At 28.8% G+C, this 230686-nt stretch carries 235 protein-coding genes, 3 tRNA genes, 3 pseudogenes, 2 riboswitches and 1 other annotated feature (1 of these 244 cut by a window edge); of the genes and pseudogenes, 186 read left to right on the forward strand and 55 right to left on the reverse strand.

Features of this window, described 5'->3' with window-relative positions:
• The 3 genes from C7U54_RS14670 to C7U54_RS00015 form a co-directional block, all read left to right on the forward strand.
• On the forward strand, positions 1–304 hold a 304-nt coding region (locus tag C7U54_RS14670; RefSeq protein ID WP_396129912.1), incomplete at its 5' end, for a hypothetical protein.
• Positions 305–409: 105 nt separating this feature from the next.
• Positions 410–2047 carry a SulP family inorganic anion transporter gene (locus C7U54_RS00010; protein WP_107028861.1) on the forward strand — a complete coding sequence of 546 codons (1638 nt, stop codon included), beginning with the start codon at positions 410–412 and terminating at the stop codon, positions 2045–2047.
• Positions 2048–2179: 132 nt separating this feature from the next.
• A complete protein-coding gene (locus tag C7U54_RS00015) occupies positions 2180–3514 on the forward strand; it encodes an MATE family efflux transporter (RefSeq protein ID WP_107028862.1) in 1335 nt (444 codons plus the stop codon).
• 224 nt (positions 3515–3738) lie between these two features.
• On the opposite strand, the gene C7U54_RS00020 is transcribed toward C7U54_RS00015, so the two are convergent.
• On the reverse strand, positions 3739–4407 hold the full coding sequence (locus C7U54_RS00020) for a type II secretion system protein (protein WP_107028863.1): 669 nt from the start codon (positions 4405–4407) through the stop codon (positions 3739–3741).
• Positions 4408–4642: 235 nt separating this feature from the next.
• On the opposite strand from C7U54_RS00020, the gene C7U54_RS00025 reads away from it, so the two are divergent.
• Positions 4643–5827, forward strand: coding sequence for a DNA/RNA non-specific endonuclease (locus C7U54_RS00025; protein ID WP_162297476.1), 1185 nt, complete (start codon positions 4643–4645; stop codon positions 5825–5827).
• 27 nt (positions 5828–5854) lie between these two features.
• On the opposite strand, the gene C7U54_RS00030 is transcribed toward C7U54_RS00025, so the two are convergent.
• A complete protein-coding gene (locus C7U54_RS00030) occupies positions 5855–6298 on the reverse strand; it encodes a dUTP diphosphatase (protein WP_022002981.1) in 444 nt (147 codons plus the stop codon).
• A 106-nt stretch (positions 6299–6404) separates the two neighbouring features.
• Here C7U54_RS00030 and rfbD point away from each other — a divergent pair, with 106 nt between their 5' ends.
• From rfbD to C7U54_RS00050, 4 genes are all read left to right on the forward strand, one after another.
• Positions 6405–7262 carry a dTDP-4-dehydrorhamnose reductase gene (gene rfbD / locus C7U54_RS00035; protein ID WP_107028865.1) on the forward strand — a complete coding sequence of 286 codons (858 nt, stop codon included), beginning with the start codon at positions 6405–6407 and terminating at the stop codon, positions 7260–7262.
• The gene (locus C7U54_RS00040) at positions 7252–8523 is read left to right on the forward strand and encodes a dicarboxylate/amino acid:cation symporter (protein ID WP_107028866.1); all 1272 of its coding nucleotides are present in this window, start codon (positions 7252–7254) and stop codon (positions 8521–8523) included. Before rfbD ends, C7U54_RS00040 begins: the two co-directional genes overlap by 11 nt.
• 174 nt (positions 8524–8697) lie before the next feature.
• Complete coding sequence (locus tag C7U54_RS00045) at positions 8698–11223, forward strand: DUF4268 domain-containing protein (protein ID WP_107028867.1); 2526 nt, start codon at positions 8698–8700, stop codon at positions 11221–11223.
• 123 nt (positions 11224–11346) lie between these two features.
• Entirely contained in the window at positions 11347–12321 is a 975-nt protein-coding gene (locus tag C7U54_RS00050; RefSeq protein WP_107028868.1) for an ROK family protein, read from the forward strand.
• A gap of 136 nt (positions 12322–12457) precedes the next feature.
• On the opposite strand, the gene C7U54_RS00055 is transcribed toward C7U54_RS00050, so the two are convergent.
• Entirely contained in the window at positions 12458–13306 is an 849-nt protein-coding gene (locus tag C7U54_RS00055; protein ID WP_022002976.1) for a patatin-like phospholipase family protein, read from the reverse strand.
• Positions 13307–13412: 106 nt separating this feature from the next.
• On the opposite strand from C7U54_RS00055, the gene pulA reads away from it, so the two are divergent.
• From pulA to mfd, 3 genes are read left to right on the forward strand one after another with little or no spacing between them, the layout of a single operon-like run.
• Entirely contained in the window at positions 13413–15494 is a 2082-nt protein-coding gene (gene pulA / locus C7U54_RS00060) for a type I pullulanase (RefSeq protein WP_022002975.1), read from the forward strand.
• Between the two features lie 3 nt (positions 15495–15497).
• Positions 15498–16052, forward strand: coding sequence for an aminoacyl-tRNA hydrolase (pth, locus tag C7U54_RS00065; RefSeq protein ID WP_022002974.1), 555 nt, complete (start codon positions 15498–15500; stop codon positions 16050–16052).
• 8 nt (positions 16053–16060) lie between these two features.
• A complete protein-coding gene (gene mfd, locus C7U54_RS00070; protein WP_107028869.1) occupies positions 16061–19489 on the forward strand; it encodes a transcription-repair coupling factor in 3429 nt (1142 codons plus the stop codon).
• Between the two features lie 96 nt (positions 19490–19585).
• On the opposite strand, the gene C7U54_RS00075 is transcribed toward mfd, so the two are convergent.
• Together C7U54_RS00075 and C7U54_RS00080 are read right to left on the reverse strand one after the other, a co-directional pair.
• On the reverse strand, positions 19586–20338 hold the full coding sequence (locus tag C7U54_RS00075; RefSeq protein WP_107028870.1) for an Rpn family recombination-promoting nuclease/putative transposase: 753 nt from the start codon (positions 20336–20338) through the stop codon (positions 19586–19588).
• 125 nt (positions 20339–20463) lie between these two features.
• Positions 20464–21063, reverse strand: coding sequence for a YigZ family protein (locus tag C7U54_RS00080; RefSeq protein WP_107028871.1), 600 nt, complete (start codon positions 21061–21063; stop codon positions 20464–20466).
• Between the two features lie 86 nt (positions 21064–21149).
• Here C7U54_RS00080 and C7U54_RS00085 point away from each other — a divergent pair, with 86 nt between their 5' ends.
• The 46 genes and pseudogenes from C7U54_RS00085 (at position 21150) to pyk (ending at position 63767) form a co-directional block, all read left to right on the forward strand.
• The gene (locus C7U54_RS00085; RefSeq protein WP_107028872.1) at positions 21150–22016 is read left to right on the forward strand and encodes a DegV family protein; all 867 of its coding nucleotides are present in this window, start codon (positions 21150–21152) and stop codon (positions 22014–22016) included.
• 13 nt (positions 22017–22029) lie between these two features.
• Entirely contained in the window at positions 22030–22500 is a 471-nt protein-coding gene (locus C7U54_RS00090) for a MarR family winged helix-turn-helix transcriptional regulator (RefSeq protein WP_022002967.1), read from the forward strand.
• A 103-nt stretch (positions 22501–22603) separates the two neighbouring features.
• Positions 22604–22795, forward strand: a complete 192-nt coding sequence (locus C7U54_RS00095) for a YabP/YqfC family sporulation protein (RefSeq protein ID WP_022002966.1) — start codon at positions 22604–22606, stop codon at positions 22793–22795.
• Positions 22792–23700, forward strand: a complete 909-nt coding sequence (locus C7U54_RS00100) for a sporulation protein YqfD (protein ID WP_022002965.1) — start codon at positions 22792–22794, stop codon at positions 23698–23700. Before C7U54_RS00095 ends, C7U54_RS00100 begins: the two co-directional genes overlap by 4 nt.
• Complete coding sequence (locus C7U54_RS00105; protein ID WP_107028873.1) at positions 23697–24650, forward strand: PhoH family protein; 954 nt, start codon at positions 23697–23699, stop codon at positions 24648–24650. The genes C7U54_RS00100 and C7U54_RS00105 overlap by 4 nt, the downstream gene beginning before the upstream one ends.
• The gene (locus C7U54_RS00110) at positions 24643–25317 is read left to right on the forward strand and encodes a response regulator transcription factor (protein WP_022002963.1); all 675 of its coding nucleotides are present in this window, start codon (positions 24643–24645) and stop codon (positions 25315–25317) included. Before C7U54_RS00105 ends, C7U54_RS00110 begins: the two co-directional genes overlap by 8 nt.
• Positions 25310–26563, forward strand: coding sequence for a sensor histidine kinase (locus tag C7U54_RS00115; RefSeq protein WP_022002962.1), 1254 nt, complete (start codon positions 25310–25312; stop codon positions 26561–26563). Before C7U54_RS00110 ends, C7U54_RS00115 begins: the two co-directional genes overlap by 8 nt.
• Before the next feature lie 45 nt (positions 26564–26608).
• Positions 26609–27817: a S1C family serine protease gene (locus C7U54_RS00120; protein WP_241522549.1), complete on the forward strand. Its 1209-nt coding sequence runs from the start codon at positions 26609–26611 to the stop codon at positions 27815–27817.
• A gap of 61 nt (positions 27818–27878) precedes the next feature.
• Positions 27879–28646: a glutamate racemase gene (murI, locus tag C7U54_RS00125; RefSeq protein ID WP_107028875.1), complete on the forward strand. Its 768-nt coding sequence runs from the start codon at positions 27879–27881 to the stop codon at positions 28644–28646.
• 1 nt (position 28647) lies between these two features.
• On the forward strand, positions 28648–29418 hold the full coding sequence (locus C7U54_RS00130; RefSeq protein WP_107028876.1) for a Cof-type HAD-IIB family hydrolase: 771 nt from the start codon (positions 28648–28650) through the stop codon (positions 29416–29418).
• Between the two features lie 121 nt (positions 29419–29539).
• Positions 29540–30154, forward strand: a complete 615-nt coding sequence (locus C7U54_RS00135; RefSeq protein ID WP_107028877.1) for a hypothetical protein — start codon at positions 29540–29542, stop codon at positions 30152–30154.
• Positions 30155–30745, forward strand: a complete 591-nt coding sequence (locus tag C7U54_RS00140; RefSeq protein WP_107028878.1) for a thioredoxin domain-containing protein — start codon at positions 30155–30157, stop codon at positions 30743–30745. It abuts the gene before it with no gap.
• Positions 30746–30840: 95 nt separating this feature from the next.
• Positions 30841–31392, forward strand: coding sequence for a hypothetical protein (locus tag C7U54_RS00145; RefSeq protein WP_107028879.1), 552 nt, complete (start codon positions 30841–30843; stop codon positions 31390–31392).
• A 411-nt stretch (positions 31393–31803) separates the two neighbouring features.
• Positions 31804–32730 (forward strand): hypothetical protein, encoded by a 927-nt coding sequence (locus C7U54_RS00150; protein ID WP_146137608.1) that lies wholly within the window; start codon positions 31804–31806, stop codon positions 32728–32730.
• A 205-nt stretch (positions 32731–32935) separates the two neighbouring features.
• A complete protein-coding gene (locus C7U54_RS00155; protein ID WP_107028881.1) occupies positions 32936–33706 on the forward strand; it encodes a hypothetical protein in 771 nt (256 codons plus the stop codon).
• A 278-nt stretch (positions 33707–33984) separates the two neighbouring features.
• A riboswitch (FMN riboswitch) is annotated at positions 33985–34101 on the forward strand.
• Positions 34102–34180: 79 nt separating this feature from the next.
• Positions 34181–34822 (forward strand): ECF transporter S component, encoded by a 642-nt coding sequence (locus C7U54_RS00160; RefSeq protein WP_107028882.1) that lies wholly within the window; start codon positions 34181–34183, stop codon positions 34820–34822.
• Between the two features lie 12 nt (positions 34823–34834).
• Positions 34835–35290, forward strand: a complete 456-nt coding sequence (locus C7U54_RS00165; RefSeq protein WP_022002957.1) for a pyridoxamine 5'-phosphate oxidase family protein — start codon at positions 34835–34837, stop codon at positions 35288–35290.
• A gap of 54 nt (positions 35291–35344) precedes the next feature.
• Positions 35345–35459: riboswitch (FMN riboswitch) on the forward strand.
• A gap of 71 nt (positions 35460–35530) precedes the next feature.
• Positions 35531–36190 carry an ECF transporter S component gene (locus C7U54_RS00170; RefSeq protein WP_022002956.1) on the forward strand — a complete coding sequence of 220 codons (660 nt, stop codon included), beginning with the start codon at positions 35531–35533 and terminating at the stop codon, positions 36188–36190.
• A gap of 58 nt (positions 36191–36248) precedes the next feature.
• Positions 36249–36989 (forward strand): hypothetical protein, encoded by a 741-nt coding sequence (locus C7U54_RS00175; RefSeq protein ID WP_107028883.1) that lies wholly within the window; start codon positions 36249–36251, stop codon positions 36987–36989.
• Between the two features lie 39 nt (positions 36990–37028).
• Complete coding sequence (gene cmk, locus C7U54_RS00180; RefSeq protein ID WP_107028884.1) at positions 37029–37697, forward strand: (d)CMP kinase; 669 nt, start codon at positions 37029–37031, stop codon at positions 37695–37697.
• A 1-nt stretch (position 37698) separates the two neighbouring features.
• Positions 37699–39003: a ribosome biogenesis GTPase Der gene (gene der / locus C7U54_RS00185; protein WP_022002953.1), complete on the forward strand. Its 1305-nt coding sequence runs from the start codon at positions 37699–37701 to the stop codon at positions 39001–39003.
• 53 nt (positions 39004–39056) lie between these two features.
• On the forward strand, positions 39057–39299 hold the full coding sequence (locus C7U54_RS00190) for a stage VI sporulation protein F (RefSeq protein ID WP_022002952.1): 243 nt from the start codon (positions 39057–39059) through the stop codon (positions 39297–39299).
• Positions 39300–39445: 146 nt separating this feature from the next.
• Complete coding sequence (locus C7U54_RS00195; RefSeq protein ID WP_022002951.1) at positions 39446–39946, forward strand: YceD family protein; 501 nt, start codon at positions 39446–39448, stop codon at positions 39944–39946.
• 12 nt (positions 39947–39958) lie between these two features.
• Positions 39959–40126 (forward strand): 50S ribosomal protein L32, encoded by a 168-nt coding sequence (gene rpmF / locus C7U54_RS00200; RefSeq protein WP_022002950.1) that lies wholly within the window; start codon positions 39959–39961, stop codon positions 40124–40126.
• 175 nt (positions 40127–40301) lie between these two features.
• A complete protein-coding gene (gene mraZ / locus C7U54_RS00205) occupies positions 40302–40727 on the forward strand; it encodes a division/cell wall cluster transcriptional repressor MraZ (RefSeq protein WP_318025947.1) in 426 nt (141 codons plus the stop codon).
• An 11-nt stretch (positions 40728–40738) separates the two neighbouring features.
• Positions 40739–41674, forward strand: a complete 936-nt coding sequence (gene rsmH, locus C7U54_RS00210) for a 16S rRNA (cytosine(1402)-N(4))-methyltransferase RsmH (RefSeq protein ID WP_107028886.1) — start codon at positions 40739–40741, stop codon at positions 41672–41674.
• Positions 41671–41958 (forward strand): hypothetical protein, encoded by a 288-nt coding sequence (locus tag C7U54_RS00215; RefSeq protein ID WP_022002947.1) that lies wholly within the window; start codon positions 41671–41673, stop codon positions 41956–41958. Before rsmH ends, C7U54_RS00215 begins: the two co-directional genes overlap by 4 nt.
• Positions 41958–44108: a peptidoglycan D,D-transpeptidase FtsI family protein gene (locus C7U54_RS00220; protein WP_107028887.1), complete on the forward strand. Its 2151-nt coding sequence runs from the start codon at positions 41958–41960 to the stop codon at positions 44106–44108. Before C7U54_RS00215 ends, C7U54_RS00220 begins: the two co-directional genes overlap by 1 nt.
• Positions 44109–44156: 48 nt before the next feature.
• Complete coding sequence (locus C7U54_RS00225; RefSeq protein WP_107028888.1) at positions 44157–46061, forward strand: penicillin-binding transpeptidase domain-containing protein; 1905 nt, start codon at positions 44157–44159, stop codon at positions 46059–46061.
• A 141-nt stretch (positions 46062–46202) separates the two neighbouring features.
• Positions 46203–46520: a hypothetical protein gene (locus C7U54_RS00230; protein ID WP_022002944.1), complete on the forward strand. Its 318-nt coding sequence runs from the start codon at positions 46203–46205 to the stop codon at positions 46518–46520.
• 41 nt (positions 46521–46561) lie between these two features.
• A complete protein-coding gene (locus C7U54_RS14505) occupies positions 46562–46729 on the forward strand; it encodes a hypothetical protein (RefSeq protein WP_155522437.1) in 168 nt (55 codons plus the stop codon).
• 15 nt (positions 46730–46744) lie between these two features.
• Positions 46745–46876 (forward strand): annotated as a pseudogene (locus C7U54_RS00235) (transposase); the annotation flags it as partial.
• A 181-nt stretch (positions 46877–47057) separates the two neighbouring features.
• Positions 47058–47378, forward strand: a complete 321-nt coding sequence (locus C7U54_RS00240; protein ID WP_022002942.1) for a PadR family transcriptional regulator — start codon at positions 47058–47060, stop codon at positions 47376–47378.
• Entirely contained in the window at positions 47368–48654 is a 1287-nt protein-coding gene (locus tag C7U54_RS00245; protein WP_158562022.1) for a DUF2812 domain-containing protein, read from the forward strand. Before C7U54_RS00240 ends, C7U54_RS00245 begins: the two co-directional genes overlap by 11 nt.
• A gap of 90 nt (positions 48655–48744) precedes the next feature.
• Entirely contained in the window at positions 48745–50016 is a 1272-nt protein-coding gene (locus C7U54_RS00250; RefSeq protein ID WP_230311039.1) for a hemolysin family protein, read from the forward strand.
• Between the two features lie 28 nt (positions 50017–50044).
• Complete coding sequence (locus tag C7U54_RS00255) at positions 50045–51352, forward strand: TRAM domain-containing protein (protein ID WP_107028890.1); 1308 nt, start codon at positions 50045–50047, stop codon at positions 51350–51352.
• 15 nt (positions 51353–51367) lie between these two features.
• Positions 51368–51613, forward strand: a complete 246-nt coding sequence (locus C7U54_RS00260) for a TIGR03905 family TSCPD domain-containing protein (RefSeq protein WP_022002938.1) — start codon at positions 51368–51370, stop codon at positions 51611–51613.
• A 43-nt stretch (positions 51614–51656) separates the two neighbouring features.
• A complete protein-coding gene (locus C7U54_RS00265) occupies positions 51657–51962 on the forward strand; it encodes a hypothetical protein (protein WP_022002937.1) in 306 nt (101 codons plus the stop codon).
• A 53-nt stretch (positions 51963–52015) separates the two neighbouring features.
• A complete protein-coding gene (dnaE, locus tag C7U54_RS00270) occupies positions 52016–55081 on the forward strand; it encodes a DNA polymerase III subunit alpha (protein WP_107028891.1) in 3066 nt (1021 codons plus the stop codon).
• A 1-nt stretch (position 55082) separates the two neighbouring features.
• Positions 55083–57695 carry a DNA polymerase I gene (gene polA, locus C7U54_RS00275; protein WP_107028892.1) on the forward strand — a complete coding sequence of 871 codons (2613 nt, stop codon included), beginning with the start codon at positions 55083–55085 and terminating at the stop codon, positions 57693–57695.
• Between the two features lie 8 nt (positions 57696–57703).
• Positions 57704–58513 carry a DNA-formamidopyrimidine glycosylase gene (gene mutM / locus C7U54_RS00280; RefSeq protein ID WP_107028893.1) on the forward strand — a complete coding sequence of 270 codons (810 nt, stop codon included), beginning with the start codon at positions 57704–57706 and terminating at the stop codon, positions 58511–58513.
• Positions 58510–59106, forward strand: a complete 597-nt coding sequence (gene coaE / locus C7U54_RS00285) for a dephospho-CoA kinase (RefSeq protein WP_107029059.1) — start codon at positions 58510–58512, stop codon at positions 59104–59106. Before mutM ends, coaE begins: the two co-directional genes overlap by 4 nt.
• A complete protein-coding gene (locus C7U54_RS00290; RefSeq protein ID WP_022002932.1) occupies positions 59084–60337 on the forward strand; it encodes a DnaD domain protein in 1254 nt (417 codons plus the stop codon). Before coaE ends, C7U54_RS00290 begins: the two co-directional genes overlap by 23 nt.
• A gap of 11 nt (positions 60338–60348) precedes the next feature.
• Positions 60349–61236, forward strand: coding sequence for an ATP-binding protein (locus C7U54_RS00295; RefSeq protein WP_022002931.1), 888 nt, complete (start codon positions 60349–60351; stop codon positions 61234–61236).
• A 98-nt stretch (positions 61237–61334) separates the two neighbouring features.
• Entirely contained in the window at positions 61335–62294 is a 960-nt protein-coding gene (pfkA, locus tag C7U54_RS00300) for a 6-phosphofructokinase (protein WP_022002930.1), read from the forward strand.
• A 39-nt stretch (positions 62295–62333) separates the two neighbouring features.
• The gene (gene pyk / locus C7U54_RS00305; RefSeq protein ID WP_022002929.1) at positions 62334–63767 is read left to right on the forward strand and encodes a pyruvate kinase; all 1434 of its coding nucleotides are present in this window, start codon (positions 62334–62336) and stop codon (positions 63765–63767) included.
• 49 nt (positions 63768–63816) lie between these two features.
• Here the strand turns inward: pyk and C7U54_RS00310 are convergent, their stop codons facing one another.
• The gene (locus C7U54_RS00310) at positions 63817–64440 is read right to left on the reverse strand and encodes a LexA family protein (RefSeq protein WP_022002928.1); all 624 of its coding nucleotides are present in this window, start codon (positions 64438–64440) and stop codon (positions 63817–63819) included.
• A 378-nt stretch (positions 64441–64818) separates the two neighbouring features.
• Between C7U54_RS00310 and C7U54_RS00315 the strand changes: the two genes are divergently transcribed.
• Positions 64819–65682, forward strand: a complete 864-nt coding sequence (locus tag C7U54_RS00315; RefSeq protein WP_107028894.1) for a DegV family protein — start codon at positions 64819–64821, stop codon at positions 65680–65682.
• 33 nt (positions 65683–65715) lie between these two features.
• On the opposite strand, the gene C7U54_RS00320 is transcribed toward C7U54_RS00315, so the two are convergent.
• Positions 65716–66309, reverse strand: a complete 594-nt coding sequence (locus tag C7U54_RS00320) for a cytidylate kinase-like family protein (protein ID WP_032090526.1) — start codon at positions 66307–66309, stop codon at positions 65716–65718.
• 100 nt (positions 66310–66409) lie between these two features.
• Between C7U54_RS00320 and C7U54_RS00325 the strand changes: the two genes are divergently transcribed.
• Positions 66410–67699 (forward strand): alpha-amylase family glycosyl hydrolase, encoded by a 1290-nt coding sequence (locus C7U54_RS00325; RefSeq protein WP_107028895.1) that lies wholly within the window; start codon positions 66410–66412, stop codon positions 67697–67699.
• A gap of 22 nt (positions 67700–67721) precedes the next feature.
• Here the strand turns inward: C7U54_RS00325 and def are convergent, their stop codons facing one another.
• Both def and C7U54_RS00335 read right to left on the reverse strand, forming a co-directional pair.
• Entirely contained in the window at positions 67722–68291 is a 570-nt protein-coding gene (gene def / locus C7U54_RS00330; protein ID WP_022002923.1) for a peptide deformylase, read from the reverse strand.
• Between the two features lie 53 nt (positions 68292–68344).
• The gene (locus C7U54_RS00335) at positions 68345–68533 is read right to left on the reverse strand and encodes a hypothetical protein (RefSeq protein WP_022002922.1); all 189 of its coding nucleotides are present in this window, start codon (positions 68531–68533) and stop codon (positions 68345–68347) included.
• Between the two features lie 124 nt (positions 68534–68657).
• On the opposite strand from C7U54_RS00335, the gene C7U54_RS00340 reads away from it, so the two are divergent.
• The 14 genes from C7U54_RS00340 to C7U54_RS00405 all read left to right on the forward strand — a co-directional run bounded on the left by C7U54_RS00340 (position 68658) and on the right by C7U54_RS00405 (position 79730).
• A complete protein-coding gene (locus C7U54_RS00340; RefSeq protein ID WP_107028896.1) occupies positions 68658–68918 on the forward strand; it encodes a UPF0223 family protein in 261 nt (86 codons plus the stop codon).
• Entirely contained in the window at positions 68918–70144 is a 1227-nt protein-coding gene (locus C7U54_RS00345; RefSeq protein ID WP_022002920.1) for an FtsW/RodA/SpoVE family cell cycle protein, read from the forward strand. The genes C7U54_RS00340 and C7U54_RS00345 overlap by 1 nt, the downstream gene beginning before the upstream one ends.
• Before the next feature lie 29 nt (positions 70145–70173).
• Complete coding sequence (ylbD, locus tag C7U54_RS00350) at positions 70174–70461, forward strand: spore coat protein YlbD (protein WP_022002919.1); 288 nt, start codon at positions 70174–70176, stop codon at positions 70459–70461.
• Entirely contained in the window at positions 70461–70640 is a 180-nt protein-coding gene (locus C7U54_RS00355; RefSeq protein ID WP_022002918.1) for a YlbE-like family protein, read from the forward strand. Before ylbD ends, C7U54_RS00355 begins: the two co-directional genes overlap by 1 nt.
• Entirely contained in the window at positions 70637–70984 is a 348-nt protein-coding gene (locus tag C7U54_RS00360) for a YlbF family regulator (RefSeq protein ID WP_022002917.1), read from the forward strand. The genes C7U54_RS00355 and C7U54_RS00360 overlap by 4 nt, the downstream gene beginning before the upstream one ends.
• Positions 70981–71529 carry a 16S rRNA (guanine(966)-N(2))-methyltransferase RsmD gene (rsmD, locus tag C7U54_RS00365; RefSeq protein ID WP_022002916.1) on the forward strand — a complete coding sequence of 183 codons (549 nt, stop codon included), beginning with the start codon at positions 70981–70983 and terminating at the stop codon, positions 71527–71529. The genes C7U54_RS00360 and rsmD overlap by 4 nt, the downstream gene beginning before the upstream one ends.
• A 3-nt stretch (positions 71530–71532) precedes the next feature.
• Positions 71533–72018 carry a pantetheine-phosphate adenylyltransferase gene (coaD, locus tag C7U54_RS00370; protein ID WP_022002915.1) on the forward strand — a complete coding sequence of 162 codons (486 nt, stop codon included), beginning with the start codon at positions 71533–71535 and terminating at the stop codon, positions 72016–72018.
• A gap of 87 nt (positions 72019–72105) precedes the next feature.
• A complete protein-coding gene (locus C7U54_RS00375) occupies positions 72106–72789 on the forward strand; it encodes a LytR/AlgR family response regulator transcription factor (protein ID WP_022002914.1) in 684 nt (227 codons plus the stop codon).
• Positions 72790–72880: 91 nt separating this feature from the next.
• On the forward strand, positions 72881–73996 hold the full coding sequence (locus C7U54_RS00380) for a DEAD/DEAH box helicase (RefSeq protein WP_107028897.1): 1116 nt from the start codon (positions 72881–72883) through the stop codon (positions 73994–73996).
• The gene (locus C7U54_RS00385; RefSeq protein WP_022002912.1) at positions 73945–74574 is read left to right on the forward strand and encodes a ComF family protein; all 630 of its coding nucleotides are present in this window, start codon (positions 73945–73947) and stop codon (positions 74572–74574) included. The genes C7U54_RS00380 and C7U54_RS00385 overlap by 52 nt, the downstream gene beginning before the upstream one ends.
• Before the next feature lie 241 nt (positions 74575–74815).
• Positions 74816–75013, forward strand: coding sequence for a cold-shock protein (locus C7U54_RS00390; RefSeq protein WP_032090560.1), 198 nt, complete (start codon positions 74816–74818; stop codon positions 75011–75013).
• A gap of 112 nt (positions 75014–75125) precedes the next feature.
• The gene (secA, locus tag C7U54_RS00395) at positions 75126–77759 is read left to right on the forward strand and encodes a preprotein translocase subunit SecA (RefSeq protein ID WP_107028898.1); all 2634 of its coding nucleotides are present in this window, start codon (positions 75126–75128) and stop codon (positions 77757–77759) included.
• Positions 77759–78877, forward strand: coding sequence for a peptide chain release factor 2 (prfB, locus tag C7U54_RS00400; RefSeq protein ID WP_022002909.1), 1119 nt, complete (start codon positions 77759–77761; stop codon positions 78875–78877). The genes secA and prfB overlap by 1 nt, the downstream gene beginning before the upstream one ends.
• Entirely contained in the window at positions 78867–79730 is an 864-nt protein-coding gene (locus tag C7U54_RS00405; RefSeq protein WP_022002908.1) for a YitT family protein, read from the forward strand. Before prfB ends, C7U54_RS00405 begins: the two co-directional genes overlap by 11 nt.
• Before the next feature lie 9 nt (positions 79731–79739).
• Here the strand turns inward: C7U54_RS00405 and C7U54_RS14785 are convergent, their stop codons facing one another.
• Positions 79740–80177 carry a hypothetical protein gene (locus C7U54_RS14785; protein ID WP_022002907.1) on the reverse strand — a complete coding sequence of 146 codons (438 nt, stop codon included), beginning with the start codon at positions 80175–80177 and terminating at the stop codon, positions 79740–79742.
• A gap of 112 nt (positions 80178–80289) precedes the next feature.
• On the opposite strand from C7U54_RS14785, the gene ftsE reads away from it, so the two are divergent.
• From ftsE to C7U54_RS00435, 5 genes are all read left to right on the forward strand, one after another.
• Positions 80290–80973: a cell division ATP-binding protein FtsE gene (gene ftsE / locus C7U54_RS00415; protein WP_022002906.1), complete on the forward strand. Its 684-nt coding sequence runs from the start codon at positions 80290–80292 to the stop codon at positions 80971–80973.
• Complete coding sequence (ftsX, locus tag C7U54_RS00420) at positions 80973–81884, forward strand: permease-like cell division protein FtsX (RefSeq protein WP_107028899.1); 912 nt, start codon at positions 80973–80975, stop codon at positions 81882–81884. Before ftsE ends, ftsX begins: the two co-directional genes overlap by 1 nt.
• A gap of 75 nt (positions 81885–81959) precedes the next feature.
• Positions 81960–83204: a deoxyguanosinetriphosphate triphosphohydrolase family protein gene (locus tag C7U54_RS00425; protein ID WP_107028900.1), complete on the forward strand. Its 1245-nt coding sequence runs from the start codon at positions 81960–81962 to the stop codon at positions 83202–83204.
• Positions 83205–83218: 14 nt separating this feature from the next.
• Entirely contained in the window at positions 83219–84163 is a 945-nt protein-coding gene (gene metA, locus C7U54_RS00430; RefSeq protein ID WP_107028901.1) for a homoserine O-acetyltransferase MetA, read from the forward strand.
• Between the two features lie 47 nt (positions 84164–84210).
• A tRNA-Leu gene (locus C7U54_RS00435) sits at positions 84211–84295 on the forward strand.
• Between the two features lie 61 nt (positions 84296–84356).
• On the opposite strand, the gene pepV is transcribed toward C7U54_RS00435, so the two are convergent.
• Entirely contained in the window at positions 84357–85724 is a 1368-nt protein-coding gene (gene pepV / locus C7U54_RS00440) for a dipeptidase PepV (RefSeq protein ID WP_107028902.1), read from the reverse strand.
• A 101-nt stretch (positions 85725–85825) separates the two neighbouring features.
• Between pepV and C7U54_RS00445 the strand changes: the two genes are divergently transcribed.
• From C7U54_RS00445 to C7U54_RS00465, 5 genes are all read left to right on the forward strand, one after another.
• The gene (locus tag C7U54_RS00445) at positions 85826–86236 is read left to right on the forward strand and encodes an NUDIX hydrolase (protein ID WP_022002901.1); all 411 of its coding nucleotides are present in this window, start codon (positions 85826–85828) and stop codon (positions 86234–86236) included.
• Between the two features lie 10 nt (positions 86237–86246).
• On the forward strand, positions 86247–88385 hold the full coding sequence (locus tag C7U54_RS00450; protein WP_107028903.1) for a Tex family protein: 2139 nt from the start codon (positions 86247–86249) through the stop codon (positions 88383–88385).
• Positions 88386–88393: 8 nt separating this feature from the next.
• Positions 88394–89065 carry a YiiX/YebB-like N1pC/P60 family cysteine hydrolase gene (locus C7U54_RS00455; RefSeq protein WP_022002899.1) on the forward strand — a complete coding sequence of 224 codons (672 nt, stop codon included), beginning with the start codon at positions 88394–88396 and terminating at the stop codon, positions 89063–89065.
• 69 nt (positions 89066–89134) lie between these two features.
• Positions 89135–89344 (forward strand): cold-shock protein, encoded by a 210-nt coding sequence (locus C7U54_RS00460; protein WP_022002898.1) that lies wholly within the window; start codon positions 89135–89137, stop codon positions 89342–89344.
• A gap of 39 nt (positions 89345–89383) precedes the next feature.
• Positions 89384–90241 (forward strand): DMT family transporter, encoded by an 858-nt coding sequence (locus C7U54_RS00465; protein WP_107028904.1) that lies wholly within the window; start codon positions 89384–89386, stop codon positions 90239–90241.
• Here C7U54_RS00465 and C7U54_RS00470 read toward each other — a convergent pair.
• The 4 genes from C7U54_RS00470 to C7U54_RS00485 form a co-directional block, all read right to left on the reverse strand.
• Complete coding sequence (locus C7U54_RS00470) at positions 90238–91368, reverse strand: glycerate kinase family protein (RefSeq protein ID WP_107028905.1); 1131 nt, start codon at positions 91366–91368, stop codon at positions 90238–90240. The two genes, C7U54_RS00465 and C7U54_RS00470, sit on opposite strands and share 4 nt — an antisense overlap.
• Before the next feature lie 9 nt (positions 91369–91377).
• Entirely contained in the window at positions 91378–94974 is a 3597-nt protein-coding gene (locus C7U54_RS00475) for a UvrD-helicase domain-containing protein (protein ID WP_107028906.1), read from the reverse strand.
• Complete coding sequence (locus tag C7U54_RS00480) at positions 94961–97744, reverse strand: PD-(D/E)XK nuclease family protein (RefSeq protein ID WP_107028907.1); 2784 nt, start codon at positions 97742–97744, stop codon at positions 94961–94963. Before C7U54_RS00480 ends, C7U54_RS00475 begins: the two co-directional genes overlap by 14 nt.
• A gap of 108 nt (positions 97745–97852) precedes the next feature.
• Entirely contained in the window at positions 97853–99757 is a 1905-nt protein-coding gene (locus C7U54_RS00485) for an NAD(+) synthase (RefSeq protein WP_107028908.1), read from the reverse strand.
• A gap of 103 nt (positions 99758–99860) precedes the next feature.
• On the opposite strand from C7U54_RS00485, the gene C7U54_RS00490 reads away from it, so the two are divergent.
• The 4 genes from C7U54_RS00490 (at position 99861) to C7U54_RS00505 (ending at position 102509) form a co-directional block, all read left to right on the forward strand.
• Positions 99861–100646, forward strand: a complete 786-nt coding sequence (locus C7U54_RS00490; protein WP_022002892.1) for a ZIP family metal transporter — start codon at positions 99861–99863, stop codon at positions 100644–100646.
• A gap of 12 nt (positions 100647–100658) precedes the next feature.
• A complete protein-coding gene (locus C7U54_RS00495; RefSeq protein WP_022002891.1) occupies positions 100659–100874 on the forward strand; it encodes a hypothetical protein in 216 nt (71 codons plus the stop codon).
• Positions 100875–100960: 86 nt separating this feature from the next.
• Positions 100961–101923, forward strand: coding sequence for a helix-turn-helix domain-containing protein (locus C7U54_RS00500; RefSeq protein WP_107028909.1), 963 nt, complete (start codon positions 100961–100963; stop codon positions 101921–101923).
• A 1-nt stretch (position 101924) separates the two neighbouring features.
• On the forward strand, positions 101925–102509 hold the full coding sequence (locus C7U54_RS00505; RefSeq protein WP_199588412.1) for a methyltransferase family protein: 585 nt from the start codon (positions 101925–101927) through the stop codon (positions 102507–102509).
• Between the two features lie 8 nt (positions 102510–102517).
• Here the strand turns inward: C7U54_RS00505 and C7U54_RS15345 are convergent.
• The 3 genes and pseudogenes from C7U54_RS15345 to C7U54_RS00520 form a co-directional block, all read right to left on the reverse strand.
• Positions 102518–102811, reverse strand: a pseudogene (locus C7U54_RS15345) (GNAT family N-acetyltransferase); the annotation flags it as partial.
• Between the two features lie 284 nt (positions 102812–103095).
• Positions 103096–104457, reverse strand: coding sequence for an MATE family efflux transporter (locus C7U54_RS00515; RefSeq protein ID WP_193448594.1), 1362 nt, complete (start codon positions 104455–104457; stop codon positions 103096–103098).
• Positions 104441–104884, reverse strand: coding sequence for a MarR family winged helix-turn-helix transcriptional regulator (locus C7U54_RS00520; RefSeq protein WP_022002887.1), 444 nt, complete (start codon positions 104882–104884; stop codon positions 104441–104443). Before C7U54_RS00520 ends, C7U54_RS00515 begins: the two co-directional genes overlap by 17 nt.
• Positions 104885–104979: 95 nt before the next feature.
• Here C7U54_RS00520 and C7U54_RS00525 point away from each other — a divergent pair, with 95 nt between their 5' ends.
• Positions 104980–105708: a Tim44 domain-containing protein gene (locus C7U54_RS00525; RefSeq protein ID WP_107028912.1), complete on the forward strand. Its 729-nt coding sequence runs from the start codon at positions 104980–104982 to the stop codon at positions 105706–105708.
• A 1-nt stretch (position 105709) separates the two neighbouring features.
• On the opposite strand, the gene C7U54_RS00530 is transcribed toward C7U54_RS00525, so the two are convergent.
• Positions 105710–106225, reverse strand: a complete 516-nt coding sequence (locus C7U54_RS00530; protein WP_022002885.1) for a hypothetical protein — start codon at positions 106223–106225, stop codon at positions 105710–105712.
• A 103-nt stretch (positions 106226–106328) separates the two neighbouring features.
• Between C7U54_RS00530 and C7U54_RS00535 the strand changes: the two genes are divergently transcribed.
• Positions 106329–107090, forward strand: coding sequence for a formate/nitrite transporter family protein (locus tag C7U54_RS00535; protein WP_107028913.1), 762 nt, complete (start codon positions 106329–106331; stop codon positions 107088–107090).
• 7 nt (positions 107091–107097) lie between these two features.
• Here C7U54_RS00535 and chbG read toward each other — a convergent pair whose 3' ends face one another.
• The gene (gene chbG / locus C7U54_RS00540; RefSeq protein ID WP_107028914.1) at positions 107098–107826 is read right to left on the reverse strand and encodes a chitin disaccharide deacetylase; all 729 of its coding nucleotides are present in this window, start codon (positions 107824–107826) and stop codon (positions 107098–107100) included.
• 89 nt (positions 107827–107915) lie between these two features.
• Here chbG and rdgB point away from each other — a divergent pair, with 89 nt between their 5' ends.
• Genes rdgB through C7U54_RS00555 form a run of 3 tightly spaced genes read left to right on the forward strand, consistent with a single transcriptional unit; the run spans position 107916 to position 109677 of the window.
• Entirely contained in the window at positions 107916–108500 is a 585-nt protein-coding gene (rdgB, locus tag C7U54_RS00545) for an RdgB/HAM1 family non-canonical purine NTP pyrophosphatase (RefSeq protein ID WP_022002882.1), read from the forward strand.
• 12 nt (positions 108501–108512) lie between these two features.
• A complete protein-coding gene (locus C7U54_RS00550) occupies positions 108513–109022 on the forward strand; it encodes a tRNA (cytidine(34)-2'-O)-methyltransferase (RefSeq protein WP_022002881.1) in 510 nt (169 codons plus the stop codon).
• Positions 109012–109677: a TIGR01906 family membrane protein gene (locus C7U54_RS00555; RefSeq protein WP_107028915.1), complete on the forward strand. Its 666-nt coding sequence runs from the start codon at positions 109012–109014 to the stop codon at positions 109675–109677. Before C7U54_RS00550 ends, C7U54_RS00555 begins: the two co-directional genes overlap by 11 nt.
• Here the strand turns inward: C7U54_RS00555 and C7U54_RS00560 are convergent.
• Complete coding sequence (locus C7U54_RS00560; RefSeq protein WP_107028916.1) at positions 109646–110317, reverse strand: restriction endonuclease; 672 nt, start codon at positions 110315–110317, stop codon at positions 109646–109648. The two genes, C7U54_RS00555 and C7U54_RS00560, sit on opposite strands and share 32 nt — an antisense overlap.
• A 39-nt stretch (positions 110318–110356) precedes the next feature.
• Between C7U54_RS00560 and C7U54_RS00565 the strand changes: the two genes are divergently transcribed.
• Positions 110357–110959: a biosynthetic peptidoglycan transglycosylase gene (locus tag C7U54_RS00565; protein WP_107028917.1), complete on the forward strand. Its 603-nt coding sequence runs from the start codon at positions 110357–110359 to the stop codon at positions 110957–110959.
• A 10-nt stretch (positions 110960–110969) separates the two neighbouring features.
• On the opposite strand, the gene C7U54_RS00570 is transcribed toward C7U54_RS00565, so the two are convergent.
• Complete coding sequence (locus C7U54_RS00570) at positions 110970–111368, reverse strand: Fur family transcriptional regulator (RefSeq protein ID WP_107028918.1); 399 nt, start codon at positions 111366–111368, stop codon at positions 110970–110972.
• Positions 111369–111423: 55 nt separating this feature from the next.
• The gene (locus C7U54_RS00575; protein ID WP_022002876.1) at positions 111424–112332 is read right to left on the reverse strand and encodes a hypothetical protein; all 909 of its coding nucleotides are present in this window, start codon (positions 112330–112332) and stop codon (positions 111424–111426) included.
• Positions 112333–112372: 40 nt separating this feature from the next.
• On the opposite strand from C7U54_RS00575, the gene hflX reads away from it, so the two are divergent.
• Positions 112373–113578 (forward strand): GTPase HflX, encoded by a 1206-nt coding sequence (hflX, locus tag C7U54_RS00580; RefSeq protein WP_022002875.1) that lies wholly within the window; start codon positions 112373–112375, stop codon positions 113576–113578.
• A gap of 20 nt (positions 113579–113598) precedes the next feature.
• Here hflX and C7U54_RS00585 read toward each other — a convergent pair whose 3' ends face one another.
• A complete protein-coding gene (locus C7U54_RS00585; RefSeq protein WP_022002874.1) occupies positions 113599–115083 on the reverse strand; it encodes a DUF1846 domain-containing protein in 1485 nt (494 codons plus the stop codon).
• 129 nt (positions 115084–115212) lie between these two features.
• Between C7U54_RS00585 and argF the strand changes: the two genes are divergently transcribed.
• The 3 genes from argF (at position 115213) to C7U54_RS00600 (ending at position 117843) form a co-directional block, all read left to right on the forward strand.
• The gene (argF, locus tag C7U54_RS00590) at positions 115213–116205 is read left to right on the forward strand and encodes an ornithine carbamoyltransferase (RefSeq protein ID WP_107028919.1); all 993 of its coding nucleotides are present in this window, start codon (positions 115213–115215) and stop codon (positions 116203–116205) included.
• A gap of 74 nt (positions 116206–116279) precedes the next feature.
• Positions 116280–117038, forward strand: coding sequence for a metallophosphoesterase (locus C7U54_RS00595; RefSeq protein ID WP_107028920.1), 759 nt, complete (start codon positions 116280–116282; stop codon positions 117036–117038).
• Entirely contained in the window at positions 117031–117843 is an 813-nt protein-coding gene (locus C7U54_RS00600) for a MurR/RpiR family transcriptional regulator (RefSeq protein ID WP_107028921.1), read from the forward strand. Before C7U54_RS00595 ends, C7U54_RS00600 begins: the two co-directional genes overlap by 8 nt.
• A 21-nt stretch (positions 117844–117864) precedes the next feature.
• Here the strand turns inward: C7U54_RS00600 and argH are convergent, their stop codons facing one another.
• The gene (argH, locus tag C7U54_RS00605; protein ID WP_107028922.1) at positions 117865–119241 is read right to left on the reverse strand and encodes an argininosuccinate lyase; all 1377 of its coding nucleotides are present in this window, start codon (positions 119239–119241) and stop codon (positions 117865–117867) included.
• Between the two features lie 39 nt (positions 119242–119280).
• Positions 119281–120492, reverse strand: a complete 1212-nt coding sequence (locus tag C7U54_RS00610; RefSeq protein ID WP_022002869.1) for an argininosuccinate synthase — start codon at positions 120490–120492, stop codon at positions 119281–119283.
• Between the two features lie 184 nt (positions 120493–120676).
• Positions 120677–120886: a binding site (T-box leader), on the forward strand.
• Positions 120887–120925: 39 nt separating this feature from the next.
• Here C7U54_RS00610 and argC point away from each other — a divergent pair.
• The 3 genes from argC to argB are packed head-to-tail and all read left to right on the forward strand — an operon-like array spanning position 120926 to position 124083.
• Positions 120926–121963, forward strand: coding sequence for an N-acetyl-gamma-glutamyl-phosphate reductase (argC, locus tag C7U54_RS00615; protein WP_107028923.1), 1038 nt, complete (start codon positions 120926–120928; stop codon positions 121961–121963).
• A gap of 12 nt (positions 121964–121975) precedes the next feature.
• Positions 121976–123199, forward strand: a complete 1224-nt coding sequence (argJ, locus tag C7U54_RS00620) for a bifunctional ornithine acetyltransferase/N-acetylglutamate synthase (RefSeq protein ID WP_107028924.1) — start codon at positions 121976–121978, stop codon at positions 123197–123199.
• 11 nt (positions 123200–123210) lie between these two features.
• The gene (gene argB / locus C7U54_RS00625; protein ID WP_107028925.1) at positions 123211–124083 is read left to right on the forward strand and encodes an acetylglutamate kinase; all 873 of its coding nucleotides are present in this window, start codon (positions 123211–123213) and stop codon (positions 124081–124083) included.
• A 16-nt stretch (positions 124084–124099) separates the two neighbouring features.
• On the opposite strand, the gene C7U54_RS00630 is transcribed toward argB, so the two are convergent.
• The 3 genes from C7U54_RS00630 to C7U54_RS00640 all read right to left on the reverse strand — a co-directional run bounded on the left by C7U54_RS00630 (position 124100) and on the right by C7U54_RS00640 (position 127659).
• Positions 124100–124906 carry a metallophosphoesterase gene (locus tag C7U54_RS00630; protein ID WP_107028926.1) on the reverse strand — a complete coding sequence of 269 codons (807 nt, stop codon included), beginning with the start codon at positions 124904–124906 and terminating at the stop codon, positions 124100–124102.
• On the reverse strand, positions 124906–126678 hold the full coding sequence (gene rnjA / locus C7U54_RS00635; RefSeq protein WP_107028927.1) for a ribonuclease J1: 1773 nt from the start codon (positions 126676–126678) through the stop codon (positions 124906–124908). Before rnjA ends, C7U54_RS00630 begins: the two co-directional genes overlap by 1 nt.
• 123 nt (positions 126679–126801) lie before the next feature.
• Positions 126802–127659 carry a DegV family protein gene (locus tag C7U54_RS00640; RefSeq protein WP_032090472.1) on the reverse strand — a complete coding sequence of 286 codons (858 nt, stop codon included), beginning with the start codon at positions 127657–127659 and terminating at the stop codon, positions 126802–126804.
• A gap of 126 nt (positions 127660–127785) precedes the next feature.
• Between C7U54_RS00640 and trxA the strand changes: the two genes are divergently transcribed.
• From trxA to C7U54_RS00655, 3 genes are all read left to right on the forward strand, one after another.
• On the forward strand, positions 127786–128091 hold the full coding sequence (gene trxA, locus C7U54_RS00645) for a thioredoxin (RefSeq protein ID WP_107028928.1): 306 nt from the start codon (positions 127786–127788) through the stop codon (positions 128089–128091).
• 25 nt (positions 128092–128116) lie between these two features.
• Positions 128117–128716: an HAD family hydrolase gene (locus C7U54_RS00650; RefSeq protein ID WP_022002861.1), complete on the forward strand. Its 600-nt coding sequence runs from the start codon at positions 128117–128119 to the stop codon at positions 128714–128716.
• A 103-nt stretch (positions 128717–128819) separates the two neighbouring features.
• Entirely contained in the window at positions 128820–130259 is a 1440-nt protein-coding gene (locus C7U54_RS00655) for a L,D-transpeptidase family protein (protein WP_107028929.1), read from the forward strand.
• A gap of 43 nt (positions 130260–130302) precedes the next feature.
• Here the strand turns inward: C7U54_RS00655 and C7U54_RS00660 are convergent, their stop codons facing one another.
• Complete coding sequence (locus C7U54_RS00660; protein ID WP_022002859.1) at positions 130303–130503, reverse strand: cold-shock protein; 201 nt, start codon at positions 130501–130503, stop codon at positions 130303–130305.
• 222 nt (positions 130504–130725) lie between these two features.
• On the opposite strand from C7U54_RS00660, the gene C7U54_RS00665 reads away from it, so the two are divergent.
• The gene (locus tag C7U54_RS00665) at positions 130726–131067 is read left to right on the forward strand and encodes a phenylpyruvate tautomerase MIF-related protein (RefSeq protein ID WP_107028930.1); all 342 of its coding nucleotides are present in this window, start codon (positions 130726–130728) and stop codon (positions 131065–131067) included.
• A 23-nt stretch (positions 131068–131090) separates the two neighbouring features.
• Here C7U54_RS00665 and C7U54_RS00670 read toward each other — a convergent pair whose 3' ends face one another.
• Positions 131091–131918 (reverse strand): alpha/beta hydrolase, encoded by an 828-nt coding sequence (locus tag C7U54_RS00670; protein WP_107028931.1) that lies wholly within the window; start codon positions 131916–131918, stop codon positions 131091–131093.
• A 2-nt stretch (positions 131919–131920) separates the two neighbouring features.
• Positions 131921–132688 carry a class I SAM-dependent methyltransferase gene (locus tag C7U54_RS00675; RefSeq protein ID WP_107028932.1) on the reverse strand — a complete coding sequence of 256 codons (768 nt, stop codon included), beginning with the start codon at positions 132686–132688 and terminating at the stop codon, positions 131921–131923.
• A gap of 128 nt (positions 132689–132816) precedes the next feature.
• Here C7U54_RS00675 and C7U54_RS00680 point away from each other — a divergent pair.
• The 15 genes from C7U54_RS00680 (at position 132817) to C7U54_RS00745 (ending at position 146342) form a co-directional block, all read left to right on the forward strand.
• A tRNA-His gene (locus C7U54_RS00680) sits at positions 132817–132892 on the forward strand.
• A gap of 28 nt (positions 132893–132920) precedes the next feature.
• Positions 132921–132996: transfer RNA gene (locus C7U54_RS00685), tRNA-His, on the forward strand.
• Positions 132997–133048: 52 nt separating this feature from the next.
• Positions 133049–133510: a GNAT family N-acetyltransferase gene (locus tag C7U54_RS00690; RefSeq protein WP_158548268.1), complete on the forward strand. Its 462-nt coding sequence runs from the start codon at positions 133049–133051 to the stop codon at positions 133508–133510.
• 77 nt (positions 133511–133587) lie between these two features.
• The gene (locus C7U54_RS00695) at positions 133588–133980 is read left to right on the forward strand and encodes a hypothetical protein (RefSeq protein ID WP_048923348.1); all 393 of its coding nucleotides are present in this window, start codon (positions 133588–133590) and stop codon (positions 133978–133980) included.
• Positions 133981–134050: 70 nt separating this feature from the next.
• Positions 134051–134716 (forward strand): response regulator transcription factor, encoded by a 666-nt coding sequence (locus tag C7U54_RS00700; protein ID WP_048923347.1) that lies wholly within the window; start codon positions 134051–134053, stop codon positions 134714–134716.
• Positions 134704–135657, forward strand: a complete 954-nt coding sequence (locus tag C7U54_RS00705) for a sensor histidine kinase (RefSeq protein WP_107028934.1) — start codon at positions 134704–134706, stop codon at positions 135655–135657. The genes C7U54_RS00700 and C7U54_RS00705 overlap by 13 nt, the downstream gene beginning before the upstream one ends.
• A gap of 54 nt (positions 135658–135711) precedes the next feature.
• On the forward strand, positions 135712–138015 hold the full coding sequence (locus C7U54_RS00710; protein ID WP_107028935.1) for an ABC transporter permease: 2304 nt from the start codon (positions 135712–135714) through the stop codon (positions 138013–138015).
• Between the two features lies 1 nt (position 138016).
• Complete coding sequence (locus C7U54_RS00715; protein WP_107028936.1) at positions 138017–138700, forward strand: ABC transporter ATP-binding protein; 684 nt, start codon at positions 138017–138019, stop codon at positions 138698–138700.
• Between the two features lie 179 nt (positions 138701–138879).
• Positions 138880–139050, forward strand: coding sequence for a hypothetical protein (locus tag C7U54_RS14510; RefSeq protein ID WP_022002849.1), 171 nt, complete (start codon positions 138880–138882; stop codon positions 139048–139050).
• A 4-nt stretch (positions 139051–139054) separates the two neighbouring features.
• The gene (locus tag C7U54_RS00720; RefSeq protein ID WP_107028937.1) at positions 139055–139435 is read left to right on the forward strand and encodes a cupin domain-containing protein; all 381 of its coding nucleotides are present in this window, start codon (positions 139055–139057) and stop codon (positions 139433–139435) included.
• Between the two features lie 311 nt (positions 139436–139746).
• Complete coding sequence (locus tag C7U54_RS00725) at positions 139747–142332, forward strand: PRD domain-containing protein (RefSeq protein ID WP_107028938.1); 2586 nt, start codon at positions 139747–139749, stop codon at positions 142330–142332.
• The gene (locus C7U54_RS00730) at positions 142329–142637 is read left to right on the forward strand and encodes a PTS lactose/cellobiose transporter subunit IIA (RefSeq protein WP_048923341.1); all 309 of its coding nucleotides are present in this window, start codon (positions 142329–142331) and stop codon (positions 142635–142637) included. The genes C7U54_RS00725 and C7U54_RS00730 overlap by 4 nt, the downstream gene beginning before the upstream one ends.
• 11 nt (positions 142638–142648) lie before the next feature.
• Positions 142649–144286, forward strand: coding sequence for a PTS lactose transporter subunit IIBC (locus C7U54_RS00735; RefSeq protein ID WP_107028939.1), 1638 nt, complete (start codon positions 142649–142651; stop codon positions 144284–144286).
• The gene (lacG, locus tag C7U54_RS00740) at positions 144286–145692 is read left to right on the forward strand and encodes a 6-phospho-beta-galactosidase (protein ID WP_193448595.1); all 1407 of its coding nucleotides are present in this window, start codon (positions 144286–144288) and stop codon (positions 145690–145692) included. The genes C7U54_RS00735 and lacG overlap by 1 nt, the downstream gene beginning before the upstream one ends.
• On the forward strand, positions 145692–146342 hold the full coding sequence (locus C7U54_RS00745; RefSeq protein WP_107028941.1) for an HAD family hydrolase: 651 nt from the start codon (positions 145692–145694) through the stop codon (positions 146340–146342). Before lacG ends, C7U54_RS00745 begins: the two co-directional genes overlap by 1 nt.
• A gap of 215 nt (positions 146343–146557) precedes the next feature.
• Here C7U54_RS00745 and galE read toward each other — a convergent pair whose 3' ends face one another.
• Entirely contained in the window at positions 146558–147535 is a 978-nt protein-coding gene (gene galE / locus C7U54_RS00750; protein ID WP_107028942.1) for a UDP-glucose 4-epimerase GalE, read from the reverse strand.
• A 150-nt stretch (positions 147536–147685) separates the two neighbouring features.
• Between galE and C7U54_RS00755 the strand changes: the two genes are divergently transcribed.
• The 3 genes from C7U54_RS00755 to C7U54_RS00765 are packed head-to-tail and all read left to right on the forward strand — an operon-like array spanning position 147686 to position 151468.
• Positions 147686–149176, forward strand: a complete 1491-nt coding sequence (locus C7U54_RS00755; protein WP_107028943.1) for a UDP-glucose--hexose-1-phosphate uridylyltransferase — start codon at positions 147686–147688, stop codon at positions 149174–149176.
• Positions 149176–150450 carry a galactokinase gene (locus tag C7U54_RS00760; protein ID WP_107028944.1) on the forward strand — a complete coding sequence of 425 codons (1275 nt, stop codon included), beginning with the start codon at positions 149176–149178 and terminating at the stop codon, positions 150448–150450. Before C7U54_RS00755 ends, C7U54_RS00760 begins: the two co-directional genes overlap by 1 nt.
• A 1-nt stretch (position 150451) precedes the next feature.
• Positions 150452–151468 carry an aldose epimerase family protein gene (locus C7U54_RS00765; protein ID WP_022002845.1) on the forward strand — a complete coding sequence of 339 codons (1017 nt, stop codon included), beginning with the start codon at positions 150452–150454 and terminating at the stop codon, positions 151466–151468.
• 17 nt (positions 151469–151485) lie between these two features.
• On the opposite strand, the gene C7U54_RS00770 is transcribed toward C7U54_RS00765, so the two are convergent.
• Positions 151486–152466 (reverse strand): LacI family DNA-binding transcriptional regulator, encoded by a 981-nt coding sequence (locus C7U54_RS00770; protein WP_107028945.1) that lies wholly within the window; start codon positions 152464–152466, stop codon positions 151486–151488.
• Between the two features lie 128 nt (positions 152467–152594).
• Here C7U54_RS00770 and C7U54_RS00775 point away from each other — a divergent pair, with 128 nt between their 5' ends.
• From C7U54_RS00775 to C7U54_RS00805, 7 genes are all read left to right on the forward strand, one after another.
• Complete coding sequence (locus C7U54_RS00775; protein ID WP_107028946.1) at positions 152595–155462, forward strand: insulinase family protein; 2868 nt, start codon at positions 152595–152597, stop codon at positions 155460–155462.
• A gap of 14 nt (positions 155463–155476) precedes the next feature.
• Positions 155477–156220, forward strand: coding sequence for an alpha/beta hydrolase (locus C7U54_RS00780; RefSeq protein WP_107028947.1), 744 nt, complete (start codon positions 155477–155479; stop codon positions 156218–156220).
• An 11-nt stretch (positions 156221–156231) separates the two neighbouring features.
• A complete protein-coding gene (locus C7U54_RS00785; RefSeq protein WP_107028948.1) occupies positions 156232–157278 on the forward strand; it encodes a S66 family peptidase in 1047 nt (348 codons plus the stop codon).
• A gap of 73 nt (positions 157279–157351) precedes the next feature.
• The gene (locus tag C7U54_RS00790; protein ID WP_107028949.1) at positions 157352–157954 is read left to right on the forward strand and encodes a methyltransferase domain-containing protein; all 603 of its coding nucleotides are present in this window, start codon (positions 157352–157354) and stop codon (positions 157952–157954) included.
• Between the two features lie 6 nt (positions 157955–157960).
• The gene (locus tag C7U54_RS00795; RefSeq protein WP_107028950.1) at positions 157961–158386 is read left to right on the forward strand and encodes a GNAT family N-acetyltransferase; all 426 of its coding nucleotides are present in this window, start codon (positions 157961–157963) and stop codon (positions 158384–158386) included.
• A gap of 9 nt (positions 158387–158395) precedes the next feature.
• Entirely contained in the window at positions 158396–158977 is a 582-nt protein-coding gene (gene yqeK, locus C7U54_RS00800; protein ID WP_107028951.1) for a bis(5'-nucleosyl)-tetraphosphatase (symmetrical) YqeK, read from the forward strand.
• A gap of 63 nt (positions 158978–159040) precedes the next feature.
• Positions 159041–159895, forward strand: coding sequence for an AraC family transcriptional regulator (locus C7U54_RS00805; RefSeq protein WP_107028952.1), 855 nt, complete (start codon positions 159041–159043; stop codon positions 159893–159895).
• A 28-nt stretch (positions 159896–159923) separates the two neighbouring features.
• Here C7U54_RS00805 and C7U54_RS00810 read toward each other — a convergent pair whose 3' ends face one another.
• A complete protein-coding gene (locus C7U54_RS00810) occupies positions 159924–160355 on the reverse strand; it encodes an NUDIX hydrolase (protein WP_107028953.1) in 432 nt (143 codons plus the stop codon).
• Between the two features lie 107 nt (positions 160356–160462).
• Here C7U54_RS00810 and C7U54_RS00815 point away from each other — a divergent pair, with 107 nt between their 5' ends.
• The 6 genes from C7U54_RS00815 to C7U54_RS00840 are packed head-to-tail and all read left to right on the forward strand — an operon-like array spanning position 160463 to position 163726.
• Positions 160463–161086 (forward strand): NUDIX hydrolase N-terminal domain-containing protein, encoded by a 624-nt coding sequence (locus C7U54_RS00815; protein WP_107028954.1) that lies wholly within the window; start codon positions 160463–160465, stop codon positions 161084–161086.
• Between the two features lie 12 nt (positions 161087–161098).
• A complete protein-coding gene (locus C7U54_RS00820; RefSeq protein WP_106986921.1) occupies positions 161099–161401 on the forward strand; it encodes a hypothetical protein in 303 nt (100 codons plus the stop codon).
• A gap of 20 nt (positions 161402–161421) precedes the next feature.
• A complete protein-coding gene (locus C7U54_RS00825) occupies positions 161422–162000 on the forward strand; it encodes a DUF3267 domain-containing protein (RefSeq protein ID WP_158570107.1) in 579 nt (192 codons plus the stop codon).
• A 50-nt stretch (positions 162001–162050) separates the two neighbouring features.
• The gene (locus tag C7U54_RS00830; protein ID WP_107028956.1) at positions 162051–162413 is read left to right on the forward strand and encodes a hypothetical protein; all 363 of its coding nucleotides are present in this window, start codon (positions 162051–162053) and stop codon (positions 162411–162413) included.
• Positions 162414–162436: 23 nt separating this feature from the next.
• On the forward strand, positions 162437–163126 hold the full coding sequence (locus C7U54_RS00835; protein ID WP_032090453.1) for a M24 family metallopeptidase: 690 nt from the start codon (positions 162437–162439) through the stop codon (positions 163124–163126).
• Between the two features lie 24 nt (positions 163127–163150).
• Positions 163151–163726 (forward strand): hypothetical protein, encoded by a 576-nt coding sequence (locus C7U54_RS00840; RefSeq protein WP_107028957.1) that lies wholly within the window; start codon positions 163151–163153, stop codon positions 163724–163726.
• Between the two features lie 24 nt (positions 163727–163750).
• On the opposite strand, the gene C7U54_RS00845 is transcribed toward C7U54_RS00840, so the two are convergent.
• The 4 genes from C7U54_RS00845 to C7U54_RS00860 form a co-directional block, all read right to left on the reverse strand.
• Positions 163751–164611 carry a Cof-type HAD-IIB family hydrolase gene (locus C7U54_RS00845; protein ID WP_032090449.1) on the reverse strand — a complete coding sequence of 287 codons (861 nt, stop codon included), beginning with the start codon at positions 164609–164611 and terminating at the stop codon, positions 163751–163753.
• 134 nt (positions 164612–164745) lie between these two features.
• Positions 164746–165954: an MFS transporter gene (locus C7U54_RS00850; RefSeq protein ID WP_032090448.1), complete on the reverse strand. Its 1209-nt coding sequence runs from the start codon at positions 165952–165954 to the stop codon at positions 164746–164748.
• Positions 165941–166498 carry a TetR/AcrR family transcriptional regulator gene (locus tag C7U54_RS00855; RefSeq protein WP_032090447.1) on the reverse strand — a complete coding sequence of 186 codons (558 nt, stop codon included), beginning with the start codon at positions 166496–166498 and terminating at the stop codon, positions 165941–165943. The genes C7U54_RS00850 and C7U54_RS00855 overlap by 14 nt, the downstream gene beginning before the upstream one ends.
• Positions 166499–166885: 387 nt before the next feature.
• Positions 166886–167431: a hypothetical protein gene (locus tag C7U54_RS00860; RefSeq protein WP_032090446.1), complete on the reverse strand. Its 546-nt coding sequence runs from the start codon at positions 167429–167431 to the stop codon at positions 166886–166888.
• 309 nt (positions 167432–167740) lie between these two features.
• On the opposite strand from C7U54_RS00860, the gene C7U54_RS00865 reads away from it, so the two are divergent.
• From C7U54_RS00865 to C7U54_RS15060, 21 genes are all read left to right on the forward strand, one after another.
• Positions 167741–168295 (forward strand): Sir2 family NAD-dependent protein deacetylase, encoded by a 555-nt coding sequence (locus C7U54_RS00865; RefSeq protein ID WP_032090445.1) that lies wholly within the window; start codon positions 167741–167743, stop codon positions 168293–168295.
• 317 nt (positions 168296–168612) lie between these two features.
• On the forward strand, positions 168613–169596 hold the full coding sequence (locus C7U54_RS00870) for a DUF4365 domain-containing protein (protein ID WP_032090444.1): 984 nt from the start codon (positions 168613–168615) through the stop codon (positions 169594–169596).
• A 285-nt stretch (positions 169597–169881) separates the two neighbouring features.
• Positions 169882–170670 (forward strand): hypothetical protein, encoded by a 789-nt coding sequence (locus C7U54_RS00875; protein WP_032090443.1) that lies wholly within the window; start codon positions 169882–169884, stop codon positions 170668–170670.
• A 39-nt stretch (positions 170671–170709) separates the two neighbouring features.
• On the forward strand, positions 170710–171165 hold the full coding sequence (locus C7U54_RS00880; RefSeq protein WP_107028958.1) for a hypothetical protein: 456 nt from the start codon (positions 170710–170712) through the stop codon (positions 171163–171165).
• Between the two features lie 16 nt (positions 171166–171181).
• Complete coding sequence (locus C7U54_RS00885; RefSeq protein ID WP_206603560.1) at positions 171182–172081, forward strand: hypothetical protein; 900 nt, start codon at positions 171182–171184, stop codon at positions 172079–172081.
• 64 nt (positions 172082–172145) lie between these two features.
• The gene (locus C7U54_RS00890) at positions 172146–172418 is read left to right on the forward strand and encodes a GNAT family N-acetyltransferase (protein WP_022002830.1); all 273 of its coding nucleotides are present in this window, start codon (positions 172146–172148) and stop codon (positions 172416–172418) included.
• 126 nt (positions 172419–172544) lie between these two features.
• Positions 172545–172724, forward strand: a complete 180-nt coding sequence (gene rpsU / locus C7U54_RS00895; RefSeq protein WP_022002829.1) for a 30S ribosomal protein S21 — start codon at positions 172545–172547, stop codon at positions 172722–172724.
• A gap of 120 nt (positions 172725–172844) precedes the next feature.
• Positions 172845–174107 (forward strand): dihydroorotase, encoded by a 1263-nt coding sequence (locus C7U54_RS00900; protein ID WP_107028959.1) that lies wholly within the window; start codon positions 172845–172847, stop codon positions 174105–174107.
• Between the two features lie 9 nt (positions 174108–174116).
• Positions 174117–174869 (forward strand): dihydroorotate dehydrogenase electron transfer subunit, encoded by a 753-nt coding sequence (locus C7U54_RS00905; RefSeq protein ID WP_032090438.1) that lies wholly within the window; start codon positions 174117–174119, stop codon positions 174867–174869.
• The gene (locus C7U54_RS00910; protein ID WP_107028960.1) at positions 174862–175776 is read left to right on the forward strand and encodes a dihydroorotate dehydrogenase; all 915 of its coding nucleotides are present in this window, start codon (positions 174862–174864) and stop codon (positions 175774–175776) included. Before C7U54_RS00905 ends, C7U54_RS00910 begins: the two co-directional genes overlap by 8 nt.
• 73 nt (positions 175777–175849) lie before the next feature.
• The gene (locus tag C7U54_RS00915) at positions 175850–178000 is read left to right on the forward strand and encodes an ATP-dependent helicase (RefSeq protein WP_107028961.1); all 2151 of its coding nucleotides are present in this window, start codon (positions 175850–175852) and stop codon (positions 177998–178000) included.
• A 70-nt stretch (positions 178001–178070) separates the two neighbouring features.
• Positions 178071–180065: an NAD-dependent DNA ligase LigA gene (ligA, locus tag C7U54_RS00920; RefSeq protein WP_107028962.1), complete on the forward strand. Its 1995-nt coding sequence runs from the start codon at positions 178071–178073 to the stop codon at positions 180063–180065.
• 36 nt (positions 180066–180101) lie between these two features.
• Positions 180102–181148 (forward strand): CamS family sex pheromone protein, encoded by a 1047-nt coding sequence (locus tag C7U54_RS00925; protein WP_107028963.1) that lies wholly within the window; start codon positions 180102–180104, stop codon positions 181146–181148.
• Positions 181149–181189: 41 nt separating this feature from the next.
• Positions 181190–181918, forward strand: a complete 729-nt coding sequence (locus C7U54_RS00930; protein ID WP_052010904.1) for a hypothetical protein — start codon at positions 181190–181192, stop codon at positions 181916–181918.
• A gap of 31 nt (positions 181919–181949) precedes the next feature.
• On the forward strand, positions 181950–183302 hold the full coding sequence (rlmD, locus tag C7U54_RS00935) for a 23S rRNA (uracil(1939)-C(5))-methyltransferase RlmD (RefSeq protein ID WP_107028964.1): 1353 nt from the start codon (positions 181950–181952) through the stop codon (positions 183300–183302).
• A 373-nt stretch (positions 183303–183675) separates the two neighbouring features.
• Complete coding sequence (locus C7U54_RS14515) at positions 183676–184125, forward strand: hypothetical protein (protein WP_155522438.1); 450 nt, start codon at positions 183676–183678, stop codon at positions 184123–184125.
• Between the two features lie 108 nt (positions 184126–184233).
• Positions 184234–184923 carry a response regulator transcription factor gene (locus C7U54_RS00945; RefSeq protein ID WP_107028965.1) on the forward strand — a complete coding sequence of 230 codons (690 nt, stop codon included), beginning with the start codon at positions 184234–184236 and terminating at the stop codon, positions 184921–184923.
• Entirely contained in the window at positions 184920–186164 is a 1245-nt protein-coding gene (locus tag C7U54_RS00950; RefSeq protein ID WP_206603561.1) for a sensor histidine kinase, read from the forward strand. The genes C7U54_RS00945 and C7U54_RS00950 overlap by 4 nt, the downstream gene beginning before the upstream one ends.
• Positions 186165–186279: 115 nt before the next feature.
• On the forward strand, positions 186280–186954 hold the full coding sequence (locus tag C7U54_RS00955) for an ABC transporter ATP-binding protein (RefSeq protein ID WP_107028967.1): 675 nt from the start codon (positions 186280–186282) through the stop codon (positions 186952–186954).
• Positions 186951–189395 (forward strand): ABC transporter permease, encoded by a 2445-nt coding sequence (locus C7U54_RS00960; RefSeq protein ID WP_107028968.1) that lies wholly within the window; start codon positions 186951–186953, stop codon positions 189393–189395. Before C7U54_RS00955 ends, C7U54_RS00960 begins: the two co-directional genes overlap by 4 nt.
• Positions 189396–189483: 88 nt before the next feature.
• Positions 189484–189573, forward strand: a complete 90-nt coding sequence (locus C7U54_RS15060; protein ID WP_270590916.1) for a DUF6040 family protein — start codon at positions 189484–189486, stop codon at positions 189571–189573.
• Between the two features lie 456 nt (positions 189574–190029).
• Here the strand turns inward: C7U54_RS15060 and C7U54_RS00970 are convergent, their stop codons facing one another.
• Entirely contained in the window at positions 190030–190227 is a 198-nt protein-coding gene (locus tag C7U54_RS00970; protein ID WP_107028969.1) for a DUF6061 family protein, read from the reverse strand.
• A 540-nt stretch (positions 190228–190767) separates the two neighbouring features.
• Here C7U54_RS00970 and C7U54_RS00975 point away from each other — a divergent pair.
• From C7U54_RS00975 to C7U54_RS00990, 4 genes are all read left to right on the forward strand, one after another.
• Complete coding sequence (locus C7U54_RS00975; RefSeq protein WP_241522550.1) at positions 190768–190905, forward strand: DUF2500 family protein; 138 nt, start codon at positions 190768–190770, stop codon at positions 190903–190905.
• A 571-nt stretch (positions 190906–191476) separates the two neighbouring features.
• Positions 191477–192094, forward strand: a complete 618-nt coding sequence (locus C7U54_RS00980; RefSeq protein ID WP_022002819.1) for a flavodoxin family protein — start codon at positions 191477–191479, stop codon at positions 192092–192094.
• A 1-nt stretch (position 192095) separates the two neighbouring features.
• Complete coding sequence (locus C7U54_RS00985; RefSeq protein WP_107028971.1) at positions 192096–192902, forward strand: HAD family hydrolase; 807 nt, start codon at positions 192096–192098, stop codon at positions 192900–192902.
• A gap of 1 nt (position 192903) precedes the next feature.
• Positions 192904–193602 (forward strand): pseudouridine synthase, encoded by a 699-nt coding sequence (locus C7U54_RS00990; protein ID WP_230308135.1) that lies wholly within the window; start codon positions 192904–192906, stop codon positions 193600–193602.
• 5 nt (positions 193603–193607) lie between these two features.
• Here C7U54_RS00990 and C7U54_RS00995 read toward each other — a convergent pair whose 3' ends face one another.
• Positions 193608–194792 (reverse strand): MFS transporter, encoded by a 1185-nt coding sequence (locus C7U54_RS00995; protein ID WP_022002816.1) that lies wholly within the window; start codon positions 194790–194792, stop codon positions 193608–193610.
• A gap of 135 nt (positions 194793–194927) precedes the next feature.
• Here C7U54_RS00995 and C7U54_RS01000 point away from each other — a divergent pair, with 135 nt between their 5' ends.
• From C7U54_RS01000 to C7U54_RS01035, 8 genes are all read left to right on the forward strand, one after another.
• On the forward strand, positions 194928–195719 hold the full coding sequence (locus C7U54_RS01000) for an SDR family NAD(P)-dependent oxidoreductase (RefSeq protein ID WP_162297477.1): 792 nt from the start codon (positions 194928–194930) through the stop codon (positions 195717–195719).
• A gap of 87 nt (positions 195720–195806) precedes the next feature.
• Entirely contained in the window at positions 195807–197048 is a 1242-nt protein-coding gene (locus tag C7U54_RS01005) for an aminotransferase class I/II-fold pyridoxal phosphate-dependent enzyme (protein WP_241522551.1), read from the forward strand.
• Between the two features lie 22 nt (positions 197049–197070).
• Entirely contained in the window at positions 197071–197340 is a 270-nt protein-coding gene (locus C7U54_RS01010; RefSeq protein WP_107028973.1) for an acylphosphatase, read from the forward strand.
• Between the two features lie 9 nt (positions 197341–197349).
• A complete protein-coding gene (locus tag C7U54_RS01015; RefSeq protein ID WP_048923304.1) occupies positions 197350–198327 on the forward strand; it encodes an asparaginase in 978 nt (325 codons plus the stop codon).
• Between the two features lie 293 nt (positions 198328–198620).
• Positions 198621–198971: a MazG nucleotide pyrophosphohydrolase domain-containing protein gene (locus C7U54_RS01020; RefSeq protein ID WP_022002811.1), complete on the forward strand. Its 351-nt coding sequence runs from the start codon at positions 198621–198623 to the stop codon at positions 198969–198971.
• Positions 198972–199074: 103 nt separating this feature from the next.
• Positions 199075–199941 (forward strand): NAD-dependent epimerase/dehydratase family protein, encoded by an 867-nt coding sequence (locus C7U54_RS01025; RefSeq protein WP_107028974.1) that lies wholly within the window; start codon positions 199075–199077, stop codon positions 199939–199941.
• Positions 199942–200117: 176 nt separating this feature from the next.
• The gene (locus tag C7U54_RS01030) at positions 200118–200903 is read left to right on the forward strand and encodes a 2-hydroxy-6-oxo-6-phenylhexa-2,4-dienoate hydrolase (protein WP_107028975.1); all 786 of its coding nucleotides are present in this window, start codon (positions 200118–200120) and stop codon (positions 200901–200903) included.
• An 83-nt stretch (positions 200904–200986) separates the two neighbouring features.
• The gene (locus tag C7U54_RS01035) at positions 200987–201250 is read left to right on the forward strand and encodes a hypothetical protein (protein ID WP_107028976.1); all 264 of its coding nucleotides are present in this window, start codon (positions 200987–200989) and stop codon (positions 201248–201250) included.
• On the opposite strand, the gene C7U54_RS01040 is transcribed toward C7U54_RS01035, so the two are convergent.
• The gene (locus tag C7U54_RS01040) at positions 201208–202632 is read right to left on the reverse strand and encodes an alpha-amylase (protein WP_107028977.1); all 1425 of its coding nucleotides are present in this window, start codon (positions 202630–202632) and stop codon (positions 201208–201210) included. The two genes, C7U54_RS01035 and C7U54_RS01040, sit on opposite strands and share 43 nt — an antisense overlap.
• 91 nt (positions 202633–202723) lie before the next feature.
• On the opposite strand from C7U54_RS01040, the gene C7U54_RS01045 reads away from it, so the two are divergent.
• The 6 genes and pseudogenes from C7U54_RS01045 (at position 202724) to C7U54_RS01075 (ending at position 208575) form a co-directional block, all read left to right on the forward strand.
• The gene (locus C7U54_RS01045; RefSeq protein ID WP_107028978.1) at positions 202724–204022 is read left to right on the forward strand and encodes an ATP-binding protein; all 1299 of its coding nucleotides are present in this window, start codon (positions 202724–202726) and stop codon (positions 204020–204022) included.
• Between the two features lie 2 nt (positions 204023–204024).
• Positions 204025–204534 (forward strand): nitroreductase family protein, encoded by a 510-nt coding sequence (locus tag C7U54_RS01050; protein WP_107028979.1) that lies wholly within the window; start codon positions 204025–204027, stop codon positions 204532–204534.
• Positions 204535–204544: 10 nt separating this feature from the next.
• Positions 204545–205231 (forward strand): Bax inhibitor-1/YccA family protein, encoded by a 687-nt coding sequence (locus C7U54_RS01055; RefSeq protein WP_162297478.1) that lies wholly within the window; start codon positions 204545–204547, stop codon positions 205229–205231.
• A 70-nt stretch (positions 205232–205301) separates the two neighbouring features.
• Complete coding sequence (locus tag C7U54_RS01060) at positions 205302–206666, forward strand: MATE family efflux transporter (protein ID WP_107028981.1); 1365 nt, start codon at positions 205302–205304, stop codon at positions 206664–206666.
• 190 nt (positions 206667–206856) lie between these two features.
• A pseudogene (locus C7U54_RS15475) lies at positions 206857–207305 on the forward strand (type III toxin-antitoxin system ToxN/AbiQ family toxin).
• 223 nt (positions 207306–207528) lie between these two features.
• Positions 207529–208575, forward strand: a complete 1047-nt coding sequence (locus tag C7U54_RS01075; RefSeq protein ID WP_107028984.1) for a HipA domain-containing protein — start codon at positions 207529–207531, stop codon at positions 208573–208575.
• Between the two features lie 21 nt (positions 208576–208596).
• Here the strand turns inward: C7U54_RS01075 and C7U54_RS01080 are convergent, their stop codons facing one another.
• The 4 genes from C7U54_RS01080 to C7U54_RS01095 form a co-directional block, all read right to left on the reverse strand.
• Positions 208597–210510 carry an ABC transporter permease gene (locus C7U54_RS01080; protein WP_107028985.1) on the reverse strand — a complete coding sequence of 638 codons (1914 nt, stop codon included), beginning with the start codon at positions 210508–210510 and terminating at the stop codon, positions 208597–208599.
• 1 nt (position 210511) lies between these two features.
• Positions 210512–211270, reverse strand: coding sequence for an ABC transporter ATP-binding protein (locus tag C7U54_RS01085; protein WP_107028986.1), 759 nt, complete (start codon positions 211268–211270; stop codon positions 210512–210514).
• Positions 211271–211372: 102 nt separating this feature from the next.
• Entirely contained in the window at positions 211373–212338 is a 966-nt protein-coding gene (locus C7U54_RS01090; RefSeq protein WP_107028987.1) for a sensor histidine kinase, read from the reverse strand.
• Positions 212320–213003 carry a response regulator transcription factor gene (locus C7U54_RS01095; protein WP_107028988.1) on the reverse strand — a complete coding sequence of 228 codons (684 nt, stop codon included), beginning with the start codon at positions 213001–213003 and terminating at the stop codon, positions 212320–212322. Before C7U54_RS01095 ends, C7U54_RS01090 begins: the two co-directional genes overlap by 19 nt.
• Positions 213004–213102: 99 nt before the next feature.
• Between C7U54_RS01095 and C7U54_RS01100 the strand changes: the two genes are divergently transcribed.
• The 5 genes from C7U54_RS01100 (at position 213103) to C7U54_RS01120 (ending at position 218513) form a co-directional block, all read left to right on the forward strand.
• Positions 213103–213432, forward strand: coding sequence for a cupin domain-containing protein (locus C7U54_RS01100; RefSeq protein ID WP_107028989.1), 330 nt, complete (start codon positions 213103–213105; stop codon positions 213430–213432).
• Positions 213433–213501: 69 nt separating this feature from the next.
• The gene (locus tag C7U54_RS01105) at positions 213502–214896 is read left to right on the forward strand and encodes an ROK family protein (protein WP_107028990.1); all 1395 of its coding nucleotides are present in this window, start codon (positions 213502–213504) and stop codon (positions 214894–214896) included.
• 106 nt (positions 214897–215002) lie between these two features.
• A complete protein-coding gene (nadA, locus tag C7U54_RS01110) occupies positions 215003–215908 on the forward strand; it encodes a quinolinate synthase NadA (protein WP_107028991.1) in 906 nt (301 codons plus the stop codon).
• Positions 215909–215917: 9 nt separating this feature from the next.
• Complete coding sequence (locus tag C7U54_RS01115; RefSeq protein ID WP_107028992.1) at positions 215918–217945, forward strand: L-aspartate oxidase; 2028 nt, start codon at positions 215918–215920, stop codon at positions 217943–217945.
• Between the two features lie 22 nt (positions 217946–217967).
• Positions 217968–218513, forward strand: a complete 546-nt coding sequence (locus tag C7U54_RS01120; protein ID WP_107028993.1) for a transcription repressor NadR — start codon at positions 217968–217970, stop codon at positions 218511–218513.
• Positions 218514–218534: 21 nt separating this feature from the next.
• Here C7U54_RS01120 and C7U54_RS14520 read toward each other — a convergent pair whose 3' ends face one another.
• Together C7U54_RS14520 and C7U54_RS01125 are read right to left on the reverse strand one after the other, a co-directional pair.
• Complete coding sequence (locus tag C7U54_RS14520; RefSeq protein WP_155522439.1) at positions 218535–218708, reverse strand: hypothetical protein; 174 nt, start codon at positions 218706–218708, stop codon at positions 218535–218537.
• Positions 218709–218892: 184 nt separating this feature from the next.
• Entirely contained in the window at positions 218893–219444 is a 552-nt protein-coding gene (locus C7U54_RS01125) for a PD-(D/E)XK nuclease family transposase (RefSeq protein ID WP_158561875.1), read from the reverse strand.
• 103 nt (positions 219445–219547) lie between these two features.
• Between C7U54_RS01125 and C7U54_RS01130 the strand changes: the two genes are divergently transcribed.
• Positions 219548–220096: a D-glycero-alpha-D-manno-heptose-1,7-bisphosphate 7-phosphatase gene (locus C7U54_RS01130; RefSeq protein WP_206603562.1), complete on the forward strand. Its 549-nt coding sequence runs from the start codon at positions 219548–219550 to the stop codon at positions 220094–220096.
• Positions 220097–220101: 5 nt separating this feature from the next.
• Here C7U54_RS01130 and C7U54_RS01135 read toward each other — a convergent pair whose 3' ends face one another.
• The 3 genes from C7U54_RS01135 to C7U54_RS01145 form a co-directional block, all read right to left on the reverse strand.
• Positions 220102–220962 (reverse strand): HAD family hydrolase, encoded by an 861-nt coding sequence (locus C7U54_RS01135; RefSeq protein ID WP_107028995.1) that lies wholly within the window; start codon positions 220960–220962, stop codon positions 220102–220104.
• Positions 220963–221037: 75 nt separating this feature from the next.
• A complete protein-coding gene (locus tag C7U54_RS01140) occupies positions 221038–221670 on the reverse strand; it encodes a ribonuclease HIII (RefSeq protein WP_022002789.1) in 633 nt (210 codons plus the stop codon).
• A gap of 48 nt (positions 221671–221718) precedes the next feature.
• On the reverse strand, positions 221719–222369 hold the full coding sequence (locus tag C7U54_RS01145) for a Crp/Fnr family transcriptional regulator (protein ID WP_107029065.1): 651 nt from the start codon (positions 222367–222369) through the stop codon (positions 221719–221721).
• 84 nt (positions 222370–222453) lie between these two features.
• On the opposite strand from C7U54_RS01145, the gene C7U54_RS01150 reads away from it, so the two are divergent.
• From C7U54_RS01150 to C7U54_RS01170, 5 genes are all read left to right on the forward strand, one after another.
• Positions 222454–223299, forward strand: a complete 846-nt coding sequence (locus tag C7U54_RS01150; RefSeq protein ID WP_107028996.1) for a YitT family protein — start codon at positions 222454–222456, stop codon at positions 223297–223299.
• A gap of 70 nt (positions 223300–223369) precedes the next feature.
• Positions 223370–223951 carry a GNAT family N-acetyltransferase gene (locus C7U54_RS01155; protein WP_107028997.1) on the forward strand — a complete coding sequence of 194 codons (582 nt, stop codon included), beginning with the start codon at positions 223370–223372 and terminating at the stop codon, positions 223949–223951.
• Positions 223952–223954: 3 nt separating this feature from the next.
• Complete coding sequence (locus C7U54_RS01160) at positions 223955–224491, forward strand: prolyl-tRNA synthetase associated domain-containing protein (protein WP_107028998.1); 537 nt, start codon at positions 223955–223957, stop codon at positions 224489–224491.
• A complete protein-coding gene (locus C7U54_RS01165; RefSeq protein ID WP_107028999.1) occupies positions 224484–225041 on the forward strand; it encodes a hypothetical protein in 558 nt (185 codons plus the stop codon). The genes C7U54_RS01160 and C7U54_RS01165 overlap by 8 nt, the downstream gene beginning before the upstream one ends.
• Positions 225031–225756: a hypothetical protein gene (locus tag C7U54_RS01170; RefSeq protein ID WP_107029000.1), complete on the forward strand. Its 726-nt coding sequence runs from the start codon at positions 225031–225033 to the stop codon at positions 225754–225756. Before C7U54_RS01165 ends, C7U54_RS01170 begins: the two co-directional genes overlap by 11 nt.
• A gap of 1 nt (position 225757) precedes the next feature.
• Here C7U54_RS01170 and dnaK read toward each other — a convergent pair whose 3' ends face one another.
• From dnaK to C7U54_RS01190, 4 genes are read right to left on the reverse strand one after another with little or no spacing between them, the layout of a single operon-like run.
• Positions 225758–227518, reverse strand: a complete 1761-nt coding sequence (gene dnaK / locus C7U54_RS01175; protein WP_107029001.1) for a molecular chaperone DnaK — start codon at positions 227516–227518, stop codon at positions 225758–225760.
• A 12-nt stretch (positions 227519–227530) separates the two neighbouring features.
• Complete coding sequence (locus tag C7U54_RS01180; protein ID WP_107029002.1) at positions 227531–228154, reverse strand: J domain-containing protein; 624 nt, start codon at positions 228152–228154, stop codon at positions 227531–227533.
• The gene (locus C7U54_RS01185) at positions 228151–228984 is read right to left on the reverse strand and encodes a DUF5685 family protein (RefSeq protein ID WP_107029003.1); all 834 of its coding nucleotides are present in this window, start codon (positions 228982–228984) and stop codon (positions 228151–228153) included. The genes C7U54_RS01180 and C7U54_RS01185 overlap by 4 nt, the downstream gene beginning before the upstream one ends.
• Positions 228985–228986: 2 nt before the next feature.
• Positions 228987–229379 carry a BRcat domain-containing protein gene (locus C7U54_RS01190; protein WP_107029004.1) on the reverse strand — a complete coding sequence of 131 codons (393 nt, stop codon included), beginning with the start codon at positions 229377–229379 and terminating at the stop codon, positions 228987–228989.
• A 213-nt stretch (positions 229380–229592) separates the two neighbouring features.
• Here C7U54_RS01190 and C7U54_RS01195 point away from each other — a divergent pair, with 213 nt between their 5' ends.
• Positions 229593–230686, forward strand: partial view of a vWA domain-containing protein gene (locus C7U54_RS01195; protein WP_107029005.1) — the 5' portion only. Its footprint extends 496 nt past the window's final position; only the first 1094 of its 1590 coding nucleotides appear in the window; its start codon is at positions 229593–229595; its stop codon lies beyond the right edge, outside the window.

Raw genomic sequence — 230686 nt, forward strand, 5'->3', positions numbered from 1 at the left:
ATTCTTGAATAATATATTAGATTATCAAGGAAAAATAAGAATCATGAAAGAATATGGATTTAAAGAAATAGAAAAGGAGGTCAGGGAAGTGTGTGATTATGCAAATATACTAGAAAAAGAATATTTAAATAAAGGAATTGGAATAGGTGTTGAAAAAGGAATAGAACAAGGAACACAAAATGAAAGAATTAAAAATATAAGAAAACTAATGATAAAGCTAAAAATGTCATTTAAAGAAGCTATTCAATTTTTAGATATACCTGAAGATGAAGTGAAAGAGATAGAAAAATATTTTAAATTATAATGTTTATAAGGATAATGGTTCAACATTATCCTTTTTATATCGATACATTCTTAACAAATGTTCTTTAAATGTGTATAATGACACGGGGTAAAAAAGGGGGATTTTATGTTTAAAGATTATATAAGAGACTTGAAAAATGAGTTTAAAGGTTATAACATGCAAACTCTTTTACAAGATATCTTAGCAGGTTTAACAGTAGCTGCTGTTGCTTTACCACTTGCCTTAGCGTTTGGTGTAAGTAGTGGGGCTGATGCAGGTGCTGGGTTAATTACAGCGATTATTGCTGGTTTAGTGATTGGTGTTTTATCGGGAGCAAGTTACCAAATCTCTGGACCAACAGGTGCTATGTCAGCTATTTTAATTGGACTTTCAACAACATATGGTTTACAAGGTGTCTTCATCGCAAGCTTTTTATCTGGATGTATGTTGATTATTGCTTCATTATTTAAGTTTGGAAAAATTGTTTCTTTTATTCCAACTAGTGTTATTACTGGTTTTACAAGTGGAATCGCAATCATTATTGCATTAGGACAAATTGATAATTTCTTTGGGACAACATCTGTTGGTTCAAGTGCTTTAGAAAAACTGTTTTCATATTTAAAATTAGGTTTTCCTGTATCACTTCCAACTGTTTTCTTTGGAATTTTAGTTGTTGTGATCATGCTTATTTGGCCTAAAAAATGGGGAGAATATTGTCCTTCCTCACTAGCTGGAATTATCATTGCTTTAATTTGTCAATTATGTATGAATTTACCAGTTCATGAAGTTGGTACAATTCCAAGTACTTTATTTCCAGAAGCAAGATTATCTTTTTCTTCACTTCAACTTGGAACAATTACACAATTAATGTTACCTGCTTTAAGTATTGCTGCACTTGGAATGATTGAATCACTTTTATGTGGAGCAAGTGCTGGTAAAATGAAAAATGAAAAACTAAATGCTGATCGTGAATTAATGGCTCAAGGTATTGGAAATATGTTGATTCCTTTATTTGGTGGCGTTCCTGCTACAGCTGCAATTGCTAGAACATCTGTAGCTATTAAAGCAGGTGGAAAAACAAGATTAGTCAGTGTTTTTCATTCAGTTGTTATTTTAATTTCAATGTTTTTACTTGGATCTTTAATGTCGCGTATTCCATTATCTGCACTAGCGGGTGTTTTAATGGTTACTGCTTGGCGTATGAATGATTGGCAAGAAATTAAAACATTATTTCATAATAAAGTTAAAACAAATATTTCACAATATTTAATTACAATGTGTGCGACAGTTGTTTTTGATTTAACTGTTGCGATTGTTATTGGAGTCATGGTTTCAATTATTTTATTTGTTTTAAATAATTCTCATTTACATATAGAAGTACGTGATATTGATAAAGATCGTGTAGGAAAAGATTTAAAACATCATCATCAAAAAACAAGAATTATGTATTTAAGTGGTCCTATTTTCTTTGGAACACAAGAACAAATGACACAAGTTCTAGATAGTTTAGATAATTCTTTAGAAGCAATTATTTTTTCTATGAGGGGAGTTCCTTCAATAGATGATTCAGGTATTCATGAATTCTTTGAAATTGTTGATCGTTTAAAAGAACAAAATTGTAAAATTAAATTTAGTGGTATTCAAGAAGAAGTTATGATTCAATTTAAACGTAATCATTTTGATGAATATGTTGGAAAAGATAGTTTTTGTTGGGATGCTATTATGGCTTTAGAAGCTTTGGATCAAGAATTAATTTTTGCATAAAAGAATTGACAAAAAATTAAATATTTATTAATATAAACAAGCAAATTAAATATTGCTTAGGTAAGCTATAGATTTCTCTATTTCTGATCATAAATAGACATCTATAGCTTTTTTTATGGAAAGGAGACTTATATGGAAAATAGAAACCCAATGGAATACAAGCCTGTATTTCCTTTATTAATGTCAATGGCGATTCCGCCAATGATTTCAATGTTGATTCAATCATTATACAATATTATAGATAGTATATTTGTTTCTCAACTTGGAGAAGAAGCTTTAACAGCAGTATCATTGATTTTCCCTTTACAAAATTTATCATTAGCCATTTCTTGTGGAATAGGGATTGCGATGAATGCCTTTATTGCAAGACATTTAGGAGCTAAAGATGATAATAAGGCATCTTATTATGCAACTCAAGGAATTGTGATGTCACTTGCACATTCTTTATTATTTTTAATTATTGGTTTATTTTTTATTCGACCATTTTTAAATATGTTTACAACAAATCAAAATGTAATTAACTATGGAATGCAATATGGAATGATTGTTGTCTCATTAGTTATTGGTCAATTTATTCATCTAGCTATTGAAAAGATGTTTCAAGCAACTGGAAACATGATGATGCCCATGATCATGCAAATCTTTGGAGCTGTTATTAATATTATTTTAGATCCAATCTTGATTTTTGGTTATTTTGGATTACCTGCTTTTGGTGTTGCTGGAGCAGCTATTGCGACAGTAATTGGTCAATTTTCAGCAGCTTCTTTATCATTTGTCTTATTTAAAAAATACAATACACATCTTCATATTTCATTTAAGAAATTCAGAGTAGATTTTCATGTTATTTCTCAACTTTATAGTATAGCTATTCCTTCAAGTGTGATGATGTGCTTACCATCTGTTCTTGTTTCTTTATTAAATGGTATACTTTCATCTATTTCACAAAGTGCAGTTGCTTTCTTCGGGGTTTATTATAAGTTACAAACATTTATTTATATGCCAACATCAGGAATTGTACAAGGAATGAGACCTTTAATGAGTTATAATTATGGAGCTAAGTTAAAAGAAAGAATGCATCAAATTTTAAAAGTATCTGGTTTGGTCATTGCTGCTATTTTAGGAGCAGGAACATTACTATTCTTTATAGTTCCAAATGTTTTACTTTCTTTATTTAATGCAAGTAGTGGCATGTTAGAAATAGGAGAAACAGGGCTTAGAATTTTATCTTTAAGTTTTATTGTTTCATCTTTTGGAGTTTTAATGTCAGGTGTTTTTGAAGCTCTAGGTTTAGGAAAATATTCTTTAACAGTTTCTTTACTTAGACAATTATTGATTACAGTACCATTAGCATACATTTTATTAAATGTCATGGGGATTGAAGGTATTTGGTTATCATTTGTTATTGCTGAAGCAATTGCAAGTATTGTAGCTTATATCTTATATCGTAAAAAATTTAAAACCATATAAAAAAGAGACTGTATGAAATTAAATAATTAATTTCATACAGCCTTTTCTTTTGTAAAATAAAAATATATTAAAATTATTTTACTATAAGAAGCAATTGTTTCTAATTACAATAATTCCTCAAACGTTATCGTTGAGAAATTAATTAGTAGGAAATAAATATCATGGGTATGATATCAATATCCTATTTTTAGTTAGAAATTATAACAAAAAAATTATTTTTTATACTATTTCTTTTCTATTGATTTTATTGATTTACCACCTTTAACACAATTTAATTTTCCATTATAAATAGTAACCATATAATTATCTCTCGCAAAATTTATAGCTTCTATCTTACCTTGTTGGTTATAGAATATATTAATAGCAAATCCATTGAATTTACTAGGCTTATAATCGTTAAGGGATTGACCGTTGAGGCAGTCAGTTTGTACTTTGTATTTATAAATAGCTGAATTTTTATTTTCACTTTGTAAAAAATGTAATACATTTTTTACAATTTCTTTATCGATATATGATGCGCCAGAATAGCTATCACTAAGATACTTGTCAGGCTCTTTTTGTCCATAACTCATTAAAGAATCAGACACTCTTCCAACTGGATTTGTTGTTGTCTTTTTATAAGGAAAATCTGCAGGTAATGTGTAGTTATATTTAAAAATTGATTGTTTTTTAAATTCATCTTCATCTGTTGCATAGCATTTTGTAGCAGCAATTTGCGCTGCTTCATAAATCCCATGTGCTTCTTGTATAATACCTGCTTTTTTTGCTTCATCTACATATCCTAAAACGGATGGAATAGCCACAGCAGCTAAAATTGCAAGAATGACAAGAACAACTATTATTTCAACAAGCGTAAAACCATGTTTATTTCTAATTTTTTTAGTATCTATCATTTCTTTTCTCCTAATTATTTGATTAAGTAAGATAATATTTTTATTACTATTTTAATATGTTAATCTTTATTTAGCAATGATTAAAAGTAGATTGTCATGATACTTTTTGTATTTGATCATGTTTTCTATTTTTTATATTTTATCCAATAAAACCTTGAAATAGGTTTCTACTAAAAAAAATAGAAAAGAAAAAATATAAATTTATGATATACTTGTACTCCAAGGAGGAACTATGATGAAAAAACTCTATTTATTATTACTTTCATTATTGATGACATTTACTTTAACAGGATGTAATCAACAAGTAGAAAAAGCATCTTCTAAGCAAAGTGTAATACTTTCTTTAGAACAAACAAGTAGCCAGGATGTAGATGTTTATGTTGATCAAGATCAAATTGATACTTTAAAAAGTCAAGGTGCAGGAACTTATGAGCTAAAGTTAACTAAAGGAAATCATGAGTTAAAAGTTGTACAAGATGGTGAAGAAACTCAAAAATCGTTTTATGTAGACTCTAAAGAAACCTTATATTATCAAATTACAAATATAGAAAACCAATTACAAATAGAAACAGATCAGGTTTCTTTTGATGAAAATAATGTTCAAGATATTTTAAATAAAATAGAAGAATATAGTGGACAACCATATATTGAAATCAATCACAATACTCCTACTTTTAAAGAAAATGAATATACTACAAAAACATATATTCAATTAAATGATTTAGATGAATATGGACGTACTCAAAAAGATCAAGCTTGTTTAGGTCCTGAAACACTTCCAACAAATAAAAGGGAATCTATTGGAATGGTTAAACCGTCCGGATGGAAAATACAAAGATATGATGATTTGATTTCTACAAAATATTTATATAATCGTTGTCATCAAATTGGTTTTGCTTTAAGTGGTTTAAATGCTGAAGAAAGAAATTTAATGACGGGAACACGTTATTTTAATGTTACAGGTATGTTGCCTTTTGAAGAAGAGGTTAGAGATTATATTAAAAATACGAATCATCATGTTTTATATGAAGCTATTCCTGTATATAAAAAAGATGAATTAGTAGCAAGAGGTTTGATCTTACAAGCAGCTTCTATTGAAGATGAAACGATTCGTTTCTGTGTTTATATTTATAATGTACAACCGGGTGTTACTATTGATTATCAAAATGGAACTTCAAGAAAAGCCAAAGAAGGAGAACCAACTTATGGCATCAAAGAAGCAAAAGATCCATTTGGTTATCATAATAAGTCAAGTAATAAAAGTAAAAAGTATGTTATTAATATAAAAAATAAAAAATATCATGATCCAAATTGTTCAAGTGTTTCAAAAATGAGCGAACAAAATAAAGAAGTAGTTACTTCAACTTCAAAAAAATTACAACAACAAGGATATACTCCTTGTGGTATCTGTCAAAAATAAAAAAGTGAGATGTTTCCATCTCACAAATTAAATATGATCAATAATTTCATCTAAATCAATACCTAATTGAAATCCTAAAGAGAAATAGTCATCAATTGTATTTTGGTAATCTTGACTAGAATAAGTTGATGAAACATTCATCATTGATTGATAAATTTTTAAAAATAAGTCTTCTAAAGATAAACGATTAGGAATTTCAGTATGATTTTTAATAGTATCAATTCTTAATTCATAACCAATAGACATTAACATTTTTAAACCATCTAAATAATGTTCTAATAGTTCATCGTGATGAATAGCTTCTTCTTTTTCCCAAAAGATAAAACATCTTGAATCCTGACAAACTTCTCCTAAATCATGTAAGAAAGATAATGTTTTTTGCTTAAGTCGAGCGACATTTAAAATTTCATTTTTGTTTACTTGTAATTCTTTATTTACGTAAACTTGATACATTTTAGATAAATCATTCATAAAAATCACCTCAATACTATTATATCACGAAATATGAACTAGGTTTGAATTTGACATCAAATAACCCTCTAGATATAATATTCAAGATTTAAAGGAGGATGAAATTATGCGAAAAATTTGGATATGCGGTGCTAAAGGACAAATTGGACAAGCAATCAATGAAATTATTGATAAACTTGAATTCAAAGTTCTTGATACTGACATAGACGATTTGGATATTACAGACACAGATGAGGTCTTACGTTTTGGGGAAATGAATAGACCAGATATTATTATTAACTGTGCAGGACTTACAAATATAGAGGAATGTGAAAATGATATTTCTAAAGCTTATAAAGTTAATGCTTTAGGTGCTAGAAATTTATCTATTATTGCTAGAAAATTAGAAGCTAAATTGGTTCATATTTCTACAGATGATGTTTTTGATGGGAAAAGTGATCAACCTTATAATGAGTTTGATGAAACAAGACCACAAACAGCTTATGGTAAATCTAAATTAGCTGGAGAACAATATGTTAAAGAATTTACTTATAAGCATTTTATTATTAGAAGTACATGGGTCTATGGTTTAGGAAATAATTTTATTAATGATTTATTAGAAAAAGTAAATAAAGGTGAAACCCTAGCAATTGCCTCTGATCAATTTGGATCACCTACAAGTGCTAAAGAACTTGCACGTTTTATTTTACATTTAATTGATACAAATGAATATGGAACATATCATGCGACAAATAAAGGGGTATGTAGTCGATATGAATTCGCTCATGAGATTTTAAAACTTACAGGAAAAGAAGCTCAAATGAAGGCAGTACCTACTCATTTATCTGATTTTTCTAAAGTTAGACCAGCTTATTGTGTCTTAGATAATTTTATTATGTCAATGACTCCAGTTTATACTTTTCCTTCATGGAAAGAATCTTTAAAAGAATATTTTAAAGAAAGGGGTTTATATAATGAAAAATAAAAAGAAGTTAGGTTTAACAACTTTGATTTTTATAGCACTTATTTCAGGTGCAATTACCGGAATTATTATTAATTATTGTATTCCTAGTAATAAAATCGTTGATGATTTTATTGTTAGTGGTTTATTTTATGTTGTAGGACAAGGATTTATACGTTTAATGCGTATGTTAGTTGTACCACTTGTCTTTTGTTCAATTGTTTGTGGAAGTATGGCAGTAGGAGATACTAAAAAATTAGGAGCTGTAGGACTTAAAACAATGCTTTTTTATCTATGTACGACAGCACTTGCCGTTGTTGTTGCTTTATGTATCGCTAATGTTATTAATCCAGGTATTGGTTTAGATATGTCAGCAATTAAAATCACTTCAAAAGTAACAGAGTCAACACAAGCAACAAGTGTGACAGAAACATTGTTAAATATTATTCCAACAAATATTTTTGAATCACTTGCAAATGGAACAATGTTACAAATTATCTTGTTTGCGCTTATTTTAGGTGTTATTCTTGCAAATATGTCAGATCGTGTAGATATTGTTAAAAACTTCTTTAGTCAATTTAATGATATTATGATGGAAATGACAATGGCTGTTATGAAGTTAGCACCAATAGGTGTTTTCTGTTTGATTTCTAAAACATTTGCAGAAATAGGTTTTGATGTTTTCATCCCATTATTAAAATATATGTTCTGTGTATTGCTTGCTTTAGGTGTTCAATGTTTTGGGGTTTATATGTCAATGTTAAAGATTTTTTCAGGATTAAATCCTATTATCTTTATTAAAAACTTTTTCCCAGTAATGGCTTTTGCTTTTTCAACATCAACATCCAATGCAACAATTCCAATGAATATTGATACTTTAGCTGAAAAAATGGGTGTCTCTAAAAAGATCTCATCCTTTACAATTCCATTAGGAGCAACAATCAATATGGATGGAACATCCATTATGCAAGGTGTTGCGGTTGTCTTTACAGCTCAAGCCTTTGGAATTCATCTATCTATGATGGATTATGCAACAGTTATTGGAACAGCAACGCTTGCTTCAATAGGAACAGCAGGGGTACCAAGTGTTGGATTAATTACACTTACCATGGTCTTTAATTCCGTTGGCTTACCAGTAGAAGGAATTGCTTTAATTATGGGAATTGACCGTATCTTAGATATGACAAGAACAGCTGTTAATATTACTGGAGATGCAGTATGTACAACAGTTGTTGCTTCAATGAATAAAGCAGTTGATCGAGATATTTATTATGGTAGAAAATAATTAAAAATTAATTAAATGAACCAAATAGGTTAAACTAATAACTTATTTAGTTCATTTTTTTGTTATAAGTTATAAAGAGTTACATTACATGAGTTATTTCAAAAATTAAATTTAAATGATAAAATATATACATATATAATAAATGTTTTGTAATTAATGAGGAAGGTGTTATTTATGAAAGGATCAGAATTAAGATTAATAGAATACATGGAAGGATCTAAAAAAAGATTTATTATTCCAGTATATCAACGTAATTACGATTGGAAAATTGAAAATTGCAAGCAGCTCTATGATGATCTTATTCAAGTAATAAAAAATAATAGTAAAACACATTTTTTTGGAAGTATAGTTTCAGTATATGAACCATCGGGAAGAAATACAGAATTTCTTATTATCGATGGGCAGCAGCGTTTAACAACAATGTCACTGCTTTTTTTGGCTTTGTATAACCTTCTTGAAGAAAAAATAATAATTTCTGAGGATGAGTCTTTAAAAGATCAGATATATGAAGATTTTCTGGTAGATAAATACCAACCTCAAGAAAAAAGAATGAAACTAAAGCCTATTAAAAATGATCAAAAAGCATTTAGTAAGCTTTTTAATAGTAAAGATGATTATATTAAAGATTCAAATTTAACGATAAATTATAGTTACTTTTACGAAAGAATTCAAAAACAAGAGATTACGATTGATGAACTTTTTGATGCAATTTGTCGCTTAGAAATTATTAATATTACATTAAATAATGAAGATAATCCACAGTTGATATTTGAAAGTTTAAACTCCACAGGGCTTGACTTAAGTGAAGGAGATAAAATTAGAAATTATATATTAATGGGTCTTCCAAAACAAAAGCAAGATGAGTATTATGAAAAATATTGGAATTGTATAGAAAAATGTACTAAATATGATGTTAGTTCTTTCATTAGAGATTATCTTAGTGTTAAACAACTTGTTATACCCTCGCAAAAAAAAGTTTATATAAATTTCAAAAAATATGTTGAGGATTCTTCTTTAAAAATTATTGAAATATTAGAAGATTTACTTAGTTATGCAAAAAGATATAATATTTTGTTATGTGGGAAAACAAGTAGTAAAGAACTAAATTCTTGTATTAATAGACTAAATCGTTTGGAAACTACTGTAACGAGACCGTTTTTTCTAGAAGTATTAAGGCTTTATGATGAAAATCAAATAAATTTGAATGAAGTCACAGAAGCATTTTCTATAACAGAAAGTTATTTATTTAGAAGAACAATATGCGATTTGCCTACAAACGCATTAAATAAAATATTTCTTTTACTTAATAGAGAAATTATGAGATATGATGGTACGGATAGTAATTACATAGAAAAACTAAAATTTGCTTTATTATCAAAAAAAGATAGAGCTAGATTTCCAAATGATGATGACTTTTCTTTAATGTTCACAGAAAAACCGATTTATCAAATGAATAGTAAAAATAAAATTTATATTTTAGAAAGATTAGAAAATTTTGGAACATTAGAAGATAAAGACATATATAGACATTATGATGAAGGAGAATATTCTATTGAACATATTATGCCACAACATCTTACACCTGCTTGGATTAAAGAATTAGGTGATAGCTATGAGGAAATTCATGATACTTGGCTTCATAGAATAGCTAATTTAACGTTAACAGCATATAATTCAAAGTACAGCAATAGTACGTTTGTAGAAAAAAAGACAATGAAGAATGGATTTGAAGATAGTGGGATTCGTCTAAATACATATGTTTCTAAAAAGGATAAATGGACATTAGCTGAATTACGAGATAGGAATGATTATTTGTTGAAAAGAGCGCTAGATATTTGGGCATTTCCATCAACAAATTATAAACCGCAAGAAAAACAATTGGATTCTTATACATTAGATGATGAAGCATCTTTTTTAAGTGGTAGACAGATTGCAAAATTTGTATATAAAGGAATTGAACAACCGGTTGTAAGTTGGGTTGAAATGTATACGAAAGTTTTAAGAGCTTTATATTTAGAGGATAAAACGATTATTACCAAGATTGCATTATCAACAGATGATGATTTATCTATTCATTTTTCAACTAATAAAAGGATTTTTAAAAAATGTGATGAAATAGGGGATAATGTTTATGTGCAAACTAATACAAATACACAAAGTAAATTATCTGTTCTAAATAGATTGTATAAGTTATATGGTATGGATCCAACTGATTTAGTTTTTTATTTGCGAGATTCTAATGATAAAGAAGCTGAAAAAGGAACGAGATTTGAAATACGTCGAAGATATTGGGGGTACGCTTTAAAATTTATAAAAGAAGAAAATTTTGATAATAAATCTTTTGATAATGTAAATACTTCAAAGGAAAATTGGATAAATGGTACTTTTGGTATAGGTGGTTTTGCTATATGTTGTATTGCTAATTATGACTTTGCAAGAGTAGATGTATATTTTGGAAAGACTAATGCTAATGAAAATAAAATTGCATTTGATAATGTTATGTTACATAAATTAGAAATAGAATCAAATTTAGGTGTTAATTTAGAGTGGGATAGAGGAGATGACGTAAAAAGATCAATAATTTCGTATAGATTGGAAAATGTAAGTATTTATAATGAAAATGATTGGTTACAAATAGCTAAATTTCATGCAAAATGGAGTAAGAAATTTATAGATGCTATTGTTCCTTATTTAAAATAGGAGAGAAATATTCTAATATTAAGGAATAATTTATAATGATAGACTCTTTATAAATTATTCCTTTTAATAAAATGATATGTTATAACAACTTTCGACAAAAGTTGATGAAAGTTAAGCGATAGTATGTCAAAAGTAAATGATTTAAAACAAGAAAACGAAATAAAAATAAGAGAATGCCTTTATGATGGACGAATTTGGACAAAAAATGACTTAGCGTATAAAACAAGTCTTTCATTGGCGACAACTACTAATATTTTACAAGAAATGTTGAAAAATCATGAAATTGAATATGTAAGTGATTCTAAGTCAACGGGTGGTAGAAAGTCTAAAGAATATCAGTTATATAAGGATTATAAGCATCTGTTAAAAATAGTTTTAAAGAAGAATAAGAAGAGTTATGAATTTATTTTTGAAATCATAGATTTATATGATCAAATTGTTTATCAAAAAAATCATTCTTCTTTAAAAGGAACAGTTGAAGAGTTTTTAAAAATAATAAAAGAGGTATTAAAGAAAGGTCAAGAAATTGCTGTCATTTGTTTATCACTGCCAGGGGTTTGTGATCAGGGAATGATTGATTTGTGTGATTTTGAAGATTTTCAAAATAAAAATATATTAGAAATTTTAAAAAAAGAAATAAAACAAAAAATAATCATTGAAAATGATGTCAATTGTGCCAGCATTGGTTTTTATCATCAATATTCACACTATCAAAATAGTGCTTTGATTTATCAGCCTGCGGTTGATTATGTAGGCTGTGGAATGATCATTCAAGGGAAACTTTATAATGGCTTTAGTCATTTTGCGGGAGAACTTCGATGCTTACCTTTTTATGATCATTTACAACAAGAGCGCTTATTAAAAGATGCTCCTCAAGAATTATTAGAAAAACAGATTGTTACTTTATGTTGTGTCTTAAATCCAGAAGCTATTGGTATTTGTAGTGATGTTTTAAAAGACATACAAATATCTTTACCAACGATTCCTTTAAAACATCAACCTCAAATAATTAAAATTAATCAACTATATAAATTAATTAAAGAAGGACTTTTTCAAATAGGAAAGAATCAAATGATAGGAGAGATGAATAATGAATAAAAGTTATATTGATTTACTTGTGGAAGTGATTTTCATGGTAAAACGAAATCAGCAATTCATCTAGGTGAAAATGGATGTGTTTCACCAGATGAAATTAAAGAACTTTTAATTAAATACCAATTAATAAGAGGCTAATTTAGCCTCTTAAGTATTTTTTTAAGTTTTCTAATTGGTTATTACAATCACTTACACCTAAGTCATACATTTGTTGAATGACTTCTTTGTCTTTTTCAAGTCGTCCAATAGGGATGAGTTGACTAGGTCTTAAAACAAAAATCTTCTTTTCTTTTTCTAATTTTGTAATCAAATCTAAAGACGCATTATAATTTAAATAACGATTATTTAAGGTTTCTACAAAATGAGGATATTGATGATAAAAGAGTTTATTAAGATGTTTATTGGATGGCTTTTTACGATAATCTAAGGGCCTTGTTAAAACGACAATGATTTTATCAACATCCATCTCTAACATTTTTTTAATAGGAATACTATCACTACAGCCACCATCTAAATATTCATGACCATTGACTTGAATGATATGAGATACAAAAGGCATTGAACCTGATGCTCTTAAATATTCAACTTGATCATAATTATCTAAAGTATCCAACAACTTATATTCTGCTTTTCCTGTTTGTAAATTTGTCACAACGGCATAAAAATCAACAGGAGATTCTTGATAACTTTGATAATCAATTGGATCTAAATCATCAATCAATTTTTCGAAACAAAATTCTTCATTCATGACATTTCCTGTTTTTAAAAAAGAATAAACACCCATATAATCTTTATTTCCAGCGTAAGCTTTATTATATCTCAAAACGCGTCCTATTTGTTTTGATTTATAATTCATTCCAAATAAAGCTCCTGCTGAAACACCAATAATTGTATCAACATCAATCTTTTCTTTTAAAAATGTATCGATGACACCCGCTGTGTATAAACCACGCATAGCGCCACCTTCTAATACTAAACCAACTTTCATTTATATCACCGAGGGTATTATATCATAAAATTTGAACATCAAAGCAAAAAAGAAGATGTTTGAATAAAATATATATTTTGCGTATAATACGATTAGGTGATTAAAAATGGAAAAAGGCAAAATACGTATGCTCGCCAATTTAATAGAGCTAAATAAAATAGAAGTAAGACTTTCAAAAAAATATTATGGGGGAATTTCTCCAAAATTTTATTTGAGAGATTTAAATAAAGAAACACTTGTAGAAATTCCTGTTGCTGAAACATGTGAAGATGATATTTGTGTTAAATATTATTTTAAAAATGTTCATATTGATTTAACGCATCATTATGAGATGGTAGATAATTATGGTTTAAGTGCTATTTTACAATATGTAAGACTTTCTGAATTGGATGATTTTGATGAATTATTTTATTATGATGGAAAATTAGGACCTCTTTATCAAAAAGAAAAGACAACTTTCAAAGTATGGGCGCCTACGGCTTTAGAAGTCATGGTTAAAGTAGGAAATGAAGCTTATCAAATGGAAAGAAAAGAAAAAGGGGTTTTTGAAGTAACGATCCAAGGAGATTTGGATAATCAAGAATATAATTATTTGATTCGTCATCATAAAAGTTTTCATGAAACATTAGATCTTTATGCTTATGCTTCTAATGCTAATAGTAATAGTAATATTGTCATTGATGTTGATAAAATCAATGAACCACTTTATTTAGAAAACTTACCACATATGAAAAGAAAAACAGAAGCGATCATTTATGAATTAAGTGTTCGTGATTTTACTATGTCTAAAACAATTAACGCAACACATCCAGGAACTTTTATGTCTTTAGTAGAAAGTGGTTTAGTTACACCACAAGGTAATAAAGCAGGGTTTGATTATCTTGTAGATTTAGGTGTCACTCATGTTCAAATCATGCCAATGTATGATTTTGCGACAGTAGATGAACTTCATCCTACAGTGATGTATAACTGGGGTTATGATCCAATTCAATACAATGTTCCTGAAGGAAGTTATGCTTTAGATCCTCAAGATGGTTATTCGCGAGTTAAAGAATGTCGTCATATGGTTTCAACATTTCATCAAAAAGGTTTAAGAGTGGTGATGGATGTTGTTTATAATCATATGTATGATTATTATACAAGTGCATTTGAAAGAACAGTACCGGGGTATTATTTTAGAAAGAATCAATATGGAGAAATGTCTAATGGTTCTTGGTGTGGGAATGATTTAGAATCAAGACATCAAATGGTAAGACGATATATTAAAGATATGTGTTTGCGTTGGCAAAAACTTTATGGAGTAGATGGTTTTAGATTTGATTTAATGGGTATTATTGATATTGAAACCTTAAATCAAGTTTATGATCAAGCTTCAAAAATAGATGATAGTTTTATTATGTATGGCGAAGGATGGAATATGCCTACAGCTATGGATGATCATGAAAAAGGAATGCAAGATAATCATCGTAAGATGTTAAATATTGGCTTCTTTAATGATTATTATCGTGAAACTTTAAAGGGTGGTAGTGGAGATTCTGCTTTAAAGGATAAAGGTTATTTTGCGGGGAATATGTATAATTGTGAAATTGGTGGTGAATGTATGAAAAATACAAATCGCTACAGCTATGTTGATCAAAGTATTAATTATGTTGAATGCCATGATAATGCGACAACATTTGATAAATTTGCAATTAGTAATGGAGATGAACCACTTGAAACCCGTAAGAAAAGACAATTGATGTTGAATGTTGCGCTTATTTTATCACAAGGAATTCCTTTTATTCATTGTGGTCAAGAGTTCTATCGTAGTAAAGATGGACTTGGAAATACGTATAATACATTAGATCATATTAATGCAGTCAATTGGTCTTTAGTTGATGAAAATCAAGAGGATATTGAAACTCTTAAACAAATGATTCAACTTAGAAAAGAAAATGGTGGATTTAAGTATGAAACAATTCAAGAAGTAAATGAATATGTAGGTACAAATCATTTTGATTATCGTATTTTAAGATATTGTGTGAAACAAAATAAAGGAAAATATCAAGAGATTGTTGCATATTTTAATCCTTCGTATTATGATTTTGAAATAAATGATATGGATGAATATGAAGTGATTTATAATGATCATGAATCACGCACATATTTAGCTCCTATTTCGATGAAAATATTTGGATTAAAGAGGTAAAAAATGAAATTAATTATTGGTTTAGGTAATCCTGGAAAAGAATATGAAAATACAAGACATAATACAGGATTTATGGTATTAGATCGTTTAAGTGAAAAATTAAATATTGAAATGACACAAAACAAATTTAAAGGACTTTATGGAAAAAGTAAATATAAAGGTGAAGATGTGATTTTATTAAAACCACAAACTTATATGAATTTATCTGGAGAATCTGTTAGACAAGTCATGGATTTCTTTAAAATCAATCAAGAAGATATCTTAGTTATTTATGATGATTTAGATATGCCAGTAGGGAAGCTTCGTTTAAGACAAAGTGGTAGTGCTGGTGGACATAATGGTATTAAAAATATTATCTTGCATACTGGAAGTCAAAATTTCAATCGTATTCGTGTAGGTATTGATCGTAGTAAATATATAAAAGTTGTTGATTATGTTTTATCACGTTTTACAAAAGATGAACAAGATGCTATCAATCAAGGGATTGAAAATGCCAGTGATGCAGTCGTTGATTATTTGGATCATGGATTTAACCATGCAATGAATCGTTTTAATTAGAGGCACATATGAAAAAGATACTACATTTATTAAAAGATAATAAAGCATTTAATGCTTTATTGAATAAACAAAATATCGTTGTCAATTCTTCTAACAGCGAAGCGCTACTGATTGCTAGCGCATTTTTGACTTTAAAAAAAGATATGCTGATTGTTAAATCAAATCAATATGAAGCTAATCTTCTTTATAAACAAGTTTCTCAAATGATTGATGAAGCTCTTTATTTTCCTGTAGATGAATCTTATCGTATTGAAAGTTTAGCTGCTTCAGGAGAATTATTAGGACAAAGATTAGGAACGATGTATCAACTTACACGACCTGGTCCACATCTTTTGATTAGTCATGGTCATAGTGTGATGCGATATGTTCCAACTGTTGATGTTTTTAAGAAAAACTGTATGACTTTAAAAGTAGGAGATCATATTGATGTTTATGATTTACAAAGATTTTTAGCGCAAGCAGGTTATATGCATACAACACGTGTTGATCAACCTTTCTATTTTTCTAAACGTGGGGGAGTCGTTGATATTTTTTCAATGCAATATGACCATCCTATTCGTATCGATTTCTTTGATGATGAAATTGATTATATTAAATTTTTTGATGAAAAAACACAAAGAACGATTGAAAAAGTGGATGAAATTGAAATTATTCCAGCTACCGATCTTCTTTATTTAGATCAAGAAGTAGGTTCAGTTGTTACACAAATCAAAGATTCTTTTGAAGAACAATATCAAAAGATGGATGATTTATTTAAAGATGATTTTGAAGAAAAAATCATGATCGATATTGAAAACTTAAAAGCACATGCTACAGATAGTAGTCAATATGCGTATTATCATCTCTTTAAAAATGTGACGAGTATTAAAGATTATTTAGATGCTCCAATTACTATTTTATGTCAAGAAGAAGATATTCATTTTCAAATCAAAAACTATATTTCAGAAAACTTCTATTATTATCAAGAATTAAGCCAAAGTGGACGCTTTTTAAAAGATAATCAACTTTATCAAGACTTTGATAGCATTATTAAAGATAACTATCAAGCCATTAATACCTTTACAACAAATAAAGATGATGTTGTCTTTTTAAGTCACGATGTGATGTTTAATCGAGATGATGAAAAACGTGTCATCCAACAAATCAATGATTATTTAAAGAATAGTCAAATTTTAATTTCTCTAGAAAATAAACATCAACTTCAATTGATGGTGGAACTTTTTGATCGTCATGAAATGAAATATACACTTGTAGGAATTGATGAAGTAATTTATCCAGGTATTAATCTTTATGTAGGAAAACTTGCATCAGGATTGGAACTTATTGAAGAAAAAGTAGTTATTTTAACAGCCCATGAATTATTTGGAGAAGTCAATGTTTCTAAAACAAAATATTTTAGATTTAAAGATGCTAAAACATTACGTAACTTCCAAGAATTAAATGTTGGTGATTATGTTGTTCATGATAGCTATGGAATAGGGCAATATTTAGGAATTAAAACACTTGATGTTAAAGGATATCATAAAGATTATTTATATGTGGCTTATGCTGGAGATGATACGCTTTATATTCCAGTTGAACAATTTAAAATGATTCGTAAGTATGCAAGTGCTGATGGTAAAGTACCAATGATCCATGCTCTTGGAAGTAGCAAATGGACAAAAGCTAAACAAAAGGCTAAAAATAAAATTGATGATATTGCTGATCGATTAATAGAATTATATGCTAAAAGAATGTCTTCACCAGGGTTTGCTTTTTCTAAGGATAATGAATTACAAATCGATTTTGAAAATCAATTTGGTTATGCTTTAACTGCTGATCAACAAAGAAGTGTTGATGAGATTAAATTGGATATGGAAAAACCTCAACCAATGGATCGCCTTTTATGTGGAGATGTTGGTTTTGGTAAAACCGAAGTGGCCTTACGTGGTGCTTTTAAAGCAATTTTAGATCATAAACAAGTAGCTTTTCTTTGTCCAACAACTATTTTATCAATGCAACATTTTAAAACAGCCACCGAACGTTTTAAAAATTTCCCTGTAGAAATTGCTTTACTCAATCGTTTTACTTCATCTAAAGAAAAGAAACGTATTTTAAAAGAAGTTAAAGAAGGTAAAATTGATTTATTAATAGGAACACATCGTATTTTATCAAAAGATGTCGCGTTTAATGATTTAGGGTTACTTGTTATCGATGAAGAACAACGTTTTGGTGTTAAACAAAAAGAAAAAATCAAAGAATACCGTGAAACCATTGATGTTCTTTCTCTTTCAGCTACACCAATTCCTCGTACATTACAAATGTCTTTAATGGGAATTAGAGGATTATCGAAAATCGATACACCACCTAAAAATAGATTACCTGTACAAACTTATGTTGTTGAAAAAAATAATACGTTAATTAAACAAGTTATTGAAAGAGAACTCGCTAGGGATGGACAAGTTTTCTATCTTTATAATCGAACAGATCAAATCGCTAATGTCGCTTATAAAATTTCTTCTACTGTTCCTAATGCAAAAGTAGCTATAGGACATGGTCAAATGGATAAAAATGAACTAGAAGATGTTATGCTTCGTTTTATGAATAAAGAATTTAATGTTCTTATTTGTACAACAATTATTGAAACAGGAATTGATATTCCTAATGCTAATACGATGATTGTTGAAGATGCTGATAAATTTGGTTTAGCCCAACTTTATCAAATTAGAGGACGTGTAGGTCGTAGTGAAAGAGGCGCTTATGCTTATCTTCTTTATAAAAAGGATAAGTCTATTCAAGATGATGCATTAAAACGTTTAAAAGCGATTAAAGAATTTACTGAACTTGGTAGTGGTTATAAAATTGCCATGCGTGATTTATCAATTCGTGGTTCAGGAGATATTCTTGGGGGTAAACAAGCTGGGTTTATTGATGATATTGGTTTTGAAATGTATATGAAAATCTTACAAGATGCCATCAATGTAAGAATGCATAAAGATGAAAAGCCTGAAGAAGAGGTTAAAAACTTAAATGTGAGTGTAGATGGTTATATTCCTGATGACTATGTAGAAAGTGATTATGAAAAACTTGAATTGTATCAAAGTTTAGATAAAGCAAAAACAATGAGTGAACTTAATAGTTTAAAAGCGGAATTTGATGATTATTATGGAAATTTACCGGAAGCTATTTTAACATTGATTGAAAAGAGAAAACTTGAAATTCTTTCACATTATTCTATTATTGAAGATATTAAAGATTCTGGTAAACAACTAGAAATTATCTTTTCACCAAACGCTTTTGAAACAATTTCAGGTGATAAATTATTCTTGCTTGCTAATCAACTTTTTACAAAGCCAGCCTTTAAATCTTTAGATAATAAAATAACAATTAAAATCAATAAACATGATCAATGGCTTAATCGTTTAAATGAGTTTATTGAAACGTTATCAAAAAAATAAACGAAAGAAAAGTACGACAAAACCGTACTTTTCTTTTTTATAAAAAAAGCAAGCCAAATAAAATGCCTTGCTTTTTCTTGTTTATATATTAACTTATTAATTAATGATTTTTAAAACGTCATCTTCGTTTGTGATATCAAAAATTGAAAGTGTTAATGTATTGAGTTTTTCTATTGAGCTATTTTGTATCGCTTGTTCGAGTTGATTTGATACATTTCCTAATTTTACTTTCAATAATGATAATACAGTTTTCTTTTCTCGTTTTTCACCTTCTTTTCTTCCTTCATTTCTAAATCCTTCTGCCATTCTTTCCATTCCTTCACACATATCGATTTCATCTCCTTCTGGTAAATCTCTAATTAAATCTAAACTTCCTGTAATGATGGCTGCATAAATAAAGTTATCTCTATTCATCTTTATTCTTCGGTGTAATCCTTCAAAGTTTCCTTTATACATCTCTTGGATAGCTTCTATAAAATATCTTGTTTGTTCATCTTTGATCTTACTGGTATCTATTTCTTTGACATCAACAAATATAAATTTCCATTCATTTATATACGCTTTTAATTCTTCTGGTATATCAAAGTAATCATTTAATTCTAAAGGGGTATTCCATTTCTTATCTCCTGTATAGAACACAAAACTTCCTACTGGATGGACTTCTTTTTTACTTTCAACTTGATTGATATAAGTTGTCGCATCATAGTTGAGTATGCGAAAGATCATATTTTTATCAAAAGTGCTTTGGTGTTCAATTCCGATAATCACATAATCTCCATGGATACCTGCTTTTCTTACGACATCCCGATATCTTTTGATCTCTGTTGGATCATCTACATTTCCTATCAAGGTCGACAGATCATTTTAGCTTTCCTTTTTCCTTCTTTCAATGGACGGATAGTCCAATGAATAATTGTTTCTTATACAATAAAGGCCTGTCAACAAATTATTTTGTCAACAGGCTAAATACATATTTATTTTACAGGAACATATTCTTTTTTTATAAATTCTTTACTGTAACGATTACTTGTTAAATCTTGAATTGTATCAAAGAAAGATAAATCATCAATATAAAGACGATAAGTGACTTGTTCATCGTATTCTTTATTTATACAATCAATGTCATTTACTTTTAATAGATGCTCAAATTTTTTAGTAAAACTATAATCAAGAGAAACATCATAGACATCGATTAAATGTTTTTCAACAATATTAGCTTCTTTTAAAGCATCAGCCACAGCTTGACTATAGGCGCGTGTTAAACCTCCAGCCCCTAATTTAATGCCTCCAAAATATCTTGTAACAATTGCAATGATATTACTGAGTTCTTGTTTTTTTAAAACATTGAGCATTGGAAGACCTGCAGTACCTGATGGTTCTCCATCATCATTGGCTCTTTCTTTTGTACCTACAAGATAGGCAACACAATTATGTGTAGCATCTTTATATTTTTCTTTATAATAATCAATAATTTCATTGATTTTTTCTTCATCATTTAAAGGAATGAGCGTACAAATAAACTCTGATTTTTTAATGACTAATGTGTGTTCAGTTATTTTTTCAATAGATTTCATTTTTTCACCTTCCGACTTTTATGATAACATAAAACTTTAAAAATAATCCATAATTTGTTATATTATATGAGGAAGAGGTGGAGAGTATGGAAAAAATTGCTATATTAGCGGATAGTGGATGTCAAATTCCTGTAGGTTCAAGAGAAAATGAAGGAATATTTATTGCACCACTAACAATCACTATGGAAGGTAAAAGTTATTTAGATGATATTGAAATTCATAGTATAGATGTTTTTGAACGTATGGAAAAAGACGATATTATGGTGATGACTTCTCAACCATCAACAGGTTCACTGCAAGAAGCAGTTCAAAAAATCAAAGATCAAGGATATAGTCATGTTATTGGTTTACCTATCGCTACAGGACTTTCTTCAACCATGAATGGAATGAAGCTTGCGTGTGATATGTTAGAAATGCCAGTAACATTAGTGGATACAAAAGGAACAGCAAGTAATCAAAAATATCTTGTAGAAGTAGCAGCAAAACTTGCTCATGAGGGAAAATCACCAGAAGAAATAAAAGATATTCTAGAAAAACTTGTAGAAGATTCAGCAACGATTATTATGGTTCCTAATTTAGAGCATTTAAAAAAGGGAGGACGTATTACTCCTGCTGTTGCAGCGCTAGCTGGACTTTTAAAAATTGTGCCAATTATGAAATTAAACTATAGTTTAGGTGGTAAAATTGATAGTTTTGGTAAAGTAAGAACAGCTAAAAAAGCAAATTTAAAAATTATTGATCACATGGTCAATGAATGTAAGGTTAACAATAAGAATTATGTTTTTGCAATCGAACATGTTTTAAGTGAAGATCTAGCATTAGAAATGAAACAAAAATTGATTGAACAAATTGGAGAATGTGAAATACTTGTAAGAGAATTACCAGCTGTGGTTGGAGCTCATATGGGTATTGGTGGTATTGGTTATCAATATATTAGAAAATACGAAGAGTAATAAGGAGAAAAAGATGATACAAAGAGTAGATACGATAGAAACAGTTGTTGATGTTTTTAATATTGCGATGGATATACAGGAATTATATTTAAAACAAGGGCCTTTTAAACAACTTTCGATGTCTGAAATGCATGTTTTAGAAGCTGTTGATAAAGAATCAAGTCCCTCAATGTCAGCTGTTGCAAATCATTTGAATGTAACACTTGGAACTCTTACGACAGCTGTTAAAAAAATTGTAGAAAAAGGTTTTCTTATTAAAGAAAAATCTACTCAAGATCAACGTATTTATTACTTAAGATTAACAAATCAAGGAAAAGAAGCTTTGAAAGTTCATGAACAATTTCATCATGAATTAGACTCTATTTATAGAAATCGTATTCCTGATGAAAGAGTAGAATGGGTTTTTTCAACATTAAGTGATATTTATAAAGATCTCGTTGTTTATCGAAATGAATTATTAAGAAGAAAAGATCAAAATAAGTAAAGTCAACATTACAAGTTGACTTTTTTGATGTTATAAAAAGATTGGATCATAAAATTCTATACATAATGAAAAGGAAATATCATAGCTTATAATAGGTGATAGAATGCTTTGTATACAAAAAAATAGAATTTTAATTAAACATTATCAGTTGATTATTACATTAGAATCAACGATTTTTGAATGTAAAATGAATCAACAAATTATTTCAATAAAAGGAAAAAATATTGAAATACGTTACTATAGTCAAGATGAAATTATGTTAATGGGTGAGTTTACATCAATTATATTTTCATGAATTTAGGCTATGATTATATTGTTATTGAAACAAATGATATTGTTTCATTTTTAAAAGAAACCAAAAAACATCAGCTCACACTTTTCCATTTACATCAACTTGATGCATTACGTTATTCATTTTACGTTCCTATTTATCAAAGATATATCACATCTTCTATGCATTTACCCATTCAAAAAAGTATAGGCCTACTTCATTATTTATTTCTTATCTTTAAATTTCCACAAATCATTTTTACACTCGCTTTTATAAGCACACTTTTTATTTTACCACATTATATTTATGACTATAAAATAACAGGCTCTCTTTCTATCGTGAACAATCAACTTCAAAAAGACCTCAATAAACAAATACAAATGATGCATCCTAAATTGACTTATCCTCAAATCAATAAACTTTATGATCATTTAAAAAGAAAATATCAAAGCGAAATTGATTATTTAAATGTTTATCAAAAGGGAAGTGTTTTACATGTTGAATATACACCCGCTAGTCATAATCAAAAGACGGTCTTAAAATATCAAGATTATATCGCTAAAAAAGATGGGATTATTCGTCAATTGGATGTCAAACAAGGAAATGTTTTAGTTAAAGTGAATCAGTATGTAAAAAAAGGAGATGTTTTGATTTCACATCAAATTGAAGATACGAAACAACAAATAAAAATGATTCCCACTTTAGGAAGTGTAGAAGCTTATACTTATCAATATATAGAGGCTTCATCATCAAATGTTAAAGATAAAGATATATTTGCGTATTTGCTTTTTAAAATAAGAAGTCAATTACCAAAGGATGTAAAAATTGACAGGGAAAAAGTACTATCATATGATATAATAGAGAAGAAATATGTATTAAAGATGCAATATGTTTTTATAGAGAATATTGCAATTAGGGAGGATTCATGAAAGAAATTGTTAAGTTAGAAGCTTATAACATTGAACAACTTGTTAATTTATCTGGAGTAAAAGATGAAAATTTAGAAGTTTTAGAAGATCTTTTTCAAGTTGAAATTTCTTTAAGAGGAGATGAAATGTCAATTGTTGGAAGTCAACAACAAATTGAAAAAACTAAAAAAGTCATTTATTCTTTGTTAAAACTGATTGTTTCAGGGGTTTCTATTTCAAGAAGAGATGTTATCTATGCTCAAAAACTTGTAGAAAAAGATAAGTTGGATCAATTATCTGAACTTTATCATATAAAAATAGCTAGAACATATAATGGAAAACTTATTTATCCTAAAACATTAGGACAAAAGAGTTATTATTATGCTTTAAAAAATAACGATGTGGTTTTTGGGATAGGACCTGCGGGAACAGGAAAAACTTATTTAGCTGTTGTTTTTGCAGTAGCAGCTTTAAAAAATAATGAAGTAAAAAAAATAATTTTAACAAGACCAGCTGTTGAGGCAGGAGAAAATTTGGGATTTTTACCAGGAGATTTAAAAGAAAAAGTAGATCCTTATTTACGCCCTTTATATGATGCTTTATACGATATGTTAGGTGTTGAACAAACTGAAAAGCTTATGGAAAAAGGCGTTATTGAAATTGCACCTCTTGCTTATATGAGAGGTCGTACTTTAGAAGATGCTTATGTTATTTTAGATGAAGCGCAAAATACAACAGATAATCAAATGAAAATGTTTTTAACACGTTTAGGATTCAGATCAAAAATGATTGTAACAGGAGATATTTCACAAATCGATTTACCAAGAAATACAACTTCTGGACTTATTCGTGCATTAGATATTTTAGAAGGGGTTAAAGGGATTTCATTTATTCATTTATCAGCGATGGATGTCGTAAGACACCCTGTTGTTCAAAGAATAATAGAAAGATACGATGGGAATAATGAATAATATATTATTAATTGAAGATGATATGTCCATCAATAAGATACTTGCCTATGAACTTAGAAAAAAAGGTTATTTAGTAGATAGTTTATATGATGGAAAAGAGGCTGTTTCGAAGATTTTAGAAAATGATTATGATCTTGTTTTGATTGATTGGATGCTTCCATATAAAGATGGTGTCTCTATTATTAAAGAAGTAAGACAAAATGATTATGTTAAACCACTTATTTTATTAACGGCACGCAGTGAACAAGAAGATATTATTAAAGGATTAGAAGCAGGAGCAGATGATTATTTAACAAAACCATTTCAATCAGCAGTTTTAATAGCGCGAATTGAAGCACATTTAAGAAGACATCATAAACATTTTTTAGATGAAATTAAATTTGAAGATGTTATGATGAATACTAAAAATCGAGAAGTGACAATTGATGATCATGTTATTGTTCTAACAAAAGTAGAATATGATTTATTAAAAATGTTTATGGAACATCCTAAAGAAGCTGTTTCTCGAGAAACTTTATTACAGTCTATATGGGGATTTCAATATGATGGAGATACACGTATTGTTGATGTTCATGTTTTTAAATTAAAAGGAAAGTTAAAAGAAAGTCGAGTTTCTTTTAAATCTGTAAGGGGAGTTGGATATAAGTTGGTGAAAAAAGATGACTAAAAGTTATTTGAAAGTTGTATTGATGGGAGTTGTTACTTTATTACTTTGTTATTTTAATAAGGCTTACAGTCTTTATATTATGCTTCTTTTTATCTTTGTATGTGCAATCAATGCTTATCAATTAGAAAGTCATTATCAACGAATGGGACGTTTTTTTCAAAGAGAAAAGGATAATGAAATAAAGGAAGTAGAAATTGAAAATAAATATCATGAAAAGATATTAAGTCAATTGATTCGATCAATGAATTTACCGATGTTATTTATTGATAAAGAAGGGAAAATAGCTTTTACCAATCAAAGTTTTAGAAAAGGCTTTGAAATACCACATTTAAAAGGAAGATATTATAAAGATATATTTGTAGGTGAGATGCTTGATTTAGTAGATCAATGCTATGTTTTTGAAAGACCATTATCGTCGGTTGTAAAAATACAGTCGAGATATTATCAAGTAGAATCTTCACCTGTTTTTTCTGATAAAGAACATCTTATTTTTGATGGAACGATTGTTTTATTTACAGACGTTTCTAAAATGAAAGAAATTGAAGATATGCAAAAACAATTTTTATCAGATGTTTCTCATGAACTTAAAACACCGATGTCAGCTATTATTGGAAGTGTAGAAATATTAAAAAGGGATGGTTTAGATTCACCAGAAATATTTCAAGAGTTTATGGATATCTTGTTGAAAGAAAGTTATCGTATGCAAAATATCATTAATGATATTTTAGAATTATCACGATTAGATCAAACAAGAGTTAAATTGGATTTTAAAGAATTAGATGTCAAAGCTGTTGTCAAAGAAAGTATTGATTTATTTGAGCCAATGGCTAAAGAAAAACATATTTCTCTTATTTATCATAATAAAATAGAAAAACCTGTTATTTTAGATTATTCAACGGTTAAAACAATTTTAAGTAATTTTATTTCTAATGCAATTAAATACTCTAATGATGGTGTTATTACAATTAAAACTAAAAAAGAAAATAATATGTTTGTTTTAAGTGTACAAGATGAAGGAATGGGTATACCTAAAAATAAGCTGAATTATATTTATGATCGTTTTTATCAAGTAGATAAATCAAGAAGTTCAAAGATATCAACGGGACTTGGTTTAAGTATTGTTAAAAAAATCGTCGAATTGAATCAAGGAACGATCGATGTTGAAAGTACTTTAGGGCTAGGTTCGACTTTTACTGTCAAGTTGCCTATAAATCCCAAAGTTTCCCACAATGAGGATATAATTTAGACATATTTATTATTTATGATAATAGCATCAAAAGGAGGAAATATTATGAACGAAGATAATAAAAATAATTTTATATTAGTTGATGAAGATAAACCTAAAGAAAAGAAATGGAAAAAAATAGTAAAAATTTTATTAGTAGTTGCTATTGTCTGTTCCTTTGCAATGAATGGCTATGTTTTTTATAATATGATGTCATCATCGAGTGATAGTACAACGACCGTTACAAATAAAGGAACTGTAAAACAAGTCAATTATGATGTTAAAACAGATACAACAAGTGTTGTAGAAAAAGCGAGTGATAGTGTTGTAGGAGTTGTTGTTTATAAAAATACAACAAATAATGCTTTTGGATTTGGTGATAATTCAAGTTCTTCGAGTGAAACACAATCTGGAAGTGGTAGTGGGGTCGTTTATGATAAAACTGGTAAATATACCTATATTATTACGAACCACCATGTTATTGATGGTGCAAACAAAGTACAAGTTGTCTTTTCAAATAATGAATATGTAGATGCAGAAGTTGTAGGTAGTGATGAATATAGTGATGTCGCTATTTTAAGATGTCAACCAAGCTTTGATGTAAGTGTTATTGATTTAGGAGATTCTAATTTATTAGATAAAGGAGAAACAGTTTTAGCGATTGGTTCACCATTAGGAATTCAATATTCAGGAACTGTTACTCAAGGTATTGTTTCAGCAACAGATCGTACAGTTTCTGTTGATTTAAATGATGATAAAGTTGATGATTGGGATATGAATGTTATCCAAACAGATGCAGCTATCAATCCAGGTAATAGTGGTGGAGCGCTTGTTAATATGAAAGGTGAACTTGTAGGTATTACGAACATGAAGTTCTCTGATGAAAGCGTTGAAGGTATGGGATTTGCGATTCCTATTAATGATGTTATTACAGTTGCAGAACAAATTCGTACAAATGGTAAAGTATCTCATCCAGTTATCGGTATTTCAGGTGTTTCTTTAAATGATTATTCTTCATATGAACTTCAAAGATATGGTGTTAAAGTATCTGTTGATGAAGGTATCTATGTTGTTAAACTAACAAGTGATGGTGCTGCAAGTAAAGCTGGAATCCAACAAGGTGATGTTATTGTTAAATTAGATGGTAAAGATATTACTACTTATAAATCGTTCTTAACAGCACTTTACTCGCATAAAGCAGGAGATAAAGTAAAAGTTGTTGTTAATCGTAGTGGCACAGAAAAAACAATTGAAGTTACGCTTCAAGAAAAATAGATATTGCTTAACGCAATATCTTTTTTTATAATTAATGTAGAATGATTGAAAGAGGAATTATATGAAAATAGGTATTTTTGATTCGGGAATAGGTGGCTTATCAGTATTATATGAAGCAATGCAACTTTTACCTCATGAACAATTTATATATTATGCTGATGAAAAACATGTTCCTTATGGGGAAAAAACAAGAGAAGAGATCATTGGCTATGTAGATGAAATTATTCAATTTATGATTGATCATAATTGTAAGGCCATTGTCATTGCTTGTAATACAGCAACCAGTGCAGCAGTTGCTTTAATGAGGAAAAAATATGATATTCCTATCATTGGAATGGAACCTGCAGTAAAAAAAGCAGTTGATTTATATGGGAATCAAAAGGTATTGGTGTGTGCGACACCAATTACAGTTAAAGGTAAAAAGATGTTGGACTTGGTAGAAAGAGTTGATAAAGATCATTTAGTTGATTTGGTTGCTTTACCAAAACTTGTCCGCTTTGCTGAAAAACAAGAGTTTAATAGTGATGAAGTGCTTGCTTATTTAAAAGAGGCACTTTCGAAATTTGATTTTAAAGAGTATGGTTCTCTTGTTTTAGGATGTACACATTTTAATTATTTTAAAGATAGTTTTCATCAATTATTACCGCATGTCCATTTATTAGATGGTAATAGAGGAACAATTAATTACTTAATGAAAAATATTGAATTAGAAAATTTGGAAAGTTCTGTTGAATATTATTATTCTGCTAAAAGAGTAAGCGGTGAAGAATTAAAACGTATTGAACGCTATTTAGAACGTTTAAAAAATATGAAAGATATAGGTATATAATATGGTAAAAGCAATTTTTTTTGATATCGATGGAACACTTGTTAGTTTTAAAAATCATCAGATTCCTAAATCTACATTTGATGCTTTATATAAGTTAAAAGAAAAGGGAATCAAGCTTTTTATAGCAACAGGAAGAGGAAAAGATGGATTAGATGTTTTAAATGATTTTCCTTTTGATGGTTATATTACGTTAAATGGACAATATTGTTATACAAATAATCAAATTATTTATTCAAATACAATCAAAAAAGAAGATCTACAAGCTTTATTAGATTATTTAAAAGATCATCAAGTTCCTTGTGGCTTTACAGAAGAAAATACAAAATACTTCAACTATCGTGATGAGCGTGTTGATGCAATTCACGCTATTACTCATAATGATGATCATCCTGCCGGAGATTGTAGTCATGTCATTGATAAATCGATTTATCAAATTATGTGTTTTGTTGATGAAAATGAAGAAAAAGAAATCTTAAGTCATATGCCTCATTGTATTTCAGCAAGATGGCATCCAACTTTTTGTGATATTTCACCAATAGGTGGAACAAAACAATTAGGAATTGATAAATTTTTAGAATATTATGGTCTTGATTTAAAAGATACGATGGCTTTTGGTGATGGGGGAAATGACATGCAAATGTTAAAGCATGTAAATACTGCTATAGCAATGGGAAATGCGGGAGATGAGTTAAAAAGCATTGCTGATTTTGTGACAAAAGATGTGGATGATGAAGGTATTGCCTATGCATTAAAATATTATGGTTTGATCTAGGAAGACTTGGCTAACAAGTCTTTTTTTATAAATGGATATTTTTTCATTATTTTTTTGAAAAAATAAAATTCAGTGATAAAGTAATAGTATAGATAGTAAAAAATAAATAGAGGTGATTTATATGCAAGTGTATTCAATTTTTTTAGATAAAGATGTTTATTTTTTTAATGGACCATGTTACTTGAATGGGATTCCATTTAAAAATTTGGCAGAATTTGTTAATGCATATTTAACATGTAATAAAGAAATAAATAACATCTATATAGCTGGGGCGTGTTATAGTTCATCAAAGGACACAGCAGAGAAAATAGTAAGCGCATGCTTTGGTACAGTAAGAAAATATAATATTGGGACTATAAGCGAATATACAAAAGGCGGAAGAAGTGCAGTTGATGATGCAATAAAAAAATATCAAACATCTATAAATTTGAATCCAAAGGATAAAAAAGACCATAGAAAGATGGTATATTTTTTAGTTGATGAAGAAGTTGTTGCAATTTTAATTGGTTCAAGTAATTTTTCTAAAAATACATACTTAACGAAATATTCATCAGAAGCAGATTTAATGTTGTTAAAATATGAAAAAGGGAATAGCAATGAAAAACTTGTTAAATCGTTAGAAAATGATATTCAAGCAAATCCAAATGGTTTGTTAGTATCAAAATCTCTTAGAACGGTTGATGCTTCTTTTTTACAAAAAATTTTTGAAGAAAATATGGGACAATTGAAGAAATAAATGAAAAAAAGTGAAAGATATATAAAAAAGATTAAATTATTTGTATTAGTAATCTTATGTTGTTTTATTATATTTAGTATGTTTCAAAAAAAGAATGATTATGTCAATATAAATATATTAAATAACATAAACATGAAAGTTCCAAATAGAGCTAATATGAATGAGTATAAAAGATTAAATGATAAAAAACCTGCTTTTTCAAAAATGAAATTATTAGATTTTATCAATATGACAAAGAATAACAAAGTAAAAAATGGAGTGTATTATATAGGAAATCCCACATGCTATAGTTGTCAAAATGTTGTTCCAATTCTTAATTATGTATTAAAAGAAAAGAAACTATATGCATATTACATAAATGTACATGATTCAAAATATAATGGCAAAGACAATTTAAATGATGAACTTAAATATTATTTAAGGAATTTTTTAGAAGATAAAACAGTAATGTATATACCTGTAGTTTTTATTATTGATAATAACAAAGTTGTAAAATATTGTGATAATATAGATCAAAGATTATTACAAGGAAAAATTACACAACAAACTTTAAATTCATATAGGAACATAGTAAGTATAAAAAATGATTAGAATAAAGCAAATATTTGATAAATGTAGAATTATAAATAAATATGTTTTATAATAGTTATACGTTTAAATATTAATAAAAAATGGGAGAGAAAATTATGCAATTAAAAAAAATAATTCCAGTATGTCTTGTATTAGTAATGCTATGTGGATGTTCAAGTAGTTCTACAAGTTCTAAAAATGATAAAAAAGTAGATGATAATACAACTTCAACTTCTGAAACAGTAGATACTAAAGATTTAATTACTGTTAAGGGAACTATGAATGTTCCAGAAGATTTCAAAAGTTCTAATTTAGAAGGTACAACAATTGAGTATACTGTTGATAAAGAAGGATATGTTTATACACTTAATTTCCATAAAGTGAGTGGCGAAACACCTATTGATGGAGATAAAACAGCAGATGCTAATGATGGAAAAGTATACTACATAAGTGAATCTGAAATTCCTAATTGGAAAACAAAAAGAGAAAAAGAAGAAAAAATTTCTAAAAAAGGATATTCGGTTACTTTAACAATGGGAGACGAATTAACAAAAGAACAAGCTATGGCTGCAAACGGTGAAGAAACCGCATATTCTGCCATTTATGATTATTCTTTAGACTCATTTAAAGCAACCAACAAAACAATTAAGGATTGCGCTGATACATAAGATGTAAAAACTAAAAACAATAAAATTACAGAAAAATCTTTAAAGAAAATGTTAGAATATTATTATATGGTATACACAAACGAATAAGAAAAGATCTCTAAAGAGGTCTTTTCATTTGCAATCTTTTTTATAAAAATCTCTTATAACATAAAAAACAAACATTTTTAATAAAATTATAACTTTTTATTAATTTTTTTGTTTTTTCAAAACTCTATGATACAGTAATAGTGTAGAGGAGGAAATTTATGCTCCTCTTTTGTCTTTTTTAGAAAAAATTGATATATTAATGTATAGGAAGAACAGAAATGTGTGGCTAAATAACAAGGATGGTGTAAAAAAATAATCTTCGCTCATTGAGTAGCCACTTATTAAAATGTTATGGAAAAGAAATTATTAACTATGATGTGCGTTATGTTTTTATTAGCAACTGCAAATGGATGCTCATCAAACTTAGATAAATCAGATTCAAATTCTAAAAATCCAATTTCATCTATCTTTTCAAAAAAAGAAGATAAATACTCTGTAGAATCAATTGAAAAAAAGAATTTCAAAGAAGCTAAAAATATTCCAAAAGATGACGATTTTAATATTAATGCTGATAAATTAACAGGAGAATTTTGCCAAGATATTGCAGAAACCTATTATAATAAATACAATTGGTTGAATAATATTCCTAATGAACATTCATTAGATAGTACGCCTTCTGGAATCCAAATCATTAATGATTATTATAAAAATAAAGACCAGACAGGTGGGATGTATGATGATTTACCAGCTTGTGCAAAAGTTTCGTTTATTAAAATTAAAGAAACCCTATCTTATAAAGAAGCTAAAGATGAATATGATTATTTAAAAAAGAATATAAAAAAATATTTTGGAAATGTTTTAATAGACCATTCAGCCGAAAAAAATTGGCATCCTCAATATGATAATGGAACGGAAGTATTTGGAATAAGGTTGAGTAAAGCTAATTCAACTCATTATAAAATAGAAGACGGTGACTACCAATTAGAGTTATCATTTAGTTTGTATGCACTAACCCAAACTAATAAAAATTTAAATACTAAAAATATAAAAAACGGTTTCATCTGGTTAGGTCTAGATAAATTTTATAATTCAGAATACAAATGTATCGATGCTTACAAAATGAATTTCAACATTCCTTTTTCTGAAGCAATTGAAAAATCTGAACACTTAGACCTTGATAATGAAGACGAGGCTAAAGAATATGATGCTATGATCCAACGAATTGATACATTACCTATTATTTCTATTTCAAAAATGCTAAAGCAAAAAGAAGATACATATTTTGCGACTGGGAAATGCGTGTTGTTATAACCTGAAAATTAGTTAACAAAGTGAAAATAGTTGAATTAGAAATAAGACCTAACCTATTTATTCAACAAATGTAGAATAATAAATATATGTTTAAATATTAACAAAAACAGTTATGATACGGAAATAATTTTTTGATCCATTACATAACAAATAAAATTTTAAAAATTCAAATAATATATTAGAAGAAAAAAGGAGAAAAAGGATAATGAATTATGCATATAAAGATACAGGAAGAACAAAAATAATTTATGCTGATAGTTCTGATATTATAAAATATAAAGGTGTACGTTGTTATTGTAAAAATCCAAGCTGCAATGCAAAAATGTTTATACATAATCCTGAACACCCGAATTTTGCGTATTTTCAAGCATCGGGGAAACCATCTCATAATGGAAGTTGCGGGTCTATTTATAATCATTTTGATAATAGCAAATATGATGAAAAATTATTTAGTTTTCCAGAAGTGTTAATGAATTTAGAATCAAAACCGTCAGGTACAAAGCCAACTGGAAAATCTTCGCCAAAAAAAGGGAAAAGCACGAGTGGTGGAGAAAAAGCATTAAAAACTATTAAAGAAATATATAAAATGGCTACAAATACTCCACCAAATGACAGCTATAATGGAGTAAAAATAAAAAATATATTGGCAGATGTAAGAAGTTATTCAGATTATAAAGATGGTATTGATGGGTATCATCTAGTTGAATGTAATTTCTACTGCTTTGATAAAAAAGAAAAGACAATAATAATGAATTTTCCATTTTTACCTAATAATAAGTACTATTTGCGTTTATGTTTTAAAGATGAGGATTTATTTAAAAAAGAGTATAGTAGGTTTTATGATACGGGACATACAGGAATAATTGTTATATCTGGTTTATGGGAGAAAAAAGATGAAGAGTATAGAACAAAAACGATTAAGGCAGAATGTACAATCAAATCTGAAAAACAGATAGCAATTATAAAAAAGAAATAAGAAAAGAATAATAAAGAGTAACTAAATAATTCAGGGAACAATCATGATGATATGGTTGTTCTCATTTATTTTTGATTTGAAGACTACTAGTTTTGATTTTAAAATTAGATAGAATAGGTTTGTTTTTTTTTATTGGACTCAATTTTTTATAATTTCTTTTAAAGTCTTCAGTAGTTTTGTTATATTTCGCTAGATGGCATCACCTATGCATTAAAACATTATGCTTTGATAGACCTTTAAAAATAAGAAAAATTATTATATAATAAAGAAGCAATAAAATAATACTTCAGGGCAGAGTGAAATTCTCTACTGGCGGTAAACTCCGCGAGCTAAAGATGGCCGAACTGGTGAAATTCCAGTAGCAACAGTTATAGTCTGGATGAAAGAAGTGTTTTTTGTAATACTTTTTATATACAAAAACGTACCTAGAAGATTATTTTAGGTGCGTTTTCTTTGTTAAAGGAGGTATATAAAATGAGTACAAAGAAAATAACAACAGTAGGGATGCTTTGTGCCATGGCAATGATTGTTAATGTATTTATTTCATTTCCAATTGTTCCAGCGGTATCTTTTTTAAGGTATGATCCCAAGGATATTTTAATTGTTATTGGCGGATTTATTTATGGACCAATGACATCATTATTAATGAGTTTTATTTGTTCGATTTTTGAAATCATGTTAAAGGGAGGCAATATTTTAGATGTCTTGATGAACATGGTTTCAACGTGTTCTTTTGCTTGTATGGCTGCTTTTGTATATAAAAAAGTACATAATCAAAAAGGAGCTATTTTAGGACTTGTTCTAGGTGTTATGTGTACAACAATATCTATGCTTATTTGGAATTATATCATTACACCTATTTATTATGGAATGCCAAGAAGTGCTATTGTACCAATGTTGCTTCCAGGAATATTACCTTTTAATTTAATTAAAGCAACGATGAATGCTGCCATTGTCTTTTTCTTATATAAACCAGTGGTTCAAATATTAAGAAGAAGTCATTTAGTGGAGAAAGCTGATCGACAAGGAAGTGTTTATAAAGGTTATGTCTTTGTCGTAGGTGTTGTTTTAGTGACAATGATTTTGTTTGTTTTAGGATATCAAGGAATTATATAGGGAGGAAATAAGATGGAATTTTTAGAAGCTAAAGAAATCATGAAACAAAAAATGGGAGATTGGAAAATTATGGCACTTGCCAGTTGCGAGGATAATTATCCGATGGTGAGAAATGTCAGTTGTCTTTTTTATAATGATAAAATCTATTTTAAGACAGATAAGAACTTTAGAAAGACACAGCAGTTGTTTAAAAATAATCGTGTTGCAATGTGTTTTAATGGAACACAAGTTGAAGGGATTGCTGTTAATAAAGGATTGGTCGTTGATGAACCAGGAAGAGTTTTTGAAAAGAAATATAAAGAGTATTTATGGCAAAGTTATAATGCTTATTCTCACGTTGATAGTGAAATTTTAATAGAAGTGACTCCTGAGTTTGTGGAAATTTGGGATGAAGATGAAGATCGAAAGGCTTTTCAATTGTTTATTGATTTTAAAAAGAAAACAGTTGAATATAAACCTTACGATTAAAGAAATCATATGATTTGATTTCTTTTTTTTGAAGTGCTAATATATATACGAAAAGAAAGTCTTCAGGGCAGGGTGAAATTCCCGACCGGTGGTGATAGTCCACGAGCAGATGCAGAAAAGGTGCAATTCCTTTACCGATAGTGAGAGTCTAGATGGAAGAAAGACATTTTTTTAATATAATGTTTTTAGTCATGGAGATTAGTATTTTCATGATATTTTTTATTTTAAAGGAGAATTATTATGGAAAGTACTAAGACACAAAAAATGGTTTTAGCAGCAATGCTGGCTGCACTTGGGATGATTTTAAATCTCATTGAGATTCCTTATCCCTTTGCTCCTTGGTTAAATCTTGATTTATCAGAAATTGTTGTTCTTGTAGCGATTTCTACTTTAGGATTTATACCAGCGTTGTTTGTCTGTATTTGTAAATTTGTTGTTTCTATTTTGTTTAAAGGACCTGTAGGACCAATGGCTATTGGGCAAATTGCAGCATTGATTGCATCGTTATCAATTTGTGTAACATATTCATTGCTTGCTCGAAAAATTGATCCAGAAAAGAATTTAAAGAATTATTTTTTAGATATGGTTTTAACGATGCTTGTTTTTGCTTTTATTATGTTTGTCATCAATTATTTCTTTGTGACACCTACTTATTTAATGCAAAAACCGACATGGTATACAAATCTACCTTTTGCAGTTGATATTCAAGCATTTAATCAACAATATGGTTCAAATATTTCAATTCCGAAATTTTTATCTTTTTTATCACCTTATGGACAAGCTATTTTTATTATTTATTTTCCTTTTAATTTTATTAAAGGAATTATTACAGGAATTGTTTATTATCTTGTAAGACCGGTTGAAAAAAGATTTAAAAGTAAATATATTAAAGAAGCTTAGGCTTCTTTTATTTTTTTATAGTGATTATTATGTTATAATGGCGAGGGATGGTGGGAAAATGACGTATTCAAGAGTAAAAAAATACCAAGAATTAAGAGATGGACTTAAGGAAGAAGTTGGCATTTCTAAAGAAAAGTATGTAGAACCAGTTCAAAATGATGATGACGATGATGATTTTTTGTCATTTATGAAAAAGGATAAAGAAGAAAAAGAAGTAAATTTAGAAGATACTTTAACAGAAACTAAAACATTTGAACAAATGAGAGAAGAAGGCTCAGCTGAACTTGATAAAGCTCTTAAAAGTGCGAAAGAAAGTGTTGGTAAACAAGATCAATATAATACAAGAATGGATATTTTAAGTAAAATTAGAGAACCTGAAAAAAATACAATTAAGATAGATTCAGTTGAAAGCTATTCTACACAAGAATTTGCTAAAGGAATGTTTGTAAATAATGAAGTTGAAGAAGAGTCAAAAGAAAAAATGACTTTTATGGAAAAATTAGCTGCGATGTCACCAGAAGAAGATGTGAAAAAAGCAGAAGAATTTTTACAACAAGAATCTGAAGAAGTAGAAGAAAAACAAGCTGAAGAAATCACAGAGACGAAAGAAATCGTTGAAACGATAGAAGAAAATCCAGTAGAAGATATTGAAGAAAATGATACTTTTATTGAAGATGAAGAGATTATTGAAAATAAAGGTGAAAGTAAAGCTGTTAAGGTCATGAATGTCATTATTGTTATTTTAGTCATTATTTTCATTGCTTTACTTGGAGTTATCTTATATCAAAGTTTTTTTTAACTAAGGAAGACCTTAGTTTTTTAGGAGGGTGTTTATTTTATGAAGAAAAAAATTTCAATTGCAATAGATGGGCCTAGTGCTGCAGGAAAAAGTACAATTGCAAAAATGGTTGCTAAAAAGGAAAATTTCATTTATATTGATACGGGTGCAATGTATCGATCTGTTGCATTTTATTGTATAAAAAATCACATTGACTTAAATGATGAACAAGCTGTTGAACAAGCAATTTCAAATATTCAAATACGTCTTACAGCTGATAATAAAGTTTATTTAAATGATGAAGATGTTAGCCTTCAAATTAGAACAGATGAAGTTTCACTTGGAGCTAGCTGTGTTTCTAAATATCAAGCGGTAAGAACATTTTTAGTTGATGAGCAAAGAAAAGTGGCTGAAACTGGGAATGTTATTTTAGATGGAAGAGATATTGGAACAGTTGTTTTACCACATGCAGATTTAAAAATTTATCAAATAGCAAGTGTAGAAACACGTGCGAAGAGACGTTATTTAGAAAATAAAGAAAGAGGCTTAGAGGCTGATTTAGAAACAATCAAAAAAGAAATTGAACAAAGAGATTATCAAGATATGCATCGTGCTATTTCGCCACTTAAAAAAGCGGATGATGCAATTGAACTTGATACGTCGAATATGACGTTAGAAGAAGTTGTTGATCAAGTGTTAACTTTAATTAATAAAACAAGGGAGGAATAATATGGCAGGTGTAGTTGCAATTGTTGGTCGTGCTAATGTTGGAAAATCAACAATCTTTAACCGTATGGTTGGAGAAAGAATTTCAATTGTTGAAGATGTTGCAGGTGTAACAAGAGACCGTATCTATGCTAAAGCTTCATGGCTTACAAAAGAGTTTAGTGTAATTGATACAGGAGGTATTGAATTAGAAAATGCTTCTTTTACAACACAAATTAAAATGCAAGCAGAAATTGCAATTGAAGAAGCAGATGTTATTGTATTTGTTGTTAATGGTCGAGAAGGTATTACTAAAGAAGATGAGTATGTAGCGCGTCTTTTACAAAAATCAAGAAAACCAATTATTTTAGTTGTTAATAAAATTGATGATAATCAATTTAGAGATTATATATATGAATTTTATGCATTAGGTGTTGGTGATCCTATTCCTGTTTCTGGTTCACATGGGATTGGAATTGGAGATTTATTAGATCAAATTATTAATCAATTAGATTTACAAGATGAAGAAACTAATGAAGATGAAATCAGTTTTTCAATTATTGGAAGACCAAATGTTGGCAAATCATCTCTTACAAATGCTATTTTAGGGGAAGAACGTGTTATTGTTTCTAATATTGAAGGAACAACACGTGATGCCATTGATACACCTTTTGTGAAAGATGGACAAAAATATCGTGTTGTAGATACAGCGGGAATGAGAAAAAAAGGTAAAGTTTATGAAAATATTGAAAAATATTCAATTTTAAGAGCTTTGACATCAATTGAAAAAAGTGATGTTATTCTTGTTGTCATTGATGGTGAAACAGGAATTAGAGAACAAGATAAGCATGTTGCTGGATATGCCCATGAAGCAGGTAAAGGCGTTGTCATTGTTTATAATAAATGGGACCTAGTTGATAAAGATGAAAAAACAATGCAAAAGAAACAAAAAGAAATCTATGAACAATTTAAATATTTAGATTATGCACGTATTGTTTTTACTTCAGCTAAAACAGGTCAAAGAGTGGATCAAATTTTCCCATTAATTCAAGAATCTTATGAAAATTCAAGAAAACGAGTGCAAACGAGCGTTTTAAATGATGTTTTAGTGGATGCACAATTAATGAATCCAACAACGACATTTAATGGTGGAAGATTAAAAATCTTCTATGCTAATCAAGTAGCGGTTTGCCCACCGACATTTGTTTTATTTTCAAATGATCCACAATATTTACACTTTAGTTATAAACGTTACTTAGAAAATAGATTAAGAGAAGCATTTGGGTTTGAAGGAACACCAATTCATATCATTTGTAGAAAAAGAGACTAAGTCTCTTTTTTTAACATTTATTTATTTTTTTCATAGTATATAGTGGTGATATTATGAAAGATAAAGATTTACTCGTAGATCGTGTATCTAAAAAAACAAATGTGAAAAAAGAAGATATTTTTAAATTAGCAAATGATTTACAAAGAAAAGATTTAAATAATGAAAAAGATATGAGAGATTTTATTCAAACGGTTGCAAAAGTAACAAATCAATCTTTAGATCAAAGAAAGATTGATAAATTGATTAAAATTATGCAAAATAAAGATGTTTTAAATGATGTTGAAAAAATGATTTAAAATAGTGTTGATTTAGTTAAAGTTTTTGTTATAATGGAGAAGAACTTCATTAAAAAGTGAAAAATGTTGTTTTAGGCCATTTTTAGATTGACTTATGATGTGAGTTTCTATATAATAGATTTTGCGGTTATGGAAAGGTGATTAATATGAAGTATAGTTTGCAGTGGATTATTAAACACAAAGGAACATTTGATTTTGAAGAAGAAATAACTTTTCCATGTGAAATGTTTGAAAAGTATGCCCATATTAACGGCCTTAAAGACGTCATCGTCTCAGGTACCGGGAATCTTGATACAAGAGATAAACGATTATATGTTGATTTAAATATTAAGGGAACAATGATTCTTCCGTGTGCGTTAACGTTGGAAGATGTTGATTATCCATTTGATATCGATTCGACGGAAGTATTTTCATTTGAAAAGCCTGATCCGCTTGAAGACGTTCATGAAGCAAAGAAAGATGTTGTTGATTTTACGCCTGTCGTATTTTCAAATATCATGTTAGAAGTGCCTATGAGGGTCGTAAAAGATGATGCTAACATCAAGGAATCAGGTAAGGGTTGGAAGATACTCGATGGTCAAGAGGATAATGATGAAGAATACATTGATCCAAGGTTAGCAAAATTGAAAGATTATTTTAAACAATAGGAGGATATAAAGATGGCAGTACCATTTAGAAGAGTTTCTAGTACAAGAAGAAATAAAAGAAGAACACATGATAAATTATCTGCACCAACTTTAGTTGTATGTCCAGAATGTGGAGAATACAAAATGTCTCATAGAGTTTGTAAACATTGTGGAACTTACAAAGGTGTAAAAGTAAAATAAGAAGATCACCCCAAAGGGTGATTTTTTTTTACCTTTTTTAGTTCACAAGAAATGTGAACTTCCATATTTTATTCACATCTATTTATTGAACAAGTGATTTAAAAAGTATATAATGGTGGTATAAAGTGGTAAAAATGAATATAAAAGTGGTAAAAAGTGGGTGATAGTGATGTTCATGGGTGAATTTAAGCATTCGATTGATGCAAAAGGACGTTTGACGATTCCATCTAAAATTAGGAATCAATGTCAAGGTTCTGTTTATGTTGCCCGTGGATTTGATGGATGCCTTGCTTTTTATACAAAAGAAGAATGGGATCCGTTTTGTGCGAAACTCCTTTCTTTACCTTCTAATAAAAAAGAAGTTCGAAAAGCAATTCGTTTTACCATTTCAAGTGCATGTGAGTGCGAATTTGATAAATTAGGAAGAATTAACATTCCTACAAATTTACGCACTTTAGCACGCTTAGAAAAAGAATGTGTCATTATTGGGGCAGGAAACCATGGTGAAATATGGTCACAAGAAAAATGGAATCAATACTATAATGACAATCAGGATAGTTATGACGATATTTTAGAATCTTTAGATGATTTTAGTTTATAGGAGGATTTTGAATGTTCAACCATGTTACAGTTTTATTAAATGAAGCAGTTGAAGGATTGAATGTCAAACCAGATGGTATCTATGTAGACTGTACACTTGGAGGAGCTGGTCATTCAAGTTTGATTTTAAAACAGTTAACAACCGGCCATTTATATTGTTTTGATCAAGATATTCATGCGATTGAAGCTGCAAGAGAAAGGTTGGAGAAAATTGGTAATCAATTTACAATTATCCAATCCAATTTTAAGAATTTAAAAAGTGAACTCCATCTTCGTGGTGTAGAACATGTAGATGGAATTTTATTTGATTTGGGTGTTTCATCACCTCAATTTGATGATGGGGATCGAGGTTTTAGTTATAACTATGATGCTCGATTAGATATGAGAATGAACCAAGAGGCATCTTTGGATGCACATTATATTGTTAATCATTATAGTTATGAACAACTTGTAGAAATTTTATATAAATATGCGGATGAAAAATTTGCAAAACAGATTGCTCGAAAAATTGAAAAGGAAAGAGAAATACATCCTATTGATACAACTTTTCAACTTGTAGATATTATTAAAGAAGCAATTCCTGCTTATGCTAGAAGAAAAGGTGGACATCCAGCAAAACGTACTTTTCAAGCACTTCGAATTGCGGTTAATGATGAATTAAATGTTTTTGATATTGCTTTAAAAGATGCATTGGATCTTTTAAATTTAAATGGAAGAATCTCGGTTATTACTTTCCATAGTTTAGAAGATAAAATATGTAAATATACATTTAATGAAGTTTCAAAATTAAAAGATGTTCCTAAAGGATTACCAGTTATTCCTTTAGAAATGCAACCTAAATTTAAATTGGTTAATAGAAAACCGATTATAGCATCGGATGATGAATTAACTCATAATCATCGTGCACATTCAGCTAAATTAAGAGTTATAGAGAGGGTTATTTTATGAAAAAGAGAAAGACAGGATTTGAATCTTTTGCACAAGTGTTTTTAATTGTAACAATTGTTGTTTTTGTTTTTGGAATTATTATGGTTAAATCAGTTGAATCTTCATATAATAGAACCATTCAAAAATTACAAAATGAAATAGACACACTTGAATCAGATATAGATAGTTTACAAATGCAAAAACAAGAATTAGTTTCATTCAATCGTGTTGCTGAAGTTGCAACTTCTAAAGGATATACTTATCAAAATGATGCAACAGCATCAACAACAGGAGCTCAGCAATAATGAAGAAATACAAAAGTGCAAAGGTAACGGGTATTATTTTTGCAGTTCTTATTTTTTCATTGGTAGTTAATATTTTATACTTGGGGGCAACGGGAAAACACTTGATCAGTGGAGAGAACATTGCCTCTTTTGCGAAAAATAGAAGTAAGAAAGAAGTTGTTGAATATGCTCAAAGAGGGCAAATTTATACATGTGACCATGAAAAAGTAGCTATTAATGTTAAAAAGTATAAAATTATTTTGGTGCTTTCATCTCAAAGAACAGGCTATGGTAAAAAGCTTGCTTATGTTAAAGATGTTAATAAAACAGCTAGTCAACTAGGTCCTATTTTAGGAATAGATGTCAATGAATTAACATCTAAATTACAAACAGCAAAGGATGAAGGACGTTATCAAATTGAACTTGGGACAAAAGGAAATAATTTATCAGCGTCAGTAAAAAAACAAATAGAAGATTGTAATCTTACGGGAATAGAGTTTGTAGAGTCTAATTCGAGATATTATCCATTGGGTGATTTTTGTAGCTATGTTGTAGGGTATGCAAAAAGTTATAATGATCAAAGTGTTAAGAAAATGGTTGGAGAAATGGGACTTGAACTTTCTTATGATAAACAATTAAAAGGTAAAAATGGCTACAAGGTTTATCAAACAGATGCTAATGGATATGCTTTAGTAGATGGAACTTTAAGAGAGAAAGATCCAACCAATGGAAATGATCTTTATTTAACGATTGATAGTGGTCTTCAAAGAAATTTAGATTATTTGATGTCTAATGCTTATAGTGAAAGTGGTGCTGAAGTTGTGACTGCTGGAGTGATGGAAATTAAAACAGGAAAGATTCTAGCAATGTCAACCTATCCATCTTTTAATCCTAATGAAAGAAATATATCAACATTCAACAATTATTTTTTAGAAGGAACAATTGAATGTGGATCTGTTTTTAAACCATTTATTTATGCTGATTCTATTGAAGAAGGTAAATATGATCATAATGCTTATTATAATTCAGGAAGTTATAATGTTTATTATGGAAATAAATTAGTTGCTACAATTAAAGATCATAATGGTGGTCAAGGTTGGGGTACAATTACTTATGATCAAGGATTGTATCATTCAAGTAACGTAGCTATTTGTAATTTATTGGATCAAGGTTATGTTACAAAAGATGTTTTAACAGAGAAATTAAATGATTTAGGCTTTTTCCAAGGTGATACAGTGGATGGACTTACATGTTCATCATCAATCAATGCTTATACAAGAAAAAATGCTGGAAGACTTGAATATTTAACGACAGGATTTGGTCAAGGTTCTACGGTCACTCCTTATCAACTTTTAAAAGCATATAGTGTTTTTGGAAATGATGGGAAAACGGTTCAACCACATATTGTAGATAAAGTTGTCAATCCTAAAACAAATAAAGTTGTCTATCAAGCAACACCGAAATATTCAAAACAAATCTTTTCAACAAATACAATCAGTCAAGTAAAAGATTTAATGTTAGGTGTTATTGAAGATGAACAAGGGACAGGGAAGACTTATCGTTTAGATAATGATGTTCGTATGATTGGTAAAACAGGGACAGGACAAGTTGTTGAAAATGGTGGTTATAGTACAACTTTATATATGCATTCATTTGTAGGGATTGCTCCTTATGATGATCCTCAAGTCGTGATGTTTTTAACTTTTAAATCAGGAGATTCATATGCTCAATATATGCCAAATATTGTTAAACAAACAATGAATGAAGCACTTCAAGTAGTAAATCGCTATAATGCTAAAAATACGACAGCAGTTGATCAAAGCTATACTTTAGATTCCTATACAAATCAATCTGTTAATTATGTAAAATCTAAATTAGAATCAAAATCATTAAGTGTTCAAATTATCGGTAATGGAAGTTCTGTTATTGAACAATATCCACTTGCTAAAAGCAAAGTGACAAGTGGTGATAAAGTATTTATCAAAACAGAAGGAAAAGATATAACACTTCCTAATTTAATAGGATGGTCTAAAAAAGAAGTACAAACTTACGCTTCACTTGCTGGTATTCAATTAACGATTGATGGCACAAGTGGACATGTAACTGCTCAAAGTGTTGGCGAGAATACAGTTGTTCATAGCGGTGATAGTTTAACTGTAGTAATATCTTAAAAGAGGAATGATTCCTCTTTTTTTTCATAGTTTATAATGGTGAGATTTATGTTGTTTCAACAATCTGTTAATAAGATCAAAATCATTAAAATATGTATTTATCTCATTGTTTTAGCGCTTATTTTTAAAGTGGGGTATATTCAAATCATTGATCGTAAAAAAATTTATGATAAAGCATTAGAGTCTTGGCAAAGGTCTTTTCCTGTACAAGCTAATAGAGGGAAAATATATGATCGAAGTGGAAATGTACTGGCAACAGATCTTACAACGGCTTCTTTGGTTGTTGTACCGAGTCAAATAAAGGATCAAGCAACAACAGCTTTAGAATTAAGTAAAATTTTAAATGTAGATGTCAATGTTTTGAAAGAAAAATTAAATAAAAAGGTGTCGATTCAAAGAATTTCTCCAGAAGGAAGACAACTTGATAATCAAGTTGCAAGTAAAATACAAAGATTGCATTTATCAGGTGTTTATTTGATTAAAGATACAAAAAGATATTATCCGGGAAATAATTATTTAAGTCATTGTTTAGGCTTTGTTGGAATTGATAATCAAGGATTATTAGGATTGGAGTTAGAATATGATTCGTTTTTAAAAGGAAAAAACGGTTCGATTGATTATTATATGGATGCTAAAAGTCATAATTTAAAAATGTATCCAAGTCATTATACGTATAGTCAAAGTGGAATGAATATCACTTTGACCATAGATAAAAGAATTCAAGATGTCCTTGAAAGAGAATTATCAAATGCTTATGATACGTATCATCCAGATGGTATTTGGGCACTAGCGATGAATCCTAAAAATGGAGAGATTTTAGGAATCGCCAGTTATCCTAACTTTAATCCTAATGATTATCAAAATGAGGATAAAGATATTTATAATCAAAATATTCCTATTTGGAAAACTTATGAACCAGGATCAACCTTTAAAATCATAACTTTTTCAAGTGCTTTAAATGAAAATTTATTTGATATGGATAAAGATACTTATTATGATAAAGGATATGAATATGTTTCAGGTGCAAGAATCAAATCATGGAAAAAAGGAGGGCATGGACTACAGACTTTTAGAGAAGTTTTACAAAATTCATCCAATCCAGGATTTGTAGAAATTGGTAGGAGATTAGGAAAAAAGAGATTGTATCAATATGTTCAAAATTTTGGCTTAACTGAAAAAACGGGAATTGATTTACCTGGAGAATCATGTGGGATTATGTTTGATTATAAAAACTTTCATGAACTTGAACAAGCGACCGTTGCTTTTGGACAAGGCATATCTGTAACGCCCTTACAATTGGTAACTGCTATTTGTGCTTGTGTCAATGGTGGCTATTTGTTACAACCGCATATTTTAAAAGAAATCAGTAACAGTTCAAATAATGAAATTGTTGAACAAGTTAAAAAGAAAGTAAAAAGACAGGTTATTAAAGAAGAAACATCTAAAAAAGTAAGAGATGCGCTAGAAAGTGTCGTGACTGATGGTGGAGGTAGAAATGCTTATATAAACGGTTATCGTATTGGTGGTAAAACAGGAACGGCGCAAAAGGCGGTTAATGGAAGCTATGTTGGAAGTGGTTATATTCTCTCTTTTGTTGGCGTTGTTCCTATTGATGATCCACAAATTGTTTTGTATGTGGCAATGGATAATCCAAAAAACTGTATTCAATATGGTGGAACAACAGTTGCTCCTATCGCTAGAAAGATGTTTGTTGATATTTTACCTGCTTTAAATGTCAAAAAAGTAAAATCTCAAAGACAAAAATCATATTCTATAATGGATAAAAGAACAATCAAAGTAGAAAATTATATAGGTAAAAAAAGAAGTGAAGTTCAAAATATTTCTTTACGTATTACTTTTGTTGGTAAAGGAAATAAGGTCATTGATCAATTACCAAGAAAAGGTGAGTATGTTGAAGAAGGAGATACGATTGTTATTATGTTAGGGGAATAATATGTTTTGAGATTTGTAGATTCATATGATGATATGGGATATAATTTAAATATAAAATAACAAGTGTAAAGGAATTTAGGTGATAGTAATGAATTATGATAAATTTCCAGAAATAAATATAAGTGGATATAAAAATGAAGCTTGTACAGGCAAAACAGAAATAAAAAATATTTAGAAAATCTAGGACAAGAAGAAAATTATTGTTTAACTGTAGATTGTTATCCTGGCGTCGATGACGAAATCTTTGATTTAATTAAAGAAATTTATAAACCTGATTTCGTGATTAAAAGTGAAGATGTATTTTATGAAAAAGATGAGCTTAATAAAATGATGAAGCCTTTTTTAACAGAAAATCGTGTAAGAGGAGTCATATATTATGGAAAGATGGATGATTTTATTGATGATATAAAATTGGCTCAATATCAATCACACTTGCTAGTCATAAAGTCAGGGCTTTGATTTATGGTATTGGAGCGAGTTACATTCATAAAGGTGATACTTTGATTTATTATGATCTTGCTCGTTGGGAAATTCAATTAAGATATCGAAAAGGGATGCCTAATTTTAAACAAGATAATGATGATGAAGATGTTTTAAAGAAGATAAAGAGAGGTTTCTTTATTGAACAAAAACAGGAGCGCAATCCCCTTCCTCTAAGCGAAGCGTAGGGAGGGGTCTAGCTCCACGATAAAGACCATGTTCATGTACTGTTCAGAGGACAGCCTAATAGTGAGATTTCTAAATTTATCAATGCTTATAAATCAGCAAGCAGTAGACTTATAAAAAAAGAATATCCAGAAATCAAGAAACATTTATTGTTCCTGCAAATGTTAAAGAATATACAATTAGACCTTTAAATGATGAAACAATAAAAGTTATTAAAGCATATGTTAGAAATTAAGCGGGCAAAAGTTCGCTTTTATATTGCTTTTATTATCGAATATCGATATAATGGGATTGAAATATTTATCGATATTCGATAAAAGAGGTGAGAAAATGGCGAGAAAAGAATTTGAAACATTAACTCCACAAATGTTTTATATTTTACTTTCATTATATGAGCCCATATGTGGTTTAGAAATTATGGAAAAAGTAAATGAAATGACGGAAGGTGATGTTAGAGTTGGTGCTGGAACACTTTATGCATTGTTACCACGTTTTGAAAATATAGGATATATTCAATTATTAAAAGAAGAAAATAAAAGAAAAATATACATAATTACTCAAAAAGGAAAAGAAAGACTTGAATTAGAAAAGGAAAGGATGCAAAAACAAATTATTTTGTTTATGAAAAAGGATTATGAAGATGAAATATAAGTATACATTTTTAAAAAATAGATTGTTTTATGATGAAATATTAATTCCTTATCTAGATAGAATGTCTAAAAAAGGATGGAATCTTGTATCAGTTAATTCATTTTTTAAGTTTGAAAAATCCTCACAAGTTTATAAATATCAAGTTGACTATAATCTATTAACGGATGACTATTTAGAAACTTTAGACCATTTAGGATATGAACATGTTTGTTGTATGCAAGATATGCATATTTATCGAAATGTTAATTTAGATGCGGAAGATTTATCAAGTGATGAAGATGTTTTATGTGAGGCAAAATTAAAAATGTTTAAACCATGGGCAATTGCTATGTGCATTCTTGCAACTATGATCTTTTATGGTTTTACAAGTTTCTTTTCTTGGTTGTATCGTTTTTCTTGGGGTTCGATATTTTTAAATTTAAATGTTTGTTTCATTTTTTTTCTTATTTATGTAGGCTGTTTTTTATGGCTATTTGCAGCATTGTTTATTTATTTAAAGAGACGTGCTTTAAAGAAAAGAACGTATTCTTATCAAAAGTTTAAATATTTAGATGGTTTTGTTCGCATTGTTATAGATATTTTAGCTATTTTGATGATTGGAATGTTATTTGTTTTAAAAATGAATAACTTAAGTTCACTTTTAAGCTTTTTGGGTTATTTTATATTAATTACATTATTTGCGACAATTATTAATACAAAAATTCCTTTAATTAAAAATCCAATCAAAAAGAAAATAGCAGTGATTGTTTCTGTTGCTGTTTTTGTAGGTGTTTACTTTTTGTATAATGAAATTGATTTTTCAAAATTAGATAAACAAGAAATGACGATCACTTTGCCAAAAAATAAAAGGATAGATGAAAATAATTCAAATCTACTTGTTGATACGACAACTTTTATTCAAAAAATAGGTAAAGATAAAGATGATGGAGAAGCAATTTATTCTTTTGAAGGTTATTATCAATGTTTAAATACTTTTGTTTCAAAAAATATTTTTAAAGAATTGGTTCTTGAACGTGAAAGACAAACAAGAATGCCAAGTGATAAAGAGATTGACCAAATCGTTGAAGAAAAAGGTTCATGGCGTAGTGATGAAATTGGATATAATACATATCAAAATGTTTTAAAGAAATTTAAAAAAAGAAAATCAATGTATTTTGACCAAGTTGTTGAAATTGACCATTATCAATTAGGAATCAAAGGTAAAAAAGTGTTAGTTGTATATGATGAAGATATTGATGATTTTTATCATCATTACATAAACTTTATACAAAAATAATGGAATATTGACAAATTTTTGTAATTATACTATTATAATTTTCAATAATAGAATCAAAGGAGAAATGTAAAAGTGGATTCTGCCCAGATAATGAATATCATATCATTAATCATTTTATTAATTTTATCATCGTTGTTTTCTTGTAGTGAAACAGCTTTTTTATCGGTAAGTAAAATTAAAATACGTACACTTGCTGAAGAAGGAAATAAAAAAGCAAAATTAGTAGAGTCTTTATTAGATAATCAAGATCGTTTATTAAGTGCTATTTTAGTAGGAAACAACCTAGTAAATATCGGTGCTTCGTCACTTACAACAGCAACGATTATGGCTATTTTTGGAGATGGTGCACAAACAGTTGCAATCGCAACAGGTGTTGTAACATTGTGTATTTTGATTTTTGGTGAAATCACACCTAAATCTCTTGCTACTCAAAACGCTGATAAATTAGTTTTTGCTTTAGCACCATTTATTCGTTTTGTTTGTATAATTACTAAACCAGTTGTTTTTGTGTTGAATATTATTACAGGATTTATTATTAAACTTTTAGGTGGTAATCAAGAACATGGCCCTAGTTTAACTGAAGAAGAATTGAAAACAATTGTAACAGTTGGACATGAAGAAGGTGTTCTAGAAAAAGAAGAAAAAGAAATGATACATAATGTTTTTGAATTTGGTGAAACTGAAATCAAAGAGATTATGACACCACGTATTCATGTTGAAAGTTTACCGGATGATTGTACATATGATGAATTAATGAATGTTTATCATGATGCACAGTATTCTAGATATCCTATTCATGATGAGTCTTTTGATGAAATTATAGGTGTTTTAAATATGAAAGATTTGTTGTTTATCGATATTGATAAAGAACATTTTGATGTTAAAAAGTATATGAGAGAGACTTTTGTGGTCTATGAATTCAATCAAGTCAATGATGTTTTTGCTTCAATGAGAAAGGAACATGCAACACTTGCTATTGTATTAGATGAATATGGTGTTATGAGTGGAATTGTTACTTTTGAGGATATTGTTGAAGAAATCGTTGGTGAAATTGATGATGAATATGATGATACAAGTGATGATATTGTTAAAATCAATGATCATGAGTATTTAGTAGATGGTAGTTTAAATTTAAATGAGGTCAATGATGAAATTGATACTCATTTTGAATCGGAAGATTTTGAATCAATCGGTGGTCTTGTTTTAGGAGAGTTTAGTGGTGTTCCTAAAATAAAAGATAAAATTGAATTTCCAGGAGTTACAATTATTATCGAAAAGATGCATAAGAATCGAATTGAACTTCTTAGATTAATAATACATGAAATGAAAGAAGAGGAAGAAGGAGAGGAAAAACATCAATAAGATGCTTTTCCTTTTTTAAGGAGGCTATATGAAAACAACAGTTGAAATTAAAAAAATGGGAATCAATGGAGAAGGTATTGGTTACATTAATCGTAAAATTGTCTTTATTAAAGGGGCATTATTAAATGAAGAAGTAGAAATTGATGCCAAACAATACAATAATAAAAATTATTATTTTGGTGATTTAATTAGAGTCATTAAACCTTCACCAATGCGTGTTAAAAATCCATGTCGTGCGAATAAAGAATGTATGGGGTGTAATTTATTACATTATGCTTACCCAGCACAATTAAAACATAAAAAAGATTTAATTAAAGAATCTTTAAAGAAGTATACAGAATTAGATCGTTCACAAATTAAGATTGATCAAATTATTGGGATGAATCAAAAAAATGGTTTCCTTACACAAGCTAATTTACCAATTGTAGATTTTAAAGGAAAAGTTACTTTTGGGATTTATCAAAGAGAAACAAAATATTTAACAGTGATGACAGGGTGTATGAAACAACATCCATTAATTAATCAAACATTATTACAATTGGAAGAAGTTTTTAATAATCATCAATGCAAAACATATAATGATAAATTTAGAACAGGTTTAAGATTTATTAAATTACGTGTTTTCCAAGATAAAGTACAAGTCATCATTATTACAGGGAAAGACGGTTTAAAAGATGAAGTGGTAAGTGATATTAAAAAATTAAAACAAGTCAATGGTTTATTTATGTCAATTAATACTTCTAAATATCAAGATTTTGAAAGTCAAGGTTATAAGAAGATTTTTGGAAATACGAAAGAAGAATTTATTTGTGATGGTAAAAAATATATTATGTCTGTTAAAACAACTTTACCAGATCATTTAGAATCTTTTGAAATTAGAAATAAGATTGTTAAAACAATGGTCAAAGGAAGTAAAAAGATTATTTCTATTAATTGTGAAAATGGTATTTTAGAAATGAATTTAGATCAAGAAGTTGTTGCTATTGATGAAAAGAAAGATAATATTGAAAGTGCTACTTATAATGCTAAATTATTAGGAAAAGAAAATATTAAATTTGTTTATGGTCAACCAATTAAAAAAATGGTTACTTTTGCAAAAAAGAAAGTGTATGATACAGTGATTATTCAAGGAGTCAATGGGATTTCTAATGAATTAAAGGATACTTTAAGACTTGGAAAAGTACAAACAGTCATTTATATGAATTCTTCAACATCTATGCTTGCAAAAGATTTGCAAGAATTATCAAAATATTATAAAGTAGAAGAGATTAAAGCAGTAGATAGTCATATGTATCAATCATATGTGACATCAATTGCTAAACTTACAAAAAAATAGGAGGAAGGAATAAAAATGGAATACGATTATACACCAAGAGGTGTCTGTTCAAGAAATATCCATGTAGAAGTTGAAGATGGGATTGTTAAAAATGTTATCTTTACAGGTGGATGTTCAGGAAATACTCAAGGAGTTGCTGCACTAGCAAAGGGTATGAAAGTTGATGAAGTTATTGAACGTTTAAAAGACATCAAATGTGGAGCAAAACCAACAAGTTGTCCAGCACAGCTTGCAAAAAGTTTACAAGAGCATGCTAAATAAGTGCTCTTTTTTTGTTTCTTTCATAAAATAAAATGGTGGTGTTATGTTAATTAGAATCAAAAAAATGCAGTTTCTAGTAGGGATTTGTTTGATTTTGCAAATTATTTTGTCTTCGTTATTTTTACCTTTTCATTTTATAGCGATGTTTTTATCTATTGTCATTATCATTTGGCAAAGAAGATTTTGTGTTTTACAGATTCGTTATCATTACTATACAGTTATTTTATATATCTATAGGTTGTTTGTTATGCTTGTTTTAACGTATTCTTTTTTTGAAATGCTGTATTTATTTTTAACTTTATATGTTGGTTTGATTTTAATTTTATTATCTTTGAAAACATTTTTGTAATTCTTTTAATCAAGGATGATTTAGCGTATAATATGGAAAAAGGTGGTGGCAACATGATTGGTGAATTGAATATCTATAGTTGTTATAGTTTTCAAAATAGTACGATTTTGATTCAAGATTTATGTAAAAGAGCGAAAGAATTGCATATGGAAGCATTGGCTTTAACAGATATCAATAATATGTATGGTGCGATTGAATTTTCTAATGCTTGTCATCATTATGACATCAAACCTATTTTTGGAATGCAAGGGGATGTACTTATTGATCAAGAAGTTTATCCTTTTTTATTCTATGCAAAAGATCAAATTGGTTATCATGATTTAATGAAAATATGTAGTGATATTAATTTAAGTGAACATAAAGCGATTGAATTAGAAAGATTATTTTTATATCGTGAACATCTTTTTATTCTTTCTGGATGTAAAGAAGGAATTGTTGAAAGGCTTGTTTTAAAAGAGTTAGAATCTGAGGCTTTAAAATATATTGCATTGTTTAAAAAGATGTTTAAAGATAATTATTATATTTGTATTCAAGATCATCATTTAAAAATGCAATCATTTTTAAATGAACGTTTAAAAGCACTTGCCACTTTACAAGAAGTGAAGGTTTGTGCTTCGAATGAAGTACGTTATTTATATCCACAAGATGCTATAGCGGTTGATTTAATGCAAGCAAGTATCCATGGCGAAAAAATTGATCGAAATTATAAAGTACAAACAAATCAGATGTATTTAAAAGATGCTTATGAGATGTCTTTATTGTTTGATCGCGAAATTATAGAAAATACAAATGATTTGTTAAGAAGATGCAATGTCACTATTGAAACCAATCAAATGCATTTACCACACTATCCTTTACCTGAAAATGTGACGAGCCAAAATTATTTACAGCAACTTTGTATTGTTGGTTTAAAGAAAAGATTTAAAGGAAAAGAAGTTCCTAGATCTTATATAGAACGTTTAAAAAAAGAATTAAAAGTCATTGCTAAAATGGGCTTCAATGATTATTTTTTGATTGTTTTTGATTATGTAAGATTTGCGAAAACACATGATATTCAAGTCGGTCCAGGAAGAGGAAGTGCTGCTGGAAGTTTAGTGAGTTATGTTTTAGGAATCACGAATATTGATCCTTTAAAATATGATTTATTATTTGAACGTTTTTTAAATGAAGAGCGTGTTTCAATGCCTGATATTGATATTGATTTTCAAGATGATAAAAGAGATGAAGTTGTTAAATATGTTACAGAAAAGTATGGACAAGAACATGTTGGACAAATTGTTACTTTTGCCACCTATGGGCCTAAGGTTGCTTTAAGAGATTTAGGAAAAGTCGTTTCAGTTTCTTTACCTAAATTAGAAATGATGTCAAAGTATATTCCAACACAAGGAAAAAATCGAAAAACAGTAAAAGAAGTTTATGAATCTTCCTATGCTTTTGCAAGTATGGTCAATCAAGAAGAAATGTTACGAAAGATTTTACCGGCAATCTATCTTGTAGAACGTTTACCACGTAATATTTCAATGCATGCTGCAGGGGTCGTTTTATCAGGAGATTGTTTAAATGAAGTGGTTCCTCTAACAAAAGGTCCTAATCAAAATGTATTGACACAGTATTCTAAAAATTATATTGAAAGTGTTGGTTTATTAAAAATGGATTTTTTAGGATTGAAGAATTTAACTGTAATTTCTGATATTTTAAAAAATATTGAAAAGTATGAAGGTGTTCATTTAAATTTAAATACGATTCCTTTAAATGATGAAAAAACATTTAAGATGTTATCAAATGGAGATACGTTAGGTGTTTTTCAATTAGAATCACCAGGGATGAAGAATTTATTTAGAAAATTAAAGCCAAGCAGTATTGAAGATATTGGAGCTGCCAATGCTTTATATAGACCAGGACCTATGTCACAAATTCCTCATTATATTGCTCGAAAATTTCATCAAGAAAAAGTGGAATACCCACATGATGATTTAAAAGATATTTTAAAATCAACGTATGGTATTATTATTTATCAAGAACAATTAATGCAAGTAGCACAAAAAATTGCTGGTTTTTCACTTGCCAAAGCAGATATATTAAGACAAGCAACTTCTAAAAAGACACTTGGGTTAATGGAATCAATGAAAGAGGAATTTATAAGTGGGGCTTTAAAAAAGGGTTATGAAAAAAATCAGGCAGAATATATCTTTGGATTAATTGAAAAGTTTGCAGATTATGGCTTTAATAAAGCTCATGCAATTGCCTATGGTTTAATTGGTTATCAACTTGCGTATTTAAAAGCTAATTATCCCTTATCTTTTTATGGAGCAATTCTTTCTAATGAACAAAATAGTGATGTTCATAAAATGGAATATATTGCAGAAGCTAAAAAATATCAAATTAGAATTTTACCGCCATCCATTAATTATTCTGAACATTATTTTAAACAAGTAGAAGGTGATTTACGTTTTTCTTTATTAGCTATTAAAAATGTAGGACAGGCAGGTTATCTAGCAATTGTTGAAGAAAGACAAAAGAATGGCTTGTTTAAAGATATTTTTGATTTTGTTTCGCGAATGGAAGGAAAGAAAATCACGAGTTTAATGTTAGAAAGTTTAATTGATGCGGGTACTTTTGATGAATTTGGACTTAATCGTGCGACTTTAAAAGCTAATTTAGAAAAGATTACAGAGTATGCACATTTAAAAAATATGATTGGTATTGATGAACCACCTATTTTAGAAATTATTAAAGAAAATAAAATGGTGCGTTTAGAATTAGAAAAGAAAGCGTTAGGTGTGTATTTAACACAACATCCTTTAGCTTATATGAAACAAAAAATCAATCAACCAATTCTTGCAGTCGCAAATTTAAATGAGTATGTCTCAAAAAATGTGAGAGTATTATTATCTTTATTAAGGGTCAAAGTGATCGTTGATAAAAAAGGAAATGAAATGTGTTTTATTGAAGGATTTGATGAAACAGGAAATGTTGAGGGAGTCGTTTTTTCTTCAACGTATCAAAGATATAAGACATTGTTAGAAAAAAATAAGATTGTATGTATTGAAGGAAAGATGAATTATCGAGATAAGCTTTCTTTAGTGGTACAAAATGTTAAAGAAGTAAATGAGGTATAAAATGGAAAAATTAGTTGTAATAGATGGGAATTTTTGGTTATTTAGTTGTTATTATGCAACAGCTGCTATGGGAAATTTAATGGTCAATAAAGATGGTGTACCAACCAATGCAGTTTATGGTTTTGCTAATAGATTAGAAAGTTTATTGAAACAAAATCCTGAGTATATTGTGGTTGCTTTTGATGCAAAAGGGAAGACTTTTAGAAGTGAGCTATTGGAAGAATATAAAGGGACAAGAAAGCCAACACCGGATGAACTTGTTTGTCAGTTTTCAATGGTTAGAGAATATTTAGAAGCTCATCATATTCCTTATATTGAAAAAGAAGGATATGAAGGTGATGATATTATTGGAACGATTTCTAAAAAAGCGTCAAATCAAGGCATGGAAGTAGCTGTTTATACAAATGATAAAGATATGATGCAGTTGATTGATTCAAATGTTAAACAATACAAAAAGCCTCAAAAGACCAATGATTATGAAGTTATTACAGTTGAAAGTTTTAAAGAAAAATATAATTTAGAACCTGATCAAATGAGAGATCTTTTAGGTCTTATGGGAGACAGTGCTGATAATATTCCAGGAATTCCAGGAATTGGTGAAAAAACGGCTTTGAAGTTATTAAATCAATATGGGACAATAGAAAATCTAAAGGAACATATGGATGAATTAAAAGGTAAAATGGGTGAGAAAGTTAGAACGAATATTGAATTGGGCCTTTTATCTAAAAAGATTGCCACAATTATAACAGATGCACCTGTTGAATTAGATTTAGATGCTTGGAAATATGAAGGACAAGAATATAATGATGATCTTGCGGAGTTTTACAGACGTTATGATATGAACTCTTTACTTAAAAGAATGTCTCTTTCTACAGAAACAAAGCAAAGTAAACCTTTAGAATATAAAATTGTTGAAACTTTACCAAATATTAAAAAGAATACAGCTTTAATTGCAGGAGTCTATGATACGAATTATCATAAATCGGCTATTTTGGGATTTGGTCTTTATAATAAAGACGAAGCCTATTATATTTCTTTAGAAAATGCTATGCATGATGAAAACTTTAAGGCTTTCTTAAAAGATGAAAAGATTGAAAAATATGGTTATGATATAAAAAAATGTATCAATGCTTGTCGTTGGCATGGATTAGAAGTTAAAGGGTATACTTTTGATTTACAGCTTGCTTCTTATATTTTAAATTCTTCTTTAAAAGATGAAATTAAAATCGTTTGTGATTATTATCAATATTTTGATTTACAATTTGATGAGGAAGTTTTTGGAAAAGGTGCTAAAAAACATGTTCCTGAAGAAGATGTCTTATCGAAACATTATGTTTTACAAGCTAAAGCAATTTATGAATTAAAAAATGAAGCAGAACAAAGATTGAAAAAAGATCAACAATTTGATTTATACAAAAATGTTGAAATGCCTGTAGCGTATATTTTAGCGGATATGGAATTTCAAGGAGCTAAAATGGATAAAGATGTTTTAAAACAATTAGGAGATACTTTTAAAGGACAAATTGATCAATTAGAAAAAGAAATTTATTTATTGGCACATAAAGAATTTAATATTTCATCTCCTAAACAATTAGGAGAAGTTCTTTTTGAGGATTTAGGATTACCTAATGGTAAGAAAACAAAAACAGGTTATTCCACATCAGTAGATGTTTTAAATAAATTAAAAAATGTTCATCCAATTATTGATAAAGTTCTAAATTATCGTACATTAAGTAAACTTTATTCAACTTATATTATTGGGTTACAAGAACAAATCTTTATTGATGGAAAGACACATACTATTTATAATCAAGCTTTAACTCAAACAGGACGTTTATCATCAACAGATCCTAACTTACAAAATATACCAGTCAAAACAGAAGAAGGAAAACTTATTAGAAAAGCGTTTGTTCCTGAATATGATTATTTAATATCTTTTGATTATTCGCAAATTGAATTACGTGTACTTGCTCATCTAGCCAATGTCACAAGTTTAATAGATGCCTTTAATCATGATAAAGATATTCATCGTCATACCGCAAGTGTTGTTTTTGGTGTAAGTGAAGAAGAGGTTACATCAACAATGAGACGAAATGCAAAAGCTGTTAACTTTGGAATTATTTATGGAATGTCTGATTATGGTTTGGCTGAACAATTAGGTGTCACTGTTAAAGAAGCTAAATCATTTATTGAAAAATATTTTGAAAAATATGCTGAGATTAAAGACTATATGAATAAAAGCATTGCTTTTGGAAAAGAAAATGGTTATGTTTCAACTGTCTTAAATAGAAAAAGATATATTCCAGAAATCAATGAAAAGAATTATATGAGACAAGAATTTGGAAAAAGATTAGCGATGAATTCTCCAATTCAAGGATCAGCCGCTGATATTATCAAGCTTGCAATGATCAAAGTGGATCAATTATTAAAAGAAAATCATATGAAATCAAAAATGATTTTACAAGTACACGATGAGTTGATTTTTGATGTTTATCAAGATGAATTGGATAAAATGATGAAACTTGTAAAAGAAGGAATGGAAAGTGCTTATCAAATGAAAGTGGAATTAAAAGCGGAAGGAACTTACGCTAAAAATTGGTATGAGTTAAAGTAGGTGAAAAAATGCCAGAATTACCAGAAGTTGAAACGGTTCGACGAACATTAGAAAATTTTATTTTAAATAAAAAAATTGAAGATATAAAAATTTTATATCCTAAAATCATTGATGATGATCAAGAAGAATTTGTACAAACTTTAAAAAATAAGACTTTTACAGAGATTGATCGTGTAGGGAAATATTTGATTTTTAAATTGGAGGATGTTGCCTTTATTTCTCATCTTAGAATGGAAGGAAAGTATCAAATATGTAAAAAAGGGGATATACTTTCTAAACATGACCATGTTATCTTTGTATTAGAAGAGGGTATGGAGTTAAGATATAATGATGTTAGAAAGTTTGGAAGAATGAAGTTGGTGGATCATGATGATTATAAAAATCAACTGCCTTTAAGTAAATTAGGCCCTGAACCTTTTGAAATAGATTACTTAGAGCTTTATCAAAAGCTTAAAAAGAAAAATAAAGCGATTAAAACAGTTCTTCTAGATCAAAGTATTATGACAGGGATAGGAAATATTTATGCAAATGAAATTTGTTATCAAATGCATTTAAATCCTTATACTAAAGCCAATGTTTTAAGTAAAAAGAGAGTTAAAGAATTAGTGGATGTTGCTTGTGAGATTTTAAATAAGGCTATTTTACAAGGTGGAACGACAATTCATTCTTTTAGTGCTAATGGAATTGATGGTTTGTTTCAAGTGCAATTAAAAGTGCATATGCAAAAGCATTGTCCATTAGGACATGAGATAAAAAAAGTAATGATTAATGAAAGAGGAACATATTATTGTCCAATATGTCAAAAGGCAAAACGATGAAAGTATACGGAATAACAGGAAGTATTGCATGTGGGAAATCGACAGTCACACATTATTTAATAGAAAGAGGTTATCTTGTTGTTGATGCGGATTTGATTTCAAGAAATGCTCTAACAATTGATCAAGAATGTATTTTGAAGGTTCAAGAGTTATTTGGATGTGTTAAAGATGGAATTGTTGATCGAAAGGCATTAGGAAGAATTGTTTTTCATGATAAAAATGCTAAAAAACAGTTAGAGGCTATTATACATCCTTATGTGATTTTTAAAATGAAGGAAGAAATTGAAAAAAATAAAGAGAGAGATTGTATCTTTTTAGATATTCCTTTATTATATGAATCTCATTTAGAATATTTGTGTGATGAAATTATTGTTGTTTATTTAGATGAACAAAGACAAGTTCAAAGATTGATGGCAAGAGATCATATTGATGAAAGTTATGCTTATACAATTATCAATAACCAAATTTCTTCTTTAAAGAAAAGAAAAATGGCCGATATTGTTTTTGATAACAATCAAGGAATAGAAGAGTTATATAAACAAATTGATGAATTTATAGAAAGGATCAGTCATGAAGAAATTATTAACGAGTGATGTTTATCAAGTAAGAAGTAGTTATATGCTTGATTTAACTGGTTATAAAACAGTTTTACAACTTTATCAACCATTGATTGGGATGGAAGCTACTGCTCTTTATCTAACACTCAATAGTGAATTGGATCAAATGACACTTACAAAAAGTCCTTCTTTGATTTCTAGATTATGTAAATTATCAGGATTTTCATTAAATTCTTTACAGGAATCTTTTGATAAGTTAGAAGCTGTAGGACTTGTATGTTCATATGTTAAACAAACGAATGATAATCGTTATCTTTTTGATTTGAAAATGCCGTTATCACCTCAAGAATTTATTAATCATCAAATTCTTGATCGTTTATTGAAAGATAGATTGAAAGATGAATATGAAAAAACAATAGCGATTTTTCAAACGTATAATGTTAATTTAAATGATTATCAAGAAATGACAGCATCGTTTACAGATGTTTTTGAAATTCATCATCATGAAAAAAATATATTAAAAGAAAAAAAATATAAACAAAAAATACAAAATTCTATTGAAAATAGTTACGATCTAACGTTGTTTTATCAAGGCATTGAAAATTTACAATTATCTAAGAAAATGTTTGATCAAGAAGATGAAAAAATAATTCAACAATTAGGAATTTTATATCATATCAATGCTTTAGATATGCAAGATCTTGTCAAACAATCAATGATTGAAAATCATTTAAATAGTCGGTTATTGGCTCAAAACTGCCGAAACTATTATGATTTAAAAATGCCGGAAAAATTTACAGAGGTATTTCATAAGCAATCCCCTTTGCTTCAAAGTGAAAAACAGGGAGAATCTTCTTTACAAAAACATATTTATTATTTAGAAAATATTTCACCTTATGATTTATTAAAAGATAAAACGGGTGGTAAAGAACCATTAAAAAGAGATCTTCAAGTTGTCGAATCTGTTTTAACAACGTTACAATTAGAGCCAGGAGTTGTCAATGTTTTAATAGAAACAACACTTCAAAAGTGTAATCAATCATTACCTAAAAATTTTATAGAAGCTTTAGGAAGTCAATGGAAAAGAAAAAAAATAAAAACGGTTCAAGAAGCGATAGAAGAAGGAAAAGCTTATTTGAAATATCAAAATCAACAACATCATGACTGGGATGATTTTACAAAAGATATTCAAATTGTTTCTCAAGAAAAATCAACAGCAGATAATATTGATGAAGATGCTCTTGCAATGTTAGAAAAATATGACTAGGAGGAGAAAAAATGCAAAGTTTACAAGATTTACATTTATTTGATGATGATCAAAATTTTCAAAAACAAAAAGAAGAAAGTATCAATGAACTTATAAAGGATCCGTACATAATGAAAGTTTTATCTGATGGACAAGTAGGACGAGATTTTATAGAAGAAAATTGGGTTGAATTTTTAGATTTTCAAGAAGATATGCAAAAATGTAAAGATTGTAGGGGGCTTTATCAATGTCATAAAGTTTCTAAAGGAATGAAGCAAGCGGTTCATGTTGAAAATCATCATTTAAAAACAATACTTGTCCCTTGTAAGTATGGAAAAGAAATATTAGAAAAGCAAAATATTTTAAGTCATATTACTGTTTCGAATGTGAGTGATGATTTATTATTATCTGATTTAAAATCAATTAAAGATATTATGAACAAAGAACTTGCAAGTACAATTGATCATTTTTTATCGAATACGTCAAAAAAAGGTTTATTTATTTGTGGGCCATCTGGTTGTGGAAAATCAACATTAGCTGGTTTTTTAACAAGATCACTTGCTAAACAAGGGTATCATTTAGGATATGTGCATTTTCCTACATATTTAATCGATTTAAAGAATTCTTTTAGTGAATTTGGAAATGATAATAATATAGAGGAACTTCGTAATGTAGATTATTTAGTGATTGATGATCTAGGTGGAGAAAATGTGACAAGTTGGTCAAGAGATGAAGTTTTAGCAGCTGTATTGACATATCGTAATCAAAATAAAAAGATAACGTTATTTACCAGTCAATACACCCAAGATGATTTAATTAAAATCTATACTTTGAAAAAAGATGCGCGTGAAAAAATAAAAGTAGAGCGCTTACTTAACACAATATTTACAATGAGTATGCCAATTATGATAAAACAATAAGATTTAGCATAATAAATGTGTAAAAATTCTTGTAGAAAAGTCATGATTTGTGCTAAAATCACTATGTATGAAATGTTATGAAATAGGGAGTGAACATTATGGTTAAATGTATAGGAGTTTTAACTTCTGGAGGAGATGCTCCAGGAATGAACGCTGCTGTAAGAGCAGTAGCGCGTACATGCTTAAATAAAGGAATTGAAGTATATGGTGTAAAACTTGGTTATAAAGGATTACACGATGGAGAATTTATTAAGTTTGATCGTCATAGCACACGTAACATTATTAATATTGGTGGTACTATGTTAAAATCAGCAAGATTCCCTGAATTCAAAGATCCTGAAGTAAGAAAAGAAGCAATTGAAAAAATGAAAGAAGTAGGAATGGAAGCTTTAGTTGTTATCGGTGGTGACGGAAGTTACAATGGTGCATTAAAGTTAACTGAAATGGGTATCAACTGTATCGGTATTCCAGGAACAATTGATAATGATATTCCTGATACTGATCATACAATTGGATTTGATACTGCATTAAATACAATTGTTGATGCATTAGACAAATTAAGAGATACATCAAGTTCTCATCAAAGATGTACTATTCTTGAAGTTATGGGACGTAGATGTGGAGATTTAGCTATCAATGCTGGTATCGCTGATGGTGCTGAAATGGTAATCACTAGTGAAATTGGTTTTGATGAAAATAAAGTGATTGAAGTATTAAAAGCTTCAAAAGCATCTGATAAAAAACATGCAATCGTGGTTATTACAGAACATATTACAGATGTACATGAATTAGCTAAAAAAGTTGAAGCTGCAACTGGGTTTGAAACTCGTGCAAACGTTTTAGGACATATGCAACGTGGTGGTAGACCATCAGCAAGAGATAGAGTTCTTGCTTCAAGAATGGGTGTTTATGCCGTTGAATTACTTGAAGCTGGAAAAGGTGGTTTATGTGTAAGTGAAGTAAATGGTCAAATCAAAGGATTACCAATTACTGAAGTATTAGGACATAAACGTGAAACTGATTTTAGTATTTACGAAGATGCTATTAAACTTCGTTAATATAAACTTAAATGAAAATATGATTGTGAGGATATTAGGATGGTATTAGAAAAAGAAAGAAAAAAGAAAACACGTATTGTGTGTACAATTGGGCCAGCTTCTGAAGACAAAAAAGTCTTAACTAAATTAGTTCAAGCTGGAATGAACGTAATGAGATTAAACTTCTCTCATGGTGATTTCGAAGAACATGGGGGAAGAATTAAAACTTTAAGAGAAATCAACAAAGAATTAAACAAAAACGTAGCTATCTTATTAGATACTAAAGGACCTGAAATTAGAACTGGTGATTTCGTTGGTGGGAAAACTGAATTCAAAAAAGGTCAAGTTTCTACTATCTGTGTAGAAGATATTGAAGGAACAAGTGAAAGATTTACAATCACTTATAAAGATTTATATAAAGATGTTAAACCAGGTGGTTTCATCTTAGTAAACGATGGTCAAGTAGAATTATTAGTTGATCATGTTGATGGTACTGATATCGTATGTATCTGTGCTAACGATGGTGTTGTTAAAAACAAACGTGGAATCAACGTTCCAGGAATCAAATTAGGATTCGATTACTTATCAGAAAAAGATATCGGAGATTTAACTTTTGGTTGTCAACAAGGTGTTGATTTCATCGCTGCATCTTTCGTAAGACGTCCACAAGATGTTTTAGATGTTAAAAAATTATTAATTGAAAACGGTCGTCCTGAAATTCAAATCATCGCTAAAATTGAAAACAGCGAAGGTGTTGAAAACATGGATGATATCTTAAAAGTTGCTGATGGTATCATGGTTGCTCGTGGTGACTTAGGTGTAGAAATTCCTGCTGAAGATGTACCATTAATTCAAAAAGAATTAATCAATAAATGTCGTGCTGCAGGTAAAATCGTTATCACTGCTACTCAAATGTTAGATAGTATGCAAGAAAACCCAAGACCAACACGTGCTGAAGTATCTGACGTTGCTAACGCAATCTATGATGGTACTGATGCAATCATGTTATCTGGTGAATCTGCTCAAGGTAAATATCCAGTAGAAGCTGTTGAAACTATGACTAAAATTGCTTTAAAAACTGAAGGAACTTTAGATTATGCTTCATTACAAAGAAAAGCAATCAGAACTGCTCCATTAGATCAAAGTGAAGCTATCTGTATGTCAGTTGCTGAAATCGCATCTAAATTCAACGTTGCTGCAATCGTTGCATTCACTGATTCAGGATTTACAGCTAGAAAAATGTCTAGATATCGTACTAAATCTATGATTATTGCTGCTACTCCAAATGAACAAACTACAAGAGCATTAGCTATCAACTGGGGTGTTAAATCAGTATTATGTAAACAAATGGATACAAGAGCTGCTATGATTGAATATGCTCAAGTTATCGCTAAAGAAAACTTAGTTGAACCAGGTGAACAAATCATTGTTACTGCTGGTACACCAGGTGTTGCTGGAACTACTTCTTATTTAGAATTAATTACAGTAAAATAATTAAAATTAATAAAAAAAGCTCCGTTTCATTTGAAACGGAGTTTTAATTTTAGTTTCTTTTAGAAATAACAAGGGCAAGTTTTCCAATGATTTTAAATTCATGATAATTATATTCATTAATAATAATTGGAGAATATTTATCATTTGCAGGTTGTAAAATAATACAGTTTTGTTTAGAATCATTAAAATATTTTTTACATGTTGCAATATTATCTTCAATGCCAAAACATCCCACATCACCATTATTAAGTTGCTGTGTCTTTTCAAAAATAATAAGATCCCCAGATTGAATATTTTCATCAATCATACTATCTCCATCAGCATATTGACAAAAGTAATCCTTTCGAGAACTTAATAGAGATTCAGGTAAAGAAATATATTCTTCAATATTGTCTTCAACAAAAATACCATCTCCACAACAAACATCACTATATAAGGGAATATCTATATTATGACTATGTCCATGATAGGCTGGCTCATCAATACCTAATAAATAATTAGGAGTAACATTAAATATTTCTGCAAGTCGGGAAAGTGTTTCCTTTTTTAAATTAGGAACACGTCCGTTTTCATATTTAGCAATTGCTGATTTTTGAACACCGAGCATTTCTCCTAGTTGTTGTTGAGTCAAACCCTTTTCTTTTCTTAATTTTTTAATACGTTCACCTGTCATCTTATCACTCCTTGTGTCTTAATATTACCATATTATAGACTATGTAGTAAACAAAATATCTAAAAAAGACACAAAAGTATTGACGAAACTTAGTGACGGAGTTATATTATAAGTGTCTTAAAAAGATACAATAATAAAAATAAATTTTAAAAGTTGAAATTAAAGAAACAAAAGGAGGAACTATTATGGAAAAATTATCAAATAAGGGATTAGTTACAATCATTTTAGGTGCATTAATGATGGGATCGGTAGTAGTTCAATGTGTTTCGCGTATCATTGATGCGATACTTATTTTTTAAAAAATCTTGCTTTTTATATGCAAATAGTTATAATAAGTTCCATTAGTATGAAGTTCAAAGTAACCTTAAGGAGATACAAATGGAAAAAATTGCAATTATAACAGACTCATGTAGTGATATAAAAAAAGAATATAGAGAGTTATATGATATACATGTTTTACCAATACAAATTCAATATGATGGAAAGAGTTATAGAGATGGTGTAGATATTACTTCTACTGATATTTATGCGATTCAAGATGAAAAAGTAATTAAAACTTCTTCACCAGTTGGAGAAGATTTGTTTAATTTGTTAGATCAACTAAAAGATAAAGGATATACTCATGTTATAGGTTTATTTTTATCTAGTGGTATATCTGGGACAGGTAATCAAATGAGGTTATTTTGTCAAACTTATGAGAAATTAAAATGTTATATTGTTGATAGTCAAAGTGCATCAGTGGGATTAGGAGTTATTGCTGTTAGTCTTGCTAAATATAGAGAAGAAGGAAAATCTTTTGATGAATTAATTGAAATTGCAGATTTTTTGTGCTATCAAAATTATGCTTATTTTTCAATAGATGATTTAAATTATTTACAAAAAGGTGGACGCATTGGCAAGGCTTCGGCATTTTTAGGAACAACACTAAAGATTAAACCAATTCTTTCTTTTGAAAAAGAAAATGGAGAAATTTATGTTCCAGCTAAAGTGAGAGGTTCAAAGAAAGTGAAATCAAAATTGATAGATTTAATAGAAAGTCATCTTGAAGAAAATCCACATCAAAAATTTGCATTGGCTATTGCAGATGCTAATAATTTGGAAGAAAGAAATATTTTGGAAGGAATGTTAAAAGAAAGGTTTCCTCAATTTACATATATAATTGATGGTCATGTTGGTGCTGCTTTATCTTGTTATCTTGGTTCAGGACTTTTAGGAGTAGCAATTCAATTTTTACCAGAATAAAAAATATTCAGGGTGTCCTGAATATTTTTTATATTATTTCCATAATTTTCCGTTTTGATAAACTTTAACAATTAATTGAGCGATTTCATCAATTCCCATATCACTATTAATACATAAATCATAGTCTTTCATATTTGCCCAAGTATTTGTTGTGTAATAATTATAATAACTCTTTCTTTGTTTATCTCTTTTTTGAACATATTTTTTAGTATTTTCATGTTCTTCTTTATAATCTTTTTCAACACGTTCAATTCTAGATTCTAAAGGAGCATACACAAATATTCTTAAAACATGAGGATAGTCTTCTAAAATATAGTTTGCACATCCATTAACAATAATACAATCTTCTTTTTCAGCAAGATGTTTAATGATTTTGGCTTGTGTAGCATAAACTTGGTCATTAATTGGTAAAACAAGAGGACCATTATTAAGTGAATAAGCAAAACTTGATGATTTTTCTTGGGATGCTTTACGAATTGTATCAATATCAATACCTAATTGGCGCGCTGTTTCATCAATAAGTTCATTATCATAGAAAGCAATATTTAAGGCTTCAGCTACTTTTTTAGCAATCAATCTTCCTCCAGAACCATATTCTCTTGTAATAGTAATAATTTTTTGAGTCATAATAAGAACCTCCTTATATAGTATATTATATCATATTTTTTAAATAACTCTAACTAAATAGTGTATAATAATAGATAGATGTATAAGGAGGTTTTTTATAATGTGGTTTAATGAAAGTGTATTTTATCAAATTTATACTCTTAATTTTTGTGGGGCTCCTCGTGATAATGATGGAATTGTGGAACACCGTATTTTAAGATTGAATGATTTTATGGATTATTTTGAAGATTTAGGGATAAATGCTATTTATTTTAATCCTGTATTTTCAAGTGATCATCATGGTTATGATACAAGAGATTATTGTAAAATTGATGAACGTTTAGGAACAAATGAAGATTTTATTGAAATTTGTAAAAATTTACATGATAGAGGGATGCGTGTTGTTTTAGATGGTGTTTTTAATCATGTAGGAAGAGGCTTCTTTGCTTTTCAAGATGTTTTAAATAATAGAGAAAATAGTCAATATAAAAATTGGTTTAGAATTGATTTTAACGGCAATTCACCTTATGATGATGGTTTTTATTATGAGGGATGGGAAGGACATTATGAATTAGTTAAATTAAATTTAGATTATCCAGATGTTCAAAATTATTTATTAAGTGCTGTTGATTATTGGATTGATGCCTTTGATATTGATGGTATTCGTTTAGATGTTGCCTATAGTTTACCAAGATGGTTTATGGCAATGTTAAAAGATCATTGTAGACAAAAAAAGGCGGATTTTTTCTTGTTAGGTGAAGTTTTAGGTGATAATGCAGGATATATGTTTAGTGAAGCACATTTAGATAGTATTACTGATTATCCTGGTTTTAAAGGACTTTGGTCTTCGTTTAATTCATTAAATATGTTTGAAATGGCTCATACAATAAAACGTAATTATGGAGAAATGTATAAAGGACAAACATTATTTAGTTTTGTTGATAATCATGATGTAGAAAGAATAGCATCTAAATTAACAGATTTAGAAAAATTACCACTTATTTATGGTATGTTATTTTCTTTACCAGGAATACCATGTATCTATTATGGAAGTGAATGGGGACAAACCGGAAAGAAAGAACAGGAAAGTGATGATTCTTTAAGACCAGAGTTTACCAAACCAATGCCTAATGGTTTAACAAAATATATAAAAAAATTGATTTCTATTAGAAATCAATCATCTGCTTTACAAAAAGGTGAGTTTAAAGAATTGGTTTTAACAAATAAACAATTTGTTTTTGAAAGAAATGATCAACAAGAAAGAATTATTGTAGCATTAAATTTAGATGATCAAGAATTTACCATTTCTTTAAATGAAAATCTTATTTCTTTAATTGATCAACAAGAAATTGAAAATCAAGGACAAATAGTATTAAAACCCAAAACAATTCATTATTTTAAAGTAAAATAAAAGGTTCGAAAGAACCTTTTATTTATTCAATAACCATAGCATTTTCAATTGGTACTAATGGATATTCTTTATTAATATGATCATAATATAAAACACCATCAAAATGATCAAGTTCATGTTGTAAACAAATAGCTAAAAATCCTCGAGCAACAATTTTTACATCTTTGTTTGTAAGTACGTCAAATCCTTCAACAGTGATTTTAGCATGACGTGGAACATAACCTTTTACATCTTCAGGAACTGATAAACATGCTTCTCCAGTTTTTAAATAAGATTGTTTAGGTGTATAAGAAACAATCTTAGGATTCGCTAAAGCATAATCAGAAGATTTTGTTACATTTCCTTCTTCATCATAATCTAAAACATGGATGGCACACATTCTTTTTGGAATACCAAGTTGAATAGCTGCAATACCTACTGCAGGTCTTAAATCATATTTTTCAGAAAGTTCTTCATCTTGGCTTGCAACTAAAAATTCATGCATTTTCATGAGTAAATCATGATTTTCTTTGGATAGAGGAAGTTCAACCTCTTTTGACACTGTTCTAATTAATTCGTTTGAATCATCTATAATATCTTTCATTAATAACATTTTTTTCACCTCATTCGTGGTTATTATAACATATTTTGAGGTGATTGAAATATCTAAGGTCTAATTCTTGAATTACCACAAATGATTAATAATAAGAAAACAACTAAAACAATTGCAAACCAACTACATCCTGTATTGTTGCAACCAAAGCCACCCATAATAGGTGTATAGCCGCATGTGTTACATCCACCACAGCCAAATGGATTATTGACATATCCATTGCAGTTATAATCACAGTTCATTGTTTATCCCTCCTTTACTATTACCATATTATGATTCCAAATAATTGTATGGGGGATTTATCATAAGTCATTTATTTTTATACTTTTTTAAGTTATAATATTTTACTGAAATGAGGTGTAAATGATGGACTATAATTATCCACTAGACTATACATGGTCAACAAAAGATATTATTGATGTTATGTCTTTATATAATGCAGTAGAAAAAGCATATGAAGAAGGAATAAGTAAAACAGATTTTTTAAATGCTTATAGAAAATTTAAAAATGTTGTTGGGACAAAGAGTGAAGAAAAGCAAATTGATAAAGAATTCCAAGATGTTTCTGGATATTCTATTTATAAAGTTTTTAAAGCAAGTCAAGAAAATGATTGGATCAAATTATAATGACAAAAAGAATAAAAGCTTTTTTTAGAAAAAAAGGGGCAGATAAGCCTATCTTTTTTGCAGTTTTTGTATTGATTTGTTTAGGAATTGTAATGATTGGTTCAGCATCAATTGGAGCGGTCTCTTCAAAAGGAACGGCATTTGCAATAAAAAATATGATTACACAATCTATTTATGTAGCAATAGGTGTTTTTATTATGATGGTTCTTACAAAGGGTTTTAAATTGAAAATGATTAATTACAGAAGTTCAATGGCTGTATATATTATGGGAATCATCTCAATGTGTGGTTGTGTTTTTTGGACGACTAAAGGTTCACATGCTTGGATTCATTTAGGTTCTTTTACAGTACAGCCAGCAGAATTTATGAAAATTGGTATGGTTCTTATTTTATCTTATATGCTTACAGAAACTGATTCAGCATTTGTAGTAAAAGGAAAATTTAGAACTGCTGAATTAAAAAGTAAATTTTATAAAGATAAATTTAACAAATGTGTTTTGTTCCCTTTAGCTCTTATGGTTTTTGCATTTGGAATAGGAGTTATTGTACAAAAGGATTTAGGAAGTTCTCTTATTCTAGCAGCAATTTGTTTTATTTGTTTTATGTCAACACCAAGAGATTATTATAAAAAATATAAAAAACTCGTTTGGATTGCTTTAGCTGTAGCGGTTATTATTTTAGGATTCTTAATCACAGCTGTTTTACAGGGATATCAATTACAACGTATTGATTCTTGGTTAAAACCATTAAAAATAGAAAATATTTATGATAGTTCATGGCAACTTGTCAATTCTTTGATTGCTTTTACAGATGGTGGTATTTTTGGACTTGGATTAGGAAATTCTATTCAAAAATATGATTATATTCCAGAGGCACATAATGATTTTATAGGGGCCATTATTTATGAAGAACTTGGTATTTTTGGGTTGGCTTTAATGATTATTCCAACAGCTATTATTATTTTTAGATTATTAAAATATGCAGATCAAATTCAAAATAATAAATCAAGAGTTATTTTGATAGGAATAGCTTCATATTTTATGTTACATTTATTTGTTAATTTAGGTGGCGTTTCAGGATTGATTCCAATGACAGGTGTTCCATTATTATTAGTATCATCTGGGGGATCTTCAACGATTGCTGCTTTAATAGCAATAGGTATTGCCCAAGCAATTATTTCCAAGTTCAACAAAGAACAACTAGAAAAAACAGACACACAATTATAAATGTTTCATATGATATATTAGGTGATTTGATGGATAATTTAAAAGAGTTTAAAGCTTTTTTAAAGACAATACCAAGTATTAAAGAAGATGTATTAAATCATCGCTATACTTGGCAAGAAATATATGAAATCTATACAATGTATGGAGAAGATGATCATTTTTTCAAACCGTATAAGGAACATCCAATAGAAAATATGAATGTTTTAGAAATTATCAAAAATGTCGATTTGGAAGCATTATCTTCTTCTTTGCAATCAATCGAAAAAGTTTTAGGAATTGTTTCTAATCTTTTAGATAAAAATAAAGAAGGTAAATAATGAAAGAAGATGTTTTAGATTATATACGTAAGCATCCTGTTTGGTATGTTACATTATGTCATTATCCAGAAAAATATGATGATTTATTAGATGAAATACATCAAAAAAAACAAAGTACAGTTTTAGAAAAGCTAGAAAGAATATCAATACTAATGAGTATGTTGGAGATGTTACAATGAATGAAACAATATATGATTTAATAGATGCTATCAAAGAAGATAAGCGCTATCTACAATTTAAAGAGCAATCTTTAAAATTATTAAATCAAGAAACAAAAGAATTATTAGATAATTATCAAAATCTTTTACAAGAATTAGATGATTTGAAAAAGTTTGAAAAATATATTGATTTGACACAGAAAAGACAAGAATTAAATGAAGTAAGAAAAAGAATGTCACAAAATGAAAACATTCAAAAATATTATCAAAGTTATTATAAAATCAATGAATTACTCGATGAAGTAACAAAAATTGTTTTTAAAGATATTAGTGATTCATTAGATACATCAGGGTATAAATTATGAGAGTGATTGCAGGAAAGTATAAAAAAAGACAATTAAAAGTTCCTAAGAGTCAATTAACAAGACCGACAACAGATAAAAATAAGGAAAACCTTTTTAATATGATTGGGCCATATTTTCAAGGAGGAACGGTATTAGATTTATTTGGAGGTAGTGGTGGACTTGGAATAGAAGCTATTTCTAGAGGATGTGATACACTTTATAGTGTGGATCATCAATACGAAGCTTTTAAAACAATTAAAGAAAATTTTTCTCTTTTAAAATTGGAAAATTGTTTTCCTTTGAAAATGGATTATAAAAAAGCTTTAAAATATTTGTATGAAAAAGGTATAAAGTTTGATTATGTTTTTTTAGATCCACCTTATGGAAAAGGTCTTGTTGATGATATTCTTCAATATTTAGTTGATCACCAAATGTTGAATCCACAAGCGTGTATTGTAGTAGAAGAATTAAAAGAAGTTGAGTTTAAAGAAATAGAAGGAATTGAGTTAAATAAAAGAAAAGAGTATGGAATTACAGCTCTTAATATTTTTTATTATGAGGATTAAATCATGAAGAAAATTGCTGTATATAATGGATCGTTTGATCCAGTTACAAATGGACATTTAGATATTATTGAACGTGCTGCAAAGATATTTGACATATTATATGTAACGGTAGCTATTCATCCAACAAAAGTAGGTTTGTTTACGATTGAACAAAGAAAAGAACTTTTAAAAAAAGCAACAGCTCATTTAAAAAATGTAATTGTTGATTCAACAGATGAACTTTTTATGGATTATGTAAAAAAAGTCAATGGACAAGTGCTTATCCGTGGCTTACGTTCAACAACAGATTTCGATTATGAATTACAATATGCACAATCTAATCAATATTTAAATAGTCAAATAGAAATAATGTATTTAATGACAAAGCCATCACATTCTTTTATCTCATCATCTGTCGTTAAAGAAATAGCTAGTTATCATAAGCCACTTACAGGCTTAGTGCCAGAGTGTGTTGAAGATGCATTAAAAAAAGTATATCAAGATCAATAAATCGCTTCGGCGATTTTTTTTAGTCCAATTTGTTCTAAAATCATAGAGTAGATTGTAAATAATATACACTGATAAAGAGGTGATTAAATGAATATTTTTATTGGAGAAAATAATTTAAAAGATTATGTTTTTTTAAAATCGATTATTGAAAAATGGGGTATAGAAAAACAACAAGAAATCTATTTTCATTGGTATAAACAGCTTTATTATCAATTACCAAAATGTTTAAAAAACTGTGATCTTGTATTTTTAGAATTAGATATGAAACATATCAATGGTTTTGAATTTGCAAAGATCTTAAGAAAAAAGGATTTATCAATACCGATTGTTTTTCAAACAAAAAATACACATTATGGGATAGCAAGTTATCAAGTACAAGCGATGCACTACTTATTAAAGCCGCTTGATCAACAAGAAATATATAAAATACTTGATTGCGTTTTATTACATCAACATTCTAAGACATTTATTTATCAGTTTAAAAAAGAAGTTCACAAAATACCTTATGAAGACATTATTTATATAGAAGCTTATCAACACCATGTTATGATTCATCAAAATGATATGACAAAAAGAAATTATCTCAGTTTAAAAGAAATAGCTTTACAATTAGATGATTCTTTTTGTCGTTGTCATCGAAGCTATATTGTTAATTTAAAATATGTTGAGAGAATAGAAGGAATGAATTGTATCACTAAAAATAAACAAGTTATTCCTATTTCTAAGAAATACAAAAATGATTTTATTGAAAAAATCGTGAGACAAATGTGAAACAAATTTGAGACAAAAATGAGACAAATTTGAAACAAATTCGAGACGAATTATTTTGTAAAATGTATTAAAATAGATGTAGGTGAAGAAGATGAAATGTTCGAGATGTCAAAATGAAGATGTTCAATATTTTTTTGAAAACAATGGGCGTATTTATTGTAGAAAATGTATTGCTTTTTCTACAAAGACAGTTAACTTAAAATCTGTTAAAAATGAAAAGAAAATATACTATCATTTAAATTATTCATTAAACTTAGAACAAGAAAGAACTTCAAGATTATTGATAGAAAGATATCAAAATCATCAAAATTCAGTATTAAAAGCAGTAACAGGAGCAGGTAAGACGGAAATGATTTATGGTGTCATTGAATATGCATTGAATTTAGGACATCATGTTTGTTTGACGATGCCAAGAAAAGAATTGGTTATAGAATTAGCAAAGAGAATTCAAAAACAATTTTTTAATATTCAGCCCATTCTTGTTTATGGAGGACATACAGAGTGTTTAGAAGGACAATTTATTATTTGTACAACACATCAGCTGTATCGGTATCCACGAATGTTTGATTTATTGATTTTAGATGAGTATGATGCTTTTCCATATCGTGATAATGAAGTTTTGGAAAATATATTAATGAATAGTATAAAGGGAAATTATGTGTTTATGTCTGCAACGATTGAAAGTGGAGATGTACAAGTCTTACAAAGGTTTCATCATCAACCATTACCAATTCCTACTTGTAAGGTAATGGGAAACTTTATGATGTTGTGTCATCTTGTTTATCAATTAAAAAAGTATCAAAAAGATAAAAAACCGGTATTTCTTTTTGTACCACGTATTGAAATGACAAGACAAGTACAAAAATTTCTTAAATTCTTTTCTATTAAAAGTCACTGTGCTACATCAAAAGAAAAAAATATTCATCAATCATTAGAAATGATTAAATCCCATGAAATAGATGTTATTGTATGTACAACAGTTTTAGAAAGAGGAATGACTGTTGAAAATGTACAAGTTATTATTTTACATGGTGAACATCCCCTTTTTGATAAAGAAACACTTATTCAAATAGCAGGGCGAACAGGGCGAAAAGTACCCTATACAAATGGAGATATTATCATTTATACAAATAGACAAACGAAGGCTATTAAAGAATGTATCAAGGATCTTCAACAAAGCAATGCCTTATCTGCCATAAAGAGTTAAATCAACAACAAGATCTTTTTCACTTGGTGAATAATTCTTCTCTTTGTTTAAGCTGTATAAGAAAATTTAAAATAATAAATAGTGATATAAGGATTCAAGGATATCATGTCAAGGTTTTATATGAATACAATGATTTTTTTAGACAACTCCTTTTTCAATATAAAGCATTAGATGATTATGCTTTAAAAGATTGTTTTATAGAATCATTTCAAGAATTAAAAAGGACCTACAAAAATTATATCATTGTTGTTATTCCTAGTAGTCAAAAAGATAATAAAAGACGTGGCTTTTGTCCTAATGTTGAAATTGTTAAGACATTTTCTCAACATATTTTTACAGGTTTGTATAAAAAAGAAGACTACAAACAGACAAAACAAAAAGATCGAAGCCAAGTAAAGAAAATATTATCTATTAAAGAGGGAAATCTTCTTTATAAGAAGAATGTTTTAATATTTGATGATGTGATGACTTCATCAAATACTTTACAAGCAGCATTTCAGCAAGTAGAAAAATATCACCCTAAACAAATAAAAGCATTAGTATTGGCTTGCCCTCATATTGATTATTTTAAAAAATAATCAATTCTATTGTAGACACTAAGAAAACCACTAACCAATAGTAAGGGTAAGCTTTATGCTTTTGCTAGAAATGTTTTTTATTACTTTTTCAACAAATATGTAAAATAGTGTGAACTATTTGACAATAGAGATGACATTTTTTTGTTATAAATGACACGTAAAATTTATTTGTCGAATGAAAATGATAACTTTTTTATAAAATATTAAATATACTGAAATAGACAAGGAAAGGATGATGAAAGTGCAAGGAAGAGTCAAATGGTTTAATGCCGAAAAGGGATTTGGATTTATTGATCGAGGAGAAGGAAAAGATGTCTTTGTTCATTATAGCCAAATTGTTCAAAATGGATATAAAACACTTAATGAAGGCGAATTAGTTGAGTTTGAATTATATCAAAGCGAACGCGGTATGCAGGCAAAACATGTCGTAAAAATCTAGAGATAATCTCTAGATTTTTATTTTAAGTAGGGATATTTAAATTTTGCTTTTAATAATCACAATTATTTGATATAATTAAACTTGATTACAAGCGTAAAAGGAGCGTGTATGTATGGCTAGTAGAAAGCAAGAAATAAGAAAAGAAATTAAAAAGAAAAACGCTAAATTAGGAATCGATGTTGAAGCAGCTAAAAATATTGTTGATTTACAAGATCAACAAGGTGAAGATATACATGTAGAAGATTTTAAAAATGAAGAATATAATGGAGAAGTTATTCCATTTTCTACAACACCTCAAAAAACAAAAAAAGGCTTTGTTTCAAAAATTAAAGGTGTTTTCGATGATGAAAGAAAACAACTTAAAAAATTAGATAAGATTGCTCAAGAAATTATTTCTTTAGAAGATAAGTATAGTGCTTTGTCTGATGAAGAATTAGCAAATCAAACAAATGTATTAAAAGAAAAATTAAATAGCGGTAGTGAATTAGATGATATTTTAGTTGATGCTTTTGCAGTTGCAAGAGAAGCTGCATGGCGTCAAATTCATTTAAAAGCTTTTAAAGTTCAATTAATGGGTGGTATTGCATTACATAATGGTGATATTGCTGAAATGAAAACAGGTGAAGGTAAAACATTAACTTCTATTTTCCCAGTTTATTTAAATGCATTAACTGGAAAAGGAGTTCATGTTATTACTGTTAATGACTATTTGGCTGAACGTGATGCTAGAAATAATGGTAAAGTATTAGAATTTTTAGGATTAACAGTTGGATTAAATAAAAGAGAATTAACACCTCAACAAAAACAAGAAGCACATGGTTGTGATGTTACTTATACAACAAATGCTGAATTAGGTTTTGACTATTTAAGAGATAATATGGTTACTTCAATGGAAGATAAAGTATTAGTTAAAGGACTTAACTATGCTTTGATCGACGAAGTTGACTCTATTTTAATTGATGAATCAAGAACACCATTGATTATTTCAGGTGGTAAGAAAAATACAGCTGCTTTATATTTACAAGCAGATCGTTTTGTTAAATCATTAATTGCTGAAAAAGATTATGAAGTTGATATTGAAACAAAAACTGTTTCATTAACTCCAAAAGGAATCGAAAAAGCAGAAAAAGGATTTAAGATTGATAACTTATATGATATTCAACATACTTCATTAGTTCATCATATCAATCAAGCATTAAAAGCAAACTATGCGATGACTCGTGATGTTGAATATATGATTGCGACAGATGATGGTACAAGAGATATTCGTAATGCAAAAATCATGATCATTGATCAATTTACTGGACGTGTTATGCCAGGTCGTGCTTATTCTGATGGGTTACATCAAGCAATTGAAGCTAAAGAAGGTGTTCCAATTAAAGAAGAAACAGAAACAAGAGCAACAATCACATATCAAAATTTCTTCAGACTATTTAATAAATTAGCAGGGATGACTGGTACTGCAAAAACAGAAGAAGAAGAATTTATGATGATCTATAACATGCGTGTTATTGAAATTCCAACAAATAAACCGGTTATTCGTGATGACCGTAATGATAAGATCTATTCTACAAAAACAAATAAATTTAAAGCATTATGTGATGAAGTTGTTGCAAGACATGCTTATGGTCAACCAATTCTAATTGGGACTGTATCGGTTGAAACTTCAGAAATTTTATCAAAAATGTTAGATAAAAGAGGAATTAAACATAATACATTAAATGCGAAAAACCATGCTAAAGAAGCTGAAATCATTGCAAGAGCAGGTCAAAAAGGTGCGGTGACAATCGCTACAAACATGGCTGGTCGTGGTACTGACATTAAACTTGGTAAAGGTGTACCTGAAATTGGTGGTTTAGCAGTTATTGGTTCTGAAAGACATGAATCTAGACGTATTGATAATCAGTTACGTGGACGTTCTGGACGTCAAGGTGACCCAGGATATTCTGTATTCTATGTTTCGTTTGATGATGAATTAATGCAAAGATTTGCTGGTGAAAAATTACAATCATTTAGTAATTATTTAGATGATGATATGGCTATTGAAAATAAAATGGTTTCAAAAGCTATCGAAAATGCACAAAAACGTGTTGAAGGTCAAAACTTTGATTCACGTAAACATATTCTTGAATATGATGATGTTATGAGACAACAACGTGAAATTATGTATAAAGAACGTGATGAAATCATGTCATTAGATAATTTAGATGATATTATCAAAGGTATGTTCAATCAAGCAATTGAAATGACAATCAATAGATGTACAACTCATGGTAAACATGATGAAGTTGATGTGGATGCTGTTTTAGATTTTGTAGCTAAAAATTATATGTTACTTGCTGAAATTGATGCTAAGAATAAAGATGTTGTTAAAAATGATCCTAAGAAATTATTAGAAACTTTAACAGAAATTTGCTTCTCTCAATATCAAATGAGATTAAATAAAGATATTGATCATGCAAAAATCGTTAATTATGAAAGAAGTGTTTTATTAGGAGTTATTGATTATACTTGGATCAATCATATTGATGCAATGACTAAACTTAGAAATGGTATTTATTTACGTGCGTATGCACAAAAGAATCCACTTTCTGAATATACAGAAGAAGCGTTCTATATGTTTGAACAAATGAAACTTTCTATTGTTGATATGATTTCTAAAAATATTGTGCATATGGGTATTCGTCCTGGTAGTTCAGCAGAAGAAAATATTCCTCATTTAAAATTAGAAGTAGAATTTAAATAATGGAATTATATGAAATAAAAAATGGGCTTGATAAAGCCCATTTATTAATAGACGAATATAGAAAATCTGCACAAATTGATGAAAAATTAAGAGAAATAGAAGGTCTTTCATATCAAACAATGCAAGATGGCTTTTGGGATGATCCAACAAAAGCTAAAAAGATCTATGACGAATTAAATGATATGAAAAAAATTACTGATGAATATGAAAATCTTTGTCAATCATTAAATTCATTAGATGAAACATATACATTAGTTAAAGAAACGGATGATCAAGAATTTCAAACTATTTTAGAAAGTGATTATCAAGATTTTGAACAAAGAATGAGTGAATTTGAAAAAATTTTACTTTTATCTGGAAAGTATGATAGTGCTAATGCCATCGTAGAAATTCATCCAGGTGCAGGAGGTACAGAAAGCCAAGATTGGGCAGAAATGTTGTATCGTATGTACCAAAGATATTGTTCATCGAAAGATTTTAAAATAGAAGTTTTAGATTATTTAGATGGAGATGTTGCAGGTATTAAATCAGTTACTTTCTTGGTTAAAGGAAAATATGCTTATGGACATTTAAAGGCTGAAAAAGGTGTTCATCGACTTGTTAGAATATCTCCATTTGATTCTTCCAAAAGACGTCATACTTCATTTGCATCCATTGATGTTATTCCTGAATTAGATGATACAATTGAAATTGACATTAAACCAGAAGATTTAAGAATTGATACTTATCGTGCAAGTGGAGCAGGTGGACAACATATTAATAAAACAGATTCAGCAGTTAGGATTACCCATATTCCTACAGGAACAGTCGTTACTTGTCAAAGTCAAAGAAGCCAAATTCAAAATAGAGAACAAGCGATGATGATGTTAAAAAGTAAGTTATTTGCTTTAATGGAAGAAAAACAAGCAAAAGAATTAAAAGAAATACAAGGTGAGCAGAAGGAAATTGCTTGGGGTTCACAAATTCGTTCTTATGTTTTACATCCATATTCTTTAGTAAAAGATAATCGTTCATTATATGAGTCTAATAATCCTAAAGATGTTTTAGATGGAAACTTAGATGATTTTATTTATGCATATTTGAAATCTCGTATACAGGAGGGTGGTCATGAAGAATAAATTTTTAAAAAAATGTTTAGAAATTGCTGTGATTGTTATTGGTAATGCTATTCTAGCATTTGGAATTTGTGCTTTCATTACCCCTCACGGGATTATTGTTGGTGGCGCTTCTGGGTTAGGATTAATTGTCAAACAAATAACAGGAATTCCTTTATCGCTTGTTGTTTATGTAATCAATATTATTATGTTTATTGCAGGCTATTTTTTTCTAGGAAAATCTTTTGCAGCTAAAACATTATTAAGTACAATTATTTTCCCAACATTTTTAACAATATTTGAAAATACTCCGGGGGTTACACATCTTACAAATGATTTACTCTTATCCTCTGTTTATGCAGGAATTTTTGTAGGTGGAGGATTAGGACTTGTTTTAAGAATAGGAGCAAGTACCGGAGGAATGGATATACCACCATTAGTTCTAAATAAAAAAACAGGTATTTCTACGACTGTACTTATTAATGGCTTTGATTGTATTATCCTAGCTTTACAAGTTCCTTTTTCAAATGTTGAACAAATTCTTTATGGTATTTTAGTTGTTTTGATTACTGCTTTGGTCATGGATAAAATGATTTTATTAGGTGAATCTAAAATTCAAGTATTGGTCATTTCACCAAAATGGAATGAGGTTCAAAGTATGCTTTATGATCAAATAGATCGAGGATGCACGCTTATGAATATTACCACAGGTTATAAAAAACAAGATATGTATGCGGTGATGTCTGTTGTCAGCCGCCGAGAATTAGTGACACTTACCAATGAAATTTTAAAAATTGATGAGGCAGCATTTATTATTACAAATGAGACACATAATGTAAGAGGAAGAGGATTTACATTACCTAATATAGATTTATAAAAAAAAGTGCTATTTTCTTAGCACTTTTTTTAGTAAATGTGTTTTACGTAAAGTTTTTTTACGTTTTCTTTTTTTATCGTTTTGTATATGTGATTGATAAATAAGAGATTCAAGTTTTCTTTTTTTATCTAGAATTTCTTTTTCTTCAGTCTTTTTTCTTTCTAATTCTATGTGTTGATGATAATCAATCGCATATTGCCTTACAGTTTGTCTTAAAGAATTTAAATCATCATCCTTTTTTAAATGTTGATTTTGATGATCGACATCAACATAAAGTTCTACATAACCACATTTAGGACAGTAACATGATTTAATTTCTTTATGTTCTTTATTGAATTGATCTTTTTTTATAATTAATTCTAGATAGCTTAAAGTATTGATTCCTTTGTCTTTTACATAACAATTGGTAGATAGTTCATTATTGCATCTAGGGCATATTCTTTTCATTTAGCCACTCCTTCAATAAACATATTATAACATGAAAAAACATAATTAATAGACTTAATATTCAAACAAAACTTACAAATTGTGCTATAATACTCCTGGGAGCTGAATAGAAATGATAAAACTAACAAATGTTACAAAAATTTATAAAACAGGAGTAAGGGCACTTAATGATGTAAATCTTACAATTGAACCTGGAGAATTTGTATATGTTATCGGTACAACTGGTGCAGGAAAATCTACTTTTATTAAGTTATTATATCGTGAAGAAAAACCAACTTCAGGAAAAGTTGAAGTTGTAGGACAAGATGTTTCAAAAATTAAAAATAGTAAAGTACCTTATTTTAGAAGAAATATAGGTGTTGTTTTTCAAAATTTTAGATTATTACCTAAAAAAACAGTTTTTGAAAATGTTGCCTATGCCTTAGAAGTTATTGATACACCACGTGTAGAAATTAGAAGACGTGTAAGAGCAACATTAGAGCTTGTTGGTTTGGAAGATAAGGTCAATGCTTTCCCTCATGAATTATCAGGTGGTCAACAACAAAGAGTTGCAATTGCTAGAGCAATTGTAAATCGTCCAAAAGTTTTAATTGCTGATGAACCAACAGGAAACTTGGATCCAGAAACTTCAAAAGAAATTATTAATGTATTAATGCGTATTAATGAAGAACAAGGGACAACTGTGTTAGTTGTAACTCATGATCAAAAGATTGTACAAGAACATAAAAAACGTACAATTTTAATGGAAGATGGTTGCATTAATGCTGATACATCTTTAGGAGGATATGATTTATAATGAAAGAATTAATAAGTTGTATAAAAAATTTACCAAAACATTTTAAAGAATCATTGGTTAATTTATGGAGAAATGGTGCAATGTCTTTTTCTTCAATTTTTGCTGTAACAATTACTTTATTACTTATTGGTGTTATTAGTGTTTTAGCACTTAATGTTCAAGATATTTCAGCAAATATTGAAGATGGTGTGCGTATTTATGTTAAATTAGAAAGATCGATTGATGAAAATGCTGAAAAAGAAGTAGGAAATCAAATCAAAAAACTTAAAGGTGTTGAATCTGTTACATATTCATCAAAAGATGAAGAGTTGAATAAACTTATCGATAAACAAGGTAAAGATGGTAAGGAGTTATTTGAGTCTTATCGTGAAGATAATCCTTTAGGTTCTGCTTATGAAGTAGAAGCAAAAGATCCAACAAAACTTGCAAGTTTAGCTAAAAAAATTCAAGATATTCCTAATGTGAATTCTGTTAATTATGGTGGTGATTCTACACAAAGTATGGTCACAACATTGAATACAATACAAAAAGCTGGATCAGTTTTTATTGTTGGTTTAGTTATTGTCGCCTTATTCATGATATCTAATACAATTAAAATTACAATTACAGCAAGATCTACTGAAATTTCAATTATGAGAATGGTTGGAGCAAGTAACTGGTACATTCGTATTCCATTTATGTTAGAAGGTATGCTCATTGGATTGTTTGGAGCAATTATTCCAATTCTTGTTCTTGTTTATGGTTATGGAGCGTTATATAACTATACAGGTGGTTCATTAATGTCATCAATGCTTGTATTAAAAGCCCCAATGCCATTTATTAGAGATTTCTCATTTATTTTAGCTGGCTTAGGTGCTGGAGTAGGTTTAATTGGAAGTTTTGTTTCAATGAGAAGATTCTTAAAATTCTAAAAGATTATCGAAAGATAATCTTTTTCTTTATCTTTTTTTTTAATTTTTATATAATAAAAAAGCGAGGTATAAAAAATGTCAAAAAATAGTTTTTTAAAAGAAGCAATGTATGAAAATCATCCTCAATATCAACAAGCAATTTCAAGAAATGAAGCACTTTATCAAAGAAAAAATGATTTAAGAAGTCCTTTTTCTAGAGATTATAATCGTATTATTTTTTCTCTTGCTTATCGTAGATTGAAACATAAGACACAAGTTTTTTTTGCAGTTGAAGATGATCATGTTTGTACAAGAAGTGAGCATGTAAATCTTGTAGATTCAGTAAGTTATACCATTGCTCATTATTTAGGATTAAATACAGAACTTACAAGAGCAATTGCTGTTGGACATGATTTAGGACATGCACCTTTTGGACATGGTGGAGAAAAGATCATTAATCAGATTTCTAAAGAACATGGTCTACAAGATTTTTGGCATGAAAAAAATAGTTTATATTTTGTAGATCAAATTGAAACTTTGGAAGATGATCATCATGTTCGTAGAAATTTAAATTTAACGTATGCTGTAAGAGATGGAATTATTTCTCATTGTGGAGAAATGAATCAAAAAGCAATTATTAAAAGGAATGAATCTATTGATTTAAAAGATTATTTATATCCTGGGCAATACAATCCTTATACTTGGGAAGGCTGTGTTGTTAAAATGTCAGATAAAATTGCTTATCTTGCTAGGGATATTGAAGATGCTTTACGATTAAATATTATTGATGAACAGCTTGTAGAAGATTTAAGAAATCATCTAAATCAATTAACAAACTCTCATTTTGATGCTATTAATAATGGAACAATTGTTAATTATTTTATATTAGATGTTTGTCAAAATTCTTCTATAGAGAAAGGAATATGCTTATCAGATGAAGCTTTTGAAGTCATGAAGTATATTATGAAATTCAATTATCAAAATATTTATCTAATTGATCGTATAGAAGTCCACACAAATTATGTACAACTTATTTTAAATTCTATTTTTCAATTTTTATATAAATATGATAAGATAGCAAATGATAAACAAATAAATGTTTTAGAAGCTTTAAAGAAAGATCAAAAAAAATATCCTGTAACTATTCAAGGATATATGCATTGGTTAGAAAAGTATAGTCAAATGAAGTATTTTAATAGAAATCCATTATATCAAAATCATATTATTTATGATTTTGAACACGATAAAAATGCAATGGCTAAAAGTATTATAGATTATTTATCAGGAATGTCAGATGCTTATATATTAAAAATATTCAATGAATTTATTTCATTTTCATAGAGAGGAAGTTACATATGCCAATAAAAATACCAAATGATTTACCAGCAAGTAAAATATTAAAAGAAGAAAATATCTTTGTTATGGATGAAACAAGAGCTTTATCACAAAGAATTCGTCCATTAAAATTAATTATTGTTAATATTATGCCAACTAAAATCGTGACAGAAACACAGCTATTAAGATTGCTTTCTAATACACCTTTACAAATTGAAGTAGATTGGTTATGTATGGAAAGTCATAATTCTAAAAATACACCACAAGAACATTTAATGGAATTTTATAAAACCTTTAATGAAATTAAAGATAATAAGTATGATGGTTTAATTGTAACAGGTGCTCCTGTTGAAAAATTAAAATTTGAGGATGTAGATTATTGGGATGAACTTACAAAGATTTTTGATTGGGCCAATACAAATGTCTTTTCTTCATTCTTTATTTGTTGGGCTTCTCAAGCATCTTTATATTATTATTATGGTGTTGAAAAATATCAATTGAAAGAAAAATTAACAGGTGTTTATCATCATCATACAAATCCAGAAAAGATGAGAAGAAGAATTCTAAGAGGTTTTGATTATCAATTTTATGCACCCCATTCAAGATATACTTCTGTTAAAAAAGAAGATATTGAAAAAATTGATTCATTAGATATTTTAGCTTCTTCAAACGATGCGGGTGTTTATTTGGTAGCAGAAAAGGACGGGTCAAGATTTTTTGTTACAGGACATCCAGAATATGATCCAGATACATTAGATAAGGAATATCATCGTGATTTAGCTAAAGGTGGGGATTGTGTAATGCCTAAAAACTATTATAAAAATGATGATGTCAATGATGAAATCTTAGTTAAGTGGCGTAGTCATGCCTATTTATTATTTTCAAATTGGCTTAACTATTATGTATATCAAAATACACCATATAACTTAGATGATTTATTAAAAATGAAGACGACTAACAAATAGTCGTCTTGTTTTTATCTTCAAAATGTGGTAAATTAAATATGTTAGATGCGGCCGTGGTGAAATTGGTATACACGTAGGTTTGAGGGACCTATGGCTTATGTCGTGCCGGTTCAAGTCCGGTCGGCCGCACCATAGAGTTGATAAGCTTATCTTTAAAGATAAGTTTTTTTGTATAAAAAAAGAATAGAAATTTCTATTCTTTAATTAAATCATAAATTGCTTTAGCAAAGATTTCTGTTGATTTTAATAATGAGTCAATCTTTATGTTTTCATTGTTACCATGAATTGCGTTATCTTCATCTTTGAATTCACATCCAAAAGCTACACAATTTGGCATTGATTTAGCATAAGTTCCTCCCCCAATTGCTTGTGGTTGACTTTCTGTATCATCTGAAACTTCAACATAAGCTTTATGAAGTTTTTGAACAAGTTCACTGTTTGGATCTATATAAAGTGGTTCATGAATATCACTTTCTAAATTTAATCCAAGAGACTGACATAATTCTTTTACACTATCACACATTTTCTTTAAATCAATTTCATGAGGACAACGTAAGTCTAATTCAATATCAGCATCTTCTTTAACATATTTGACAACACCTAAATTCATTGTTAATTTACCCATTAATCCTTCATGATTAATTTGTAAACCTTTTCCATAATAATCATTTAAATACGTTGCAATAAAATGTACAAGTTTATTATTAATAACAGTATCTAAATAAGTTGCAAGTAAACTTACAGCGTTAATTCCTTCTTCTGGTAAAGAAGCATGTGCGCTTTTTCCTTTTAAGACAAGCTTTGTACAATTTCCTTCTTCTTCAATGATACCAGTTACATGATGATCACTTAAAAATTGTTTAAATGATTCTTCATATTGTTTATGATTCCCTTCGATAATTGCTTCACATTCACCAGGAACAATATTTACACGATCACCAGCTACCATTGCAATCAATCCATCTTTTTTTACATTTCCTGTTATATGGAAACGAACAATTCCTTTTTCACCATAAACAACAGGGAATTCAGCATCAGGAGTAAATCCCATAGATGGATATGGATTCTTAGTAAAGTAATGTTCAACGCAAGAAGATCCACGTTCTTCATCACAACCAAAAATAACACGAATTTTCTTTTTAACAGGTAAATCTAAATCATGAATGATTTTAGCAGCATAATATCCAGCAAGTAAAGGTCCTTTATCATCAGCAACACCTCTACCATAAAGTTTACCATTAGCTTGAACCACTTTAAATGGATCGCTGTCCCATCCTCTTGAATCAACAGGAACAACATCCAAATGACCTAAAATACCAAAACTTTCTTCTTGATCACCAATATCTATATGTCCAGCATAACCATTTTCATCATGTACAACAAAACCATCTCTTTTTCCAATTGCTAACATAGTATCAAGAGCTTGTCTACATTCACTTCCATAAGGTTGGTTTTCACCAATTGTTTTTTCATTATAAACGGAAGGAATTGCACATAATGTTTCAATATCTTGAATAAGCTGTTCCTTTCTTTTTTCGACTTCTTCTTTAAAGTTAATCATATTAAAATCACCTCAGCATATATTATACATTTTTCATAATAATTTTTAAACACATTTGATAAAATAATGTTATGATAAAGACAGTATAGGGGGAAATATCAATGGAAAATATAAGATTTCATATTACAGTAAAAGGAATTGTTGTTTTTAAACAAAAAGTATTATTAATGAAAAGAGTTAGACCATCTAGTGATGGACTAGGATATTGGGAGCTTCCTGGGGGCGGTTTAGAATATGGGGAAACACCGAATGAAGCTTTAAAAAGAGAATTGAAAGAAGAAACGGGTTTAACGATCGATGTTGTTAAACCAGCATATACTTTTACCAAAATAAGAAAGGATTATCAAACAGTAGGTATTGGTTATTTAGCATCTACAGATGATGATCATGTTTCTATTTCTTTTGAACATACGGATTATAAATGGTGTTCAATTGATGAATTAAAAGATTATTTATGTGATGAAATTTACCAAGATATTATCTATACGTTAAAAGAATATACAAGTATTTAAAGAGGTTTATATGAATCAAGAAATTATTAAAACAATAAGTGAAGAATTAAATGTAAGAGTACATCAAATTGAAGCAGTGTTATCTTTATTAGAAGAAGGTAATACAGTTCCTTTTATAGCACGTTATCGAAAAGAAAAGACGGGTGCTTTAGATGAAGATCAAATACGTACAATTGATAAATATTATCAATATCAAGTGAATTTATTAAAAAGAAAAGAAGATGTTATTCGTTTAATTGATGAAAAAGGAATGTTAAATGAAAAATTAAAAACAGATATTTTAAAAGCTACACAATTAAGTGAAGTTGAAGATCTTTATCGTCCTTATAAAGAAAAAAGAAAAACAAAAGCAACAGCCGCTAAAGCAAAAGGATTAGAACCTTTAGCTAAATGGATCTTAGCTTTAAATAAAGGAGATATTTTAGTAGAAGCTAAAAAATATTTAAATGATGATGTTTTAAATGTAGAAGATGCCATTCAAGGAGCTTTAGATATTATTGCTGAAGATATTGCTGATGATATTAAATATCGTAAGTTTTTAAAAGATATGCTATATAAAGGTGGTATTTTAAAAACAAGTGAAAAGAAAAAACATGATGATGAAAATAAAGTTTATGAAATGTATTATAACTATCAAGAAAAAGTAAAAACTTTAGTATCACATCGTATTTTAGCAATCAATCGAGCTGAAAAAGAAAAAGTAATCAATGTAAATATAGAAGGAGATAAAGATTATTATTTACAATACATTACAAGAGGTGTTACAAAAAACAGAGAAACAAATCTTTTACCATATATTCAAAAAGCAGTAGAAGACAGTTATCAAAGATTATTATTCCCTTCTATTGAAAGAGAAATAAGAAAAGAATTAACAGAAAAAGCTAATGAACAAGCATTAAAAGTCTTTTCAGTCAATTTAGAAAATCTTTTATTACAAGCACCATTAAAAAATAAAATGGTCTTAGGTGTTGATCCTGCTTATCGAACAGGATGTAAATTAGCAGTTGTTGATCAAACGGGTAAAGTCTTACACATTGATAAAGTCTTTATTACTTTACCTAAAGATAATTATGATAAAGATATTAAAACTTTATTAGATATTATTTCAAAATATAAAATTGAAATTATTGCTATTGGAAATGGAACTGCTTCAAGAGAATCAGAAGCCTTTATTGCCAAACTTATTCAAGAACATCATTTGAATGTAGAATTTGCTATTATTTCTGAAGCAGGTGCTTCTGTTTATTCAGCGAGTCAAATTGCTAAAGAAGAATTTCCAGATTATCATGTAGAAGAAAGATCTGCAGTATCAATTGCAAGACGTTTACAAGATCCACTTGCTGAACTTGTTAAAATTGAACCCAAAGCAATTTCAGTTGGACAATATCAACATGATATTCCTGAAAAAGATTTAGAAGAACAATTGGATTTCGTTGTTGAAAAAACAGTAAATAATGTAGGTGTTGATATCAATACAGCTTCTAAGTCATTACTTAAATATGTTGCAGGATTAAATGCTGGTGTAGCACAACAAATTGTTTTATATCGAAATGAACATGGTAAATTTCATAATCGAAATGAAATAAAAAATGTAAAAAAATTAGGAGCTAAAACATATACACAAGCAATAGGTTTTTTACGTATCTTAGATGGTGATCTTCCATTAGATGCTACTGCTATTCATCCTGAAAATTATCAACAAGCTTTAGATTTATTAAATTTATGTCAATTATCATTAGCTGATTTAGGAACAGTGGAACTTAAAGATAAATTATTAAAAATTAATAAAAAAGAAGTTATAGAAACTTTAGAAATTGACCAATATACATTAGATGATATTATTGATTGTTTAATTAAACCAAATCGTTCAATTAGAGATCAATATCAAACACCACTTTTAAAAAAAGATATTCTTCATATAGAAGACCTAAAACCAGGAATGGTTTTAGAAGGAACTGTTAGAAATGTTGTTGATTTTGGAGCTTTTGTGGATATTGGCTTAAAAAATGATGGTTTAGTGCATATATCAAAAATGTCAAAACAAAGAATTAAACATCCATTAGATGTTTTAAGTATAGGGGATATTGTAGAAGTCAATGTCATAGATGTTGATTTAAATAAAAAAAGAGTAAGTTTAAGTATGATCTAGGTGATGATGTGTATAGAATATATGCTTTGATATTATGTTTATGTCTTGTGGGATGTACACAAAAAAAAGATATCGAGGTATCAACTCAAAAGGAAAATTTTAGTTATGAAGAGGTTTCAGAAAATTTTTCAAAGTTGCAATGTGGGGATATTATTAATATTGAAAATAGCCATTATATTTCAAATATTGCGATTCCTGGTAGGTGGAAACATACACTTATCTATTTAGGAAGTCTAAAACAAGTTCAAGAACTTTTGGATACTTCTTTTCCATATTATGAAAAAATCGTGAAGATGTATAAAACGCAAAAGGAAATACTTGTTTTAGATGCAAATGTTGGAGGCGTACAGATACGTACCTTTGATCAAATGGCTAATTTAAAAAATGAGTCATATTTAAAAGCCATGACATGTTTTCGTTTTTTAAAAGAGAATACTTTTATTAAAGATTTTTTGAAAAATGCTTTAGATTATTTAAATTATCCTTATGATTATCAAATGGATTTATCAAGTGATCAAGAATTATATTGTAGTGAGCTGGTGGTTTGTTCATTAAAAAAAATGAATATCACTCTTTCTAAACAAACACAAGTTTTTAAATATCGTATTATTTCACCAACAGATTTAATAGAAGAACTTGTAGAAAAAAAATTGGTGAAAAATGTTTTAATTTTAGAATAATGTAGTTGTCTAGATAAGCAATATGATGTAGAATATTAAGTAGATAAAAAAGAAGGAGAAGAAGTGTTCATGGCTATTGGTATTGTAAAGAATTTTAACAAAGATAAAGGTTTTGGATTTATCAACATGGAAGGTGAAGAAAGAGATATTTTCTTCCACTATTCACAACTTGTTCAAGAAGGATTTAAAACAATTGATCCTGGACAAAAGGTTGAGTTTGAATTAGTTGAAGGAGATCGTGGTCTTCAAGCACATCAAGTTGTTAAAATTACTGAATAAGGACAGTGTCCTTATTCTTTTGTTTTAAGGGGGTATTTTATGAACGATACAAAAAAAGGAATGTTATTTATTATAATGGCAGCGTTCTTTTTTGCAAGTATGAATGTTTTTGTTAAGTTATCAGGTGATTTATCATCTATTCAAAAAAGTTTTTTTCGTAATTTAATTGCAGCACTTTTTGCATTTATTATTCTAATTAAAAGTAAAGAAGGTTTTACCTATCAAAAGAAGGATATACCGATGTTGCTTTTACGTTCTACTTTTGGAACGTTAGGTATCTTATGTAATTTTTATGCAGTAGATCATTTATTAGTAAGTGATGCATCTATGCTTAATAAGTTATCACCATTTTTCGTTATTATCTTTTCTTCATTATTTTTAAAAGAAAAAGCAAATACGATTCAAAAAGTAACAGTTGTGATTGCTTTTATAGGAAGTTTATTTGTAATTAAACCTTCTATTCATTTTGTAAGTAATATCAATTCGTTTATTGGAGTTTTAGGAGCGATGGGAGCAGGGATTGCTTATACATGTGTTAGAAAATTAGGACAACAAGGTGTTGCTGGAGCAAAAATTGTTTTCTTTTTCTCATTATTTTCATGTTTATCTGTTGTACCTTATTTAATTTTTCATTTTCAACCTATGACACTTCAACAAATTGGTTGTTTACTCATGGCAGGATTAATGGCAGCAGGAGGACAATTTTCAATTACGAATGCTTATACATATGCACCTGCTAAAGAAATATCGATATATGATTACACGCAAGTTATTTTTGCAGCTGTACTTGGCTTTTTCTTATTAAATCAAGTACCTGATGTTTATAGTGTAATCGGTTATATAATTATCATCGGAGTTGCTTTTTGGAATTTTATGAAACAAAAAAGATGCGTTTAGTGACGCATCTTTTGTCCTAATTGGATACTTCTTGTAAGCCTAAAAGCAGCTTTATAAACATTTTCACTGGCGTTTTCTAAAGCATTTTCTAAAGAGCAGCAATGATCAATACAACTTTCAATCGTTGTAATATAATTATAAATATCACCAACATTTTCTCCAATAGAGACAACAATACAAACTGTGTCAACACCATATTTTTTTGCTCTTTGACTCACTCCAGTAGGTACTTTTCCATACATTGATTGATGATCAATACGTCCTTCACCGCTAATAACAAGATCACAATCTTTGACGTATTCATCAAAATGAACAACATCTAAAACAGTTTCAATTCCACTTTGTAGTTTAGCATTTAAAAACGTCATTAAACCAAATCCCAAACCACCAGCAGCTCCAGAACCAGTTTCTTCACTATAATCTTGATAGCCTTTTTTAATACATATTTCTACAAGATGTTTTAATCCTTGATCTAAAAATTGAATATCCTTTTCATTAGCTCCTTTTTGAGGGCCATAGATAGTACTGGCACCTGTTTTACCACAAAGTGGATTTGTTACATCACACATGACGATGATTTGTGTATCTTTTATTCGAGAATCAAGTTGATGAGTATCAATATCTTCAATGAAAGGTAAGTTTTCAGGAATAGGTTCTAAAACTTGGTGATTTTTATCTAAAAAACGAATTCCTAAATGATGAGCCATTCCAATCCCACCATCATTGGTAGCTGAACCACCAATTCCAAGATAGATTTTTTGACAATGACGATCTAGTGCATCTTTAATAAGTTCACCAGTTCCTTTTGTATTTGCTTCTCTAATTTTCTTTTCTTTAACAAGAGGCAGTCCAGAAGCACTTGCCATTTCAATAATAGCTCCTTGACTAGTGATACCATAGCTTGCTTGAATAAGCTCTTGTAAGGCATTATGACAGTCAATTGTTATATATTGACCATTTAAGGATTCAACAATAGCTTGTGTTGTTCCTTCTCCTCCATCAGCCATTGATAGCGTTTTAAAAGAAACATCTTCAAAAACTTCTTTAAATCCTTTTTGAATACTTTTAGATATTTCTAAAGAAGATAAACTTCCTTTATAAGAATCACTTGCAATTAATATTTTCATAGAAACCTCCTAAAGTGTAACATAACGATGAATGTGTAAATAATAAACAATAGCTTCCACTTCTTTATTTGGAAATATTTGCTTCATAATCTTTTTATAATAATACATTTGACCTTGATGAAGTTCTTTTAAGAGTTCATCAGAACTATTTTTAGCTAATGTATCTGTCTTATAATCAATGATTGTTATTTTATCTTCGTTAATACATAAAACGTCAAAAATACCATGAATAATTTGTTTATTTTCATTTAAAAATGAAAATTCTTTTTCTTTATAACAATATGAGCTTTTTAACATCAATTGATAAATATCACTTTCAATAAAGCTTTCTAAATGAACCTTATATTGATTTAAAAGAGTTCTCGCTTCTTCATTAAATAAAGATCTTTGTATAATATTTTGAAAACACTCTTCAAAATTTAATTCTTTATCTAAAGGATACAATTCTAAAAATAAATGAACAAGAGTTCCTCGATCAGTTGCTTTCATTAATGATTCATTTTCTTCATCATCTCTTTCAAAAAAACGATTTCCATCATCAATAATAGAAGTAACTGCTACTGTTTTATCAAAAGGTGCTTTGTTTTGATAATTAAATTGACTATTTTTTAAATAAAGTTCTCGATCATTATTTTCTATTTGACTTGTTGGATAGATATATTCATCAATTGTATGAACATCAATAATTGATGTATGAAATTTAGAATGACAGGTATTAAGTTGCATCGTGTTTTCTTGATAAAGTTTTAATTGTAAAGCGTTATTTTTTACTTGATCCAAATCATAATAATTTTTAATTTTTTCATCAAATAATGATAAATCAATACATTGTTGAATAAAATCAGGATGACGTATTAAAGCAAGCATGATCCAATTCAACATTTGATTTGATTTACGAATCGTTGCAGGTAAAAGATGACATGAAGCATCCAGCGCGTAATCAATGACTTGCTTTTGCCATTTTTCAATCATATTAATCTCTTTTAAACCACCCGTTAAAACCAACTTTTGAGATGCTCTTGTAAGAGCTACATAAAGAATACGCATTTCTTCATTAATGGTTTCATTATCAAGAACTGTTGAAAAGATACCACGTAAAGGATGTGGATATTCAATAAGGACATTTTGAAAATCTCCTAAATTTTGTTTTTGATGAGGATTTAAAATGATTCCTAAATTTTTATCTTGAATTAAAGGTGCTTTTCCATCAGAAAAATTAAATTGATGGTTCATTTGATTAACGATTACGATAGGAAATTCAAGTCCCTTTGATTGATGGATCGTCATAAAAGTAACAGCATCACCATCACTTGAAAGAGTAGCAGGTTTATAATCAATTCCTAAAGTCATTGTTTGTTCAAATTTATGAACGATTTGATATAAAGAAAGACCTTCATCTGCTTTCAACATTTCAATTAAAAGTTGAACATTGGCATAGCGTTGTTTACCATTATAAAGAGAACTGATAAATAGATCGTATTCGTTTTCTTTAATAAATTTTTCTAAAACTTCATATACTGGATGATTTCTAGCAAATTCTTGCATTTCATGATAATAGTTTAAAAAATCAATCGCTTCTTGATCGGCTGCTTGTTTTAAAGAATCATACATAGATGTATTTTCTATTTTATGAAGGTAAAGCCAGTTTTCATCAAAGCGTGTTTTTTTATAATTTCCTTTAAGTAATGAAATAAGTGCCAAATCATCTAAACAATTATCTAATGCTTTTAAAAAGTAAACACAATCTAAAATTTCATTACTTTCAAAAAATCCTTTAGTAAGAACAATTAAATTAGGAATAGAAATAGCATCAAAGACCTTTTTATAAGTTATAAAATTAGCAACATTTCTCATCAAAACAACAACATCTTGATACTTTGCTAAACGATTTCCAGTATAAAAATCAAGTTCAAGATGACCAACCATCTCATGAATTTTTTTACCAATCATTTTTGCTTCATATTCAATCATATCCACTGTTTCATCTTCGGGTTTTAAAACCAGCATGATTTCACTATCGAAACGTTTTTCTTGATCGTAACGTAACATGGCTTTTTGTAATTTTTCATCAGTATCACATTTTTCTTTTCGTAAAAAGTCGTAATTTAGTTGGGCATGAGGATCATTGTCGTATTCCAAACCACCATAACGACGATCCATAATCGCATTAAAGATATAGTTAATACTATCTAAAACAATTTTATTTGAACGATAATTGAATTTTAAATCGATTCTTTGATTATTATCTTCAAGACCATAAGTGAGATATTTTTCATTAAAAATATCTAAATCTGCTTTTCTAAAACGATAAATCGATTGTTTCATATCCCCAACCATAAAACGATTAATTTCAGGTTCTTGAAAACGAGAAATTAATAAAATCAAATTTTCTTGAATTTCATTTGTATCTTGGTATTCATCAATCATAATTTCATGAAATTGTTGATAAAGAGTTTGAGCAACTCCTTGATTTTCACTTAATAATTGAAGGGTATATTGTTCAAGGTCATTAAAATCTAAATAAGAAAGAGATTTTTTATAAGCTTGGTATTTTTTTTGAAATTCTTTAAGATATTTTAAATAGATTTCTAAATGGCGATAAGAAACTTTTAAAACCTCACTTAATTCTTCAATCGAAGAAGGCATACATTTTTGATAAGCTTTACTAAAAGTGTTTTTAGTTTGATCTAATAAGGATTTATATGTTTCTTTGATTGAATCATCAACATCTTTATAACTAGCTGCACGATGTTTTTCAATTTCTATACCCATTGAAAAATATTTTCCTTGATTAATACATTCTTTTAAATTTTGAAAATAATTTTCTAAAACAGTATGTGGTGCAGGTAATTTCTTTGTTTCTTCAAAGTAAAAACCTAAACCATATGTTTGACAATAATCTTCAAGCTTTAAATAACTATCATAGGCTTCTTGAAAAGCTTCGTGTAATAATTTTTTTAATGGTTTTTCAAAAGGCGTATCTTCAATTGTTTGATCGTTGATGACACGATCATAAAGTTTTATTTTCACTTGATCTAAATAATCATCAAAATGATATACAGTATGTGATAAATTATCTAATTGAAAAAGAATTTCTTTAAAAGAATTAAATTGATAACCAGTATAATTTTCTTGATAAAAATCATAAAATTCTTTTTCTTGAACCCATTTTTCAAGACATTGATTTAAAATATTTTCTTTAATTAAAGTAGGATTTTCAAGAATTTCAAATTTAGAATCCAAATGAATTGTATAGCCATATTGACTTAATAAATCACTACAAAAAGAATGGAAATTTGTAATATAAGCATCATTTAATAATATCTTTTGTTTTTCTAAATGTACTTTTAAAGAATCATCAACAACATGAATTCTTTTATTTAAACTTTCTACGAGTCTTTGTTTCATTTCTAAAGCAGCTGCTTTCGTAAAAGTTAAAACAAGTAAAGAATCTACACTTACATGATCATCTTCAATTAAAGACATCATACGATTAACAAGAATTTTTGTTTTTCCAGAGCCAGCAGGTGCTGAAACTAAAATAGAACTTCCACGACTATAAACAGCGAGATTTTGTTCATCATTTAAACTTTTATCTTTCTTCATTTTGACCTCCTAATTCAATTTGATGATCTTCATTATAAAAAATATCATAATTACAAATGGCTTTATAATGACAAAAACGACAAGGATTAATATGCATATCAATGTTTGGATTATCACTACGTGTTGGATAAATACGAATATCTCCAGTAATCATTTGTTGGTAAAGACTTTGAATGTGTAAAGTGATTTCTTGTAAAAGGGTATCTAATTCATCATGAGAAATAATTTTAGCGTTACTATAAGGACTACCATCTTTTTTAAGTTTGATCTTGATAATATCACTTTCTTGTTCTATTTCATGATCAATTTCTAAATAAGTGTCATCTACACTATAGCCGTCCATTTTATAAAGTTTAAAAAAATTTTCAGGATCTTGTTTTTCTAAAATAGAAATCTCACTTTTTAATATCCTTTTCTTTGTATTAAAATACAAAACAGCGCCTTTATCATAGTTTTTATTCTTTGATAACATTTCTAAATAAATCAACATTTGCATATTAAATCCTAAACGTGCTAGTTCTAAATTCAATTCTTTATTCGAAGATTTATAATCAATGACTTTTAAATAATTTTGATATAAATCTACACGATCAATAAAACCTTTAAGTTCAATATCTTGGATCTTATCATAAACTCTTTCTTCACAAGCAGAGAGTTCAAATAAACCATGTTGCATCTGTTTTGCTAGAACAATAATTGTATTATATAAATCATCTTCAATCAGTTTTAAAAAGAATTGATTTTTTTTCAAAGCATATTTCTTTAACATATGAGTCTTTAAATAGTTTTGAATACTTAAATGAATATCTTCTTTTAAGGAATCAAAGTTTTTAGCTTGATAGTTATTGAAATAATGATGATTTTTTTCTAAAACATAATGAACTAAAGTACCGATTTCATTACTTTGTATTAAAGAATTATTTATAGAATCTACTTTTAATATATATTGTAGATAGTATTTATAAGGGCATTGGTTATAGACCTCTAATTTACTTGCGGAAAGAGGATTATGTTGATGATTGATATGCATTGGTAATACTTGATGATGGGATTGTTTGTAAACCAATAGATGATGATTTAAAACAGATAATGAATCATCTTGATGTCCTTTTAAATAATAATCTTCTTTTAATGAAGGATGAATAAGTATATGTTTTTTAAAAGTTGGTATCGTAAATAATTTCGTTAATTTTTGAATAATCGATGAAACAACCAAATCTCCACCATTTAAATCTCTTAATGCATAACTTAAAATGATTTTTTGATGATGACAAGAAAAAAGGTGTCTTAAAGTATTTTGATGTTTATTTAGTGCATCATAGGTTGTAGGATACTTTAATGCAAGTGCTTCTTGATTTAAAAGTAAATTGGTATTTTTAAATTCTTGAGGAATAATTGTTTCATTTAAACCTAAACAATAAACATATTTTGCTTGTAAGAGTTCACTGTAAGGTTGATTGTAATTAAGTAAATAAAGACTGTCATAGCTTTCCTTAAGAGAATGTGTTTTTTTAGAAAACATTTCTTGAAGTAAACTTAAATATTCTTTTAAAGAAAGAGGTTCAGTTCCTTCAAGTTTTAAACTTGAAAGTAAAGCATAAACAAGTTCATTTTTACAAAAAGAGTGTTCAATAAAATCAATCAAAGATAAAGAATAGGATGATAAATCATGACCTTGAATATTTAAAACTGCTTTTTTTAATACTAGATAATTTTCATCATCAATAAAACCTTGTAAAGTATATAAATTTTTTAAATAAGATACATATTGATGATCTTGAAAATTTAATAAATATAAAGAACTGATTGCATCTAAAAGATATGTTTCATCTTTACTTAGGCAATATTGTAAAAGCATATTAACGACTTGAAAAGCTTGATTAGTGATTGTTTCTTTTCGATTATATGCAAGGTTAAATTGATCTAAAATACGACAAAGATGACGATAATAATCATCATTTGGGTAATAAATCACAAAATCACGTAAAGCATTTTCTTTAAGTAATGTATTAATATCAAAAATAATTTGTTTGACTTCTTCTTGAATCGTTGATGCTTTTAAGATTTGATAAGGATGTTCAAAGTCACTTTTTGTATGTGATGAATCAAATAAATGATTTGTGACGTAACCTGTATAATCAAGAATTTCATTTTCTTTTGTATCTTGATAAATAAAAACATGACCATATTGATCAAGCTTTTGAATAAGTGCTTGATTTTTAGGAATTGTTATTTGATTTGTTAGAAAATAATAATAATTGTGGCACTTTTCATCAATAAGTGAATAAATAAGATCATGTTCTAAAAAATGAGTTTGATCAAATTGATGATATAAATTGAAAAGTGTTTTAATTTTTTCTTTTGATAAATCTGGTAACTCTTTTGTTGTTTTTTGAATATTATAAAGATAGAAATTTTTAAAAATATCTAATATTTGTTTAGCTGTTAAAACATGATTAGCGCTTAAATGAAATAAAGAAGAGGTATCTTCTTTATTCATTTTAATAATTTCTAAAAGATTTTGAATATCTGTTTTTTTTCTAAAATCTTGATGATATATTTGTAGAAGCTTTTGATAAAACGACGATAATGTCATGAGTTCAATATTAAAAATGGTATCTGTATGTTTTAAGAAAATTTCTTCGTAATATTTAGGATCATCAACAATGACGTAATGAATAGCAAAAGGATTTTCTTTTGCAGAGTGTAAACAATCATTTATGATTTGTTTCATTGCTGAACTATAGTGATTTGAGTTATAAATATGCATAATGTCACCTCTTGCTTTATTTTATCATAGATGGATTTAAATATTTAGTGAAAACTATTATTAAAAGGATAAAATAAGGAGTTAATAAAAAAAGAACTGCAAGCAGTTCTAAATTCTTTCGACTTCATCAAGCCATATTTGAACATTGGCATCACTTGGCATACGCCAATCACCACGAGGTGATAAAGCGACAGATCCAACTTTTGGACCATCGGGGATACAACTACGTTTAAATTGTTGACTAAAGAAACGCCAGTAGAATAAACGTAACCATTTTTTAATTGTATCTTTATCATATTTATCTTTGAAGGCAAGTTTTGTCTTTTTATAAAGTTTACGAGGTTCATCACCAAAACGTACCATATGATAAATAAAGAAATCATGGAGTTCATAAGGACCAACGATATCTTCTGTTTTTTGAACAATTTTATCATCTTCTTGAGGAAGAAGTTCAGGAGATACAGGTGTATCTAAAACATCTTGTAAAATTGTTTCAAGAACTTGACCTTTATAAAGAGAAGAAACATAGTCTACAAGATAGCGTACAAGTGTTTTAGGAACTGAAACATTGACAGCGTACATGGACATATGATCACCATTATAAGTTGACCAACCTAAAGCAACTTCGCTTAAATCACCTGTTCCAATGACAAGTCCACCAATTTGATTTGCTTTATTCATTAAGATTTCAGTACGTTCACGGGCTTGAACATTTTCATAAGTAACATCATGTACATTTTCATCTTGATCAATATTTTTAAATTGCATTCTTACAACTTTAGCAATATTGACAGTTTGACTTGTCACTCCAAGTTCTTCCATGAGACCTAAAGCGTTATTTTTTGTACGTGATGTTGTTCCAAAACAAGGCATGGTAATTGCATAAATATTCTTTTTATCATAACCTAATTTTTCAAATGCCATGACACAAACAAGGAGTGCAAGTGTTGAATCTAAGCCACCTGAAATACCAATTACGACTTTATTTATATGAGTAGCTTTTAATCTTTGCATTAAACCTCTTGTTTGAATTTCAAAGACTTCTTTACAACGTAATTCACGAAGTGCAGGATTACTTGGAACAAAAGGATGAGGATCATAATAATGATTTGTTTCAATATCAATCAAATCCATATCAAAGTAAACATAGTCATATTCATGATGAGATTGATAAGTTGTCATCTTTCTTCTTTCACTAATAAGTTTTTCAACATCTAAATCACCATAAATCACTTCAGCATCAAAACCAGTACTTTCATTAATAATCGTTCCATTTTCACAAATTAAATGATGCCCAGAGAAAACTACATCGGTTGTACTTTCTCCACTTCCTGCATTACTATAAACATATCCTGAAACAAGTTTTGCTGATTGCATTGAAACAAGGTTTCTTCGATAATCTTTTTTAGCAGTTAATTCATTGCTGGCAGATGTATTGCAAATGACCGTTGCTCCATTTAAAGCAAGTTCATTACTTGGCGCATTTGGAAGCCATAAATCTTCACAAATTTCTACACCTAATGTAAAACTTGGTAAATTTTGACAAGCAAAAACTACTTTACGACCAAATAAAACAATTTGTCCAAAAAGCTCAATTTCAATATTATCTTCAAAACAAGGTGTAAAACGTCTGCCTTCGTAATATTCATTATAATTTGGAATATGATATTTAGGAACAATTCCTAAAATATTTCCATCATATAAAACAGCAGATACATTATATAAATTATTTTGATAATGAAAAGGTAAACCAATAACGACAATTTGTTGGTGTCCTTTTGTATCATGCATAATTTCTTCTAATTGAACAAGACATTCATTTAAAAGACGATTTTGTAAAAATAAATCTTCTAAAGTATAACCACTTAAAACAAGTTCAGGAAAAACAATCACTTGTGCTTTCTTTTCTCTTGTTTCTTTTAAGACCTTTTTAATTTCGTTAGCATTATGTTTAACATTGCCAATAAGTGTATCAATTGATGCACTGGCAACTCTTATATATCCATCTTTCATAAAATTCCTCCATTTGTCCTTATTATAACAAAAACATAATTATTTTAGCATATCATTATGCAAAATATTCAAAATCTTTATAATAAAAGAAGAAGGGGGATTTATGAATACAATACTTTATCCATTACTTGGAACCTTATTTACATTTTTAATGACTACTTTAGGAAGTGCGTTGGTTTTTTTCTTTAAAGATGAAATCAAAGATTTTTATCAACAACTTTTTTTAGGATTTGCGGCAGGAATTATGATTGCGGCCTCTGTTTGGTCTTTATTGATTCCTTCCATGGAAATGGCGGAAGCCAATGGTCAAAATAGTGCCCTTATTTTAGGTGGAGGATTTATCATTGGAGCCTTATTCTTGCTTTTTTTAGATCATGTGATTCCTCATCAACACTTAAATGAAGACAAGCCTGAAGGACCTAAAAGTATGTTGGGGAAAAATACGATGCTTGTTTTAGCAGTCACTTTACATAATATTCCTGAAGGATTTGCGGTAGGTTTGACTTTTGCGATTGCTGCAAGTAATTCAAGTATTACATTTGCTTCTGCACTTGCTTTAGCTCTTGGAATTGGACTTCAAAACTTACCTGAAGGAGCAGCTATTTCTCTTCCTTTAAAACAGGAAGGAATGTCACGTACAAAGGCTTTTGTTTATGGAAGTCTTTCAGGGATTGTTGAACCCATTGCAGGAGTTATTGCTGGTTTTACAATTCATATTATGCAAACAATATTACCTATTTGTTTATCCTTTGCTGCAGGAGCGATGATGTATGTTGTAGTAGAAGAACTCATTCCAGAAGCACAACTTGGTAAACATAGTCATGTCGGAACTTTTGGTGTTTTGAGTGGTTTTGTGATCATGATGTTAATGGATGTTTTTTTAGGATAAGAGGAGATTAAAATGTTCTATTTTTTATTTATGATTTTGATGTTTTACATTTTTGGAAAATTATTTTTCTTTGGCTTAAAGGCAGCTTGGGGACTTTCAAAATTTGTTTTAACGATTATTTTATTGCCGATTACTTTAATGGTGATGGTCTCATGTGGTTTGCTTTATTTTGCCTTTGTTTTATTAATTGTTGTAGGAATTATAAGCTTTTTTAAAACAAATATCTAAATGTCAACTGATAGTTGACAAAACGAAAAGTAGAGTTGGTAGTACTTTTTGAATAATTGTTCTAAGATAGAAACAGGAGGGAAGTTATGAATTTATCAGAAAAAATAATGATGTTAAGAAAAAAAGAAGGGTGGTCACAAGAAGAATTGGCTAACCATCTTCAAATCTCAAGACAAGCTGTTTCAAAATGGGAGTCAGGTCAATCGATGCCTGATACCGATAAAATTATTCAACTTAGCCAACTCTTTCATGTAACGACAGATTATCTATTATTAGATCAGGAAAATGAAGGGAACATTCAAACAGGAATTTATTTATCTTTGACACAAGTACAAGAATATTTAAAGATTAGAAAACAATCATCTTTAAAAATTGCCTTTGCAACCTTTTTATGTGTGATTTCACCTATTCCATTAATTGGTTTTACAACGCTATGTCAGTACCAACGATTTCATATGGCAGAAAATTTAGCAATAAGTATAGGTCTTAGTTTTTTAATTATTTGTATAACGATAGCAGTTATCTTATTTTGTTTATGTGCTTTTAAAGTTAAAAAATATGATTTTTTAGAAAAAGAAGATTTTTCTCTTGAAAATAGTGTAAAAGAATACGCAGTTAAAGAAAAAGAAGCTTATCAAGATCACTATCACCGTTATCAAATTCTAGGCATTGCTCTATGTATTTTATCAGTTTTACCTATTTTTATCTTTTTAAATTATGAATTTTTAGAAAGTATTGCTGTTTGTTTTCTTTTATTGTTTGTAAGTATTGGTTGTTTTTTTCTTGTTTTAGCAGGAACTTATCAAAATGCTTTAGATAAGATTTTACAAACAGGGGATTATACACCTGAACAAAAAAAGAAAAATGCTTTAAAATCAAAAATAAGTACCATCTATTGGCTTGTTGTTACTGCTATTTTTCTTTATTATACTTTTGGTGAAAATGGTAATGGACAAATACAATATAGTTGGATTATTTGGGCAATAGCTGGTGTTTTATATGGTGTCGTGATGATCATTATAGATTTAATAAGTAGAAGAAGGAATTAAGATGCAAATAGTAGGATATATGATTTTGCTTGTCTTTTATCTTTGTTATTTTATAAAGATGTTTCAACAAAGAAAACAAGGAATTCAAACAGATCATATGGGGAAAGGAAAACAAGGAATTCAAAAGAAGATAGAAATAATGATGAAAGGAACAACGATAGCTACTTTTATCATAGAAATACTAAGTATTTATTTAAATACAATGACTTTTCCATTGATAATTCGCATCATGGGAATATTTTTAGGAATCATAGGAGATATTGTTTTTATTGCTTCTGTTTTAACAATGAAAGATAGTTGGCGTGCAGGAGTGAGCTATGAAGAAAAAACAGATTTGATTACAAATGGTATTTACCAAATTAGTCGTAATCCAGCCTTTCTAGGTTTTGATCTTATTTATCTAGGGATGTGTTTAATGTTTTTTAATACAATTTTATTGATTATTTCATTGCTTGCAATGATGATGTTTCATCTTCAAATTAAATATGTTGAAGAGCCTTTTTTAAAACAAGAATTCAAAGAACAATACCTTCAATATTATCAACAAGTTAATTGTTATATAGGAAAAAGGACAGGTTTTAAATAACTTGTCCTTTATATGTTTTCTTCAATAAAATGTTCATATTGATTCCAATATTTTTGATAAATCCGTTTCTTTCCATCAAGATTTATTTGATACATTCTAAAAATAACAGGTCTGTTTTTAGGCATCCATTGTTCCTTATAAGAATAACAATAATGCATATCAACCTTTTTCATGACATTTCCACTATGAATATTTTTAATATCATGGGTTGCAGTCAAATAACAAAGATTATCCTTTTTTGCTTGTTGAATAACAGCTTCAACGGCTTCACTAACAATTCCTTGATGCCAATATTCTTTTTTAAACCATAACTTAAATCATGACTATCATCTAAATCAATATTGACATAATCAATAGGAAGATTATTTTCTTTTAAACAAATAGCGTAAGCATATCTTTGTTCTTTTTGATAAATAGAAGCGTATTTTTCTTGATAAAAGTCTTTTGCTTCTTTTAAATTCTTTACAGGAAACCAAGGAAGATAAAGATTAACTTCCTTGTCAGAAAAGATGTCATAAAATGCTTTTTAAATCATGTTCATTAAATTTTCTTAAAATAAGTCTATTTGTTTCTAATTTTGGAGTATTCATACAGTCTCCTTACATTTTTGTTGAAGTTTTCTACCAATAGTCAACCACATTGTAATATAACAAGCGCCACCACCAATGAAATTACTGATTGCTTCAGCGATAAAGACACCATTGATGCCAATAAATTTTGGTAAGATAACAGTTAAAGGTGCAACAATGATTACTTTTCTAAAGATAGAAAAGAAGATGGCTTGTTTTGATTTTCCTAAACCAACGGCAGTTGATTGTCCGACCATTTGAAAAGTCATCATAAAGAATCCAAAGAAATAAAGATGTAAAGAAGTAATACCATGAGTTATTATTTTTTGATTATGCGTAAAGATTTGAATGAAAAATTCAGGGAATAGGGTAATTGCTAGCCAAATAACAAACATCATTAAAAAAGCAACGATAGTAACAAATTTAATTCCTGATAAAACACGTTTATATTCTTTGGCTCCATAATTGTATCCTAAAACAGGTTGACAAGCATTAGCCATTCCTTGTCCAGGAAGTTGAGCAATTTCACGAATGGAGTTAATAATAGTCATGATGGCGATATAAAGATCTCCACCATAAGCTTGTAGCGTAGAATTACAAACAATAGTTACAATCGAATTGGTAATACCCATCATAAAACCAGCAGTTCCTAGTGAAAAAATACGTTTGACATAATAGAAATTAAGTTTAAAATATTTTTTTCTAAGTTTTAAAATAGTTTGTTTTCCTGTTAAAAACTGTAAGGTCCATAAAGCAGAAATTCCTTGAGAAATCACAGTTGCTATAGCAGCTCCTTTAACATTCATATGTAATACAAAGATAAATAAAGGATCTAAAACGATATTTAAAACAGCGCCAATAAGAACAGTCATCATTCCTACTTTCGCAAATCCTTGACTATTAATAAAACTATTCATTCCTAGACTGACTAAAACAAAAATCGTTCCAATTAAATAAATTGATAGATAGTCTAAAGCATAACTAATGGTATGTTTACTGGCACCAAAAGCCCATAAAATATCTTCTTTAAAGATAAAACTAATAATGGTCAAAATAATTCCAAAAATGACAAGCAACGCAAAAGAATTCCCCATGATTTCTTCAGCGTCATCATTTTTACCTTGACCTCTAGCAATCGAACATAAAGGAGAACCACCCATACCAAAGAGATTAGCAAAAGCCATGACAATGGAAATAATTGGTAAACAAATTCCTAGACCACCCATAGCAAGGGTCGCTACATGAGGAATACGTCCAATATAAATACGATCAATAACATTATATAAAACATTTATTAGTTGAGCGACAATCATTGGTCCAGCTATAGACATAATATGTTTAGGAATACTTCCTATCGCAAAGTTATTTTGTGTTTCCATTATTAAGTTCTCCTTCCATAAATAAATTGATTTGTTTAAGTAGTTGTATAATTTTTACTTGATCTTCTTTAGAAAGTGTTGATAGAAATAATTGTTCACTTTCATTAGATATTTTTTCAACTTGTAATGCTTTTTCATAACCTCGTTTGGTTAAATGAATTTGAATAGAACGTTTATCCTGGTTTTGAGTTTTCTTTTCAATATAATTCATTTTTTCCATTTTATTTAATAAAGTAGTGGTTGTCGATTTATCAATACAACAATGATTACCTAATTCTTTAGGAGATAAAGGACCATATTCTTTTAAACAAAGTAAAAACTTACTTTGCCCAGGTAAGACATCAATTTGATTTGTTTGTTGATTAATCCATCTTTTTTGTTGATTAAAACATTTAAGTAATTGATGATAAAATTTATCTTCTAACATAGTTGCCTCCTATATAGTTTGAATTCAAACTATATTTTATACTTCTTTTTCTAGATGTCAATGATATGTTATAATAAATCAAACGGAGGTTACGTATGAAAAAAAGAATCATCATTTCAACATTTCTAATTATGATATGTTTACTTACAGGAAATTGTTATGCTAGAGCTGGTGGTGGCAGTGGCTCGGGAAGTAGTGGAGGTGGAGGAAGTTCTTCAAGTAGTAGTTCACCTTCATATTATCATGATCATTATTATTATGGACGTCGTTCATATAATCCAGTAAGTTCGATTGTTTCAGTAGGTTTATTGATAGGAACGATTTATGGGGTATATGCTTTTCAAAGAAGATATAAAGCTAATAAGCTTCATCAAAGAGCCAAAAAGCAATTAGCTATTTTAGATGATCAAGATGATTTTTGGAATGAAAAAAGAATCAAAGAAGAGGTAAAAAAGAGTTATTATTTAATACAAGAAGCTTGGGGGCGTCAAGATTTAAAGACACTAAAAAAATATTTGACAGAGAATTTATATGATGCTTGGGAGGCTAAGATAAATTGGAATGAATTTCAGGGGAAGAGAAATGAATTAAGTCATATTCATCTTCTTAAACAAAATGTAGTTAATTTATATGATAGTGAGAATGATAATGAAGATTATTTTTGGGTATATATTGAAGGAAAAATGAATGATGTAACAATAGACCAACAAAATCAAGTGATTGAAAGTTATGATGGTGTTTTTGTAGAATATTGGAAATTTAAAAGATGTGGAAAACAAATTTTATTAGATGAAGTTAGACAGCAAGATGAATATGAAAATTGATTTAAAGAAGTTGGAAATACGTAAGCATTTCTTCAACTTCTTTTAAATTATCATGTTTGTTTATTTGAATAACCCAAGTTTCTTGATGATAAGGGATAATGAGTTTATTGGGTTTTATGATAGCTTGTTTTAAGTAATAAGCGGGTATTTGAATAAGTTGAGTGCCCTTAGCGTTATAAATAATAAGAATATCTTGCCAATAAGCAATCATTAATTTTTTATGATTTTGTTTATAGGTAACAGTGATAAGTAAAAGAATTAAAAGAACACAAATAATGACCATATCTAAGTGATTATTTTTAAATTGAATAATCATACAAAGAGTTAAAATTATTAATAAAAAAGGAAGAGTTAATAAAAAAGCATAGGCTTGATAGTAATTAGAGATAAAAAGATGAGGTTTTTGGAAATAAACTTCTTCTTTTTTTATTTGTTTCTTAGTTTTCTTTTCAATGATTTTTTCTGTTTGTTGAGTAATTGCTTTTGTTATTAATTCTTGAATGATATGTTGAAACATATAATCACCTCATATATAAAATAACATGAAAGTAAAAAAGAAACAATGAAAGGGGTTTCTAATATTTTGAAATTATGTTATTGTAAGAAACGGAGGAAATTTTATGGACTTTGAATTATTGGAAAAAGCAGGAATGACAAAATATGAGATGGCAAAAAATGATCCATTTTGTTTTTTTATGAGAAGTATCGTTGCAGGGCTTTATTTAGGACTTGCTACTATTTTATCTTATACTTTAGCAGTGTTATTAATTGATCATCATATAATTGCATCTAAAATTGCTTTTGCAGGAGCTTTTGGAATTGGACTTGTAATTATTGTTTTACTTGGTTCAGAATTGTTTACAGGAAATTGTTTTACCACGATGTTTCCTGTTTATCATAAAAGGTTAAGATTTATTGATCTTATACCAATGTGGGGGATTTGTTATATAGGAAACTTTGTAGGCATTGCGCTGATTTGTTTTTTATTTATTAAAAGTGGTGTTAATCATGAAGCAATGAATCAATATCTTGCAAGTGTTGTTTCTAATAAGTTAAATTTTGATTATTTAGAACTTTTTATTAAAGGAATCTTATGTAATTTCATTGTTTGTGCAGCAGCATTTGTAGGAATGAAGCTAAAGGAAGAAACAGCTAAAACATTTATTATGATGATTATTGTTATGACTTTTGTTTTACCAGGATTTGAACATAGTATTGCCAATATGGGAACATTTTCGATGACTTTTACAGCTCTTGGTACAGAAATTTCTTGGAGTGGTGTGTGGTTACATATGTTACTTTCAACTTTAGGAAATATTATAGGTGGAAGTATTTTACTTGGATTACCAATTTATTTAATGATTAGACCTAAAAAAATCTAGCTAATTGCTAGATTTTTTTTATGTCTTGATAATTAATGAGTTCAATCTTTTTTGTCATTTCTTTTGCTTTTTGGCTACATATAATATCTAATTCATGAGCGCGTCTTAAATTATAAGAAGATATTTGATAAAGTTTCCAATCAATCATTGCAGGATGACACATTAATTCATAATTTTTAACATCTTTATGTAAAATAGTATCAATCATTTCAAATGTAGCATCTTGGTTATAGAATAGTTCTTCAAAATAAACAGGTTCAAAATCTTTTTGTAAGTATGTTTCTTGACGAATAGGTAAATCATATTCATGAGCTAGCTTTAATGCAACATCAATATTACTATTAAGTAAATGAACATGATGATGAGAATCTAGATGGGTTGGTTTATGGCCCATGATTTTAATAAATTTTTCAATTTGAGCTTTCCATTCTTGATAAAGCTCTTCTTGAGATACGATAGCTTCTCTATTTGTATAAGTATCTCTTGATTTAAAATTTCCTTTTTCATCAACAAAACTTACATTTGTTAAAGGTTTTCCTACTGTAATATTCAAATGAACACCTAAGCCTAAATTTGGATAGTCTTTTGTCATTTCTAAATATTTTTCAATGTTTTCCATATTCATCATACAAGTAGTTGAAGTTAAAATACCATCTCTATGCGCTTTTAAAATACCCAAACAAACACCTTCAGATAAACCATAATCATCTGCATTTACAATTAATCTTTTAATCATAGTAAACCTCCTAGTTATATTATAAAGAAAATAAGTGAACTATGATACAAAAAATGCTAAAATACATACAAAGAAAGAGAGATGAAAATATGAAAGAACTCATAGTGGCGACAACCAATCAAGGAAAAGTCAAAGAAATTCAAGCAATGTTAAAGGATTTAAATATTGAAGTCAAATCTTTAAAAGATGTTTATGATGATGTTCCAGATATTGTTGAAGATGGAAAAACATTTAAAGAAAATGCTTTGATTAAAGCGAAATATGTTGCTGATGATTTACATAAAATTGTTTTAGCGGATGATAGTGGCATTGAAATCGATGCTTTTGGAAAGCTTCCAGGAATCTATTCTGCTCGCTTTTTAGGAAAAGATACCCCTTATCCAATTATCAATCAAGCAATCATTGATGCAATTGAAGGTAAAGAAAGAACATGCCGCTTTGTGTGTGCTCTAGCTTTATGTATTCCAGATCAAGAACCTATCTTGATTCAAGAAACATTTGAAGGTGAAATTCATGATCATATTGCCGGGGTCAATGGTTTTGGCTATGATCCAATTTTCTATTTCCCACCTTGTCAAAAAACAAGTGCAGAGATGACTTTAGAAGAAAAAAATAAGTACTCACATCGAGCTAAAGCGCTCAAAAAATTATATACGATTTTAAAAGAATTATAGAAGGAGAAAAAAATGAACCATATTGTATTAGTACATCCAGCGATTCCTCAAAATACTGGAAATATCATGAGAACATGTGTTGCAACCAACACATCACTTCATATTATTAAACCAATGTCATTTGAATTAGATGATAAAAAAATGAAAAGAGCAGGACTTGATTATATTAAAGATCTAGATTTACATGTTTATGAATCTTATGAAGAATTCAAAGCTAAAAACCCAGGAGAATATCATTTCTTTACACGTTATTCAAAACTTTGTTATACGGATCAAGATTATAGTGATAGTTCTAAGGAACATTATTTATTCTTTGGACATGAACATGATGGAATTCCTAAAGAAATTTTAAAAGAAAATTTAGATCGTTGTGTACGTATTCCAATGTCAGATAAAGTAAGAAGTCTTAATTTATCTAACTGTGCAGCGCTTACGATTTATGAAGTTTTAAGACAACAAGATTATCCAAACCTTTCTAAAGTAGAAGTTCAAAAAGGTGAAGAATTTTTATATGACTTATAGTAAAAAAGATATACTGACAAGTATATCTTTCATGCTATTTATCATTTCTTTTTCTGTTGTTTTTGTTGTCTTTTTTAAACCACTTTATTATTTTGATATTCATCATTTAAAACTTGTTGAAAATACACATTATACATATCAACAAATTAAAGAAAATTATCAAATCTTAATACATTATCAATCTATCTTTTATCAAGGAAAACTTGTTTTTAAAGATTTTATCATGTCAAAAGGTGGACGTATTCATTTTGAAGAAGTGAAACGCATTTTTGAAATGATTCAAATAGTATGTTTGCTTACTTTTTGTACAACTTCTTATTTGGTTTATAGACAAATTAAACAAAAAGAATATCGCTTTTTTAAATTGACAGCCATTTTAACGATTGTCATTCCTTTGATTTTAGGCTTCTTTGCTTTTATTGATTTTGATTGTTTATTTGTGATGTTTCATCAATTGGTGTTTAGTAATGATTATTGGCTTTTTAATCCTCGTTTAGATCCAATTATTAATATTTTGCCTGAAAACTTTTTTATGCATTGTTTTATGTCGATTGTTTTTATTGTTTTATTCAGTGCATTTATTTGTTATAAAATCTATCAACATTATCAAAAAACGATTCTAGCTATTGATAATCATGAATCGTATACTCTTTAATTTGATTATATTTTTTATAACGTAATGTTTTAAAAAACATATAAATAAGTAAAAGAAGATGAAAAAGACAGAGACTCAAATAAATAAGATCACGCAATTGTAAGTATATATAGTAAAAAAGGCCAATAATGAAGATATCAACAATATAACAATAAAAAGGAATCTGACTTGAAAAAAATTTGGATTTTTTAAGCATTTTTAAAAGCTTTTGACGATCAATTAATAAAATATCATTGATAGCAGCTAATTGATAAGCGGCTTCTGTAAAATAAGAATTGGTAATAACGATTGCTCGATCTAAATGATAGTAAGAAATACCACCATATGCTTGTTGAATAGCGCTGACACCAATATTTTTTTGATATCTTTTACATTGAAATCCATAAAAAACATGCTTCTTTTTTGCAAGAATATCAATTCCATAATCACCACTTGTTTGAGTGATTTTTACATCATGATAACCGCTTTTAATCAAAAGTTTTTGAACGAGTAATTCAAATTCAAAACCAGAAAGTTGATCAATTTTATTTTCATTGATATGTAAACAAAAAATATTTTTATAAAATTGTAAAATCCAATGGATGATTGTTTTTATAAACCAATAGGGATATAAAAGAAAAAAATTATAAATAAAAGACATAAATTCACCTCTTTGAGATTATAACATAAGGAGCATTCTATGAAAAAATTACTTTTTAAAATGATTATAATATTATTAGTTATTATTACTGGTTTTTGTGGATACTATGGTTATTTAGGCTATCAAATTTACCAAGATAAAATCCAAGAACAATCTTTATCTGAAAGAGTCCATCAACTAAAGAGTAAAGAAGATTATGTCACGCTTGATCAAATTTCACCGATATATAAAGAAGCGGTATTAGAAAGCGAAGATCGACGTTTTTATCAACATGGTCCTGTAGATTATTATGGTTTAGCACGTGCGATGTTGACAAACCTTACAACCTTTTCTTTTAAAGAGGGTGGATCGACCATTACTCAACAGCTCTCAAAAAATCTATGTCTTTCCTTTGAAAAAGATCTTTCCCGTAAATTTGCGGAGGTCTTTATCGCTAGGGATTTAGAAAAAATGTATAGTAAAGATGAAATATTAGAGATGTATTTAAATATTACTTATTTAGGTGAAGGAAATTATGGGATTCAAGCAGCAAGTCAATATTATTATCATATTGATGCAATAGATTTAAATAAGCAACAAAGTGATATACTAGTTAAAACTTTAAAAAGACCAAGTGTTTATAATCCATCTAAAGTGAATTAAAAGACAGCAATTAAGCTGCCTTTTTTTCTAAGCATTTTTCACAGATACCTGACATATTGATATCAATAACATCAATATGATGCTTGTACGTTTTTTCAAATTGTTTAATAATTTTTTCATCATTATTATCAAGATCATAGATTGTTTGGCAACAGTTACACATAAAGTGCATATGTGGTTGAATATTGCCATCATAGTGAACCATGGTATCTCCTAAATCGAGTTTCTTGATTTGTTTTGTTTCAACAAGTTGATTTAAATTACGATATACTGTTCCTAAGCTTAAATGGGGATAATCTACTTTTAAGTCCTGATAAATCATTTCTGCAGTAGGGTGATCATATCTATGTTTTAAATTGTTGAAAATGAGTTCTCTTTGTTTAGAGTATCTAATCTTAATTTCTTTCATAAGTATCTCCTAATAGTAATGGTTACTATTATTATAAATAAATACCATATATCTGTCAAATCAATCCAAATTGAAGAAATAGTAAACAAAGAATAAAAGAAAGAATTCCATGATAGAGACGAGAAAGAAAATATTTTTTAAAAGAATAGGGAATAGCTTCTAAGAGATTATCAGCTTGCATCATAACGGAAAAACCACTAAAAGAGAGAAAGAAACATACAAAAGGAAGCATTTTTTTGGACTGATGAATGATCTTTAAAGAGCCACTACTAAATTCTAAAATTCCTTTAAGATAATCAAAAGAAAATTGAGGAAAAACATCTTGTAAAAAAGAAACAAAAAATTGGAAAATCAACATATATCCTAAAATAAAGAGGAAAGCATAGACACTGGAAAGAACACTTTTTTTAAAGGCTTTTACAAAAGAAAGATGTGGTTGTTTTAGAGTTTGTCGTACTTGTTTAAAGGTAAGTTTTTTTTGAGGATGGTGATAAAATAAGGCAAGTATGAGACTTGGTAGAAGGTGACAAATAAAAATTAAAAGAGAATAGGGTGTGTTTAAGGAAACAAAAATAAAAGAGATGGAACTAAAAGAAGCAATGGAGAGAAGATGTTGAAGTTCATCAAGGTCAATATAATTTAATTCATAAGCTTCTTTAATGATTTTTACATTGGTTGGATAGCCACAAAAAAAGGAAACAAAATAAAGAGAGGACATCATTGGTGTCAATGAAAATAAATTATAAAAAGGAATTTGTAAAAAATAAGCAAGGATATCTAAAATACCTAGATTTAAACAAAGTGAAACAAGAATCATGAACGGAAGTAAAGAGGGTAGAAGATTTTTAAAGACAATGGTAATGACATCATGGCTGACATCAACAATTGTTGACATATGAAAAAAAGAAAAAAGTGTTAAAAATGTGACAAAGAGTAAAGTAAAATAGTCATTATATCTTTTCATAGCGTCTCCTAATTGGTAGAATACTTAAAGAGGTGAAAGAATGAAAGCAATCTTAGTATTAACATCAACAAATCCTTTTTATGAAGAAGAATTAAAATCTTTATGTGAGGCGTGTCATATTGAAGTGGTAGATGTGGTGATTCAAAAATTAGAAAAAATAAATCCAGCAACGTATATTGGTAAAGGTAAAATTGAAGAAATTAAATTAAAACTTCAAGATGAAATGGTTATCTTTGATAATGAACTTACACCATTACAAGTAAAGAATTTAACAGATCTTCTAGAAACAGAAGTAACAGATCGTACAGATTTAATTTTACGTATATTTGATGAACGAGCCAAAACAAAAGAGGCTAAACTACAGGTAGAAATTGCTCGTGATCAGTATTTATTACCACGTCTTGTGGGAATGCAAGAACATATGTCTCATCAACAAGGAGGTTCAGGTTTTAGGGGTTCAGGTGAAAAACAAATTGAACTTGATCGAAGAATCATTGCAAGAAAGCTTGCCCGTTCTCGAAAAGAACTTGCTGAAATCGTCAAACAAAGACAAGTACAAAGACAAAGAAGAAAGAATAATCAAATTCCTGTTATTGCTTTAGTTGGCTATACAAATAGTGGCAAATCGACCTTATTGAATACTTTATGCCAGGATAAACAAAAGAAAGTCTTTGAAAAAGATATGTTATTTGCGACTCTAGAAACATCCACAAGACATATTAAAATGAAAAATCATGATTGTTTGCTTACGGATACGGTTGGTTTTATTGAAAGATTGCCACATCATTTAATTCAAGCTTTTCGCTCTACTTTAGAAGAAGTCAAAGAAGCAGATTTATTTTTACATGTTGTAGATACAAGTTTTGAAGACTATCAAATGCAAGTAGAAACAACGAATGAGGTTTTAAAATCATTAGGGGTTGAAAATACACCAATGATTTATGTTTATAATAAAATTGATTTAAATAAATATGCTTATATTCAACCACAATCACCGTATGTTTTTATTTCTGCAAAATATAAAAGAGGTTTTGATTTATTAGAAGATGAAATCTCACATCTGCTCTTTAAAGATTATGAAGTATTTGAACTCTCTATTCCTTATAGTCAAGGAGAAGATTTTAAATATTTACATCAACATTGTTATGTAAAAGAAATAGAATACTTAGAAAAGAGTATTTATTTAAAAATAGAAGCAAGAAGACAAGAAATAAAGAACTATTTACATTATTGTTTAAAACATTAAAAAAATAAGCCAAAATTGGCTTATTTTTGATATATACGATTAAATTGGAATTTATCTTCTGAAGTTAAACGGATACCTAAACGTTTTAAAGTATCAATATCAGTTTCAGATAAGATAACAGATGAATGAGCTTCGCAATATTGTAATTGTTCAATACAAGATAAAGCTTTTTTAGCATTTTCATTATTATTTGCAGAAATAGATAATGAAAGTAAAACTTCATCTGTATGTAAACGAGGATTCTTATTCTTTAAGATTCCTTTTTTTAGTTTAGATACGGGTTCAATAACTTCAGGTTCAATAAGCAAAATATCATCATCAATATTGGCAAGATATTTTAATGCATTTAATAAACATGCTGAAGCACTTCCAAGTAAAGATGTTGTTTTACCAGTAATAATATGTCCATCATTAAGTTCAATCGCAAATCCTGGTTCATTGGTTTGTTCTTCGATTTCTAATGCAGGATTGACACATTTACGATCTGTAGCTTTTAAAGCTAAAGAAAGCATGATGGCTTCGATTTTAGAAATAGCTGATTTATCAACAAGACCACGTTTAAAATCAAGTTTTGTTTGATAATAACGACGAATAATTTCTTGTTTACTTGCTTCTTTACATGCTTCATCATCAATAATTGCATTTCCAGCCATATTTACACCCATATCAGTAGGTGATTTATAAGGACAAGTTGACATGATCTTTTTGAATGTTGATTCTAAAACCGGAAAGATTTCAACATCTCTATTATAGTTGACAGTTGTTTCGTTATAAGCTTCTAAATGGAATGGGTCAATCATATTGACGTCATTTAAATCTGCAGTTGCTGCTTCATAAGCTAAATTGACTGGATGTTTTAAAGGAATATTCCAAATAGGGAATGTTTCAAACTTCGCATATCCTGCTTTAATACCATGAGTATATTCATGATAAAGTTGTGATAAACAAGTCGCCATTTTTCCACTTCCTGGACCAGGTGCTGTTACGACAACAAGTGGTTTTGTTGTTTCAATGTAATCATTGATTCCAAATCCTTCTTCTGAAACGATTTTTTCAATATCATTTGGATAACCTGCAATAGGGTAATGCCTAAAGACTTTAATTCCTAAGTTTTCTAGTTTCTTTTGAAAAGCAATAGCATGTACTTGATTTTCAAAACGTGTAATTGTAACACTTCCAACATAAAGTCCAATGTTTTGGAAAGCATCAATCAATCTTAAAACTTCTAAATCATAAGTGATTCCTAAATCACCACGCATTTTATTGTTTTCAATGTCATTGGCGTTAATGACAATAATAATTTCTGCATCTTGTTTCAATTCTAATAACATTTTTAATTTACTATCTGGTTCAAATCCAGGTAAAACACGAGATGCATGGTGGTCATCAAATAATTTACCACCAAATTCTAAGTAAAGTTTGTTATCAAATTGTTTGATACGTTCTTTGATATGTTTTGATTGTAATTCAATATATTTTTCGTTACTAAATCCAATTTTTCTCATCTTTTATTTTCTCCCCGCTCCTTATTATATATAAATTGTTTGATTTTTAAACAAAATAATAATTATTTATCAATATTGAAGAAATATCAGTAATTTGATAGAATAGATACTATTAAAAGGGGGATTACTATGAATCTTAAAAATAGACATTTTTTAACATTAAAAGATTATTCTAAAGAAGAAATTAAATACTTATTAGATTTAGCACATCAATTAAAAGTAGATAAAAAAGCGGGAAAAATTGGACAACATTTATTAGGGAAAAATGTATGTTTGATTTTTGAAAAAACATCAACAAGAACACGATGTTCTTTTGAAGTGGCTGCTTTAGATGAAGGTGGACATGCGACATTTTTAAGTAACTCACAAATGGGGAAAAAAGAATCTATTGAAGATACAGCAAAAGTATTAGGAAGAATGTATGATGGTATTGAATTTAGAGGATTTAAACAAGAAACAGTAGAAGCACTAGCAAAATATTCAGGAGTACCTGTATGGAATGGTTTAACAGATGTCGATCATCCAACTCAAACACTTGCTGATTTTCTAACAATCGAAGAACATTTAGATAAACCATTAGAAGATATTAAATTTGTCTTTACTGGAGATATTCGTAACAATGTTTGTTATGGTTTGATGTATGGAGCAGTCAAAATGGGAATGCATTTTGTTTGTCTAGGTCCAAAATCATTACATATCGATCCAGAAGTTTTAGCTTATTGTAAAGAAGAAGCTAAAAAATCAGGTGGAACAATTGAAGTGACAGATAATGTTGATGAAGCAGTTAAAGAAGCTGATGTTATTTATACAGATATTTGGGTAAGTATGGGGGAAGATGAAAGCTTATATAAACCAAGAGTAGAAATGTTATCACCATATAAAGTAACTCAAGAAATGATGAGTAAAACAGGTAAGGATTCGACTTTATTTATGCATTGTTTACCTTCATTCCATGATTTTGAAACAACTGTAGCAAAAACAAAACATGAAGAAGGTATTGATATTCGAGAAGTTGAAGATGAAGTCTTTAGATCAAAAAATTCTGTAGTTTTTGATGAAGCTGAAAATAGAATGCATACAATTAAAGCTGTCATGGTCGCAACAATTGGAAAAGATGCTTAGGCATCTTTTTTAAATTTGTTTCTTTTTTAAGCAAATTATTTAATTTTGTGCTATGATAATTTTAGGTGATCAATATGAAAGGTAAGACATATGTACTTTCTGATATTCATGGTAATTTTGAAATATTTAAAAGAATGTTAGAAAAAATACAATTTAATAGTCATGATCAACTTTATATACTTGGAGATATTTGTGATCGCGGACCTTGCAGTTTAGATATCTATTTTTATATTCAAAAGTTTGATAATATTACTTTACTTAAAGGCAATCATGAATATATGATGCAAGAAGCTTTAAAAGAAGCAATTGATCATAATGATTTTGATTTTCCTAGTTGTGAATTTAAATTATGGGCACAAAATGGTGGAGAAAAAACAATAGAAAATATTCGAAATTATTTATGTAAAAAGAATTTGTATCATTGTGATTATACAATTGTAAGAAATGTCTTTTTGAGAAATCTTTATAATTATCTTAAAAACTTACCTTTATATATTGAACTTACTGTTAATCATAAAGATTATGTATTAGTACATGCAGGAATAGATCCCGAAAATTCATTAGAAGATCAAGAAGAAGATACGCTTTTATGGATTCGAGATTATTTCTTTTTAAGTGAATGTGACTTAAAAAAGACATATATTTTTGGACATACACCACTTTGTTTTATTAATCGAGATAAAAGTTTTGATGTTTGGTATGATGATGAGTTTCATAATAAGATAGGTATAGATGGTGGTCTTGCTTTAGGAGAAAGAGGACAACTGAATTGTATATGTTTAGATGATGATAAAGTTTTTGTAATCAAAATGAGTGAGGTTAATCATGCGTAGTGCTTTTTATAATTTAATTAATTTTATTAATACGGCTAAAGTAGATGATGTTTATGCAAATGCAGCTAAAAAGATATTAGAAAATATTAATAAAATACCAGAGTTAAATATTACAGATGTTGCAGAAATGTGTTTTGTTTCTACAGCAACAATTTCAAGACTATGTCGAAAACTTAATTATGAAAGCTTCAGTGATTTTAAAATGGATGTGACCATGAATTTACGTTATTTTAATCATGATTCAATGCGTATGCAATTTGACCATCAACTTCCTGTTTTACCAGTTGCAGGAAAAACAACTAAAGATTTATTTAATGATCATTTTGAAAATATTGTACAAAACTTAAGATCAACTTATGAAATGATCGAATTTGAAGAATTAGAAAAACTGGTAGATCTTATTTATCAAAGTAATGAAATTTGTTTTGCGGGTAACTTTTTTACCCAATCTGTTTCCATGCAACTACAAATTGAATTATCCTATTTAGGAAAGAAATGTACAGGAATGTATCCTTTACAAAGTCAAAAAGAAGTGGTTCGTGATTTAACAGGAAATGATTTGATTATTGTTTCTTCGATTGCAGGAGGTTATTGGCAAGATCATCCAGATATGTTAAGAGAGATTGCAAAAAGTAGAGCACATAAAATATGTATTACTCAAGTAGAAAATATACCATATCAAGAGCAATTTGATATGATTATTCAAGTAGGAACAGATCATTTATCTTTGATTGGTAAGTTTTCGATTACCTATATTTTTGAATTATTAGAAGCGCTTTATCATATAAAATATGGAAGAGCATAAGAAAAAGGGCAAACGCCCTTTTTAAAATTGTTTTAAGTATTCTTCATTTAAAGCAATAACTTTTTTCATCATATCTTGTCCACATGCACCTATAGTATTTCTTTTGTTAACGCACGTATTAACATCAATAGCTTGATAAACATCTTCTTCAAAAACATCAGAAATATTTTTAAATTCTTCTAGAGAAAGTTCATCAAGATCTTTATTTTGACTAATTGCATATAAGACAAGTTGTCCAATAATACCATGTGCATCTCTAAAAGGAACACCTTTATTGACAAGGTAATCAGCAGCATCAGTAGCGTTTGTAAAACCACCAGTTGCTGATTTTTTCATTTTTTCTTTATTAAATGTTGTTGTTTTTAACATATCACTTAATAATTGAAGACAACCTTTAGTAGTATTTAAAGCATCAAAATACATTTCTTTATCTTCTTGCATATCTTTATTATAAGCAAGAGGTAAACCTTTCATTGTTGTTAAAAATCCCATTAAAGCACCATAAACACGTCCTGTTTTTCCTCTAATTAACTCGCAAATATCAGGGTTTTTCTTTTGTGGCATAATAGAAGAACCAGTAGAGAAAGTATCATCTAGATCAATGAATTGATATTCGTTGGTATTCCAAATAATCATTTCTTCAGATAAACGAGACATATGCATCATCATAGTAGACATTGCACTTAAAAGTTCAATTAAATAATCACGATCTGAAACACCATCAATACTATTTAAACAAGGTCCTTTAAAACCTAAAATTTCAGCACTGTATTCTCTATCTAAGGGATAAGTTGTTCCAGCAAGAGCCCCAGAACCTAATGGACAATAATCCATTCTTTCGTAAATATCATGTAAACGTGATTGATCACGCTTAAACATTTCAAAATAAGCTCCCATATGATGAGCTAAAGTAATTGGTTGTGCTTTTTGTAGATGGGTAAAACCAGGCATGATAGTATCTACGTGTTCTTTCATGATTTTATGAATGGTTTTTAATAAATCAACAAGTAAAGTATTCAACATTTCTATTTGATCTTTTGTATAAAGTCTCATGTCTAAAGCAACTTGGTCATTTCTACTTCTACCAGTATGTAATTTTTTACCAGTATCACCAATACGATCAATTAATGTAGATTCTACAAAGCTATGAATGTCTTCAAAGCTTTCATCAATTTCTAATGTTCCATTTTCAACTTCATTTAAAATTTCTTTTAAAGTTTTTTCAATGAGTTGACCTTCTTCTTGTGTTAAGATTTCTTGTTTTGTTAGCATTTTTACATGACCAATGCTTCCTTTGATATCTTGACTGGCAAAAGTCTTATCAAATTTAATAGAAGCATTAAAATCATAAACAAGTTGGTTTGTAGGTTTAGTGAATCTTCCACCCCATAAATTCATAAATTTCCTCCTTTAAATAAAAAGAGCAGTGGGCTCTTTTTATTTTTTGTTATTTAATTTCATTGCACGTACTTTAGTTGAAAGACCATATAAAGTAATGAATCCTTCAGCATCATGATGATCGTATAAATCACCAGTTTTAAATGAAGCGATATCTTCATCATATAATGAGTAAGGAGAAGTTGTACCTTCTTTAATAATATTACCTTTATATAATCTAAAGTTTGTTGTACCTGTTACATATTCTTGAGTTTTATCAACAAAAGCAGTTAGTGCTTCTCTAAGTGGTGAGAACCATTTAGCAGCATAAACAAGTTCAGCAAATTCAACAGAAACAAGACGTTTATATTTAAGTGTTTCTCTATCTAAGATAAGTTCTTCTAATTGTTGATGTGCTTCCATTAAGATAGTACCACCTGGTGTTTCATAAACACCTCTTGATTTCATACCAACAACACGGTTTTCTACGATGTCAATAATACCAATACCATGTTGACCACCGATTTCATTTAATTTTTCTAAGATTTCTCTTTGTGATAATTTTTCACCATTTAAAGCTACAGGAACACCTTTTTCCCAATCAATTGATAAGTGAACATCTTCTTCTGGAGCTTTTTCTGGAGAATTTGATAATACTAATAAGTGATCATAATTTGGAGCACATGATGGATCTTCTAATTCTAATCCTTCATGAGAAATATGCCAAATATTTCTATCACGAGAATAGCTATTATCAGCAGAGAAAGGTAAATTAATACCATGAGCTCTACAGTATTCAATTTCAGATTCACGAGAATCCATTGTCCATTTAGGATCACGCCAAGCAGCGATAATCTTTAAATCTGGAGCTAAAGCTTTAATTCCTAATTCAAAACGAATTTGGTCGTTCCCTTTACCAGTAGCACCATGACAAATAGCAACAGCACCTTCTTTACGAGCAACATCAACTAATACTTTCGCGATTAATGGACGAGCAGTTGCAGTCCCTAATAAGTATTTGTATTCAAATACAGCATCTGCTTGAACAGTAGGCATAATGTAATTTTCTACGTATTCATCAACCACATTTTCAATATAAAGTTTACTTGCTCCACAAGCTTTTGCACGTTCTTCTAGGCCATCTAATTCTTCTTTTTGACCAACATCAATACAGCAACAAATAACTTCATAATCATAGTTTTCTTTTAGCCATGGAATGATTGCAGTTGTATCTAATCCGCCAGAATAAGCTAAAACAACTTTTTCTTTCATTTATAGTTTCCCCCTTGTTTTTATATTATAAATTATTATTATCATAAACTACTTTTTTTAAATATGCAATATCCTTGTCGAAATGTTGGATGTTAAAAAAGGTAAACGTATCTTTATTATATATAAAAAATTTTTTTCTTAATAAATCATTATTGACAAAATGGAAATTTGTCATATAATGATTTTAAACTCGAGGACTAAAAGAGTAGTCTTTATGGAAATAAGAGCGATCCTATGTTGATGGAAGATAGGAATGGAAGTAAAGATGAAGCGCATTTACGAGAGAAAAGATGGAAATTAAGTATATCTTTTGGTAGATCTGCCTTAAAGATGAAAGAGGTTGTAAGGTCAACTTACAACAATTAGAGTGGTAACGCGATCAGTCGTCTCTATTTAGAGACGGCTTTTTATTTTTTATAGGGGGAAAAGTAGAATGATTAATGTTGGAATTGTTGGTTCAACTGGTTATGGAGGATGTGAACTTGTTAGATTTTTATTAACACATCCAAATGTTCATATTGAATGGGTTTCATCAAGAACATATAGTGATCAAGAATATAGTGATGTTTATAAGGGGTATTTCACTTTATTAGATCAAAAGTGTGTAGATGAAGATATTGAAAAATATTTAGATAATGTTGATGTTGTATTCTTTGCTACACCTCAAGGGGTTTGCGCTAAGATGGTAAGTGAAGAAGTTTTAAAGAAAGTGAAAGTAATTGATCTATCTGCAGATTATCGTATTAAAGATGTAGAAACATATGAATCATGGTATGGAATTAAACATGCTTCACCTGAATTTATTAAAGAAGCTGTTTATGGATTATGTGAAATCAATAGAGAAGATGTTAAAAATGCAAGACTGATTGCTAATCCTGGATGTTATCCAACATGTTCAATTTTATCAATTTATCCACTTGCTAAGGCAGGACTTATTGATATGGATACGTTGATTATTGATGCAAAGAGTGGAACAAGTGGTGCTGGTAGAGGAGCAAAAGTTCAAAATCTTTATTGTGAAGTGAATGAAAGTATTAAAGCTTATGGTGTAGCAAGTCATCGTCATACACCAGAAATTGAAGAACAATTAGGGTATGTTTCTTCATCAAAAGTATTACTTAACTTCACACCTCATCTTATTCCAATGAATAGAGGAATTTTAATTACAGCTTACGCTTCATTAAAAGAAGGAGTAAGTGAGGAAGATGTTAAAAAAGCGTATGATATTTATAAAGATGAATATTTCGTACGTGTCTTAAAAGAAGGAAATGTTCCAGAAGTAAGAAATGTAAAATGTTCAAACTTTGTTGATGTTGCTTATAAAGTGGATCCTCGTACACATAGAGTGATTATGATGGGGGCTATGGATAATCTTGTTAAAGGAGCTGCTGGTCAAGCTATTCAAAATATGAATATTATGTTTGGTTTAGATGAAAAAACAGGGCTTATGTTAGCACCTGCTATGTTATAAGGGGAAAAGAGTATGAAAGTAATAGAAAATGGTACAGTAACAAATCCAAAAGGATATCAAGGGGCTGGATTACATATTGGTATTAAAAAGAGAAATAAAGATTTTGCTTTAATTGTTTCTGATGTTGAAGCAAAAGCAGTAGGAACTTTTACAACAAATATGGTAAAAGCGGCTCCTGTTTTATGGGATAAACAAGTTGTAGAAAACAGTGATACAGTAAAGGCTATTGCGATTAACAGTGGGATTGCCAATGCTTGTACTGGAAAACTTGGAAATCAAGCAAATGAAAAATTCGCAAATATTGTAGGAAATGCTTTAAATGTAGAAAAAGAAAAAGTTTTGATTTGTTCAACAGGAGTCATTGGTAAACAATTATCTACTGATCCAATTGAAAAAGGAATTGATGAAGCTTTAAAACAATTAAAAGATGATCATCAAGCAGGAATTGATGTAGCTACTTCAATTATGACAACAGATACAAAACCAAAACATTTAGCTGTTGAAATTGAAGTAAAAGGAAAAACGGTAACTATTGGAGCATGTTGTAAAGGTTCAGGGATGATTCATCCAAATATGGCAACAATGCTTGGATTTATTACAACTGATTTAAATATTTCTAAAGAATTATTAAATAAAGCATTAAAATCGGTTATTCCAGATACTTTTAATATGATTTCTGTAGATAGAGATACTTCAACAAATGATACTGTTTTATTACTCGCTAATGGTTTAGCTGGTAATGATGAAATTGTAAAAGAAGATGAAGATTATCAAACATTTAAAGAAGCTTTATATTATGTTAATGAATACTTAGCTAAATGTATTGCAAGTGATGGAGAAGGGGCTACTAAATTATTAGAAATAAATGTAAATGGTGCAAAAGATGTTAAACAAGCAAAAGTAGTTGCTAAAAGTGTTTGTACATCACCACTTGTTAAAACAGCAATCTTTGGAAATGATGCAAACTGGGGAAGACTTTTATGTGCAATGGGATATTCTGGAGAAGAATTTGATCCTTATCAAGTTGATTTGTATATTGAAAGTGAGTTTGGTAATTTAAAACTTGTAGAAAATGGGATGGCTACTGATTATAGTGAAGAAAAAGCAACACAAATTTTATCAAGTGATTATGTTAAGACAAATATTGATATGAAAATGGGAAATGAAAAAGCAACTGCCTGGGGTTGTGATTTGACTTATGATTATGTCAAAATCAATGCTGATTATCGTTCGTAGGGGGAAATATAATGCAACAAGAGTTTACAAAAGAAATTAATAAAGCGGAAATATTAGTTGAAGCTTTAGGGTATATGCAAAAATATGAAGGTGATATTGTTGTCATCAAATATGGTGGAAGTGCCATGACAAATGAAATCATCAAAAAAAGCGTTTTAAAAGATATTGCTGTTTTGAAATCTGTAGGGTTAAAACCAATTATTGTACATGGTGGTGGTAAAGACATTAATAGAATGTTAGATCGTGTACAAATTAAAAGTGAATTTAAAAATGGTTTAAGAGTTACAGATTGTGATACCTTAGAAATAGCTGAGATGGTTTTATCTGGAAAGGTTAATAAAGGATTAGTGACACATCTTGAACAAATTGGGACACATGCTGTTGGTTTATCTGGTAAAGATGGAAATATGATTACGGTAGAAAAAGTAATGCCTCAAGGTGAAGATATTGGTTACGTTGGTAAAATTACTAAAGTAGATACAACACTTATTAATGCTTTATTAGAACAAGGATATACACCAATTATTTCAACTATTGGATTAGATGAAAAATATCATGCTTATAATATTAATGCAGATGATGTAGCTACAGCGATTGCTCGTGCTGTTAAAGCAAGTAAACTTGTTTTCTTAACAGATATTGAAGGTGTTTTACAAGATCCAAATAATCCAAATACATTGATTTCAAAGATTGATACAGCATCTGCTAAAGAATTATTTGAAAATGGTGTTATTACTGGAGGAATGATTCCAAAATTGAAGAATTGTTTAGAGGCAGTACAAAATGATGTTAAACGTGTTCATATTTTAGATGGAAGATTAGAACATAGTTTACTTATTGAAATCTTTACTAAAAAAGGTGTTGGAACAATGATTAAAAAATAGAACTCAAATATGAGTTCTATTTTTTTAGCTTTATAATATTGATTTCATCATATGTCATAAAACGATGTTGATCATTTGATTCTTTATGAAAACCATTAGAAATGAGAAGGGTAGTTCCATTATTAGTATGTTTACCACTTACATATTTTTTACCCATTTCTTTTGTTTCTAATCCGCCAATAAAAGGAATCTTATAGTATCCACCTAAAGTATGACCAGATAATTGAAGTTGGACAGAACTTTCTTTAATTTGTGTAAAATAATCAGGTTGATGAACTAAAGCAATTTTATAATGATCCTTATTGTCTTCGCTGATTAAACCTGAACAATCACCGGAATTTTCTAATCCTAATAAATCAATAATAGAACCTTTATAATAAATATAACGTAATTCATTATGCAAAACTTCAAATCCAGCTTCAGTTAATAAATTTGTATTATTAGTAGAATCACCTTGATCTTTTTCTCCTAAAACAGCAAATTTACCATAACGAGAGTGTATATTTTTTAATATTTGACTTACTTGATCAGTTTCAAATGAATCATTACTATAAATATCTCCACCAAATAAAATTAAATCAACATCTTTTTTATTTAAATCTTTAACAGCTTCTTTTAAGTGATTTAAATCTTCTTTAGAAGAAAGATTTAAATCAGAAAAATAACCAATCGTAAAACCATTAAATTCTTTTGGTAATGCTTTTTGAGTAAATGCGGTTTCTTTAAAATGATATGTGTTTTGACTTTGAATATACCATTGATAAAGGCAAATAACTAAAAAACAAGAAAGAATAATTAAAATTATTTTTTTAATTTTATTCATTATTTTTTATTCATTATAACAGGAATTATCATTGGATTTCTTTTTGTTTTACGATAAAAATATTGAGAAAGAACATCTCTTGTTGTATTTTTGATTTCACCAAAAGTTGTTTTTCCTGCAAGTAATTGACTTAAAGCTTGACCTACTAAATTTTCTGCTTCACGAATCATAGGGAAACTATCTTTCATATAAACAAAACCACGGGAAATAATAACCGGTTTAGTTAATAATTTTCCTTCATGAGAATCCATAGAAATTAAAACAGAAACCATTCCATCTTCAGATAAAATTTGACGATCCCTTAAAACAGCTGTAGATAAACCTGAAAGATCATTACCATCAACATAAATATCATCTACATGAATTCTTGGTCCTAAACGAGCAATCCCTTTATTTAATAAAATAGTATCTCCATTACTTAAAACAAAAGAATTTTCTTTTGGAACACCTACTTCTTGAGAAAGTTCCGCATGAATTTTCAACATACGATATTCTCCATGCACTGGGAAGAAATATTTCGGTTTTGTAAGTAATAACATTAATTTTTGTTCTTCTTGACTAGCATGTCCCGAAGTATGCAAGTTATTGAATGCTGTATTGACTAAAACTTTGGCACCTGCTCTAAATAAGCGGTTAACAACAACATTGATACTTGATGCATTTCCTGGAATTGGACTTGATGAAAAGACAACAGTATCTCCAGGTTTGATTTTAACGAATTTATGTGTTCCATTAGCAATACGACTTAACGCAGCCAAAGCTTCTCCTTGACTTCCTGTACATAGAATTAAGATTTCATTATCAGGTAATTTTTTTGCTTCATTATTACTGATAAAGAAAGAATCAGGTGCTTTAATATAACCCATTTGTCTTGATACTTGGATGTTATTTTCCATTGAACGACCAAAAACAAGAATTTTACGATTAAATTTAACTGCTGCTTCTACGATTTGTTGGACACGGTGAACATTGGAAGCAAAGGTTGCTACAATTAAACGTCCTTCAGTTTTTCTAAATTCTTCTTGAACAGCATATGCTACTTGCTTTTCACTTTTAGAAAAAGTAGGAACTTCAGCATTGGTAGAATCGCTTAATAATAAAGTAACACCAGTTTCACCTAAAAACGACATTTTTTGGAAATCAGCAGGATCTCCTACAGGTGTTAAATCAAACTTAAAGTCACCTGTTGAAACAATTCGTCCGTTAGGAGAATTAATAATAATTCCTAAACTTTCAGGAATAGAATGATTGGTTTTAAAAAAACCAATATTAAAATATTTAGTTTTTATTTGATATTCATCATCGATACGAATCAAGTGCGTTGCATTTGTTAAACGCTTTTCCTCTAACTTTCTTGTAATCATCGCACAAGCAAGGGGAGAAGCATAAATGAATGGTATTTTTACAACTTGTAGTAAAAAAGGAATTCCTCCAATATGATCTTCATGACCATGAGTAATCAATAATCCTCTAATTTTGTTTTCATTACGTTTTAAATAACTATAATCTGGAATGACATAATCAATACCAGGTAAACCTTCTTCAGCAAATTTTACCCCAGCATCAATAATGATAATTTCATTATCGTGTTCAACACAATACATATTTTTTCCAATTTCATTTAAACCACCTAAAGCATAAACTTTAGTATCGATTGTTTTATTATGTTTTGTATTTTTATAGTTTTTATGTGTTGATCTATGATGATTAAAATTTTTATTTTTTGTATTTTTATTGCCATTATATTTATTATGGATTGGCTTTTCTTGCATAAATGACCTCCTTATATTTTTTTGTTTTATTATAGCATAAACTTAAAATGTATTATAGACTATCAAAATGAAAAAAGTCAAATTATTATACCCAAAAATAAAAAAGATTCTCAAACGAGAATCTTAAATTTTTTTACATATAGCAATTGCTAGAGAATGAGGTCCAATATGACAAGAAACACTTAATGATAAAGGATCGCAAATAATATTTTCACCTGGATAAAGTTCTTCAAGTTCTTTTTTTAATTCTAAAGCGGGTGCTTCATCATAAGTGTAAGCGACACAAATATGCACGTTATGATAGTCATCATCAAAGCGTTCTTTAATATCTTTAGCGATTGCTTCTTTCATGATTTTAGTTCCTCTAGCCATTGTTCTAGTTTTAGCGAAAGAATCTAATTTTTCACCTTGTATTTGTAAAATAGGTTTAATTTTTAACATCCCACCCAATAAAGCAGCAGCAGGGGTAATACGACCACCTTTTTTTAAATAATCAAGTGTATTAACAGTAATATAAATAGAAGCATTTAATTTATTTTCAGTTAAAATATCACAAATTTCTTGTCCTGATTTTCCTTGATCAGCTAATCTTTTAGCATCAATGACATCGTATTTTTGAGTAACAGAAATACGTTGACTGTCTACGACAAAAACACGATTATCGTATTCTTGTGCTAGCATCATAGCTGTTTGGCACGAACCACTTAATCCACTAGACATTGGAATATGAACGATTTCATCATAATCTTTTAAAATTTGATCCCATAATTCTTTAACGTTTCCTACAACAGGTTGAGAAGTAAAGATTTCTGCACCATTTAATTGTTTTTCAAAGAATTCTTCATGAGTTAAATTTATATCTTCATAGTATGTTTGATCATCAATAGTAAAAGGCATTGGCAAAACAAAAATACCAAGTTCTTTTGCTTCTTTTTGACGAATACCTGCATTACTATCAGTCACAACTGCGACCTTTTTCATAATACCACTCCATTTCTAGTATAATCACAAGCACATAATAACAGTTATAGCGATAAAATTCAAATAATATAAGCATATCACTTGTAAAAAAAAAGAGTTTTGGCATAATATAATGGAGGTGAAATTATGGAAATTATTACAAATGTACAATTTGATGAAGTTGTTTCTAAAGGTGTTGTTGTGATTGATTTCTTTGCTAATTGGTGTGGACCATGCAAAATGTTAGCTCCTGTTTTAGAAGAAGTTGCTCAAGAGTTACCAACAGTTACATTTGCAAAAGTAGATGTTGATCAAGATCCTTCATTAGCAGGAAGATATGGAATTCAATCTATTCCGCATTTAATTCTTTTTAAAGATGGTCAAGCCGTTGATCAAATTAGTGGTTTTGTTGGAAAAGATGTTATCTTAGAAAAACTTAATCCTTTATTATAATAGGCAGTTTGCCTATTTTTTACATATGATAAAAAATATTGTTTTAGATATGGGAAATGTCTGTTGTAAATGGGATGTTTCCTATATTGCAAGTCAGCTTGCATCTTCTTTAGAAGAAAAAGATTATATTATTAAACATTTATTCCAAACAAAACAATGGGCACAACTTGATCAAGGGGTTCTTTCTTTACAAGATGCCAAAAAACAATTAATTGAACAAATTCCTGATGAAAAAAGAGATTTAATTGTGTATGCTTTTGAACATTGGTTTGATTATTTTGATCAGTTTGATGAAATGGAAGAATTTATTAAAAGATATAAGGGTAAAGGATATCAATTTTATTTGTTGTCTAATTGCTCAATGCAATTTTATCAATATTATCAATCAAAATCTATTTTTCAACATTTTAAAGAGCTTTATACATCTGCAAAATATCAAAAAATAAAACCAAATTTAGATATTTATCAAGATTTTTTAAGTCGTTATCATCTAAAAGCTAATGAATGCCTTTTTGTTGATGATTTAAAAGAAAATATAGACGCAGCTATAAAAGTTGGTATGAAAGGCTTTGTTTATCATCAAAATATACAAGAGTTAGAAAAATATATAGAAAATATCTTATAAAAGTATGGATTATCATTTTTTATGATAAATACCATACTTTTTCTTTACCTATAAATATTTTGTGATAAAATAGGTGCGGAAATGTAAGAGAGGGAGAATATTTATGAAAAAAAAGAAGAATAATTGGTATTCGAATCATAAAAAGCCTGTTTTAATTTGCGGAATTGTTGTTTTGGTTCTTCTTGTTGTTTATTTAGCAGGAATGCTATATTACAATGATAAGTTTTTAAATGGAACAATGGTCAATGGGAGTGATGTTGGAGGAATGACATTACAAAAAGCAAATGATCAATTATCTAAGAAAGTAAATGGACAATCATTAAAATTGATTTTTAATGATGGACAAAGTGAAGTATTACAATCAGCTCAATTAGGTGTATCTTATAATAAAGATAATTCATTGAATCAATTAATGAAAAATCAAAATAAATGGGCTTGGTTTATAGGATTCTTTAAAAATGAAAAAAATACTTTAACTGATTTAATACAAATCAGTGATGAAAACTTAACAAATGGTATAGCATCAATGGAACATGCTAAAGAAGAAAATCAAATTGCACCAACAGATGCCTATATTCAATATAAAGATGGAAGTTTTTCAATTATTGAAGAAACGTTAGGATCAAAATTTAATACTGAAGAATTAGTTAAAAATATCAAGGTAGCTTTAAGTGAAGGAAAACAACAATTAGATGTTACAAAAGCTAATGGTTATGTTAAACCTCAAGTTTACAAAGATGATCAAGATTTGAATAACCAATTAAAGGCAGCAAATGAATATTGTTTATCAACAATTACATATACAACACCTAAAGGAAAAGAAATTGCTTTAGATGGAAGTACACTTATTACTTGGTTAAGTAAACAAGATGATGGAAGTTATACAAAAGATGAAAGTGTTTTTAAAGAAAAATTAACTGCCTTTGTTAAAGAACTTGCAAGTCAATATAATTCCATTGGCGCAACAAGAACGTTTACTGGAAAAGATGGACAAAGTCACACAGTCAGTGGAGGAACTTATGGATTTAGAGTTTCTACTGATAGTGAAGTAAGTGCATTATTAAAAATGATCAATGAAAATAAAAGTGAAAATAATAGAACACCTGAACATACAGGACAACTTCCATCAGGAGAAAATGGTGGACTAGGAACGACATATTTAGAAATCAATATTACAAAACAACATTTATGGCTTGTTAAAGATGGAGCGGTTGCTTTAGAAAGTGATTTTGTAAGTGGTAAAGAAAGTGATCCTTCAAGACTTACACCAAATGGTACATATTATATTTATAATAAGGAAAGAAATAGAGTTTTAAGAGGAACAAAACAACCAAATGGGAAATATGAATACGAATCACCAGTTTCATATTGGATGCCATTTAATAAAGGTATTGGATTACATGATGCTTCATGGAGAAGTACATTTGGTGGAAATATTTATATTAATAGCGGTTCACATGGATGTATTAACTTACCAACAGGATTTGCTGGAAGCTTATATTCACAAATTTATGTTAATTTACCAGTTGTTGTTTATCGATAAAATAAAAAAGCTGAACGATTATTCGTATCAGCTTTCTTTTTTGTTATTTTACAACAACGTTTTGAGCTTGTGGACCACGATCAGTTTCTACTACATCATAGTCAACAGTTTGACCTTCTTCTAATGTTTTGTATCCATCAGCTTGAATTGCAGAGAAGTGAACGAAAATATCTTTTCCTTCTTCACTAGTGATGAATCCGAATCCTTTTTCGGCATTAAACCATTTTACTTTTCCGACAGCCATGTCTGGTACCTCCTATAAAAATTACAAATGGAAATACTCTATGTATAAAATCGCAAATATGAGATTGTGTACATAAAGTGAAATACAACTTCCTTCATATTTGAGATATTTTAGAAAATTATATAAAACCTTTGCATGTCTATTATATCATTACAAAAAATATTTTGTAAACAGTTTCAATTTATTTTTTTAATGATAAAATAATAGAAAGGAGGAATTATTATGCCATATATATCATTGAAAACAAATCATAAATTAACATTACGACAAGAAAATATTATAAAATCTAAGACAGGTGAACTTATTTCATTAATTCCTGGAAAATTTGAAAAATCATTAATGATTCATATGGAAGATGATCAAATTATGTACTTTAAAGGGGAAGAATTAACTTGTATGATGATTGAAATTAATCTTTATAAAAGTGCAGAGTTTGAGGATAAAAAAAGGCTTACAGAAGCAATGATTCAAATGATTCATGAAACAACGAAAATCGAAGCTGATAATATTTATGTTATTTTCCATGAATTTGATCATTGGGGACTTAATCAAACATTGATTTAAAATAAGAGCAGGTTATCCTGCTCTTATTTGCTTACGTGACCACTATTTAAACTTTCATCTTTTTTATTTAAAGGAAGCCAGTCTAAAATTTTTAAAATATAACGATCCCAAAAATCCCATTCATGATTTCCAGGTCCTTCTTCATAAGTTAAATCAACATTTTCCTGAAGTAAATAATCACGATATTTTCTATTTGTTTCAAGTAAAAAATCATCAGTTCCAATACACATATACATGTGAGGTAATTGATCGTGTGGAATTTGTTTAATTAATGTATAGTAATCCTTATCACTACCTTTAAGTTTTGTTATATCACCAAATAAACTTTCATAATATTTTTTAGCATCAACACCTTGTATGATAGGTGGTTTACAATCAAGCCAGTCTTCTAACATTAATGCACTTGAAAGTCCTGCGATATAGCCAAATGTTTGATAATACTTTAATCCATTAACAATTGCTCCATAGCCACCCATCGAAAGTCCAGCAATAAAAGTATCTTCTTTTTTATTAGAAAGAGAGAACATGGCTCTTGTCATTTCTACAAGTTCTCCACCTATGAATTGACTATAGTGGTTATGGGTGTTTGCTTGATCAACGTAGAACATATTTTCACCACTAGGCATAACAACACATAATCCTCTTTCATTTGCGAATCTTTGAATACGAGTACCATAAAGCCAATCATTTTGATCACCAAAGATGCCATGGAGTAAATATAGTGTTTTATACTCTTTTCTTTTAGTATATGTCATATTTTCCATGTCAAGTGTATCGGTTGGTAAGATAACAGTGACATCAACTGTTCTAAGTAATGCTTTTGATAAATAATTTAATTGAATAATTGCCATAATTACACCTTCCTTAATATATCTAATGTATGTGAGCTTGCACCTATCATATCTTGTCTTTCGCAAGTAGATAAATGATATTGCATAAAAAGTTCAAAAGTTTCATCATCCATTTTATTTAAAATAGGACGCATATAGTCTGCTGGACCATCAGCCGCGATAATTTTTATTCTTTCTAAGTTCAAATCTTGATTTAATTGATCAATTAAATCAATTCTTACATAACTATATAAATCATCAATATTTGTTTGTGTTTGAAAGTTTTGATCAATTTTTCCGTTTTTTAGAGCTTCTTTAATGTGTCCATCTCTAAAGCCATGCACTAAAACACTATAATCATTCATGACATAGGCAACTAAAATAGTCCCACCTGTTTTAGTAACACGTTTTGCTTCAGATAATGCTTTTAATTTATCTTCATAACTAAACAAATGGTACATAGGTCCAAATAATAAAGTTATATCAAAAGTTTCATCCTTGTATCTAGATAAATCTAAAGCAGTACCTTGATAAGCTTTAACAGTACTTTTTTTAGCTTTTAACATGCCTAAATTATATTTAACAAGTTCAATAGCATCGACTTCATAACCTTCTTGATTTAAAGCAACAGAATATCTACCAGTACCAGCACCAATATCTAAAATATGATCACCTGGTTTTAAATAATCATGAATATATTTCATAGAGGTACGATATTCTACTTGACCATGCTTCCTTAAAAGACGTTTATCTTCACAAAATTTTCCATAGTAATTTTCTAATTCGTTCATATACTTATCCTTTTCATTTATTTGTTTTTTTTATTGTATAATAATTATTGAAAATAATGTAGATATTTTTATAAAAAAGCTTTACAAAGTATACGAAATAGTGTAAATTAATACATGCAGTTGATACGGCGGACGTGGCGAAGTGGTTAACGCACCGGATTGTGGCTCCGGCATTCGTGAGTTCGATTCTCATCGTCCGCCCCATATTTTAACTGTTTGATATAGATACTTGGCGGACGTGGCGAAGTGGTTAACGCACCGGATTGTGGCTCCGGCATTCGTGAGTTCGATTCTCATCGTCCGCCCCATTAGTGAAGATAAAGTCCTTAATAAAGGATTTTTTTGTTTATGGAGAAGAATATGATTAAATTAGTACAACCACAAATAACAGATTTAAAATATAGAAAAAAATTATTAAAAGATAAAAAGACAATGGCTTTTAATAAAATCAATGGGGGAACTGTTGATTTTAATGAAAAAATATGGAAGTCTTGGTATCAATTATGGATGAATGATACTAAACATTATTATGCTTATGTTTATGATGATGAAATAAAAAAATATATTGGTGAAGTATCTTATTATTTTGAAGAAGAATATCGAGAATATGTTTTAAATATTATCATTGAATATCCTTATAGACATTTAGGAAAAGGAAAAGTTGCTTTAGAACTTTTATGTAAACAAGCTAAAGAAAGTGGTCTACGCTTTTTATGTGATGATATTGAAACAAATAATCCAGCTAAAAATCTTTTTCTTGATATAGGCTTTAAAGAAGTTTGGGCAAGAGAAAATATTACAATGTTGAAAAAACGTCTTTAGAACCATTTTGGTTCTTTTCTTTTCACAAGATTTACACATCTATTTTATATACTTAAATAAAGGAAGGGTGAAGTCTTATGAAAAAGAAGTTAGACATGTATTTGATTTATCTTATTTATATTTTTGAATTAATTTATACAATGAGTGCCATGTATTTTAATAATTCGATAGTAACACATAAAATAGAAATCTTTGAAAATATCTATCAAATCGCTTATTGTATGATTTTTATTGTAGGAATTCTTTATATTTTGTTGCTTATTTATAAAGTAGGGCATCATGAAAGTATTGATTTAAAGAAAAATACAGGTTTATTATTTGGAATCGTTTTTATGGATCTTGTATTATATGGCTTTTTTATTATTCCTATGTTAGTAAGTTCACCTGCTATGAAAATGGTTTGTATTTGTTTTTTAATACATTTACTTATTTGTATTAAAGAGAAACAATTATTTGTTTTAGAAAAATAATTTTAAGATGAAAGTGACTGCTTTCATCTTTTTTTCATTTAAGCATGGTATGATAGAGATGGTGATAATTATGAAAAAAATATTAATTGTAGAAGATGATGAAAGTATCGCAGATTCTTTAAAGGAAATGTTGGAGCATAAGGATTATATTGTGGAAGTTTCTTATTCTAAAAAAGAAACTTTAGAGAAATTAAATGAATATATTGATCTCATTCTTTTAGATATTCAATTACCTGATGGTAATGGAATTTCTTTATGTAAAGAAATTAAAGAAAAGTATGAGGTGCCTATTATTTTTTTAAGTTGTTTAAGTGATGAAGAAACTATTGTAAGGGGATTAAACGAAGGTGGCGATGATTATGTATGTAAGCCTTTTGGTATTAAAGAACTTTGTGCCAGAATTGAATGTAACCTTAGAAAAGTAACAAAGCAACAAGGGGTTTACTATATAGATGATTTAATTATTGATACGTTAAAACATAAAGTTTTTAAAGATAATAAGGAATTAGAATTGAGTACGATTACTTTTGCTTTATTAGTGGCTTTGGTAGAAGGTCATGGAAGGGTGCTTACCAGAGATTATTTATTAATGTTGATTGAAGATATAACGGGGCATGTAGTGGAAGATAATACGTTAACAGCTCATTTAAAAAGATTAAGACAAACATTAGGAGAATATCAAAATCGAAAATATATTGAAACATTAAGGGGTGTAGGGTATCGATGGAAAATATAAAAAAAGAAAAGAATAATCATGTTTGTCTGATTATTTCATTTGTATTAATGATTGTTGTAGAAATCTATTCTTTTTTGGTAAGTAATATTTTTAATGTCTTTATTTTTACAAGTATTCTTTTTTATTTTTTGGAACAAAAAAATAAAAAGAAACAAATGAATTATTTAATACAGTGTTGTGATGCCATTATTGAACAAAAAGATTTTTCTATCATTGATGGTGAATCCAAAGAAAGTTTATTATCTAATAAATTATTTTTACTTAATAAAAGATATCATCAATCCTTAAAAGCTATCAAAAAAGAACAGCTAAAACTAAAGGATTATATCGAAGATATCTCTCATCAATTAAAAACACCAATTACTTCTATCCGTATACAAACAGAACTTTTACTTGAAGAAAATCAAAATAAAAAACTCTATGCAATAGAACATCAAATACAACGAATACAACTTTTAGTCAATGACTTACAAACCATCGCCTTATTAGATTCTCATAATATCCAATATTGTTTTAAAGAATATGATTTACAAATGCTTATTGATGAAATAGAAGAAGATCTAGACTACCTAAATCCGCAAATTCATTTAAATAAAAATATAAAAGTATTATGTGATGAAAAATGGTTTATAGAAGCATTAGAAAATATTATTAAGAATTGTTTAGAAAAAAATTCTACATCCCTTTCTATTTTTGCTTATAAAAATGAAACAACTTTAAAAATGATGATTCAAGATCAAGGAAATGGTTTTAAGGAAAAAGATCTTCCTTTTTTATTTCAAAGATTTTATCGTGGGGAAAATTCAAAAGGGACAGGATTAGGGCTTTATATAGCTAAAGAAATAATAGAGGCTCATCACGGTTTTATTAAAGCTTATAATCAACAAGGTGCTTGCTTTGAAATTGTACTTCCTCAAATGAAAATGAAGAAAAAAATCTAATTTCACTTAGTTTTCACGATTGAACTATAAGATAAAGTTAGAGGAGGAAAGAATATGTCACATACGATCAATATGCTCGCAAAAAGAAATATTCAAAAGTATAAAAAGCATTATCTTATTGTTTTAATCGTTCTTTTAATTGTTTCTACTTTTATTTTTTCAAGTTCTTTTATTGTTGATAATCTGTATCAGATGAAAAAGAATTATCATATTTCAACCTATGGTTCTTGGTATACACGAATAGAAAATATTGATGAACAAACTCAAAAAGGAATTGAAATCTACAGCAAAGACTATTTTAAAGATATTATTAAATATGGTTATGTAGATTTTCAAGGAAAATATGATAATTACCAAGTAGGTCATATTGAAAAGAATATTTATTCATTGTGTCGAGTAAAAATTATTAAAGGAAGAAAAATACAAAATGATCAAGAAATTTTAATCAATCAAAAAGTTTCTAAAAAGTATAAACTTTATGATCAAATAGAAATAGAAGGAAAAAATTATACGATTGTTGGTATTTTACAAACCGCCAATAAAAACTTACCTGATATTTATACAAACTTAGAGACGTATCAAACAAAAGATTATTATTCGAATATGTCTGTTTTATCAGATAATCATTATATTCAATTTAATGATGGAAATAACTATCAAGAAATAGAAATTCATTATGATTATAATCCTTATGGTTATGATCAAAATGAAATTCATAATCAAGTAGAAAAAGCAACCAATCAGCTCCAACAAATGTTTGAATTTATTATAATTACACTTTTTGTTTTATTCGCTTTAACTTCTACTTCCCTAAAGAAGAGAATGAAAGAAATGGCTCTTTATCGAGGAATAGGAATGACAACGAATCAATTAATGATGATGGTCATGCAAGAAAACATGCTGATTTCTTTTCTTTCTATTTTAATAGGATTGTTAATAGGTGTATGTGTATCTTTAGGTTATCTCTATCTTCAAAGTAAAACCTATCATACATTTATTTATCAAATTTCATTTAAAGAAATATTATTTTTAGTATTGGTATTGATGAGTTGTATTTTTATAACGGTTCTCATTCCCATTTATTCAAGCTCTAAGAATGCTTTGGCAGGTACTTTTGATAGCAAAAAGTTTAATTATATTCAAGTAAGATATAAAAAATTAAAAAAACAAACACTTGCTTCCTTAAGTGCGAGAGAGTTATGGGCAAATAAAAGAATGAATATCTGTTTTTATGTATTTGTTTTAATACTTTCTTTATATGGACTTGTTTATTTCTATCAAGGACATCCCATTCAAACAAAAGATCAAAATGAACAAAGTCAGGTAGAACTTATGATGGCAACTCAAAAAGAAGCAAATTTATTTTTAAAAGAATTTTCTCAAAATGACATTATTATTAATCATCATTATATTGATGAAGGAATAACTATGACTTATCGAGAAATTCCTCAATCTGTTTATAAACTTTACCAACTTTATTATTATCAAAGTAATAAAGATGATTTAAAAGGAAGATTTCCTCAAAAAAGTCATGAAATTGTCGTAGGTAATCATTTTAATCATGTTATTCTTTCAAAAGAACGGTATCCAAATCTTAAAGTTGAAGCGAATCAAGTAACTTTTAAAGGGAAAAAATATCAAGTAGAAAATTCAACATCTTCTCATGGTGATCAAGGAAATTATTTAGGAGATGACAATTATGAGATTGCTCTTGATGAAGTAAAACTCAATGAAAAAGTGATAATTGCAGGTGAAGAATATACCATTGTTGGAATCAATGAAAATGAATATTATAATGATTCAATGATTTATATGTTTGAAGATGATTTAAAACGATTCAATACAAGTGATGAATATTATTCAGGATATCATTGGTATCCAATAAAAGATGTTATAAAAGTAGAAAAGTTCATGAAAAAACATTATAAAGCAAGAGTTTATGAAATGGTAACAAGTGATGAACTTTCAGTAAGTTTGTTTTCTACATTAAATATTCCTAAACATCTTTTAATACTTGCATTAGCTGTAGGTTTTATTTTAATGATGTTTTTAAATTACAATCATATTGAAAATAATTATCAAGATTATTTTATGTATCATGTTATAGGTTTAAGTTATCGGGAAATTAAAATAAAACAAGTATGGAAATCAATAAAAATGTTTTTATATACACTTATTCCTTGTGGTTTTTATGAGTTGATTTTATTAAGAGGAAGTATCGATCATTATTTCCCAATAGCGCAATTAATACTTTTAGTAGGGATTATTTTTCTAGTTTATTTATGTGTTTATAATATTCCTTTATTAATTGTTTTAAAAGCACATCAAAATGAAGAAATAAGAAAGGAAGATGACTAATATGAATGTTATTTTAGAAGCAAAAGATATTGTTAAAACATATGGTTATGAAGATAATAAAATTTATGCAACTAATCATATTGATTTACAAATAGAAGAAGGCTCTTTTATAGTTATTGTTGGAAGAAGTGGAAGTGGAAAAAGTACACTTCTTCATATCTTGGCAGGTTTAGTAAAACCAACAAAAGGAGAAGTTTATTTAGAAGGAAAGTCTCTTTATGAAATGAATGATCATACTTTAACGCGTTTTAGACGAAGAAGAATGGGTTTTGTCTTTCAATTCTTCAATCTTATTTCCACACAAAATGTTTTAGAGAATATAGTTTTACCAATTCATTTAGATGATGGCGAGATTGATGATGATTATTTAAATGAAATTATTAATCTATTAGGTCTAGAAGAAAAGAAGAATTCTTTTATTTATGAACTTTCAGGAGGACAACAACAAAGAGTTGCCCTTGCAAGAGCGCTTGCAAGTAAACCAGCGATTATTTTCGCGGATGAACCTACGGGAAACCTCGATGCTAAAAGTTCTAAAGAAGTTGTTGATTTATTAAAAATCGCCCAAAGAAAATATCATGAAACAGTTATTTTAGTAACTCATGATCAAGAAATTGCCTCTATTGCTGATCGCGTTATTACGATTGAAGACGGAAAAATTATTCAAGATACAAATCATATTTAAATACGTTTATTTGTGGTTTAACTAAAGATAAAAACATCTTTAATATTTTCTTTTTGTTAGAGTAGGGCTATGGAGGAAAGTTATGGATGATTTAACGATTTATGAAACAGAAATAATTGTTGTAAAAATGGACGAAGAGTCCATTTTTTTGATAGAATAGAGAAAAGGAGAGAATGATTATGGAAGTAACAATTAATGGTGTAAAAAAAGAAGTTAGCAAAGAAGAAATGAAAGATCGTGTGATTGGATATTATGATGCAGTAGGGATCAAACATTTTTATTTAGAAGTTGATGAAATGGATGATGAAGAATTAAAGGCTTTATATGTAAATTCATTTGCGAGAGAATAATTGTATGAAATTAATTAGGAAAGATCAGGCGATTCATGTAGATAAAACAAACGGCACAGAAGTGGACTATTATTTATTAGATGATGCCGAAATTCATTATAATAAAATCAATCCTCATACTTCACAAGAGTGGCATAGACATCGTCATATTTCAGAAAACATTTTTGTTTTAAAAGGAGAACTTGTTTATCGTTATTTGGATAAAACAAATAAGGAACAATATTTAAAACTAAAACAGGGAAATTTACTTTTGGTTGAAAAAGATATACATACTTTTGAAAATCAAACAGATGAAGTTGTAGAATTTATTGTGTTTCGGTATCTTCCTTCTTATAAAAATCAAAGAGAATTGATTCAAAACGATAAAGAAATGATTAAAAAATAAGATAAGTGATAGTTTTTGTAGATTGAAAATAAAAAAAATAGCGTATAAAGGAACTGTTATTATAAAAATAGCAGTTTTTTTATTAATTTTAATAGTGTATAAATTATATTATATGATTTATACAGTGTATGAAATACTGTGATTTTATCATCAATAGTGTATAATAAATGTATAAAACAATAAAACGAATCTATACAGTATATGAAAAACTGTTCTATAGTGTATAAAAATAAAGAATATTAGGGATTTGTAAGCCCTAACAAAATACTTTATAGTTGTAAGCGGTTAGAACGGTTGTAACGGAGGACAACATGAAAACAAAAAAAGAAATACTTTTAGAATTTATTAAAGAATATTCAAACCAATATCAAATGGAAGAATATCCCCAACTAACAACTTTGTTTCTATCCGAAAAATTGAATATGCAGCGAACAAATATTTCAACTCTTTTGAATCAATTAGTAAAAGAAGGAAAAGTAAAGAAGATTGATGGAAGACCTGTTTTATATCAACTGGTTTTTAATGAAAATGAAAAACGTGATTTTGAAAGTTTAATTGGTCATGATCAATCTTTAAAAGAAGCTATTATGCTAGCAAAAGCTGCCATTTTATATCCTTCTGTTTTACCTAAGATTCTCTTAACTGCAGAAAGAGGAAGTGGTATTGATTGTTTTGTAAAGAGTATTTATGAATTTGCTGTAAAGTCAAAAGTATTAAAAAATAATGCACCTTATATTATTTTTGATTGTCAATCTTATAGTGAAAATCAAAATAAAATAAAAGACATCTTTTTAGAAAATCAAGGTTTAATTCAAAAAGCAAATACAGGATTACTTTTTTTGAAAAATGCACATTTATTAGATGATTACTTATTATCTGATTTCTTACAATCAATGCAACATCTTGCAACAAATGATAAGTATAAATGTATTTTCATTTGTCATATTGATTCACTTCAAAAAATAACATCCTATACGCTTATGAATGAATTGGATTACACGATTTCTATTCCACCCTTAAAATCAAGAAGTTTAAAAGAAAGATTTGATTTAATAGAGATGTTTTTAAACCAAGAAGCAAAACAAATTCAATGTTCTATTCAACTCGCAAATACTGTTTTACATTCTTTAATGCTTTATGAATGTTCGGGACAAATTAAAGAATTAAAAAATGATATTCATAATGCTTGTGCTAACAGCTATGTACGTATTCAAAAAAATGAAAGACACATTGAATTACTTCTCTCTGATTTTCCAAATCATGTAAGAAAAGGGATGATTTATTACAAACACTATAAAGATGAAATTGATGAACTTGTTTCATCAAATAGTCAATATACATTTACAGGTGATCAAGTATTAAAAAGTACAGCTCTACAAAAAGAACATATTTATTCAACGATAGACGAAAAGAAAAAAGAATTAAAGAAACAACAATTAACACAAGAAGAAACGGATTCTTTAATTCTTGTAGAATTAAAAAAAGATTTTCAAGAATATTTTTATCGTATTACTGAAAATATTTATTCAAAAGAACAATTAGAAAAAATAGTATCATTAAAATTAATACAGGATGTAGAAGATTTTTTAAATCAAATGTCTAATCAATATAATATACTTTTTGAAACAAAAACTTTATATGGATTAGCCTTACATATTGATACAGCGATTATTCAGACTTCTAAAAAACAAAGACTATCACCTAAAGAAAAAAATGACTTTATTCAACAATTTCCAGAATATTATAAACAAACACAGCAATTTATTAAAAAAATTAATGATGATTTTGGAATACACCTTCCTAATGATGAAGTTATTATGGTGATGTTGTTTCTTATTTGTGGGCAAGAAGAAATACATCATCAAGAAGTTGTCACACTTATTGCGATGCATGGAGAACATACGGCAACCTCTATTGTCGATGTTGTTAAAAAATTAAGTGGAAAGAAATCAATATATGGCTATGATTTAAAATTAGATCAAACAATTAATGAATCTTATGAAGAATTGAAAGAATATATTTTACATATTCATCAAGGAAAAGGAATGATTCTTATTTATGATATGGGTTCTATTCGTACAATGGCAGAATCAATAAAGATTGAGCTTAATATCGATATTGAATTTTTAGAAATACCATTAACACTTATTGCGATGACGAGTGTTAATAAAGCACATGAATTATTATCGCTTAATGAAACATATCAATATTTACAAGAACATTTTAAAGATCTTCAATATGTAAGAAACAATAGTCAAAAAGAAGCGCTTGTATTGATTTCTTCGCTAGAAAGTGAATTAGTACAGGCAAAGAATTATCTTTTAGAACATTTTGATTTGAAAGATATTGAAATTTTCTTGATTCAAGAAAGTCAAATTGAATCTATTTATAATCGTATTGATCAAATTGCTAGTCAATATAAAATTAAAGGACTTATTTCTAGACAAGAAATACACTTATCACAATATACAATGATTCCACTTTCAAATGTTTATAAATTAAATGCCAAGAGTTTAGATGATTTATTTACTGATGAAGATGATTTAGAAAATTTATTTGATTATCTACAAGAACAATTTGAAGATATTCAAATAGAAGATTTAAAACAACCATTGATCCATTTTGCAAATAAACTTGAAATCATTTTAAATCAAAAAATAGATTATGATACACTTATTGGATTGTTAATTCATATTATATGTTTAATTGATCGTTTGAAAAAACATCTTTCACCAGCTGTTCATTTTCAAGCAGCAAGTGATATTCTAACAAAAGATAGAAGTACTGTTGAAAAAGTGAAAGAAATTCTTTTACCAATAGAACAAATATGTCGTATTACTATTAGTGATGTAGAAGCTGCAACCATTATTTCAATTATAAAGGGGAAAGAACAATGACAAAAGAAGAAGCAAGTATGATTGGTTTTGAAATTGTAGCTTATTCAGGAGATGCAAGATCTAAATTATTATTAGCAGTTGAAAATGCAAAAACAGGAAATTTTGATAAATGTGATCAATTAATTGAAGAAGCCAATGCGTGTTTAGTTGATGCACATAAATCACAAACAGAATTATTACAACAAGAAGCACGTGGTAACCACGTAGAAGTTGGCTTTATTACGGTTCATGCACAAGACCATTTAATGACAACTTTATTATTAAAAGATATTATTTCAACACTCATTGATGTTTATAAAAAATAAGGAGAATGTGTATGGATGCAATTATTAAGCCAATTGAAAAAATGAAACCATTTTTTGATAAAGTGGCAAGAAATAAGTATTTAAAAGCAATTAAAGATGGTTTTATTTCAAGTATGCCAATTATTTTATTTTCAAGTATCTTTCTTTTAATTGCTTATGTTCCAAATGTTTTTGGTTTTTATTGGTCAAAAGAAATAGAAACAATCATTATGAAACCTTACAACTATTCTATGGGAATCTTAGCGATTGCTGTAGCAGCAACAACGACAAAGCATTTTACAGATACTTTAAACCGTGAAATGCCAGCGAATAACCAAATTAATAGTATTTCAACAATGATTTGTGCCATTTGTGGTTTTCTAATTTTAAGTAGTGATGCTTTAGAAGGTGGCTTTGCAAGTGAATTTATGGGCTCAAAAGGGTTACTTACAGCCTTTATGACAGCTTTTGTTGTAGGGGGTATTTATAAATTCTGTATTAAACGTAATATTACGATCAAAATGCCTGAACAAGTACCACCAAATTTATCTCAAACATTTAAAGATGTTATTCCATTTGCTTTTTCAATGATTATTATTTGGCTATTTGATTATCTTTTTAGAATGGCTACAGGTATTTGTTTTGCTAAAGGGGTTATTCAAGTATTCCAACCACTATTTTCAGCCGCAGATGGTTATGTCGGTTTAGCACTTATTTATGGAGCAATGTCTTTATTCTGGTTTATTGGCGTTCATGGACCATCAATTGTAGAGCCAGCAATTTCAGCAGCATTAGTTTTAAATATGTCTACCAATTTAGCTGCTGTTCAAGCAGGACAACATGCTGATAAAGTTTTAACTTTAGGAGCACAATATTTTGTTGTTTGTTTAGGGGGTACAGGAGCAACTCTTGTTATCTGTTTGATGTTTGCTTTCCTTGCTAAATCAAAAGAATTAAAAGCAATTGGAAAAGCAAGTTCGATTCCAGTACTATTTAATGTTAATGAACCTTTCTTGTTTGGGGCACCAATTGTTTTAAATCCAGTATTCTTTGTACCATTTATTTTTGCTCCAATCGCTAATGTTTGGTTATTTAAAATCTTTGTAGATGTTTTTAATATGGATGGTTTCATCTATACGCTTCCTTGGACAACACCAGGACCTCTTGGAATTATACTTGGATGTGGTATTAAATTATTACCTGTTATTTTCTTGGTGATCGTTTTAGTAATGGATTTTGTTATTTATTATCCATTCTTTAAAGTTTATGATAATCAAAAATTAGAAGAAGAAAAAAACAATCACTTTGAAGTAAAAGAAGATGACAGTGTTGAAGTTGATGGAAAAGTATTAGATTCTAAAAAAATTCTTGTATTATGTGCTGGTGGTGGAACAAGCGGTTTACTTGCCAATGCCCTTGCTAAAGGTGCTAAAGAAGAAGGAATTCCATTAGTTACAGCTGCCGGTTCTTATGGAGCACATTTAGATATTATGGGTGATTATGACCTTGTTATTTTAGCTCCACAAGTAGCTTCTTATTACGAAGATTTAAAGAAAGATGCAGATCGTATGGGTGTTAAATGTATTGCTTGTGAAGGAAAACAATATATTGATTTAACACGTAATCCAAAAGGTGCTTTAGAATTTGTGTTTAAGATTATGGGGGAATAATGATGAGATTTGCAAATGATTTTATTTTTGGTGGGGCTACAGCAGCCTATCAATGTGAAGGAAGTACAAGAGAGTATGGGAAAGGAAAAGTTGCTTGGGATGACTTTTTGGCAGAAAAAGGTCGTTTTCAAGCAAATCCAGCAAGTGATTTTTATCACCAATATCCTGTTGATTTAAAATTATGTAAGATGTTTGGAATTAATGGTATACGTATTTCTATTGCCTGGAGTCGTATTTTTCCTGATGGTACAGGAAAAATCAATCAACAAGGTGTTGATTTCTATCATCAATTATTTAAAGAATGTCATAAAAAAGGGGTAGAACCATTTGTTACATTACATCATTTTGATACACCAAATACTTTATTTCAAAAAGGTGATTTTTTAAATAAAGAAACAGTTGATGCTTTTGAAAAATATGCAAGTTATTGTTTTGAAGAATATAAAGATGAAGTAACCTATTGGTTTACTTTTAATGAAATTTGGGCAGTTTGTACAAATCAGTATATTGAAGGAACTTTTCCAAATGGAGAAAAGTATAATATGACAAAAGCATTTCAATCAATGCACTATATGATGCTTGCTCACAGTAAAGCAGTATTAGCTTATAAAAAAGGTGACTATAAAGGAAAGATAGGAATTGTTCAATCGTTAGAATATAAATATCCTTATAATGAAAATAAATTAGAAGATATTATTGCAGCGAAAAATGAAGATGTTTTACAAAATCAATTCTTATTAGATGCCACTTTTTTAGGATATTACAGTGATGAAACTTTAAAAATTGCACAAAAATTATGTGCCCTTAATCAAGGAATGCTAGATATTGAAGAATCTGATTTAGAAATTATGAAAAAAGCCGCTAAAGAAAATGACTATTTAGGAATGAATTATTATCAAAGCCGTTTTATCCAAGCTTACGATGGTGAAAATGATATCTATCATAACGGTACAGGGGAAAAAGGAACTTCTCGTTTCCGCTTAAAAGGTGTAGGAGAAAGAATGAATAAAGAAGGTATTGATCGTACAGATTGGGATTGGTTGATTCATCCTGAAAGTATGTTTGATATGCTTGTGCGTATTAAACAACAATATCCACAATATAAAGCAATTTATATTACTGAAAATGGAATGGGTTATAAAGATGATTTTGAAGATGGTATTATTGATGATACACCACGTATTGATTATGTAAGAAGACATCTTTATTACTTGTTAAAAGCGATTGAAGCGGGTGTTAATGTTAAAGGATATTTTATATGGTCATTGATGGATATGTTTTCTTGGACAAATGGTTATAATAAAAGATATGGATTATTTTATATTGATTATAAAACGCAAAAAAGATATCCAAAAGCTTCAGCTTATTGGTATAAATACATTTCACAAACAAAGGAATTGTTTTAATGATAAAAGGTGTTATCTTTGATTTTAACGGAACGTTGTTTTTTGATAACGATAAACATGTCAAAGCCTGGGGTGCGATATCAAGGCTATTAAGAAATAAAGATATTACAGATGAGGAACTTCATAAACATTTTAATGGAGTTCCTAATCAAAAAATAATCCAATACATGAAAAATAACCAAGCAACAAAAGAAGATATTGACTATTATTCAAAATTAAAAGAGAAATACTATCGACAATTTTGTAAAGAAGATCAAGCTACATTCCATCTAGTTGAAGGAAGCTATGATTATTTTAAACAACTTAAAGAACAAAAAATTCCTTTTACAATAGCTAGTGCATCTATTAAAGAAAATATTGATTTTTTTGTTGAATCATTTCATTTAGATAAGTGGATGAAAGTAGATGATATTATTTATGATAATGGAACATATCAAAATAAAATAGCGATGTTTAAAGATGCCGCTTTAAAATTGAATGTTAATATTAAAGATTGTTTAATTGTTGAAGATTCTAAAAGTGGTATAGAAAATGCTTATCAAGCAGGATGTAGACAAATTATTGTTGTAAATTCTGCAAATAATAAAAAAGAATATGAAAAAATGCCTGGAGTTATAAAAGTAATCGATGATTTTAAAGAACTTTTATAATACCTCCGGGTATTTTAATTAAAAGGAAAATGAGGATGTTATACAGTCTTGGTTTTCCTTATTTTGTTTGTGTCACTTGTGTTGGTCTTGCTTATTTTGATACTTGATTCATGCACGTTATAAATGGATTGAAAAGTACCTATTCTATTTTAAATTCTTTAGTATATTTCAAAATAAAAACCTCCAAAGTTACTAACTTGGAGGTATAGTTCATTTTATTTACTGTTTTTTAAATGGAAATTCCATGCTGTTTGAATAATTTGTTTAATATCAGTGTATTGAGGATGCCAACCTAAAATTTCTTTAGCCTTAGAATTATCAGCAACTAATTTAGCGGGATCACCAGCTCGACGAGGTGCCATTGTGACATGGATTGGAAGTTGAGTCACTTCTTTGGCAGCGTTGATAATTTCTAAAACAGAATAGCCTTCACCATTTCCTAAATTAAATGTTTGACTTGGATTTCCTTGATATAAATAATTTAAAGCTCTAATATGTGCATCTGCTAGGTCATTTACATGAATATAATCACGAATACATGTTCCATCTTTTGTATCATAATCATTTCCAAAAACATAAATTGTTTCACGTTTTTTTAATGGTACTTGTAAAATTAATGGGATTAAATGGGTTTCAGGGTTATGTAATTCACCAATTAGACAATTTTCATGAGCACCACAAGCGTTAAAATAACGTAAAGCAACATATTTCATGCCATAAGCTTGATCGCACCACTTCATCATCTTTTCCATTGCTAATTTTGTTTCCCCGTAGGTATTTGTAGGATTTGTTTTATCACTTTCTGTGATTGGAATCTGTTTAGGTTCACCATAAGTGGCCGCAGTAGATGAAAAAACAATATATTTAACACCATGTTCTTTCATAACTTCTAATAAACAAATCATGCCATAAACATTGTTGTTGTAATATTCAAGTGGTTCTTTCATGCTTACTCCAACTAAAGAATTTGCTGCAAAATGAATAACACCTTTAATGTCTTCTTTTTCAAAGACATTATTTAAAAATTCCTTATCACGTAGATCTCCTTGATAAAATTTTGCTTTAGGATGAATCAATTGTTTAAAACCTGTTTGCAGATTATCAACGATAACAACATCTTCTCCTTTTTCGATTAATGCATAAACTGTATGAGAGCCTATATAACCAGCTCCTCCTAATACTAAAACACTCATTTTTAGTCCTCCTTGATGACTTTATTCTATACTTTTAGTAAAACATAGTCAATAAATTAGTAAAACATTTACTAAAATTAGTAAAATTATTTGACATTATTTACTAAAATGATACAATAAGTATAGAAAGAAAGCGGAGGAAAGAATAAAATGAATCATCAAATTAATCGACTTATTCATTTTGGTTTACAACATCATTTAATTAGTGAAGATGATGAAATTTATGCAGTGAACTTATTATTAGATTTATTTCATTTAGATCATTTTACTAAAGAAGAAATTAATGAAAAATTAGAAGTGGCGACAGATATTTTAGAAGAAATGTTAGATTATGCTTGTCAAGAAGGCCTCATTGAAAATAATATTACAGAACGAGATCTTTTTGATACACGCATTATGAATTGTTTAATGCCTCGTCCAAGTGAAGTGATTCAAACATTTAAAGAGTATTATAAAGAAGATTCTAAAAAAGCAACAAAGTATTTCTATGATTTATCTATTGCATCGAATTATATTCGAAAAACAAGAACAGATAAAAATATTCGTTTCAAACAATTTTATAAATATGGTGATATTGAAATTACCATTAATTTATCTAAACCAGAAAAAGATCCAAAAGAAATTATGAAGGCAAAGACAATCAAAGCTAGTGGTTATCCAAAATGTCTTTTATGTAAAGAAAATGTGGGCTTTGCAGGAAATTTTAATCATCCCGCAAGACAAAATCATCGTATTATTCCGTTAACGTTAAATGGACATCGCTATTACATGCAATATTCACCTTATGTTTATTATAATGAACATTGCATTATTTTTAATGAAAACCATCAACCAATGGTCATTAATGAAAATACGTTTAGATCATTATTTTCATTTGTTAAACAATTTCCACATTATATGTTAGGTTCAAATGCAGATTTACCAATTGTAGGAGGATCTATTTTAACACATGACCACTATCAAGGAGGACATTATAACTTCCCAATAGAAGAAGCAACAGTTGTTAAAGATATTTCTTTAGATAAATATCCTGATTTACAAATCAGTGTTTTAAATTGGCCTTTATCAACCATTCGTGTACGTTCAACAAATGATGAACAAATGATTCGATTTGCCTTAGATACTTTAAATAAATGGATCAATTATTCTCATGAAAAATTGGATATTATCGCTTATAGCCATGAAACAAGACATAATACCATTACTCCAATTGTAAGAAAGAAAAATGGATTGTATGAAATGGATCTTGTTTTAAGAAACAATCGAACAAGTGAAAAATATCCTGATGGTATTTTCCATCCTCATCAAAATTTACATCATATTAAAAAAGAAAATATTGGTTTAATTGAAGTCATGGGACTTGCGGTTTTACCAGCAAGATTAAAAGAAGAATTAGAAATTTTAAAAGAATGTTTATTAGGAAAAAAGAATATTTTAGAAATTTCAAATATGCAAAAACATGTGGCGTGGTATAATGAATTAAAGAGTCATGATTTTAATGAAGATACAGTGGATCAATTACTTAAAGAAGAATTAACACATAAATTCGTTAATGTATTAGAAGATGCAGGTGTCTTTAAAATGAATGAAGAAGGAAAAGAAGCTTTTATTAAATTTGTAGAAATGGTAGGAGAAAAATAATGAAAAAAGCAAGTTTAGTGATTAAAGAAATTCAAGAAGGAAGTTATAATGATATTTTAAAAGTAGTCTATATTGATGAAAATCGTATTGAAAAACAACCTCAAAGATATGTAGAAGCCATTGAAAAATTTATTTCACTTTATGGAGATCAGGAAATTGAAATCTATAGTACACCAGGAAGAAGTGAAGTGAGCGGAAATCATACGGATCATCAAAATGGTGAAGTTTTAGCGGCAGCCATCAATTTAGATATTATTGCGGTTGTTTCTAAAAATGATGTGGTGAAAGTTTTATCAGATGATTATGATTTAAAACCTATTTCTTTAGATGATTTATCGAAAAATGAAAATGAAGTAGGAACATCTGAAGGATTAATGAGAGGCGTTCTTGCTCGTTTTAAAGAATTAGGTTATGACATTGGTGGATTTAACGGCTATATGACAAGTGATGTTTTACAAGGTTCAGGGTTATCTTCATCAGCAGCCTTTGAAGTCATGATTGGAACTATTCTTTCAGGTCTTTATAATGAAATGAAAGTCGATCCTGTCGTGATTGGACAAGTGGGACAATATAGTGAAAATGTATATTTTGGAAAACCATGTGGTTTAATGGATCAAAGTGCTTGTTCAGTAGGAAGTTTGATTCATATTGATTTTAAGGATAATAGTAAACCTGTTGTCGAAAAAGTAGATGTTGAGTTTTCTTCATTTAAACATAGTTTATGTATCGTAGATGTCCATGCCTCTCATGCAGATTTAACAGATGATTATGCAGCTGTTCCTTATGAAATGAAAAAAGTAGCTCAATTCTTTGGCAAAGAAGTTTTAAGAGAAGTAGATGAAAAAGATTTTTATAATCAATTAGTAGAAGTAAGAAAAGAAGTGGGAGATCGTGCGATTTTAAGAGCAATTCATTTATTTAATGAAAATAAACGTGTGGAAAAAGCAGTATCTTCTTTAAAAAATAATGATTTTGATACGTTTAGACAAGTTATTAAAAATTCAGGAGATTCTTCATATAAATACTTACAAAACGTTTATTCAAATAAATATCCAGATAATCAAGCTGTTTCTTTAGCCCTTGCTTTATCAGAAGGTATTTTAGAAAACCATGGTGTATGTCGTGTTCATGGGGGAGGATTTGCGGGAACAATCCAAGCCTTTGTAGAAGATGAATACGTTGATCATTATAAAGAAGAAATTGAAAAGTATTTTGGTGAAGGTTCTTGTCATGTTTTAAAAGTAAGAAAATTTGGTGGAATGAAGGTACTTTAAGATGATTAAAATTGAGAAAGTAGAAAATAATATTGATTTAATTACAATCAAAAATGATGAATTAGAAGTTGTTGTTTCTAATTATGGATGTACGCTTGTTAAAGTGTTGATGAAAGATCAAGCAGGAAATGTTGATGATGTGGTTTTAGGATATGATGATTTTAAATCTTATCAAACATTAGATGCCTATATTGGGGCGCTTGTTGGAAGAGTAGCTAATCGTATTAAAAAAGGAACTTTTGAATTAAACGGTCAAACTTATCATTTACCAATTAATAATGGACCTAACTCCTTACATGGAGGAATCAAAGGCTTTTCTTATCAAGTATTTGATTATCAAGTGCTTGATGAAACAAGTGTTGAATTCCATTATGTTTCTAAAGATGGGGAAGAAGGATATCCTGGTGAGTTAGATTTTAAAGCAATTTATTCACTTGAAGGAGATACACTTACCATGCATTATCATGCAACTACTTCGAAAGATACGCTTATTAATATTACGAATCATTCGTATTTTAACTTATCTGGCAAAAAAGAAAATGTGTATCAACATTTATTAAAAGTTCACGCTGATCGTTTTGCTTGCATTGATCCTGATGGACTTCCTACAGGTGAAATAAAAGATGTCAAGGGAACATCCTTTGATTTCAATGAATTTGCTTATATTGGAGATCGTGTCGATAATGATGATGAACAATTACAACTTGGTAAAGGATTTGATCATCCAATGATCTTTAATACAAAAGAAAACCAAGTTGAATTAGTTCATGAAAAAACAGGAAGAAAATTAACCGTTTCAACGACTTTACCACAAGCACAAATCTATACAGCAAATTATTTAGATGGACGTCTTGGTAAATATGGACAACATTACAATGCCCGTGATGCCATTTGTATTGAAACACAAAATATGCCGGATGCGATTCATCTAGAAGAAAACCCAAGTACGATTTTAAAAGCAGGCGACACTTATGACGAAAAAACATCTTATAAATTTGAAGTGATAAAAAATCTCTAGAGAAAATCTAGAGATTTTTAAATACACGAATTTCTTTCGATTAAAAAACAAGGTAAAAGAATTTTGATTGGTGAAATATTTTCATTATGTTTAAAAGCATCAAAGAGTTGTCTAGCTGCCATAAAGCCCATATCAAATGTTGGCGCAAAGACTGTTGTAAGCGGTGGATCGGTATAATTGGTTGTTTCAATATTATCAAAACCAATAATCGATACCTCCTCTGGTATTTTGATGTCATATTGTTTTAAAGCACGCATGACACCAATGGCGATAGGATCGCTTGCCGCAAAAATGGCGGAAGGAAGTTTCTTGTTTTTAATAAGTTCATAAGTCATATTAAAACCAGATTCAATTGAAAACGTTTCTTCGCTTATGAAATAATCAATGTTGTATTCTTTACAATAGCGTTCAAAATATTCTTTTCTTTGATCATGATAGAGCTTATCATGAATTATTTCTTTACCACCTAAATAAGCAATTGAAGTATGTTTTTGACTTAAATAAGAAACCACATCTTTAACTGCATTTTTAAAATCAAGTAAAATACAACATTCATGAATAGGATCAATATTCATATCTAAAAAAATAACATTTGAACATATCTTTTTATAAGTTTCAATATCTTCTTGACTATATTTTCCAATACAAACTAAACCTTGAATATCTTCTAATTGATTTAAATAATCAACATCTGTTTTAAAAACACGTTTGATAGCAATCTTGTTTTTAAAACAATATTCTTCTACTCCTTGACGAATACTTAAATAATAAGGATCATTGGATTCTTCAATAGGAGATATCCATTGAATGATTCCTAATGTCATCACTGTATCATAGACTTTTTTATTTTTCTTTTTATAACCAAGCTGATTAGCTGCATCAAGGACACGTTGTCTTGTTTCTTTAGGAACAGACAAAGTAGGGTCATTATTTAAAATACGCGAAACACTGGCGCTGGATACTTTCGCTAATTCAGCAATATCTTTTATTGTTGCCATAAAAACCTCCATTCTATAGCTATTTTATCATTTAGTAAATTTGAAATCAATGTTTACTAAAATATTGTCTTCGTTTACAAAATGTCTATTCAAAGGTAAAATAAGGTGTAAAGAAATGAGGTAGTACAATGAAAATAAATGAATCAAAACATGGCTTTGTCGTTAAAAAAAGGGTAGAAGTCAGTGAACTTAATGCAACAATGTATGAAATGGAACATATAAAAACCCATTTAAAACTTGCTTGGTTAAAACGTGATGAAGAAAATAAAACATTTGGTATTGCGTTTAAAACCTTACCAAGTGATGATAGTGGGGTTTTTCATATTTTAGAACATTCGGTCTTATGTGGTTCTAAAAAATACCCTGTTAAAGAACCTTTTGTAGAATTAATGAAAAGTTCAATGAGCACTTTTTTAAATGCCTTGACCTTTGAAGATAAAACCTTTTATCCTATTTCATCTAGAAATAATCAAGATTTTATGAATCTAACAAAAGTTTATTTAGATGCAGTTTTCAATCCTTTGATTTTAAATAAAAAAGAAATATTTTTACAAGAAGGCTGGCATATTGAAGCTACAGAAAGCCCAACTTATAAAGGGGTTGTTTTAAATGAAATGAAAGGGGCTTTTTCAAGTCCTCGTGAAATTATGATGAATGCGTTGAATCGAGCTTTATTTAAAGACAACTGTTATCAATATGTTTCAGGAGGTGATCCTGAAGCTATTACCGGTTTAACCTATGAACAATTTATCCAAACTTATCAAAAATATTATCATCCTTCGAATGCCTTTGTCTTTTTAGATGGAGATGTCCCACTTGATGATGTTTTAGAACTTTTAAATCAAGAATATCTTTCATCAATGGAAGCTAATTTACCAATAGAAGGACCAATTTATCAACAACCTGTTCAAGTTTCTAGACGAGTGGTAGATTATGAAATAGGGGAAGAAGAAAACGCTGAAAATAAATATCGCATGGCATGGGGAAATGTGATTGGAAGTTATCAAGACTATGAAAAAGTTATTGCAATGCAAGTATTAAGTGATGTTTTATGTGGTGATAACCAGGCAGTTTTAAATAAAGTGCTTTTAGAAAAAGGACTTGCTGAAAATGTTTATTTAGCAATTAATGATGGTGAATTACAAAATTGGTGTCAATTAGAAGTTGATCATATAAAAGAAGAAAACTTAGATCAAGTTAAAGAAATTGTTTTTGATACGCTTCAAACATTGATTAAGAAAGGTATTGATCGTCAACAACTTGATGCAACACTTGCTTATTTAGAATTAAATTTAAAAGAAAGAAATTTTGGTGGTTATCCTCAAGGAATTATTTTCGGATTTCAAGTGTTAGAAAGCTGGCTTTATGGAGGAAAACCAGAAGCCCATTTAGAATATGGAAAGATCTTTGATGATTTGAAAAAGAAAGTAAATGAAGGGTATTTTGAAAATCTTATCAAAGAAGTTCTTTTAGAAAATAATCATAGTTGTGAAATTGTTTTAAAACCTTCAAAAGAGTTAGGAAAGATTCGTCGTGAAAAAAAAGAAAAGACATTAACAAATGTTTTAAATTCTATGACAGATGTTCAAAAACAACAATTACAAATAGAACAAAAACAATTAGATGCTTTCCAACAAGCACCAGACACTTTAGAAAACTTAAATACTTTACCAAAATTAAATCTTGAAGATATTGAAGCAAAAGTACAAAAGATTCCTTCAAAGTTGATAGATTTAGAAGGATGCAAAGTTTTAAAACATCCAACAGAAACCAATGGTATTTATTATTATGCTCTTTATTTTAATATAGATCATTTAGATTTAGATCAAATTAGTACCTTATCTTTTATATGTTCCTTATTAGGAAATGTCGCTACAACAAAACATAGTGCTAAAGATCTTTCTACAAAGATTCGACTTCTTTGTGGAACAATGAATTATTCTATTAATACATATGAAACAACTAATAAAGAAAATCAAGTTTACTTCAAAGCTTCATTTTCTACTTTAGAAGAAAATGAAAAAGGAGCTTTACAACTTCTTGTTGAAATCTTACAAGAATCTGTTTTTGATCAAGAAAAAATGATTCGTGATATTTTAAAACAACGTATTATTTCATTAAAACAAGCGATTACTATGTCAGGACATAGTTTATCTATGAAAAGAGTTTTAGCGATGGTAAGTTCTTCGGGTGTTATTGATGAATATAGTAGTGGAATTGCTTATTATAAATGGTTAAAAGAATTAGATGATCATTTTGATTTTGTTGCTTTAAAACAAAAATTAGAAAGTGTTTATCAAAATGTTTGTTTCTATAATCGTTTAACTTTATCTTTTACTGGAAATGATGATACAAACTTAGAAAAACAAGTTCTTTATTTAAAAGAAACATTAAAAATCTCTGATGCTTTAGAAAAAGCAATCATCAAACCTTTTTCTATTAAAAAAGAAGGAATTATAATTCCTTCAGATATTGCTTATGCCTCTAAAGGAGGTTATCTATTAGAGACTTCTAAAATAACACCACTTGCTTCAAACATTATTTCTTTAGCGTATTTATGGAATGTAGTAAGAGTACAAGGAGGTGCTTATGGTACAGGTTTAGTATCGCGTGCTTCAGGATTTACATGTTGTTATTCTTATCGTGATCCTAGTGGTCAGGAATCTTTAAAGAAATATGAAAAATGTGGAATATTTTTAAAAGACTATTTAAAGGAAAATCATGATTTAACGGGATTTATCATTGGCACACTTTCAGGATTAATGCCACTTATGATGCCTTATAATATTGGTAAATATGGTGATTTGTATTATTTTAATCAAAAAGATGAAAAAGCAAGACAAGAACAATTGGAAGCTATTTTAAATGTAGATAAGGATGAGCTATTAGAAATTGCGAAAGCAATCGATGAAACTTTAGAAAAAGGTGGAATATGTATTATTGGTGGTAAAAATCAAATAGATCAATGTGATCTTGATGAAGTTATTTCATTATAAAAGAGGTGTTTTCAATGTTAGAGAAATATGATGTTTATTTAAGACCATTTAACTGTCAAAGAACATTGCATATTTATTTACCTAATGATTATTATCAAAGTGATGAAAGATATCCGGTTGTTTATATGTTTGATGGACATAATTTGTTTTTAGATAGTGATGCTACTTATGGTAAATCATGGGGCTTAGCTGAATTTTTAAATCATTATGATAAGAAATTGATTATTGTAGGGATTGAATGTAATCATGAAGGAAATGAAAGATTAAGTGAGTATTGTCCTTATAGCTTAAATAGTTGTTATTTTGGACGTGTTCAAGGAAAAGGTATTCAAACATTAGATTGGCTTGTTTATGAATTAAAACCTATGATTGATCAAAAATATAGAACATATCCTTTTAGAGAATGTACAGCCATTGCAGGAAGTTCTATGGGTGGTTTGATGGCATTTTATGGAGTTATCAAATACAACCAATATATTTCTAAAGCTGCTTGTTTGTCACCAGCCTTTGGCTTATGTAAAAAACGTTTAGAAAGAGATCTTCCTCAAAATTTAAATCCTGATACACGTATTTATATGTCTTTAGGAACGGAAGAATTTAAAAGACCACAACGCTTTATTAAAAATATTCAAGAGTTTAATGATTATATTGTATCTCAAGGTGCAACAAGCTATATCAATATAATTCCTGGAGGTCATCATAATGAAACTGAGTGGGAAAAACAAAATGAGTTGTATATGAATGCGATGTGGAAATAAGGAGATAAAAAATGATTAAACCTCAACGTTTAAAAAAAGGAGATAAAGTAGCTATTGTAAGTTTATCGGCAGGAACTTTAGGAGAAAAATGGGCTATTCATCGTTATTATATCGCGAAAGAAAGATTAGAAAATGATTTTGGTTTAAAAGTGGTTGTTATGGAAAATACGTTGAAGGGTATTAAATATCTTGATGAACATCCAGAAGCAAGAGCAAAAGATTTAATGGATGCTTTTAAAGATGATTCTATAAAAGCTGTTTTTAATGCGATTGGTGGAGATGATACGATTCGTTTACTTCCATATATTGATTTTGAAGTTATAAGAAATCATCCTAAAGTATTTACAGGATATTCTGATACAACAATTAATCATTTAATGATGTATAAAGCAGGGTTGGTTTCTTATTATGGATTAGCGGTGCTAACAACTTTATCTGAATATGTCAAAATGGATGATTATTCATTGGAAATGATGAGAAAAACATTATTCGAACCAGTACAACAATTGGAAATATACAAAGCACCTTATTACTACGATGACGATGATGAAATGATTCGATGGGATGAAAACAATATAAATGTTTTACGACAATATCATAAAGATGAAAATGGATATGAGGTCATTCAAGGAAATGGTGTTGTTGAAGGTGAATTGTTAGGTGGCTGTTTGGATACTTTTATAGAGGTTTTAGGAACAGAGTTATGGCCGGATAAAGAAAAATGGAAAGGTAAAATTATGTTTTTAGAAACAAGTGAAGTAGATATGTCAGAATATCAATTAGCTTGGATATTAAGAAATTTCATGGCACAAGGTCTTTTTGATGTGATAAATGGTATTGTTGTTGGTAAACCATCACGAAGAAAAAAATATGAAATTTATAAAAAAGTTTATCAAAGGATTATTGGGATAGAAGCGCATCATCCAGAGCTACCAATTTTATATAATGCTAATATAGGGCATGCACTTCCTATAGCTGTCATCCCTTACGGAGTGCGTTGCCGTTTAGATTTAGATAAAAAGACATTTACACTATTAGAACCTGCATGTAATCTTTAAAAGATAGAGAAAGTGAATCGTTTTACGATGATAAATATAAAATGAATGTGATGTGGAAATAAGGAGATAAAAAATGAAACCATTTTGGGAAGATGAATATTTAAATAAAGAAAAATCAACATTTGGAAATCCAAGTAAAGAGGTTAAAGAATTTGTTCCGTATTTAAAGAAAGATGCAAAGATACTTGATGTGGGTTGTGGCGATGGAAGACATGCTTTATACCTTGCAAGCTTGGGTTTTCAAGTAGATGCATTTGATTTATCAAAAAATGCGATTGAAAAAATAGATTATTTAAAACAAAAGAATAATTTAAATATTCATACATGGGTATGTGATGTGTTAGATTATCCCTTTAGATATTCCTATGATTTAATAATTGTTCATGGTGTTTTACAATTTATTGATAAAACAAAACAACCACAAGTAATAGAGTTGTTAAAGAAATGGACAAATGTAAATGGATATCATGTTATTGCTTTATTTACAGATGAAGAACCTATTCCAGATGATTTAAAAGATGTTATGGTAGGTGTCTTTAAAAATGAAGAAATTAAAGATTATTATATAAACTGGAAAACCCTAATGTTTGAAAATAAAAAATTTCATGATGAACATGAAAATGGTATTAAGCATCTTCATGCTATGAATAAATTAGTGGTAAAGAAAATAGGGTAAGCAAATATGAAAATAAGATTATTTGAAGAAAATGATATAAAACCTATTTATGAATTATTAAAAAATGAATTAGGGTATGAAGTTGATTATAGTTTGTTTGTTTTAAGAGTAGAAGAAATGATTAAAAATAATTATTTGATTAATGTTGCTTGTATAGAAAATAAAGTTGTTGGTTTTATTGGAATAGAAGTAAGTTATGTCTTTGAACTTCCAAAACAAATAATGAGGGTAAATGCTCTTGCTGTTGATAAAAATTATCAAAACAAAGGGATTGGAAAACATCTTATACAAGAGGTTGAAAAATATGCCAAAACAAATAATATGGCTGCGATTACTTTGAATAGTGGGATTTCTAGAAAAACAGCGCATATTTTTTATGAAAAACAAGGATATTCTAAAAAAGGTTATAGCTTTATTAAATATCTAAAATAGGAGTATAAAATGAATATTGGATTATGCGATAAAATCAAAAATCTTTATTTAAAATATCATAAAGAAAAAACATGGAATCATGTAGAGGATGTAGCCAAAGAAGCAAAAAAGCTTGCAATTCAATATCATCTAGATATTGAAAAATGTATGATAGCTGCTTTGTTACATGATATCAGTGCAATCCTTTCACCAGATGATATTTATAAATATGCTAAAGAATTAGGGTATCAAATAGATCCAAGTGAAGAAAAATATCATTTCCTATTGCATCAAAGAATTTCTAAAGAAATTGCATATGGCTATTTTCATATTGAAGATGAAGATATTTTATCAGCAATTGAATGTCATACAACTTTGAAAAAAGAAATAAATGATTATAATAAAATTATTTTCTTGGCAGATAAACTTGCTTGGGATCAAGGAGGAATACCGCCTTATTATCAGCAATTAAAAAATGCAGTCAATATTTCTTTAGATAAAGGATGCTATTGGTTTATAAGTTATCAATTTGAAACACATCAACTTCTTATGCCTCATACTTGGTTATTAGAAGCTTATGAAAAATTAAAACAGACAAATGAAGGCAAATAGTGTCGGGAGAAAATCTTTTTTCTTAACTATAATACAAGTACAGTAGAGAAAAGGAGAAAAGATATGGATTGGGTAAATGCAATTGAAAAAGCAATTCAATATATTGAAAACCACTTAGTAGAAGATATAACAGTGAAAGATGTTGCAAGATATGTTCATATTTCTGAATATTATTTTCAAAAAGGATTTGCTATGTTATGTGGATTTACTATTAGTGAATATATTCGTAAAAGAAGATTATCGCTTGCGGGTAATGAAATTGCAGGAAGTGACATAAAAATTATTGATATTGCCATAAAATATGGATATGATTCGCCAGATAGTTTTACCAAAGCTTTTACACGTTTTCATGGTGTAACACCAACAGTTGCTCGTAAGAAGCATACAACTTTGAAATCCTTTGCTCCACTGAAATTAACAATAGCTTTAGAAGGAGGATATCTTATGGATTACAAGATTGAAAGAAAAAAAGCGTTTAAAGTTATCGCAAATGAAAAAACGTTTGCTTATGAAAATGCTAAAAAAGTCATTCCTGATTTTTGGAAAGAGCATTATCAAACAGGCAAAGGAAAAGTTGTTAGAGGAGTTTATGGAATTAACATTGATAAACAAATGGGGCAAGAAAACTTTGATTATTTAATTGCAGATCCTTATCAAGAACAAGTTATTCCAGAAGGCTTTGTGTTAGAAACTATTCCTGAATTTGAATGGGCAATTTTTCCATGTGTTGGCGCAATGCCTAAAGCCTTGCAAGATGTAAATATTAAAATATTTACAGAGTGGTTACCGGCATTAAAAGATTATGAATTTGCTGCTGGATATTGTGTAGAATATTATGATGATCCAACAAAATATCTTAAAGGTACATTGGATGAAAATTATTATTGTGAAATATGGATTCCAATTAAAAAAAGATAAAAGAAATCTCTAATAGAGTTATTTTCTATTAGAGATTTTTATTAGATAAGATATCAATTAAAAATGGAACAACTTTTTCATTAGACATTTCATCTAAAGAAGAAATAAGACGGTATTCACTGTGTTCTTCTGGATCTAATTGAATTACATAATCATTTGTATTTTTTAAAGTACAAATATAAACAAGACGAGTAAACATCGTATTTTTACCTTTATCAAAATTACTGTCTTCATGAATGATTTGTTTTACTTCAACATCTAAATTAACTTCTTCTTTGGCTTCTCTAATTAAAGCTTCTACAGGTGTTTCAAAGTCTTCTACAGAACCTCCAGGGATATCCCAATATTCAGGATATACATTTGGTTTTCCTCTTTTGATAATACTTCTTTTAATGATAAGGTATTTATCATTGATTTTCATTAAACCATGGACAATAAGTTTGTTTCGAAATTCTTTCATCTGATTTTCCTCCTTATGGGTAAGTTTTATTATAAATCTGTTTTCAATAAAAATACAATGAGAAAAATATGATATAATAAAATCAATAAAGATTAGAGGAAATGTGTATGGATAAAAATAAAAAATGGATTGATTATATTATTGAATTACAAAGTTTAGCACAAGCCGGACTTACTTATGGAAAAGATGTTTATGATCAAGAACGCTATGAACGTATTCGCCAACTTTCCGCTATGATGATGGCAGATATTTCAAATAAACCAGTAGAACAAGTAGAAGGGCTTTTTTGTAATGAAGTAGGGTATCAAACACCCAAAATTGATACACGTGCTGCTATTTTTAAAGAAGATAAAATCTTACTTGTACAAGAGAAAAATGGAACATGGTCATTACCTGGTGGTTGGTGTGATGTCAATGTCTCAGTTATGGAAAATACGATAAAGGAAGTAAAAGAAGAAGCAGGACTTGATGTTGTTGTTAAAAATGTCATTGCAATTCAAGATAGAGAAAAACATAATCAACCAATCTATGCTTATAAAGTATGTAAAATATTTATGCTTTGTGAAGTAGAAGGTGGTGTTTTTAAAGAAAATAGTGAAACAATAGGTTTTGATTATTTTACAAAAGACAATCTTTCATTACTTGCTACAAAAAAGAATAATGAAGAACAAATTCAAATGTGTTTTGATGCTTATAAGGCAGGAGAAAAATGGAAAACATATTTTGATTAAGGAGGCATATTTATGGGATTTTTTACGAAGAAAAAACAAACACTATCATTTCCTTTTGATGATCAACAAAATACAGCATGCATTGTATGTTGTCATATTTTAGAAGGACATCCTATTTTATATGTAAGTCATGATGAAGATGACGGTATGTGGCAATTTTTATGTGGAAGCAATCATAATATAGAAGATGCAAGTATTGTTTCTTTATTTGAAGTTTATAACATTGATTATTCTATTTGCTTATTAAAAGACATGCCACGAGGTTATTATGCAATAAGAGAAAATGTAGAAAGTGATTGGATTGTTAAGAAATAATAATGCTGGAGGTGTTATCTATGACAATAAAGTTTAGAGGTTATTTAAAAAATAATAATCAGTTAAAAAGTGTTGATGAATCACGATTGGAGAAAATGGCTATTGGATGGATTGACTATCTATTTGTTTTTTTGATTATTTTATATCCTTTAACAAAAAGCTTAAAATTATTAATTTCTAAATATAATGGAAAAATTTTAAATGTATTTTTAATAGATATATTGGGTTTTATTATTGTAATTTTATTAATGATTGTCCATGAATACTTTCATGCAATAACTTTTTCTAAAAAAGAAGATATTTATATTTGGTTTCAGGGGTTTGGAATGATAACACATTGCACAGAAATAAAGAATGTAAAAGAGTATCTTTATACTTTATTGTTACCTAATTTATGTATTACATTGCCATTATCGATTTTTGTAATATTTGTAAAACTATCAAATCCATTGATTTTAAAAATGATAGGATTAGTTTCAAGTATTATAATTTTAGGAGCAATTAATGATCTTGCTACTATAGTTTATATAATTAGAAATAGGAAGCAGATAGAGTATTTACAATTAAGTGGTAAATACATGTATTATAAGAAGAAATAGCATATAGAGGAAAGGTAGAAAAATGAAAAAAAGATATTATTTTAGTTATTTTGATTCCTATTTTGATCGTTACATCTTTAATAAAAGATTCTAATCAAAAACCAGCTATTAAAATTAAAGATAATGAAATCATTACATCTGTACCTAATTGTAGTGAACCAACAATTAAAATAGATAAAATACGAAATATTAAATTATTGGATAATGTTGAAATTGGAAATAAACAAGTAGGTTATAAAGAAGATAAGTGCTATGCAGGTTATTTTGATACACAATTTGGAACATGTTTTATTTATATAAATCCAAATATTCATTCATATATTTATTTTGAAACCAAGGACGACAAATGCTTGATTAATTATGAAAGTGAAGAAAAAACAAAAGAGTTGTATGAAACTATAAAAAATATTTAACCTTAAAGGAGAATTAAAATATTATGGAAAATAAAGATGTTCAAAAAATAGCAAAAATGACAATACAATATGCAAAAGAAATTATTAAACCTGGTATGTCCCTTATTGATTTGAGAAATGATTTAGAGAAGAAAATGCTTGAGTTGGGCGCAGATTCTTTTTGGTATTGGGATGTAGGAGCATTTATTTTTTCAGGAGATGAAACAAATGTTTCAATATCAGGTAAACATTATGTAACTGCAAATAAAACTATACAAAATAATGATATTATTACGATTGATTTATCACCTCAAAATAATAATGTTTGGGGAGACTATGCAAGAACAATTATTATTGAAAATGGGATAGTTGTTGATTGTGTAGGAAATATTGAAAATGAAGAATGGAAAAAAGGATTACAAATGGAAGATAGACTTCATCAAGAATTATTGAAATATGTTACTGTTGAAACAACTTTTGAAGATCTTTATTTTCATATGAATCATTTGATAAAGGAATATGGATTTATAAATTTAGACTTTTTAGGAAATTTAGGACATTCTATTGTAAATAGAAGTGAAGATAGGATTTATATTGAAAAGGGAAATAAAACAAAATTAATAGATGTAAATTATTTTACGTTTGAACCACATATAAGTGTTTTAAATTCTAAATATGGTTATAAAAAAGAAAATATTTATTATTTTGTTGAAGAAAAATTAGTTGAATTATAACTTATATTTAATGGGGAGTCGTCAATGAAAAAAGATTTTGAAAATTTAAAAAAAATATTTGAACAAGCAAATGAACAACTATTAAATCTTGATATTGATTTATTTGAATCACAAGTATCTGAACAAACAATTTGTGGAGCACTGGCTATAAGATTACATGATATATTAAAAGATACCCAATATTCCAAGTATTATGTTGATATTGAATATAATCGCAATAGAGGTGGAAAATTTAAAAAAATGTCTAAAAGTATACAGGGTCCAGGCGAAGAAATAATAAGAATTAAAACAGATTTAATTGTACATAGTAGAGGCGAATGTGTAGAACGAGATAATTTACTTGCACTTGAAATGAAGAAAAGTTATCGACCTAAAAAGGAGAAGGATGCAGATAGGAGCCGATTAAAATGTTTAACTAAAGATAGCTTTAATCACGAGTGGTCTTTTGATGGAACAGAATCTCCTGAACATGTTTGTCGATATGCTATAGGTATATATTATGAGATTGATTTTGATAAAAATACTATCTCAATAGAATATTATCGTAAAGGAAAGTATCATACGAAAGATAAGAAACTCATTAAAAAAGGAACAGATTAATTAAACAAATGTTCCTTTTTTACTTTATTTCATAATGTGATATGCAAAGTTAGCAAAACCATTTTTATCATAAGAAGTAGAAATGTAGTTTACAATTTTCTTTACATCATCTACTGCGTTATTAACAGCACCACTATAATTTACTTTTTTTAACATTTCTAAATCATTTAAATGATCTCCAATTGCATACGTATTTTCTAAATTAATATTAAAATGTTTGCATAAAATATCAATAGCATTTGCTTTTGTTACCGATAAAGAAGATATCTCGGTGTTTAGTTGACCTGAAGAAGTGATTTTGAAATCTTTGTCATATTTTTTATTTATACTTTCTATAAATTTAAAATCATGAGTAATGATTTCTAATTTAAATAAATCTTTATCTTTTGTTTTAAAGTCGTTGATAATTTGCTTAGTAAGAGGGACACTTGAAAATATAATATCATAGTAAACTTGCATACCATAAAGAGCATAATCAATATCAGTAGTTTTAGTCATTGCTAATTGATAAAGTCTTTTTATTAATTGTTTAGATTTATGATAATAAAAGTGACATTGATCGTAAAGAATATAATAGTAATCTAATTTATTACATTGATCGATAATATCAAAAATCTTGTTTTCTTTAATAGGCATATTTGCAAGTAAGAAACCATCTTGTAAATAGATTTGAGCACCATTTAAAGCAATAACAGGTATTTGTAGATGATATTTTTCTAATAGATTTATTTTAATATCATTATAACTACGCCCAGATGCAAAGACGACAATAAAACCTTTATTTTGTAATTGATATAAAGCTTTTAAATTTTCTTCACTAATTTCATGTTGAGCAGTTAAAAGAGTTTTATCTAAATCAGTAAATATAATCTTTTCTTTATTCATAAAAACCTCCTTAATCGTTTGACAATGTTTAAAAATTAAGATAGGATTTTTTTAACTTTAAATTAATATATTTTCTTTAAAACATCATGTTTATAGGTGAGAGTGTAAATAAAATGTCTTAGAATTTATATGATTTAAAGTTTTTCTTTTTCTAACCATTGTACTTTTTTGTTAATGATAAAGTGATCGATAAGCCATAATGTTCCATTAAAAATAATAAGAAAACGATAAGCATTATTTAATGAAAATAATGAGCAGGTAATAAGTGAAATTGAAAGACCAATAATTCTTCCTAGGGCAATTGGAAATTCAGATGCAACAATATATTCGTATTGGTTATAATCGTTGTTTGCTATTTTGGCTAATTGGAATTTAACGGATTGAAAGATTGTTTGATTCCAACAGTAGACAACACCAAGTAAGATATAAGTGATTAATAATATTTTAGGCGATTGAAAAATTCCTAATAAGGACATTATTCCAAAATAAATCATAGAAGCAATTAAATGATAATTCTTTTGATTGGTTCTATTAAATTTACTAGCAATTAAACTTGAACTGAAAATACCAATACAAGCCATAATTGAATTAAATTGACCGATAATTTGTTCGTTAGAAATAATTGTATAAGCAAAAACAGTAAATATCTGATTAAATATTGAATCTCTAATACCGTTACTAAAATTATAATATTTATTAGCATTCCAATATTTGTTACCTTTAAGTTTTAAAACTTCTAATAATCTAATATTTTGATTTAAAGTAAGTCCTTTTATAAAAATAGACATATAAATACCAATAATAAGTAACAAAGCGGATATAAAAAATAAAATATAATAACCTGTTAGTTTAGTATAAATGGAAATAATATAACCTGAAAGTGAAGGCATAATAATTCCAAAAAGATAACTGAATGTTTGTTGATATGAAAAGAAGCGACCTTGTTCACTTTCTTTTACGAGTTGTCCAGTAAGTAGGTTAAACGAAAAATAGTAAAAACCTTGACCAATTCCATTAAAGATACCTAATGGAATTAAAAATAATTGAGCTTGTTCTTTTAATGATAAAATAAGCAAATAATAAGCAATCATTGAAAAGATGCCAGTTTTAAGAAAAGTAACAAGATTTATTTTTGATATAAATTTTGTTCCAATAATAAAAGCAATAAGCAAAGAAACATAGTTAAGAATATTTTGAAATAAGATAATAAATATACTATTTGTTAGTCTTACTAAATAAACATTCAAAAAAACTGAGGCAATATTTGAACCAGCAAGGAATAACATTCCTACAATAAGTAAATATTTTGTTTCCTTTGTTAAAGTATTTTTAATTTTTAGCATTTCTAAAATTTTTAATTGCTATTTTTAATAATTCTGAAACTTCTTCTTGCGAAAGTGAAATGCTATCAACAAGAACATAAGTTGCAATACCATGCGTATAAAATCGAATATTTTGAAAAAGTTGGCAAGCTTCATCAAATGAAATTTGATACTGTTTTTCAATCTTTTTAATAATATTTTGATTGTACGATGATTGAATTATTTGTGATAGCGTTCTTTGACCACCAATATCTGAAATATAAACAGCTTTGAACAGATTTTTTTCTTTTCTTGCAAATTCGATATAGGCATAGCTAACGCGATACAATTCATCATTTTCATCAACATAAATATCTGTAAATTCTCGATAGTATTTATATATTTCTTCAATAAGTTCTTCTTTTAATTCATCCATATTTTTGTAAACCCTAAAAATAGGATTTGTAGAACAATTCATTTCTTTTGCAATACTTCTTGCATTAACTTCCTCAAAACCACTTTTTCTTATTATTTCAAGAGATGAAGTTAAAATATCTTGCTTATTAATTTTTGATTTTGGTGGCATAACAAAACTCCTTTCTTATAAAATAACATTTGTTACGTAACATATGTTATTTTATAATTAAAAATTAAATTTGTCAATGGAACACATCATAGAAGATATTTTAATTCCTCTTTTTTATTATTTGTGTAATATTATAATTCTATTTAGTTAAAGATGTTGATTTATACGGAAATATTAGCTTTTACAGGAGTAGGAATATCAAAATAAAGTAATATGCCGATATCTATAGAAAAGCAGAAGTAGGGTTTAATGATAAAAAAGAGATATTACAGAAAATAGGAATGTTCAAAAAAAGAAAAATGACAATTCGATGTATAAAAGGAATTATTAAATTTGGTTGTTGATATATAAAAAGTTTCCCATTATGAGAAACTTTGATTTTAAAACTTAATGTTTTTTAATTTTCTTTTTAGCTAACCTTACCATGCTATCATCTAATGTAGTACGTGGGTTTTCTAAATTATAAGTTTTTGCCAAATCTTTGTAATGTTTATCCATGTAATCTTTTATTTCATTAGTTGATTTTGTTTGGAATAGGGTAATTAAGTTTACATCATCTTCTATTTTAAAAATATCATTTAATTTCAAAATAAATTTAGATGTATTTTCTTCGATGTCTGAACTTTCAAAAAAGTAATTTCCTGTGTTTGTATAGATGTTTAAATCTACAAAATAATTAAAGTAAATACTAAATTTTCCAGAATTACGGTGTGACATAAAACCTTTGAAACCATCTTTTAAAAGACCTACAGATGGATTGTAGATTCTATTAACAGGTAAAATTTTGATATTATTAATACTACTAAACGGAATGGTAATATCTACGTTGGATTCATTTTTAATTACTAAAGCATCTTCGTTTAAAATAAGTTGTTGTACATCATCAGAAATACTTGTTACTGAAAATTGTGCTTTTATTCTTTTTTCTTCCATTGCAAAAACCTCCTTTTTAAAAAATAAATTTATTACATCAAAGAACTTTAAATTATGAATAGTCATTTTATCTTTATTCAATTATACCATATAACATGTAGAAATATTGTGATTTAATCAGCTTTTTTATTTGTTGAAATGTTTTTAATGGGTTATAATAAGCACTAATATCATCTATAACAGTATATATCGATTCTTTAAGTTAGATACATTCAAATATATAGAGAGATTGGTTTTAATCATTGCACTTTATAGATAACCAATAGAAATATGTGATATAATTTCATGTAGTTAAGGGAGTTGATTTATATGAAAATATTAGCTTTTACAGGAGCAGGAATATCAAAACAAAGTAATATTCCAACATTTATGGAAAGACCAGATGTAAGGGAAAAACTATTTAGAAGTTATGCCAATACACATCATGAAGAATATAATGAGGTTATTAAACAGCTTAAAGCCAATATGAACGGTGCTAAACCGAATGATGCTCATATTGCTTTAGCTGAGTATCATATACCAATTATTACCATGAATATTGATGGATTGCATAAATTAGCTGGAAGTGATGCTTTAGAATTACATGGTGGTTTACCAGAAGATGATGAAATGGATATTGCGTATTCTTTATATAATAAACCGGTACTTTATGGTGATCCAGCACCAAATTATCAAAAGGCTTATGAAATGGTTTATAAATTACAACCAGGAGATATCTTTTTGGTAGTAGGATGTTCATTTCATACAGGAATATCTGTTGATTTAAGAGAAGTTGCAAAAGCTAGAGGAGCAAGAATTATCGAAATACAGGAAGATGCTGCTCATAATGTAAGAAAAGTATTAGAAGAATTAAAGAAAGGATGATTTAAATAGAATTATTTCAAGGTGATAATACAATTATAAATCAACCTAAAATTATTACGGATGGTTATTATAAAGATTTTGGCAATTTGTTTACTGATTAGCTATATTGTATTTTATATTGGAGAAATCATATATATTTAGATACTATATAAAATAGTTTACATATATCAAACAAATGTTGGAAAGAAATGTTAATAAATATCTTATAATTATCACAGGTATTAATGAAAAACCAAGTGGTTTTCTCAATCGTATTGTAAAAATACAAAAATTAATTTATTTTTATATGGAGTGTAAAAAGGTAAAAGGAGAGTAATATGTCAGTTGAGAGAATAGGCGTTTCATCGGTAGAAAAAATTATAAATCAAATGGGAATGATTTTTAGAGAGCAGCCTGTGGATGATTATGGAATTGATGCGCAAATTGAAATTGTTGAAAATAAATGTGCTACCGGAAAATTAATTGCTGTTCAGATTAAATCGGGTAACAGTTATTTTAAGGAATTAACACCAAATAGTATAATATATAGAGGAAAACGAAAACATTATGATTATTGGTTGAATCATTCTTTACCGGTGATAATCGTTTTGTATGATCCAGAAAAAGATAAATGTTATTGGAATATAGTTAACAAAGAAACAGCAATTTTATCTGAACAAAATTGGAAGATTGAAATTTCTTTTTCTAATCTTTTAGAAAACTCTAAATCATCTTTGATTAAAATTGCAGACAGATTAACAGAGTATGAAAAAAAGTTCAATACTTTTTTATTTGCAAAGCCATGGATGAAACAAATTATTTATGGAAATAGAATTGTTTTAAATGTTGAAGAATGGATAAATAAATCATCCGGTAGAGGTACTTTTAAGCTGAAAATAATTGATAAAAATGGTAATGATAGGCAGGTTGTTAATAGTACATTTATTGGGTTTGGAACAAAGCCGTATAATCAAATTTTTCAAGAATTATTTCCATGGGCATTTATTACTATAGATTACAATTATTATAAAGATTATGATAGCATAGCAATGCGTGATAATGATTATGAAGCAGCTGAATATACTTATTTTGATTCTGTTGGTGCGGTATTTGATATGAGTGAATTTAAATATATTGTTCCCAAAGACGCACTACCAATAAAAAAATGGATGTGTGATCCTTGTAATATAAGACCGTACAGCATAGGTGGAGGGGAAGTAGCGTTCTATCAATTAATATTAGAATTAAATGATGTTGCAAAAGCATTTTTAATTTTAGATGATTTCATTAATGAGACAAATTTTTATACATTATTAAGTTAGATAAAAAATATTATAGTGAAGAATTTTTTGAAATTATAATAAATATTTAACATGATTAATAATGTAACATATTCTTAAAAAGTATGAGATAAATAAAATAACATTGATAAAGTATTAAGTGATTAACCGAAGAATAAACAATTGTTTATAAATTTTTTTTGATTTAAAAAATTACTAAATCTAAATAAGTAGGAATTGTAAAATGTATAAATGAAGTATTTATATTGTGAAAAATTGGATGATATAAATATTTTTTAATTAAATGAGAAGAGGAGATTAAAGCAAATGGAGACACATATTCATAATCCGTATAAAGTAAATTGGAAAATGTACGGGCTTATAGGTGTGATATCAATTTTAGTAATGATTTTTGCTTCTTTTTGTTGCCCTAATGCACAAAATGTACAAAGTATTATTTTTGATATAATTAGAAATTTATCTTACGGAGGTGTTGCATCTGTTTTTATTGCTTTATTAATTGAAATAGGAAATGTCAAAGAGAAAAATAATAAAGCTAATAATTTGTATGAAATGATTTATAGTGATTTAAAAATTAATATTTTGTGGTATTTGAATGGTTGGGCACAATTTTGTAATATAGTATACAAAGATAAAGAATACAAAGATGAAAAACATACTTGGACTGAATGGTATGGCATTGTTAAAAATCGTTTTATAGAATTAGATGACAAAAGACAAGAACAAGCACTAGAATTCTTTAAAGATGAATTAATATATAATTTAGATGTAATAGAAAAATCTATAGATTATATAAATAAACAACAATTTATTTTGAGTATTAATGAATTATACGATGAAAATTTAAAATCAATTATTGAGAATTTTAAATTTGAATGTTATGGTGCAAAGTCATTTTTAAAAATAAATTTTAATAGTGAAAAATTTTGGAAATCATTTGATGCAATAAATGAGGATTTAAAAAAATATATATGTAGTTGGACGGATATACAATATTATAATTATTATAAATTTAAACCTTTTGATATTTTAACTAATAAAAGTGATATTAGAACCGCAATTATCGAGAGTAAAAAACATAATAAATTAAAGTAATTTTATTACACGAATTGTTTTAGAAAGGAAGATTAATTAATGAACTCAATTTTAATTAAACCACATCATTTTATTGATATTATTAAATTATATGGATCTGGGATAGATAGATTTGTTCCTGATGAAAAAATGGGACATGATTTTTATAAGGTTGCTAATGAAATTATTGATAATCCATCTGTTGATTTAAAATTAACAATTGATGGAGATGATATTTGTAAACCTTGTAAAAAGTATCACGAACAATGTATAGATCCATTAACACATATACAAGGATATACGAGTAAAGATGTTTATAATAAAACTTTAGATAAAAGAATTATAAAATTATATAACTTAAATGATGAATATTATACGGCAAAACAATTATGCTCTATAATTCAAAATAATAAAGAATATATCTTTGAAGTCTGGGATGAAGAAGATAATGAGGTAACACAAAAAAGATATGAATTATTTTTACAAGGGGCTCATAAATTTTTAGATAACATTTAAAGAAGAGGTGATAGAATTGTCAAAAAAGGAAAAAGCGTATTTTCATTTACCAGGATTATTTGAATTTTATGAATTATATAAAGTCTTTTTACCATTATTCTATCATCATCGTGAATATTTTTATGATTGGTGTGAAATAGGTTCTATTTATGGAAGTCCTGAAGATTGCTTATGGGGTGGAGGACGTCTTGGTGAAGGAAATCAAAATCCTTATGAAGTTCTTTCACTTATGGATCAATATCATATTTCTTCGCGACTTACTTTCAGTAATTCATTACTTCAAGAAAAGCATCTTCAAGATAAAAGATGTAATGATCTTTGTGCTTTATTTGAAAAAAGTGAGGTTCAAAGTGGGATTATCATTCATTCTGATTTGTTACTAGAATATTTAAAAAAACAATATCCACGTTTTTATTTTGTTTCTTCAACAACGAAAGTTCTTACAAAATTTGAACAATTAGTAGATGAATTAAAGAGAGATGACTTTTTATATGTTGTTCCTGATTTTCGTTTAAATAAAGCTCAACAATTAGAAAGTCTTTTACAAAAAGATAAGGATAAAGTTGAATTTTTATGTAATGAGTGTTGTTTTATAGGCTGCCTTGAACGAAAGAAATGTTATGAAACGGTTAGCCGTCAAAATCTAGGAGAAGATTGTTTAGATCATGTATGCAAAGCTATGAATTCTCATGAAGGGTATCGTTTTTCTAAAGCTATGCAAAATTCGAGTTTTATCAGTGTTGAAGATATTCAAAATAATTATCTACCAAAAGGCTTTTCTCAATTTAAAATAGAAGGTAGAAGTTTAGGGAGTGCTTTAGTGTTAGAATTTTTACTTTATTATATGGTAAAACCTGAATATCAAATACATGTAAGAGAAGCTATTTATTTAGATAATATGTTAGATTTGTTTTAAAAAATAAGAAGGATAAAACATGTAAAGTGTATAAATTATTAAAGAAATAAAAAGGAGAACATATATGAAAATAGAATATAAAGAAGGTCTTATTGTTTTAAAAGATCAGGATGAAGAAGTCGGTTATATTAAATATGTTAGAAAAGAAGAAAATGTGATTGATGTTATTTCAACAGTTGTTCATGAAAAATATCAAGGTCAAGGGATGGCAGGAAAGCTTTTTGATGCTTTGATGGGCTATGTAAAAGACAATTCTTTGAAAATAATTCCATCTTGTAGTTATATTGAAAAGAAGTTGATAAAACTACCAAATTCTAGTGATTTTTTGCATAAATAGGGCAAAAAAGGATATTATACGCAAAAAATTAATATTTATACTTAAAAATAACAATATTTTCTTGCAATTAGGAAAGATTATCTATATAATACTTTTGTAAATTAAGAGTCAAAGGGGGGAATCATCATGGCAAAAACTGTAGTAAGAGAAAACGAATCTTTAGATGACGCTTTACGTCGTTTTAAAAGACAAGTATCTAGAACAGGTACCCTTGCTGAAGCTCGTAAAAGAGAATTCTATGTTAAACCAGGATTAAAAAGAAAATTAAAATCTGAAGCAGCAAGAAAAAATAATAAAAAAAGATAATAAAAATACAGCCTTCTTGGCTGTTTTTTTATGCCGTTTTTTCATTGAAAAAATAAGTATCATTTAGTATACTTTATATGATAAAAATAAAGATGTTTTTAATCGAAAAAGGGAGAAACTATGAAAACTGTATTAAAAAATGGAAATGTTTTTTACCAAAATAAAATTCAAAAATTAGATGTAGAAATTGATGGTGAAACAATTAGTCAAATAGGTCATGATTTAGATGGTGAGAATATAATTGATTGTACAGATCTTTTAGTAACACCAGGTTTTGTTGATCTTCATGTTCATTTACGTGAACCAGGATTTGAACATAAAGGAACTATTAAAACAGAAACTTTATCTGCTAAATATGGAGGATATACGCATATTGTAGCGATGGCTAATACAAATCCATGTATGGATGATAAAGAAACTATTGAAGATTTTATTCAAAGAGTTCAAAAAGATAGCTCTATTCACACATATACTTATAGTGCTATTACGAAAGATTTAAAAGGACAAGAGCTTGTTGATTTTAAAGAAAATAATGCTTTTGATATTGTACAGGGATTTTCTGATGATGGAAAAGGTGTTCAAAGTAAAGAAATGATGGCAAAAGCCATGAAAGAAGCAAAAGCAATCAATAGTATTATTGTTGCTCATTGTGAAGATGAAGGAGAACTTGAAAAAGGAGCATGTATTAACTTAGGACGTGTTTCTAAAGAAAATGGTCTTGTAGGAATCAATAATGCTTCAGAATATAATCATGCTTTACGTGATTTACAATTATCTAAAGAAATTGGTAATCGTTATCATATTTGTCATATTTCTACTAAAGAAACTGTGGCAGGATTAAGAGAATATCGAAAACAAGGACTTCCTGTTTCAGGAGAAGCTTGTCCACATCATTTGATTTTAACAGATGAAAATATTAAAAACTTAAATCCAAATTATAAAATGAATCCACCACTTCGAAGTAAAGAAGATTTAGATGCTTTAATTGAAGGGCTTAAAGATGGAACAGTGACATGTATCTCAACAGATCATGCACCTCATAGTGATGAAGAAAAATTAAAACCAATTGATCAAGCACCATTTGGTATTATAGGTAATCAACATGCTTTTAGTCTTATTTATACATATTTAGTTAAGAAGAATTTGTTAGATTTAGAAACTGTTTTAAAATGTATGACAGTCAATCCAAGTCAAGTAATTGGATTGGATCATGATATGGCTGTTGGTAAAAAAGCTAATATTGCTATCATTGATTTAAATGAAGAATATACGATTACGAGAGATAATATTTATTCAAAAGCAAAAAACACACCATTTTTAGATACAAAATGTTTTGGTTTAGTGAAGTATCATATTTTAGATGGAAAAATAGAAAAATTATAGGAGGAATTTATGAACTATCAAGGGTTAATGGAAATTACAAAAATTGAAAACATTGCAGATGATGTTTATGAAATGACTTTAAAGGGAGAAGGGGCTAAATATATTAGCCAACCAGGTCAATTCATTAATATTAAGATCAATGAAAGTTTACAACCTTATCTTAGAAGACCAATGTCTATTTCAGATTACGATGAAAATACAATTGTGATTGTTTTTAAAGTTGTTGGTCAAGGAACAGAAATTTTAAAGAATAAACAAATTGGAGATCAATTGGATTGTTTAATTGGTTTAGGAAATGGTTTTACTGTTCAAGAAGGAAAAGCTTTACTTATTGGTGGAGGACTTGGAACACCACCTCTTTATAACTTAGGTAAAAAATTAAAAGAAAAAGGTGTAGAAGTGACAACTGTTTTAGGATTTTCTTCTAAAAAAGATGTTTTCTATATTGATAAATTCCAAGAATTTGGAGATGTATTAATTGCGACAATGGATGGTTCTTTAGGTGTTAAAGGAACAGTTATTGATGTTATTAAAAAAGCTAATTTAACATTTGATCATTATTATACATGTGGACCTGAACCAATGTTAGATGCGCTTGCTTTAAATTATCCAGAAAACGGACAACTTTCTTTTGAAGCGAGAATGGGATGTGGTTTTGGAGCTTGTATGGGATGTTCATGTAAAGTGAAAACAAAACCTTATAAACGTATTTGTGTAGAAGGACCAATTTTATTAAGTGAGGAGGTTATTGTAAATGGTTAATTTAAAAGTTAAACTTCCAGGTTTGGAAATGAAAAATCCAGTGATTCCAGCATCAGGAACTTTTGGATTTGGATATGAATTTACAAGATTCTATGATATTAATGTTTTAGGAAGTATCATGATTAAAGGAACAACGCTTGAACCACGTTATGGAAATCCTTTACCACGTATTGCGGAAGGGCCAAGTGGAATGCTTAATGCAATTGGACTCCAAAATCCTGGTGTTGATGCGGTCATGTCTCATGAGCTAGAAGAACTTCGTAAATGTTATAATGATAAAGTCATTGCGAATATCGGTGGAAGCTGTGTTGATGATTATGTTGAAACTGCAAAACGTATTTCAACACATGATATGGTAGGAGCGTTAGAACTTAATATTTCTTGTCCAAATGTTCATAGTGGAGGTATTCAATTTGGTACAAATCCACAAATGGCTGCGGATGTTACACGTAAAGTAAAAGCCGTTTCCCAAAAACCGGTTTATGTTAAACTTTCTCCTAATGTAACAGATATCGTTGAAATGGCAAAGGCTGTAGAAGAAGCTGGAGCTGATGGAATTACAATGATCAATACTTTAGTAGGTATGCGTTTTAATATCAAAACTGGAAAACCGATTATCGCTAATGGAACAGGTGGTTATTCAGGACCAGCTATTTTCCCAGTAGCTTTACGTATGGTTCATCAAGTAAGTAAAGCTGTTAAGATTCCAGTAATTGGTATGGGTGGTATTTCAAGTGCCCATGATGTTATTGAAATGATGGTTGCAGGCGCAAGCGCTGTGGCGATTGGTTGTCAAAACCTTGTTGATCCATATGCTTGTTATAAAATTATTCAAGATTTACCAAAGGAACTTGAAAAGCTTGGTGTTGAAGATATTAATGATATTGTTGGATTATCACATCAATAAAAAGAGAAATGAAAGATTTCTCTTTTTCTATCATTATCCATGTAATATAATAAGATAAATAGGGGTGAAATAAATGGATTTAGATACATTGTTAAATAAAAATCAAAAAGAAGCAGCAACGTATTTAGATAGTCACTTAAGAATTATTGCGGGGGCAGGTTCTGGAAAAACAAGAGTTGTGACTTATCGTATTGCACATTTAATACAGGATGTAGGAATTGATCCTCGTTCTATTTTGGCAATTACTTTTACCAATAAAGCTGCTAACGAGATGAAAGAAAGAGTGAATGAAGTTGTAGGTATTCATGGAAGTGGAACACTTATTTGTACGATTCATTCTTTATGTGTGAGATTTTTAAGACAACATATTAATGTTTTAAATTATCCAAGTAATTTTACAATTATGGATGAAGAAGATCAAAAAGCACTTATTAAAAAGCTTTATACACAATTAGAAATAGATGCAAAAGTTATTTCTATTAAAAGTATGATCAATACAATTTCTTCATATAAAACAGCAAGAGTTTCTCCACAAAGAGCTATTGAATTAGCTGGACAATTTTCAGGAGAACTCAAAAAAGCAAAAGTCTATGAAGCCTATGAAAACTATAAAGAAGATCATTTCTTATTAGATTTTGATGATTTATTATTAAAAGCAGTTTATATTTTGGATAATTATCCAGATATATTAGAAAAATGGCAAAGAAAATTCCAATATATTCATGTAGATGAATTCCAAGATGTAGGTGAAATTGAATATCATTTAGTTCAATTATTATCAAAATATGCCATTGTTTGTGTCGTTGGAGATCCTGATCAAACAATTTATAGCTTTAGAGGAGCAGATGTTCATTTTATTTTAGATTTTGATAAAGATTTCAAACCTAATAAAACAATTATTCTTGATCAAAACTATCGTTCAACTGGAAATATATTAAAAGTATCAAATAATTTAATTCGTAAAAATAGTCAACGTTTAGAAAAGAATCTTTTTACAAAGCAAACAGGTGGAGAAGATGTGATTCACCATGTTGCTAAAAGTGAAGAAGAGGAAGCTAATTGGATTGCTAATAAAATCGAAGATATTGTAAATAATCAAGATGGGGTTAATTATCGTGATATTGCAATTTTATATCGTGCAAACTATTTATCACGTACGATTGAACAAGTATTGATTCGTAAAGGAATTGATTATCGTATTTTTGGGGGGTTAAAATTCTTTAATCGTAAAGAAGTTAAAGATGCTTTAAGCTATTTAAGACTTGTTTGTAATCAAGAAGATTTAGCGTTTGAAAGAATTATTAATACACCAGCTAGAGGTATTGGTAAAAAAACATTAGAAAATATTCAATTAGTAGCACTTAATCATCAAATTTCACTTTATGATGCTTTAACGCTTCATAGTGATGAAATTAGACTATCTAATAAATCTAAAAAAGAAGTGCGAATTTTAGTTGAAGCAATTGAAAAAGCAAGACGTTCAACTTTACCATTACATGAAATGTTTGAACAATTAATGATTGATGTAGGCTACATCGATATGTTAAAAAATGATTTAGAAGATAATCGAATTGATAATATTCATGAATTACAACGTTCTATTTATGATTTTCAAGTTTCTCATGAGGATGCACCAACTTTAGAAAATTATTTACAAGATATTTCTTTATATACAGATAATGATTCTATTGATCAAGGGCAATATGTTTCTTTAATGTCTATTCATATGGCTAAAGGTCTAGAATTTGATTATGTCTTTGTTTTAGGCTTATCTGAAGGAATTTTCCCAAGCTTTAGAAGTTTAGCTGAAGATGGAGATGATGGTCTTGAAGAAGAAAGAAGACTCGCATATGTAGCCTTTACAAGAGCGAGAAAACAGCTTTTCTTAACAGATAGTGAAGGATTTAGTTTTGTAACAGATTCACCTAAAATTTCTAGTCGTTTCATTGATGAAGTAGGAAATGAAGGAATTATTCATAGCGGAAGTAAGCCTCGTTTTAAAACAACAGATTATGTACCTAAACAAACAGTGTCTAAAGCAGAATTAATTGGAGATAATAAAGTTGATGATTGGAAAGTAGGAGACCTTGTAAATCATGATATTTTTGGTAAGGGTGTTGTTGTTAAGGTCAATAAGAATATTTTAGATATTGCTTTTGAGCTTCCAGCAGGACTGAAGTCTTTAATGGCCAATCATAAAGCATTAAAAAAACTTACAAATTAGAGAATTCTTAGAATTCTCTTTTTAGTATTATTTTGTTATAATAAAAAAGATTTTAAAAAGGAGTAAGAATATGGATGATTTAAAAAGATATGAAGAATTAGTAAAAACAATTGAATATCATAATGATTTTTATTATAACCAAGACGATCCAAAAATAAGTGATTATGAATATGATATGATGATGAAAGAACTTAAAAAAATAGAAAAGGATCATCCTGAATTTGTCACACCAAATTCACCAACACAACATGTTGGAGGAAGTGCTAAAAGAGAAGCAGGTGTATTAGTCAGACATCGTGTGCCTATGCTTTCTTTACAAGATGTCTTTTCTAAAGAAGAAGTCCAAGAATTTGTAGAATCAATGCAAGAGACGTTAGTTGATCCTGTGTTTGTTGTTGAATATAAAATTGATGGTCTTTCAATGGCTTTAAGATATGAAAATGGTCTTTTAACAACGGCTATTACTCGTGGAGATGGAATCATTCAAGGAGAAGATGTAACCGTTAATGCTAAAGTAATCAAAGATGTTAAAAATAAATTAAAGGAACCTATTGAATATCTTGAAGTACGTGGTGAAGTTTATATGACAAATGAGGCCTTTGATAAAGTAAATGAAATTCAAGAGCTTAATAATAAAAAAACTTTCGCAAATCCTAGAAACTGTGCGGCAGGAACATTACGTCAATTAGATAGTCGTATTACAAAACAAAGAAACCTTTCTATGTTTATTTTTAATATTCAAGATATTCGAGGAAAAGAAATTACGAGTCATAGTCAAGGTTATGAATATTTAAAAATTCAAGGAATGAAAGTCATTGATAATTATCAAATTTGTCATAGCTTTGAAGAAGTATGGAAAGCTATTGAGATGATTGGTGAAAGTAGAGATCAATTAGGCTATGATATAGATGGTGCCGTTGTTAAAATTGATAGCTATGCACAAAGACAACAATTAGGGCAAACAGCCAAAGTGCCTCGTTGGGCCGTGGCTTATAAATATCCGCCAGAAGAAAAAGAAACAAAGCTTTTAGATATAGAACTTTCAGTTGGAAGAACAGGTAGAATTACACCAACAGCTATCTTTGAACCAGTCCGTTTATGTGGAACAACGGTTTCAAGAGCAACGCTTCATAATCAAGATTTTATTGATAGTTTAGATGTACGTCTTGGCGATACAATCATTGTTTATAAATCAGGAGAAATCATTCCTAAAGTAAAAGGTGTCAATAAAGATAAAAGACCTGCAGGAAGTGTTCCTTATCAAATAGGAAATACGTGTCCTGTATGTGGGGCACCAACGTATCAAGAAGAGGGGACAGTTGATATTAAATGTTCTAATCCTACATGTCCAAGTAAACTAGTTAGAAATGTTGTTAATTTTGTAGGAAGAGATGCCATGGATATTAAAGGTTTTGGTTTATCGTATGTTGAAACTTTAATAGATCAAGGGTATATTCATGATGTCAGTGATATTTATATTTTAAAAGATAAAAGACAAGAACTTTTAGATAAAAAGGTAATTGGTCTTGTTAAAAGTACAGATAATTTATTAAATGCCATTGAAAAAAGTAAAGAAAATGATGCAACGAAGGTTTTAACTGCTTTAGGTATTTCAAATATTGGTAAATCTGCTGCAAAATCTTTAATGAAGAAATTTAAAACGATGGATCAATTGATGAATGCTTCTTATGAACAACTTATTGAAGTCAATGATATTGGTGATACCAGTGCACAAATTTTAATTGATTATTTTAAAGATGAAAAGAATAAAGAAATCATTCATAAATTAGAGCACTATGGATTAAAGATGGAAATTGAAGATACTCAAAGTTCATCTATATTAGAAAATATGACTTTTGTTGTTACAGGAACACTTCCTACATTATCTAGAAAAGAAGCAGCTACTTTAATAGAAAATAATGGTGGTAAAGTTTCTGGATCCGTTTCTAAAAAGACAACCTATTTATTAGCAGGGGAAAATGCAGGTAGTAAGCTTACAAAAGCACAATCTTTAAATATTCCAGTTTTAACGGAAGAAATGTTTATGGAAATGATAAAATCATAATTTTATGCTATAATGTGCCAAAAAAGGAGGGTGCTCATGAAAAAACTATTTACAGTTATATTATGTTTACTTCTTTGTACAGGATGTACGTCAAAAACAAGTAAAAAAGAAACAAAAAGTAGCCAAGATACATCATCTACTGATTCTTTAGATGATTCATTTTATCCTATTGTTAATTTAGGAACGAATCTTGTAAGAGAAACTTTTTATCAAGATTTTTCTTCCTCTGAAGATTTTCAAACAATAGGAAGAGAATTACAAGCTTTATCGACAGATTATTTCTCTACTTCAGATTATTATATGTCTGAGGGTCTACAACTTGTTCAAAATGATAAAAATCAACTTTTAAAGAAAGAAAAATATTCTTTACAACCATTAAATGGAGAATTAGTTGATGGTCAAGAAATTAATAAGATGGTAGAAAATATTAGTGAACAAGATTATTATGAAAAAAGTGGAGATAAGTATACTTTAAAAGGAATGTCTATAGCGATTATTCTAGATCCAAAAGGTGGAACGAATGCAACTTTATCTGAAGGAAGTATAGACAGTTACGCAAAAGAAACGATTTCTAGATTGTATAAGTACTTACAAACAAAAAAATCTGTGAAAGATATTCCTACTTTTATTGCTGTTTATCGTCAAAATGACAGTGAAGAAAATAGTTATAATGGACGCTTTATTTATAGTAGTTATTGTCAAAATGGAAAAGTTGGAAATATTAAATCTTTAGATTATGCTACTTATATTTTTACAAGTGATGAAGCAAATAAAGCAGATGAAGCTCTATATTCACAATTTTCGGTTTTTAAAAACAATGTAAAAAATGCTTCAACTGAAGCTGTTGGTGTTGTAGGTTATGGGAAATATAAAGATGGTTCAATTCAAAGTTTAAAAATTCAAATTACTGCGAGTGTAAAAAGTTATACAGAACTTATTTATGTAGTAGAAACAGTTGCAGACCAAATGGATAATCATTTTTCTGGATTTGATAGTTATGCAGTGATTAATGATCAAGATGGATTGAAAGCTGTTGTGATTAAAAATGCTGGAAAGGATGCACAAAGTACATTGTTGTATTAATGATAGACATTTGATACAATGATAGAAGAGAAGGTGAAAGAATGGCAAGAGAAAGATTTTCTTTTGATGATACAATCGAATTTGATAAAGATGAATTAAAACCAAATAATGATATTCATGCAAATCATACAGGGAAATTTACATTTGATGATGAAGTAAAGGAGAAAAAGGTGGCTAAACCAAAAAAGAAAAAGAGAAAGCTTAAAATATGGCATGTTGTTTTAACTTTATTTGTTGTTGCAGTAGTTGCTTTTTTCCTTTATATTTTTGTTTTTTCAGGAAATAATAATGGACCTGTTTATGGAGAAAGATGTGTGAAATTATTATCTGTTGATAAAAATGCAATTACTCAAGTTGAATCACAAATAGAACAAGATGAAAATATTCAAGATGTTGCAATTAAAGTTAGTTGTCGTACAATTAAGCTTACTTATCAATTATCAGATAATATTCAAGTTGATACTGCTAAATCTTTAGTTGAAAATTCTTTGCATACTTTTGATGACGCAATGGGACAAAGTAAAGAAGATGGTGCTGCATGGTCACAACTTTTAAATAAAGCAAATGGACGTTTACAATATGATTTAGAAATTATTGTAAAATCTAATGGTGAAAGTGATTTCCCATTATTTGGAACAAAACATGCAGGTGTTGATGCAATTACCTATACAGGTCAAAATGTTAAAGATCAAGCATCAGCAGATAAAGCAATTCAAAGACAAGCAGAAGTCGATGCAGCAAATAAAGCTGCCGCAAATAATAATCAATAAACGAGCTCAGCTCGTTTTTTTGGAGGAAAAAATGAAGAAAAATGATTATTTTATAGGAGAATGTGTTGATCAGTCTCATGATGGAAAAGGAATCGTTAAATATGAAGGATTTACTTATTTTGTAAATGGCATGATTACAGGGGAAGTTGGACAAATTAAATGTATTAAAATGTTAAAAAATTATGGAGTAGGAAGATTAATTGAATTACAAAAGCCTTCACCTGAAAGAGTGAATCCTAAATGTCATATTTATCAAGGCTGTGGTGGTTGTCATTTAATGCATTTATCAAGTAAAGGACAACAAGAATTTAAAACAAAAAGAGTAAAGGATTGTATGGAAAGAATTGGACATTTAGAAGTTGATGTTCAACCTTGTTTAATGCAAGAAAATCCATGGTATTATCGTAATAAAGTACAAATGCCTTTAGGCTATGATAAAAATGGACAACTTGTTACAGGTTTTTATAAACAAAAAACCAATGATATTATTGCTTGTAATGAATGTTTGATTCAAAATGAAGAATCTAATGCAGTGATTCAAAGAGTGAAAGAACTCTTTGTAGAGTACAATATTAAACCTTATGATAAAGTAACACATCGAGGAAATATTAAACATATTCTTACAAAAAAAGGCTATCATAGTGAAGAATTTATGCTTTGTTTTATTACCTATCAAAAAACAATCAAGCATATTGATCAAATTGTAGAAATACTTATTCAAGAATTTCCACATATTAAAACCATTATTCAAAATATTAATGAAAGACATGATAATGTCATTTTAGGTGATGAAGAAAAGATACTGTATGGAAAAGGTTATATTTATGATACATTATTAGACAATCAATATAAAATTTCCTTAAAATCATTCTATCAAATCAATCCTATTCAAGTAGAAAAACTTTATCAAACAGCGATTGATTTAGCTCATATAAATCAAGATTCTGTTGTTTTAGATGCGTATTGTGGAATTGGAACCATTACCCTTTCACTTGCAAAGCATGTAAAGAAAGTCTATGGAGTCGAAGTTGTTCCTCAAGCTATAGAGGATGCTAAAAATAATGCTTTACTTAATAAAATAGATAATGCAGAATTTGTCTGTGATGATGCTGGAAAATATATGGTTGAGCTTGTTAAGAAAAATACCCATTTAGATGTTGTTTTTGTTGATCCACCAAGAAAAGGATGTTCAGAAGAATTCTTAGAACATCTCATACAGGCAAGTCCAAAGGAAATTATTTATATTTCTTGTGATGTGGCTACACAAGCAAGAGATGCTAAATATTTAAATGAACATGGTTATACAATTACTCATTGCCAACCAGTAGATATGTTCCCGCATACTTTCCATGTGGAGACTGTATGTTTGCTGTCAAGAAAATAAAATTAAGTGCTGAAAAGTAGCGCATTTCCGGGCTTTTTGTAAGGTTGGTATCATCGTAAGAAGACTTGCGGAAAGCTCGGTTTTCTTATATGGAAACATATCTACTTTTCTGCCTGGCTGGAGAAAAATTGAGTAGTTGGAGAATAGCGGTAGGGTTTAGGCTGTGGATTAGATATCAGAGGTTGTGGCACTAGGATTGTTGCCAGAGTCGACCGCAGTTCAAGCCACTTGATACTAAGTGGCATACTTGGCAGTGGAATAGATGACAGGAGGGTTTTGATATGGCAGAAAAACATACAGACGAGAATCTTTATAGAGTAGTTCGTAAAGATGGCAGTCACTTAAATACAATGGCAGTCACTTAAATACAAAGGTGAATCCGGATGGTACGAAATCTGCATTGCAATTCACCGATGATAATAATGATTTAAATGGTCCCGTTGATTTGCTGGAAGTCGATGAAGAAGAATTAATAAGAACCGAATACATTTCTGTCCCACAAGCGGAGCGTTCTCTTGGAGAACGACTTATTGATGAAGTTGTTGTTCCCGTGATTAGAGATGCAACCACTCAGCTACTTGAGTATGGAACTGAAAAAGCGGAGATATGGATAGAAGAGAAAGTAGTTCCAATGGCAAAATCAAAAGTGAAGGCTGGGTGGGAAAATCTCAAATTGTTCATATCTGCAATAAAGGATTTTGATAAACCCATAAAAGCCACTCAAATCGTCACTGAACGGAAAAACACCTTTAAGGCAAGTGAGATTGAAGTTGTTAACAGAGAAAATGCGGAATTGAGGTTGGAAAGAATTATAATTACCTAAAAATGAAGATAGCAGGCAACCGCAGTGTCCAGAAGATAAAGAGAGTGCAATTGTGGAGGCATTGAAGCATTTTAAGATGAATAATTAATAAAGGGAGGTGCAGATGCTATGCCAGGTATACTCGTGGTTGAAGATGATGAAAATTTAAATCGTGGAATTACATTCTCACTGAAAAAATCCGGATATGAGGTTTTTTCAGCAGAATCAATGAAAAAAGCGAAAAGAATTGCAAGTGATCATAATGTGGATGTTACCATTTGTGATGTGAATCTTCCGGATGGGAATGGACTGGAATTTGTAAGGTGGATGAGATGCAATTATAATACATACATTATTTGTCTTACAGCACTAGATCAGGAGATGGATCAGGTCATGGGATATGAAGCAGGGGCAGATGATTATATTACAAAGCCGTTTAGTCTTTCGGTACTTCTTTTGAAAATAGAAGCATATTTCCGCCGCAGACAGGAGAAAACGGAAGCCGAAAAGATGATTTCGGGAGATATCGTATTTATCGCAGGAGAAATGAAAGTCCTGATAAAGAGTCGTGAAATCAGTCTGACAAAAACGGAGTTGAAAATGCTGACTTTTTTTCTTCAGAATCCGAAACAGATTCTTTCAAAAACACAAATATTGGAAAATGTGTTTGATCTGGAAGGGGATTTTGTAGATGAAAATACAATCGCTGTCAATATCAGAAGACTCCGTAAGAAAATTGAAGACAATCCGGCTGCACCGGTCTATATAAAGAATATCAGGGGTCTTGGGTATATATGGAATCAGGAGGTAAGGCAGTGACAAAGAGATATCGCAAGAAGATCACAGTAGTGCTCTCTGTGGTATTGCCTGTCATAATATTGTTTGCAATATTAAATTGCTTTACCACGTATGTGTTTTATGAAGATTATAAATATAAAATGAATCTTATGACAGAGATTGTTGCAAAGGAAGAATTTTCCGGGCTGGATGCTGTTTCGGAATTGCTTAAGGATAAGGATATTGAAACTAGCGAACAGGGAAGGCAATTATTGGAGCAATATGGATACTGGGGAAATAAAGGGAATGCATTTTATTCGCAATTCCAGCATCAGGTTATGGTGACCGGTGCTGTAAGCACTGTGATATGCGTGCTTCTTTTTACTTTTTTACTTTATTGGAAGAAAAAAGAAGATGCGTGTCATCAGAAAATTTTAGACCAGTTGGAAGAAATTCTGATCAGATTCCGTGAAAATAAATTTGATGATTTACTGAAAACGGAAAATCACACAGAACTGGAAAATTTGAATGATCAACTTGAAGCAATCGGACATCATATTCAGTTGCTAAAGGAAGAAGCACAGGAAGAAAAAGAGAGCACGAAGGAAATGGTTTCTGATATTTCTCACCAGTTAAAGACACCGGTTGCAGCTTTAGATATATGCTTTAGTGTGCTGATGCAGAATGACTTAAGTGCCACAGAACAGGAGGAGTTTCGTGTCCGTTGTCGGAGTGCTCTGGATGGCCTGGAGACATTATTGCAGTCGCTTCTTGAAATATCCAAGATGGAAACTGGACTGATTCAGATGAATAAGAAAAAATTTCCGCTTATGGATACTGTCATATCTGCTGTGAACCGTACTTATCCCAAAGCGGATGAGAAAGAGATAGAATTTGTTTTTGACTATGAAAAAGAGCTGGAAACATGCACGATTATGCAGGATAAAAGGTGGCTTGGTGAAGCTGTGATCAACGTTCTGGATAATGCAGTCAAGTACAGTCCGTGTGGTTCAAAAATTTTTATTCGGTTGCAAAAAAGAAACAATCTTGTAAGAATGGAAATTGAGGATCAGGGAATTGGTATTCCGCAGAATGAGTATCACAAAATTTTTCAACGATTTTATAGAGGAAGTTCCAGGGAGGTCATGGAAAAGAGTGGTACAGGAATCGGACTTTTTCTATCGAGAGAAATTATCGAAAAACACGCAGGTACGATCACGGTAACCTCCGGCAAAAAGAAAAAAGGAAGCACGTTTGTAATTCAATTACCATATGTTGGTTAAATTTTAAGTGAGCAGAAATCTTACAATTCTGTAAGACTTCTGCTCGTTTTTTGAAAGTGAAATGAAAGATTGTCCTGATACAATTTGAATGTAGGATGAAAAGGAGGCAAAACACATGAGTGTGATATTAGAAACTAAGCAGCTTTGTAAGTTTTATGGCGCAGGTGAGAATCAGGTCAAAGCGGTCAATCAGGTGGATATTCAGATTGAGCGGGGAGAATTTGTTGCAATTGTTGGAAAGTCAGGTTCCGGTAAAAGCACATTACTTCATATGCTTGGAGGGCTAGACACCCCGACAAAAGGCAATGTTACTTTAGCAAGGAAAGATTTATACAGGATGAAGGAAGATGCCCTTGCTGTTTTCCGTAGAAGAAAAATCGGATTTGTTTTTCAGGCATTTAATCTGGTTTCATCTGTTAATGTCTGGGAAAATATTGTACTGCCACTGGGGCTGGATGGAAGAAAAGTGGATGAAGCGTATATAAATGATATTATTGCAACTCTGGGGATTGAAAATCGGATTTATAATCTGCCAAATCAGTTATCCGGAGGACAGCAGCAGAGAGTAGCAATTGCAAGAGCACTGGTGAATCGTCCGGAAATTATATTTGCGGATGAGCCGACCGGAAATCTTGATTCTAAGACCAGTGATGAGGTAATCGCTCTGCTTAAGATGACAGCAAAAAAATATGGACAGACAATTGTAATGATTACCCATGATGACGAAATTGCACAGGTCGCTGACCGTATTCTGGTGATTGAGGACGGACAGGTGGTGGATTTCAGATGAAGACAATAAGCAGGATTGCATATAGAAATGACAAAAAGAACAGGACAAGAAGTATACTGATCATGATGGCAATCTGTCTGACTACGATGCTGCTTGTGATTATCAGTACTGTGGGAAATGGAATGATCCGTTTGCAGAAAAGTCAGGCGGCAGGATCATATGGAAGCAATTATGGTCTGTTTGTTTCCGCAGACGGATCGCAGTTAAAAGAAGTAAACCGCCGTGCGGAAATAGATGCTACAGGCACTATGTGCACCGAAGGTATCATAAAAGGCAATGAAAAAGGCGGGTTTGTCTGCATGGATGAGACTGCAAGAAAAATGCTTCCTTATAATAAAGAATATGAGTTGAAGGAAGGAAAGTATCCGGGGGGAACGCAGGAAATTGCCGCAGGAAGAGCATTCTTTCGTGCAATGGGATATGATGATGTAAAAATCGGAGATACGGTTACACTGGATTACCGCGCAGGGATGCAGTCAGAATATAAGCCGGAAGAATTTGTTGTCAGCGGAATCCTATATGATCGGGATGAGTATACCATCGAGGCATCTTATGTTGCTTTCGGGTCACAGGAGTTTTATGATGAGCACGTCGCAGAGAATGACAGACAGTATAATATTTATTTTACTTTAAATGATTCGGCAAATGTATCTATGAATAATATTGATTCGGTTATAAAGCAGATTGCAGCAGCTTGTGGGATCGAAGAAAAAAACGTTACAGTCAATGATCTCTATTTGCAATGGGTCTTGCAGCCGAGTTATGAAATGATTGCGGTATGTGGAATTCTGATTCTTGCAATTGTACTTTTCTCTGTTGTGGTCATTTATAATATTTTTCAGGTCGGTATTGCCAACAAGATACAGGAGTATGGAAAAATTAAGGCTCTGGGAGCGACAAAAAAGCAGATGAAACAACTGATCTTCAGAGAGGGCATTTTTTTGACAATTTTTTCAATACCAGTTGGATTGCTTTTTGGCTTTCTGATTGCAAAATGCGGTTTTAACTGGCTGGTAGAACAGGGAAACTTTGTATCAACCGGAATTGGCTCTATGGGAGTCCAAAATCAGCAGGTGCCACTATATTCCCTGCCTGTTATGCTTCTATGTATTTTCGTATCATTTCTTACCGTTGCTTTGGCACTGCGTAAACCAATGAAAATTGTTTCACGGATTTCACCTATCGAAGCAACACGGTATTTAGAAAATGCAGAAACACAAAAAAAGGGAAAGCGAATTGGCAGAAAAAATGTCACTGTGTTTTCTATGGCAATGGCAAATGTGACGGGTAATCCAAAAAGAACCATTGGTACCATCCTCACAATGGGGCTTTCTTGCACATTGTTTGTGATTATCTCTAATTATGTCGGAAATATTGACACGGAGCATGAAGCACGTCTTTCCGTTAATCATGGACAATTCGAACTGCAGCTTGACTATTCTGCTGAGTATGATGAAAGATATCCGGAGAATAATCTGGATACGATTCTGACGGACAATCCATTGAATGATTCGCTGATTGAAGAAATCAAAAGCATTCCGGGAGTGACAGATGTCATGACGAGAGAGATTGTCTCTGTAAATCTGAACGGAACGAGATTTCCGGGTGCTATTGTGAGTAAAAAGGATTTTGATTTTATGCACCAGGACGGGGATATTGGCTCTATGGACTATGAACAGGCGGTAAAGAATGGTGATATTTTCTTTGGCTGGTCGACGTGGATGGAACAAGATGGATATACTCCGGGAGAATCCATTGCATTTAACTTTGAGAATGGAAGTGGAACCTATACCTATCAGGGAAAGATTGCAGGATCCTTTGTAAGTGCGGACACTTATCTTGTCATTCCGGAAGGTGTATACCGTTCCATGAATCTGAGAGGAACAGCCTATGGCTATCTGTGGGTGGACTGTGATAAAAAAGATGTAGCATCTGTGGAACAGAGTCTGAATACTTTGATTTCTAATGCTTCGCATATAAAAATGGATACCTATCATGCACAGTTACAATCTGCAGAATTAGCAGCTCGCATGATGAAGCTTGGCTGTTATCTGTTTATGGCGGTTGTAGGACTCATCGGTTTTATGAATATGGCAAACACCATGATTATGAATATTACGACAAAAAAGCAGGAATATGGTGTATTACAGGCTGTGGGTATGACAAATAAACAATTAAATTTATGCCTGCAGTTACAGGGACTGATTTTTACGGTTGGCACCATATGCGTAGCTTTGATCATTGGTCTGCCGCTCGGTTATGCACTTTTTTCCTATGCAAAACATAATGGAATATTTGGAATGAATATCTATCATGTTCCAATTACACCAATTCTTGCTATGATTTTGCTGGTCGGTCTTTTGCAGATTGTGCTTTCCCTCGTTTTAAGCAGTAATCTGAAAAAGGAAACGCTGGTTGAAAGAATAAGGTATCAGGGATAGCAAATATTGCTGGGATATCCTCAGTAGCATAGTGGCGATAACGAGTACAGCTATTGCAATTTACCTTGGGGAATAGATAAAATCAGTTATTCCTATAAATCTCATTACGTTGTTGCTGCTGGTACATATGGTTTATATCGGAATCAGATGTTATGTGAAAGAACGGGGACATTATTAGGGAATAAATAGGATATTGAGAAAACGATGATGTAAACTGTCGTCTTCTCAATTTTTTATATGTTTAAAATACAGCTTGATGAACTTGCCTGTCCTAAAATTTTAAAGACAGTTATTGCTGACGGAAAAGGAATTGAGGTAAATACTTCCAGTTACAGATATGGATTGTCTGATCTCACTCCGTCAAGGGATATTTTAAAATTATATTGGGAATTGGGTGGGCAAATACTCACCATCGGAAGCGACAGCCATAAACCAGAACACCTGGGAACGTTTATTAATGAGACAAAATAGGAATTAAAAGCACTTGGCTTCAAAAAGTTTTGTACTTTTGATAAAATGCAACCGATTTATCATCAATTATAATAAATTTGATTAAGCAGCCTGTATGTAATGAAGCATACAGGCTGCTTGCAGTTTATAACTCTAATGAATCTTCTGTATCTACCCACATCTGTCAATTGCCCTCAAGATATAATCTCGCATATTCAAGTGGTTCATCGGCTGCAAGTGAAGTCAATGCACAGTCTGATCCGGGTGTGGTTTTTAAATCCTTTTCGGCTTCCCAGCAGTCAATGCGAAGCATATAGCCGGCACTGGTATAAACATCAATACTGTTGCACTGTGGATTGTATTCTGCAAATATTGTTCTCATCGTATCTTATCTCCTTATCGCTCAATCATCAGTTTCAAAAATCAGAAGCATTTCAATCAGTCCACCATGTCACTTTTATTTTGTGTTATACTGTTTTATATAATTTTTTTGCCCTTGTATTTTCCCTTATCAGAGTTCGTAAACACTGGTGGGAAGATATAACACAAGGGAAACAATAAGGGAAAGCTCACCTGCGACAAATCCAGTGTTTTCAAGGGTTTGCGGAGAATTTGATAACAAAATATAACAGTTATTAGCTCTCTTAAAACAGGTGAAATCTCAATCGGAAGTTGCAGGATGAAAGTTTAAGAATATGATGATTGTTTTTTTCAGTTATGTTTTTACTGATATTGGTGATGATTCTAGTTATATTTATAAGTGGAACAAGAAGTTGGAATAAAAATAATAATTTTTCCTCTGTTTAAAGGTGGAAGCCAGAGTGGCTGCCAAGCGACAGAGTACGATCCAGGTTGAGGAGACATCTCAGCGGTCCACGGGTATCATAGTACCACCAGTACGTCTTATTACGTTATTTTTGAGGTGGAAAGTGGTGCTTGGATGGAGTTTTCTGTATATGGAAAAAAGTATGGGATGCTTGCAGAAGGAGATGAAAGAAAGCTGATCTTTCAGGACAGTCGTTATCTGAGATTCGAGAGGACAATTTATAATAAGAAGTAGAACCTCCAGTTTGTAGAATTCAAAAATTTAATATGAAATGTGAGATAGAGCGTATGGAAATAAACAAGACGTTCTATTTTTTTGCCTTTTTGAAAAAAGTGATTAAAAAGCTATTGGCATTTTGTTACTGGAGTTTGAAAACTATCACAATCAGATAAATCAAAGCAAGTTGAAACGCAAGTGTACTCGTGATTTCATTGAAAGTCTATTAGGTGTTAGGCTTAAAAAATAGTTTTATAAAAATAGGGAGATGTGTTTTGGAACAGGAGGTAAGAGCTATCCTTGATAGATAAGGACAATGCGAAGAAATGGGTTGCTAAAGGGGAATTATCCGAACTCATAACATTTAACGATAACTTTTCAATCGTTAAATAATGTAGTAGATACGATTGACCATACGTACTTATCATATGTAAAAAGGGTAGGCGTATTTGCAGTTGTGTCGTTCCACATTGAAAATATTTTAAGATTTGAGAAATTCTAGTGATTTCTTTTTTTATAGCAAGTTATACAAATAATTATTTGTCATATTATAAAGAGTGATTTACAATAAAAATAGGAGGAAAAAGGAATGAAAGTATTATTAGTTAATGGAGGAGCCCATCCTAAGGGGTGTACAAATAGAGCTTTAGAAGAGGTAGAAAAAGCATTAAAGGAAGAGGAAATAGAAACACTCATTTATCATATTCCTAATGTTCCATTACAAGATTGTATTGCTTGTGGAACTTGTGCTAAAATAGGTAAATGTGTTTTTGATGATTGTGTTAATGAATTTGTAGAAATGGCAAAGGAGGCAGATGGTTTTATTTTTGGAACACCTGTTTATTATGCTCATCCAACTGGAAAGGTTCAAAGTTTTATGGATCGTATTTTTTATAGTGGAAAAGCAGCTTTTGTTCATAAACCAGCTGCTACGATTTCTTCTTCAAGAAGAGCAGGGAGTGTTACAAGTATGGATGTTTTAAATAAATATTTTAGTATTTCACAGATGCCAATTGTTTCTTCTATGTATTGGAATGAAGTTCATGGAAATACCGTAGAAGAAGTAGAACAAGACAAAGAAGGATTAGATACAATGTATGCTTTAGGTAAAAATATGGCATGGATGTTAAAGTGTATTGAAGCTGGTAAAAAAGCAGGAATTGATATTCCTCAAAATACGAAAAGAAATACAAATTTTATAAGATAAGATGAAAATATTATATGTTTCTGATTTAGATGGAACACTTTTAAATAGTAAACAACATACTTCATCTTATACTAATCAAGTGATTAATCAATTAGTAGATGTAGGTATGTTGTTTTCTTATGCTACAGCGCGATCTTATTATTCAGCCAAACCAGCAACAAAAGGATTAACTGCTAAAATTCCTTTAATTCTTTATAATGGGGCTTTTGTTATTGATAATCAAAGCCAAGAAATTCTTGTTTCTAATTTCTTTTTAAAAGAAGAAGTGGATGATTTATCTTTCTATTTTAAACAAAAAGACTTCTATCCTATTGTCTATGCTTTTAGAAATAACTATGAAAAATTTAGTTATATACCTGATAAAATAACAAAACAACAACTTGATTTTATAAACACAAGAAATGATCAAAGAAAAAATCCTATAAAAGACCATCTTTTTAAAGGAAATGTCTTTTATATAACATGCATTGCTTCAAAAGAGCTTTTAGAAGGTTTTTATCATGATTTAAAAGATTATTATCAATGCTTATTTTCTAAAGATATTTATAGCCAAGATTGGTGGTTAGAAATCTTACCAAAAAAGGCAACAAAAGCGCACGCTATTTTACAATTAAAAGAATATTTAAACTGTGATAAAGTAGTTGTGTTTGGTGATGGTTTAAATGATCTTTCTATGTTTGAAATAGCTGATGAAAGTTATGCTGTTGAAAATGCTTGTCGAGAACTTAAAGAAAAGGCAACAGGTGTTATAGGACATCATGATCAAGAGAGTGTAGCTCAATATTTGAAGGAAAATTATAAGGGATAATATGAAAGATTTATATTATGTTTTAATGTATAATCATTTAGGTAATGTAAAACAATGCAAAACTCTCATTAAGCATGGCTTAATTAAAGTAAATGGCCTTGTTGAAACAGATGCTAAAAGAAAAATAACAGAAGATGATTGCATAGAATATCAAAATAGAATACTAAATAGTCAACCTTTTACTTATATCATGCTTAATAAGACCCAAGGTTATATATGTGCAAATAAAGATGAAAAAGAAAAATGTGTTATTGATTTAATAGAAGAAAAAGATTGTTTTTGTTTAGGAAGATTAGATAGAGATACGACAGGTTTACTTCTACTCACAAATGATAAAAGTTTAAAGAAACTCTTATTACCTCAAAATCATGTAGATAAGGTTTATTTGGTCGAAGCTAAAAGGAGACTAAGTAAAAAGGATAAAGAGATTTTTGCTAGGGGGATTGTTATTGATGAAAATATTCAATGTCTACCAGCAAAGATGGATATCATTGATGATTATTGGTGTTATGTAACGATTCAAGAGGGGAAATATCATCAAATAAAGAAGATGTTTTTATCGTTAAATAATGAAGTGGTTTCTTTAAAAAGAATCTCTTTTGATCAAATACAATTAGATTCTTCATTAAAAGAGGGAAATTACCGTTTTCTAACAAAAGAAGAAAGAAATAAGCTTATAAAAAAAGCGGCTCAATGTTGAGTCGCTTAAACTTTTTCTGTCGTTAAAATAACAATAACAGCTCCTACAATAGATAAAATGATACCAGCAAGTAAAACATGACCAACACCTAAAGCATCAAGCATAATTCCTCCGGCGAAGTTTGCAAAAACACCAGATAAAGTCATTGAAGTAGTAACTAAAGATTGTCCTTTAACGCGATCTGCTAAGGCAATTTTTTCATTGACATAATAAACAGAAGCAGGAATAAATAAAGCATAGGCAAACATTTGACATACTTGGGCAAGGTAAATCATAATCATATTTGTCGCAAAATATGTAAGGGCATGTTTGACACAGAACATTAAAATTGAAAACTTGATAAGGGTTCCACAATTGATTTTTTCAGACATTTTAGAAAAGAATGCCATTGTTGGAAGTTCTAACATAGCTGCTACGAAAACAGCATTTCCCATATCTGCACTTGTACCACCAATATTTGTAATAATTTGAATAAAGAAGTTATTAATGATGGTATGAGCAAAATAAACAAGGACGAATCCTACTAAAAATAAGATGAATTTTTTATATTTCATACAGAATTTACCAAAAGAAAGTTGTTCAGTTTCTTCTTGTGGTGTTTCTACTTGTTCAACATCATTTTTAAACTCTTTTGGTAAAACAAACATTTTAACAACAATAAATAATAAAACAGTAAATAAAATATAGAAAAGAGGTAAAATACCTGGAGAAAAACTTTCAACAATATGTCCTAAAGCTAAAGAAGCAATGGCATAAGCTACCGAACCTAAACCTCTAGCAAGACCATAGTTAATTTCAATACCATGTTGTTCAAAAGCAAAAGCAAGAGAATTCATCAGTGGCATAATTGATGACATAATTGAAAAGATAGTAACAACTAAAAATAAAACAAATAAAGCACTTCCTGGAATTAGATAAAGGATGGCTGATAATGCGATAACCACTAAAATGATAGGAGCCATAATATTTCTAATTTCAATATTTTTATGATTGTCAGCAAAAGAGGCAAGCATAGGTTGTAATAAAACAGCGATAATACTTGAAAGAGCTAAAGCAATCCCAATTTGTGAGTTAGAACAACCTTTATCTAATAAAAAGACAGAGGCATAACCCATCATTGCTGCAAAAGCAGCAAAATAAAAGATTTGACTTCCCGCATATTTCAAGTTTAGACTACGATTTTTTTTCATAAACATTTCCTTCCTTGATTGATATTCGTTATCTTTATTTTATCATATAAACATAAAATGTAAGCGCTTTTTTATTTTATGAAAAAATTCATTCTCTTTTACCTGTTTGTAAACTATAATAAATGTGGTGATACAATGAAAGAAATAATGATAATTACAGGTGCAAGTTCTGGTATGGGAAAAGAATTTGCTAGACAAATTGAAAAGAAATATCAAGTTGATGAATTGTGGGTTATTGCTAGAAGAAAGGAAAGACTGGAAAGTCTAAAAGAAATATTAGAAACAAAAGTAAAAGTACTTGCTTTAGATTTAACACAAAAAGAATCATTTGAAATACTTCAGGAAGCTTTATTTAAAGAAAAACCAAGAGTGAAAGTTCTTGTTAATTGTTCAGGCTATGGAAAATTAGATCATTATGAAAATATGTCGTCAGAAACAATTGAAAATATGATGAATTTAAATATGCTGGCAGTTGTCAAAATGGTAAATACTATTTTACCTTATATGCATAAAGAAAGTCATATTGTTAATTTTGCTTCATGTAGTGGCTACATGCCAATTCCTTATTTAAATATTTATGCTGCTTCTAAAGCTTTTGTTCTTAATTATTCAAGGGCATTAAATGAAGAATTGAAGTATCGAGGGATTCATGTATTAGCTATTTGTCCTTATTGGGTTGAAACAGAATTCTTTGATCGTGCTGTTGAAAAAGATAAAAAGCCCGTGGTTATCCGTTATGGAAAAGTATATCAAGCAAAAGATGTCATAAAAAAAGCAATTAAAGATATGGAAAGTTCTAAAGATGTTTCCCTTTATGGAACGATAAATAAAATACAAATATTAGGGATGAAGGTTTTACCACATCGATTTGTTAAAAAGATTTGGATGGCTTATCAAAATTTAGATGGAACAAGGAAGATAAGATAGATTGTATTTAATTAAAAAAATCTTTAAAATTAGAGAATTTTTTATTAAAGTGTGATAAGATAAAATCAGTGAAATAGAGAGGTATGTATGATGAAAAAATTTATTAGACAAAATATAGATCATCAACCAATTGTTGATAATGTTTTTAAAATCGTAAGTTTAGCAAATGATGCAATTGCTAAAAAAGGAAAAGAAAATATTGTCAATGCGACAATTGGTTCATTATATGATGAAGATGGAAATTTAGTTGCATTAGATACCGTATTTAATACGTATAACAGTTTAGATAATAGAACAAAAGCAAAATATGCTTCAAGTTTTAGTGGAAATCCTAACTTTAGACAACAGGTTTATAATTGGGTCGTACAAGATACAAAACTTGATTTATGTCATAGTGTTATCGGAACACCTGGAGGATCAGGAGCCGTTAGTTCTACTATTTTAAATGTTTTAGATGAAGGTCAAACTTTAATTATTCCTCATATTGCTTGGGGTAATTATAAATCAATGGCAACGATTGCTAATTGTAAAGTACAAGCCTATCAAATGTTTGATGGGGATGCTTTCAATATTACAAGCTTTAAAGAAACTTGTCGTGAAGTAATGGCAAGACAAGGTAAAGTTTTAGCGATTATCAATGATCCATGTCATAACCCAACAGGATATTCTATGACAGTTGAAGAATGGAATCAAGTGATTGATTTTTGTAATGAATTATCAAATGAAGGACCTGTTATTATTTTAGATGATATTGCTTATATTGACTATTCTTATAACTTAGAAAGATCAAGAGATTATATGAATGCATTTAATCGTATGAATGATCAAGTCATGATTGTTGTAGCATTCTCTTGTTCTAAAACATTAACTTCTTATGGTTTAAGATGTGGTGGTGCTGTTATTTTAGCGAAAAATCATGAAGATGTAAGATCACTTGAAATCTTGATGGAAAAACATGCCAGAGCTTCTTGGTCAAATATTCCTAATGCAGCAATGGAAAACTTTGTTAAAGTAACAACAGAACATAAAGATGAATTTAATGCAGAAAAAGCAAAATATGTAGATTTATTAAGACAAAGATGTGAAGTCTTTAAAAAAGAAGCAGATGAATGTGGTTTAGCGTATTATCCATATAAAGAAGGTTTCTTTGTGACTTTAAAAGTAGAAGATGATGATTTATTAACACGTTTCCATGAAGCAATGATTGCTCAAGATATTTATACAATTAAAGTAAATAAAGGTATTCGTGTTGCTTTATGTTCTCTTTCAATTGAAAAATGCCAAGGACTTGCCTTTAAAATGAAAGATATTTTAGATAGTTTAAAATAATCGGGGAAACCGGTTATTTTTTATGGAAAGAAGAAAATATTTATTTAAAGGCAGAGTTCAAGGTGTTGGTTTTCGTTTTCGTTGCTTTTCTATCGCAAATGAATTAAAATTAACGGGGTTTGTAAAAAATGAATATGATGGTTCGGTTTCTATGGAAGTTCAAGGAAAAGGTATGATTATTGAAAGAATGATAGAAAAATTGTATCAACAACCTTTTATTGAAATTGAACAAATTCATTATCATTTGTTAAGTATTAAAGAAAATGAAAAATCATTTGAAATACGCTATTAAGGAGGATATATGAAAACAATTGCTATTGTGGCAACAGGTGGTACGATTGCTGGTACAGGTAAAAAAGGAAAAACAGCAGCTTATCATGCAGGAGAAATTGATATTGATTCAATTATTGAAACAATTCCAGAAATTAATGAAGTCGCACATATTAAAGAATATCAATTAATGAATATTGATAGTAATGAAATGACACATGAAAAATGGTTGATTTTAAAAAATAACATCGAAGAAATCTTATCTGATGACACCATTGATGGTGCAGTCGTTACCCATGGGACAGATACTTTAGATGAAACAGCTTATTTTTTAACTTTGACATTAAATACACCAAAGCCTGTTGTTTTAACAGGAGCAATGCGTCCAGCAACAGCAACGAGTGCAGATGGTCCATTTAATCTTTATCAAGCTATTTGTTTAGCATGTCATGGAGAATCCTATAATCGAGGTGTTCTAGCATTATTTTCTAATACGATTTATTCAGGAAGAGATATTGAAAAAGTCAATAACTTTAAAATCGATGCATTTGATCAAAGATCACTAGGATGTTTAGGATATATGCAAGATCAAGAAGTCTATTTCTATACACAAACAAGTAAGATTCATACGGTAAAATCACGTTTTAATAAACGTATTGATTCGATTAAAAGTGTAGCGATTGCTTTTTATTACAGTGGTGCGGATGCTAAAATCTTATATGATCTTGCAAATAATCATGAAGGGATTGTTATTGCGGGATCAGGAAGTGGAAATTATAGCCAAGCATGGCTAAAAGCAATTGAAGAACTTTCAGAAAAAGGAACTATTTTTGTACGTTCTTCACGTATCTCACAAGGTATTGTGTTTGATGATGAAATTTTTGATCCACATCATTTATGTATTTCTTCAAATACATTATCACCACAAAAAGCAAGAGTTTTACTCATGCTTGCTTTAACACAAACACATGATCGTGATGAAATTAGAGAAATCTTTTTACAATATTAGAAGGAGAAATCCTTCTTTTTTTATATGTTTCTAATTGTTAGTCAGTATTAATATAAAATTAAACATGTTTATATTAAGAATAATTGATAGCTATGATACAATTTATGTTTAGAGAAAATCAATTAATTTTGGTGAATATTAGATCAAAATTTATCAATTAACAGTAAGACAATTTTTTAGATAAAAAACTATTTTATGTTATTTATTCAACTTTATGCATTGTCTGGAGTATAATGAACTTATAAAGCAAAGTATTATTTTAATTTTATGTGAAAAAGAGGGGGGAGAGTAATATGAAAACTCAAGAAGAATATTTCAATGATTTAAAGAAAGGTACATCATTAGTGGAACTACAAAATTATATTAATAATGTTTTAGAAATTAGAGGATTCAACAATCAGTCAATAGAATTAAAATTAATGTTATTAATGGAAGAAGTGGGTGAGTTAGCAAAGTCTATTAGAAAGGATTCAACAAGTTTACCAATTGATAGATGCAAAATAAATAATTATTCTCCTATTGAAGAAGAAATTGCGGATGTATTAATAGTTTTATTTTCAATAGCTAATAAATTACAAATTGATTTGTATGATGCATTTTTAAAAAAGGAAAGGGAAAATATAAAAAGAAAATGGAAGAAATAAATAAAAAACAAATGTATTATCTTTTAATATCAACGATATTTCATCAATCACAAAATACAAATACTACACTACAAAATAGTCTTAAATTAAAGGAGAAAGTAAGATGAAAGTTTTAGTTTTAGGTGGTACGAGATTCTTTGGTATTCATTTGGTTGATGAATTATTAAAAAGTAATTGTGATGTAACAATAGCAACTAGAGGGTTAACTAGTGATTCTTTTGGAAATAAAGTTAAAAGAATTAGATTGGATAGACATGATGAATTAAGTATAATTAATAACCTTAGTGACAAATATTTTGATGTAATATATGATAACTTGGCATATTGTTCCAATGATATAGAAATATTATTACCACATATTCATTGTGGAAAATATATTGTTACGTCTTCTACATCTGTTTACAATCCTTTAAAAGGAGATGTAAAAGAAACTGATTTTGATTCAATAACTTATCCATATATTAATTGTAAACGAAATGAAGTTGAATATGCAGAAGGGAAACGTCTTGTTGAGGCTGCAATATTACAAAAATTTAATGATATAAACTATATTTGTGTTAGATTCCCATTTGTTATAGGAAAAGATGATTATACAGGAAGATTGATTAAGTATATAAAATGTTATAGAGAAAAGAAAAATTTATATGTAAATAATATAAAAAATAAGATGAGTTTCGTAGATTCTAAAGAAGCTGGGAAATTTCTAGCATTTTTAAAAGATGTAAATAATTTTAAGGGATGTATTAATGCTGCTAGCGATGGGGTTTTATCAATGTATGAGATTTTATCAATACTAGAGCCGAATAAAAATGTTCTTGATAAAAATATTTCTGAGTTATTTTTAAAAAAGACTACAGAAATTGCTCCGTACAATGATGTAGAAAGTTACCAAATAAATACAGCTCTTGCTAAAAAATTAGGTTTTAGATTTTCAAATATTAATTCATTAATTAAAGAATATACAAAATAAATTATTAGTTAGGTAAATTGGGTAAAAGATAGTAATAATAACAAGAACGATACATCTAGCACAACGATATTTTTGATTTTAAATATAGAGCTTTATAATATTAGAAGGAGAAATCCTTCTTTTTTTAGCATAAAGTATGTTGAAATTATGTTAGCTAAAGCTAATGGAGGAATTCTATGAAAGTTTATACATTTGGAGATCAATCAAAGCCAGTAATGATGTTGTTTCCAGGAACGTGTTGTTATTGGAAAAATAATTTTGGACATGTTATAGAAGGGTTAAAAGAATATTTTTATGTCACAATTGTCAGTTATAGTGGTTTTGATGAAACAGAACACTCTACTTTTATCTCTGAATTAGATGAAACAAAAAAGATTGAACAATATATTCAAGAATATTTTAATGGTCATATTTTTGCTGTCTATGGTTGTTCACTTGGCGGATCTTTTGTATCTTTACTGTTAAGTAGAGAAAACATTCATATCGATCATGCGATTATTGGTTCAAGTGATATGGATCAAACTTCTAAGCTTCTTGCAAAACTACAAACTGCACTTGTAATGTCCATTATTTATCCTTTAATTACAGGCAAAGGAAGTAGACTAGCTAAAAAATTTATTTCTAAAAGAATGAATACTCAAGATGAAAATGCAAATTATCGAAAGAAATTCATGGAACTCATGGGTATAGGAAGTGGCATTGATTTTTTTTTTATTTCTAAAGAATCAATGAAAAATCAATTTTGTAGTGACTTATATACAAAAGTGGGTCAACAAATCCAAGTACCTCATACAACAATTCATGTATTCTATTCAAAAAAGATGGGTGAAAAGTATCGAAAACGTTATGAAAAATATTTCAAACAACCTGATATCATTGAATTTGATTTAAGACATGAAGAATTGTTGTTGGATGCTTCTCGTTGGGTCAAAGAAGTATGTAAGGCTTGTCAGATTGTTTGATATTTAAAATAAATTAAATGTGTTGATTAAAAAAATAATCATGCTTCAAGTATAAATACGTAATATTAAAAAGGAGAAAGAGTATGAAATTATATTATCCTGCCATTTTCTTAAAAGAAAACGATGGAAGATATTCAGTTTCATTTTCTGATGTTTTAGAAGCAATAATATGTGGGCATGATTTTGAAAATGTTGATATAAAAGAAACTGTTGTAAAGATTGAATTGAATTTAACTGGATTAGATGACAAAAAAACTAATTTTATAATTATAAAAAAGAGTAATGAATCAGGAAAACTGAATCATTACTCTTTTACGTATACAGCAAAGTTTTTATCCTCACAATAAAAATCACCATAACCATCTTCATTAATAAGAACTCTTTGATAACCATTAAAGACATTGACATAATAACAATGGCTATATTCTTTACCAACATACATTGATTTAATACCACCATTTGAATTCGTCATAATAATTGCCATTGCTTTTGTTTGGGTACGCCTAATCCAACCAATTAAATGAGGATAATCAAAATAATCTTCTTGATTTCCTTCGTTATATTGTTTTCTTAAAGAAAGGAGTTGTTGAAGCATTTCTTTTTTTGAAGAAACATTTTCATAATCAATACCTTCTAAATCACCATAGAAAACACAAGGATACCCTGCTTTTCTTAAAAGAGTTAAACAATAAGCATGTCCTTTAAACCAATCAGGAATGAAAGAAGCTAATGATTGACTTGGTTCCGTATCATGATTATCGACAAAAGTAACTGCATTTGAAGGATACATGGAAACAAGCGTTTGATCAAAAATATGAGAAAAATCATAATTTTCATTATGACTTGCATCATAAAAATGATAGTGAAGAGGAACATCAAATAAAGACATTTCAAAATTGACTTCTTTTAAATACTTTTCTAAATGATACACATCTCCGTGCCAATACTCACCAACCGTAAATAATTCTTTATTAAAATCGTGATATATTTTTGGCAAGAGGTTTTTATAAAAAGAAGCGGGAATATGTTTAACAGCATCGAGACGTAAGCCGTTGATTTTAGTAAAATTTATATACCAATAAAGCCATGAGGTAACTTCTTGAACGGTTTCTTCATTTCCAAAATCTAAATCCGCTCCCATTAAATAATCATAATTGCCATTTTCATCATCGACTTCTTGATCCCAACTTTTTTGATCAAAAAGGAAAATGGTATTACGATGGGTCTTTTCATCATAATCAATCCCATCAAAATGATACCAATGCCAAATAAAATCAGAATATTTTTTATTTCTACCAGGAAAAGTAAAAAGAGTATAGACTTTAATTTGTTCATCACCAGAAATGATTTCATTAGTATTTTGACGATTGACTTCTTTTGCATTAACAATTTCAGTACCGTCAGCCCCCATTTTATGATTCAAGACAATGTCTCCATAGACATCGATTCCTGCTTTTTGAAAAGCTTGAATACACGCTAAATAATCTTCTTTTGTTCCATATTTTGTTTCAATACTTCCTTTTTGATTAAATTCTCCTAAATCATAAAGATCATAAACACCATAACCATTATCATGAATACCGCCAACGCCTTTATAAGCAGGTGGTAACCAAATAGCTGAAAAACCCATTTCTTTATAAGATTTTACTTTTTCTTGAAGTTGTTTCCAAAGTTTTTCTTCAGGTTTTATATACCAATGAAACCCTTGTAATAAAACACCATTTTCCATTTTTTTCACCTCATTGAAACTATTATACACCATTTTATTTCATTTTCCTAAAAGATGCGTTAAAATAAAGGAAATTAGGGGGATTATATATATGTATGAATTAATATCAAATTTAATTCTTTATGGGAATTTACCAAAGGATGAAATTTTAGTACAACTTGCTAAGTTGTTATCAGATGATGAAAAATCAAATCATGAACTTCGTCAAGAAATTTATGGTCAGATAAAAAGATTATTAGAACTTGCAACTCAATATGGATTTAATGATAATTTATGGCATAATTATTTGACTTATTTATTAATGACAAATGAAAATCCATTTAGTATGACTTGTGAAAAACAAGGTGCAAGAGAAGGTACGGTCAATCATTTTGCTTTAAATGATTTTAAAGTATTTTATGATCTTTTCCATTATGATTTTAGGAGTATTGAAAAAGAATTAAATATTGATTGTTTTTCAACGCTTGCTGATTATCACGCTTTATCTAAACCAGAATTGATGTACAACAAGAATGTTTCTTTAAAAGTTCAAGAACTTTCAAAGAAACTAGAAGAAACAAAGAATGAACAAGAATTCTTTGATGTTGTAACACAATTCTACAAAGATTATGGAGTAGGTATGTTTGGTTTAAATAAAGCCTTTAGAATTGCGACAAGTCATGAAAACTATGTAGAATTAAAACCAATTAATAATATGGATGAAGTTGTTTTAGATGATTTAGTTGGTTATGAAATTCAAAAGAAAAAGTTATTAGATAATACTGTAGCTTTTGTTGAAGGAAGAAAAGCAAATAATGTTTTACTTTATGGGGATAGTGGAACAGGTAAATCAACAAGTATTAAAGCAATTGTAAATGAATTTTATGATCAAGGTTTAAGAATGATTGAAATCTATAAACATCAGTTTAAAGATTTATCAAATATTATTGCGATGATTAAAAATAGAAATTATCGTTTTATTATCTATATGGATGATTTATCATTTGAAGAATTTGAAATTGAATATAAATTCTTAAAAGCAGTAATTGAAGGTGGGGTTGAAACAAAACCTGAAAATATTCTTATTTATGCAACAAGTAATAGAAGACATCTTATTAAAGAAAACTGGTCTGATCGTAATGATGTTGTTCAAGAAAATGGAATGCATCAATCAGATACCATGGAAGAAAAACTTTCATTAGTTAATCGTTTTGGAGTTAAAATCAATTATTCTAAACCAATGAAAAAAGAATTCAATCATATTGTTTTAGAATTAGCACATAAAAATAATATCCAAATGGATGAAAAAGAACTATTATTAGAAGCAAATAAATGGGAACTTTCTCATGGTGGAACATCAGGAAGAACAGCGCAACAATTTGTTAACTATATTTTAGGATTGGAGAGATAAAAATGGATGCAATTGAAGCACTTACAACTAGAAGAAGTTGTCGTAGTTTTAAACAAGAACAAATCAAAGATGAAGAATTAAAAACTATCCTTGATTGTGGTTTAAATGCCCCAAGTGGTAAAAATAAACAATCAAGTAAAATTGTGGTTGTTCAAAATCAAGAAGAAATCAAAGAACTTTCAAAACTCAATGCGATTATTTTTGGAAAAGATGTTGATCCTTTCTATGGGGCACCAACAGTATGTTTTATTTTTGTCCCAAAAGATGAAAGTAATGGTATAAAAGATGGTTCATTAGTGATTGGGGCTATGCAAACAGGAGCGTATGCATTAAATATAGGTTCTTGTTGGATCAATCGTTGTAAAGAAATGTTTGAATTAGAAAAAGGCCAAGAATATCTTCGAAAATGGCATTTAGAGGATTATGTTGGTATTGGATGTTGTATTTTAGGATATGTTGAAAAAACATTACCTGAAAAGAAAATTTTAGAAAATCGTATTATTCAAGGATAGGAGAATGAATATGGATAACAAAACTTATGAATATGTTGAAGATTGTTCAATGACGATACAACAATACATTAACAATATTTTTAAATGGATGGTTATTGGTGTTTTAACAACTTTTGTGACAGCTTTTGCTTTAGAAAAATCATCATTTATGTCTTATGCAGGAATGCTTCCTTTCATTTTAATTATTTTTCAATTTGCGGTTGTTATTGGTTTATCAAGACGTTTAATGACAATGAAACCAATTACAGCAAAAGTTCTTTATATGATCTATTCAGTCATTACTGGTGTGACATTTTCTTATGTTATTGCAAGCTATACTTCCTTTAGCGTGGCACTTGCTTTTTTAGTAGCAGCCATCTACTTTGGTGTGCTTGTTGTACTAGGAACAGTGATTAAAATGGATCTAACAAGAATTGGAACAATCTGTCTAGCAGGATTATTTGTTTATATTATTTTTTCAGTTATTGTGATGATTTTTAATTTAGGTGTGGGAACACTTATTATGCCACTGATTTCACTTGCGTTATTTGCAGGAATTACAGCATATGATATGCAAAAATCATTACAACTTTATAATTATGCTTCATCTAATCCAGAAATGTTAGAAAAATTAAGTATTTATGGAGCATTTAATCTTTATTTAGACTTTGTTAATATCTTCTTAGATATTCTTCAATTATTAGGAGATAATAAGTAGTCAAAAGAGCGAAAGCTCTTTTTTTTAAATGCATAATCGATTATAATATCTTTTACACATAGGAGGGAATATGAAAAAACTAATTGGAAGTAAAGGATTTTATAAAATGGTTCTTGCGATTTGTATACCCATTGTTATTCAAAATGGTTTTACAAATCTTGCAAGTTTATTAGATAATATTATGATTGGACAATTAGGAACACTTTCTATGTCAGGAGTTTCTATTACCAATCAATTATTACAAGTATTTAATGTCACGATTTTTGGAGCTATGTCAGGCCCAGGAATCTTTATGGCACAGTTTTATGGAAAGAAAAATAAAGAAGGAGTGGAGAATTGTTTTAGGATCAAATTGATTATAGGAATTATAATTACACTGCTAGCTATTTTTTTATTCTATACATTTGGACAACAATTGATTTCTTTATATTTAAATGATAATCCTACTGATAGTTTAAAAACTTTAAATTATGGAATGGATTATTTAAAAATTATGCTCATTGGACTGATTCCTTTTGTAATTACACAAGTTTATTCATCGTCACTTAGAGAAACAGGAAATACGGTTTTACCAATGATTGCCAGTGTGGTCGCCGTGATTGTCAATTTCTGTATTAATTATATTTTGATCTTTGGACATTTTGGATTTCCACAATTAGGTGTTTCAGGAGCGGCGATTGGAACGGTTGTTTCTCGTGTGATTGAAATGAGTATTAATATTATAGGGGGTTCTCGAAATCTTTATTTAAAAGATGCTATTAAGATGAAGAAAGTTCCTTTTGATACAACTAAAGAAATGTTGAAAAGAGGATTACCTCTTTTATGTAATGAAATCTTATGGTCTATTTCTATTGCTTTGATTTCTCAAAGCTATTCTACAAGAGGAATTATAGCGGTAGCTGCCATTAACATAACAACAACAGTAACAAACTTCTTTATGATCGTATGTTATGCTATGGGTAACTCTATTTCTATTGTAGTTGGTCAACAACTTGGAGCAGGAGAAATTGAAAAAGCCAAAGATTACGATTTAAAAATGTTATTTATGAATTTTGTGATGTGTTTGGCTATAGGTATTGTATTATTCAATGTTTCATCACTCATACCACAAATCTATAATACTTCATTAGAAGTAAAAGCTTTAGCCTCACAACTTTTAAAAATTGCGGCATGTATGTTACCAATTATTTCTATTTATTACAGTAGTTATTTTACAATGCGAGCAGGAGGCAAAACTTTTCTAACCTTCTTATTTGATAGTGGTTATACTTTTGTTTTTACTTTCATGAGTGCTTTATTACTTACACGCTTAACATCATTACCAATATTGACTATATATTTACTTGTTCAATGTGTTGATATTCCTAAAGCAACACTTGGTCTTATTCTTGTAAGAAAAGGAATATGGGTACATAATATTGTAAGTGATCTCTAAAACATTGTTTTAAAAATGAAAATATGATATATTTTCTTTAGAGAATCCATGCTTTAGTTGGATTAAATCGGAGAACCAGAGCCTTAGTTGGAAACTCTAAATCAGAGAACCAGAGCCTTAGTTGGAAAGTATTTACGACAGAGATTGCAACTTGTAAATCTCTGTTTTACTTTATACGAGGAGGATTGTTATGAAATTTTATTATGTTAGAAAACAGTATTTAAAATATTTAAATGGACTAGATACACATATAATTAATAATGTTCAAATAATTGGCTTTCCTTTAAGAATAAATAAGCGAGGATATTTTATTCCTATAAGTTTATCAAAAAAAGAAGATCCACAAAAAAATCATCACCAACAATTTTTAGAATGTATGATTTTCATAGAAATAAATATTATGGAAAATGTTTATTTTTAAATATGTTTTGCATTCCTTATAAAGAGTTAAGTGAAATAAAAAATAAAACAATAGAAATGGAAGAAGTGAGTCAATTTATAGACGATAATAAAAAAAGAATACAAATTTCAGCAGAAAGACTCTATAAACAAAAAAATAAAAATTATCAACAAAATTATTTACAACATACTGTTAATTTTAAAAAAAATAGAAGATGCTGCACTTTCATGGGAGATTGAAAAATATGGAAAACATTCTAATCGTTTTCCTGATGAACATTATTTCCTAGTTAATCCATTTAATAATGGATTAGCTGAATATGATTTAATGAATAAAAATAAACAGGTTTGTTGAGTAGATTATGATAATACAAACAATAGAATAATTGATATTAAAGAAATTTATAATGAATCTTATGCACCTTTAGAATGTTTTAAAGAAGGAAAGCTAAATGTTGTTGAGATGAATTCATGGTTTAGAGGAAGAGGAATTCCTTCTTGGCGTGATGGACTTGATGATTTTTTAGATAATTTAGGACTTGATAATCAAGATGTTTTATTAAATAAAGCATATGGGTTATCGTTATCTGATCAATATTGGATGAATCCTGTTGAATCTAAGTTAAAATGGGAAGATATTAACTTTTTTGATCATGATTTTAATAGTCAAAGCTATATTGAAGCTATATTTGAAAATAAACTGGTAGAGGATGAAAAAATTGATTTTTATTCACCAAATAATACGTCAGATGGAATGTTAAAAAAGGCATGGGTCGTAGATAAAGATAAAAAGAGATATCTTTTAAAGAGTTCTTTTAAAAATAGAGAATTAGAACCTTTCAATGAAGTTTTAGGTTGTTTGATAAGTCAAGCAATTCATCTTGATTATACTGAATATGTGATAGAGCTTTTAAATAAAGCACCTTTATCTAAATGTGAGTGTTTTATCGATAATCATACAGAATTTATTTCTGCTTATGCGCTTTTAAAAAAAGAAAACATCAATTTCAAAGATAACAGGCTAAGTCTTTATAAAGCATATATTACTTTATTAGAAAATAATGGTATTAAAAATGCAAAAGAGAGCATAGGAAAAATGTTTATACTTGATTATTTGATGATTAATCAAGATAGACATTTAGGTAATTTTGGTATTATTAGGGATGTTGAAACATTAAAATGGTTAAAAATTGCACTTAACTTTGATAGTGGACAGGCGATGTATTCACAAAAAGAAGTTTATGAAATGAATTTTGAAAATGCAACAGGATGCTTTTTCAATGATAAAAATATAGATTTTGAAAAGATACTTGATTTCGCCTGTGATGAAAAATTAATTGGAAATCTTGATTTTATAGCTTTGGAAAAAGTACCGGATTTGTGGGAAAAGGAGTTATTAAAGTATCAAGAAATAACAATGATACCTGATGAAAAAATACAAATATTGATTAATGGACTTCAAACAAGAATTCATAAATTAAAAGCAAAAAAAGACTTAATGATCAAATGATGGTTAAGTCTTTTTAACATGTTATTTTTTCACAATACGATAATAAGCTTTAGAAGTGATTAAATAAATAATCGTATAAATAATAATTAAACCTGTAATACAACTGATTGTAGAAATAAGATAGATATTTTCATTACATAACAATAAACCATTTAATACCTTTAAAATAAGCGGATAAGCAAATAATAAATGAATAATTGCGACAATCAATGGAACAAAGAAGAAAATCAATACTTGGAATTGAATCGTTTGTTTTACTTCTTTTTGTGACATACCTACATTTTGTAAGATTTCAAATTTATTTTGATCTTCAAATCCTTCAGAAATTTGTTTATTGTAAATAATGATAATGGCTGCTACTAAAAACATAATTGATAAGAAAATACCGATAAAGAGAATGCTTCCATACATTTCATAGATAAATTCTTGATCTTCAATCCCATTTTGAGTAGTAAAATAATAATTCTTTTCACCAAGTTGACTATAATCTATTTTTATAAGTTGATTTGTAACATTCTTAACAACTTCTTTTGATGCATTGAAACCAATAAAGAATATTTGTGGTTTTAATTGATATTGATCAAGATTATTTTGATTCATAATAATAGTTATAGCATTAAAAGCATAACTATTACCAGTTTGAACTTGACGGTTTTTGATTTGATCTTTAATGACATAAGAATTGCCATTTAAAGAAAGAGAACGGTAATTATATTTTCCATAACTATAGAGATAGATTTCATTTTTATCTAAAGAAAGATTTTTATCAAAATAATGATTATAATCTTCTAAAGAAACAAGATTAATGCAAGAAAGATGTTTATAATCATAATCATCAAGTTTAGCATGATTCTTTTTTAAACTCCCAGAATACTCATAAACAGGTAAAGCATAAAGAGAATCATATTTTTCATCTTTTAATAATTCTTTTGTTTTATCAAAAACATAACTTGGATTTTTAAAACCATTCAACTTAATATTACCAGCCATATAACATTGACGGTCTATACTATCTTGAATTCCATTATATAAACAGATTGTTGAAGAAAGAGTAACCAAAACACAAGTACATAAAATACAAATATTTGCTAGTCCGACCGCATTTTGTTTCATACGGTATAAAAGACCAGAAATAGAAGTAAAGTGTGTTGGTTGATAATAAAAGTTTCTTCTTGATTTTAAGAATTTTAATAAAGCAATACTTCCTGCTGTAAATAAACTATAAGTTCCTAGCATGACTAAAATAACTGCAACAAAGAACAAAGTCATTGCTTTCATTGGATCAGTGATAGATAAGGCAAGGTAGTAACCAGCCCCTAAAGTAATCATTCCAAAAAGCGTTAAGATTATTTTTGTTTTAGGTTCTTTTTCACCAATGTTTTGTCCTTTTAAAAGTTCAATAGGATTACTTCTTACAACAATAGTAATATTGTATATTAAAGAAATTAAGAAAATGATACTAAAAATAATAATAGTTTGTATAAAAGCGTTCAATGAAAAGTTTAAAGAAAATTGAACACTTTTATGAATCAATCTTAAGATAACAACCGATGTTATTTGCGAAAGAAGAACACCTATTAAAATACCTGATGAAAGAGAAATAAGGGCAATAATGAGTGTTTCTAGAAACATCATCGAACGTATATTTCTTTTTTCCATCCCTAAGATATGATAAAGACTAATTTCTTTTTTTCTATTTTTTATAACAAAACTATTGGTATAAAGTAAAAATATAAAAGAGAAAATACTTATTACACCACTGCCTAATCCTAAAAACATCGTCATTTCTTGATGATCTTTTAAAGTAGGACTTTGTCCAATATTTCTAACAATAAAATATAAGGCAATAGAAAAGATTGTTGAAACAAAATATGATGTATAAAGCTTCTTATTCTTTTTGATATTTCCTAAAGCCAATTTTAAATAAAATTTCATTTTATTGACCTCCTGAAAGAAGCATTGTTAGAGTATCGCTAATAGCTTGATACATTTCTTGATTAGACATATCTCCTTTATAAAGTTGATGGAAGATTTGTCCATCTTTAATAAATAAGACACGACTGGCATAACTTGCTGCTTTACTACTATGAGTCACCATTAAAATAGTTTGTCCACTTTGATGAATTTGATCAAAGATTGATAAAAGCTGATCAGTTGATTTAGAATCAAGAGCTCCTGTTGGTTCATCGGCAAGAATGATTTTAGGATTTGTTATGAAGGCTCTTGCGACAGCAACTCTTTGTTTTTGACCACCAGATATTTCATAGGGATATTTTTCTAATAAATGATCTATTCCTAGAGGTTTAGCTAGTTTGTCTAGTTTTGGTTTCATTAAAGCATAAGGCTCTTTGGATAAAACAAGGGGTAAATAAATATTATCAGCAACATTAAAAGTATCTAATAAGTTAAAATCTTGAAATACAAAGCCTAAATTATCTCTTCTAAAAGCTGAAATATGTTTATCAGAGATTTTAGTAAGATCTTGATTATCTAGTAATACTTCGCCACTTGTTGGTTTATCTAAAGAAGCTAAAATGTTTAAAAGTGTCGTTTTCCCACTTCCAGATTCACCCATAATAGCAATATATTCACCTTCTTCAACGTCAAAAGAGACATCTTTTAAAGCTTCTACCTTTTGACTTGAAAAACGTGTTGAATAAATTTTTTGTAAATGTTTAACTTGTAATAATGACATTTTTGTCTCCTCCTTTTTACACCTATATTCTATGCTTTTAATAAAAGATGACCTATCGATTTATCTTACAAATAAGCAAAATAATCTTACATTATTGTAAGATTATTCAATAAATATTTCTTTTTTAGTAAAATCAAGACATACCGTTGTTCCTTTACCAATAGTCGATTCAATAGAAATTAGATGACCTAATTTATCAAAAATATTCTTACATAAATAAAGACCTAAACCACTCGCTTTTTTATCATTTCTTCCTTGAAACCCCGTAAATCCTCTTTCAAAAACACGAGGAAGATTACTTTCTTTAATACCAATACCACTATCTTGAATATAAAGTTTTTCATGATCATTATAAAATTTAATACTTCCTTGTTGAGTATATTTTAAGGCATTAGAAAGTATTTGTTCAATGACAAAAGCACTCCATTTTTCATCCGTCAATATTTGTATATCTTTGATTTGATAATCTACTTTTATATCTTTTTCAAAGAAGAAAAGGGATTGTTTTTTTATCTCTTGTGATACGAGATAATCTAAAGATATTTTTTGAAAAGAAAGATCATGATGAATGTGATCTAAACGGATATATTGTAAAGCCATATTGACATATTGTTCTATTTTTAATAATTCAACGAGCATTCTTTCATCTTGGTAATCATTTTGAATAATGAGTTTTAATCCTGCGATAGGTGTTTTAATTTGATGGACCCATTTTGTATAATAATCCATCATTTCATTATATTTAATTTGATTTTCTTTTTTTAAATCATTCATTATATTTTGAAGTCTTTGAATATATTCTTGATATGTTTTTTCTTCAAGATAACGTATTTTAGGAAAATGAAGTTCCCTGTCTTCTTGTAAATATTGAAGATAACGATGATGGTTTTTATATTTTGTATAATCAATAATAAAGTAAATCAAGACGATTACTAAATCGACAATCAAGATATAAATCATCAAATCTTGTAAAACCTGACATAGAAGTAAAATCAGAAAATTTGTTAGCATAAAGAAAAGATAAAGAAGATAAACAGTAGAAGTTTTCTTTAAATATTCTCTAAGCATAATAAATACCCTAAACCTTTCTTTGTATGAATAAAGTTAAAAAGTCCAATATCTTCAAGTTTCTTTCTTAAGCGATTCATATTAACACTTAAAGTGTTATCATCAATAAACTGATGATCGTCCCATAAATGATTCATTAAATCAACGCGTGATACAATCACTTCAGCGTGTTCAAACATAAATTCTAATATTTTAAGTTCATTTTTTGTTAGAACAAGTTCTTTTTGATGATAAGTTATCTTTCCTTGTAATAAATCTAAATAGACATCTTGATAGGATAAAAGATGAAATTCTTTAGAAAAACTATAGGTTCTTCTAAGAAGTGCTTGAATTTTAGCTTGAACGACTTGTAAGTCAAAAGGTTTATTAATAAAATCATCACCACCCATGTTCATCGCTAAAACAATATTCATGTTTTCATTTGATGAAGATATAAAGACGATAGGAACTTGAGAAATCTTTCGTATTTCTTGACACCAATAGTAGCCATCAAAAAAAGGTAAATGAATATCAAGTAAGACAAGATCAGGTTTATATTGAATAAAATCATCTAAGACATTTTCAAAGTTTTCAACACAAGAAACCTCATAATGATATTTTTCAAAATGTTTTTGTAACCCTTGGGCGATGATTAAATCATCTTCTACAATTAATAATTTATACATAAAATCACCTTCTTTAAATATTATATAGAAAAATATTTAATTCGTCATCTTACATTTATGTAAGGTATGTTATAATAAAAGCGAATGGGGGATATAAAAATGATTTTTGAATATGATGAAAATAATTTAGAAAAATATAAAAACTTTAAAGGCGGAGAAAAATACATTGAAGCTAAGATGTATTTTGATGGTTTAAACCGTTTTATGATTGGTCATGTTCCTAGTGGTGGAAGTGTTGGTGAACATGTTCATGAAACAAATAGTGAAATAATTTATGTCATTTCTGGTAATGGTTATGTTATTTATGATGGACAAAGAGAAGAACTTCATAAAGGAAGTGTTCATTATTGTCCTAAAGGTCATAAACATACAATGGTTAATGATCATGAAGAAGATCTTGTTTATTTTGCAGTTGTACCTGAACAATAATTCTTGTTTATCAAGAATTATTGTTTTTTTTAAAGTTTAAATTCGTTATAATAGAGGCGAGGTGAGACTATGGATTCTTTTTTAAAAGAGATTGATACAGCTTTATTAAAAAGATGGTTGCTTAACCAAAATGAAGAGAATTGGGATGTTAAAGAAGTCAATGATAATATTATCATTGAAACAAAATATGGAATTGGAGCCATTAACTTTTATCCTGATTGTATGATTGAATTAGATGTTGAAAATAAAATAACCAAAGAAAAAGTGTTTTTTATTCATTTTCAAATGAATAATTTTCATCATGCTTTAGGTTTACTTTATGATATGCGATTTTGTTTACAAACCTTAACAACTACTAAAAAAACAAGAGTTCTTTTATCATGTACAAGTGGTTTGACAACTGGATTCTTTGCGCAAAAGTTAAATGAAGGAGTACAACTTTTAAATAAAGATTTTGAATTTAATGCGGTTTCTTATGGCAATCTCTATGATGAAGCCAAAGACTATGATGTGATTCTTCTTGCCCCACAAGTTTCTTTTCGTTTATCAGAAGTAGAAGGGGTTTTAAAAGATAAACGTGTTTATGCTTTGTCATCTGCTTTATTTGGTAAATATGATGTAGGAAATACGATTACTTTTTTAGAAGAAGAATTATATAAAGAAAAGAAAATCCAAAGTCATCAAGAAAGTCCTTTACCAATTAAGCAAACCTTAAAAAAACATCAACAAGTTTTAGCCCTTGCTTTTATTCAACTTGATCAAAAAGTAAGACTCGTCAGTCGACTTTATGATGAAAATGATGTGATTTTAGAAGATTTTGAAGTCTATAAAAATACGATTTCAGTAGATGATATTGTAGATTTGTTGAATACGATTCTTTATGAATATCCTGATATTCAACTGATTAGTTTATCACTTCCTGGTGTGGTTTATAATGGCATTGTAACATTAAAGAAATATGGATTAGAAGAGTGTCATTTACAAGCTTATCTTGAAGAAAAATATACTCAAAAGATTGTTATTAATAATGATGTCAATACGATTGTCATGGGATATTTTGCTTCTCAAGATGAATATGAATCTATTTCATTTTTATATCAAGCACGTATTGGTGGAACAGGTGGCGTTGGCCATATTCATCGAGAACATTTAATCAAGGGTAGACATAATATTGCCGGTGAAATTCAATATTTACCTATTTCTTTTAGTGAAAATTATCAAGAAATGAAAAAAACACCAGAAGGAGCACTGGAATGGACAACAAAGTATTGTTTAGGAATTACTTCGATGGTGGCTCCTGAAGCTATTATTATTTATAATAAATTGATTTCTAAAAGTGATGATGTCAAAAAGGAAATGGAAAAATATATGCCTGAAAGTTATTTACCAGATTTAATCAAGATAGAAAGTTTAAAAGAGTATATGTTGATTGGCTGTATTTTATTAGGGTTAAAAGAAATGTAAGAGGTATCTTTGAAAAAAGATACCTTTTTTACATTTATTTTTTACAACTGTCTTGTCAGATGTAAACAAAAGGAGTATACTCTCCTCGTAAAAAGGGAGAAGTTTTATGAATACAGTAGAAAAGATTAAAAAATTAAAAGAAGAAAAAAAGGCAATTATTTTAGCTCATTATTATGTAGATGAAGAAGTACAAAAGATTGCTGATTATATTGGGGATTCATTTTATCTAGCCAAAGTAGCTAGCCAAACAGATGCTGATCGTATTGTTTTTGCAGGAGTTGAGTTTATGGGGGAAAGTGCAAAAATATTAAATCCTGAAAAAAAGGTATTTATGCCAGATGCTTTTGCAGATTGTCCAATGGCTCATATGATTACAATTAAAGAAATTAAAGAAATGAAAGAAAAATATGAAGATTTAGCGGTGGTATGTTATATCAATTCAACAGCTGAAATTAAACAATATGCAGATGTTTGTGTAACCTCATCAAATGCAGTTAAGATTGTTAAAGCATTACCACAAAAAAATATTTTCTTTATACCAGATCAAAACTTAGGAGATTTTGTAAGAAGACAAGTTCCTGAAAAAAATGTGATAACAAACTATGGACACTGTCCTCGTCATACCAATATTACTTTAGAAAAATTAAATGAAGCAAAAGAAAAATATCCAGAAGCAAAAGTGGCTGTTCATCCTGAATGTAAAAGAGAAATCGTTGAAGCTGCTGATTTTGTAGGAAGCACATCAGCGATTATTGACTATGTTGTCCAAAGTGATGCAAAAGATTTTATTATTGGGACAGTAGACGGTGTTTTCGCAAAAATCAAAGAATTAGCACCAAATAAAGAGTTACATACAATTATGGATGTTCAAGTATGTCCAAATATGAAAAAAGTAACATTAGAAAAAATTCTAGATGTTTTAGAAAATGAAACAAATGAAGTCATTTTAAATGATGAATTTATGCAAAAGGCATTAAGTCCTTTAGAAAAAATGTTAGAACTTGCAAAGTAGGTAGAAAAAATGAAAACAGATGTATTAATAGTAGGTAGTGGATGTTCAGCCCTTTATATGGCTTTACATTTACCAGAAGATTTAAATATTTTAATGGTTACTAAAAAAGAGGCGGAATTAAGTGATTCATTTTTAGCACAAGGTGGAATTTGTATGCTTAGAAATGAAGATGACTATGATAGTTATTTTGAAGATACGATGAAAGCAGGTCATTATGAAAATGATGCTTATTCAGTTGAATTAATGATTAAATCATCACCAGATGTTATTCAAGATTTAATTAGTTATGGGGTTGATTTTGAAAGAAATGAAGACGGAAGCCTTGCTTTTACAAGAGAAGGGGCTCATAGCCAAAAACGTATTCTTTATCATGAAGATATTACAGGTAAAGAAATTACGAGACATTTATTAGAAAAAGTAAGACAAAAAAAGAATGTGACACTTTTAGAAAATACACCTCTTGTTGATTTAATTGTTCGAGGAAATGTTGCTTTAGGTGGAGTGATTAAAAGAAATAATCAAGAAGAAAAGGTATACGCTAAAAAAGTTGTTTTAGCTACTGGAGGAATCGGAGGACTTTATAAACATTCTACAAATTATCCTCATTTAACAGGAGATGGTATTGAACTTTCTAAAAAATATCAAATTGAACTTAAGAATTTAGATTATGTACAAATTCATCCAACAACTTTATATACAACAGATCATGAAAGAAGCTTTTTGATTTCTGAATCTGTACGTGGTGAAGGGGCTATTCTTTTAGATAAAAATGGAAATCGTTTTGTCAATGAACTTCTTCCAAGAGATGTTGTGGCAGAAGCCATCTTTAAACAAATGGAAAAAGATCAAACAGATTATGTTTATGAAGATTTAAGACCAATTGGTAAAGAAGAAATTGCTAGTCATTTCCCTCATATCGTTGAACATTGTAAAGAAAAAGGTTATGACGTTTTTAAAGAACCTATTCCTGTTGTACCTGCACAACATTATTTTATGGGTGGTATCAAAGTAGACTATGATAGTCATACCAGTATGAAACATTTATATGCTATTGGAGAAACAGCATGCAATGGCGTTCATGGTAAAAATAGACTTGCAAGTAATTCATTATTAGAAAGTCTTGTTTTTGCTAAAAGAGCGGCTAAACGTATTGAAAAAAGTTTAAAGGAGAGAAATCATTATATGTTTGATCAAACAACATTAAAACTTAATGTAGATCCACTTATTATCAGTGCTTTAAAAGAAGATATTACTAGTGAAGATGTTTCTACTAATAGTGTGATGCCTTTTTCTAAAACAGGAGTTGTTGATTTGATTTGTAAAGAAGATGGTATCATTTGTGGCTTACAAATTTTTGAACGTACTTTTGAATTGTTAGATGAAGCTTGTGATGTTGAATTCTTTGCTAGTGATGGAGATCACGTAGAAAAAGGACAACTTTTAGGACGTATTAAAGGCGATGTCCGTGTTTTACTAAGTGGAGAACGTGTTGCTTTAAATTATTTACAAAGAATGAGTGGAATTGCCACTTATACAGCGAATGTTCAAGAATATTTAAAAGATTCTTCTATTCGTTTATTAGATACACGTAAGACAACACCAAATAATCGTATCTTTGAAAAATATGCAGTAAGAGTCGGTGGTGGACATAATCACCGTTATAATTTAAGTGATGGTGTTTTATTAAAAGATAATCATATTGGTGCTGCTGGTGGTGTTAAGGAAGCCATTATGCTTGCTAAAGAGTATGCACCATTTGTTAGAAAAATTGAAATTGAAGTAGAAAATATGGAAATGGTCAAGGAAGCTGTAGAAGCAGGTGCGGATATTATCATGTTAGATAATATGGATGATGATATGTTAAAAGAAGCTATTGCTTATATTGATCATCGTGCTGAGATTGAAGTTTCAGGAAATGTCACAAAAGAAAACATTGCAAGACTTACAAATTTAGGAGTAGATTATGTTTCAAGTGGTGCTCTAACACATTCTGCACCAATATTAGACCTTTCATTGAAGAATTTACATGTGATATAATATCAATTAAGGAGGGCGAGTTATGGATGGAAATAAAAGAAGACAAGCCATTATTGATATTTTAAAAAACAGTTTACAACCTGTATCAGGAACATATTTAGCGAAAACCCTCCAAGTAAGTCGGCAAGTCATTGTTCAAGACATTGCTTTACTTCGTGCTGGTGATTATGATATTTATTCAACACATAAAGGATATGTTTTAAATACACAAAAAGTTTGTAAACGTATTTTTAAGGTACATCATGATGATAATGAAGTAGAAAAAGAACTTTCTTTAATTGTTGACTTAGGTGGTTATGTTGAAGATGTCTTTGTTTATCATAAAGTTTATAATATTGTAAAAGCAACATTAAATATTGCCTCAAGAAGAGATATTAAAAATTATATGACAAATCTACAAACAGGACATTCAAGCTTACTAAAAAATGTCACATCAGGATATCATTATCATACAGTTCATGCAGACAGTGAAGAGATTCTTGATGAAATTCAAGAAGAACTTCAAAAAGCTGGATTTCTTGCACAGTTACAAGAATATGAACCGGTTGATTTTTGGAAAGATAAGTAAAATAAAAACATCAATATTTTGTTATTGATGTTTTTTTAAGCTCTTTTTTAATTCTTCAATACTTGTATAATCAAATAAACGATCTTGAATATCAAGAATTTGTTGTTTAGAAAGGGTGCTTATAAAATTACTGATATCTTCGTGAAATTGCATTTTAATATAATTAATAATATTTTCATTTGCTTTACTAAGCAAACTATCTATTTCATTACTTGCTTTTTCAAATTTTTTATTTGCTTCCTAAATCTTTCTATCATGAGAATGAAGTAATATCTCATTATCCAAACGATCTAGATATTCTTGGTATGATTCATCAGAAGATATATATCTGTCATGCATTTGTATCGCTTCCTTTATTCTATAATCTATCTCAATTTTATCATATGGTTTTTTCATTTTTAAAGAGATACATTAACTGATTAAAACTCGTCATTTCATTGATTGCTTGATTGATATATTCAAGTTGAATAATTGTTATCTCAGCACAATTAAAGGGATAGACAATATGATGTTCGTCATCAACTATTCTAAAGTGATATTTATAAAGAGGAGCATTGTCTAAAATATGCCCATAACTAATAATTAATGATCTTACAACATGAGCACTAGTATAATCTTCTCCCTGTTTTACTTGTTGTCTTAAAAGTTCAGCATTATAAAGTTCAAAACGAACAAGTATCTCTTCGTTTAAACCATAGCTTTGTAGTTCAATGTTGTAGATATCACCGATATCATCAATAGCTAAAATAAATTTCTTTTCGTAATAGCTTTTACCATAATGTTGCGCATTCTTTAATTTAATAGAAATAATTTTCCTGTCTGAAACGAGTTCTTGACAAATAAGAGTCCTTATTCTTTCGTTTTCTACAAGCAAATGATGAAAACATAAATCATTTGAATATTTTATAAAATTCTCTCTATTTTTGTTCATATAGATTTCTTCCATATATATATTGTCTTTTTTTGAGGAGTTTTCTTCTTTTTAGTAAAAATAAATGATAAAATTTTAGAAATAGAAGCTTTGGAGGTAAAGTATGAATCAAGAAGTTAAAATGAAGCCATCCTATTTAAAAATTGCTTTTTTGGATAGAGATGGAACTATTATTAAAGATTATCCAGATGAAAAATGGAGAGAAATTAAAGAACCTGAATTTTTAAAAGGTTCAATAGAAGGACTCAAGAGATTAAAAGAGATGGGATATGATTTTATCATTATAACAAATCAATATCTTATTAATGATGGAATTATTTCATTGAATGATTATCAACAGTTTACAGGAAAATTTCTAAAAAAATTAAAAGAAGAAAATATAGATATTCTAAAAATCTACTTTTGTCCACATAATGAAAAAGATCATTGTCACTGTAAAAAGCCAAAACAAGGGATGATAGAACAAGCTAAAAAAGATTTTTTAATTGATATGAATAACTCTATCTATATAGGGGATAGTCATGTTGATTATTTACTAGCAAAACATTTTAATTTAACTTTTTATAGGATAAATTATAATGGTGATAATGTTAAAAGTTATCGTAGTATTTTAGAAATTTCCAAACAAATAAAAAAGATTCAAAATAAATGAATCTTTTATAAGTTTTCTAAAGCATATTCAATAGCTTCACTAACAGCTCCATCTTCACAGCTACAAACAACTTGATAAGCTTTTTCTTGTATTGCTTTTTCACCGTTGCTAGGTGCAAAGGAATAAGGAAAACGTTCAAAGAGAGTTATATCATTCATGCCATCTCCTAAAACAATAACTTCTTCTTTTTTGATTTTTAATTGATCAATTACTTTTTCTAAAATCAATCCTTTTTGAGCATATTCGTTGGTAATTTCTACATTATCAGGATATGAAGATAAATAAGCAATATTTTTCATATCTTTAAAATAAGGTAGAACACGTTGTATTTCATCTGCATCATGAGAAAAAGCTTCAACCTTAATAATTTCTAAGTCTCTTTTAATAAATTCATCAATAGAATCAAATTGTTGAATTTGACAGGCAGGGGAATCACTCATTGGACCTCCTGGTAAAAAATCTTCCATTTTATTGCCAAAGCGTACCTTACCACGATAAGCAAAACGATCTCTAACTACTTCCGGTTTTAAAGTACTATAAAAACCATTTGTTGTAAAAATCATATAAGGGGTTTGATGTTCTATGAAAATAGGAAGTATTTCTTTAAGCTTTTCTTTATCCAAGTAACAATTCATTAATACTTCTCCATTTTTATTACAATATTGGGCCCCATTTCCTAAAATCATTGAACATTTAATATCAAAAGGATCTAAAATACTTGTCACGCCATAATAATCTCTTCCTGAAGCCACAACAAATTCAATTCCTTTTTTTTGTGCTTTTTTTATGCTTTCAATACATTTAGGATTGATGTAACCATGAGATAATAAGGTTCCATCAACATCACTGACAATCATTTTAATCATATTCATTTCCTCCATAGTTCTATTATAAAAAAAATAGATGATAAGAAATGGTTTTTTCTTAAAAAGAAAAAGAGTCTAAACTCTTTCTAAAATTTGTTTATAATTTGGAAAATTAGTCTTTGATACTTTTTCTAAAATATCTTGTCCATATTTTTTTACTAAAAGATAACCAGCATCATTTGCAAGAATATTAAAGCCTCTTGGTAAAGTGATTTCTAAGGAATCACACATGTTTTGATAATATTGAAGATAAGCATATTGTGATAATATTTTTGCGCACATCATGGCTGGTGATATATCCTCTTTTTTAAATTCAAGGTGACGTACTACAATGGTTTTGTGTTTTAAATAACGATAGTATTTTTTAGGTGCTAAAAAAGCATCGATTGTTTTTATTGAAATAGGATGACTGATTCTTTGAATGACATTGATCATTGCTTGATTATAGAGATTTGCTTTCATACAAGAAAGTTTTTGTCCTTCACTAACATATTGATTATAATGGCTATTATCTAATAAAAGTAAACTATAAGTAAGTTTTTCTTTTAACACTTTTCCAAGCTGTATTATTTCTTCATTGCTTGTAACTTCTAAATTTAGCTTATTTAACCAAAATTCATCTTTTTGATCAACATAACAAGCCACAACGCATAATGGTCCAAAAAAATCGAGTGATCCTGTTTCATAACATCCAACGTGATTTTCCATATTATCCCTCCCATAATTTATTATAACATATCTTTTTTTAATTATTCACTAATCGAGTTTTGCTAGATAATGATTATAGAGTTTTTGACGTTCAAGTACTTGAATATGACCGTATTGAATATCAATGAGTCCTTCTTCTTTAAACTGATTAAGTACTTTAGTAACGGTCACTCGAGATATAGCTAAAGAATCAGCAATTTCTTGATGCGTATAAGGAATACGACCAAAAAGTAAATTTTTTTCTTTATTATTATCTTTTGATAAATCATAAAGAAAAGCGGCTACTTTTTCATAACGATTATAGGTTTGTGCCCATTTGAGTAATTGCGTTAAATGATTACAATTATCATTTAACATTTTTAATAAAGAAATCGTTAAATCTAGTGAAGATGATAAATAAGGATAAAGATCTTGTAAATGACAAGTAATAATTTCAACATCATTAATTGCGGAAACTGTAGTAGGACGATAAGCATTTTCATAAAGGGAAGACTCCCCAAAAATACGTCCTTTATCAAGAACATCGTAATTGATTTCATCACCATTTTTTTTAATATGATAAACTCGTACTCTGCCTTTTAAAACAAGACATAACTCATCGGCACAATCATCTTGCATATAAATAATCTCATTTTTTTGATAATGTTTAATAGTTCCTACTTGTTTAAAGTAGTCAAATAGTTCTTCATTAATTTTCATTTTTTCACCTTCTTTGTTAAATTGTAACATAGGTTACATTCTGATAAAAGAAAAACTGTTATTATTTCTTGCGAGGTGAGAGATATGAAAAAAGTGATTCAAATTATTATTGGAAATGTTTTAATGGCGTTTGCGGTTAGCGCATTAATTTTAGATCATTCTATTGTGGCAGGAGGGGTTTCTGGTATTAGTACAGTTTTTCATTTTTATACAGGAATTTCTGTTTCTTTATGTGTCGCAATTATTAATATTGCTTTATTTTTAATAGGCCTTTGTTTTTTAGGAAAGACATTTGCAATGAAAACATTGATTTCAACATTTTTATTTCCTGTTTTATTAGAGTTTTTTAATCAACAAACTTATTTACATGGTTTATTAGATGATCAACTTCTTGTTTGTATTTTAGGTGGTTTTTTATTAGGACTTGGAATTGGTCTTGTTTTAAAAGCTGGAGGATCAACGGGGGGATTTGATATTTTAGCGCTTATTGTTGAAAAACATTTTAAAGTTCCCGTAACTTTACTTGTTAATGGTATTGATGCGACAATTCTTATTTTACAAATTTCTTTCCATAGTGTTCCTGAAATTGTTTATGGGATTATGACAATTTTGATTACAGCTTATATGATGAATTATTTATTATCATCAGGTAAAGGTTGTGTTCAAGTTCTTGTCATGACAAAAGAAATTGAAAAGATGAAAATAATGATTTTAAATGATATGGATGCGGGAGTAACTTTATTAGATGGTAAAACAGGGTTTTTAAAAGAAAATACAGAAGTTGTTTTAACAATTTTACCATATCGTAAACTTCCTGATTTAAAAGATAAGATTAAAGAGATTGATGATAAAGCATTTATTATTGTTTCTCATGTAGAAGAAGTTAGTGGAAATGGTTTTACATATACAAAAGAAATGCGAGAAGCTTAATCTTAGATGTTCATTTAGGTGGACATCTTTTTTATTTTGATAGATAATAAGGAAAACGGGGGAATGAGTTATGAAAATTGAAATTGCATCTTTAGAAGACGCACAAGAATTAGTAGAGATTTATCGCTATTATGTTGAAAAAACAGCGATTACTTTTGAATATGAGGTACCATCTGTTGAAGAATTTAAACAAAGAATGGTTCATGTTATGGAAAAATATCCCTATTTGATTGCTAAAGAGAATGATCAAATTGTCGGTTATGCTTATGCAAGTTGTTTTAAAAATAGGGCCGCTTATGATTGGTGTGTTGAGACATCAATTTATGTTAATTATGATTTAAAAAGATGTGGGATTGGTAAAAAACTTTATTTAGCCTTAGAAAAAGCATTAAAAGCACAACATATTACAAATTTAAATGCGTGTATTTCTTCACCTATTGAAAATGATGAATATTTGGATACTAATAGTATTGATTATCATCATCATTTGGGATATCAAATGATAGGTAAGTTTCATCAATGTGGCTATAAATTTAATCGTTGGTATGATATGGTATGGATGGAAAAATTTATAGGGGAACATTTAGAAAATCAATTGCCAATTATTGAATTTAATAAAATCAAAGATCAAATAGATTTAAATGAGGAATAACAAATGGAATTAAAACAAGGCAGACCACAAGAAAAAAGAATAGCTAAAGAAGAAAGAGTTTATGATTTGTTAGAAAAACTACATATTGATTATCAACGCATAGACCATGAAAAAGCAGATACGATGGAAATATGTTTAGAAATAGAAAAATCTTTACAAGCAACGATATGCAAAAATTTATTTTTAGTAAATTCCAATAAAAGCCAATATTATTTATTAATGTTAAAAGGACATAAAAAATTCAAAACAAAAAATATATCGAAACAAATCAACAGTTCCCGTCTTTCTTTTGGAAGTGATGAAAAAATGCATGAATATTTAGATATTACACCTGGTTCTGTTAGTGTTTTAGGACTAATGAACGACGTTAAAAACAATGTTCAATTATTAATGGATCAAGATTTATTAGAAGATGAATACCTAGGTTGTCATCCATGCATTAATACAAGTAGTCTAAAAATTAAAATGCAAGATGTTTTTGATAAAATTTTACCAGCCATTAATCATCAAGCAATCTTTGTGGAGGTTCAAGATGGATAAAGAAGGAATCATGATTTATTTGTGCATGAAAGGACAAAATGAATGGCTAGAAGAAGTTAAAGCCTATTTTCAAAAGAGTTCTTATGTCTTAAAAGTAATTGAAATTGATGATTGGCAAAATGAACTTTCTTTAACAAATCAAAAAGGGAAAATTCTTTTAGAAAAAATTAAGCAAATACAATTAAAAAACAAATATTTAAAATGTTATATTAGCGGTTATTCTTTAGCAGGTTTATTTAGTCTTTATTCACTTCATGAACTTGATTTAGATGAGGCTATCAGTGTATCTGGGTCTTTATGGCAAGAAGGGTGGTTAGAGTATTTAAAGAATCATCCTATAAAAAACAAAAGAATCTATTTAAGTTTAGGAAGTAAGGAACATAAAACAAGAAATGCATTGATGAAAAATGTATTGAAAAACACCTTAGAAGCTTATAAAATCTATCAAAAAGAAAATGATTGTTTCTTTCAAAAAAATAATGGAAATCATTTTTTTGAAAGTGAACTAAGAATGAAGAAAGGATGGGATTGGTTTTTTTATGAAAAATAAGAAATTAACAGAAAAAAGACTTTTGCTTATTAAAAAAATACTATTTATATTAACGATTTTATTATTGATTTATCATGTAGGCTGGACAATTTTTATTATTGCTTTCCGCCATCATATTGGTGATGTTTACATAAAATATGTGACAACTATGATTTTTCGTATTCTTCAATTTAGTGCGATGTTACTTGTATTATCAGCACCTAGAATTTTACAAAAATGGTTTAAGATGCAAGTACCTTTAACACTTTATATAGTTATTGCATTTTTTGCCTTTAATGCTTTAGTTTTAGGAGATGGACTTGATTTTTATGGAAGATATCCATGGTGGGATTCTTTTTTACATTTCCATTCGGGTATAATTTTATCTTTTGTAGCCTTATGGTTTATTCATGTGATGATGGCTGAAAAAAGCAAATATATTTATATGAATAAATATTTTACATGTTTATTTTTAGTTGTGTTTTCTCTAGGAATAGGGGCTTTTTGGGAATTATTAGAATATAGTTGTGATGGGCTCTTTCATACCAATGCTCAACAATATATGGCTTCTACAAAAGGAACACTTGTTTCTAAAAAAGATATTCCTTTAAAAGGACATGAAGCTTTAAAGGATACAATGAAAGATTTAGCTCTTGATTTAGGAGGCTCTTTAATTGTAGCAACTTATGGTTTTATTAAACATGATGAAATATTAGAAAAAAGAAACGAGAGATAAATTATCTCTCGATGATATTTTGAGCTAGAGATTCTAAATGATTTTTAGAATCTTTTATTTTTTGAATTTCATCTGGCGAAGCTGTTTCATAATTGAATTTTCTAGTTATTTTCATTAAAGAAGCAAGTTCACCTTTAATTTGTTTTCTTAAAGCTTTATCCATTTCTTTTTTATGCGTTGCAAGACCATTTTGAACATTGATTATCAATGTTTCAACTTCATTTTTTAAAAGCATATTTTCTTTAGTAACTTGGTCTTGGCTTTCATACATTTTCGCTTGTTTAATGGCTTCTTCAATATCTGCATCAGACATTTTAGAAGAACCTTCAATTGTCATACTTTGACTATTTCCAGAAGCTAAGTCTTTAGCAGAAACGTGAACAATACCATTACTATCAATATCAAAAGTAACTTCAATTTGTGGAACTCCACGCATCGCACGTTTGATTTTTTTAAGCTTAAATTTACCTAAAGATTGATTATCTTTAGCGAGTGGTCTTTCTCCTTGTAAAACATTGATTTCAACTTGTGTTTGAAAGTTTGCTGATGTCGTAAAGACTTGACTGTGACTGGTTGGAATCGTTGTGTTTCTTGGAATTAATGGTGTAGCAACACCACCAACAGTTTCAATAGAAAGTGTCAAAGGTGTAACATCTAATAATAAAACATCATTATCTTCACCATATAAAACCATTTCACCGCTTAGTTTTCCTGCTTGGATTGCAGCTCCTAAAGCTACACATTCATCAGGATTTAAGGATTTACTTGGTTCCATTTGAGTAATTTCTTTTACTTTTTCTTGAACTGCTAAAATACGTGATGAACCTCCCACTAAAATGACTTTATTTAAGTCTTGTGGTGTTAATCTTGCATCATTTAAGGCTGTTTGCATTGGTAAAACAAGACGATCAATTAAAGATTTTGTCAGTTCATTCATTTTTTGTCTTGTTAAGGTGATTTCTAAATTTTTTGGACCATTTACATCTTGATAAATAAAAGGTAAATTAATGATGGTACTTGATTGACTTGAAAGTTCTATTTTAGCTTGTTCACTAGCTTCTAAAATACGAGATAAAGCAATTTGATCTTTTCTTAAATCAATTCCTTCTTGTCTTGAAAAAGTATCAAGGACGTAGTCACTAATGGCTTTATTAAAATCATCTCCACCTAAATGATTATCCCCAGCTGTTGATAAAACTTCAATAACACCACTACCAATTTCAATAATCGAAACATCAAAAGTTCCACCACCTAAATCAAAAACCATCACTTTTTGCCCATAAGCATTTTCAAGCCCATAAGCCAATGCTGCAGCGGTTGGTTCATTAATGATTCTTAAAACTTCTAATCCCGCAATTTTTCCAGCATCTTTTGTTGCTTGCCTTTGGGCATCATTAAAATATGCTGGAACAGTAATAACCGCTTGGTTGACTTCTTCTTGTAAGTAAGCTTCGGCATCATTTTTTAATTTTTGTAAGATCATTGAAGAAATAAGCTGTGGAGAAAGTTGTTTTCCATCAATTTCTACATGATAATTTTGTCCCATTTCTCTTTTAATAGATGAAATCGTACGTTTTGGATTCATTGATTGTTGACGTTTAGCCAGTTCTCCAACAAGTTTCTTTCCATCTTTATCAAAAGCAACAATACTTGGTGTTGTCTTTTGGTTTTCTTTATTTTCAATAATTTTAGCTTTTCCATTTTCATAAAAAGCCATACAACTATTTGTTGTTCCTAAGTCAATTCCAATAACCTTTGCCATAATTTTCTCCTTCTAACAACATAAAATAGGATAATGATATCCGCCACCACAACAACATGACATCATACAATTTAAAAGCATAATCGAATAACAACAATTCATCATACTTGCTGGATTACCATATTGTTGACTGGTTTGACGATATTGTCTTGTATTTCCTTGTAATTGATTTAATAATAAAATATATTGCATATTCATGGGTTCCATTTGAACAGCTGTTTGAGCATATTCTTGAGCACGTATATTATTTCCTAAACCATTTTCGGCAATGGCAGATAAATAAAACCACATACTTGATTTATTACGTATTTGATTTAAAACGTTGATTGCTTCTTGATAACGCCCGCCTTGAATAAATCCTTGTGCTTCTTGATAAGCTTCTTGATCATTACCTGTATATTGATAACCACCAGTTGTTTGACCACCATAACTTTGTTGTCTAAAACCTTTTTTTCTTTCATCCATAATAGTTTTATATGCATTTTGGACTTCTTTAAATTTTTCAGTGTATTCTGCTTGATGAGGATTTCCAATATTAGCGTCAGGATGATATTTTTTAGAAAGTGTACGATAAGCTTTTTTGACTTCATCATCACTGGCGCTAGGGGAAATTCCTAGTATTTGATAAGGATTCATGATTTTTCCTCCATTCTTTTCTTTTTAATCAGTTCAAATTTTGTCCAAATACCACTATAGATAATATTTCGTAAAAGTTCAACATTTTCAATCAAAGGAAGCTTTTCAAAATAAAAACTGCTTCTAGAAATCATCATTTCTAAAATATTAAAACAATATTCTTGAAAGTGTTCCTCTTTAAATTTATTTTTAAAAGGATTATAAGTTTGTTTTTTGATATCTTCTTCTACATCTTCAAAAGCATCAATCAAATAAATAAATTTTCCTAAATAAAATCCCATTTGATAAAGATCATCTTTAAAAACATCTTCTTGATAAACACAAATACTTGCCATGATATGACCAAAATGACCAGCAACTTCATCTAAATCTAAACAATGTGATTTTTCTAGATAATGAATTTGGTCTAAATGTTCTTTAATTTTTTCTACTTTATCAGGATATTTCTTTTTAATTCTATTAAATTCTTTTTTTAAAAGTTGTTTAAAAGTTTTACTTTTTAAAGAATTTTCATCTAAAACATCGTCTTCTAATTTATAGTACGTTAAAACAATATTCATATCACTGACATAATTCATATATTGATTAGTACGTACACTCTTTTTATGAAAAGGATGTAATGGGCAACGAATTAAATATTGTTTATCTGTTGGTTCATACAGACTAGAAAGCAAAATTCCTACAAAGTTTAGATCATAATTTAAAGTCAATTGACCACGGCGACCATGATTTTGTTTTAAAGATTGACATAAACCACAATAATATTCTTGATATTTATCATAATCTTTAATTTTTAATTCTGGTTTATTAATAACGACATAGCCAAACATAATTAAGTTCTCTTTTCAAATTTTTGATGACAACTTGGACAAGTTACAATAATTTTTCCTTTTCCTTTAGGAAGTCTTACCATTTGTTTACAAGAGGGACAACGGTAGTATTTATGACTACGATCGGAAAATCTTTTCTTTTGAAGGTTAAAAAATTGTTGAACAGGCGTAATTGCTTTTAAGTATTTTTCATTTTCTTGATAACGTTTATATGTTTGTCTAGAAAACATACGATAGATAACTAAAAGCCAAATAAGATATCCAAGTAACATAATGATTCTATTATTAAAGAATATATTAAGGATAAATAAAGTGATGACAAAAAATAATGCATGATTATTTAAAGTATCTATCCCATATCTTCCTTGCATGAATTGAATTAATTTTTCTTTCATAAACATCTCTCCTTACTTTGATGAGGTGATTATATGCTTGAATTATGTATTGAACATGAACTCTAAAAAATACGATAAATTGAAAATCTTTGACATCTTCTTACAAGATAGGACATAGCTTGTAAAAATATTTTTAATAATTATTTAAAAAGGCAATCAATCGACATGATTTGTATTTTTTTCTTTTTATTGTAGAGATGGAAAGGAGAAAAAATGAAAAAATTAATATGTCTTTTAACAGTTTTTGTAAGTTTATTTTTTATGCAAGTTCCTGTTAAAGCAAGTGACATCAATTGGGATATTTCTAAATCAAAAACAGCCACACAACTAGATAAAAATTATCGAAGCCAGGTGACACTCTCGCTTCCTGCTAAAAGTGAAAAACTTGTTTCAGATGTTGTTTTTGTTTTAGATAAATCAACAAGTACACAAATTGAAAATCAAACTTTAGATATGTTGGAAAATTTACAAACACAAATTTCACAAACAAATGCTAAAGTAAAAGTCGGGATTGTTATTTTTAATAAAGAGGCAAATGTTTTTGGATGGTTTGATCTAGAAAATGATTTGGATGATATCAAAAAGGCGATTTTTAAAGAAATAACATCTGGAACGAATTGTCATGCAGGATTATTAGCAGGAAAAGAATTATTGGATCAAGATCAAGAGATAGCAGCTAAACGTAAGTATATGGTCTTTGTTAGTGATGGTATTACTTATATGTATAATCAAAAAGCAACGGTTACAGCTTGGTCATTTGAAAATGATGGCATTGTTGCAAGTTGGCCAGGACCTGATAATTGGAATTTAAAATATGGTCAAGAAGCTCTCCCTGATTGGGATAATTATTTAACAGATGTAAAAGAAAAATTAGCCATTCAAGGAGATCAGTATGATTATCTTTATGGTGAGGCTCCAACAAATATAATGTCTCTAGAAGAATCTAAAGAAGGGTTAAATTCTGTTGATAAAGCTCTTTATTATACTGTTTCTACTTACCAAGCAATGAAAGATGAAGGATATCATTGTTATTCAATGCTTGCTAATGGATATAGTAATTATCCATGGGCAACATCTTTTATGAATTATTTATCTAAAGGGCAAGAAATTTCTTTTAAAGATATTCAAAATGATATTTATTATTTATTGGATCAAGGAACTTATGTAGAAGACTTTATGGGTAAAGGAAAAGACAATTATGGAAATGATTATGATTTTGACTTTATAACGGATACAAAACAATTTTATATGATGGTTGGAAATCACAAATATGTTCCAGAATTCATCGAAGAAAATCATTATGGTTT

The sequence above is a fragment of the Faecalibacillus intestinalis genome (genome assembly GCF_003024685.1).
GTDB lineage: Bacteria > Bacillota_I > Bacilli_A > Erysipelotrichales > Coprobacillaceae > Faecalibacillus > Faecalibacillus intestinalis.

Bases quoted from the DNA above. Each gene is read 5' to 3' on its own strand.
- C7U54_RS00010 (WP_107028861.1), top strand. From the start codon at position 410: ATGTTTAAAGATTATATAAGAGACTTGAAAAATGAGTTTAAAGGTTAT.
- C7U54_RS00015 (WP_107028862.1), top strand. From the start codon at position 2,180: ATGGAAAATAGAAACCCAATGGAATACAAGCCTGTATTTCCTTTATTA.
- C7U54_RS00020 (WP_107028863.1), bottom strand. From the start codon at position 4,407: ATGATAGATACTAAAAAAATTAGAAATAAACATGGTTTTACGCTTGTT.
- C7U54_RS00025 (WP_162297476.1), top strand. From the start codon at position 4,643: ATGAAAAAACTCTATTTATTATTACTTTCATTATTGATGACATTTACT.
- C7U54_RS00030 (WP_022002981.1), bottom strand. From the start codon at position 6,298: ATGAATGATTTATCTAAAATGTATCAAGTTTACGTAAATAAAGAATTA.
- rfbD (WP_107028865.1), top strand. From the start codon at position 6,405: ATGCGAAAAATTTGGATATGCGGTGCTAAAGGACAAATTGGACAAGCA.
- C7U54_RS00040 (WP_107028866.1), top strand. From the start codon at position 7,252: ATGAAAAATAAAAAGAAGTTAGGTTTAACAACTTTGATTTTTATAGCA.
- C7U54_RS00045 (WP_107028867.1), top strand. From the start codon at position 8,698: ATGAAAGGATCAGAATTAAGATTAATAGAATACATGGAAGGATCTAAA.
- C7U54_RS00050 (WP_107028868.1), top strand. From the start codon at position 11,347: ATGTCAAAAGTAAATGATTTAAAACAAGAAAACGAAATAAAAATAAGA.
- C7U54_RS00055 (WP_022002976.1), bottom strand. From the start codon at position 13,306: ATGAAAGTTGGTTTAGTATTAGAAGGTGGCGCTATGCGTGGTTTATAC.
- pulA (WP_022002975.1), top strand. From the start codon at position 13,413: ATGGAAAAAGGCAAAATACGTATGCTCGCCAATTTAATAGAGCTAAAT.
- pth (WP_022002974.1), top strand. From the start codon at position 15,498: ATGAAATTAATTATTGGTTTAGGTAATCCTGGAAAAGAATATGAAAAT.
- mfd (WP_107028869.1), top strand. From the start codon at position 16,061: ATGAAAAAGATACTACATTTATTAAAAGATAATAAAGCATTTAATGCT.
- C7U54_RS00080 (WP_107028871.1), bottom strand. From the start codon at position 21,063: ATGAAATCTATTGAAAAAATAACTGAACACACATTAGTCATTAAAAAA.
- C7U54_RS00085 (WP_107028872.1), top strand. From the start codon at position 21,150: ATGGAAAAAATTGCTATATTAGCGGATAGTGGATGTCAAATTCCTGTA.
- C7U54_RS00090 (WP_022002967.1), top strand. From the start codon at position 22,030: ATGATACAAAGAGTAGATACGATAGAAACAGTTGTTGATGTTTTTAAT.
- C7U54_RS00095 (WP_022002966.1), top strand. From the start codon at position 22,604: ATGCTTTGTATACAAAAAAATAGAATTTTAATTAAACATTATCAGTTG.
- C7U54_RS00100 (WP_022002965.1), top strand. From the start codon at position 22,792: ATGAATTTAGGCTATGATTATATTGTTATTGAAACAAATGATATTGTT.
- C7U54_RS00105 (WP_107028873.1), top strand. From the start codon at position 23,697: ATGAAAGAAATTGTTAAGTTAGAAGCTTATAACATTGAACAACTTGTT.
- C7U54_RS00110 (WP_022002963.1), top strand. From the start codon at position 24,643: ATGAATAATATATTATTAATTGAAGATGATATGTCCATCAATAAGATA.
- C7U54_RS00115 (WP_022002962.1), top strand. From the start codon at position 25,310: ATGACTAAAAGTTATTTGAAAGTTGTATTGATGGGAGTTGTTACTTTA.
- C7U54_RS00120 (WP_241522549.1), top strand. From the start codon at position 26,609: ATGAACGAAGATAATAAAAATAATTTTATATTAGTTGATGAAGATAAA.
- murI (WP_107028875.1), top strand. From the start codon at position 27,879: ATGAAAATAGGTATTTTTGATTCGGGAATAGGTGGCTTATCAGTATTA.
- C7U54_RS00130 (WP_107028876.1), top strand. From the start codon at position 28,648: ATGGTAAAAGCAATTTTTTTTGATATCGATGGAACACTTGTTAGTTTT.
- C7U54_RS00135 (WP_107028877.1), top strand. From the start codon at position 29,540: ATGCAAGTGTATTCAATTTTTTTAGATAAAGATGTTTATTTTTTTAAT.
- C7U54_RS00140 (WP_107028878.1), top strand. From the start codon at position 30,155: ATGAAAAAAAGTGAAAGATATATAAAAAAGATTAAATTATTTGTATTA.
- C7U54_RS00145 (WP_107028879.1), top strand. From the start codon at position 30,841: ATGCAATTAAAAAAAATAATTCCAGTATGTCTTGTATTAGTAATGCTA.
- C7U54_RS00150 (WP_146137608.1), top strand. From the start codon at position 31,804: ATGTTTTTATTAGCAACTGCAAATGGATGCTCATCAAACTTAGATAAA.
- C7U54_RS00155 (WP_107028881.1), top strand. From the start codon at position 32,936: ATGAATTATGCATATAAAGATACAGGAAGAACAAAAATAATTTATGCT.
- C7U54_RS00160 (WP_107028882.1), top strand. From the start codon at position 34,181: ATGAGTACAAAGAAAATAACAACAGTAGGGATGCTTTGTGCCATGGCA.
- C7U54_RS00165 (WP_022002957.1), top strand. From the start codon at position 34,835: ATGGAATTTTTAGAAGCTAAAGAAATCATGAAACAAAAAATGGGAGAT.
- C7U54_RS00170 (WP_022002956.1), top strand. From the start codon at position 35,531: ATGGAAAGTACTAAGACACAAAAAATGGTTTTAGCAGCAATGCTGGCT.
- C7U54_RS00175 (WP_107028883.1), top strand. From the start codon at position 36,249: ATGACGTATTCAAGAGTAAAAAAATACCAAGAATTAAGAGATGGACTT.
- cmk (WP_107028884.1), top strand. From the start codon at position 37,029: ATGAAGAAAAAAATTTCAATTGCAATAGATGGGCCTAGTGCTGCAGGA.
- der (WP_022002953.1), top strand. From the start codon at position 37,699: ATGGCAGGTGTAGTTGCAATTGTTGGTCGTGCTAATGTTGGAAAATCA.
- C7U54_RS00190 (WP_022002952.1), top strand. From the start codon at position 39,057: ATGAAAGATAAAGATTTACTCGTAGATCGTGTATCTAAAAAAACAAAT.
- C7U54_RS00195 (WP_022002951.1), top strand. From the start codon at position 39,446: ATGAAGTATAGTTTGCAGTGGATTATTAAACACAAAGGAACATTTGAT.
- rpmF (WP_022002950.1), top strand. From the start codon at position 39,959: ATGGCAGTACCATTTAGAAGAGTTTCTAGTACAAGAAGAAATAAAAGA.
- mraZ (WP_318025947.1), top strand. From the start codon at position 40,302: ATGGGTGAATTTAAGCATTCGATTGATGCAAAAGGACGTTTGACGATT.
- rsmH (WP_107028886.1), top strand. From the start codon at position 40,739: ATGTTCAACCATGTTACAGTTTTATTAAATGAAGCAGTTGAAGGATTG.
- C7U54_RS00215 (WP_022002947.1), top strand. From the start codon at position 41,671: ATGAAAAAGAGAAAGACAGGATTTGAATCTTTTGCACAAGTGTTTTTA.
- C7U54_RS00220 (WP_107028887.1), top strand. From the start codon at position 41,958: ATGAAGAAATACAAAAGTGCAAAGGTAACGGGTATTATTTTTGCAGTT.
- C7U54_RS00225 (WP_107028888.1), top strand. From the start codon at position 44,157: ATGTTGTTTCAACAATCTGTTAATAAGATCAAAATCATTAAAATATGT.
- C7U54_RS00240 (WP_022002942.1), top strand. From the start codon at position 47,058: ATGGCGAGAAAAGAATTTGAAACATTAACTCCACAAATGTTTTATATT.
- C7U54_RS00245 (WP_158562022.1), top strand. From the start codon at position 47,368: ATGAAATATAAGTATACATTTTTAAAAAATAGATTGTTTTATGATGAA.
- C7U54_RS00250 (WP_230311039.1), top strand. From the start codon at position 48,745: ATGAATATCATATCATTAATCATTTTATTAATTTTATCATCGTTGTTT.
- C7U54_RS00255 (WP_107028890.1), top strand. From the start codon at position 50,045: ATGAAAACAACAGTTGAAATTAAAAAAATGGGAATCAATGGAGAAGGT.
- C7U54_RS00260 (WP_022002938.1), top strand. From the start codon at position 51,368: ATGGAATACGATTATACACCAAGAGGTGTCTGTTCAAGAAATATCCAT.
- C7U54_RS00265 (WP_022002937.1), top strand. From the start codon at position 51,657: ATGTTAATTAGAATCAAAAAAATGCAGTTTCTAGTAGGGATTTGTTTG.
- dnaE (WP_107028891.1), top strand. From the start codon at position 52,016: ATGATTGGTGAATTGAATATCTATAGTTGTTATAGTTTTCAAAATAGT.
- polA (WP_107028892.1), top strand. From the start codon at position 55,083: ATGGAAAAATTAGTTGTAATAGATGGGAATTTTTGGTTATTTAGTTGT.
- mutM (WP_107028893.1), top strand. From the start codon at position 57,704: ATGCCAGAATTACCAGAAGTTGAAACGGTTCGACGAACATTAGAAAAT.
- coaE (WP_107029059.1), top strand. From the start codon at position 58,510: ATGAAAGTATACGGAATAACAGGAAGTATTGCATGTGGGAAATCGACA.
- C7U54_RS00290 (WP_022002932.1), top strand. From the start codon at position 59,084: ATGAAGAAATTATTAACGAGTGATGTTTATCAAGTAAGAAGTAGTTAT.
- C7U54_RS00295 (WP_022002931.1), top strand. From the start codon at position 60,349: ATGCAAAGTTTACAAGATTTACATTTATTTGATGATGATCAAAATTTT.
- pfkA (WP_022002930.1), top strand. From the start codon at position 61,335: ATGGTTAAATGTATAGGAGTTTTAACTTCTGGAGGAGATGCTCCAGGA.
- pyk (WP_022002929.1), top strand. From the start codon at position 62,334: ATGGTATTAGAAAAAGAAAGAAAAAAGAAAACACGTATTGTGTGTACA.
- C7U54_RS00310 (WP_022002928.1), bottom strand. From the start codon at position 64,440: ATGACAGGTGAACGTATTAAAAAATTAAGAAAAGAAAAGGGTTTGACT.
- C7U54_RS00315 (WP_107028894.1), top strand. From the start codon at position 64,819: ATGGAAAAAATTGCAATTATAACAGACTCATGTAGTGATATAAAAAAA.
- C7U54_RS00320 (WP_032090526.1), bottom strand. From the start codon at position 66,309: ATGACTCAAAAAATTATTACTATTACAAGAGAATATGGTTCTGGAGGA.
- C7U54_RS00325 (WP_107028895.1), top strand. From the start codon at position 66,410: ATGTGGTTTAATGAAAGTGTATTTTATCAAATTTATACTCTTAATTTT.
- def (WP_022002923.1), bottom strand. From the start codon at position 68,291: ATGTTATTAATGAAAGATATTATAGATGATTCAAACGAATTAATTAGA.
- C7U54_RS00335 (WP_022002922.1), bottom strand. From the start codon at position 68,533: ATGAACTGTGATTATAACTGCAATGGATATGTCAATAATCCATTTGGC.
- C7U54_RS00340 (WP_107028896.1), top strand. From the start codon at position 68,658: ATGGACTATAATTATCCACTAGACTATACATGGTCAACAAAAGATATT.
- C7U54_RS00345 (WP_022002920.1), top strand. From the start codon at position 68,918: ATGACAAAAAGAATAAAAGCTTTTTTTAGAAAAAAAGGGGCAGATAAG.
- ylbD (WP_022002919.1), top strand. From the start codon at position 70,174: ATGGATAATTTAAAAGAGTTTAAAGCTTTTTTAAAGACAATACCAAGT.
- C7U54_RS00355 (WP_022002918.1), top strand. From the start codon at position 70,461: ATGAAAGAAGATGTTTTAGATTATATACGTAAGCATCCTGTTTGGTAT.
- C7U54_RS00360 (WP_022002917.1), top strand. From the start codon at position 70,637: ATGAATGAAACAATATATGATTTAATAGATGCTATCAAAGAAGATAAG.
- rsmD (WP_022002916.1), top strand. From the start codon at position 70,981: ATGAGAGTGATTGCAGGAAAGTATAAAAAAAGACAATTAAAAGTTCCT.
- coaD (WP_022002915.1), top strand. From the start codon at position 71,533: ATGAAGAAAATTGCTGTATATAATGGATCGTTTGATCCAGTTACAAAT.
- C7U54_RS00375 (WP_022002914.1), top strand. From the start codon at position 72,106: ATGAATATTTTTATTGGAGAAAATAATTTAAAAGATTATGTTTTTTTA.
- C7U54_RS00380 (WP_107028897.1), top strand. From the start codon at position 72,881: ATGAAATGTTCGAGATGTCAAAATGAAGATGTTCAATATTTTTTTGAA.
- C7U54_RS00385 (WP_022002912.1), top strand. From the start codon at position 73,945: ATGTATCAAGGATCTTCAACAAAGCAATGCCTTATCTGCCATAAAGAG.
- secA (WP_107028898.1), top strand. From the start codon at position 75,126: ATGGCTAGTAGAAAGCAAGAAATAAGAAAAGAAATTAAAAAGAAAAAC.
- prfB (WP_022002909.1), top strand. From the start codon at position 77,759: ATGGAATTATATGAAATAAAAAATGGGCTTGATAAAGCCCATTTATTA.
- C7U54_RS00405 (WP_022002908.1), top strand. From the start codon at position 78,867: ATGAAGAATAAATTTTTAAAAAAATGTTTAGAAATTGCTGTGATTGTT.
- C7U54_RS14785 (WP_022002907.1), bottom strand. From the start codon at position 80,177: ATGAAAAGAATATGCCCTAGATGCAATAATGAACTATCTACCAATTGT.
- ftsE (WP_022002906.1), top strand. From the start codon at position 80,290: ATGATAAAACTAACAAATGTTACAAAAATTTATAAAACAGGAGTAAGG.
- ftsX (WP_107028899.1), top strand. From the start codon at position 80,973: ATGAAAGAATTAATAAGTTGTATAAAAAATTTACCAAAACATTTTAAA.
- C7U54_RS00425 (WP_107028900.1), top strand. From the start codon at position 81,960: ATGTCAAAAAATAGTTTTTTAAAAGAAGCAATGTATGAAAATCATCCT.
- metA (WP_107028901.1), top strand. From the start codon at position 83,219: ATGCCAATAAAAATACCAAATGATTTACCAGCAAGTAAAATATTAAAA.
- pepV (WP_107028902.1), bottom strand. From the start codon at position 85,724: ATGATTAACTTTAAAGAAGAAGTCGAAAAAAGAAAGGAACAGCTTATT.
- C7U54_RS00445 (WP_022002901.1), top strand. From the start codon at position 85,826: ATGGAAAATATAAGATTTCATATTACAGTAAAAGGAATTGTTGTTTTT.
- C7U54_RS00450 (WP_107028903.1), top strand. From the start codon at position 86,247: ATGAATCAAGAAATTATTAAAACAATAAGTGAAGAATTAAATGTAAGA.
- C7U54_RS00460 (WP_022002898.1), top strand. From the start codon at position 89,135: ATGGCTATTGGTATTGTAAAGAATTTTAACAAAGATAAAGGTTTTGGA.
- C7U54_RS00465 (WP_107028904.1), top strand. From the start codon at position 89,384: ATGAACGATACAAAAAAAGGAATGTTATTTATTATAATGGCAGCGTTC.
- C7U54_RS00470 (WP_107028905.1), bottom strand. From the start codon at position 91,368: ATGAAAATATTAATTGCAAGTGATTCTTATAAAGGAAGTTTATCTTCT.
- C7U54_RS00475 (WP_107028906.1), bottom strand. From the start codon at position 94,974: ATGAAGAAAGATAAAAGTTTAAATGATGAACAAAATCTCGCTGTTTAT.
- C7U54_RS00480 (WP_107028907.1), bottom strand. From the start codon at position 97,744: ATGCATATTTATAACTCAAATCACTATAGTTCAGCAATGAAACAAATC.
- C7U54_RS00485 (WP_107028908.1), bottom strand. From the start codon at position 99,757: ATGAAAGATGGATATATAAGAGTTGCCAGTGCATCAATTGATACACTT.
- C7U54_RS00490 (WP_022002892.1), top strand. From the start codon at position 99,861: ATGAATACAATACTTTATCCATTACTTGGAACCTTATTTACATTTTTA.
- C7U54_RS00495 (WP_022002891.1), top strand. From the start codon at position 100,659: ATGTTCTATTTTTTATTTATGATTTTGATGTTTTACATTTTTGGAAAA.
- C7U54_RS00500 (WP_107028909.1), top strand. From the start codon at position 100,961: ATGAATTTATCAGAAAAAATAATGATGTTAAGAAAAAAAGAAGGGTGG.
- C7U54_RS00505 (WP_199588412.1), top strand. From the start codon at position 101,925: ATGCAAATAGTAGGATATATGATTTTGCTTGTCTTTTATCTTTGTTAT.
- C7U54_RS00515 (WP_193448594.1), bottom strand. From the start codon at position 104,457: ATGGAAACACAAAATAACTTTGCGATAGGAAGTATTCCTAAACATATT.
- C7U54_RS00520 (WP_022002887.1), bottom strand. From the start codon at position 104,884: ATGTTAGAAGATAAATTTTATCATCAATTACTTAAATGTTTTAATCAA.
- C7U54_RS00525 (WP_107028912.1), top strand. From the start codon at position 104,980: ATGAAAAAAAGAATCATCATTTCAACATTTCTAATTATGATATGTTTA.
- C7U54_RS00530 (WP_022002885.1), bottom strand. From the start codon at position 106,225: ATGTTTCAACATATCATTCAAGAATTAATAACAAAAGCAATTACTCAA.
- C7U54_RS00535 (WP_107028913.1), top strand. From the start codon at position 106,329: ATGGACTTTGAATTATTGGAAAAAGCAGGAATGACAAAATATGAGATG.
- chbG (WP_107028914.1), bottom strand. From the start codon at position 107,826: ATGATTAAAAGATTAATTGTAAATGCAGATGATTATGGTTTATCTGAA.
- rdgB (WP_022002882.1), top strand. From the start codon at position 107,916: ATGAAAGAACTCATAGTGGCGACAACCAATCAAGGAAAAGTCAAAGAA.
- C7U54_RS00550 (WP_022002881.1), top strand. From the start codon at position 108,513: ATGAACCATATTGTATTAGTACATCCAGCGATTCCTCAAAATACTGGA.
- C7U54_RS00555 (WP_107028915.1), top strand. From the start codon at position 109,012: ATGACTTATAGTAAAAAAGATATACTGACAAGTATATCTTTCATGCTA.
- C7U54_RS00560 (WP_107028916.1), bottom strand. From the start codon at position 110,317: ATGTCTTTTATTTATAATTTTTTTCTTTTATATCCCTATTGGTTTATA.
- C7U54_RS00565 (WP_107028917.1), top strand. From the start codon at position 110,357: ATGAAAAAATTACTTTTTAAAATGATTATAATATTATTAGTTATTATT.
- C7U54_RS00570 (WP_107028918.1), bottom strand. From the start codon at position 111,368: ATGAAAGAAATTAAGATTAGATACTCTAAACAAAGAGAACTCATTTTC.
- C7U54_RS00575 (WP_022002876.1), bottom strand. From the start codon at position 112,332: ATGAAAAGATATAATGACTATTTTACTTTACTCTTTGTCACATTTTTA.
- hflX (WP_022002875.1), top strand. From the start codon at position 112,373: ATGAAAGCAATCTTAGTATTAACATCAACAAATCCTTTTTATGAAGAA.
- C7U54_RS00585 (WP_022002874.1), bottom strand. From the start codon at position 115,083: ATGAGAAAAATTGGATTTAGTAACGAAAAATATATTGAATTACAATCA.
- argF (WP_107028919.1), top strand. From the start codon at position 115,213: ATGAATCTTAAAAATAGACATTTTTTAACATTAAAAGATTATTCTAAA.
- C7U54_RS00595 (WP_107028920.1), top strand. From the start codon at position 116,280: ATGAAAGGTAAGACATATGTACTTTCTGATATTCATGGTAATTTTGAA.
- C7U54_RS00600 (WP_107028921.1), top strand. From the start codon at position 117,031: ATGCGTAGTGCTTTTTATAATTTAATTAATTTTATTAATACGGCTAAA.
- argH (WP_107028922.1), bottom strand. From the start codon at position 119,241: ATGAATTTATGGGGTGGAAGATTCACTAAACCTACAAACCAACTTGTT.
- C7U54_RS00610 (WP_022002869.1), bottom strand. From the start codon at position 120,492: ATGAAAGAAAAAGTTGTTTTAGCTTATTCTGGCGGATTAGATACAACT.
- argC (WP_107028923.1), top strand. From the start codon at position 120,926: ATGATTAATGTTGGAATTGTTGGTTCAACTGGTTATGGAGGATGTGAA.
- argJ (WP_107028924.1), top strand. From the start codon at position 121,976: ATGAAAGTAATAGAAAATGGTACAGTAACAAATCCAAAAGGATATCAA.
- argB (WP_107028925.1), top strand. From the start codon at position 123,211: ATGCAACAAGAGTTTACAAAAGAAATTAATAAAGCGGAAATATTAGTT.
- C7U54_RS00630 (WP_107028926.1), bottom strand. From the start codon at position 124,906: ATGAATAAAATTAAAAAAATAATTTTAATTATTCTTTCTTGTTTTTTA.
- rnjA (WP_107028927.1), bottom strand. From the start codon at position 126,678: ATGCAAGAAAAGCCAATCCATAATAAATATAATGGCAATAAAAATACA.
- C7U54_RS00640 (WP_032090472.1), bottom strand. From the start codon at position 127,659: ATGAAAAAGGTCGCAGTTGTGACTGATAGTAATGCAGGTATTCGTCAA.
- trxA (WP_107028928.1), top strand. From the start codon at position 127,786: ATGGAAATTATTACAAATGTACAATTTGATGAAGTTGTTTCTAAAGGT.
- C7U54_RS00650 (WP_022002861.1), top strand. From the start codon at position 128,117: ATGATAAAAAATATTGTTTTAGATATGGGAAATGTCTGTTGTAAATGG.
- C7U54_RS00655 (WP_107028929.1), top strand. From the start codon at position 128,820: ATGAAAAAAAAGAAGAATAATTGGTATTCGAATCATAAAAAGCCTGTT.
- C7U54_RS00660 (WP_022002859.1), bottom strand. From the start codon at position 130,503: ATGGCTGTCGGAAAAGTAAAATGGTTTAATGCCGAAAAAGGATTCGGA.
- C7U54_RS00665 (WP_107028930.1), top strand. From the start codon at position 130,726: ATGCCATATATATCATTGAAAACAAATCATAAATTAACATTACGACAA.
- C7U54_RS00670 (WP_107028931.1), bottom strand. From the start codon at position 131,918: ATGGCAATTATTCAATTAAATTATTTATCAAAAGCATTACTTAGAACA.
- C7U54_RS00675 (WP_107028932.1), bottom strand. From the start codon at position 132,688: ATGAACGAATTAGAAAATTACTATGGAAAATTTTGTGAAGATAAACGT.
- C7U54_RS00690 (WP_158548268.1), top strand. From the start codon at position 133,049: ATGATTAAATTAGTACAACCACAAATAACAGATTTAAAATATAGAAAA.
- C7U54_RS00695 (WP_048923348.1), top strand. From the start codon at position 133,588: ATGAAAAAGAAGTTAGACATGTATTTGATTTATCTTATTTATATTTTT.
- C7U54_RS00700 (WP_048923347.1), top strand. From the start codon at position 134,051: ATGAAAAAAATATTAATTGTAGAAGATGATGAAAGTATCGCAGATTCT.
- C7U54_RS00705 (WP_107028934.1), top strand. From the start codon at position 134,704: ATGGAAAATATAAAAAAAGAAAAGAATAATCATGTTTGTCTGATTATT.
- C7U54_RS00710 (WP_107028935.1), top strand. From the start codon at position 135,712: ATGTCACATACGATCAATATGCTCGCAAAAAGAAATATTCAAAAGTAT.
- C7U54_RS00715 (WP_107028936.1), top strand. From the start codon at position 138,017: ATGAATGTTATTTTAGAAGCAAAAGATATTGTTAAAACATATGGTTAT.
- C7U54_RS14510 (WP_022002849.1), top strand. From the start codon at position 138,880: ATGGAAGTAACAATTAATGGTGTAAAAAAAGAAGTTAGCAAAGAAGAA.
- C7U54_RS00720 (WP_107028937.1), top strand. From the start codon at position 139,055: ATGAAATTAATTAGGAAAGATCAGGCGATTCATGTAGATAAAACAAAC.
- C7U54_RS00725 (WP_107028938.1), top strand. From the start codon at position 139,747: ATGAAAACAAAAAAAGAAATACTTTTAGAATTTATTAAAGAATATTCA.
- C7U54_RS00730 (WP_048923341.1), top strand. From the start codon at position 142,329: ATGACAAAAGAAGAAGCAAGTATGATTGGTTTTGAAATTGTAGCTTAT.
- C7U54_RS00735 (WP_107028939.1), top strand. From the start codon at position 142,649: ATGGATGCAATTATTAAGCCAATTGAAAAAATGAAACCATTTTTTGAT.
- lacG (WP_193448595.1), top strand. From the start codon at position 144,286: ATGATGAGATTTGCAAATGATTTTATTTTTGGTGGGGCTACAGCAGCC.
- C7U54_RS00745 (WP_107028941.1), top strand. From the start codon at position 145,692: ATGATAAAAGGTGTTATCTTTGATTTTAACGGAACGTTGTTTTTTGAT.
- galE (WP_107028942.1), bottom strand. From the start codon at position 147,535: ATGAGTGTTTTAGTATTAGGAGGAGCTGGTTATATAGGCTCTCATACA.
- C7U54_RS00755 (WP_107028943.1), top strand. From the start codon at position 147,686: ATGAATCATCAAATTAATCGACTTATTCATTTTGGTTTACAACATCAT.
- C7U54_RS00760 (WP_107028944.1), top strand. From the start codon at position 149,176: ATGAAAAAAGCAAGTTTAGTGATTAAAGAAATTCAAGAAGGAAGTTAT.
- C7U54_RS00765 (WP_022002845.1), top strand. From the start codon at position 150,452: ATGATTAAAATTGAGAAAGTAGAAAATAATATTGATTTAATTACAATC.
- C7U54_RS00770 (WP_107028945.1), bottom strand. From the start codon at position 152,466: ATGGCAACAATAAAAGATATTGCTGAATTAGCGAAAGTATCCAGCGCC.
- C7U54_RS00775 (WP_107028946.1), top strand. From the start codon at position 152,595: ATGAAAATAAATGAATCAAAACATGGCTTTGTCGTTAAAAAAAGGGTA.
- C7U54_RS00780 (WP_107028947.1), top strand. From the start codon at position 155,477: ATGTTAGAGAAATATGATGTTTATTTAAGACCATTTAACTGTCAAAGA.
- C7U54_RS00785 (WP_107028948.1), top strand. From the start codon at position 156,232: ATGATTAAACCTCAACGTTTAAAAAAAGGAGATAAAGTAGCTATTGTA.
- C7U54_RS00790 (WP_107028949.1), top strand. From the start codon at position 157,352: ATGAAACCATTTTGGGAAGATGAATATTTAAATAAAGAAAAATCAACA.
- C7U54_RS00795 (WP_107028950.1), top strand. From the start codon at position 157,961: ATGAAAATAAGATTATTTGAAGAAAATGATATAAAACCTATTTATGAA.
- yqeK (WP_107028951.1), top strand. From the start codon at position 158,396: ATGAATATTGGATTATGCGATAAAATCAAAAATCTTTATTTAAAATAT.
- C7U54_RS00805 (WP_107028952.1), top strand. From the start codon at position 159,041: ATGGATTGGGTAAATGCAATTGAAAAAGCAATTCAATATATTGAAAAC.
- C7U54_RS00810 (WP_107028953.1), bottom strand. From the start codon at position 160,355: ATGAAAGAATTTCGAAACAAACTTATTGTCCATGGTTTAATGAAAATC.
- C7U54_RS00815 (WP_107028954.1), top strand. From the start codon at position 160,463: ATGGATAAAAATAAAAAATGGATTGATTATATTATTGAATTACAAAGT.
- C7U54_RS00820 (WP_106986921.1), top strand. From the start codon at position 161,099: ATGGGATTTTTTACGAAGAAAAAACAAACACTATCATTTCCTTTTGAT.
- C7U54_RS00825 (WP_158570107.1), top strand. From the start codon at position 161,422: ATGACAATAAAGTTTAGAGGTTATTTAAAAAATAATAATCAGTTAAAA.
- C7U54_RS00835 (WP_032090453.1), top strand. From the start codon at position 162,437: ATGGAAAATAAAGATGTTCAAAAAATAGCAAAAATGACAATACAATAT.
- C7U54_RS00840 (WP_107028957.1), top strand. From the start codon at position 163,151: ATGAAAAAAGATTTTGAAAATTTAAAAAAAATATTTGAACAAGCAAAT.
- C7U54_RS00845 (WP_032090449.1), bottom strand. From the start codon at position 164,611: ATGAATAAAGAAAAGATTATATTTACTGATTTAGATAAAACTCTTTTA.
- C7U54_RS00850 (WP_032090448.1), bottom strand. From the start codon at position 165,954: ATGCTAAAAATTAAAAATACTTTAACAAAGGAAACAAAATATTTACTT.
- C7U54_RS00855 (WP_032090447.1), bottom strand. From the start codon at position 166,498: ATGCCACCAAAATCAAAAATTAATAAGCAAGATATTTTAACTTCATCT.
- C7U54_RS00860 (WP_032090446.1), bottom strand. From the start codon at position 167,431: ATGGAAGAAAAAAGAATAAAAGCACAATTTTCAGTAACAAGTATTTCT.
- C7U54_RS00865 (WP_032090445.1), top strand. From the start codon at position 167,741: ATGAAAATATTAGCTTTTACAGGAGCAGGAATATCAAAACAAAGTAAT.
- C7U54_RS00870 (WP_032090444.1), top strand. From the start codon at position 168,613: ATGTCAGTTGAGAGAATAGGCGTTTCATCGGTAGAAAAAATTATAAAT.
- C7U54_RS00875 (WP_032090443.1), top strand. From the start codon at position 169,882: ATGGAGACACATATTCATAATCCGTATAAAGTAAATTGGAAAATGTAC.
- C7U54_RS00880 (WP_107028958.1), top strand. From the start codon at position 170,710: ATGAACTCAATTTTAATTAAACCACATCATTTTATTGATATTATTAAA.
- C7U54_RS00890 (WP_022002830.1), top strand. From the start codon at position 172,146: ATGAAAATAGAATATAAAGAAGGTCTTATTGTTTTAAAAGATCAGGAT.
- rpsU (WP_022002829.1), top strand. From the start codon at position 172,545: ATGGCAAAAACTGTAGTAAGAGAAAACGAATCTTTAGATGACGCTTTA.
- C7U54_RS00900 (WP_107028959.1), top strand. From the start codon at position 172,845: ATGAAAACTGTATTAAAAAATGGAAATGTTTTTTACCAAAATAAAATT.
- C7U54_RS00905 (WP_032090438.1), top strand. From the start codon at position 174,117: ATGAACTATCAAGGGTTAATGGAAATTACAAAAATTGAAAACATTGCA.
- C7U54_RS00910 (WP_107028960.1), top strand. From the start codon at position 174,862: ATGGTTAATTTAAAAGTTAAACTTCCAGGTTTGGAAATGAAAAATCCA.
- C7U54_RS00915 (WP_107028961.1), top strand. From the start codon at position 175,850: ATGGATTTAGATACATTGTTAAATAAAAATCAAAAAGAAGCAGCAACG.
- ligA (WP_107028962.1), top strand. From the start codon at position 178,071: ATGGATGATTTAAAAAGATATGAAGAATTAGTAAAAACAATTGAATAT.
- C7U54_RS00925 (WP_107028963.1), top strand. From the start codon at position 180,102: ATGAAAAAACTATTTACAGTTATATTATGTTTACTTCTTTGTACAGGA.
- C7U54_RS00930 (WP_052010904.1), top strand. From the start codon at position 181,190: ATGGCAAGAGAAAGATTTTCTTTTGATGATACAATCGAATTTGATAAA.
- rlmD (WP_107028964.1), top strand. From the start codon at position 181,950: ATGAAGAAAAATGATTATTTTATAGGAGAATGTGTTGATCAGTCTCAT.
- C7U54_RS00945 (WP_107028965.1), top strand. From the start codon at position 184,234: ATGCCAGGTATACTCGTGGTTGAAGATGATGAAAATTTAAATCGTGGA.
- C7U54_RS00955 (WP_107028967.1), top strand. From the start codon at position 186,280: ATGAGTGTGATATTAGAAACTAAGCAGCTTTGTAAGTTTTATGGCGCA.
- C7U54_RS00960 (WP_107028968.1), top strand. From the start codon at position 186,951: ATGAAGACAATAAGCAGGATTGCATATAGAAATGACAAAAAGAACAGG.
- C7U54_RS00970 (WP_107028969.1), bottom strand. From the start codon at position 190,227: ATGAGAACAATATTTGCAGAATACAATCCACAGTGCAACAGTATTGAT.
- C7U54_RS00980 (WP_022002819.1), top strand. From the start codon at position 191,477: ATGAAAGTATTATTAGTTAATGGAGGAGCCCATCCTAAGGGGTGTACA.
- C7U54_RS00985 (WP_107028971.1), top strand. From the start codon at position 192,096: ATGAAAATATTATATGTTTCTGATTTAGATGGAACACTTTTAAATAGT.
- C7U54_RS00990 (WP_230308135.1), top strand. From the start codon at position 192,904: ATGAAAGATTTATATTATGTTTTAATGTATAATCATTTAGGTAATGTA.
- C7U54_RS00995 (WP_022002816.1), bottom strand. From the start codon at position 194,792: ATGAAAAAAAATCGTAGTCTAAACTTGAAATATGCGGGAAGTCAAATC.
- C7U54_RS01000 (WP_162297477.1), top strand. From the start codon at position 194,928: ATGAAAGAAATAATGATAATTACAGGTGCAAGTTCTGGTATGGGAAAA.
- C7U54_RS01005 (WP_241522551.1), top strand. From the start codon at position 195,807: ATGATGAAAAAATTTATTAGACAAAATATAGATCATCAACCAATTGTT.
- C7U54_RS01010 (WP_107028973.1), top strand. From the start codon at position 197,071: ATGGAAAGAAGAAAATATTTATTTAAAGGCAGAGTTCAAGGTGTTGGT.
- C7U54_RS01015 (WP_048923304.1), top strand. From the start codon at position 197,350: ATGAAAACAATTGCTATTGTGGCAACAGGTGGTACGATTGCTGGTACA.
- C7U54_RS01020 (WP_022002811.1), top strand. From the start codon at position 198,621: ATGAAAACTCAAGAAGAATATTTCAATGATTTAAAGAAAGGTACATCA.
- C7U54_RS01025 (WP_107028974.1), top strand. From the start codon at position 199,075: ATGAAAGTTTTAGTTTTAGGTGGTACGAGATTCTTTGGTATTCATTTG.
- C7U54_RS01030 (WP_107028975.1), top strand. From the start codon at position 200,118: ATGAAAGTTTATACATTTGGAGATCAATCAAAGCCAGTAATGATGTTG.
- C7U54_RS01035 (WP_107028976.1), top strand. From the start codon at position 200,987: ATGAAATTATATTATCCTGCCATTTTCTTAAAAGAAAACGATGGAAGA.
- C7U54_RS01040 (WP_107028977.1), bottom strand. From the start codon at position 202,632: ATGGAAAATGGTGTTTTATTACAAGGGTTTCATTGGTATATAAAACCT.
- C7U54_RS01045 (WP_107028978.1), top strand. From the start codon at position 202,724: ATGTATGAATTAATATCAAATTTAATTCTTTATGGGAATTTACCAAAG.
- C7U54_RS01050 (WP_107028979.1), top strand. From the start codon at position 204,025: ATGGATGCAATTGAAGCACTTACAACTAGAAGAAGTTGTCGTAGTTTT.
- C7U54_RS01055 (WP_162297478.1), top strand. From the start codon at position 204,545: ATGGATAACAAAACTTATGAATATGTTGAAGATTGTTCAATGACGATA.
- C7U54_RS01060 (WP_107028981.1), top strand. From the start codon at position 205,302: ATGAAAAAACTAATTGGAAGTAAAGGATTTTATAAAATGGTTCTTGCG.
- C7U54_RS01075 (WP_107028984.1), top strand. From the start codon at position 207,529: ATGAATTCATGGTTTAGAGGAAGAGGAATTCCTTCTTGGCGTGATGGA.
- C7U54_RS01080 (WP_107028985.1), bottom strand. From the start codon at position 210,510: ATGAAATTTTATTTAAAATTGGCTTTAGGAAATATCAAAAAGAATAAG.
- C7U54_RS01085 (WP_107028986.1), bottom strand. From the start codon at position 211,270: ATGTCATTATTACAAGTTAAACATTTACAAAAAATTTATTCAACACGT.
- C7U54_RS01090 (WP_107028987.1), bottom strand. From the start codon at position 212,338: ATGCTTAGAGAATATTTAAAGAAAACTTCTACTGTTTATCTTCTTTAT.
- C7U54_RS01095 (WP_107028988.1), bottom strand. From the start codon at position 213,003: ATGTATAAATTATTAATTGTAGAAGATGATTTAATCATCGCCCAAGGG.
- C7U54_RS01100 (WP_107028989.1), top strand. From the start codon at position 213,103: ATGATTTTTGAATATGATGAAAATAATTTAGAAAAATATAAAAACTTT.
- C7U54_RS01105 (WP_107028990.1), top strand. From the start codon at position 213,502: ATGGATTCTTTTTTAAAAGAGATTGATACAGCTTTATTAAAAAGATGG.
- nadA (WP_107028991.1), top strand. From the start codon at position 215,003: ATGAATACAGTAGAAAAGATTAAAAAATTAAAAGAAGAAAAAAAGGCA.
- C7U54_RS01115 (WP_107028992.1), top strand. From the start codon at position 215,918: ATGAAAACAGATGTATTAATAGTAGGTAGTGGATGTTCAGCCCTTTAT.
- C7U54_RS01120 (WP_107028993.1), top strand. From the start codon at position 217,968: ATGGATGGAAATAAAAGAAGACAAGCCATTATTGATATTTTAAAAAAC.
- C7U54_RS01125 (WP_158561875.1), bottom strand. From the start codon at position 219,444: ATGAACAAAAATAGAGAGAATTTTATAAAATATTCAAATGATTTATGT.
- C7U54_RS01130 (WP_206603562.1), top strand. From the start codon at position 219,548: ATGAATCAAGAAGTTAAAATGAAGCCATCCTATTTAAAAATTGCTTTT.
- C7U54_RS01135 (WP_107028995.1), bottom strand. From the start codon at position 220,962: ATGATTAAAATGATTGTCAGTGATGTTGATGGAACCTTATTATCTCAT.
- C7U54_RS01140 (WP_022002789.1), bottom strand. From the start codon at position 221,670: ATGGAAAATCACGTTGGATGTTATGAAACAGGATCACTCGATTTTTTT.
- C7U54_RS01145 (WP_107029065.1), bottom strand. From the start codon at position 222,369: ATGAAAATTAATGAAGAACTATTTGACTACTTTAAACAAGTAGGAACT.
- C7U54_RS01150 (WP_107028996.1), top strand. From the start codon at position 222,454: ATGAAAAAAGTGATTCAAATTATTATTGGAAATGTTTTAATGGCGTTT.
- C7U54_RS01155 (WP_107028997.1), top strand. From the start codon at position 223,370: ATGAAAATTGAAATTGCATCTTTAGAAGACGCACAAGAATTAGTAGAG.
- C7U54_RS01160 (WP_107028998.1), top strand. From the start codon at position 223,955: ATGGAATTAAAACAAGGCAGACCACAAGAAAAAAGAATAGCTAAAGAA.
- C7U54_RS01165 (WP_107028999.1), top strand. From the start codon at position 224,484: ATGGATAAAGAAGGAATCATGATTTATTTGTGCATGAAAGGACAAAAT.
- C7U54_RS01170 (WP_107029000.1), top strand. From the start codon at position 225,031: ATGAAAAATAAGAAATTAACAGAAAAAAGACTTTTGCTTATTAAAAAA.
- dnaK (WP_107029001.1), bottom strand. From the start codon at position 227,518: ATGGCAAAGGTTATTGGAATTGACTTAGGAACAACAAATAGTTGTATG.
- C7U54_RS01180 (WP_107029002.1), bottom strand. From the start codon at position 228,154: ATGAATCCTTATCAAATACTAGGAATTTCCCCTAGCGCCAGTGATGAT.
- C7U54_RS01185 (WP_107029003.1), bottom strand. From the start codon at position 228,984: ATGTTTGGCTATGTCGTTATTAATAAACCAGAATTAAAAATTAAAGAT.
- C7U54_RS01190 (WP_107029004.1), bottom strand. From the start codon at position 229,379: ATGAAAGAAAAATTAATTCAATTCATGCAAGGAAGATATGGGATAGAT.